The sequence below is a fragment of the Cohnella terricola genome, from assembly GCF_007786475.1.
GTDB classification, from domain to species: Bacteria; Bacillota; Bacilli; order Paenibacillales; family Paenibacillaceae; genus Cohnella; species Cohnella terricola.
In genome coordinates this window covers 346030-532381 of record NZ_VNJJ01000002.1, presented here as the reverse complement: position 1 = coordinate 532381, position 186352 = coordinate 346030, and the positions used below count along the sequence as shown (strand labels likewise).

Annotated in this window: 167 protein-coding genes, 11 tRNA genes, 2 rRNA genes and 2 riboswitches (1 of these 182 cut by a window edge); of the genes, 139 read left to right on the top strand and 41 right to left on the bottom strand. The window is 52.7% G+C overall.

What is annotated here, in order from left to right; genetic code table 11:
- From FPZ45_RS05615 to FPZ45_RS05580, 8 genes are all read left to right on the top strand, one after another.
- A 23S ribosomal RNA gene (locus tag FPZ45_RS05615) occupies positions 1-112 on the top strand; the annotation flags it as partial.
- A 103-nt stretch (positions 113-215) separates the two neighbouring features.
- Positions 216-332 (top strand): 5S ribosomal RNA (gene rrf / locus FPZ45_RS05610).
- Between the two features lie 45 nt (positions 333-377).
- Positions 378-453, top strand: a tRNA-Thr gene (locus FPZ45_RS05605).
- A gap of 18 nt (positions 454-471) precedes the next feature.
- Positions 472-546: transfer RNA gene (locus FPZ45_RS05600), tRNA-Glu, on the top strand.
- 9 nt (positions 547-555) lie between these two features.
- A tRNA-Val gene (locus FPZ45_RS05595) sits at positions 556-631 on the top strand.
- Between the two features lie 20 nt (positions 632-651).
- Positions 652-726 (top strand) — tRNA-Gln (locus tag FPZ45_RS05590).
- Positions 727-731: 5 nt separating this feature from the next.
- Positions 732-807: transfer RNA gene (locus FPZ45_RS05585), tRNA-Lys, on the top strand.
- A gap of 35 nt (positions 808-842) precedes the next feature.
- Positions 843-925: transfer RNA gene (locus FPZ45_RS05580), tRNA-Leu, on the top strand.
- 1031 nt (positions 926-1956) lie between these two features.
- Here FPZ45_RS05580 and FPZ45_RS05575 read toward each other — a convergent pair.
- Positions 1957-2976: an NADH:flavin oxidoreductase/NADH oxidase gene (locus tag FPZ45_RS05575; protein ID WP_144699235.1), complete on the bottom strand. Its 1020-nt coding sequence runs from the start codon at positions 2974-2976 to the stop codon at positions 1957-1959.
- A gap of 254 nt (positions 2977-3230) precedes the next feature.
- On the opposite strand from FPZ45_RS05575, the gene FPZ45_RS05570 reads away from it, so the two are divergent.
- From FPZ45_RS05570 to ppc, 6 genes are all read left to right on the top strand, one after another.
- Positions 3231-3305: transfer RNA gene (locus tag FPZ45_RS05570), tRNA-Gly, on the top strand.
- Positions 3306-3311: 6 nt separating this feature from the next.
- Positions 3312-3388: transfer RNA gene (locus FPZ45_RS05565), tRNA-Arg, on the top strand.
- A 29-nt stretch (positions 3389-3417) separates the two neighbouring features.
- Positions 3418-3494: transfer RNA gene (locus FPZ45_RS05560), tRNA-Pro, on the top strand.
- 10 nt (positions 3495-3504) lie between these two features.
- Positions 3505-3578: transfer RNA gene (locus tag FPZ45_RS05555), tRNA-Gly, on the top strand.
- A 55-nt stretch (positions 3579-3633) separates the two neighbouring features.
- A tRNA-Pro gene (locus FPZ45_RS05550) sits at positions 3634-3710 on the top strand.
- Between the two features lie 398 nt (positions 3711-4108).
- Positions 4109-6901 (top strand): phosphoenolpyruvate carboxylase, encoded by a 2793-nt coding sequence (ppc, locus tag FPZ45_RS05545; RefSeq protein ID WP_144699233.1) that lies wholly within the window; start codon positions 4109-4111, stop codon positions 6899-6901.
- Between the two features lie 134 nt (positions 6902-7035).
- Here the strand turns inward: ppc and FPZ45_RS05540 are convergent, their stop codons facing one another.
- Positions 7036-8559, bottom strand: coding sequence for a hypothetical protein (locus tag FPZ45_RS05540; protein WP_144699231.1), 1524 nt, complete (start codon positions 8557-8559; stop codon positions 7036-7038).
- A 181-nt stretch (positions 8560-8740) separates the two neighbouring features.
- Here FPZ45_RS05540 and FPZ45_RS05535 point away from each other — a divergent pair, with 181 nt between their 5' ends.
- The 6 genes from FPZ45_RS05535 to glmM all read left to right on the top strand — a co-directional run bounded on the left by FPZ45_RS05535 (position 8741) and on the right by glmM (position 13958).
- On the top strand, positions 8741-8968 hold the full coding sequence (locus FPZ45_RS05535) for a hypothetical protein (protein ID WP_144699229.1): 228 nt from the start codon (positions 8741-8743) through the stop codon (positions 8966-8968).
- Positions 8955-9521: an RNA polymerase sigma factor SigW gene (gene sigW, locus FPZ45_RS05530; RefSeq protein WP_144699227.1), complete on the top strand. Its 567-nt coding sequence runs from the start codon at positions 8955-8957 to the stop codon at positions 9519-9521. Before FPZ45_RS05535 ends, sigW begins: the two co-directional genes overlap by 14 nt.
- 103 nt (positions 9522-9624) lie before the next feature.
- Positions 9625-10239 carry a zf-HC2 domain-containing protein gene (locus FPZ45_RS05525; protein ID WP_144699225.1) on the top strand — a complete coding sequence of 205 codons (615 nt, stop codon included), beginning with the start codon at positions 9625-9627 and terminating at the stop codon, positions 10237-10239.
- Between the two features lie 203 nt (positions 10240-10442).
- Complete coding sequence (gene cdaA, locus FPZ45_RS05520) at positions 10443-11273, top strand: diadenylate cyclase CdaA (RefSeq protein WP_144699223.1); 831 nt, start codon at positions 10443-10445, stop codon at positions 11271-11273.
- Positions 11266-12585, top strand: a complete 1320-nt coding sequence (locus tag FPZ45_RS05515) for a CdaR family protein (protein WP_144699221.1) — start codon at positions 11266-11268, stop codon at positions 12583-12585. The genes cdaA and FPZ45_RS05515 overlap by 8 nt, the downstream gene beginning before the upstream one ends.
- Positions 12586-12617: 32 nt before the next feature.
- A complete protein-coding gene (gene glmM, locus FPZ45_RS05510; RefSeq protein ID WP_144699219.1) occupies positions 12618-13958 on the top strand; it encodes a phosphoglucosamine mutase in 1341 nt (446 codons plus the stop codon).
- Between the two features lie 80 nt (positions 13959-14038).
- Here glmM and FPZ45_RS05505 read toward each other — a convergent pair whose 3' ends face one another.
- Entirely contained in the window at positions 14039-14950 is a 912-nt protein-coding gene (locus FPZ45_RS05505; protein WP_144699217.1) for a hypothetical protein, read from the bottom strand.
- Positions 14951-15542: 592 nt separating this feature from the next.
- Between FPZ45_RS05505 and glmS the strand changes: the two genes are divergently transcribed.
- From glmS to FPZ45_RS05425, 16 genes are all read left to right on the top strand, one after another.
- A complete protein-coding gene (gene glmS, locus FPZ45_RS05500; RefSeq protein ID WP_144699215.1) occupies positions 15543-17375 on the top strand; it encodes a glutamine--fructose-6-phosphate transaminase (isomerizing) in 1833 nt (610 codons plus the stop codon).
- 220 nt (positions 17376-17595) lie between these two features.
- Positions 17596-19368: a cache domain-containing sensor histidine kinase gene (locus tag FPZ45_RS05495; protein ID WP_144699213.1), complete on the top strand. Its 1773-nt coding sequence runs from the start codon at positions 17596-17598 to the stop codon at positions 19366-19368.
- Positions 19369-19372: 4 nt separating this feature from the next.
- The gene (locus tag FPZ45_RS05490) at positions 19373-21013 is read left to right on the top strand and encodes a response regulator (protein WP_144699211.1); all 1641 of its coding nucleotides are present in this window, start codon (positions 19373-19375) and stop codon (positions 21011-21013) included.
- Positions 21014-21119: 106 nt separating this feature from the next.
- Positions 21120-22466 carry an ABC transporter substrate-binding protein gene (locus FPZ45_RS05485; RefSeq protein WP_144699209.1) on the top strand — a complete coding sequence of 449 codons (1347 nt, stop codon included), beginning with the start codon at positions 21120-21122 and terminating at the stop codon, positions 22464-22466.
- 93 nt (positions 22467-22559) lie between these two features.
- Positions 22560-23450 (top strand): carbohydrate ABC transporter permease, encoded by an 891-nt coding sequence (locus FPZ45_RS05480; RefSeq protein ID WP_144699206.1) that lies wholly within the window; start codon positions 22560-22562, stop codon positions 23448-23450.
- Between the two features lie 12 nt (positions 23451-23462).
- Positions 23463-24269, top strand: coding sequence for a carbohydrate ABC transporter permease (locus tag FPZ45_RS05475; protein ID WP_144699204.1), 807 nt, complete (start codon positions 23463-23465; stop codon positions 24267-24269).
- Positions 24270-24290: 21 nt separating this feature from the next.
- The gene (locus FPZ45_RS05470; RefSeq protein WP_144699202.1) at positions 24291-26411 is read left to right on the top strand and encodes a glycoside hydrolase family 43 protein; all 2121 of its coding nucleotides are present in this window, start codon (positions 24291-24293) and stop codon (positions 26409-26411) included.
- A gap of 507 nt (positions 26412-26918) precedes the next feature.
- The gene (locus tag FPZ45_RS05465) at positions 26919-27908 is read left to right on the top strand and encodes a hypothetical protein (RefSeq protein ID WP_144699200.1); all 990 of its coding nucleotides are present in this window, start codon (positions 26919-26921) and stop codon (positions 27906-27908) included.
- A gap of 240 nt (positions 27909-28148) precedes the next feature.
- On the top strand, positions 28149-29123 hold the full coding sequence (locus FPZ45_RS05460) for a carbohydrate ABC transporter permease (protein ID WP_144699198.1): 975 nt from the start codon (positions 28149-28151) through the stop codon (positions 29121-29123).
- Positions 29120-29965, top strand: coding sequence for a carbohydrate ABC transporter permease (locus FPZ45_RS05455; RefSeq protein WP_144699196.1), 846 nt, complete (start codon positions 29120-29122; stop codon positions 29963-29965). Before FPZ45_RS05460 ends, FPZ45_RS05455 begins: the two co-directional genes overlap by 4 nt.
- 89 nt (positions 29966-30054) lie before the next feature.
- A complete protein-coding gene (locus FPZ45_RS05450) occupies positions 30055-31764 on the top strand; it encodes a sensor histidine kinase (protein ID WP_144699194.1) in 1710 nt (569 codons plus the stop codon).
- Position 31765: 1 nt separating this feature from the next.
- The gene (locus FPZ45_RS05445) at positions 31766-33397 is read left to right on the top strand and encodes a response regulator transcription factor (RefSeq protein ID WP_144699192.1); all 1632 of its coding nucleotides are present in this window, start codon (positions 31766-31768) and stop codon (positions 33395-33397) included.
- A gap of 121 nt (positions 33398-33518) precedes the next feature.
- The gene (locus tag FPZ45_RS05440; protein ID WP_144699190.1) at positions 33519-34817 is read left to right on the top strand and encodes an ABC transporter substrate-binding protein; all 1299 of its coding nucleotides are present in this window, start codon (positions 33519-33521) and stop codon (positions 34815-34817) included.
- Between the two features lie 26 nt (positions 34818-34843).
- A complete protein-coding gene (locus FPZ45_RS05435; protein ID WP_144699188.1) occupies positions 34844-35719 on the top strand; it encodes a dihydrodipicolinate synthase family protein in 876 nt (291 codons plus the stop codon).
- The gene (locus tag FPZ45_RS05430; RefSeq protein ID WP_144699186.1) at positions 35716-36615 is read left to right on the top strand and encodes a dihydrodipicolinate synthase family protein; all 900 of its coding nucleotides are present in this window, start codon (positions 35716-35718) and stop codon (positions 36613-36615) included. The genes FPZ45_RS05435 and FPZ45_RS05430 overlap by 4 nt, the downstream gene beginning before the upstream one ends.
- A gap of 22 nt (positions 36616-36637) precedes the next feature.
- Positions 36638-37495, top strand: a complete 858-nt coding sequence (locus FPZ45_RS05425; RefSeq protein WP_144699184.1) for an aldo/keto reductase — start codon at positions 36638-36640, stop codon at positions 37493-37495.
- A gap of 85 nt (positions 37496-37580) precedes the next feature.
- Here FPZ45_RS05425 and FPZ45_RS05420 read toward each other — a convergent pair whose 3' ends face one another.
- The 5 genes from FPZ45_RS05420 to FPZ45_RS05400 all read right to left on the bottom strand — a co-directional run bounded on the left by FPZ45_RS05420 (position 37581) and on the right by FPZ45_RS05400 (position 44247).
- Positions 37581-38252 carry a response regulator gene (locus tag FPZ45_RS05420; RefSeq protein ID WP_144699182.1) on the bottom strand — a complete coding sequence of 224 codons (672 nt, stop codon included), beginning with the start codon at positions 38250-38252 and terminating at the stop codon, positions 37581-37583.
- Positions 38249-40411, bottom strand: coding sequence for a sensor histidine kinase (locus tag FPZ45_RS05415; protein ID WP_246120338.1), 2163 nt, complete (start codon positions 40409-40411; stop codon positions 38249-38251). Before FPZ45_RS05415 ends, FPZ45_RS05420 begins: the two co-directional genes overlap by 4 nt.
- Before the next feature lie 87 nt (positions 40412-40498).
- Positions 40499-41161, bottom strand: coding sequence for a hypothetical protein (locus FPZ45_RS05410; protein WP_144699178.1), 663 nt, complete (start codon positions 41159-41161; stop codon positions 40499-40501).
- 25 nt (positions 41162-41186) lie between these two features.
- The gene (locus FPZ45_RS05405; protein ID WP_144699176.1) at positions 41187-42932 is read right to left on the bottom strand and encodes a multicopper oxidase domain-containing protein; all 1746 of its coding nucleotides are present in this window, start codon (positions 42930-42932) and stop codon (positions 41187-41189) included.
- The gene (locus FPZ45_RS05400) at positions 42919-44247 is read right to left on the bottom strand and encodes a hypothetical protein (protein WP_144699174.1); all 1329 of its coding nucleotides are present in this window, start codon (positions 44245-44247) and stop codon (positions 42919-42921) included. The genes FPZ45_RS05405 and FPZ45_RS05400 overlap by 14 nt, the downstream gene beginning before the upstream one ends.
- A 372-nt stretch (positions 44248-44619) precedes the next feature.
- Here FPZ45_RS05400 and FPZ45_RS05395 point away from each other — a divergent pair, with 372 nt between their 5' ends.
- The 3 genes from FPZ45_RS05395 (at position 44620) to FPZ45_RS05385 (ending at position 46214) form a co-directional block, all read left to right on the top strand.
- A complete protein-coding gene (locus FPZ45_RS05395; protein ID WP_342780023.1) occupies positions 44620-44991 on the top strand; it encodes a DinB family protein in 372 nt (123 codons plus the stop codon).
- A 131-nt stretch (positions 44992-45122) separates the two neighbouring features.
- Complete coding sequence (locus FPZ45_RS05390) at positions 45123-45926, top strand: hypothetical protein (protein ID WP_144699172.1); 804 nt, start codon at positions 45123-45125, stop codon at positions 45924-45926.
- 108 nt (positions 45927-46034) lie between these two features.
- Positions 46035-46214 (top strand): helix-turn-helix domain-containing protein, encoded by a 180-nt coding sequence (locus tag FPZ45_RS05385; protein WP_144699170.1) that lies wholly within the window; start codon positions 46035-46037, stop codon positions 46212-46214.
- 246 nt (positions 46215-46460) lie between these two features.
- Here the strand turns inward: FPZ45_RS05385 and FPZ45_RS05380 are convergent, their stop codons facing one another.
- The 3 genes from FPZ45_RS05380 to FPZ45_RS05370 form a co-directional block, all read right to left on the bottom strand.
- A complete protein-coding gene (locus FPZ45_RS05380; RefSeq protein WP_144699168.1) occupies positions 46461-46685 on the bottom strand; it encodes a hypothetical protein in 225 nt (74 codons plus the stop codon).
- Positions 46686-46852: 167 nt separating this feature from the next.
- Positions 46853-48457: a response regulator gene (locus tag FPZ45_RS05375; RefSeq protein ID WP_144699166.1), complete on the bottom strand. Its 1605-nt coding sequence runs from the start codon at positions 48455-48457 to the stop codon at positions 46853-46855.
- Complete coding sequence (locus FPZ45_RS05370; RefSeq protein WP_144699164.1) at positions 48432-50198, bottom strand: sensor histidine kinase; 1767 nt, start codon at positions 50196-50198, stop codon at positions 48432-48434. The genes FPZ45_RS05375 and FPZ45_RS05370 overlap by 26 nt, the downstream gene beginning before the upstream one ends.
- 242 nt (positions 50199-50440) lie before the next feature.
- Here FPZ45_RS05370 and FPZ45_RS05365 point away from each other — a divergent pair, with 242 nt between their 5' ends.
- From FPZ45_RS05365 to FPZ45_RS05350, 4 genes are all read left to right on the top strand, one after another.
- The gene (locus tag FPZ45_RS05365; protein WP_144699162.1) at positions 50441-51826 is read left to right on the top strand and encodes an extracellular solute-binding protein; all 1386 of its coding nucleotides are present in this window, start codon (positions 50441-50443) and stop codon (positions 51824-51826) included.
- A gap of 74 nt (positions 51827-51900) precedes the next feature.
- Positions 51901-52788, top strand: coding sequence for a carbohydrate ABC transporter permease (locus tag FPZ45_RS05360; RefSeq protein ID WP_144699160.1), 888 nt, complete (start codon positions 51901-51903; stop codon positions 52786-52788).
- The gene (locus tag FPZ45_RS05355) at positions 52785-53624 is read left to right on the top strand and encodes a carbohydrate ABC transporter permease (protein WP_246120331.1); all 840 of its coding nucleotides are present in this window, start codon (positions 52785-52787) and stop codon (positions 53622-53624) included. Before FPZ45_RS05360 ends, FPZ45_RS05355 begins: the two co-directional genes overlap by 4 nt.
- A gap of 34 nt (positions 53625-53658) precedes the next feature.
- Entirely contained in the window at positions 53659-54672 is a 1014-nt protein-coding gene (locus tag FPZ45_RS05350) for a glycoside hydrolase family 130 protein (protein ID WP_144699158.1), read from the top strand.
- Positions 54673-54746: 74 nt separating this feature from the next.
- Here FPZ45_RS05350 and ytaF read toward each other — a convergent pair whose 3' ends face one another.
- A complete protein-coding gene (gene ytaF, locus FPZ45_RS05345) occupies positions 54747-55379 on the bottom strand; it encodes a sporulation membrane protein YtaF (protein ID WP_144699156.1) in 633 nt (210 codons plus the stop codon).
- Positions 55380-56008: 629 nt separating this feature from the next.
- Here ytaF and FPZ45_RS05340 point away from each other — a divergent pair.
- Positions 56009-57010: a cell wall hydrolase gene (locus FPZ45_RS05340; RefSeq protein WP_144699154.1), complete on the top strand. Its 1002-nt coding sequence runs from the start codon at positions 56009-56011 to the stop codon at positions 57008-57010.
- A gap of 335 nt (positions 57011-57345) precedes the next feature.
- On the opposite strand, the gene FPZ45_RS05335 is transcribed toward FPZ45_RS05340, so the two are convergent.
- From FPZ45_RS05335 to FPZ45_RS05325, 3 genes are all read right to left on the bottom strand, one after another.
- Positions 57346-58059, bottom strand: coding sequence for a metal-dependent hydrolase (locus FPZ45_RS05335; RefSeq protein WP_144699152.1), 714 nt, complete (start codon positions 58057-58059; stop codon positions 57346-57348).
- A gap of 22 nt (positions 58060-58081) precedes the next feature.
- Positions 58082-58423 carry a hypothetical protein gene (locus FPZ45_RS05330; protein ID WP_144699150.1) on the bottom strand — a complete coding sequence of 114 codons (342 nt, stop codon included), beginning with the start codon at positions 58421-58423 and terminating at the stop codon, positions 58082-58084.
- A 130-nt stretch (positions 58424-58553) separates the two neighbouring features.
- Positions 58554-59174, bottom strand: a complete 621-nt coding sequence (locus FPZ45_RS05325) for a rhomboid family intramembrane serine protease (protein WP_144699148.1) — start codon at positions 59172-59174, stop codon at positions 58554-58556.
- A gap of 180 nt (positions 59175-59354) precedes the next feature.
- Between FPZ45_RS05325 and cls the strand changes: the two genes are divergently transcribed.
- The 3 genes from cls to FPZ45_RS05310 all read left to right on the top strand — a co-directional run bounded on the left by cls (position 59355) and on the right by FPZ45_RS05310 (position 62402).
- The gene (gene cls, locus FPZ45_RS05320) at positions 59355-60800 is read left to right on the top strand and encodes a cardiolipin synthase (RefSeq protein WP_144699146.1); all 1446 of its coding nucleotides are present in this window, start codon (positions 59355-59357) and stop codon (positions 60798-60800) included.
- Positions 60801-60916: 116 nt separating this feature from the next.
- Positions 60917-61750, top strand: a complete 834-nt coding sequence (locus FPZ45_RS05315) for a hypothetical protein (protein ID WP_144699144.1) — start codon at positions 60917-60919, stop codon at positions 61748-61750.
- Between the two features lie 187 nt (positions 61751-61937).
- Complete coding sequence (locus FPZ45_RS05310) at positions 61938-62402, top strand: hypothetical protein (RefSeq protein WP_144699142.1); 465 nt, start codon at positions 61938-61940, stop codon at positions 62400-62402.
- An 8-nt stretch (positions 62403-62410) separates the two neighbouring features.
- Here the strand turns inward: FPZ45_RS05310 and FPZ45_RS05305 are convergent, their stop codons facing one another.
- From FPZ45_RS05305 to FPZ45_RS05295, 3 genes are all read right to left on the bottom strand, one after another.
- Positions 62411-62671 carry a hypothetical protein gene (locus tag FPZ45_RS05305; protein ID WP_144699140.1) on the bottom strand — a complete coding sequence of 87 codons (261 nt, stop codon included), beginning with the start codon at positions 62669-62671 and terminating at the stop codon, positions 62411-62413.
- Positions 62672-62811: 140 nt separating this feature from the next.
- Positions 62812-63351, bottom strand: coding sequence for a chromate transporter (locus FPZ45_RS05300; protein WP_144699138.1), 540 nt, complete (start codon positions 63349-63351; stop codon positions 62812-62814).
- Positions 63352-63374: 23 nt separating this feature from the next.
- Positions 63375-63974: a chromate transporter gene (locus FPZ45_RS05295; protein ID WP_144699137.1), complete on the bottom strand. Its 600-nt coding sequence runs from the start codon at positions 63972-63974 to the stop codon at positions 63375-63377.
- A gap of 361 nt (positions 63975-64335) precedes the next feature.
- On the opposite strand from FPZ45_RS05295, the gene FPZ45_RS05290 reads away from it, so the two are divergent.
- The 4 genes from FPZ45_RS05290 (at position 64336) to crcB (FPZ45_RS05275) (ending at position 67399) form a co-directional block, all read left to right on the top strand.
- Complete coding sequence (locus FPZ45_RS05290; protein ID WP_246120330.1) at positions 64336-65535, top strand: ROK family transcriptional regulator; 1200 nt, start codon at positions 64336-64338, stop codon at positions 65533-65535.
- A 115-nt stretch (positions 65536-65650) separates the two neighbouring features.
- A complete protein-coding gene (locus FPZ45_RS05285; RefSeq protein ID WP_144699135.1) occupies positions 65651-66613 on the top strand; it encodes an alpha/beta fold hydrolase in 963 nt (320 codons plus the stop codon).
- A gap of 13 nt (positions 66614-66626) precedes the next feature.
- Positions 66627-67031: a fluoride efflux transporter CrcB gene (gene crcB / locus FPZ45_RS05280; RefSeq protein WP_144699133.1), complete on the top strand. Its 405-nt coding sequence runs from the start codon at positions 66627-66629 to the stop codon at positions 67029-67031.
- The gene (gene crcB, locus FPZ45_RS05275) at positions 67028-67399 is read left to right on the top strand and encodes a fluoride efflux transporter CrcB (protein WP_144699131.1); all 372 of its coding nucleotides are present in this window, start codon (positions 67028-67030) and stop codon (positions 67397-67399) included. The genes crcB (FPZ45_RS05280) and crcB (FPZ45_RS05275) overlap by 4 nt, the downstream gene beginning before the upstream one ends.
- 8 nt (positions 67400-67407) lie before the next feature.
- Here crcB (FPZ45_RS05275) and FPZ45_RS05270 read toward each other — a convergent pair whose 3' ends face one another.
- Positions 67408-68604: an alpha-hydroxy-acid oxidizing protein gene (locus FPZ45_RS05270; protein WP_246120329.1), complete on the bottom strand. Its 1197-nt coding sequence runs from the start codon at positions 68602-68604 to the stop codon at positions 67408-67410.
- Positions 68605-68689: 85 nt separating this feature from the next.
- The gene (locus tag FPZ45_RS05265) at positions 68690-70042 is read right to left on the bottom strand and encodes a glycoside hydrolase family 30 protein (RefSeq protein WP_144699129.1); all 1353 of its coding nucleotides are present in this window, start codon (positions 70040-70042) and stop codon (positions 68690-68692) included.
- A 127-nt stretch (positions 70043-70169) separates the two neighbouring features.
- Between FPZ45_RS05265 and FPZ45_RS05260 the strand changes: the two genes are divergently transcribed.
- From FPZ45_RS05260 to FPZ45_RS05245, 4 genes are all read left to right on the top strand, one after another.
- Positions 70170-70973 carry an AraC family transcriptional regulator gene (locus tag FPZ45_RS05260; protein WP_144699127.1) on the top strand — a complete coding sequence of 268 codons (804 nt, stop codon included), beginning with the start codon at positions 70170-70172 and terminating at the stop codon, positions 70971-70973.
- 80 nt (positions 70974-71053) lie between these two features.
- Positions 71054-71854 carry a hypothetical protein gene (locus FPZ45_RS05255; protein ID WP_144699125.1) on the top strand — a complete coding sequence of 267 codons (801 nt, stop codon included), beginning with the start codon at positions 71054-71056 and terminating at the stop codon, positions 71852-71854.
- Positions 71855-72464: 610 nt separating this feature from the next.
- On the top strand, positions 72465-73700 hold the full coding sequence (locus FPZ45_RS05250) for an MDR family MFS transporter (protein ID WP_246120328.1): 1236 nt from the start codon (positions 72465-72467) through the stop codon (positions 73698-73700).
- Between the two features lie 70 nt (positions 73701-73770).
- Positions 73771-74433 (top strand): DUF3221 domain-containing protein, encoded by a 663-nt coding sequence (locus FPZ45_RS05245; protein ID WP_144699121.1) that lies wholly within the window; start codon positions 73771-73773, stop codon positions 74431-74433.
- 44 nt (positions 74434-74477) lie between these two features.
- Here the strand turns inward: FPZ45_RS05245 and FPZ45_RS05240 are convergent, their stop codons facing one another.
- Positions 74478-75308 carry a sugar phosphate isomerase/epimerase family protein gene (locus FPZ45_RS05240; RefSeq protein ID WP_144699119.1) on the bottom strand — a complete coding sequence of 277 codons (831 nt, stop codon included), beginning with the start codon at positions 75306-75308 and terminating at the stop codon, positions 74478-74480.
- Positions 75309-75477: 169 nt separating this feature from the next.
- On the opposite strand from FPZ45_RS05240, the gene FPZ45_RS05235 reads away from it, so the two are divergent.
- From FPZ45_RS05235 to FPZ45_RS05135, 21 genes are all read left to right on the top strand, one after another.
- A complete protein-coding gene (locus tag FPZ45_RS05235) occupies positions 75478-76425 on the top strand; it encodes a TRM11 family SAM-dependent methyltransferase (protein WP_144699117.1) in 948 nt (315 codons plus the stop codon).
- Positions 76426-76516: 91 nt separating this feature from the next.
- Positions 76517-77920 carry a threonine synthase gene (gene thrC / locus FPZ45_RS05230; protein WP_144699115.1) on the top strand — a complete coding sequence of 468 codons (1404 nt, stop codon included), beginning with the start codon at positions 76517-76519 and terminating at the stop codon, positions 77918-77920.
- A gap of 23 nt (positions 77921-77943) precedes the next feature.
- Positions 77944-78834: an ROK family protein gene (locus FPZ45_RS05225; RefSeq protein ID WP_144699113.1), complete on the top strand. Its 891-nt coding sequence runs from the start codon at positions 77944-77946 to the stop codon at positions 78832-78834.
- A gap of 506 nt (positions 78835-79340) precedes the next feature.
- Positions 79341-80309, top strand: a complete 969-nt coding sequence (locus tag FPZ45_RS05220; protein WP_144699111.1) for a cation diffusion facilitator family transporter — start codon at positions 79341-79343, stop codon at positions 80307-80309.
- Between the two features lie 209 nt (positions 80310-80518).
- Positions 80519-80995, top strand: a complete 477-nt coding sequence (locus FPZ45_RS05215) for a C40 family peptidase (protein WP_144699109.1) — start codon at positions 80519-80521, stop codon at positions 80993-80995.
- Between the two features lie 538 nt (positions 80996-81533).
- The gene (locus FPZ45_RS05210) at positions 81534-82118 is read left to right on the top strand and encodes a TerD family protein (protein WP_144699107.1); all 585 of its coding nucleotides are present in this window, start codon (positions 81534-81536) and stop codon (positions 82116-82118) included.
- Between the two features lie 26 nt (positions 82119-82144).
- Positions 82145-82720 (top strand): TerD family protein, encoded by a 576-nt coding sequence (locus tag FPZ45_RS05205; protein ID WP_144699105.1) that lies wholly within the window; start codon positions 82145-82147, stop codon positions 82718-82720.
- Between the two features lie 79 nt (positions 82721-82799).
- Complete coding sequence (locus FPZ45_RS05200) at positions 82800-83378, top strand: TerD family protein (RefSeq protein ID WP_144699103.1); 579 nt, start codon at positions 82800-82802, stop codon at positions 83376-83378.
- A 13-nt stretch (positions 83379-83391) separates the two neighbouring features.
- Entirely contained in the window at positions 83392-83973 is a 582-nt protein-coding gene (locus FPZ45_RS05195) for a TerD family protein (protein ID WP_144699101.1), read from the top strand.
- Positions 83974-84028: 55 nt separating this feature from the next.
- A complete protein-coding gene (locus FPZ45_RS05190; RefSeq protein WP_222430760.1) occupies positions 84029-84835 on the top strand; it encodes a TerC family protein in 807 nt (268 codons plus the stop codon).
- A 120-nt stretch (positions 84836-84955) separates the two neighbouring features.
- A complete protein-coding gene (locus tag FPZ45_RS05185) occupies positions 84956-86164 on the top strand; it encodes an HpcH/HpaI aldolase/citrate lyase family protein (RefSeq protein WP_144699097.1) in 1209 nt (402 codons plus the stop codon).
- Positions 86103-87518 carry a phosphoribosyltransferase family protein gene (locus FPZ45_RS05180; RefSeq protein ID WP_246120327.1) on the top strand — a complete coding sequence of 472 codons (1416 nt, stop codon included), beginning with the start codon at positions 86103-86105 and terminating at the stop codon, positions 87516-87518. The genes FPZ45_RS05185 and FPZ45_RS05180 overlap by 62 nt, the downstream gene beginning before the upstream one ends.
- Positions 87515-88648 carry a cysteine protease StiP family protein gene (locus FPZ45_RS05175; RefSeq protein WP_144699095.1) on the top strand — a complete coding sequence of 378 codons (1134 nt, stop codon included), beginning with the start codon at positions 87515-87517 and terminating at the stop codon, positions 88646-88648. Before FPZ45_RS05180 ends, FPZ45_RS05175 begins: the two co-directional genes overlap by 4 nt.
- 3 nt (positions 88649-88651) lie before the next feature.
- The gene (locus FPZ45_RS05170; protein WP_144699093.1) at positions 88652-89458 is read left to right on the top strand and encodes an HAD family hydrolase; all 807 of its coding nucleotides are present in this window, start codon (positions 88652-88654) and stop codon (positions 89456-89458) included.
- Positions 89459-89505: 47 nt separating this feature from the next.
- Entirely contained in the window at positions 89506-90477 is a 972-nt protein-coding gene (locus FPZ45_RS05165; protein ID WP_186438240.1) for an ATP-grasp domain-containing protein, read from the top strand.
- Positions 90478-90554: 77 nt separating this feature from the next.
- Positions 90555-91253, top strand: coding sequence for a hypothetical protein (locus FPZ45_RS05160; protein ID WP_144699089.1), 699 nt, complete (start codon positions 90555-90557; stop codon positions 91251-91253).
- A gap of 20 nt (positions 91254-91273) precedes the next feature.
- Positions 91274-92374 (top strand): toxic anion resistance protein, encoded by a 1101-nt coding sequence (locus tag FPZ45_RS05155; RefSeq protein WP_144699087.1) that lies wholly within the window; start codon positions 91274-91276, stop codon positions 92372-92374.
- A 463-nt stretch (positions 92375-92837) separates the two neighbouring features.
- A complete protein-coding gene (locus FPZ45_RS05150; RefSeq protein WP_144699085.1) occupies positions 92838-93515 on the top strand; it encodes a TIGR00266 family protein in 678 nt (225 codons plus the stop codon).
- A gap of 97 nt (positions 93516-93612) precedes the next feature.
- The gene (locus tag FPZ45_RS05145; protein ID WP_144699083.1) at positions 93613-94155 is read left to right on the top strand and encodes an RNA polymerase sigma factor; all 543 of its coding nucleotides are present in this window, start codon (positions 93613-93615) and stop codon (positions 94153-94155) included.
- A gap of 77 nt (positions 94156-94232) precedes the next feature.
- Complete coding sequence (locus FPZ45_RS05140) at positions 94233-95045, top strand: alpha/beta fold hydrolase (RefSeq protein ID WP_144699081.1); 813 nt, start codon at positions 94233-94235, stop codon at positions 95043-95045.
- A 24-nt stretch (positions 95046-95069) separates the two neighbouring features.
- Positions 95070-96041, top strand: coding sequence for a sensor domain-containing diguanylate cyclase (locus FPZ45_RS05135; protein ID WP_144699079.1), 972 nt, complete (start codon positions 95070-95072; stop codon positions 96039-96041).
- On the opposite strand, the gene chrA is transcribed toward FPZ45_RS05135, so the two are convergent.
- Genes chrA through chrS form a run of 3 tightly spaced genes read right to left on the bottom strand, consistent with a single transcriptional unit; the run spans position 96038 to position 97627 of the window.
- A complete protein-coding gene (chrA, locus tag FPZ45_RS05130) occupies positions 96038-96577 on the bottom strand; it encodes a chromate efflux transporter ChrA (RefSeq protein ID WP_144699077.1) in 540 nt (179 codons plus the stop codon). The two genes, FPZ45_RS05135 and chrA, sit on opposite strands and share 4 nt — an antisense overlap.
- The gene (gene chrB / locus FPZ45_RS05125; RefSeq protein WP_144699075.1) at positions 96574-97173 is read right to left on the bottom strand and encodes a chromate efflux transporter ChrB; all 600 of its coding nucleotides are present in this window, start codon (positions 97171-97173) and stop codon (positions 96574-96576) included. Before chrB ends, chrA begins: the two co-directional genes overlap by 4 nt.
- Before the next feature lie 4 nt (positions 97174-97177).
- Complete coding sequence (chrS, locus tag FPZ45_RS05120; protein ID WP_144699073.1) at positions 97178-97627, bottom strand: chromate efflux transcriptional regulator ChrS; 450 nt, start codon at positions 97625-97627, stop codon at positions 97178-97180.
- Positions 97628-97931: 304 nt separating this feature from the next.
- Here chrS and FPZ45_RS05115 point away from each other — a divergent pair, with 304 nt between their 5' ends.
- The 5 genes from FPZ45_RS05115 to tatC are packed head-to-tail and all read left to right on the top strand — an operon-like array spanning position 97932 to position 101538.
- The gene (locus tag FPZ45_RS05115) at positions 97932-98978 is read left to right on the top strand and encodes a multicopper oxidase domain-containing protein (protein ID WP_144699071.1); all 1047 of its coding nucleotides are present in this window, start codon (positions 97932-97934) and stop codon (positions 98976-98978) included.
- A 55-nt stretch (positions 98979-99033) separates the two neighbouring features.
- Entirely contained in the window at positions 99034-100248 is a 1215-nt protein-coding gene (locus tag FPZ45_RS05110; RefSeq protein ID WP_246120326.1) for a ZIP family metal transporter, read from the top strand.
- A 14-nt stretch (positions 100249-100262) separates the two neighbouring features.
- The gene (locus tag FPZ45_RS05105) at positions 100263-100580 is read left to right on the top strand and encodes a c-type cytochrome (protein ID WP_246120325.1); all 318 of its coding nucleotides are present in this window, start codon (positions 100263-100265) and stop codon (positions 100578-100580) included.
- Between the two features lie 15 nt (positions 100581-100595).
- Positions 100596-100802 carry a twin-arginine translocase TatA/TatE family subunit gene (tatA, locus tag FPZ45_RS05100; RefSeq protein WP_144699067.1) on the top strand — a complete coding sequence of 69 codons (207 nt, stop codon included), beginning with the start codon at positions 100596-100598 and terminating at the stop codon, positions 100800-100802.
- The gene (gene tatC, locus FPZ45_RS05095) at positions 100777-101538 is read left to right on the top strand and encodes a twin-arginine translocase subunit TatC (protein ID WP_246120324.1); all 762 of its coding nucleotides are present in this window, start codon (positions 100777-100779) and stop codon (positions 101536-101538) included. The genes tatA and tatC overlap by 26 nt, the downstream gene beginning before the upstream one ends.
- On the opposite strand, the gene FPZ45_RS05090 is transcribed toward tatC, so the two are convergent.
- The 4 genes from FPZ45_RS05090 to FPZ45_RS05075 form a co-directional block, all read right to left on the bottom strand.
- Positions 101501-104797, bottom strand: coding sequence for a DEAD/DEAH box helicase (locus tag FPZ45_RS05090; protein ID WP_144699065.1), 3297 nt, complete (start codon positions 104795-104797; stop codon positions 101501-101503). The two genes, tatC and FPZ45_RS05090, sit on opposite strands and share 38 nt — an antisense overlap.
- Positions 104798-105121: 324 nt before the next feature.
- A complete protein-coding gene (locus tag FPZ45_RS05085; RefSeq protein WP_144699063.1) occupies positions 105122-105442 on the bottom strand; it encodes an ArsR/SmtB family transcription factor in 321 nt (106 codons plus the stop codon).
- Positions 105443-105620: 178 nt separating this feature from the next.
- A complete protein-coding gene (locus tag FPZ45_RS25515; protein ID WP_222430757.1) occupies positions 105621-106007 on the bottom strand; it encodes a hypothetical protein in 387 nt (128 codons plus the stop codon).
- 448 nt (positions 106008-106455) lie between these two features.
- Positions 106456-107616, bottom strand: coding sequence for an ROK family transcriptional regulator (locus tag FPZ45_RS05075; RefSeq protein ID WP_144699059.1), 1161 nt, complete (start codon positions 107614-107616; stop codon positions 106456-106458).
- A 508-nt stretch (positions 107617-108124) separates the two neighbouring features.
- On the opposite strand from FPZ45_RS05075, the gene xylA reads away from it, so the two are divergent.
- The 10 genes from xylA (at position 108125) to FPZ45_RS05025 (ending at position 120415) form a co-directional block, all read left to right on the top strand.
- Positions 108125-109438 carry a xylose isomerase gene (gene xylA, locus FPZ45_RS05070; RefSeq protein WP_144699057.1) on the top strand — a complete coding sequence of 438 codons (1314 nt, stop codon included), beginning with the start codon at positions 108125-108127 and terminating at the stop codon, positions 109436-109438.
- A 27-nt stretch (positions 109439-109465) separates the two neighbouring features.
- Complete coding sequence (xylB, locus tag FPZ45_RS05065) at positions 109466-110962, top strand: xylulokinase (RefSeq protein WP_144699055.1); 1497 nt, start codon at positions 109466-109468, stop codon at positions 110960-110962.
- 164 nt (positions 110963-111126) lie between these two features.
- Complete coding sequence (locus tag FPZ45_RS05060) at positions 111127-111897, top strand: ABC transporter ATP-binding protein (RefSeq protein ID WP_144699053.1); 771 nt, start codon at positions 111127-111129, stop codon at positions 111895-111897.
- Complete coding sequence (locus FPZ45_RS05055; RefSeq protein ID WP_186438237.1) at positions 111894-113189, top strand: ABC transporter permease; 1296 nt, start codon at positions 111894-111896, stop codon at positions 113187-113189. The genes FPZ45_RS05060 and FPZ45_RS05055 overlap by 4 nt, the downstream gene beginning before the upstream one ends.
- A gap of 63 nt (positions 113190-113252) precedes the next feature.
- Positions 113253-113627, top strand: coding sequence for a hypothetical protein (locus FPZ45_RS05050; protein WP_144699049.1), 375 nt, complete (start codon positions 113253-113255; stop codon positions 113625-113627).
- Between the two features lie 187 nt (positions 113628-113814).
- The gene (locus FPZ45_RS05045) at positions 113815-114831 is read left to right on the top strand and encodes a LacI family DNA-binding transcriptional regulator (protein WP_144699047.1); all 1017 of its coding nucleotides are present in this window, start codon (positions 113815-113817) and stop codon (positions 114829-114831) included.
- 119 nt (positions 114832-114950) lie between these two features.
- Positions 114951-117053 (top strand): amylo-alpha-1,6-glucosidase, encoded by a 2103-nt coding sequence (locus FPZ45_RS05040; RefSeq protein WP_144699045.1) that lies wholly within the window; start codon positions 114951-114953, stop codon positions 117051-117053.
- A gap of 153 nt (positions 117054-117206) precedes the next feature.
- Positions 117207-118511, top strand: a complete 1305-nt coding sequence (locus FPZ45_RS05035) for an ABC transporter substrate-binding protein (protein ID WP_144699043.1) — start codon at positions 117207-117209, stop codon at positions 118509-118511.
- Between the two features lie 169 nt (positions 118512-118680).
- On the top strand, positions 118681-119577 hold the full coding sequence (locus tag FPZ45_RS05030; RefSeq protein ID WP_144699041.1) for a carbohydrate ABC transporter permease: 897 nt from the start codon (positions 118681-118683) through the stop codon (positions 119575-119577).
- Between the two features lie 13 nt (positions 119578-119590).
- Positions 119591-120415 carry a carbohydrate ABC transporter permease gene (locus tag FPZ45_RS05025; protein ID WP_144699039.1) on the top strand — a complete coding sequence of 275 codons (825 nt, stop codon included), beginning with the start codon at positions 119591-119593 and terminating at the stop codon, positions 120413-120415.
- 274 nt (positions 120416-120689) lie between these two features.
- On the opposite strand, the gene FPZ45_RS05020 is transcribed toward FPZ45_RS05025, so the two are convergent.
- A complete protein-coding gene (locus tag FPZ45_RS05020; protein ID WP_144699037.1) occupies positions 120690-121946 on the bottom strand; it encodes a BaiN/RdsA family NAD(P)/FAD-dependent oxidoreductase in 1257 nt (418 codons plus the stop codon).
- 179 nt (positions 121947-122125) lie between these two features.
- On the opposite strand from FPZ45_RS05020, the gene FPZ45_RS05015 reads away from it, so the two are divergent.
- From FPZ45_RS05015 to FPZ45_RS04980, 9 genes are all read left to right on the top strand, one after another.
- Complete coding sequence (locus FPZ45_RS05015; protein WP_186438236.1) at positions 122126-123784, top strand: two-component system sensor histidine kinase NtrB; 1659 nt, start codon at positions 122126-122128, stop codon at positions 123782-123784.
- Between the two features lie 56 nt (positions 123785-123840).
- Positions 123841-123966: a spore protein gene (locus tag FPZ45_RS25510; RefSeq protein ID WP_222430756.1), complete on the top strand. Its 126-nt coding sequence runs from the start codon at positions 123841-123843 to the stop codon at positions 123964-123966.
- Positions 123963-124385: a DUF3905 domain-containing protein gene (locus tag FPZ45_RS05010; protein ID WP_144699033.1), complete on the top strand. Its 423-nt coding sequence runs from the start codon at positions 123963-123965 to the stop codon at positions 124383-124385. The genes FPZ45_RS25510 and FPZ45_RS05010 overlap by 4 nt, the downstream gene beginning before the upstream one ends.
- 129 nt (positions 124386-124514) lie before the next feature.
- On the top strand, positions 124515-124949 hold the full coding sequence (locus FPZ45_RS05005; protein ID WP_144699031.1) for a BrxA/BrxB family bacilliredoxin: 435 nt from the start codon (positions 124515-124517) through the stop codon (positions 124947-124949).
- A gap of 214 nt (positions 124950-125163) precedes the next feature.
- Positions 125164-125976, top strand: a complete 813-nt coding sequence (nadE, locus tag FPZ45_RS05000; protein WP_144699029.1) for an ammonia-dependent NAD(+) synthetase — start codon at positions 125164-125166, stop codon at positions 125974-125976.
- Positions 125977-125984: 8 nt separating this feature from the next.
- Positions 125985-126377 (top strand): holo-ACP synthase, encoded by a 393-nt coding sequence (gene acpS / locus FPZ45_RS04995; protein ID WP_144699027.1) that lies wholly within the window; start codon positions 125985-125987, stop codon positions 126375-126377.
- A gap of 157 nt (positions 126378-126534) precedes the next feature.
- Positions 126535-127416: an AraC family transcriptional regulator gene (locus FPZ45_RS04990; protein ID WP_144699026.1), complete on the top strand. Its 882-nt coding sequence runs from the start codon at positions 126535-126537 to the stop codon at positions 127414-127416.
- The gene (mutY, locus tag FPZ45_RS04985) at positions 127413-128525 is read left to right on the top strand and encodes an A/G-specific adenine glycosylase (protein ID WP_144699024.1); all 1113 of its coding nucleotides are present in this window, start codon (positions 127413-127415) and stop codon (positions 128523-128525) included. The genes FPZ45_RS04990 and mutY overlap by 4 nt, the downstream gene beginning before the upstream one ends.
- Positions 128526-128630: 105 nt before the next feature.
- On the top strand, positions 128631-129647 hold the full coding sequence (locus tag FPZ45_RS04980) for a globin-coupled sensor protein (protein WP_144699022.1): 1017 nt from the start codon (positions 128631-128633) through the stop codon (positions 129645-129647).
- 66 nt (positions 129648-129713) lie between these two features.
- Here the strand turns inward: FPZ45_RS04980 and FPZ45_RS04975 are convergent, their stop codons facing one another.
- Entirely contained in the window at positions 129714-130325 is a 612-nt protein-coding gene (locus FPZ45_RS04975) for a superoxide dismutase (RefSeq protein WP_144699020.1), read from the bottom strand.
- Between the two features lie 396 nt (positions 130326-130721).
- On the opposite strand from FPZ45_RS04975, the gene FPZ45_RS04970 reads away from it, so the two are divergent.
- From FPZ45_RS04970 to FPZ45_RS04940, 7 genes are all read left to right on the top strand, one after another.
- On the top strand, positions 130722-131144 hold the full coding sequence (locus FPZ45_RS04970; RefSeq protein ID WP_144699018.1) for a GNAT family N-acetyltransferase: 423 nt from the start codon (positions 130722-130724) through the stop codon (positions 131142-131144).
- A 117-nt stretch (positions 131145-131261) separates the two neighbouring features.
- A complete protein-coding gene (gene lepB, locus FPZ45_RS04965; RefSeq protein WP_246120323.1) occupies positions 131262-131882 on the top strand; it encodes a signal peptidase I in 621 nt (206 codons plus the stop codon).
- An 8-nt stretch (positions 131883-131890) separates the two neighbouring features.
- Positions 131891-133045, top strand: coding sequence for a tRNA epoxyqueuosine(34) reductase QueG (gene queG / locus FPZ45_RS04960; protein ID WP_144699016.1), 1155 nt, complete (start codon positions 131891-131893; stop codon positions 133043-133045).
- 126 nt (positions 133046-133171) lie between these two features.
- Positions 133172-134194: an HD-GYP domain-containing protein gene (locus FPZ45_RS04955; protein WP_144699014.1), complete on the top strand. Its 1023-nt coding sequence runs from the start codon at positions 133172-133174 to the stop codon at positions 134192-134194.
- Positions 134195-134421: 227 nt separating this feature from the next.
- Positions 134422-134682 (top strand): YneF family protein, encoded by a 261-nt coding sequence (locus FPZ45_RS04950; RefSeq protein WP_144699012.1) that lies wholly within the window; start codon positions 134422-134424, stop codon positions 134680-134682.
- A 14-nt stretch (positions 134683-134696) separates the two neighbouring features.
- On the top strand, positions 134697-135290 hold the full coding sequence (gene folE, locus FPZ45_RS04945; RefSeq protein ID WP_144699010.1) for a GTP cyclohydrolase I FolE: 594 nt from the start codon (positions 134697-134699) through the stop codon (positions 135288-135290).
- Between the two features lie 180 nt (positions 135291-135470).
- A complete protein-coding gene (locus FPZ45_RS04940; RefSeq protein WP_144699008.1) occupies positions 135471-136547 on the top strand; it encodes a Gfo/Idh/MocA family protein in 1077 nt (358 codons plus the stop codon).
- Positions 136548-136634: 87 nt separating this feature from the next.
- Here FPZ45_RS04940 and FPZ45_RS04935 read toward each other — a convergent pair whose 3' ends face one another.
- Together FPZ45_RS04935 and FPZ45_RS04930 are read right to left on the bottom strand one after the other, a co-directional pair.
- Positions 136635-137780, bottom strand: coding sequence for a superoxide dismutase (locus FPZ45_RS04935; protein ID WP_144699006.1), 1146 nt, complete (start codon positions 137778-137780; stop codon positions 136635-136637).
- Positions 137781-137865: 85 nt separating this feature from the next.
- Positions 137866-138912: an alpha/beta hydrolase gene (locus FPZ45_RS04930; protein ID WP_144699004.1), complete on the bottom strand. Its 1047-nt coding sequence runs from the start codon at positions 138910-138912 to the stop codon at positions 137866-137868.
- A 218-nt stretch (positions 138913-139130) separates the two neighbouring features.
- Here FPZ45_RS04930 and FPZ45_RS04925 point away from each other — a divergent pair, with 218 nt between their 5' ends.
- Both FPZ45_RS04925 and FPZ45_RS04920 read left to right on the top strand, forming a co-directional pair.
- Complete coding sequence (locus tag FPZ45_RS04925; protein ID WP_144699002.1) at positions 139131-139874, top strand: IclR family transcriptional regulator; 744 nt, start codon at positions 139131-139133, stop codon at positions 139872-139874.
- 24 nt (positions 139875-139898) lie between these two features.
- Positions 139899-141560 (top strand): stalk domain-containing protein, encoded by a 1662-nt coding sequence (locus FPZ45_RS04920; protein ID WP_144699000.1) that lies wholly within the window; start codon positions 139899-139901, stop codon positions 141558-141560.
- A gap of 57 nt (positions 141561-141617) precedes the next feature.
- On the opposite strand, the gene FPZ45_RS04915 is transcribed toward FPZ45_RS04920, so the two are convergent.
- From FPZ45_RS04915 to acnA, 3 genes are all read right to left on the bottom strand, one after another.
- Positions 141618-142754, bottom strand: a complete 1137-nt coding sequence (locus FPZ45_RS04915; RefSeq protein WP_144698998.1) for a hypothetical protein — start codon at positions 142752-142754, stop codon at positions 141618-141620.
- A 531-nt stretch (positions 142755-143285) separates the two neighbouring features.
- Positions 143286-144341, bottom strand: a complete 1056-nt coding sequence (locus tag FPZ45_RS04910) for a YlbL family protein (RefSeq protein WP_144698996.1) — start codon at positions 144339-144341, stop codon at positions 143286-143288.
- 149 nt (positions 144342-144490) lie between these two features.
- Positions 144491-147196 (bottom strand): aconitate hydratase AcnA, encoded by a 2706-nt coding sequence (gene acnA / locus FPZ45_RS04905; RefSeq protein WP_144698994.1) that lies wholly within the window; start codon positions 147194-147196, stop codon positions 144491-144493.
- A 398-nt stretch (positions 147197-147594) separates the two neighbouring features.
- On the opposite strand from acnA, the gene FPZ45_RS04900 reads away from it, so the two are divergent.
- Together FPZ45_RS04900 and FPZ45_RS04895 are read left to right on the top strand one after the other, a co-directional pair.
- Positions 147595-148677 (top strand): amidase domain-containing protein, encoded by a 1083-nt coding sequence (locus FPZ45_RS04900; protein WP_144698992.1) that lies wholly within the window; start codon positions 147595-147597, stop codon positions 148675-148677.
- A gap of 58 nt (positions 148678-148735) precedes the next feature.
- On the top strand, positions 148736-149887 hold the full coding sequence (locus FPZ45_RS04895) for a D-alanine--D-alanine ligase (RefSeq protein WP_144698990.1): 1152 nt from the start codon (positions 148736-148738) through the stop codon (positions 149885-149887).
- A 245-nt stretch (positions 149888-150132) separates the two neighbouring features.
- Here FPZ45_RS04895 and FPZ45_RS04890 read toward each other — a convergent pair whose 3' ends face one another.
- Entirely contained in the window at positions 150133-150795 is a 663-nt protein-coding gene (locus FPZ45_RS04890) for a DNA-binding response regulator (protein ID WP_144698988.1), read from the bottom strand.
- A gap of 393 nt (positions 150796-151188) precedes the next feature.
- Here FPZ45_RS04890 and FPZ45_RS04885 point away from each other — a divergent pair, with 393 nt between their 5' ends.
- The 12 genes from FPZ45_RS04885 (at position 151189) to FPZ45_RS04835 (ending at position 159912) form a co-directional block, all read left to right on the top strand.
- Positions 151189-151506, top strand: a complete 318-nt coding sequence (locus FPZ45_RS04885) for a hypothetical protein (RefSeq protein WP_144698986.1) — start codon at positions 151189-151191, stop codon at positions 151504-151506.
- 35 nt (positions 151507-151541) lie between these two features.
- Entirely contained in the window at positions 151542-152552 is a 1011-nt protein-coding gene (gene uvsE, locus FPZ45_RS04880) for a UV DNA damage repair endonuclease UvsE (RefSeq protein WP_144698984.1), read from the top strand.
- A 130-nt stretch (positions 152553-152682) separates the two neighbouring features.
- Positions 152683-153450: an enoyl-ACP reductase FabI gene (fabI, locus tag FPZ45_RS04875; RefSeq protein WP_144698982.1), complete on the top strand. Its 768-nt coding sequence runs from the start codon at positions 152683-152685 to the stop codon at positions 153448-153450.
- Between the two features lie 272 nt (positions 153451-153722).
- Positions 153723-154574: an inositol monophosphatase family protein gene (locus FPZ45_RS04870; RefSeq protein WP_144698980.1), complete on the top strand. Its 852-nt coding sequence runs from the start codon at positions 153723-153725 to the stop codon at positions 154572-154574.
- A gap of 44 nt (positions 154575-154618) precedes the next feature.
- On the top strand, positions 154619-154885 hold the full coding sequence (locus tag FPZ45_RS04865; RefSeq protein WP_144698978.1) for a hypothetical protein: 267 nt from the start codon (positions 154619-154621) through the stop codon (positions 154883-154885).
- Positions 154851-155342, top strand: coding sequence for a hypothetical protein (locus tag FPZ45_RS25220; protein WP_186438235.1), 492 nt, complete (start codon positions 154851-154853; stop codon positions 155340-155342). Before FPZ45_RS04865 ends, FPZ45_RS25220 begins: the two co-directional genes overlap by 35 nt.
- Positions 155343-155474: 132 nt before the next feature.
- On the top strand, positions 155475-156191 hold the full coding sequence (locus FPZ45_RS04860; RefSeq protein WP_186438234.1) for a metal ABC transporter ATP-binding protein: 717 nt from the start codon (positions 155475-155477) through the stop codon (positions 156189-156191).
- Positions 156128-157027, top strand: coding sequence for a metal ABC transporter permease (locus FPZ45_RS04855; RefSeq protein WP_144698974.1), 900 nt, complete (start codon positions 156128-156130; stop codon positions 157025-157027). Before FPZ45_RS04860 ends, FPZ45_RS04855 begins: the two co-directional genes overlap by 64 nt.
- Positions 157028-157059: 32 nt before the next feature.
- On the top strand, positions 157060-158052 hold the full coding sequence (locus FPZ45_RS04850) for a metal ABC transporter substrate-binding protein (protein WP_144698972.1): 993 nt from the start codon (positions 157060-157062) through the stop codon (positions 158050-158052).
- A 30-nt stretch (positions 158053-158082) separates the two neighbouring features.
- Positions 158083-159309, top strand: coding sequence for a GTP-binding protein (locus tag FPZ45_RS04845; protein WP_281284882.1), 1227 nt, complete (start codon positions 158083-158085; stop codon positions 159307-159309).
- Between the two features lie 36 nt (positions 159310-159345).
- Positions 159346-159495 (top strand): 50S ribosomal protein L33, encoded by a 150-nt coding sequence (gene rpmG / locus FPZ45_RS04840; RefSeq protein ID WP_116065161.1) that lies wholly within the window; start codon positions 159346-159348, stop codon positions 159493-159495.
- Positions 159496-159717: 222 nt separating this feature from the next.
- Positions 159718-159912 (top strand): hypothetical protein, encoded by a 195-nt coding sequence (locus FPZ45_RS04835; RefSeq protein WP_144698971.1) that lies wholly within the window; start codon positions 159718-159720, stop codon positions 159910-159912.
- 40 nt (positions 159913-159952) lie between these two features.
- Here FPZ45_RS04835 and FPZ45_RS04830 read toward each other — a convergent pair whose 3' ends face one another.
- Complete coding sequence (locus FPZ45_RS04830) at positions 159953-161041, bottom strand: sulfate ABC transporter substrate-binding protein (RefSeq protein WP_144698969.1); 1089 nt, start codon at positions 161039-161041, stop codon at positions 159953-159955.
- Positions 161042-161329: 288 nt separating this feature from the next.
- Here FPZ45_RS04830 and FPZ45_RS04825 point away from each other — a divergent pair, with 288 nt between their 5' ends.
- On the top strand, positions 161330-162355 hold the full coding sequence (locus FPZ45_RS04825; protein ID WP_144698967.1) for a sulfate ABC transporter substrate-binding protein: 1026 nt from the start codon (positions 161330-161332) through the stop codon (positions 162353-162355).
- 59 nt (positions 162356-162414) lie between these two features.
- Complete coding sequence (locus FPZ45_RS04820) at positions 162415-163836, top strand: WG repeat-containing protein (RefSeq protein ID WP_144698965.1); 1422 nt, start codon at positions 162415-162417, stop codon at positions 163834-163836.
- 703 nt (positions 163837-164539) lie between these two features.
- On the opposite strand, the gene FPZ45_RS04815 is transcribed toward FPZ45_RS04820, so the two are convergent.
- On the bottom strand, positions 164540-165859 hold the full coding sequence (locus FPZ45_RS04815) for a glutamate-1-semialdehyde 2,1-aminomutase (RefSeq protein WP_144698963.1): 1320 nt from the start codon (positions 165857-165859) through the stop codon (positions 164540-164542).
- A gap of 36 nt (positions 165860-165895) precedes the next feature.
- Entirely contained in the window at positions 165896-166906 is a 1011-nt protein-coding gene (locus tag FPZ45_RS04810; RefSeq protein WP_144698961.1) for an LCP family protein, read from the bottom strand.
- A gap of 128 nt (positions 166907-167034) precedes the next feature.
- On the opposite strand from FPZ45_RS04810, the gene FPZ45_RS04805 reads away from it, so the two are divergent.
- From FPZ45_RS04805 to guaA, 10 genes are all read left to right on the top strand, one after another.
- Positions 167035-168114, top strand: coding sequence for an ABC transporter ATP-binding protein (locus tag FPZ45_RS04805; RefSeq protein ID WP_144698959.1), 1080 nt, complete (start codon positions 167035-167037; stop codon positions 168112-168114).
- Positions 168111-168905: an ABC transporter permease gene (locus FPZ45_RS04800; RefSeq protein WP_144698957.1), complete on the top strand. Its 795-nt coding sequence runs from the start codon at positions 168111-168113 to the stop codon at positions 168903-168905. The genes FPZ45_RS04805 and FPZ45_RS04800 overlap by 4 nt, the downstream gene beginning before the upstream one ends.
- Positions 168906-168909: 4 nt before the next feature.
- Positions 168910-169707 carry an ABC transporter permease gene (locus tag FPZ45_RS04795; protein ID WP_144698955.1) on the top strand — a complete coding sequence of 266 codons (798 nt, stop codon included), beginning with the start codon at positions 168910-168912 and terminating at the stop codon, positions 169705-169707.
- 533 nt (positions 169708-170240) lie between these two features.
- Positions 170241-173198 (top strand): SIR2 family protein, encoded by a 2958-nt coding sequence (locus FPZ45_RS04790; RefSeq protein WP_186438233.1) that lies wholly within the window; start codon positions 170241-170243, stop codon positions 173196-173198.
- A gap of 478 nt (positions 173199-173676) precedes the next feature.
- Positions 173677-174207, top strand: a complete 531-nt coding sequence (locus FPZ45_RS04785; RefSeq protein ID WP_144698951.1) for a sigma-70 family RNA polymerase sigma factor — start codon at positions 173677-173679, stop codon at positions 174205-174207.
- Positions 174194-175315 (top strand): DUF4179 domain-containing protein, encoded by a 1122-nt coding sequence (locus tag FPZ45_RS04780; protein ID WP_144698949.1) that lies wholly within the window; start codon positions 174194-174196, stop codon positions 175313-175315. The genes FPZ45_RS04785 and FPZ45_RS04780 overlap by 14 nt, the downstream gene beginning before the upstream one ends.
- 110 nt (positions 175316-175425) lie before the next feature.
- On the top strand, positions 175426-175893 hold the full coding sequence (gene bcp / locus FPZ45_RS04775) for a thioredoxin-dependent thiol peroxidase (RefSeq protein ID WP_144698947.1): 468 nt from the start codon (positions 175426-175428) through the stop codon (positions 175891-175893).
- Positions 175894-175963: 70 nt separating this feature from the next.
- Positions 175964-176683 carry a FadR/GntR family transcriptional regulator gene (locus FPZ45_RS04770; protein ID WP_144698945.1) on the top strand — a complete coding sequence of 240 codons (720 nt, stop codon included), beginning with the start codon at positions 175964-175966 and terminating at the stop codon, positions 176681-176683.
- Between the two features lie 117 nt (positions 176684-176800).
- Positions 176801-178021, top strand: coding sequence for an MFS transporter (locus tag FPZ45_RS04765; RefSeq protein ID WP_144698943.1), 1221 nt, complete (start codon positions 176801-176803; stop codon positions 178019-178021).
- An 89-nt stretch (positions 178022-178110) separates the two neighbouring features.
- A complete protein-coding gene (gene guaA / locus FPZ45_RS04760) occupies positions 178111-179631 on the top strand; it encodes a glutamine-hydrolyzing GMP synthase (RefSeq protein ID WP_144699291.1) in 1521 nt (506 codons plus the stop codon).
- 238 nt (positions 179632-179869) lie between these two features.
- Here the strand turns inward: guaA and FPZ45_RS04755 are convergent, their stop codons facing one another.
- Both FPZ45_RS04755 and FPZ45_RS04750 read right to left on the bottom strand, forming a co-directional pair.
- Entirely contained in the window at positions 179870-180610 is a 741-nt protein-coding gene (locus FPZ45_RS04755; RefSeq protein ID WP_144698941.1) for a CPBP family intramembrane glutamic endopeptidase, read from the bottom strand.
- Between the two features lies 1 nt (position 180611).
- The gene (locus tag FPZ45_RS04750) at positions 180612-181136 is read right to left on the bottom strand and encodes a PadR family transcriptional regulator (protein ID WP_144698939.1); all 525 of its coding nucleotides are present in this window, start codon (positions 181134-181136) and stop codon (positions 180612-180614) included.
- A 244-nt stretch (positions 181137-181380) separates the two neighbouring features.
- Positions 181381-181481: riboswitch (purine riboswitch) on the top strand.
- A gap of 138 nt (positions 181482-181619) precedes the next feature.
- On the opposite strand from FPZ45_RS04750, the gene FPZ45_RS04745 reads away from it, so the two are divergent.
- The 4 genes from FPZ45_RS04745 to purK form a co-directional block, all read left to right on the top strand.
- Positions 181620-182969, top strand: a complete 1350-nt coding sequence (locus FPZ45_RS04745) for an NCS2 family permease (protein WP_144698937.1) — start codon at positions 181620-181622, stop codon at positions 182967-182969.
- 206 nt (positions 182970-183175) lie between these two features.
- Positions 183176-184747, top strand: a complete 1572-nt coding sequence (locus FPZ45_RS04740) for an SMI1/KNR4 family protein (protein ID WP_246120322.1) — start codon at positions 183176-183178, stop codon at positions 184745-184747.
- A 204-nt stretch (positions 184748-184951) separates the two neighbouring features.
- Positions 184952-185050: riboswitch (purine riboswitch) on the top strand.
- Positions 185051-185223: 173 nt separating this feature from the next.
- Positions 185224-185712: a 5-(carboxyamino)imidazole ribonucleotide mutase gene (purE, locus tag FPZ45_RS04735; protein WP_144698935.1), complete on the top strand. Its 489-nt coding sequence runs from the start codon at positions 185224-185226 to the stop codon at positions 185710-185712.
- A gap of 122 nt (positions 185713-185834) precedes the next feature.
- Positions 185835-186352 carry the 5' portion of a 5-(carboxyamino)imidazole ribonucleotide synthase gene (gene purK / locus FPZ45_RS04730; protein ID WP_246120335.1) on the top strand. Its footprint extends 619 nt past the window's final position, so the window shows 518 of its 1137 coding nt (coding positions 1-518); its start codon is at positions 185835-185837; its stop codon lies off the right edge, out of view.

Here is a 186352-nt window from a genome sequence, read left to right as displayed (position 1 = left end):
GAGATTTCCCAATTCGTAAGACCCCTGGAAGAACACCAGGTTGATAGGCTCGGGGTGGAAGCACGGTAACGTGTGGAGCTGACGAGTACTAATCGGTCGAGGGCTTATCCTAACAGGTTGGCCTGGTAAGACAATGATACTTCACCTTCTTTCGCTCCACACTTTTGTTTCGTATCCGGTTTTCAAGGCGCAAGTCCTTGAAATGAATGATCTGGTCTGGTGATGACGGCGGAGGGGTTCCACGCGTACCCATCCCGAACACGACCGTTAAGCCCTCCAGCGCCAATGGTACTTGGACCGCAGGGTCCTGGGAGAGTAGGACGTCGCCAGGCTAGACATTTTTTATCCTCTATCGCTGTGTTTTGGTACAGGAACACGCTCTCATAGCTCAGTAGGTAGAGTGCATCCATGGTAAGGATGAGGTCACCGGTTCGATCCCGGTTGAGAGCTCCATTTCCAACACCATTTCATGGCCCCTTGGTCAAGCGGTTAAGACACCTCCCTTTCACGGAGGTAACAGGGGTTCGAATCCCCTAGGGGTCACCACCAATATTCGGAGGCTTAGCTCAGCTGGGAGAGCATCTGCCTTACAAGCAGAGGGTCGGGGGTTCGATCCCCTCAGCCTCCACCATTACTTAACAAGCTTGCCGTTGGGGATTAGCCAAGCGGTAAGGCAACGGACTTTGACTCCGTCACTCCTAGGTTCGAATCCTAGATCCCCAGCCATTCTCGAGCCATTAGCTCAGTTGGTAGAGCACCTGACTTTTAATCAGGGTGTCGAAGGTTCGAGTCCTTCATGGCTCACCATTCTTTCCGACACCGGGTAGAATGCTTGTGAATATGCGCGTATGGCGGAATTGGCAGACGCACCAGACTTAGGATCTGGCGGGCAACCGTGGGGGTTCAAGTCCCTCTACGCGCACCATTTAATAAAAAACAGCCCTCAAGAGCAATCTTGAGGGTTTTTGTTTAATCAATCAGAAAGTATAAGTTTTTCATGCCCCTTTTACCTATCTGATTGCTCGAAACAAACGTATACCGCGTTCAAAGGACGGAGTAAGCCGTTTATGCTTGGCCTCCGGGTTGATTAGTGATGAAAAACATCGTACTTCTCCTCGTGGGGCGCTGGTGGGGAGCAAGTACGATGAAAAACATCGCTATGAGGAGAGAACCGCCACTTTTTGTTCGTCTCCGGGTTGATTAGTGATGAAAAACATCGTACTTCCACTTCGTGTGCGCTGGTTGGGAGCAAGTACGATGAAAAACATCGCTATGAGGAGAGAGGCGCCACTTTTTGTTCACTTCCGGGGTGATTAGTGATGAAAAACATCGTACTTCCGCCTCGTGGTGCGCTGGTGGCGAGCAAGTACGATGAAAAACATCGCTATGAGGGCAGAGCCGCCACTTTTTGTTCGTCTCTGGGTTGATTAGTGATGAAAAACATCGTACTTCCGCCTCGTGTGGCGCTGGTTGGGAGCAAGTACGATGAAAAACATCGCTATGAGGAGAGAGCCGCCACTTTTTGTTCGTCTCCGGGGTGATTAGAGATGAAAAACATCGTACTTCCGCCTCGTGGTGCGCTGGTGGCGAGCAAGTACGATGAAAAACATCGCTATGAGGAGAGAGCCGCCACTTTTTGTTCGTCTCCGGGGTGATTAGTGATGAAAAACATCGTACTTCCGCCTCGTGTGCGCTGGTTAGGAGCAAGTACGATGAAAAACATCGCTATGAGGAGCGCAACCAACTCAAAAGGACCGTCAGGGCGAACTCACCTGACGGTTTTTCTTAATGATTCAGAAAGTATAAAAATTGCCATACTTATCTGAATCATCTCCGACATAAACGTTATCCCGCCGATCCTAAGGACGGCGAAGCCGGTTTACTTGTCCAAACGAAAATCAGGAAAAGCGCTGTTTCATTCCAAAAAGGATCGAAACAGCGCCTTAGTATCGGGGATTACATCCCCCTGAGATACGGAGCAGGAGGGGCGATTTTGCCGGTTACGGTTTTAATCGCGTGCAGGGACCAGTACGGATCATTAAGCATTCCGCGCCCCACGGCTACAAGTTCGGCGTCTCCGTTGTCGAGCGTCGCTTCCGCGAGCATCGGGTCTTCCAGAATGCCGACGGCAATAACAGGCATGTCCAGCGCTTCTTTGTAAGCGCGAGCGAACGGAAGCTGATATCCGGGGTGGTTACCGGGCTTCACGGCTCCCGCTGGCCCTTCTCCGCCGCTGGACACATGGAAAACGTCTACGCCAGCTTCTTTATACTTCCTGGCGAGCGAGAGCGAATGCTCGAGACCGTAACCGCCATCCATATATTCAACCGCGGAGATCCTCATTATCAGCGGCATATCCGCAGGCATGACGCTGCGAGCCGCTTGGACGATTTCGACTCCGAATTTGGATAAATCCTGTCCGTATTCGTCGGTGCGGTCGTTAATGCCCGGCGAATGGAACTGATGCATCAGATAACCGTGGGCGCCGTGAAGCTCGATCGTGTCGAAACCAGCTTCTACGGCCCGTCTGACGGCTTCCTTGAATTTCTGGACCATTTGACGGACTTCCTCGGTACTCAGAGCCCTAGGCTGCTTGTAGGAGGCATCGACCGGTATTGTAGATGGACCGACGGGTTCGGACGCGTCTACCGCTTTGCGCCCCGCATGGGCAATCTGGATACCGATTTTCGCGCCATATTTATGAACCTCAGATATGATTCTTCTGTACGCAGGAATCTGGTCATCTGACCATAATCCAAGGTCTTTATTTGTGATCCGCCCGTCGGGCTCGACGTCGGTCATCTCCATAATGATCAATCCGGCTCCGCCGATTGCTCGGGAGACGTAATGCACATAATGCCACTCGTTCGGAACGCCGTCTTCAGCTTCGACGGAGTACTGGCACATCGGAGGCATTACGATTCTGTTTTTAAGCGTCAGGCTTTTTAATGTAAAAGGTGAATCTATATGCGCCATAAGAAATCACTCCTATTCATATCGGAATTGGTTTTTCGGCTTTAACCATACACCTATTCAACGCTTGGAGCAAGTCGAACAGGGGCCAAATAGGCAGTAATCGGGAAGGGAAAAACAGCGCCAACACGGCCTTTTCAAAAAAAATAAAAAAATTTTCGCAAAAAGGGTTGCAATCGCTAAATATCTTTGATATATTATTTCTTGTCGCTCAAAGCACTTCGGTAAGCATAAAACAAGCGGCACTTACGACAAACGCGGAAATAGCTCAGTGGTAGAGCATCTCGTTGCCAACGAGAAGGTCGCGGGTTCGAGCCCCGTTTTCCGCTCCATAAGATGCGCCCTTAGCTCAGCTGGATAGAGCATTTGACTACGAATCAAAAGGCCGGGAGTTCGAATCTCTCAGGGCGCGCCAGTTATACACAAACTGCATAATTGCATTGTCGGGACGTAGCTCAGCTTGGTAGAGCACCTGGTTTGGGACCAGGGGGTCGCATGTTCGAATCGTGTCGTCCCGACCATCATCACCCTGCGGGTGTAGTTCAATGGTAGAACTTCAGCCTTCCAAGCTGATAGCGTGGGTTCGATTCCCATCACCCGCTCCATAATAAATTAGCTTCCTAAATGGGGCTTTTTTTTAACTCTTTATCCTCATTACGTCGGGACGTAGCTCAGCTTGGTAGAGCACCTGGTTTGGGACCAGGGGGTCGCATGTTCGAATCGTGTCGTCCCGACCATCAATTACAACTAAGGATTGCAGCTTAAGGGCTGCAATTTTTTTGTGTTAAAAATAGGCCCGCCCCACGGTACTAAATAGTCCGCACGCCCCTCTGGAGTCGAAATAAGCCCGCCACACGGTACTAAATTGTCCGCACACCCCATATAGGACCCGCTGGCTCGCTTGCTGCATAGGATAATTTGGCTGGGCGATGATTGTTACGGCGGCAGACAGGATGTCGCATTGCATTTTTTGATGGAAGCATTCACGATATTTATGGCTAAATGATGAATTAAAAGGAGATTTTCGGCGTCCATTGTAGTATGATAAAGGTTAGAGTTTTTTATTGCGATTGAAATTCCCGCCTCTGGGCGGCGAAGTTTAATATTTTGAAATGCATGGTTTGGGGTGAATAAGATGACGGAAACGGCTGTTGGCCAACGTTCTCCTTCCAATCATCTGTTGCGCAGAGATGTGCGCTTTCTAGGAAACATTCTTGGTGAAGTGCTTGTGCATCAGGGCGGCAGAGAGCTATTGGAGCATGTCGAGAAAATTCGGGAAATGAGCAAGGCGCTGCGGGCCGAGTATTTGCCGGAGCTGTACGAAGGGTTTATTCATACCGTTAAAAACTTGGAGCCCGGCATCCGACACCAAGTAATCCGGGCATTCGCGATTTACTTCCAATTGGTAAATATCGCGGAACAGAATCACCGAATTCGCCGCAAGCGCGATTACGAGCGTTCGGCGGGCGAAGCGGTGCAACCCGGCTCGATCGAAAGCGTCATCCAGAACCTCAAGGAGAAGAACCTTCCGATCGACGAAGTCAAGGACATGCTTGCCGACATTTCGCTCGAATTGGTCATGACGGCGCATCCGACGGAAGCCACGCGCAGAGACGTCTTGGATATCCACAAGAGAATCGCGGACGAGGTAATGGAACTCGACAACCCGACGCTGACGTTTCGCGAGCGGGAGAAATTGCGCGAGAAGCTGACGAACGAAGTTCTGACTTTGTGGCAAACCGACGAGCTGCGCGACCGCAAGCCTACCGTGCTCGACGAAGTGCGCAACGGCATGTACTTTTTCCATGAAACGTTGTTCGAGGTTTTGCCGAACGTATACGAAGAGCTGGAGCGTTGCCTTGAGAAGTACTATCCGGAAGTGCAATGGCACGTACCGACGTATTTGCGCTTCGGATCGTGGATCGGCGGAGATCGCGACGGCAACCCTTCGGTAACGGCTGACGTAACGTGGCAGACGCTGAAGATGCAGCGCAACCTCGTCATCTATAAATACGAGAACAGCATTCGCGAAATCAGCCGCCAACTCAGCTTCAGCACGACGATTGTGAACGTAACCGACGAACTGCTGGAATCGATTCGCGTGGACAGCGAGAACGTGGAATTGCGTACAGTCGAGCCGTGGACGAACGATAAGGAGCCTTATCGGGTCAAGTTGAGATATATGCTGCAAAAGCTGCAAAACATGAGGGAAGATGAATTCAAAGGCACGAAGCAGCGCTACCACACCGTAGCCGACTTTACGGCCGACATTGAGATTCTCGATCGCAGCCTGCGTCATCACTACGCCGATTTCGTCGCGAACTCGTATTTGAGAAAGCTTATTCGGCAAGTAGAGCTCTTCGGCTTCCATCTAGCGGCGCTGGACGTTCGTCAGCACAGCAAAGAGCATGAGAACACGATGTCGGAGCTGTTGGCCAATGCAGGAGTCTGCAGCGACTATGCGGCGCTCTCGGAGCAGGAAAAGATCGAACTGCTAAATGGCTTGCTGAGCGGCAGCAAGGCGCTTCTGACGGAAGACATGAAGCTTAGCGAATCCAGCCAAGAATGCATTAACGTATACCATACGATATATAAAGCGCAGCAAGAATTCGGAGTCGGCTGCATTACGAGTTATTTGATCAGCATGTCGGAAGCGGCAAGCGATATTCTGGAAGTGATGGTGTTTGCGAAGGAAGCTGGCCTGTTCCGTCGCGGAGAAGACGGCAAAGTCGTCTGCACGCTGCAAGCGGCGCCTTTGTTCGAGACAATCGACGACCTGCATGCCGCTCCTGAAATTATGGAGACGCTGTTCAACTTGCCGATCTATCGCGAGTGTCTGGCATCCATGGACGACCTGCACGAGATCATGCTCGGCTATTCCGATAGCAACAAGGACGGCGGCATGGTAACGGCGAACTGGGAGCTCAGAGTGGCGCTGAACGAACTGACCCGAACAGCCAAAGCGCACAACGTTCGTCTGAAGTTCTTCCACGGACGCGGAGGAGCGCTCGGTCGCGGGGGAATGCCGCTGAACCGAAGCATTCTGGCGCAGCCGCCGCACACGATCGGCGGAGGCATTAAGATTACGGAGCAAGGCGAAGTGCTGTCTTCTCGTTATTCGATGAAAGGCATTGCCTACCGGAGTCTGGAGCAGGCGACGGGCGCACTGATCACCGGCGCGTACTTGTCCCGCAACCCGGCTCAGGAAAGCTCAGTCGAGACGCAATGGGAAGAGATCATGCGCGGGATCTCGGTTGACGCGCAGACGAAATACCAGGATCTGATTTTCCGCGATCCGGATTTTATGACCTTCTTCAAGGAGTCGACGCCGCTTCCGGAAGTCGGAGAGCTGAACATCGGCTCGCGTCCTTCCAAGCGCAAAGGCAGCGACCGTTTCGAAGATTTGCGCGCAATTCCATGGGTGTTCGCCTGGACGCAAAGCCGCTATCTGTTGCCGGCATGGTACGCCGCGGGTACGGCGTTCGAGAACTTCGTGAACGGAGATCCGAAGCGGCTCGAGACGCTGAGAACGATGTACCGCGAATATTCGTTCTTCGCCACCCTGATCGATAATCTTCAGATGGCGCTTGGCAAAGCAGACTTGATGATTGCCCGCCAATACGCGGGAATGATCGGAGACGAGTCCGTCAAGAAACGCATCTTCACGCAAATCGAGGAAGAATACGCAAAAACGAAAGAAATGATTCTGACGATCACCGGACAAGAAGATATTCTGGACAACGTTCCGGTTATCCAAGAGTCGATTCGTCTGCGTAACCCTTACGTCGATCCGTTAAGCTATATGCAAGTCCAATTGCTGACGGAACTACGCGCGTTGCGTGCTCAGAACGGAGACGATGCGGAACTTCTTCGCGAAGTTCTGCTGACGATCAACGGTATTGCGGCTGGTCTTCGTAATACTGGCTGACGACAACGAATGCAATTGAATGAAGAGGGGGCCCGGGATGAATCCCGGGCCTTTTTGCGCTATATTATGAAAATAAAGAATCCATTTTGGCATCGAATAGCTCAAAATGGATTCTTTACGTTGCTAAATCTTCATTACCATAACCGTTCCGAATAAGTAGTTAATGCTTTCTTAAACCACGCTTCATTAGCCTCCATTACGTCCTGCTTTCCGGCAAACAAAAGTATGGCATATTGGCGCGAAGAAAGGGTGATGGCTAAAATGACAGTGGCTTTTTCTCCATTGCTCGTTCCAGTACCTTTAAAGTAGATTGCATCATATGATTGGATCTTAATAGGCTTAGGCTTTGTCCATTGGGGATTTTCTAATCCGGAATCACTAATATATAATTCAAATAAATCCTTTACAGTCACGGCGTCGTTTTTGGAAACTTTCCCGCCATAAGCAAAAAACAACGTGTTGTCCCCTGGATGAATTGCCTTTATCTTCGCATCTTGATCTATGTTGATTAACTTCCATTCTTCTGTAAGTTCGATCTTCATCGAAGCCAGTTTATTATCAAATACTTTAGGCTGTTCATTTTCCATTCCAAGAGACTTATTTTGCTCTTCCACCCTTTTTAATACTTGGAAAGACTCTATAATACGTTTATGCTCTCTTTCGTATGTAAGAAAATCCTCAAGGGGGCTAGAAATCATCATTACGTAGTAGGCATTATCTTTAAACAATGCCGTGATTAGAAAACCATGCGTCTTCCCGTTATATTCACATCTTCCTTCCAATTGATATGCAGGTTGTCCATCAATAAGAAGCTCCCTCTGGCCCTTTTTTTCGCCTTGGGAGAATTGTTTATAATACTCAAATCTTCCTTCTACAATTTCTTGAAGAGTTGTTTCCTCTGTTTTTCCTGAGGCGAACTCCCGCAAAAGCAACAATTCCGCTGCCCGATCATTTTTAAAGATAAATTCACCGATTTGGCTAACCTCAGTGCTGGCCTTTCGCCAATTCATGGGTATTGTAATTTGTAGCGACTGATCATCATTAACCATCGTTTTACTGTTGCTGGAGTTAAATACTTCCTTCTCAGCAGGCTTAAGCACTTTAAAGGTCTCCGTCATTTTCTGAATTTCTTCTTTATCGTTAGAAAACGTCAGGTCCACTCCTTCAATCGAGATTAGATAAAATGCCGTCTCCTTTTCCAAAAAAATCTGCATCCAACAACGTGGTGAATTGTCCCTTTTAACGAGTCGTTCTTTAGCCGGAACGCCATCGATTTCCAGTAAGCGTTCTTCTGAGACAATGACTGATCCTGTGTCCGTATCAAGTTCCTCGACCCATTTTTCCAAAGTCATATCCTCGTTTGCATCGGCACGAAGCTCCTCTATAATGCTAATAACGGCGGGATAATGAACCCCGTCCACTACTAGGCGTACATTCCCTTGGGTTGCATCCTCTTTTATTATCCATTTTTCAGGAACCGAAATTTGTACCGTTTCGTCTTTGCTCATGGCGGTTTTCGTTTGCTCTCTAAAAAGCGTAAAATCGGATATGCCCGCCGCTGCTTCCCCTGATCTCTCATTTTCATCCGACGTACAAGCCGTTAGCAATATTAGTATTGCAATGACGGCTATCCACATCTGTAATTTCATAAATTTCATTATTTCTCTCTTCCTCCTTATGCTTGAAACGAACTCATCTAATATCGGTTAAAAAGAGTAAATATGTTAATTCCTAGGATGTGAATGCGATTGTTCCTTGCTTCTCTTCGGGTGATGCTGTAACATCAAACGAAAATACAATGAGGCATTGTCGCGGCTTGATGCTATTTTGGGGATTGTCTTGCTTTTTCAGTTTACGTGGATTACGATTCTGCTAGAAAGCATACGCAAGTGCGAATGGCCGACACGTCAGGAATGGACCGCGGTCGTCGGCATCGCGGCGGGACGGGGATTGTTGCATGGATTTCTGGGAACCGCGTCATTGCGGGCATTATGGCGGCCCAAAGCAGGTTACGGCAGTCTGTCACCGCAGAGAAAGAAGGTGAGTCGCAACTTTGAAGCCAGTTGAGACGCGTTTAGTGCGATTGGCCCTAAAAGGGAATCAGCGCGCTTTCGCGGAGATCGTCGATCTATACAAGGACAAGCTGTATCATCTGGCTTATCGGATGTCGGGAAACCGACAGGAAGCTGAAGATGTCGTTCAAGAAACCTTTTTACGGGTATACAGAAGCTTAGATCGCTACGACATGAATCAAAAATTTTCCACATGGATCTATCGCATCGCGACGAATCTGTGTATAGATCGGTTAAGGAAAAGAAAAGCAGTTTATTCGCTTGATGCGGAATCGACGGACCGGGAAGGTTTGGACGGTTATGCCATGCTCCCGAGCGACGACAGGACGCCAGAAAGCGAATTGCTTCTCTCGGAAACACAGAGGATAATCCACGAGGCGATTGCGACATTGCCCGTCAAATATAAATCGGTGATGATCCTACGTTATTTGCAGGATTTATCATTGCAGGAAATATCGGACGTATTGGACATGCCGGTGACGACGATCAAAACCAGGGTGCATCGGGGAAGAGAATTCCTTCGGAAAAAACTGGAGCATAAACTATAATCCGATTTGAATTGAATTCGTGAAACTTCGCCGCGTAACCAAACGTACAGTATAGAAGCATCGATTGCGGGGTTCGACACCGCCAAGGAAAGGGATGGCTGATATGAAGTGCAACGTCGCCGTCATGAATATGCATGATTATTTGGATGGGGACTTGTCGCGCGAGGAAATTATACAGCTGCAACAGCATCTGCGTGATTGCCCATCGTGCCACACTCGTTATGAAGCGTTGGAGCGCACCGATGCGCTCGCCAAATGTCAACCTATAGAGAAGGCTCCCGAGTATCTAAGCGACCGTGTAATGAAGTCTCTGCCCAGCCCGAGGCGTCCGGCCGCATGGACTACATGGGTTCGCCGTCATCCGGCTATGTCGGCTGCCGCGTTGTTTATCGTCGTCATGTTGTCCAGCTTCGTCTCGATGTGGAATCAGAGTCAAGAATTTTCCGTATCGGGTCAGGATCTGGAGCATGTCGTAATCCAAGGTAAGAAAGTGATCGTGCCGGAAGGCCAAAAAGTGAACGGAGATTTAACGGTCGTGAACGGGGACGTGCAGGTGCTCGGAGATTTGGAAGGCAATCTAACCGTCATTGACGGCAACCTATCGCCTCTAGCCTCAACCGCGCATATCGCAGGACAAATCAAAACGATCGATCGGGCCGTGGATTGGGTCTGGTACAAGGTAAGCTCGTACTTCGGAACGCTCGCTTACGGCTCGTAGCCCTAGATCGACATGATCTGACAAAATTCAATGAAAGTGCTCCGGATCGAGCCGATGAACCTCTCTGGAACATGGAGAGGTTTTTTTGCGTAAACAACAGGATTTCTGGGCAATAGTAGAGAAATAATAAGGATAGAGATGGTTTCCATTTCCGACAATATTCGTCGCAACTAAATCCAGCGCCGGGACGGGGGGGTCGCGTCTTGGACTATTTTGCCGGGCTGACACTAAGAAATTCGATTAAAGATATCGCCGATGTGCTTATCGTGAGTTACATTATGTACAAGCTGATCGTCATGGTGCGGGGAACTCGGGCGGTTCAACTGCTGCGGGGAATCCTCTTGCTCGTCATTACGTGGGCGCTCAGCACTTGGCTGAACTTGTATACGCTGAAATGGTTAATGAACCAAATGTTCACCTTCGGCGTCGTGACCGTTCTGATTATTTTCCAACCTGAGCTCAGAAGAGCGCTCGAGCAACTCGGGAGGGGCAAGATATTCAGCCGATCCTCCCCGGAGGAACAAGATGTTAGCCATCAGATCAACGAGGTTATTAAGTCGGTTAATTATCTAGCCCGCCGAAAAATCGGGGCTTTAATCGTCTTTGAACGAAATACGGGATTAAACGATTATATCGAGTCGGGAATCAAGATGGATTCCAAGCTCAGCTCGGAGCTGCTCAGCAACGTATTCGTACCGAATACGCCGCTGCATGACGGAGCGGTTATCATCCGGGGCAGCCAAATCATGGCCGCTGGCTGTTATTTGCCTCTGTCCGAAAATCCATTTATCAGCAAAGAACTGGGTACGCGTCACCGGGCGGCCATCGGCGTCACCGAGGTATGCGACGCGATTACCGTTACCGTATCAGAAGAAACTGGTCAAGTATCACTTGCGATTAATGGACAGCTCGTACGCGACATTAAGGAAGAATCGCTGATCTCCAAGCTGTTCGAGGAGCTGCGCCCGCAATTCAAGTCGAAGAGCTCGGATTGGGCGTTCTGGAAGCGGAAAGCGGGTGGGGACCGTGGATAAATGGTTAAACCACCCGACGATCTCCAAGCTGGTCGCTCTCGGCGTCGCTATTCTGATGTGGGCCGTTGTCCACTTCGATCCGAACGATACAACACAAAGTAACGTTGCGCCATTATACGATACGAAGGTGATTTCCGACGTCTCCGTTCAGCCTTACGGGCTGGATGGGAGAAATTACGTTCTGATCGGCATGGAGCCGCTCAAGGTCAATCTAACGGTCAAAGGTACTAAAAGCGATCTGAAGACGGCCCAGGCGAAGGATTATCGGCTAAAGGTTGACTTAAGAACCGTGGGCGAAGGCCAGCATACACTGCCTTTAGTCGAAGATTTGCCTAGAGGAATTACGCTCGTCTCGATGACTCCGGCTTTCGTCGTCGTGAGCATTGAGTCGCTGCAGACCAAAGAATTCGAATTAAACATCCAAACGAAGGGCAATCCGGCCAAAGGATACAAAATAGGCACGCCGATCATAAAGCCGGGCAACAGAGTGCACGTTACGCTGCCTAAGAGCCAGATGTCGGACGTGGCAAGCGTCGGCGCTACAATCACGATCGATGGCCAGAAGGAAACGATCAAGAGCAAGAGCGTGAAGCTAGCCGCGTACGACAAGGATGGCAATGTGATCGAGGGTGCCGCGATCGAGCCAGCCGTAGTCGAAGTGGAAGTGCCGATCACGAATCCTTTTAAGATCGTGCCGTTGCAATTCAAATTGATCGGGCAAATGCAGGCAGGGCTTAGCGTCGCCTCGTTCAAGCCCGATATCGAGCAGGTTACGGTGTATGGACCGCAGGATGCGCTCGACAAGATCGACTTTATCGAAGTCGACGTTCCTATAGGAGATGTGAAAAATTCGGGCAAGGTGACAGTTCCGCTTAATGCCGTCGCTCCGATTATGGAGATATCGCCCAAATCGATCGATATCAACATCGAAGTGTTGCTGTCGACGACGCGGAAGCTTGAAGGATTGCCGATTACGTTAAGCGGGCTTGGGGAAGGATTGATTGCCACGATTACCGATCCTTCCACCGGCAAGGCTGATATCACTATCCAGGGAGCGCCGCAGATCCTGGACCGCTTAAGACCGGGAGACGTTGACGTGATCGCCGATCTGAGCGGCCGCGGGCCGGGCGTATATACGATTCCGTTAAACGTTAGCCTGGAGAGATTTATGGAACAAGTCGGAGGAACGAAGAGCATCACGGTCGAGATTAAGGACAAGAACGCAACCGAAACGTCCGCTGAAGGCGAAGAAGCGCCGGTTGATCCCGTAGCTGAAACGCCGGATGGACTGCAGCCGGGAGCGGAACATTAGAGAATTAGAGATAGAGGGAGCAGGTCAGACTTATGGGGAAATATTTTGGAACAGATGGCGTGCGCGGAGTCGCGAATAGTGAACTAACGCCGGAATTGGCTTATCGGATCGGTCGTTGTGGAGGGGTCGTACTGGCAGGTAAAGTCAGCCGCCCTAAAGTATTGATTGGCATGGATACGCGTATCTCCGGACAGATGCTGGAGAGCGCTTTGACGGCAGGGCTGCTTTCCATCGGCGCCGACGTCGTTAGACTCGGGGTCGTAAGCACGCCGGCTGTGGCATTTTTGACCCGCACGCTCGGAGCGGATGCGGGAGTCATGATCTCCGCGTCGCATAATCCTGTAGCGGATAACGGCATTAAGTTTTTCGGCGGGGATGGGTTCAAGCTGCTCGATGAGACGGAAGCGGAGATCGAGCGGCTAATGGACGCCGCCGAGGATACGCTACCAAGGCCTGTAGGCGGAGACATTGGTTCGGTTACCGTCGATCTGGGAGCGAAAGCGAAGTATCTGGAATACTTGGAGACAACCGTCAGTCATTCGTTCTCCGGAGTAAAGCTGGTGCTGGATTGCGCGCATGGGGCTGCATACGAGCTGGCTCCGGATGTGTTCCGCGCATTGGGGGCAGAGGTGATCGCTTACGGGGCTGAGCCGAACGGATTGAATATTAACGAGGGTGTCGGGTCGACGCATCCGGAGATGCTCGCGGCGAAGGTTAAAGAGCACGGCGCGGATCTGGGACTGGCGTTCGACGGCGACGCGGATCGACTGATCGCGATCGACGAGAATGGCGAGGAAGTGGATGGCGATTATATCCTGTGCATCTGCGGCGACGCGATGCGGCGAGCGGGCAAGCTGGCGAAGGATACGATCGTGACGACGGTCATGGCGAACATTGGGTTCTTCAAAGCAACGGATAAGCTCGGGCTTCGTACGGCGAGGACGGCCGTCGGCGACCGTTACGTGATGGAAGAGATGGTCGGCGGAGGCTACAATCTGGGCGGCGAGCAATCGGGCCACGTAATTTTCCTCGATCACAGCACGACGGGGGACGGCATTCTGACGGGCCTGCAGTTGCTGGATACGATTATCGGATCCGGCAAGAAGCTTGGCGAGTTGAAGCAGATGATGCGCAAGTATCCGCAAGTTCTGGTCAACGTGCGCGTCGCCGACAAATCGCGCTACCCGGGCAACGAGGCGATCGCGAAAGCGGTAGCCGACGCCGAGGCGGCGCTAGGCGACAACGGGCGCGTGCTCGTGCGTCCATCCGGCACGGAGGCGCTGATCCGCGTCATGGCCGAAGGGCCGGAGCGGGAAGAGATCGAGCGCCACGTCGCCGCGATCGTCGAGGTCGTGAAGGCGGAGCTGGTGTAGGCGAAGGTGTGCGGCCCCCCTCTTGGGGGGCTTGCTGCTGCGCGCGTGCGACTGGGGCGAAATAGTACCGTCTGGCGGGCTTAATTCCGGCTGTGGTGCCACTGGGGGAGCAAATAGTACCGTCTGGCGGGCTTATCTTCGAAGAAACCACGGTTATCGAATAAATAAGTTCGTCGCATGAACTTAATTTTGGCTGTGGTGCCACTTGGGAGCAAATAGTACCGTCTGGCAGGCTTATCTTCGGAGAAACCACGGTTTTCGTGTAAATAAGTTCGTCGCATGAACTTAATTCCGGCTGTGGTGCCACTGGAGCGCAAATAGTACCGTCTGGCGGGCTTATCTTCGGAGAAACCACGGTTTTCGAGTAAATAAGTTCGTCGCATGAACTTAATTCCGGCTGTGGTGCCACTGTGGCGCAAATAGTACTGTCTCGTGGGCTTATCATCGAAGAGATCGCGGTAATCGAGTAAATAGGTTCGTCGCATGAACTTAATTCCGGCTGTGGTGCCATTGGAGCGCAAATAGTACCGTTTCGCGGGCTTGCAACTAGGAATAACGGTCCCGCAGACCGTTAAATCGATGCACCCCACACCAAATTGTGTTTTAGCGGTCTCGCAGACCGTTAAATCGGTGAAACCTACACCAAACTGTGAATTAACGGTCCCGCAGACCGTAAAATCGGTGGAACTCACACCAAATTGTGTTTTAACAGTCTCGCAGACCGTTAAATCGGTGGAACCCACACCAAATTGTGTTTTAACGGTCCCGCAGACCGTTAAATCGGTGGAACTCACACCAAATTGTGTTTTAACGGTCCCGCAGACCGTTAAATCGGTGGAACCCACACCAAATTGTGTTTTAACGGTCCCGCAGACCGTTAAATTGGTGGAACCTACACCAAAATGTGAATTAACGGTCCCGCAGACCGTTAAATCGGTGGAACTCACACCAAATTGTGTTTTAACGGTCCCGCAGACCGTTACCACTGCCAAATATCGAAAGCATCCGACCTAAAATGGGTTGGGTGCTTTTCTTTTATTGGCGAACAAATTAGAAATTCGTCATTTCCGCGGAAATAATGGCGCCTAGGTTGCAACGCCGAAGCAAAACGAATAAGATAAGGAATATATTCTGGAATGGAAGGGCAGGGTAGAGGAGAAAAGCAAGACTAGCGCCAGAACTTGTCTAAACTTGGAGAAGCGGGGAAGGGCGAAGATCAGGAACGGAAAAGCTGATCGGAGCGATAAACTTCAACGCAAGCATCCAAGCCGCGGCAAGTTGACGAGGTGGAGGTGTTCGAAACGTTCGGCGGGGACCTCCCGGCTCACCATCGGAGCCGACAATCGGAATGCAAAACGCTTAGGGCAACCGGGCGGACAAAATTCCGAGACGATGCTGCAAAGTATGCAAATCAATCATTCAGACATGTCCAGCGGCCTGGAACCGGCCGCTCGAGGGGCATAACGTGGGATTATGGGGGAGAGCGGAACTCCTTATTTGAATACGGCTTGTGCCGCTCATACGGCTCGGTTGCGGGTGCTCGGAAAGGTGTCGAGAACCCAATAAACGGAGGCTTATTTAAACATGTGCGGAATCGTTGGATATATTGGTTTTAGAGAGTCGCAGCCTATTTTAATCGAAGGATTGAAGAAACTGGAGTACCGTGGATACGACTCTGCAGGGATCGCTGTTCAGACGGAACGGGGCTTGGAAGTCACGAAGACCGTAGGCCGGCTCGCGAACCTGGAGAATCGCTTAAGCGGCAGCCCGCTACTCGGATCGGTCGGAATCGGACATACGCGATGGGCTACGCATGGGAAACCGTCGGATGTCAACTCGCATCCGCATACGGACAACACGATGAAATTTTCCGTCGTGCATAACGGAATTATCGAGAATTATTTGGAATTGAAGGAAGAACTCGTTCAAGCGGGACACAAGTTCCTGTCCGAGACGGACACTGAAGTGATCTCGCACCTGATTTCCGTCGAGTATGATGGAGATATCGTAAAAGCCGTCCAACGCGCGGTCAAAAAAATGCGCGGAGCATTCGCTCTAGGCGTACTTACGGAGTACGAGCCCGATCGTCTGGTCGCAGTGCGTTATGCAAGTCCGCTGATCATCGGTATTGGCGACGGAGAAAAATATATTGCGTCGGATATTCCGGCTATTTTGGAACATACTCGCGATATTTACATTCTCAATGACGGCGAGATGGCGGTGTTGTCTCGCGACGGCATCGAATTGATGACCATCGAAGGCAACCCGATTGCCAAAGAGGTCTTCCGCGTCGACTGGGATTTGATGACGGCGGAGAAAGCCGGATTCGACCACTTCATGCTGAAGGAAATTCACGATCAGCCAAAGGCGTACCGTGACACGATGCTTGGACGTATCAGTGACGACGGCCGTTCCGTGGATCTGCCGGAGCTGAACATCACGCCAGAGCAGCTGAAGGGCATTAACCGCGTTCACATCGTCGCTTGCGGAACAGCGCTTCATGCCGGCCTTGTCGGCAAGAGTGTGATCGAATCCCTTGTGCGCATCCCGGTCGAGACGGATGTCGCTTCCGAATATCGCTACCGTTCACCGATCATCACGAAGGATACGCTCGTGATCGTCGTGAGCCAATCCGGAGAGACGGCCGACACGCTGGCTGCGCTACGCGAAGCACAGCGTTGCGGAGCGAGAGTTCTCGCGATTACGAATGTCGTGGGCAGCTCGGTCGCTCGCGAAGCGGATGACGTGATCATCACGCTTGCCGGACCGGAGATCGCGGTGGCGTCCACCAAAGCGTACTCTTCGCAACTGATCGCATTTTACCTGTTCGGTCTGTATTGGGCTCGGACGATCGGCGCTCAGGACGAAGCAACAGTCGCACATATTCTCGCTGCAATGCAGGCGTTGCCGGAGCAGGTCGAGCGAATTCTCTCGCAATCCGACACGATCAAAGAGGTGGCCGAATCGATCTCCCATCACAGCAGCTTATTCTTTATCGGACGGGGCATCGACTACGCGGTTGCGATGGAGGGCTCGCTGAAGCTGAAGGAAATCTCGTATATCCACTCCGAAGCCTACGCCGCAGGCGAACTCAAGCACGGCACGCTGGCATTGATCGAAGAAGGAACGCCGGTGATCGCGCTTCTGACGCAAGAGGATCTGTACGAGAAAATGCTTAGCAACATTAAAGAAACGAAAGCCCGCGGCGCACACGTTCTCGGCATCATGAACGAAGGCCACGAGGAAGAGATCGCCAAGTCGGTCGATCGCCAATTCGCAATTCCTCGCACGCTGCCATTGCTAACGCCGGCGCTGTCGGTCATCCCGTTGCAATTGATATCTTACTACGCATCGCTTGCGTTGGGGCATGACGTGGATAAGCCGAGGAATTTGGCTAAGAGCGTTACGGTGGAGTAAGGGGATAGATTGAGCAAGAAACTTTAACAAAATCTCATACATGCCCCTCCTCTGGAAGGTTGGCGGGCACGGGACTTTAATAGGATTCGCTTCATGCAGGGCCGAGACGGTAACGAACCGTACTCGGCTTTTTGTTGCTTGATTCGGCAAAATATAATATTCTGACAGCATCGAGCCGCTATCGCATGCGGCCAACGTTGTGGACGTAAGGGAGAGCATCATGAGAATAAGCATTCGGGCGAAAATCTTTATCGGCTTCTCCATTCTGCTGGCCGTATCCCTCAGCATAGTTACCTGGATCTGGTACGAGAAGTATTCGCGCAATCTGCGCGAGTCCTCGGAGGATTTCATGATTCGATCCATTACCGAAATGAACGACAGCTTCGAGCTGACGATGAAGGATATCGATTATATCAGCACCATGATATCGCTCAACCGACCGAACGTGATCGACGTGCTCGTCGGCAATCCCGAGGACACCGTCTTCGACCAGTTGCAGAAGGATCGCAAGTTGGACAACTATATTTCCAGCTTGTATGGCTACAAGTATTATATCTCCGGAATCAGCGTCGTTAGCGAGACGGGGAGAGTCTACTCTCAGGGCACTTCGCCGCCGGTCGTTCAATTCCGGGAATCCCCTTGGTATACCAGTATGATAGAGCGACAAGGCCGTCCCGTATTCGTGACGACCCATGCGGGGTCCTCGCTTGATCGCGTGTCCGAGTTTCCGATGCAGAACGTCGTCTCCATCGCCCGCACGATTCGGGATGGAGATCGGTCGGTCGGGTACGTGGTCATCGACTTCGGCTACGAATTCGTGAAAAAAATGTTCAGCAGGCCGCTAGTGAAATCCGGGCAATCTTTACTGCTCGACGGGGACGGCAACTTCGTCTTCGCGCAGGAGAAGCTGGACATCAACCGCAACATCGGGCAGACGAAGTTCGCTGACGTGTTGCCGCTGCTGCAAGGATCATCGGGAAGGAAGACGATCGATATCGGAGGAGCGGCCCATTTTCTCGTCTATTACAAGTCTCAATACACCGACTGGACGACGGTCGCCCTCGTGCCAAAGGACGAGCTGCTGGCGGACAGTCGCAAAGCCGCCAACGCATCGATGATCGTGCCGATCGCGACGCTGATCGCCGCGCTTCTGGTCGCCACGATATTGGCGCGGCAGATCACCCGCAACATCGGCGTTCTCCGCAACGCCATGAAGAGGGTCGGATCCGGAAACCTGACCGAGACGATCGCGATCCGTTCTCACGATGAAGTAGAGGAGCTTAGCCGCGGATTCAACCAGATGGTCGAGAGCATCAAGAATCTGGTCGAGGACGTCAGAAGAACGGACGAGAAGCGCCACGAGATGGAGTTCAAGGCGCTTCAGGCGCAGATCAATCCGCACTTTCTGTTCAACACGCTGAATCAAATCCGATGGCTTGCTGACATTCAGAAAGCCGATAACATCAAGGAGCTTGTTTCGTCCTTGCTGGCACTTCTGCACAGCAGCATGGGCAAGGGAGGGGAATATTTGACGGTGCGCGAGGAGATCGAATACCTCAGGCATTATTTAAATATTCAGGAGTACCGCTATTACGACAAGTTCGAGGCCGTGTTCGACTTTGAAGAGGAGATAATGGACGGACGGATATTGAAGTTTCTTTTGCAGCCTCTCGTGGAGAATGCGTTGATTCATGGAATCGAGCCGTTAAAGGGCAAGGGGATGCTGACGATAAAAGGATATGCCGATCATGGGGATCTCGTGCTGCAGGTGTCCGATAACGGGGTAGGCATGACGTCGGGCCGGCAGGTGGAGCTATTGGCTCCTTCCTCAGGGGCGGACAAGCTCAGATTCAGCGGAATCGGCTTAAGCAACGTCCAGGAGCGCATCCGCCTGCACTATGGCCCGCCTTATGGCCTGGAGGTGCAGAGCGTCGCGGGACTGTTTACGACGGTGATGGTCCGGCTTCCCTACCGGACCGAGAAGGAGGAATGACGGGATGCTGCGGGTGATGATGGTTGATGACGATTTGCCGATGTTGAGCCATCTGAAAAATATGCTGGAGTGGGAAAAATACGGCTTTGTCTTGTGCGGGGAAGCCAACGGAGGGAAATCCGCGGGGCGAATGGCGGACGAGCGCAAGCCCGATATCGTCATAACGGATATGAGCATGCCGGGCATGGACGGGCTGGAATTGATCGATTATTTTCAGAAGTTCCATCCGCGGACGAAAATCATCGCCGTGAGCGGATACAGCGACGTGCATTACATACGCAACAGCATGAGGAACGGCGCGGTCGATTACATTCTGAAGCACGAGCTTAGCCCTGGCCTGCTGCTGGATGTATTGGGCAAAGCCTCCGACAAGCTGGTGGAGGAGCGGATAGCGACGGAGAGAAGCGCGCAGCTGCAACTCCAATTGGAACGCAGCCGCTCCATGCTGAAGGAGGATGCGATTCGCCGTCTCGTTCAGGAGGACCCGTCGGACGAGTCTGTCTCGGTCGCAGCATTGCCGGAGCTGGGAATTGAATTCTACTCGGGCGGCGTTACGGCGGTAGTCGTGTCCTGGGACGGATACATGCTGCTGAAGGAACGGCTCGAGCGCAAAGATCTCGACAATCTGGCCCAGTCGTTCAGGGATATTGCCGGCAACATTCTCGCGGACGCGGACAAGGCATACTTGTCGCAGACGGAGGAAAGTAAATTCGTGCTTCTGTTCACGCTGCACACAAGCAGCCGGTTGCTCTGGCATACGACGATTCACGAGGCGCTGCGCCGAATCCGGACTAGCGTGAAGCGTCAGTTGAACCTGAGTGTCAGTTGCAGCGTAAGCGTTCTGTGCGACTCCGTCGCGGACATTCCGAAAGCCTACTCGGAGGCCGAACGGGCGCTGGAGGAACGATTCTACGCCGGGACGGATGCGGTAATCTGGCCGGAATCCGCCCGTAAGCCGAAAGAGACCGAGGTTCCGACGGTGGACGTGCGCCTAGAGCGAGAACTGTCGCTCCGACTGTCCAGGTTGGACGAGGAAGGCGTCGGGGAAGTGCTTAACGATCTGTTCGACCAAATGATCGAAGCGCATGCGGCCTACAAATCGGTGCAGATGGCGTGTGTCGAACTGATCCATCTCGCGAATCGCAGCTTGAAGGAGACGGGCATCTCCGAGAAAGAAGTATTCGGGGACATCGGCGCCAATCCCTATGAAACGCTGCTGCAGTTCGACACCGTCCGCTCGTTGCGGGACTGGATGACGGAGGTGTACCGGGATCTGCTGCGCGCGCTTCGTTCTCGTCAGGCGCCGTCCACGCATTCCGATCTTGTACGCCGTACGCTCGAGTGGATCCGGCGGCATCATGCCGAGCCGATTACGCTGCAGCTCGCGGCGGACGAGGCTTGCGTCAATTCTTCTTATCTGAGCCGGGTGTTCAAAGAGGAGACGAAGCTCGGATTCGCGGATTACGTCACGCGGTTCCGGGTGGATCAGGCGAAAAAGATGATCCGTGAAGGCGAGACCGATCTAAAGGAGATCGTGCGGATAACGGGGTTTTCCAGCTACAATTACTTTTTTACCGTGTTCAAGAAAGTGACCGGTATTACCCCTCTCGAATATGAGAAAATGCCGGATAGGACCGAGACGTAAAAAAGCTAGAGTGAAACGTAAAAAAAGTGGAGCCCTTGGGCGGGCTTCTTTTTTTTATGATAAATATGGGTAATTAAAGAATCAAATCTAGGGAGGATCAACAGAGATGAGAACAAAGAAGTGGCAGTGGGCTTTGACGGGCATCGTAGCTGCGAGCTTGGTCGTATCGGCATGTGGCAACTCCAACAATAATGCAGGCGGGGAAAGTTCCCCTTCGGGCACGGCTCCGGCAAGCGGAAGCAAGCAAGAAACGATTACTTTCTGGTCCTGGGTGCCGACGGATAGTCAATCCAAGAAAGTGATCGAGGCGTTCGAAGCGGCCAACCCGGACATTAAGGTCGAATACTGGCGCGGCGAACAGACGGATTTTCAAAAAAAGCTGCAAGTGGCGATCGGCGCGGGCGAAGGTCCGGACTTGATGGGGATGCAAGTCGGCGGCATGCTGAACCAGTACGCGAGCATGCTGGAGCCGATCCAGCCGATCGCGGACGAGAAGTGGGGCGCGGGCTGGGAAGAGAAGTTCGTACCGTCTTCCATCGATCAGGTGAAGGCCAAGGACGGCTCGATGGTCGCTCTGCCGCTTAACCTGACGGGCCAAGAATTCGTTCTGTATAATAAAGCAATTTTCGATAAAGTCGGCATCACCGAAGTACCGAAGACGTACGAGGAGTGGAAGCAAGTTAACGCGAAGATCAGCGAGGCGGGCATCGTGCCGGTCGCGATGGGTGCGAAGGATACATGGCATGACGTCGACATGTTCGTCGCTCTGAGCAATCAGTTCGCTCCAGGCAAAGTGTACGAAGCTGAGCAAGGCAAAGTGCCGTTTACGGATCAAGCGTTCGTCGACACGATGAACGCATGGAAGCGGCTGTTCACGGACAAGGTGTTCCAGGACGGCGCTCTAGGCTTGTCCACCTATCCGGACGCTCGCGACCAATACTTCTACTCCGGCAAAGCGGCTATGTTCATGACCGGCTCCTGGCACGTCGGCTTCGGCCTTCCGGGAGGAGAGAAGGAGGGCACGGCGATCGAGAACGACGAGACCGGCGCGTTCCTGCTGCCACAGATCGGCCCGAACCCGTCCAAGGCGGTGGCGAGCGTCGATACGGCGCTGGCGATCAACAAAAATTCCGCGCACAAGGAAGCCGCTTGGAAACTGCTCGAGTTCCTGACGCTGGGCGAAGGACAGCAGATCATGGCCGACTTCATCCAAGGCTCTCCGTCCAAGATCGGCGTTCAAGTACAAACGTTGGATCAATTCAAGACCGACTCCGAGAAAGAAGCGGTCAACGTCGTGAACCGGGAGATCGCAGGGGCGATCGGTAAACGGCTGCTCGACTATCCGGAGCTGAACAACGCGATCGGCATCGCGATGCAGGACGTCGCAGCGGGCAAAGACGTCGAGAGCGCGCTTAAGGAAGTTCAGAAAGTGTCCGAAGGCATCGCCAGATAAGGCAAACGAATGACAGCAACGACTCGGGCATGAGCGGAAGAGAGGATTCTCCAGGCTCATGCCCGGCGTCGGTTGCCAACAGGGGGGATCATCATGTCCGGAAGCCGTTCCGTTCTATCCGGGGGGAAGGCTTATCTCTACATTTTGCCGATTCTGATCTTGTCGGGAATATTCCTGTATTACAGCATCGGATTTACCGTCTACACCAGCTTTCATCAATGGAACGGCATCGATTCCCAGATGAAATATATCGGACTTGATAATTATAGGAAGCTGTTCGACGATAAAACGTATCATATCGCGCTCAAGAACAATTTGATTTTTCTCGTATGCACCGTCTTCATTCAAGCGGCCGTCGGCCTGCTTCTGGCTGTACTACTACGGGCCAAGCTATTCGGGAACGGTCTGTTCAAATCGGTGTTCTTCATTCCCGTCGTCATGGCGCCTGTCATTATAGCGGCGATTTTCCGCATTATCATGGATACGAATTTCGGCAGCTTAAACGAGACGCTTCGCGCCTTGCATCTGGATTTCCTGGCCGTCTCCTGGCTCGGCGATCCGAAGTACGCGCTGATGTCCGTCATTATCGTGAACATATTCCAGTGGATGGGCTTCAGCATGACGATGTATTATTCGGGTCTGCTGGCAATCCCGGATGAAATATACGAATCGGCCAAGATGGACGGAGCGGGCTTCTGGAGGACGCTGTTCCGGATTACCGTGCCGCTGGTCGGCAGTACGACTTCGACACTGGTCGTGCTCGGTATCGTCGGTTCGCTGAAGACGTTCGATATCGTCGCTCTGCTGACCGGCGGCGGTCCGGGGCGATCTACGGAGTTTCTGACCACTTACGTCTACAAGAAAGCGATCGACGAATTCAACGGCGGCATGTCGGCGGCGGCGGGCGTGACGATTCTCGTAATCGCCATCGTGCTGGCGGTCGTCCAGCTACGTCTGGGCAATCGGCAGCAAAATAACCACTAAGGAGGAACGGTCATGTTTACGAATTTGCGGCCTGTTAACAAGCTCGTCATCCAAGCCGTTCTGATCTTGTTTGCGGTTGTCTGGCTGTATCCGCTCATCGAATCGGTCATCCAGTCGCTGCAAATCAATGGCTTCGACAACTACCTGGCCGTCATCCGACATCCAAAGGTCGATTATTTCCGCGTCGTGTTTAATAGCCTGTTCGTGGCGTTCTGCTCCATGCTGATCGTCAGCTTGCTAGCCAGCCTGGCCGCTTACGCGTTCGCCAAGATGCAGTTTCGCTTCAAGAACGTTTTGTTCTACTCGCTGGTCGCCTGCCTGGCGATTCCGGCGACGGCGGTCATGTCGCCGCTCTTTTTCACGATGAAGTCGCTGCACCTGATGAACACGTACGGGTCGCTCATTTTGCCGCTTGCGGCGTTCAACGCGCCGTTCATGCTGCTCATCCTGAAAAATTACTTCGAAGGCATTCCGAACGCCATTTTAGAAGCGGGGATGATCGACGGAAGCTCCTCGATCCGGTTGTACCGGCAAATCATGCTCCCACTCGGCTTGCCTGCGATTATTAACGTCATGGTGCTGACATTCATCTATTCTTGGAACGACTACATCATACCGCTGTTGTTTGTGCGCAAGGAATCGATGTATACGGTGACGCTGGCCACGCAGTTTTTCACCGGGACGACGGGACAGACGCCGGAAATGGTCGCGCAACTGTACGCGGCTCTCATCTTGATGACAATTCCTTCGATTCTCATCTATCTGTTCGGACAGCGATACATGCAAGCGGGTTTGACGGCGGGCGCCGTGAAGAGCTAATGACGAGGGAGGCTGTTTCGATTGGACAATGCAGGAAAAGGGATCGTGCACTTGCCGGTAATGGGGGAGGGGACATACGTCAATCCTCTGCCGCAGGCTGGTGCCGAGGGGGCTGCTCCGGTATCGGACGTGCATCCCGACCCATACGTGTTGAAATATAACGGCATTTACTATGCTTACGCTACGGGGGAAGCTGGCGTGTTGGCGCTGCTCTCCAAGGACGGCGTGAACTGGGAGCATCGGGGATACGTTTACCGGCGGGAAGGGTTTGTTGGTTATTGGGCTCCGGCGGTCGTTTATGAGAACGGAACGTTCTACATGTATGTTTCCTCCAGGCCGGAAGGCGAGGAAGACGTTCATAAGGAGTTTTTGCATGTTGCGATAGCGGAACGGGCGGAAGGCCCCTTCGAATACGTTCGGACGCTGTATGATACGTTCTCGTTAGATGCCCATGTCGTGAAGGACGAGGCCGGAGACTACTATCTATTCTACTCCAACAACGAGTATTCCGGAGTGGACGCCGAGCGCCCGGGTACCGTCATTTTGGCGGACAGACTGCTGGACATGACAACTCCCGAAGGCAAGCCGCAACTGATCGTCGCTCCCTCGATCGATGAGGAAATCTACGAGGAAAACCGGTTCGGGGACGGGCGCGATTGGCATACGATCGAAGGCGCGTTCTACGTTCGCAGGGACGACAGGCATTATATGATGTATAGCGGGAACGCGTACGTGAGGCCCAATTATTTTATCGGCTACTCTTCCGCTCCTGCGCGGGAAGAAGGAGGGCTGATGGGGCTTGACTGGACCAAGCATCCGTCCGATGATCGTTATGCGCCATTGTTGCGCAAAAATGACGGAGTAGAAGGCGTTGGGCATAACTCGGTCGTGCGCGGGCCGAACAACGTGGACGAATGGGTGTATTACCATGGCCGCAATGCGGCGGACGAGTTGGATTTCGACCGCGAGCAGCGGACGATGCGCGCCGACCCGCTACTCTGGTGCGGCGAGCGGATGTGGATGCCGGGGCCGACTCACGAAGCGCAGGATGTCCCCGCACTGCCCGCTCTTCGCGAACTGTTCGACTCGGGGGAAGGCGGCAGACTGTCTCCGGAAATGTGGGAGGAGCTTGCGGGCGAGTGGGAGGTATGCGACGGCGAGGTGACCCAGCGGGTGCCGGCGCAAACGATGTCCGTCGTTACGGCTCGTTCCTTCGGAAGTCTCGTGCTGGAGGTGAGCGTCAAGTGGCGCTATGATCATCGTGGGGGCCGTTACGGCGTCTATGCCTGCTATGTGGACGAAAGCAATTTCGTAGCGTGTATCCTCGATGTCGGTCGGCGGCAGTTGGAGACTTATGCGGTCAGCGGCGGTGTAAAACACGGTACTATTCGGGTCTCTCTGCCGTCCAAGTTCCGCTTCGACGTCTATCATACGTTCCGCATCGAAAAGACAGGCGGCAGCTACGCGTTTAAGCTGGATGATACCGAGCTTGCGGTTGCGTCGTATCCTCATTATACAGGACGGATTGGGCTCGTCACCTTCTTCACTTCCGCTTCGTTCGCGGGCGTGGAGGCGACCGAGTATCTCGCGCTGCGGCGCGGGACGGAGTCTGGCTTTGCCTCCACGATGTCGCAGCAGGAAGGAAACGGCACTGCCGAGGCTGCGGAGAGTAAGCTGCACTGCCGCTCCCGCGACGGGCGCACCGCCTGGTTGATTGACTGGGAGCCGGCGCGGCGCGGCGCTTACCGGTTCGCGTTCGACCTGAAGCTTGCTTTGAGCGCGACGTATGCGGGCGCGTATGCCGCGTTCGACGCGGACGGCGCGGTGATCGAGTGCAGGCTCGTTCGGCGGAGAGAGGCTGCCGGGCGTTCCGGGTCGTCGGAGGGAAGAGCGGAAGTCGTCCTTCGATCGGCAGGGGGAGAAGCGGCGCTTGCCGTTATGCCGATGACCGCGGAATTCGACTGGAGCGCTGCTCACACGTTCGATATGACGGTGCGGTCCGGCCGGTTGTTCGTTCGTTTGGATGATATGCTGCTGTACGATGGCAATCACGAGCTGGCGGATGCGGGCGGAGTTCCCGGCTTGGTCATCTGCGGCGGCCAAGCGGATTTCGGCCTGATCTCTTTGACGGGCATCCAATAAAGAAAATACGGAAAGCCCCAGATTGCTCCTTGCGGCGCGATCGGGGGCTTTGCGTTTAGTGGTGCACAAACATCGAGCGACTCGCCTCGCGTGGCCCTGGACATGCGCTTCGCAGCGTTCGGGAAAGCAGGGCCGACTTCGCCAAGGCATTGGAAGTCAATAACCGCCTTCTGGGCGAAACCTTTTCCGCACCGAAAGCGACAGAACTGACACATGCGGCATTGGCCGCGGGCACACAGACCCGCGAGAGCGAGAAAAACCTCGAGACAATCCTTTAAAAATTTGATGCCGGTGGCGGATACCGAGAGCCACCATCCGAGAGAGGTCCGGTGGATCAGCAATCGCTGATCCGCCGGTTTTTTTGTGCTCGTATGACGTAGATGATTCCAAATATTAGCTAATGGTATAATATGGTTACATAGTACAACGGAGGAACTAATAAATTGAACCGAATAGAAACCGATCTGCTCATAAAACCATCGATCGAGCGAGGTGGAGTCGAATACCATGAACGTAAATCACAATCAGAGAATTCTCTATGCGGCTTTCGAGAATGGAATTCAATTACCGATCCTGGATATTACTCATCCCCTTTTTAACGCAAGTATTGATGAACAGGCGTTTCATTTGAACGGTCTCAAGTCGGCCCGTAGCATTGAATCATTAAGGAAGATGCCTGGCTTTATCCGGCGAATCTTCGTGAAAATGTCGAATGTTGATAATTCCTATCTTAGCGGCGTGCGTACCTTGCTGTACAAGCTTGGCCCGGGCTTAAGCCAGGGGATCAAATTAGGTTTCCGGGACAAGTGGGCGGTGAAGCAAACCTCTTTCATGGGACTTCGGATTAGGCTGAGAGATCTTTGCCGGCGCCAGTCGACCATTTTGCTGCCCCAGCTCAAGCAATTCCCTGAACGGAACCTATGTTTCTTCAATATCGCTGGAGGGGCCGCTACCGATTGTATCAACACCCTGATTCTCATTCAGGAATCGGACCCGGATTTACTCAAGGGACGTAAGATTGAATTCAACATTTTAGATATCGAATCCTATGGCCCTAATTTCGCAAAACGGTGCATCGATGTTATAAAGCAGCCCGGGGAACGTTTCCATGGCCTAGACATTACTCTTAATACGATTCATTATGACTGGAGCCAACCGGAGGCGTTACTAAAGATGAGTGAGGAACGTTCCGACTGGGTTCAGCTCTGTTCCTCGGAGGGCGGTCTTTTTGAATACGGTTCGGATGCGGATATCATTGATAATTTAAACCATTTCTATACGAACTCCCCAGCGGACGCCCGGGTCACAGGTTCGCTCATTTTCGACCGGGCGCATGTAAATCCGGGATACTTGGGATTTACAGAGTTTATTGGCGTGCAAATCCGATATCTTGGGCTGGAGGGATTACAGCGAATTTTGTCCCAAACCTCGTGGGTTTTGGAAGGATCCCACGAAATCGATACGATCTATGTTTTATTTTCATTGAAGAAAGCATAGGCAGCCCTCCTACCCGATTGTGATCGAAAGGAAGAATTAATAGCAGTTCTGTGATGTTATAGTAGCCGACCGTCAGGATGAACTATCCTGGCGGTTTTTCTTATACAACGCTGAATGAGTTCCCACCGCTCTAAGTTTATTAAAAAGTGAAAGAGTTTAGGGATCGCTCTCATTTATGAAAGCGGTTTATCTCGTATATTCTTGATGTACACGACAAATTCAACAAGGAGTGAGACTGCCATGGGGGAGCGAGTTAACAGCGCTTACAAATTAACGGCTGATCATAGGAAAGTCCGTGATAGCGGCAAGAAAATCAAATCAGGGAGGAGATGGGAAAGTCCATTGGCGGGGTATTTATTTATTTCGCCGTGGCTGCTAGGCTTTTTCCTTTTTACTTTCTGGCCAATGATTCAATCCGCGTATTTTTCCTTTACGGAATATTCCCTGCTAGAGGCTCCTCAGTGGATCGGGCTGGACAACTTCAACAAGATCATTAACGAGGATCGTTTGTTCTACAAGTCGCTGGGAGTGACATTCTGGTTCGTATTCGCCTCTGTCCCGTTAAAGCTGTTGACGGCGCTACTGGTCGCCGTAGTGTTGAATCGCAAGCTTAGGGGCATGCATTTCTACCGGACCCTAATCTACTTCCCATCCCTCGTCGGAACCAGCGTAGCTATCGCGATTCTATGGAGCAATATGCTCGGAACCGACGGATTTGTGAACAAGCTTCTCTCGTATGTCGGAATCGAGGGCAAGAGCTGGATTGGCAGCCCGGATACAGCGCTTGGAACGTTGATACTTCTAGCAATGTGGCAGTTTGGAGCGTCGATGGTTATTTTCTTGGCAGGACTGAAGCAGATCTCAGGAGAGCTATACGAAGCAGCTTCGGTTGACGGTGCATCCAAAGCCAGGCAATTTGTGTCGATTACTATTCCGCTACTTTCGCCGGTTATTCTCTTTAATCTGGTGCTGCAGACGATATCGGCATTCCAAATGTTCACCCAAGCGTTCGTCATTACGAAGGGAGGGCCGATCAATTCAACTTATATGTACGCGCTCTACCTATATGAGAAGGCGTTCGGAAGATTGGAGATGGGATATGCATCCGCACTGGCCTGGGTATTGCTCCTGATTATTGGCGCAGTTACGGCCCTGATCTTCTTTTCATCAAGATATTGGGTATTCTATGCAACGGACGGAGGAAAATCCAAATGAACGGAATGAGAAGCAAAAACCTGCAGCGTCATGGTCTGTTAATCTTGCTTAGCGTAGTGATGATGTATCCGGTATTGTGGTGGATCAGCGCCGCTTTCAAGTCGAACGAGGAAATGAGCTCCCCGAGCCTGATCCCGGCCACGGCCTCCTTCGTTAACTTCATCGAAGGCTGGAGCGCGGTTCCGGGATATAGCTTTACGCATTTTTATACCAACACCTTCATCCTGATTGCGGGAGTGCTGTTTACGACACTCATCTCTTGCAGTATGGTTGCTTTCGGATTCTCGAGGCTGGATTTCCCGCTCCGCTCGTTCTGGTTCGCGATCGTGCTGATGACGGTGATGCTGCCCAATCAGATTACTCTGGTTCCCCAGTATGCTATGTTCAACGGGTTCGGCTGGGTAAATACATATCTTCCATTCATCGTTCCGCATAGCTTGGCGGGAGGGATCGGCGGTTCTTTCTTCATCTTCCTGCTCGTACAGTTCATCCGGGGTATTCCTTCGGAGTTGGATGAAGCGGCCAAGATGGATGGCTGCTCATGGTTCGGAATCTATTTTCGGATTATTATGCCGCTCTTAAAACCACCACTGGTGACGGTAGCGATCTACTGCTTCCTATGGAACTGGGACGATTTCCTCGGCCATCTGATCTATATCAACGCCGTGGATAAATATACAGTCGGTTTGGCGCTTAGAATGATGATCGATACGAGCTCGACTGCGCCTTGGGGCCAGCTGTTCGCTATGTCTCTCGTATCCGTCCTGCCCTCCGTACTTATTTTCTTCCTAGCGCAGCGTCACATCGTAGAAGGTGTTGCAACCAGCGGGCTTAAAGGCTAAAATGCTCAGATACAATGAGCGACTTACTTAGCAGGGGGTAAGGGCCTATCCGATTAGTCCATCCATTCAAGAACTTTCAGATCGGCCATGTGTTTTTCGGCAGCTTCGCCGGATTTATTATTGTCGTCCTTGTCGTCGTCATCGGTGTCAATTATCGATTTTCCGTACGAGAGATGGTCAATAGCACTGCTTTTTACCAACAGAACAACTTGAATCAGCTTGATAAGCAATTGAATATTCAGATGACGGAAATCGAGAATATCTCCTTGGCGATATCGCGCAACAGCAATTTACAGGAATATTTGAACGAGGCCGGAGCGGATTCCTATACTCGGTTCACGAATGCTTCGCGGTTGACCATTGATCTGTCCAATATCGCCTTCAGTATGCCAATTATTCAATCGATCCGGGTCTATGTCGACGACCCGCCCGTATCGGACTACCAGGGCCCGGTTACATACGTGGAGCTTCGGAATCTGCTCGAGGAACAATGGTCCGAGACAGTGGAAAATTCCGACTTCTCGTGGATTGGTCAACATGTCATCTCTACGAACAAAGGAGATTTACCCGTTATCAGCTTCGCCAGGAAAATATATACGCCCGGTTATGAATATAAAGCTCTGGTCGTGCTGGACATTAAGGCTTCCGACATTATCAAGCTCATCCAAGGGGAAGAGCCCGATTCCAACCGTGTATTATTGGATCTGGGCTTGCGTGCTGTCACCTCCACAGGCGATATCCCCGCCGAGCAATACAGGGATACCGTTCAGGACCTTATTCATAACTACAACGTGAATATAAACGACAAGGGAAACATCCGTTATCACGATTCTCTTGTTGTCTGGTCCAAGCTGTTCAGCTCCGACTGGATTCTGATGGAAGTGACGCCATGGTCGGAAATTACTAAGGGTAGCGTCAGAACGGCTGAAGTCCTATTTTCCATTGGAGTTGTCGCGGTCGTTATAGCTTTGATAATGACGCTGATCATATCCAAGCAATTCACGAAACCGATCATTCTTCTGCTCAAGAGGATGAATAGCTTCTCACTCGGCAACAAAGACAAACCGATGATTAACGATTACCATAATGAGTTCGGAGCTCTGTTCAATGGCTATTCCGTTCTCGTAGATCGGACGACCGAGCTGTACGCGTCTCTCAAGCAGCAATACCGGAAACAGAAAGAGGCGGAGATCCAGGCTTTGCAGGCGATGATCAATCCCCATTTCCTCTATAACACTTTGGATCAGTTGAATTGGATGGCCATAGAGGCAGGCGAGGAGAGGATGAGCCGTGTGCTGGAGCTGATGGGTCGAATGTTCCGGATAGGGCTGTCTAACGGCGAAAGCATCATAACGGTCGAAAAGGAACTGACGCATTTGGAATGTTATTTGCAGATTCAGCAAATCCGTTGGGGAGAAAAGCTCAGCTACGTGATCGAAGTGCCGGAGGCCATCAAGGCCTTATACATTCCGAAGCTGACCCTCCAACCCTTCGTCGAAAATGCCATCATTCATGGTTTCCATGGACGTGATACGGGGCTGATCGTGATTACGGCTGTTTTGTCCCACGAAGACGTGGAATTTAAGATCAGCGACAATGGGGTAGGAATTCCTGCAAACTGGAAAAGACAGAAAACGCGGAATACGGGCGGATACGGAATCCGCAACGTGAGGGAACGAATGATTGCTTATTATGGCCCTGCCTACGATATCGGTATCAGCAGCAATCCGAATACGGGAACTCTTGTGTCGATCCGGATTCCCGAGATGAGGGAGAAGCCGGCTTCAAAAGGAGGCTAATATGTGGAAGGTCGTAATTATAGATGACGATCCGCAAGTTCTGCAGGGAATGAAAAAATCGATTCCATGGGAGCAACTGGGAGCGGAGTGGGTTGGCGAGAGCATGGACGGCGAGCAGGGACTGGAATTGATCAGGAAAACGCAGCCGCATATCGTGCTGACGGATATTTATATGCCGGTGATGAACGGAATTGAAATGATCGAACTTCTTCGTTCCGAGGGATACGAGGGAAAGATCGTTATTCTTAGCGGTTATTCGGACTTCCAGCATGCTAGGCGAGCATTGCGCTTAAACGTAGACGATTACTTGTCCAAGCCCGTTACCCTGCAGACGATTAGGGAAGTTCTGAGTAAAGTGATCTCGCGACTGGAGGAAGAACGGCTCAAGCAGGCGGAGAAGAGGCGGCTTGAGGATAAGCTCGTCATGTACGAGCCATTCGTGATGAAGGAATGGATTAAATCCGTGCTGACGGGGACGACGACCCCTGAGCTTGCCAATCTGAAGGAAGCCGAGGCGCTGCGGGCGAAGTGGGAGAAGCAAAGCCATATCGTACTCGGGCTGCATATATTCCGGTCAGACAATAAGCCGTTGACCGCCGCTGCAGTCGACAGCGAAGCGGACGGAGTTCCGCTCACCCAGATATTGAACACCGCACTGTTCGAAGACCAGCTTGATTGCGAGTTTGTCGAGCTGCACAGTCATCACAAAGCCGTAATCGTGCATTTCAATGGGAGCGTTCCAACTGAAGAAGCGCTTATGGAGGTCCGCAAGGCGGGACTGCGGATGATACGCAACGCTTCCGGTTTTTCCGAGCATAGCATTCGCATAGGCGTGGGGTCCTTGAAGCGGGACTGGCAGGAGATTGCCGACTCCGCGGAAGAGGCCTTCTTCACGATTGCGGCCGACTATTCGCTGCAATCTAATGATGTCCTTATGGTGGAATACACTGCAATCGCGAGCAGCTCAATAACCGCGACAGGAGCCCGGAAGTCCGTCGGCCATATTAAGTTTTGCCAGCAAATCTTCGAAGGCTTGCGGCATTCGCAACTGGAGCAGGTTCGGATTGCCATTAACGCATATAGGGCAAAGCTTGGCGAAGTGGGTTTTGCCCCCTCGGACATCATGATGCTTGGAACGGAAATTTGGGCGATTCTTACTTATTCTCTCTACGATGTCGGGATCTTCCTCGATGAAATGTTCCCGGAGCTTGATCTTAAGCAGCAATTAATCTTGGTTACTACATCGGATCTGTTAATGGACTGGCTGCTTCAGAAGTCCGAGCTTATATGCAGCAGCCAGCAATGGGATGAGAATCTGAAGCATAAGCAGGCTGTCGATTTCATCATTCAATATATCCATGAGCATTACGCGGAAAATATAACGATCCATTCCCTCTCCAACGAATTGTATATTTCCAGATATTATCTCGGGCAAATCTTCAAGAAAGCGACCGGTGATTCCTTCAACCATTATTTGACCAAGGTTCGGATTGCCAAGGCCAGGGCGATGATTCTGGAAGGAAAGCTGCTGATCTACGAAGTCGCGGAAAAGGTGGGCTTCAAGAATGTGCCTTATTTCAGTACGTTATTCAAAAAACATACGGGCCTCAACCCGACGGATCTCTTGAAATAATTCAACCGCGAATTGTTTATTAAAACTCGAAAGTTTTTGTGTATCCTTCGTATTTAGCTCAATATGTAAACGCTTTATAGTTAAATTGCAAAACAATTCAATTCACTAGGGGGATCAGAAATTGAAGAAATTATCGAGAAGCGTGTCCCTGCCTATCGCGGTTTGTCTGCTGTTCGGATTGGCCGCCTGCGGTTCGAACAAAGATGCTCCGTCCACCTCTCAATCGTCGGCCGGGGGGACGAAGCCTGCCGAATCCGCCAAGCTACGCATCGTATGGTGGGGCTCGCAAGCAAGGCATGACGCGACGAAGATGGTGCTCGATTTGTATTCCAAGAACAATCCGGGAATTACGTTCGAGCCTGATTTCTCCGGCTTCGACAGCTACTGGGACAAGCTCGCAACCCAGTCGGCAGCCAAGAACGCACCGGATATTATCCAAATGGACGCCCAGTATTTCAATGAGTATGCCGGACGCAAACAACTGGCCGACTTGTCCGGAATCAATGTGAACGATCTGGACCCCAATTTGCTGAGCGCGGGGAAATATCAGGACAAGCTGTTCGCCATTCCGATCGGCAGCAATCCCTTCGGCATGGTCTACAACAAGACAGCGATCGAGAAGATGGGCATCAGCGGGCCGGGAGACGATTGGACGTGGGATGACCTGTTCCAGTTGGCTCGTGATATTCAACCGAAGCTGGAGAAAGGGAAGTATGCGCTTCGCGATTTTACAATAGACGGCGAAGTGTATGAGATGTTCCAGCTTAGCAAGGGCAAAGGCCCGCTCTCTTCGTCTGAAGGCAAGCTTAATGTCGACGAGCAAACCTGGCTGGAGTGGTGCGCTTTGTTCGACAAGCTGAGGGAGGAAGGCGTAGTCCCTCCGGCCGAAATTACCGTATCGGAGAAAAAGTACGATCCGCAGCTCGATCTGCTATTAAATGGAACGGTGTTGATCAAGCAAAGCTACGCCTCGGATTATCCTGCATGGGAAAGCGTGCAGCCCGGAGTATTTGGCTTGGCGAAGGCACCGAGAAGTACGCAAGCCGGGGGATACATCAAGCCGGCCATGTATTGGGCGATCAGCGCGGAGTCGAAGCATATCGAACAATCGAAGCAGTTCATCGACTTCTTCATTAACGATAAGGAAGCTGCGGATATTCTCGGCGTTACCCGGGGCGTTCCCGTCTCGTCCCAAATCCTAGATTATTTGCAGCCAAAGCTGAACGATGCGGCCAAAGCCCAACTGGGACTTATCAATGCGACCAAGACCGATGCCAATCCGTTCACGGTCGGGCCGAAAGGATTCGGTAATTTTATCGTAGATTTCAACAAGGTAGGCGCAGAGATCGTCTTCGACCGGATTACTCCGGAGCAGGCTTATCGAGATATCGTTAAACACTGGGAAGCAGACATCAAGTAAGCCGAGTAGGAGAAGGGGGTAACGAGATGAAAGGACAGCTAAGCGGAATCGTCGTTCCGATATTCACCCAATTCGACGTGCAGGGCGGGATCGATCTTGAGGCGATGGAAGCCCATATGGAAGCGCTTATTGGCGCCGGAGTGGACGCCATCTTCGTCGGAGGATCGGCGGGAGAATTTATTGCGCTGGACGTGGAGGAACGGGAGCGTATTACGGAGAGATTAATGAAGGCGACGGCGGGCAGGGTTCCATTCTTGGTACATATAACCGCCTCGAATTTGCGCGACAGCTTAAGGCTTGCCGATCATGGAAGGGCGCTCGGGGTAGACGCGCTGGTCGCCGTGTCTCCTTGGTTCTGGAAGCATGACGATGAATCGTTGGCCAGCTTTTTCGGGGCTATTGCGCAGCGGGCCGAAGATACGCCGGTGTACCTTTATAATATGCCGCATACGGGCAATGACCTGAATCCGGCGCTCGTGCAGCGGCTAGTGCGGGAGCATGATAATATCGTCGGATTGAAGAACAGCCAGGACGATATGATGCGTACCTTGACGTATTCGGCTATGCCGGATACGACCTTCTTCACGGGATCGGATACTACCGCGCTTTACGCGCTGTCCCACGGCGCGGATGGCATTATATCCGGATTGATCAATCTCTTGCCGGGGACATTCGTCGCATTGAAGCGGGCGGTGAGCAGCGGCGATATCTCGACGGCGCTGCGGTGCCAGATAGAGCTGCATAAATATGCGCAATTGTTTGCCGGGGACATCCGGAAAATGAAAGCCGGCGCGGAAATTGCCGGATACGGATCGAGACGCTGCAGGGAGCCGCTCGGCACGTTGTCGGATGCGGATTACGAGAAGCTCCGGACCCTATTAGAGAAGGAGCTGCAACTATGAAATTCGCCGATCAGCATTTAAAAGGAATCGTTCCGCCTTTATTCACTCCGCTGAACGAGGATGAAAGCCTGGATGAGGCCAGTTTCGTTCAACTGATCCACCATTGTCTGGAGGGTGGCGTCCATGGTTTGTTCCCGATGGGCTCGGCCGGAGAAGGCACCAATGTGAGCCGGGAGGTGTGGGAGCGGGCGAACGTCCTTTGCCTGCAAGAAGCTGGAGGCCAGGTTCCCGTCTATTGCGGTGTTATCGACGTCTCCACACCACGGGTAATCGAGGGCATCAAGAGACTGGAACAGCACGGGGCTGAGTATGTCGTGGCTACGCCGCATTTTTATATGAACACATCGTGCCAAGCTGAAGTGATTCGGCATTTCGAAACGATTAGTCGCGCGACCTCGGCCAAGATAATGGTCTATAACATACCTGCCCTGACCCAAGTGAATATTTTGCCGGAAACGGTGCTGGAGCTTTCCAATATCGATAACGTGATCGGGTACAAAGATACTTGCGGCAATTGGGACCAGCATTTCAAAACGCTGACTTTGCTTGAGGGGACGGATCTGCGGATTTTCTGCGGCGGCGAGGAGTTGTGTGGAGCGAGCCTCTTGTTCGGAACCCACGGTAACATAGCGGGACTCGCGAATCTGTTCCCGGAGTTGTTCGTGGAGATTTACGAAGCTGGCCAGCAAGGGGATGCGGCTCGTACGAAAGCGTTGCAGCAGCGAATTATGAGTATCAAGAGGATATGCGGCGTAGGCAGTTCCTGGTTGACCGGGATGAAATACACGATGCATAAGATGGGTCTTGGCAACTCCAAGGCGTCTGCGCCAATTGAACCCCTTCTCCCCGAAGAGAAACGGAAAATCGATGCTTTGCTCGAAGAGTTAAATGTTTGACCGGAATAAAGGAGGATGAACAATGCAACATGAGAATGATATTCCGTCTAAAGTCCGGCACCTTAGCGACACTGTGGTATTGAACAATGGCGTGCGGATGCCGTGGTTCGGGCTTGGGGTCTTTCAGGCAAATGACGGGGAAGAGGTGAAGCAGTCCGTCCTGTCCGCGATTAAGGCCGGTTACCGCAGCATCGATACGGCAGCTGCATACGAAAATGAGCAGGGTGTCGGGGAAGCCATCCGGCAAAGCGGTGTGGCCCGGGAGCAATTGTTCATTACGACCAAGCTGGCGAACCCCGACCAGGGCTATGAGAGCGCATTGGAGGCGTTCGAATCCAGCCTTGGTAAACTCGGGCTGGATTATATCGATCTGTACTTGATCCATTGGCCGGTTGAGGGAAAATACAAAGAAAGCTGGCGCGCTCTCGAGAAGCTGTACGACGAAGGACGAATTCGCGCTATCGGAGTCAGTAACTTCCAAATTCACCACTTGGAGCATCTGATGGAGGGAAGCGCAATAGTACCTACGGTTAATCAGGTCGAGCTGCACCCCCGGCTCTCGCAACGGGAGTTAAGACAGTTCTGCGCTCGGCACGGTATCCAGGTGGAGGCGTGGAGCCCGCTTATGAAAGGTCAGCTTCTAGATAACGAGACGATCGTGCAGTTGGCGGCCAAGCATGGGAAAACGCCATCCCAGATCATTCTGCGGTGGGATGTGCAGAGCAGCATCATCACGATCCCTAAATCCGTCAAGGAGGCGCGTATCCGCGAGAATTCAGACATCTTCGATTTTGAGTTGAGCGATGATGATATGAAGGCCGTAGACGAGCTCAATCTGAACCACAGAATCGGACCTGATCCGGATAATTTCGATTTCTAGCATAGGGAATGCGGCACTGTACTCGCGATAGAACGACAAAAAGGGGGCGACGGCCCCCTTTTTGGTGTTTCAGTTCAGATTATTCTCAGAATTCCCCTTTATGGCCTAGCCCTTCTTCTCTGGCCTTAATGATCGCTTCCGCACGCCCGGCCACCTGCAATTTACTGAAGATTACGGATACGTGGTTTCTCACCGTCTTGGGACTCAGCACCAGACGCTCCGCGATGGCCGGATTGGAATAACCTTGCGCGATCAAGGTTAGCACTTCTCTCTCTCGATCCGTAAGCTCCGGGAAGGGAGGAATGGTGGCGGAAGGCCGCCGCTTGATCGGCGTTCCGAAAAAACCGATCAGTCGGTTCGCAATCGTAGGGCTAAATATGGCTTCCCCTTTGCTCACTGCCGTAATAGCGCGAATCGCTTCATTCCCTTCGGCTCCCTTAAGCAAATAACCGCGGGCGCCAGACCGCATGGCGGCGAATACCGAGTCATCGTCGTCGAACATGGTGAGCATCAAGATGCCGATACGCGGCAATGCCGCCGTAATTCGGCGCGTCGCTTCAATTCCGTTGAGTTCCGGCAAATTGATATCCATCAGGATGACATCCGGCTCGTATTGAGACGCGAGGGCAACGGCTTCTTCTCCTGTAGTGGCTTCCCCCACGATTTCCATCGTTTTCTCTTCCGCCAGCAGAATGGCTCGCAACCCGTAGCGAAAAACCGGGTGATCGTCTGCGATGAGGACGCGAATTCGACTCATGGTATACCCACTCCTTTCCCTGCCCTCCAGGATTCATCGTAGCCGGACGAAAGCGGAAGCCGAGCATACACCCGCATTCCCTTCCTCGGGAGGTTTTCAATCACGCATGTTCCCCCAAGTTCTTCCGTTCGCTCATGCATGGAACGAAATCCTACGCCGCCGCGAAATCCCGGAGCCAACCCCTGGCCGTTGTCGATCACTTCGACTGTCAGAGCCGATTCCAATCGTAGCCGAATGTTGGCGGAGGTAGCATGGGCATGCCGGACGACGTTCGTGAGCGCCTCCTGTACGATCCGATAGCAAGCGATTTCGATCGCCGCAGGCAATGGGGGAAGCACCTCCGGCGCATCAAGCGTCATGACGATTCCGCTGGTGTGATATTGTTTCATCTGTTCGTGCAATGCCGCCAGCAATCCCAAGTCGTCGAGCGTGGGCGGACGAAGCGCATAAACCAAGCGGCGTATATCGGCAATCGCTATCTGGGCATGCGTGATGGCGTCCGTTAATAGTTGTTCCGCGGTATTGGGATCATGTCTGAGCAGCTTTTTGATCGCGGACAGGGTCAACGTTTGGCTGGAAAGCTGCGGGCCGAGACCGTCATGCAAATCCCGACGCAGACGTCGACGTTCCTCCTCGCGCGCGGCCACCAGACGTTCCCGCGAGAGCTGCAAGTCCATCGTCATATTCTTCAAATCGGTCGTCTGACGAGCCGAGTAGACCGCAATGGCGATCTGGGGGGTGAGGTCGCGAAGAAGTCTTAGATCGGCCGACGTCAGCTCTTCGCCCCGCTGGCGCGGGGAGAGAATGAGTTCTCCGACCTTCTCCCCTTGGTGGATCAAAGGCAGCCGGTGTTCGGCGCTTCCCTCTTGCGTTTGTCCATGGGAAGCCACGATTTGCAATTTATCGCTGCCAATCGGCGCCTGTTCAACATTCCATGCGATCGAAACAAAGGGAAGCTTCAACGCATTGGCTACGCTTTTCACGATTGTGGGGAGCAAGGCGTCGGATGGCAGAGACTCCTCCAACCGCTGGCCCAGATTGGAAAGCGCTCGGTAGGGGTCGATTCGATCCCCGAACATTAGACGGTTGACCCCTTGTTGCAGACGGAGGCGCAGCGGCTGAATGATCACCGCGATCATGGCCGTTGCCAGCGCCGACAAGAGCAATTCGTTATGGACGCGCAATAGAGCGCTTAACCCAAAAACGACCAACACGTACAGTCCCAGAACGCAAGCCGATATCGCCGCGTAAACCACGGTGCGATTAATGACGATATCGATGTCCCATAGCCGGTAACGAAGCAGGGCGATGGCGACACCGATCGGGATAGGAAGATAGAACAGGGCGAGCATCAGCGGTCCCATCAGTTGAAAAAAAGAATCCGGACGGTCCAAGCTGACAAATAACGAGGGAAGCAAGTTGACGGCCGTGAGCGATAAGTACGAGACCCCAAATCCGAACGCGATCCATTTGATCTGTTGTCGCTGCTGTGAAGATGCGACGGCAAAATAACGGTAAACCTGAGTAGCGGCCGCGCTGCCGTAGACGATGATCAATTCCAAAGCCCTCAGCGGCGGCGGCCAACTATCGATATTATGGGGATAGGGGAGCATGAAAAAGACGATTTGGATCACGAAAAGCGAGATTAATATCCAGGACCACCGCGGAACAAATTTCCCGTCAGGAAACGTATAGAAAAAAATACCGAGCGCCGGCCACTGCAAAAGGGCGATGAGCATGATCATTACCGCGATTGGGGCCGGAAAATCTTTGACTAAGTGAATCAGCGACATTCCGAATGCGCCGAACACGATCAGAAGCAGCGAGACGAACAAACAGACGCGCTCTGTCGATTTGCGCCAAAAGATCAGCAATCCTGTTCCAATATAAATCGAAGTCGTGATGTTGTCGCAAGCAAGCGCATAAAGGCCATACCCTTGGAGGGAGAATCCGTACGCCGCAAGTGCGGGGAGCTGATCGTCGCGAATCTGGAGGTAGTTGCAGCTTACTTTGGTCGTATCGATGCACGGTTGAAAGAGAACGGATGCGAAATCGGAGTAGCTGGCAGCCATCACGCCGATGACAAACAGAGCAGCCAACACCCAGAATAAACGCAGCAGAATCAAAGAGTTTTTTCGCGTCTGCAGATCGGTTACCATCAACGCTCCCCGGCCCCCTCTCCTGAAGGCTGCGACACCATTGCCATAACAATCTCGTCTTCTCTACTTTACCATGAATATCCAGTCTTAGGGTAGATTTACGGTTCGTTGGTGTGCTTCAGAATTCAGCGGTTTCCGCTGGTTAAATAGTTTGATGCCGGCTGTGCTGAAGGCCAATAAGAGTGATCCTTGCGAAATCAAGCCGATGATGGAAGCGACTGTGTCCGTTGCGAATATATTGGACAAATCCAATACCCCGGAAAGCAGCAGCAGGATTCCGACATAGGATGGGTATACTTTCGCGCGAATGACGGCGATGCAGAGCAGAACGGCCCCGATCAGTCCAAACAAGAATGAGCCTAAAGGAAAAGTGGCGATGCTCGTTTTAAAGCTGTCTTCGATGATATTCGGCGATTTATCGGCCAAGTACGGCAAAATAGAAATTAAATACCCGGATACGGCCAACCCCATGCAAATGCTCAAAGCATACAAGAGAATGCCGACCAGACCTATCTTGCCTCCTCTGCCTCCCGACTGCCGTACGTATAGAGCCGGTAAACCGATAAGCAGCAGCATTCCTCCCAATAAAGATAGCGAGTAATAGGTGGGCCAAAGCGCGGAGTGGAATGTGCTGACCGGAGCTTGGAAGCTGGTTTCGGTGAATAGCCCTACAATAGCCGCAATGACGCCAAGCAAAGGTCCAAGGATCAGAAAAACGCCTCCAAAACGATACAAACTTGCATTAGACATGGCATGTTCCTCCTTTAAATGTTGACTACTCGATTACCGAAATCTTCGCCTGCATGACCGGGTGAATGGAGCAATAGTATTCGTAGGTGCCAACTTCCGTGAACGTATAGGAAAAACGATCGTTTTGATATAAGTTCTTGCTTCTGAAGAGGTCGTTTAATTCATATACGGTGTGATACGAGGTGTCCTTGTTGATCCAGGTGACGATTTGGCCTTTCTTCACAGTCAATATGCCCGGCATAAAAGCGTTGCTTTGGATCTCGACCGTTAAGGGGGCCATGACGTGATCGGGTGCCGTACCTGCGTTACCGGTTTCGCTCGGAGTCCCGTGGTCATGGGGAGTGCCTGAATCTGAAGAAACCAGGTCTCGTGAATGTAGCGTGGCCGTCAGCTTGATTTCTCCCCTTGTTCGATCATAGGAGAGATCCGCGCCCAATTGCTCGGATACGAACCGTACCGGGACCATGACCGTGTCACCCATCCTTACGGGAGGTGCCGCAAGGTTGATGAGTTTGCCTCCGGCTTTCGCTTGCTTGCTGTTCATCCACAGCTGGAATGACGCTTGATCCGTCACGATGACCGCCGATTCATCCCGCTGGTCCCAGGTCAAGTCGGCATTCCATTGTTCAGCGATAAAACGAAGCGGGATATAATAATATCCCCGAATAGATGCAACCGTCTGCTGCAGCGTAACCGGTGCGCCATCGACAACCGCCGACCGAAGCTCGGCCCGCAGCACGATCGTTTTCTTTTGCGCGATCTCCGAATCCTTCTTCACGTTCACCATCGTATGAAGTCCGCCGGGATAAACGCCGTTGTTCGTATTGTCGACGATATTATGGCTGTGAAGAGGAAACATGCCATCTTTATCGAACTTCACGAGCAGGTCGTATCTTTCGCCCTGCCCGATCAGAACCGTATCTTTGCTGATAGGTTGGGGCAGAGGTCTGCCGTCGGAAGCGATCACGTCAAAATGGAATCCGTGCAGGTGAAAGCTGTGCGGTTCATACCCCGCATTAATGATTCGGATGAGCACGGTCTGCCCGACTCGGCCCTCGATCATGGTCGTAGCATCCTGCTCGGTATCCGGATAGGATTTGCCGTTGATCGTCCAATAGACGGGATGGAAGGCCGTTCGATCATAGGGCTTGCTTTCCTCGACCGCTTGATGCCATACGGGATCGATTTCGTTCACGACGAACGCATAGTCCTTATCGAAGGCAGGTCCGCCGGTCCACGCTTGATTGGCGCCGTTCTTCGCTTTGACGATAAAAGCTCCGAACATTCCCATCTGCAAATGCTCGACCGTATCGACATGGCAATGGTAGAAGTAGGTGCCCGCATGATCCGCCGTGAACTTGTACGTAAAGCTTTCTCCTAGCTGGATCGCGGGCGACGTATGCGGAACCCCGTCATTGCTCTGATCCGTATCCAGTCCATGCCAGTGAATAGTATGAGCGAGTTTCTTAATGGCTTTATTCGAGGGGCCGATGTTGGTCAGCGTGATTTCTACCCGGTCGCCTTCATTCACCTCAAGGGTAGGGGAAGGATACTCGGCGCTGCCGGGTTCGTTCTTCAGGCTGTAGCCCCAAATATAAACTTGTTTCCCGTCCGGCAGGGTCAAGTAGCCGTCCGTCGCATATAACCTAAATTGTTTAACGGCGGGGGACGCCGCTATCGCGCCGCGTACGGGACCTATATTCGAGAGAAATAGGATCGCGGCAGCAAATAACAGAATCCCCCGGCTGAATAACCGATTAATGATGATCATGCTCCGTGTTGACCGAATTGCCGACGGTGACCGTCAACGTTTTCGTTTGCTCGTTCCAGGAATAGGAGCCGTTCAGCGCGCGAACGATTTCTTCGGCGGATACATAAGCGGTTCCTTTGACGTTGTATCCGGCTTTTTGGAGCGCTTTGCCGTTTACGAATACCGTTAGCTCGAATCCTTTCGTCGCCTTGCCCGCTTTTGCCGTGCTGCCTACAGCGATGGAGGCGGTCTTCGCTTTATTGTCGACACTGGAATTACCACCAAGCGCTTTTGCGAATGCGGGGATCGATACGTACAAATCTCCGTTTTTCCATTGCGCTTGCGCGGAATCGGCCACGGCTTTACCGTTGACTACCAGCTTTACGGCATTCTTGGGAACAACTACGACCGTACCTTTCATTTTGAAATCGGATTGCATGTAAGATTCATAATTGTAGGTTCCGGCTTTCGTAAACTTAAGGGTATAAACAACGTTGTCTCCATAGAGGGGGGCGGAGCTCGTAAACTCTTTGCCGCTTAGAACATTTCCGCCCACTTGGGCCATGAACACCGGATTGAATCCTTCTTCCAGTAAGAACTCGACATCGGCAGGTTTATTAAACGTAACCCAATGCGGTTCATACGGGCTTTGATTCGTCCATTCCACAGAGTCGCCTTCGCTGACGACGACCAGACCGGGAACCATTCGGTTATGGGACATTGTCGTATGCGCGGTGCCCAAGGACACTTTATACGTTAAGGAGCCGTCCTTGTTCTTGAAATAAAGAGGGGTTGAAGGACCGTCCAGCAACTGAGCCTGGAGACGAAGATCATCTTCTTGCGCTTTGGCTGCGGCCGCTTGTTCCACTTTGCCGGGGATCGGCTGATCTTTGGGAACGACTACGACCATGCCGTTCATCATCGGATGCAGGACGCAATAATACGGGAAAGCGCCGCTCGCCGTAAAGACAAACTCGTATTTCCCCCCGGGGAGCAGTATACCCGAGTTCAACACGCCCTTCCCGCCCCAACTCGAACCGCTATCTGCCGACGGCATGAAGAAATTGGGGGTTTCCGTCGTTAATGGCGTTGTCGTGTCACCCAGGAAGGTTACGGTGTGAGGGTTGATTTTGGCACCGTTCGTGAATACGACTTTATCGCCTTCGTGGATATAAACGACTCTCGGAAACATGTCATCCAACGCCGTGGAGTCCGTATCCTTGCCGACCGATACGTTCCAGGTTTCCGAACCGGCATTCTCCGCGGCGAATACGCCGTTCGCCAACATAAACGCGGCAGCAACGATGAGGAATAATGCGATTACTTTTCTTTTCACTTTTTCACTCACCTCATGGAATGGATTTATGGCATTTCGAATTTGGTGCAGGAAAATCCTTGCGATCTGCCAACATTATACCGAGGCGTGGATTTTAATGGATGTGATCAGTGTCCTGACTTGATGGGGAAGAAATGTCCCTACTTCGTCGGAGCATTCGGGACTTAAAGTCCCGAGATATCAAAATCGGATTTATTCCGCTTCATTTGAATTCTCACCTGTGCCCGGTTTAAAATAAGACAGACACCAACTGGGGAGGCTAACATATGTACCGTAAAGCGGAAGATTTTCTGGAGGACTGGGCGGCGTCGTCGGCAGGCACGCTGTCCGTCTTGAAAGCGATCACGGATGACAAGATGGACGTGGCGATCGTTGAAGACCATAACTCGCTGGGCTGGCTGGCTGGCTTGGCATCTGGTCGTCGTGGGTGGGGCGTTCGGGCATTTCGCCGGACTGAATGTTCCCGCGATCCCGAAGGGAACGGATGTACCGGACAACATTGCCGAGATCGTGGAGAAGTACGAAGCGTTTGCCGAAGCCATCAAGAATGAAGCGATAAAGTTGACCGACGAGCAGTTGGCTGAAGAGATTACCGGATTTGTCGGCAAGACGGTCCGCGGTAAATTCCTGCGGCAGTTGATCGATCATCAGACCCATCATCGGGGCCAGATGACGGTTCTGCTCCGCCAAGCGGGCCTGCCGGTGCCAGGCGTAATGGGACCGACGAAAGAGATGAAAAAATAAAACGCGAATAGAGAACGGGCGAGCATTCCACGAGGAATGTCTCGCCCGTTTTCCCGTTCCGGGTCGTTTATACTGAGACATTGGAGGAAAAAATGAACTCGAGAAAGTTATGTAAAGCGAGGCGCTTCGATATGAGTAAAAGAATCGTGTTGATTTGGATCGTATCTATGTTGTTATCCGCCTGCGGAGCAAGTGATACGTGGGAGGACGAGGAGGTACACGAAGTCAGCCATCGAATCATGGCAGACGATGTCCGTGCGGACTGGAGCGTTGCCGAATTGCAAACGCCCAGCTCGGACAAGATGAAGATCATTCGGCTAACGATCGGGAGGCAGGACGGATCGGCGATCGACGAGTTCGATGTCACCCATGATAAAATGCTGCATCTGATCGTCGTCAGCGACGACCTATCCTACTTCGACCATATCCATCCCGAATACTTAGGGGGCGGCGTATTCGAAATCGAGCATGAATTCCCGCAGGGCGGCGAATATCAATTGATCGCCGATTTCAAGCCGGTTGACGGCGACGCCACGACGAAGAGCCAACGCGTTCGGATCGCGGGCAGGCAGACGCAGTCCGTCCCGATCGTGCCGGACGGGAGCTTGGAACAGAACGCGGACGGAATTCGGGTCAATCTTGCGATAGATCAACTGACACCGAGACAGGACGCGACGCTTAAGTTTTCCATGACGGATGTTAAGTCGGGTAAGCCGATTACCGATCTACAGCCGTACTTGGGCGCAATCGGACATGTGGTAATTCTTTCCGATGACGGCGAGCGATATTTGCACGTTCATGCCGAGGAAGACCAGGGAACGGGGCCGGACGCCGTATTCGAGACGCAGTTTCCAAGAAGCGGCGTTTATAAAATATGGGGGCAATTCCAGCATAACGACCAAGTGATTACGGTTCCTTATGTCGTGAAAGTCTAATAAATCGCATTCGAATGACTGAATCCGAGTCGCCATATAGGCGCTCGGATTTTTTGGCATGTTGAACAATTACTCGCATCATGCACGTGATGCGCACGCTCGAGAAAAATCATTCGATCGAATTCGAGAACGCGACAGACTCACTTCTCGATCGCGGAAGTGGCGGAGCGGGTCGGCTTTACGAATTCGTCCTATTTCTATCGCATGTTCAAAAAGCAGTACGGGCTCACCCCGACGGACTTCCGCAAGAGCGGGCACGGGGGAGAGCTGGCGGATACGGCGGATTGACTACTGATCCGAAGTAACTGGAGCGGATTTTTCTTGCCTTGTCGGATTATAACGGACGTAGATACCGCTAACTGGGTGAAAATGGGCCATCTAGAATTGTAATGGACGCAGATGCCGCTATTTTAGTAAATATGACTGAAAAAAGGGGGCTGGAGGAAAAATAGCGGCTTGCAGGTCCGTTAACTATTAAATTCAAGCAAATAGGACGAAATAACGTCTCCTAGGTCCGTCAGCGTTTGAGATTAATTACTTTCCTTCAATAAGTGAAGCTATTGGAAGATCACGTTCCGATATTTCTTTCATCATTAATATCACGTTATTGAAATGATTACTTATTTCATCATCGATAACCTGTTTACTAAAAGAATCAATCCCCGAGTTCCTTATTGCACGCTTCTCACTTATTAAAGATGATGTCTTTTTGTAAAGGTGAATCAATTCTTCATCAATGCAATTTGAATATTGGTTCATTTGCTCACCTCCTCTCTTTGTGAATAATATACACAAAGAAAAGAAGGATTACGTCCTAAAAACGTCGAATGCTGTCTTACCTTTGAAACGGTTAAGCGTCGTATGCGACGCCGGTGATCTCCTCGTATTGAGCCGCAGGAATACTTCCTGCCCGGCCTCTTGCGTCGTTACCTGAACTCTTTATATTCCTTCGGCGAGCAGCCGATGAACCTCTTGAAGATGTGCGAGAAGTACTTGTAATCGCTGAATCCAACCTGCTCGGCGACCGTCGAGGTTTTGGCCCCGGGTTCGGTCAGGAACGTTTTGGCTTTTTCGATACGGTAACGGTTCAACCACTCGATGAAATTGACACCCATTTCCTCCTTGAATACGCGGCTTAAATAATTCGGCGTAACATATACGACGGCGGCCACGTCCGCTTGGCTGATATCCTCGCGGTAATGCTCTTCCATATACCGGATCGCGGTTTTGATGATGCCTTTGAACTTATCGTTCTTGGACTCCTGGACGAGCGTCGTTAACCGAAACAGCATTTCTCCCATCCACTCCCGAAGGTCCTCGAGCGTGTCGAACCGTTCGATTTCCCGATAGGGATGAAAATCCGCTCCAATCACTTTGGCGGTATCGATGCCCATCTCTGCTATGCTGCTGGCCGATACGAGAAGTAGTCGTCCGCAGATGCTTCTAATCTTCTCGGCGTCGACCTGCAAGGCAAGGAAACGTTCGAAAATTTGATGGATTGCCTCGTTCAGTCCTGCCGTATCCAGCGTTTTGATACATCCCGTAATCACTTTCTCCTCGTTGGAGGGGTAAAGCACGGCTTGCGCCTGGGCGGGTTCTTTCGGCTCGCGATAGTGGATCAGGCTGTCTCTGCCTTTGTATATCTTGGTTTTGAGAGCGGAGAAGGCTTCCGCATATGCTTCGCCCAAGTCGGTCATCCGGTTGCGGGTTCTCCCGATCCCGACGGATACGGATAGCTTTAAGTATTTCTTGACGTTATGTTGTATTTCTTTGCATAGGCCTTCGATGAAGGTCGAGGATAACGTATCGCCGCAGACTAATCCGATAAGATGATCGAATTCGCTGTATCCAACAAGACCCGACGCCGCGGACAGAACGAGTTCCTCAGATACGTTCATGACGGAAAATCGGATCAGCTCCCGTTGGGATGCCGGCAGATTCTCGGTCATGAGGGCAAAATCGTCGATGTCGATAGCTAACACACTGTATTGACGGCCGATCAGCTTCACCTGCAACGACTCCGCTTTCTCGTACACGGAACTCGGATCCGCGGTGCTGCCTCTCACGATGAGATGAATAAAATCGGATTTGATCTTGGGGTAGTTTTCATTGAATACATGATCACGGGAGAGTTGGCTGCGCTTAACGGCTTCGTCTTGCCGAATTTCTTCTCTCAGACGCACCAGCAGAGAGGACAGTTCTTCCGCTCCCACAGGTTTAAGCAAATATTCTTGAATGCCGAGGCTTAGAGCTTCTTTCGCGTAACTGAATTCCTCATGGCCGCTCAGAATGACGATTCGCGTATCGGGGAGCTTCTCTCTTAGTTGCCTCGAGAGCTCGAGACCGTCCATGAACGGCATGCGAATATCGGTGAGTACGATATGAGGCTTCAATTGCATGCATACCGTTAATGCGTCTACCCCGTTCGCCGCCTCGCCCACGAACTCGAGTCCGAAGACTTCCCAGTCTATTGAAGTTCGAATGCCTATGCGAATCGTCGGTTCATCATCGACCAATACCATTTTGATCATTGTGCGCGCCTCCTTGGATGAGCGGTTGACGGACGATAACGGTCATTCCATGGCCCGGAGAGGTCTGGAATTGAAGCCCGTAATCGGGGCCGAAGAGAAGCTGGATCCGATCGTTGACGTTCTTGATCCCGAAGCCTCGATTCGCGCTCTCTACTTTATTCAGCAGGGACAATAGCTCGGCTTCGTCCGCGCCGATTCCGTCATCGGAAATTCGGTAAACCAATTGTCCGTCCTCCTGATCGATTTGAATGCGGATCGTTCCCCCAGAGCCTTTTTTCTCGATACCGTGCACGATGGCGTTCTCGACCAGAGGCTGCAGCACGAGCTTGACGACTTGGGACGATTGCAGTTCGCTCGATACTTGTATGTCGAATTGGATGCTGTATCTCTTTTTCTGAATGATCAGATAGGATTTCAAGTGTTCGATCTCTTGTTCGACATTTGTCAGATCGTTGCCGCTGTTTAAGCTCAGACGGAACAGCTTGGATAACGCCTGAACCAATCGGGAGCTTTCGAAGGCTTTCTCCATGCGGCACATCCAGTAGATCGTATCCAGAGTGTTATACAGGAAATGGGGGTTGATCTGTGCTTGCAATACTTTGATCTCGGCTTCTTTTTGTTTTAAGCGTCCGGTATACACCTCGTTAATGAGCTCGCGGAGGCGTTTCGACATCCGGTTAAAGCTTGTCCCGATCAGCGCGATCTCGTCATTGCCTTTGATTGGAATGTTGACGTTGAAATTTTCCTTCTGCAGCTCTTTCATCGATCTGCTGATCAAGTTGAGAGGGCTGAGCACATGATGAGAGAAGAGGACGATCATGAGCAAGCAGACGACGAAGCAGCCTAATACCGTATAGAAAGTAAAGTTCCAGATCGTCTTCGTATCGCTGAACAGTTCGTCCATCGGCACCAGATTGATCAGCTTCCAACCGGGCCGGGACAGATTGTAGTAGGTTTGTATGTAAGGTTTGCCGTTTAACTCGGAGCGGAAGTAACCGCTGCCGTTTTGATAAAGCCTAGGATCGTCATAGTCCTCGTTAAGCTTTGTGCCGATCTTTGACTTGTCGAGCGATGAAATAATATTTCTGTCGCTGTCGATGATGAAAAAATCGCTGTTGCCGCTTAGAAGTTTGCCTTTGAAAATATCGGAGATTTGCTGCTCGGCGACGTTGATCTTGAGAATGGCCAGGTCGGAGGACAGATCGTCGATATTTTTCAGCACCTTGACGTAAGAAAACACCCGCATCTCGTTATGGTTGTATTCCTCCACGACGTCCGCGATCCATTGGCCTTCGCCGCGCAGGGACAACAACTTTGACTCCTGTTCCGGCGTGATCGTATTGGCGCTGCTTGCGGAATCGAATACGAGTCCGTTCATCCCTTGAACGTAAATCGAGAAGATGCTCGGTCGGAACACGACAAAGCTGTTGACCAATTTCTGCGCGCCCAATAAATAGTTTTGCGAGCTTTGGATTGTGGCGCTAGGCACCATGAAGTAGGACATCAAATCTTTGTTCTGCCATAGATAAAGAGTGGACGTCTTCATATCGTTTAACATGAAATTAATATTTTCCCCGATCTGCTGAACGGTGTTCAGATTGGAGTGACTTACTTTCTCCTCGATGACTTTCGTCGATTTGCCATACGAGAATCCGCTTACAAGGATTAACGGAATGAGCACGATAACGAGTGAGAAAGCCATGATTTTGTATTGCAAGCTGAAAAATTTGATTTTGAGCATAAGTCCTCCTGTTGGCGGTGACCGAACTCTATTACGCGGAATGGCTTATTTTTCTTCTAATATAAACAGCCTAAATCTCCTTTGCAAAAGATTTATTGCCGATCTCGCGCTTTCCGCGAATCTCGAATAAATCGCGGATATAATTATAGAATCGCGACCTGTGAAATTCATTGTCCCCTTCGTATAATGAAGACGCAAACCGGAAACGGGATACAAAATCATATCGATCACAGGAGGAAGTCATGAAAGCAAATCGTGTGAAAATGACGGGGTTATCGGTGGCGCTTGCCGTAGGGATGTCCGTATTGGCGGGCTGCGGTGGGGACAACAACAATTCGAATAATACGGCGCCTTCCAACAGCGCGAACCCGGAAGTAAACGCTTCGTCCGAACCTTCCGCATCTGCGCAGGAGCCGGTAAAAGTCACGTTCATGAACATGTGGCCGAAAGACAGCACGGAAAATATCGCCACAACCGTACGAGCGGAACTGGCCAAGTTCCAAGCGGATCATCCGAATATTATCGTCGAAGAAGAGTCGATCGGCGATCAGAATGCCTACTACACGAAATTGAAAACGCTCGCCGCTTCCAACGAGCTTCCGGACATCTTCATCAGCAAAGGGTCCGAGCTGGCGATGTTCGCGAAAAATGAGACCGTCGCCCCGCTAGACGACCTTCTCAGTGCAGACGCGGATTGGAAAAATGGCTTTTTGCCTTCGTCGTTCAACGACTTGAGCAGTGGGGGACATACTTACGGCGTTCCGTTCTCAATGTTGGCCACTTCCGTCATCTACTACAATAAACAGTTCTTCGCGGACGCCGGATTCTCCTCGTTCCCGCAAACGTGGGCCGAACTTGAAACCGCTATCGCCAAGATCAAAGAGAATGGAATTACTCCGATCGCCCTAGGCAATAAGGAACAATGGGTAGCGGAATCTTGTATTCTGAGCGCTCTCGGCGACCGCTTCACGGGAACGGACTGGTTCACGAGCATCAACGATAAATCAGGCGCCAAGTTCACGGATGCGGATTTCGTCAACTCGCTTGAAGCGTTTCAAAGTCTGGCCAAACAAGGCGCCTTTAACAAAGATATGAACAGCATTAACAACGATCAGCAGAAAACGCTCTACTTCAACGGGAAAGCCGCCATGTTCATGGAAGGAAGCTGGGCGATCGGATCGGTCATGGCCGCGCCGAAAGAAATCGCGGACAACACGGAAGTCGCGGTGCTTCCGTCCGTCGAAGGCGGCAAAGGAAACGCGATGGCGACCTCGGGCGGAGCGGGCTCAGGTTATGCGGTAGGCGTCAAAGGCTATGGGGAGAAGAAAGACGCGATCGCCAAAGTATTAAAAGCGCTGAGCGGAGAGGGCTTCGCGAAGAGCATGGCCGAGAAAGGGGAGCCGGTCGCCTTTACGGTAACGGATTACGACAAGAGCAACGTCAGTCCGCTGGCGGTCAAATACGCGGAATTGTCTTCCCAATTGCAATTCACGCCGATCTACGACTCTTACCTGAATCCTGCGCTGGTCAGCGTCATGAATGCCGGCCTGCAAGATCTTCTTATCAACGGAGTAACGCCGGAGGCGCTCGCCAAGAAAATTCAGGCGGAGTACGAGAAAACAAACTGACATCCTAGTCGAATCCCAGATCTATGCCATTCGGGAACGCCGGTTCCCGAACGGCATTGAAGGAGCATAAGGCAATGAACCGAAGCACGTCGCTCAAAATATCGAGGCTGGGATTAATCGGATTATTAGGTCCCAGCCTCGCCATTTACGCTTTCGTTATGATCGTTCCGCTCTTTCTGTCGTTCTATTACAGTCTGACCGATTGGATGGGCGGGCCGACGAAAACCTTCATCGGATTGCATAATTACGAGTTGTTGTTAAAGGACGAAGACTTCTGGCATTCCTTCAAGAATAACGTCATCATCCTGATTCTGACGTTGATCGTTCAACTGGGTCTGGCGTTTCTGTTAACGACGTTGTTCGTATCGAAGACGATGCGTCTGAAGGAGCTGCACCGGACGGTCATCTTCTTCCCCGTCGTCTTGTCCGCCGTCGTCGTCGGTTTCGTATGGCAGATGATCTATAGTCACGATTACGGCGTTCTGAACGCCGTGCTGAAATTCATGGGCTTGGAATCGGCCATCCGGCCGTGGCTGGACGATCCGAAGATCGTCATCTATTTGGTCACCGCGCCGCTCATCTGGCAGTATCTCGGCGTTCCTCTCATGATCTTCATGTCCGCCGTGCAAGGAATCCCGAAAGACATCTACGAGACTTGCGAATTAGACGGTTGCACCGGTTTCAAGAAAGCCCGGTACATTACCTTCCCGCTCATCTACGACACGATCAAAGTGGTCATGATGCTGAGCATTTCCTCGAATATGCTCGTCTTCAGCCATATTTACGTCATGACGGGCGGAGGACCCGGGACGAGCTCCATGGTGCTTGCTCAGTACGCGTACAAGACTTCTTTCTCGAGCATGCAGCTAGGATACGGCAGCGCGGTAACGATCGGCATGTTTATTCTTAGCTTCGGCATCGTGATTCTCTTTAAGCGGTTGGCGGAGGTGAGGAACTCTTGAGCATCCGGCAACCGTTTAGAAAATTGGGAAAGCTTGCGTTTAACGTGGGCATGGCGATATTCTCTTTCGCTTGCGTGTTCCCGATCATCTGGATCATCTATTCGTCTTTGAAGACGAAGGACGAATTTATGTTAAATGCCGTTAAACTTCCGGCCCACCCGGAGTTTCGCAACTACTACAAGGCGTTCGTGGAAGGCAAAATGGCCCATTACTTTATCAGCAGCGGTCTGAACAGCGTGATCGCAGTCGTGGTCGTCGTCTTCCTGTCCTTTTGCGCGGCGTACGCGCTGTCCAGATTCCGCTTCAGATTCAGGAACGCGATCTATACGTTTTTCATTGCCGGTATGCTGATTCCGGTTTATGGGCTGCTCGTTCCGCTGTTCCTGCAATTCAAGCAGTTCGGTCTTTACGATAAGTTCTACACGTTGATTATTCCGTATATCGCGATTAGACTGCCTCTGCCGATTTTTCTGCTCGAGAGCTATATTCGGTCGGTGCCGGTCGAATTGGACGAAGCCGCTCACATGGACGGGGCTTCCAAGTTTTATTCCATGACGCGGATTCTGTTCCCGATATGCCGACCGGCGATCGCCACCATCGTCATTCTAGTGTTCCTCGACACATGGAACGAGTTTCCGTTCTCCCTCGTTCTCGTCACGAACGAAGCGTTCAAGACGCTGCCGGTCGGTCTCACCAATTTCTACGGTCAATATACTTCTGACTATACGACGTTGATGGCGGCCATGGTGCTATCGATCTTGCCGGTTTTGGCCGTGTACCTCGCGTTCTACAAATATATCATTCAAGGCATGACCGCCGGAGCGGTCAAAGGATAATTCTACGAACAACCGAATCTCAAGGAGAGAAGACATGATCATCAAGAGGAACGAGCACAACCCGATTGTCATGCCCGGCGGATATGAGTGGAGGAAGGCCGCGGTATTCAACCCGGGAGTCATACGAGTCGACGGAAAATTCTATATGTACGAGAGAGCCGCTGGCTCCCTTCGTCCTTTTCAGACCAGTATAGGCTTGCTTGAAAGCGATGACGGCGTGTTTTTTACCGCTGTCAAAGACGTTCCGATCTTCAAGGCGGAGATGCTCGGGTATCCCGGCGGAAGCGTGGAGGACGCCCGCGTCGTGCATATGGACGGCACTTATTACATGTGCTATGCGCTGCAGCCATACTCATTCGATTGCTGGCCGACCGGGACGGGATTACCGAGCTATTACCCCGAACATTATTCCGAATGGGCGGATAACGGCGTGGAACCGATGATTACGCGTTCCGGAATTGCGGTATCGAAGGACGGCATTCATTTCACTCCGCATAGTTATACGACACCAGCAGAGATCGACGACAGAGATAACGCTTTGTTTCCCGAGAAAATAGGCGGGCGGTTTGCCCTTCTTCGCAGGCCGATGCAATACGTCGGAGAAAAGTACGGCACGAAATCCCCGGGCATCTGGATCAGCTACTCGGACGATTTGCTGGAGTGGAAGGATCCGGAGTTGGTTGCGGTAGCGGAGAATCCCGAGTGGGAAGGCACAAAGATCGGTGCCGCGGCGACTCCAGTGAAGACGGACAGAGGCTGGCTCGTGCTCTATCACGGCGTCGATTCGCAGTCGATCTATCGGGTTGGCGCGCTGATGCTGGATCTGGAAGATCCGCGGAAGGTGATCGCAAGAACGCGTCTTCCGATTATGGGACCGGAGGCGTACTACGAACGGATCGGATTGGTTCTGCCCAACGTCGTATTTCCTACGGCCAACTTGGTCGTCGATGATATGCTCTATATTTATTACGGATGCTGCGACACCAGCATCGGCCTTGCGACGGTTTCCGTTAAGGAATTGGTAGATCATATATTTAATCAGCGGTAGTTTTTTCATTCAGGCTAGGATGAAGCCGGACGAGAAATCAGGTGCAAGACCTGAGATTTCATCCGGCTTTTCGTTTAATCCAGAAAGGCCATAGAAGCCACGATCAACAATAATACCCCGCTAATCAGCGTTCCGAACTGGCCTATGTTGAATTTACCGATATGGACATGGTTTAACCTCACGCCGAACATTACGCCGGCCCATACTGTTACAAAGCTGCCTACAGCGGCCAATATGGAAATGACCAGAGGAGAAAACCCGAGCAGACCGGCCCCGATTCCGTTCGTTAACGCATTGGCCGAAAGGGCGACTCCCAAGACGACGGATTCAAGCCAGCCAATGCTTGTAGAACCGTCGGGATTGGGTTCGCCGGAACCGTTGATTAGCTTTGACCAACGCCCGGATTTCCGGGTGCTCTCATGGCCGGACGCTTGAGGCTTGCGCGGAACGGCCAACAATATAATCCGAATGCCGATAATGACAAGGATGAAAGCACCCAATACGACGGGAAGGATTCCCGGGAGTGCTTGAGAAATCCACATTCCGAAGTAAATCCCGCACCCGCTGAAAAGAAAACAAATGACGGATATCAACAAGTTGGAAAGCAGGCTGATACGGATATTGCGTATACCGTATGATAAGCCGACTCCCAGATTATCGATGCTTGACGAAAAGGTTAAAGCCGCAATAATTAACCATGATGTCATATCCAAAACTCCTTTGGCTTTTTATTTTTCTCCTCTTTCAAGCTGCCGCCGCCTCATCTCCATCGTATTTAAGAAAAGTCAGACATCATCCAAGTCACCCCCGAAGTTGATTCTCATCCCAAAGCATTATATTAGCGTTGTTGAGAAAAGTGCCTGTATGAGCATCAACTGTTGATAAAAAAGAAGCAGTCGGATCCGTACATTCAACGCGTTATCGATGCGTGATCGTCACACTGTTGAGATTTCTTCAACACTTAGCCGTCAATTCAAGCACGCCCGCTCAACAGTTGAATAAAGTGTTAACAAACACGAGACTTTCACTCAAGGGCGGAGGGTGTGCAATGGAATATGTTAAAGCTTTTCTTAAAGGATTAGGATTCGGCATGATCGCGGTTGGAGCGCTTCCGATCCTCTTGTTCAAATGCATGATCGATCTCCAGAAATAAAAATATCTATACGCTTATAAAAACTGGAGATTTCAGGTCATTCGACCTCGATATCTCCGGTTTTTTCCATGCTTATCCTAATTGTGTGAAAAAGTTAATCCTGCAAGCGCTTCAAGATGTGATATATTTTTACAGGAGTCTTAAAACGTTAGGATACGACGATCATTTTCTCGGGAGGTTATCATGCTCCGTAGTAGCAAGCTTATTCGCGGGCAATTGCTCGTTGCATGTATTACCCTGCTCCTGCTATACATCGCGCTGCCGGCGGCTTCCGCCGCCAGTAAGTCGGGAGCCTCCGTGGCGAATAGCGTCACGATTAAAGTCGATGGAACGGAAGTAAAGCTAACCGACCCGGTGCGGGTATCGGATGGAAGATTGTTTCTGCCGATCGCGGACCTGGCGGTCTTGTTCAAGGCCAAGACCGCGTGGGATTCCGACAATGAAGCCATCACGATCAATACGGCGAATAAAGATACAATCGTGCTGAGCAACGGAGTGCCGGTCGTTTACTTCAACGAGGGACGCTACCGGATGGATACGGCGCCTTTTGTCGTGGATGGCCGAGTATATATTCCGCTTCGCCATGTCGCGGAATTGTTGCATGCGAAGGTTAAGTGGGATGCGGATGCGCAATTGGCCGAATTGGAGACGGTCAATCCGGTCGTCGTGAAGGAAGATTACGGCTTGACGGAGATCGGCAAGGAGTATAGCGTCAATAAATCTGTTCTATTAAAGCGGAACGGCTTGAAAGAAGCCGGCGAAGCGACGGAAGGGACCGCGCTGAAAGTCGTCATTCCTTCGATATTCGACCAAGAGGCTGCCCCTTTCTCCGATGAAGACTACCGCTTGCTGGCTAAGCTTGTTCAGGTCGAAGTCGGCTACGAGACGTACGATAGCCAGCTTGCCGTGGCGAACGTCGTGCTTAATCGCGTCGCGGACTCGCGTTTCCCGGATTCGATTCGCGATGTGATCTATTCGGGCAAGCAGTTCCCGCCCGCCCACAACGGATTGCTCGACAAGAGCACGCCGAACGCGAGCGTGCTGCGCGCCGCCAAGGATGCGTTAAACGGGAAGAACAACGTGCGCGACGCTGTTTATTTTTATAACCCGAAAGTGACTAAGGGCGCTTTCTGGTCCGGTCTCGAGACGATCGGAACGATCGGAAGCCATCGGTTCGCGAAATAAGTATGGAAAAGCAGAACGGGATCTGGCGCCTTAGCGTCCGGATCCCGTTTTGCTTTTCGCCACAGCGAATGCTCGCTGTATTAGTGATGATTAACATCGTTATCCATTCAAAATTAGGGCCAATGAGGCATATTAACGATGTAAAATATCGTACTTAGACCGGTTATCTCTTCTCTCAGCGGTCTGGGAGCAATAAGTAGGATGATAAACATCGCTAATCCGTAGCAAATGCTGCCCACAGAACTCGATAGCGATGAAAATCATCGTATTCACAATTACGTGTAACAAGGAACCCCCCGACAGGCCGTTGCGGCTTGCCGGGGGGTGATTTGCGTTTATTTGCCGCCGCGCAAGCCGGCAGCCGTGATCTCGAGCTTCTCTCCGGGAGCAAGCGCGCTTCCGCACTGGCCCTGAGCTTCTAGGCGCCGCACGAAAGCTTCGGAATCCTGGCGGATTGGCGGGAATGTGTTGTAATGGACTGGGATGACGTGCTTGGCGCCATACCATTCCGCTGCCTGCAGCGCATCGTCCGGCCCCATCGTGAAGTGGTCTCCGATCGGCAGGATAGCGACATCGATCGAATGCCGTTCGCCGATCATCTTCATGTCAGAGAACAGCGCCGTGTCTCCGGCGTGCAACAGCGTCAAGCCTTCGGCCTCGACGATGAAGCCGGCGGGCATGCCGCCGTAAATGATTTGGCCATCCTCCAGGAAAATGCCCGAGCTGTGGAAAGCCTGGATCATTTTGACCTTGGCGAAGCCCAGATCGACCGTACCGCCGATGTTCATGTCGATCGTTTTGAGCTTTTTCCAGGACATGTACGTCGCCAGCTCGAACGTCGCGACGATCGTAGCCTCGTTAGCGCGAGCGATCGGCTCCGCGTCGAGAATGTGATCGGTATGCGCATGGGTCAGCAGAATATAGTCGGTGCGAATGTCTTCCGGTTTCGTCACCGCCAGAGGATTGCCCCGCAAGAACGGGTCGATGAGCAAGGATTTACCTTCCGTCACGATCTGGATGCAAGAGTGTCCGTGGTATGTAATTTCCATGGTTCATCCTCCTTTTAGCCGTCTAGGCTTCCAAGTTGATTAACTGCCGATTTAAAGCGACTTGATTTAATTGCAGATCTTCCATATAAGCAATTACTCTCGTCTGCAGTTGCTTCACGATGTCCCGTTGGAGCTCCTCGATACGGTCTTCGGTGCAGAAAGCCGAGCAGGACAGCGTGCCGTTGGCATATTGCTTCGTCTCGATCGTAGCGGTGTTCAGCTTCTCTTTGTATATTCTTTTCACGGCGCCTTGCTCCGGTTTGATCTCGTAATACCGATTCGTCTCGAGAAGCAGCTTCCACGGAACAACCTGAACGTCGTACCGGTCCTTGCTCAATTCTCCAGTAATTCTTACGATGCTCACAATGAAGTTCCTCTCAATCGATCATAATTCGCATGATAATCCCAGAATAGACCATTGGAACATTTTATCATAGTTTACTGCAACGCGCTGACGCTCGAACGTTCTGCAACGGAATCGTCACATCTTCGAATTAAGCGTGATTCCTTCTTCTTCGTCTGCTCGCGGCGTAGATGCTCATCATGACGAATCCGGCGATCGCGCCTCCGATATGCGCCCAGATGTTGATATTCGGCAAGATAATCGAATAGATGAGACCGAATCCCAGCATAAAGAAGATCGTTTTGCGCGTCGCTTCGTCCAATGCGAATTTGCGGAATACGGCCAGGAACAAGTAAGCGCCGAACAAGCCGTAGATCGCACCCGAAGCGCCGACGGAGCCATAATCCGAGCCCGCTTTTATGATCGTGGTCATGATGTTGCCGGCGATTCCGGATAATAAGTAAAAGACGAAATAACGGAAATGCCCGAGCAATCTTTCCAGCGGAGGAGCGAATACGAGAATGGAAAAACTGTTGAACAGAATATGGTCCCATCCGCCATGCAGGGCGATCGAAGTGACGTATCTCCAAGGCTCGTCTAATCCATACCGGTTGAACACGTGCTCCAAGTAGTACATGCCTTTTATTGTCCATTCTTGATCCAGGAACAGATAATCGATCACAAATACGATCAGGTTAAGCGCCAAGATGAAGGAGGTAACGGGGTAAAATCGGATATAAGTTTTGAATGATTCGTTACGTTGGAAAATCATCGGTCATCCCGTTCCTTCCCTCGTTCGTTATATCCCATACTATACCATTCGATATTCATTTTCTCCAGAAAACAGGAAACCGGCCGATCTCGTTACAAGCATCTGGAATCTTTGCCCACTCCCTGCTAATATCGATAGTGGACTCGCAATCGCGGGGGCGACTTCGGGGAGGTTTACGACATGGATTGGCTTTCCTTGTTTCTAGGTCTTGTGCTTATTCTGAATATGGCTCTCGCTTCCGTCGTCATCTTCCGGGAACGAAGGGACATCGGCTCGACTTGGGCATGGCTGCTCGTACTATATTTCATTCCCTATCTGGGTTTTATCTTATATCTGTTTCTCGCGCAAAATTACAAGCGCATCCGGTTGTTCGAATGGAAAGAAATCGATCGGATCGGAACGAGAGAGGAAGCGCGGGAACAATTGGCTCGGCTAAGCGAAGGCGAGAGCGTGATGCGCAACGTTTCGGCGATCGAATATCGAGAACTCGTCGTCATGCATCTGAACGCGAATCATGCCGTTCTATCCGAGAACAACGGAGTAGAACTGCTTATGGACGGCAAGCTAAAATTTGAAAGTCTGTTCCGCGATATCGCAGAAGCCAAGGATCATATACACATCCAATACTACATTATTCAAAGGGACGAACTTGGCGCTAAGCTGATCAAGGCGTTGACGGAGAAAGCACGCGGCGGCGTCACGGTACGTTTGTTATACGACGAATTGGGATCGAGAAGCGTGAATAAGCGTTTCTTGCAGGAGCTTCGCGATGCGGGCGGGATCGCGGAGGCGTTCTTCCCTTCGAAATTTCGCATGATCAACTTTCGGTTGAACTATCGGAACCATCGCAAGCTAGTTATCATTGACGGCAAAGTCGGATACGTAGGCGGTTTTAACGTTGGAGACGAATACCTGGGGCTGGCTCCGAAATTCGGATACTGGCGGGACACGCATTTGCGGATTCGGGGCGAAGCCATCCATGCGATGCAGATCCGGTTTATTCTCGACTGGAATCAGGCCTCGCGCGCCGATATACATTACAGCCCGAATCTATTCCCGGAGCCGGAAGCCGCGGGGACGGCGGGCATGCAGATCGTGTCCAGCGGTCCAGAGTCGAAGCTCGAATATATTAAGAACGGCTACATCAAAATGATCTCTTCCGCCAAACGTTCCATTTGCATCCAGACACCTTATTTTATTCCCGACGCCGGTTTTCTGGACGCCGTTCGCATTGCGGTATTATCTGGCGTCGAGGTGAAGATCATGATTCCGGACAAGCCGGATCATCCGTTCATCTATTGGGCTACGCTATCCCATATCGGAGAATTATTGAAGTTAGGGGTGTCCGTCTACCTCTATCGAAACGGCTTTATCCATGCCAAAACGATCGTCGTGGACGGGAAGATCGCCTCCGTCGGCACGGCGAACATGGATGTAAGAAGCTTTAAGCTGAATTTTGAAGTGAACGCGTTTATTTACGACGAGGACATCTCAGAAAGGCTGGAGGAAGCGTTCAAGGAAGACGTCGATCAGTCGGAGGCACTTACTCTTGAACGGTACGCGCAGCGCTCCAGATGGATTCGCATCAAGGAATCCGTATCCCGGTTGGTGTCTCCGATATTGTAATCGGCATGCATGATTTAAAGTTCGACCAATCGGAAACTTTTTCCGGGTTAGCAACGTTATTCCATAAGATGAATTAAAGGCGAGAACGCCCAACTCTTATATTGGAAGGTGAGTCGGTGAAAAGATTGATTTTGTTATTGGCCAGCATGTTGTTGATCGGGGGCGTCACCCAAGCTGCTTCGCCCGCGACCGTAACGGCCGCATCGGCAACAAGCACTGGGCAATTGAACGGAGATCGGCTTAGGTTCGCCTATGCGGACGAAACCGGACAGCGATTGTTGAATCCTGAAGGCGACGGCAAGAAAAGGTACGCGCAGGCGATCTACGCTCCTGGCAAAATCGCGGACGTGCGATACGTAAAACAGCAGAAGCGTGCGGAAGATAGCAACGGCAGGCAAAACCAATGGAATTTCGATCGGGACGCTGGCGAGCTGTATGCCGTCGTTAAAGGAAAGATCCCGGGGAACGAAAGTGTGCTTCTGGCGGAAAAAGGCGCTTTTCAAGGGCATGAATTTCTGAATTATAAGCCCTTAAGCAAAGGGGCGTTCGCGAAAGGCGATATCGCCGGCATTGAGAAGGCAAAGAAGCGTAAGGTGGCTCAACAGGCGTTGCTGGGTCAAGTCTCCAAGAATTTGCAGATCGGACTAGTGACGTTCGAGAGAAAGAAGGGGCAGAAACCGCTTGCCAGTCTCGTCCTGAAAACCGAGTCTGGATTGCTCTTCGAGGACTTCGAAGGCAATGACGACGATCAATCTACTTGGCGTGTGGACGACGGAGGAACGATCGCGCCGGATATGTTCAAGATTCTATTCGTCACGAAGTCTAAAGCCGGATATGCGCTCAGTTATGAATGGATCGGCGAGGAAGGCTACTCGTTGACGGTTTTGCAGCAAAATAAGACGAAGTTCCGTTCCGTGATGCATGGTTATCGTTACGCTGCTCCGGTGTAACAACCTGTGGATCAATTAGCGCATTGCGGAGCAAGAATAAGTAAGAGGCGCGGCCTTAGCGAACAGGTCCGCGCTCTTTTTGTATGGATATGTGGATAAAGCTGTGGATAAGGTGTGTGCATACTGGGGATATCTCGCAGAGTGTATATACCCAGAACGGCGCAGCTTTGTTGGGCGGCACCCTCCATTGTCGCAAAAAGCGACAATAGCGGTGAGTGAAGGAGGCAATGCCCTCTCATTGTCGCAAAAAGCAGCAATGGTGACGAGAGAGGGAGGCAATCGGCTCTCATTGTCGCAAAAAGCAGCAATGGTGACGAGAGAGGGAGGCAATCGGCTCTCATTGTCGCAAAAAGCAGCAATGGTGGCGAGAGTGGGAGGCAGCCGGCTCTCATTGTCGCAAAAAGCAGCAATGGTGACGAGAGAGGGAGGCAATCGGCTCTCATTGTCGCAAAAAGCGACAATAGCGGTGAGTGAAGGAGGCAATGCCCTCTCATTGTCGCAAAAAGCAGCAATGGTGGCGAGAGAGGGAGGCAGCCCCCTCCCATTGTTGCAAAAAGCGACAATGAGTCGGCGTAGCCATTCAAAAGCTCGGTTCAGTCCTTCAGAAGAGTTCCAGAGTTCCGCGGTCCGGCCTGTCAAGGGCGCTTCATAATATCGCGCTTAATCCTTCAGCATCTCGGGTGGCACGGGATCGAGATTCGGCTGCGATGGAACAATAATATACTCGTTGCGGCAGCTTGCGTTGAGGGTAATCTGCATTTCGTGGCAGATGGATTGATGAATAAACGTAGGGGAAGGGCTCATCAGTTCCAGAACGCCGTTTGAAATCTCGTAGCGATTGCCATCGTCGGCCATGTTCGCGTACATCTCGTAAGTCACGGGGGACTCCTTCACGAGTTCCTCGTACGTTTTCTTTTTCATTGCTCGGTCCCCCGATCCATGATCAAAAAAACACCCCGCAAAGAAACACTTTTCGTGTTCGGCTTTGTGAGGTGGTTCCCCGGTATGATTTCCTTTATTATGCCTTGCTGGAATAAATCTGTCAAAAAAACATCTGCCTACTATCCGTACAGCGCAATGCCGACCAAGCCGGAGATCAGGACGACCGAGATCGGATGCTTACGCAGGAAAACAAGAGCGCCCAAAGATCCGGCGAAGATCAGAATTTGACTCCACGTGAACCAGTTGAAATCCGTCGTCATTCCGGAATGCTGCGCGAACACGATTGCGGCGTATATGATCATGCCCGCGACCGTGGGCCGGAGTCCGAAAAAGGACGACTTTACGAGCGCGTTGTCCCGGAAGCGGAAGAACAGTTTTCCGGCGGCGAGAATTAAGATCAGGGAGGGCAGGATGATCGCCAACGAAGCGACGATTGCCCCGAAGATGCCGGCTTGGTGGTAACCGACGGCTACCGCGATGTTGGCGGCAATCGGACCGGGCGACATGCCGGCGACGGCCACGATATCCGCAAGCTGCGACGCTTCCATCCAATGGTACCGATTCAGTACCTCTTCCTGAATGAGCGGAATCATGGCGTATCCGCCGCCGAAGGAGACGGTTCCGACCATGAAAAAAGTAAGAAACAATTCGATAAGCATGCCCATTCCCCATTATGTCAAAGTTATATCATGTAGTCGTACACGGGTTCCTCTTCTTCGAGCTTCGTTTTCTTGCCGCGCAGCGTTCTGAGCTTCACGACTCCGATTCCCGCAAGGGCACCGAATGCAACCAGCCATATCGGATGTATTCCGCCTAAGAGCAACAAGCAGGCAATCGCGCCAAGTGCTCCCGTTGTGAAATCGACGATGGCGGATTTGCCGATCTTGATGGCGGCGTAGGCGATCAGCGCAACGACGGTAGCGCGAATCGAGAGGAAGGCGGCTTCGACCTTCGGATTGTCCTTTATATGAAGGTATACGAGCGATAGCCCGATCATCAAGGCGAAAGTAGGAAGAAAAATACCGAGAAGAGCGGCCAAGGCTCCGCCGACGCCGGCGATCCGGTAGCCGATGAAGGTGGCGGAGTTGACGGCGACCGCTCCGGGCACGGAGCCGGAGACCGTGATCATATCGGCTACTTCGCGAGAGCTTAACCATTTGCGCTTGTCGACGATCTCCCGTTCGATGGCCGGAATGAGTGCGTAACCTCCACCGAAAGTAAAAGGCCCCATCTTCAGAAAGGTTAAGAAAATCGATCCTAGCTGCTGCCATTTCACATTCATCTGTGTTCTCTCCTTCCTGAGCTAGTATATCATCTTTATTTCATTTTGGATTTAAGTTTCCCGAAAATGGTCTATCAAAAGTTTTTATATCGGTTATATGACCTATCTTGATTTCGAAATTGTATTTAGTTTGCGAGGGGGCATATGGAAAGGGCGCGCTTTCATGCGAAAGAAGGCCAAAGAAGTGACTTGGTTGGTGGATGACAGGGCGTGCGTGCGAACGAAGGCCAAAAAAGTGCCTTGGTTGGTGGATGACAGGGCGTGCGTGCGAACGAAGGCCAGTAGCCGCACTGCGTAATATTCGATATAATATTCTAATGTAAATTTCCAATGAGATTACTTGGTTAAGGGAGGCATTCCCTTGCAGCGAACAAACGAACTTACGTCGCCGAAACAGTTGATCTATTCCCACATCGCCGAGCATGGCGTCGTCTCCAAGGCGGAGCTGCTCGCCCGGTTTTCGATGACCAGCAGCACGCTGACCCGGCTGTTGGAGGAAATGGTGTCGGAGGGGCTTATTCTTGCTTCGGGTTTCGGGCCGTCAAGCGGCGGCAGAAGACCGATTCTATATGAAACGAATCCGGAGTTCGGTTACTTCTTCGGATTGGAAATTTCCCGATTTTCTTCTTCTCTCGGGTTCTTTGACGTGCGGATGAACCCGATGTCGTTCACGCGATGGCGCATGGACGAAGCGATGACACCTGAGCGCGTCGTCGACCATGTCGCCGCGAACATGAAAGCGATCCTAAGCGATCATAAGATTGATCCGCGGCAAGTGGTCGGCGTAGGCATAGGCGCCGTCGGACCGCTCGATCGGGAGCGCGGGATGATTTTGAAGCCGCTGTATTTTTCCTCTCCGGGATGGGTCGATGTTCCGATCTGCAAGATGATTGAAGAGAGAACCGGTTTTCCCGCGATGCTCGAGAACGGGGCGAATGCGGCGCTCATGGGGGAACAGCGGGCAATGCGAGGATCGAAGCCGATGCATATGCTGTATGTTCATGCCAGCGTCGGATTACGTTCCGCCATGATGTCTTACGGCCAGATCATACACGGTTCGATCGACATGGAAGGGGCGATCGGCCAAATGATCATTCAGACGGACGGTCCCCGTCTGAACGAAGACGGCAACTTCGGCGCGCTCGAAGCGTTCGTGTCCGTGCAGGCGCTCGAGAAGCTGGCGCAAGCTAGGGCGAAAATGGGCGGACAAGCCTGGACGGACAAGCTGCGGGTGCCGCCCGACCAAATCCGGTACGATCATCTGCTGCAGGAGCTTCGCCAAGGTAATCCGCCCGTCGAAGAAATGTTCAGGCAAGCCGCGTCGTACCTTGGAATCGGCTTGGCCAACATGATCAATATGTTCCATCCGGAAATGGTCGTGCTCGGGGGCGCTTTGATGAACTCGTTCGACCGCTTCTACGAGACGGCGATCGAGATCGCGCGTAAGAACATTTATTATTATCCCCAATACGAGCCGGTATTTACCAAGGGCGAGCTGCGGGAGGATGCCGTGGCGACAGGGGCTGCTTTCATGGTATGGAAAGGGATGAAAATCCAATAAACAGCCGGAAGTGTCGACAGTACAAAATAGATGTGAACCGTATGAGCATGTGGTAAGATGTGGGGGCATTGTCCATTTTCGATAAATCATTCATAGCTGAAGGGGAGTTACATCAATGCCGCAAATCGACATGCCGCTTGAGCAACTAAAGCAATATCAAGGCATCAATCCGCGCCCGGACGACTTCGACGCTTACTGGGAGCGCGCGATTGCGGAGATGCGGGCCGTCGACCCTCAGGTCGAGCTTGTGCCGAGCCCATTCCAAACGCCGACCGCCGAATGTTTCGATCTTTATTTCACCGGCGTACGGGGAGCGCGAATTCATGCGAAATACGTTCGTCCCCGCAACGCAACAGAACCGCATCCCGTCGTCGTACTCTTTCACGGATATACGGGGAATGCGGGCGACTGGGCCGATAAGCTGGCGTACGCTTCGCTCGGATTTTCCGTACTCGCCATGGATTGCCGCGGTCAAGGCGGTTCGTCAGAAGATACGGGCGGCGTCAAAGGCAATACCCACGACGGCCATATTATCCGCGGGTTGGACGATCATGAAGACAATCTGCTGTTTCGCCACATTTTCCTGGATACGGCGCAGCTTGCGGGAATCGCGATCGGACTGCCGGAAGTCGATCCGGAGCGCGTCTATGCGGCGGGTGCTTCCCAGGGCGGTGCGCTGACGATCGCATGCGCGGCTCTTGAGCCTAGAGTGAAGAGGCTGGCTCCCGTTTATCCGTTTTTGACCGACTACAAGCGGACATGGGAGATGGATTTGGCGAAGGACGCTTACCAAGAGCTGAGAACTTTTTTCCGTCATTTCGATCCGCTGCACGAGCGCGAAGACGATATTTTCACGAAGCTCGGTTATATCGATCTCCAGCACTTGGCCAACCGGATTCGCGGCGACGTGCTGATGTTCGTCGGGCTGATGGATACGATCTGTCCGCCTTCCACGCAATTCGCGGCATATAACAAAATAACCGCTCCGAAGCAGTTGGTCGTTTATCCGGATTTCGGACACGAGCATCTGCCCGGCGCGACGGACAGGACGATTCGTTTCTTCCTGGGCGACAATTGAGGCAGACTATCGAATGAAAACGCTGGCGGTGGGCTTGTTCGGAATATGCGGCGCCATGTTGCGATATTTAATCGGGTTATGGGCGCAAGACTGGTGGGCGTCGCCGTTTCCGTTCGGTACGCTAACCGCGAATTTCCTAGGCTGTTTGTTCTTGGGGTGGTTTTCCGGCTGGGCGGCTTCGATCCCGAACATGCCCGCGTGGCTCCGATTAGGGATCGGCACGGGTTTCGTAGGCGCGTTTACGACGTTTTCCGCGTTAAGCATGGAGTCCGTTACTCTCGTTCAAGACGGCCAATTGGGAGTAGCATTGCTTTATGTGCTAATCAGCTTATTCGGAGGGCTTGCCTTGGCTTGGATCGGCCATGGGATATCCCGGCGTTATGCTCGTCGACCGGCGAAAGGAGATGAGCCACGATGATCGGCCATCTCCTTCTTGTGGCCTCCGGAGGGTTCTTCGGAGCTTGCGCTCGTTATGGAATAAGCGTTTGGATGAATCGCCGTTTTCCGTCCGCTATGCCGTGGGCTACGCTGATCATTAATTTGACCGGTTCATTCCTGCTCGGATTATTGGCTGGCGGGGCATGGGGGGACGCCGTTTATTTATTGTTCGGGACGGGATTTATGGGGGCTTATACGACGTTCTCGACTTTTAACGTCGAGAACGTCCAGCTCATCGAAAAGAAAGAGTGGAAGATATTGTTCCTTTATATCGGGGGCAGCTATTTTCTCGGAATATTGCTGGCATATGCCGGATTCGTCTGGGGAACCACGCTCGGGAACGGCTGAGCTGCAGCTTAACGCACTTTGACGATCAGGGAAGAATCCACGTCCCGAATCGTTTTTCTTCCGGATATCGCCAGTTGAAGCTCCGTCTCCGCGATCAAATGCCGGATGACCTCCTCGACGCCGGCTTTCCCCGCGACGGCCAATGCGTAAGCATAGGGGCGGCCGATCAGAACGGCTGAGGCGCCGAGCGCGATCGCTTTGAGGATATCGGCTCCTCTGCGGATGCCGCTGTCCATCAATACGGGAATTTTGCCGTTTACGGCTTCGGCTACGGAAGGAAGGGCGTCGAGGGTGGCCACCGCTCCGTCTAGCTGTCGTCCGCCATGGTTGGATACGATAATGCCATCGACTCCGTGTTCCATCGCCATCACGGCGTCGTCCGGGTGAGTAATGCCTTTGATCAACAACGGAAGCCGAGTCTGATCGCGAATAAAATCGAACTCTTTCCAAGTGAAGCAGATATTGTTTCCTTCATCGAGCGCAAGTTTGACAGCCTCCTCGACGTTTTCCTCGGGAGGTTGTTTGAGTTGGCTGCGGAATACCGGATCGCTGAAATAGTTGCCCATTCCTTGCCCGGTCAGGAAAGGCAAATAAGCGTTCTGCAAATCCGTTTCCCGCCAGCCGAGAAGGGTCGAATCTACGGTTACGACGAGTGCGCTATAACCGGCCTTCTCCGCCCGCTGCAGAAAGCTGACGGTCAGTTCGCGATTTTTCGGCGGATAGAGCTGGAACCACCGCGTATGGTCCCCCATCGCTTCCGCGACCTGTTCGAGCGATATGCTGGATACATTGCTTAGAATATAAGGGATGCCTAGATTCGCCGACGCCAGAGCGGGAGCGGTCTCCCCGTCCGGATGCAGGATCGTGTTAACCCCGATGGGCGCAAGCAAAAAGGGAACGGGCAATTGGCGTCCGAACAACGAGACGGAGAGATCGCATTCGGAAATATCGCAGCATATTCGCGGGCGAATCCGATAGTTCTGAAAGGCGTCTACGTTGCTGCGCTTCGTATCACCGGCGCCCGCCGCGCCATGCACGTATCCGAAAGGGGAAGCCGCCAGAATTTGTTTGGCCCGTTCTCTCCATTCGTCGTACGAGACGGGCAACTGCTTGGCCGCGTCGTCTCCGCATCGATACCTTTTCATTTGGATTTCTTCGCTTTGAAACGCCAATTCGCGCACCTCCGCAATCGTTTGTGTATTCATTTAGTCCTACCCCTATTGGATAAGCTTTATAACGACAAAAAAACCGTCTCGTCAATTGCGAGACGGCTTTTCGCCGAAGGTTCGATTACGGGCAAGGAAACAGCAAAGTTTGAATCGCGTGAGCCGGGATGGAAGTTTCCGCAATCTCGTCGTTGTTGCGAAGCGTAAACGGCACTTGTTCGTCAGTGCGGTTTAGCACGATGACAGCGATCGTGCCGTCTACGTTCTTGAAGGCCGTCGTTTCGAGTTTCTCGGAATATTTGGTGCAGCCGATTCGGACTGCGCCGGGGCGGATGTACTTGCTGAAATGGCCGATGTAATAATAAGAGCTTTGGTAAGTGAGCGTGTCCGTCGTGGTATCGGCGATAATCGGCGCGTCGCAGTAGTTGCCGACGTGGTTCGGGCCGCCTTGCTCGTCTAGGACGATGTTCCAGTCGGTCCATGCGGACATCCAATTGTTCAGATTGCCGATAATATCGTGGGCATAACGTTCGCCGCTGCGCCAAGAACCGAGCTGGACGCCGCCTTCGTGGCAGCCTTCCGTGAAGATAAGTTGTTTATCCGGGAAGCGATCATGGACTGCGGATAACGCCTCGAAGTGGTCGCCGGAATACCAGTGGAACCCGGCGCCCCAAATATACTTCGACGCTTCAGGGTCCGAGAAGGCGATTTTCGCGCGATCGTAGACGCGTTCCTTGTTGTGATCCCAGATCATCAGCTTAATGCGGGATAGTCCTGAGGATTCAAGGGCTGGTCCCAGATGGTTTTTGACGAAGTCGCGCTCTTCTTCGCCCGTATAGATGCAAGAATCCCAGATCTGTACCGCTTTAGGCTCGTTCTGTACGGTCAGACCCCAGATCGGCAGCCCTTCCGCTTCGTAAGCTTCGACGAATTTGACGTAATAGCGGGCCCACACGTCGTTGTATTCCGGCTTCAGCTTGCCGCCGTTGTTCATTTCGCCGTTCGTCTTCATCCAGACGGGCGGGCTCCAAGGCGAGGCATATAACAAGAATCCGTCTCCGGCCGTCGCAGCCGCTTGTTTGATATAAGGGATCAATGCTTCTTTGTCCCGGCTGATATCGAAGCTGGACAGGGATGGATCTTCTTCTTCGACGTAGGCGTAGTTGCCGAGGGAGAAGTCACAGCTATTGATATGCGTGCGCGCGATCGAATAACCGATGCCGTTCTCCGCATCATAGTACGCATCGATAATCTCGTTGCGGTTTTTCTCGCCGAGCTTGGCCGCCGTAACCGCGGAAGCTTCGGTAATCGCGCCGCCGAATCCGACGATGGTCTGATAGTTCAGATCTTCGTAAATATTGATTAACTGCATTTCCACGCCTTTTTCGTCTTTGCGGAAAGCCAGGGAGCTTTTCTCCGTCAGTCTGTCTTGGGAATGCTGTTCGCTTTGAATGACTCTAATTGATCTTTGGCTCATGCTTCGTCAGCCTCCATGACTATAGTTATTTTAATTATAGAAGGAACCAAAGCGGAATTTGTAGAAACAATATAACTGAAAACATATACGATATGGTCATTCTGTTAATGGAATCGAGGTGGAGAGATTGGCGGTAGGCAGCGTTAATGTTCATTTGTGCGGCCATTCCAGGCATGGGGAACCTTTTAAGCAAGAATACCGGAATGGGCTCGATACCTATATTATCCGATTGCAGTTGGAGGGAATCAGCCAAGCGTTGATCGATGGGAAGCTGACGGACGTCATGCCCGGAGATTTGCTTCTATTTAAGCCGGGAGACGTCTACGAGCTGAGAATCGGGGCCCCGGGGGAGAAAATGAAGCCGAGCGGCGACTATTTCATGATGTGCACGGGAGCAGGCATGGACGAGTGGTGGGCGGAGAAAACGCGGCCTACATGCCGGAAGATCGCCGAAGACGAGCGGATCAAGGGAACATGGCATCAACTGTTTCTGGAGAAAAGACGGCTGGACGGCGGACACCCGGAGCTGGTCTCGCTTATCGTCCGCACTTTGTTGCTGTTGCTGGACCGCGCTTTGGAAGAAGCGCCGCTCGCGCAGTCGGCATCCGCTTTTCTTGCGATCAAGATGCGTAATTACATCGAAGAGAACGCCTCGAAGGTTCTTAAGTTGGAGCATATTGCAAGCCATGCGGGGCTGAGCGTGTCGCGCGCGGTGCATCTGTTCAAGGACCATTTTGGGATCTCCGCGATGCAGTACGCTCAGCAGCTTCGGCTTTCGCATGCCGTCGACTTGCTCGACCACAGCGTTCTGCCGCTAGAACAGATCGCTTTGGAGACGGGACTCAGCAGCTATACGTACTTCCATCGGGTATTCCGGGCCGCGTACGGGATCTCCCCAGGCGCTTATCGGAAGAAGCGGCAGCGAGGATAACAAGACAAATTGGTTGAATTTGCTGATGGTAATAGTGTTATAATGAGCCTAACTTTGGCAGACGGAATAGGGATGAACGAGTGGAAACGGCAACGAAAGCGAAAATCGGAATCGCGGGCATATCGGTTGTCGGCTTGGGGGCGATTATTCTGTCCGTCGTCTTTATACTCCGAGGGATATGGGGAACTCCAAGCGACGACGAGACGAATATGCCACGCGATTATAAGTATGATTCCGTTGCAGCTAGCAACGGCATGGAGCTTCACTATTTGCTCACGCAGCCGTCCAATATCGAGCTGGAATCCGTGAGCAACAACTTGGTTGCGGCTCCCTTCTATGGGATCAACGGAGGGTTCTTCTACGACGACGCTTTGCTCAGCATTGCCGTCATGAATGACGTTCCTGTACATAAGGAGATCGACCAATTCGGTTCTGGCGCTGCCAACGTCAAATACGCGCGAGGAACGTTGGTCTGGGACGGCGAACTGAATCGGTTTAGCGTACAAGTCGTGCGTCGGGCATCCGAGATCGAGGTGTCTGATCGCGCGAGATACTGGGCGCAAGGCGGCATTAGCATGAGCCTGGACAGGAGCGAGAGCTGGACGGAGCAAGCGGCGGCAGAAGCCGCGCCGTTGCCGGATCAGGCTTCCCTGCGGTCAGCGGCCGTGTACGATGAAGAAGGCAATCTATATCTGATCGTCAGTACCACGAAAGGAACGCTGGCTGCCTTCCGCGAAGCGATCGTCGAGAAGATCGGAGACGGACGGCTCGTAAACGGCATTTTCCTTGACGGCGACGGCTCGTCGCAGCTTCGGTGCAGGGAAGTGAAGCTAAGAGGGGACGGCAGACCGGTCGTACAGATGATTAGCCTGCTGCAATAAGTGGGCAAGTTGGATGCACCCGTCTTATGGGAGACGGGTGTATTTTTAGTAGCTTTAATGCACTGACAGTGCTCTAAGATTGCTCGACGCACCTCCCCCGAACCAACAACGCACTGACAGTGCTCTATGATTGCTCGACGCACCTCCCCCGAACCAACAACGCACTGACAGTGCTTAATAGCTGCTCGACGCACCTCCACCGAACCAATAATGCACTGACAGTACTTAATAGCTGCTCGGCGCACCTCCACCGAATCAATAACGCACTGACAGTGCTCTATGATTGCTCAACGTATCTCCACCGAACCAATAATGCACTGACAGTGCTTTATAGCTGCTCAACGTATCTCCACCGTACCAACAACGCACTGACAGTGCTCTAAGATTGCTCGACGCACCTCCACCGAACCAATAATGCACTGACAGTGCTTTATAGCTGCTCAACGTACTGCCAACGTCTCCAGTAACGTACTGTCGGTCCTCTATCGGCCCCGCTCTCCCTCCTTTATTACAAAAATAAGAGTAGCGATGGGCAGGTAAATCCGGTAAAATAGTTTAAAAATTGAAACGTAGTTTCGCACAATGAAACAATCGGATGGGGCGTCGACTTATGAAAAATAACAAATGGAGCCGTCTTCTCGAATTCGGCAGAGCGTATCATCCGATCGTACATTCCTTGTTGCTGGGAACCGTTCTGGCCCGGCTCGCTTCGTCGATGAGTTTGCCTTTTCTGGCGATCTATCTAGCCAAACACACGGATGTCGGCGCGGTAATGATTGGGCTGATCATCGGGGCCGGGTCACTGGCGGGAACGGTAGGAGGTTTTGTTGGCGGAACGTTGTCTGACTTGTTCGGTCGGAGAAAAATCCTGATTGGAGCGCTGGTCGGATGGGGAATTGTGTTTCTCGGCTTCGCGATGGCTAACAACGTCTTTATATTTTTCTTGCTCAGTTTGCTTAACGGGTTGTGCAGGTCGTTCTACGAGCCGGTCTCGCAAGCTCTGATGGCGGATCTGACAGAAAAAGAAAAGAGGTTCCAAGTATTCTCTCTGCGTTATCTGGCCATCAACATTGGCGTTGCCGTCGGACCCTTGCTAGGCGCTTTGTTCGCCGCACTGGACAGCACGCTTCCTTTTTATATTACCGGAGTAATCTATTTGGTGTATGCATTTTCCTTGTATGCGCTGCTGAATCGATTCGGAATCAAGAAAATCGAAGGCGTGAAGAAATCGGATAACACGTTCCTATCGGTGTGGAGAGTTGTGAGAAATGACGTCGTTCTTCGCTACTATCTGCTAGGAGGGATCGTCACCGCAATCGGCTATTCGCAGATGACGGTTACGCTATCCCAATACGTCGGAGACAAATTCGTCGACGGGGTCGCATTGTTCGCCGTCATGATGAGCGTGAACGCAATCACAGTCGTCGTTTTGCAAGTTCCCTTTACGAAGCGGGCGGACAAATCCAGTCCTTTAGCGGTGTTAACCGCCGGAGTGATCTTCTACGCGCTCGGCAACGTTGGATTCGGGCTATCGAACGGCTGGGCGATGTTTATCCTGTCGATGATCGTGTTTACGTTCGGCGAGATGCTCACTTATCCGGCAGGGAATATGCTTACGGATCGAATTGCGCCGGAAGGAATGCGGGGAGCTTATTACGGGGCGCAGTCCTTCAGTAATTTGGGCCATTTTCTGGGGCCGTGGGTCGGAGGTTTGCTGCTCAGCCGCTACAACGGATCGGTCTTGTTCCTGACGATGGCGGTCGTGGCGATGTTCGCGATCGTATTTTACAGGGTAGGGGAAGGCTTGCGTACGAGACAACGCATACCTCTCTCCAAATCGACCTAAGCGCAACCTTTTCGATAGCTGCACCGTTTAATAGGAAAATCCCAAGGTTTCCTATAAGTGGGGGGGTTCTATGAAAAGATTCGTGTTTGTTTTGTTCGCTGCGCTTCTTAGTGGATGCGGAACGACCGGCTCGCCCGAAGGGGGCGGAGCAGCTGCCGCGCCGTTAAAGGTTCCGTTCGCATCCGCAAAACCTCCGATTAATCCGTCTCCACCAGCGGAAGGGCTTAAAGCGATTCAAGCCCAAGTTCAGGAAATCTGGCCGGAGATCGAGAGGCGCCACTCGGTGGCGTGGCAGACGCTTGGCACGGGGGACGACAAACTGATGCTTCAGATCCGCAGCTATGGCGATGTCGAACGCGAACTGACACAGGCGGATGTCGACGCGATTCGGGATAGCTTATTCGAAGAAATCGGCGAAGAGTTTCCAATAGACATTTCCGTATTGTCCTGCTGCAGTGGAGCTCCTTTCGTGACGGGGGAGATTCGATCGGTTGATGAGATGAGCAATCGAATACTGGTCGTAAATGAGAGCAAAAAGAACGGCAATACCGACGATCCGGAAGCGTACTGGATCGAACTCTCCGAGGATGGCAAGATCGTCTTCGGCGACGGGGAGCCGACGAGGCAATTCGATACGTCCCTTGTAGGCAAGGAAGCGAAAGTATGGACGACCGGACTCGTCCATCAGTCTTATCCAGGACAGACGGCAGCTCTTAAAGTGATCGTGGAATAAGAAGAAGCCTTAAGCCCCGGCCGGATTGCCAAGGCTTAAGGCTTTCATTGCCTGATATGGGATTCTACGAGTTTTTTCACCCGTTCGAGGCCTTCCCACATATCTCCGGGACCGTCGTAGATGAGGACGTATGCGCCGTCGTAATCGGAAGGCATGGCTTCAAGGCAACGAGCGAATTCCTCTTCATCGGGATTACCCTTATCGTCATAGGCGGGTTTGGCGTGAATAGACGAGCTTATGGGCGCGATTTGCGCAATCTCGGCGTATTTGGCATCGCCATGAAAATTGCCGAAGTCGGTAATCATCCCAACGCCGCTCCCCGCGGAGTCAAGCAGCTTGAGGCAGCTTTCGCCGGTGGAGGTCATCGGTTTGAAGTTCTCGGTTACAACGCGTACGCCGAGAATCCCCGCATATTCGGCCAGCTCCGACAGCGCCGCGGCCGATCGTCGGATCGCTTGTTCGTCCGTCGGCGACGCTTCTCCCGCGACAAGGCGAATACGATTGGCTCCGCATTGGGCAGCGATTCCGATCCAGTCGCGAAATAATCGGATGTCCGCGTTTCTTCTAGTCTCGTCGGCAGCCGTCAGGTCGCCGTAATCGAGCAGCAGCGTGTCGAAACCGATCCCGGACGTATCGAACGACCGGCGAAGATCTTGCAGATAGGTTGTGTCCGTCGAAGGGAAGTGAAAGTGGCATACTTCGATCGCGCGATACCCTCTTCGGGCGGCTTCCCCGGGCAGATCCAGCAAGGAGTGTGTCTGAGGCTGATCCTCGACGTGAGTGCGATGGGTTGTGCTGTCGGCGTCCCAGTAAGTCCAACGAAGGGGACCGAGCATACGGTGCAAGCTCCAAGTGCTGACGGAAATATAGGACATGAGGGCGAACCTTCCTTTCGCGGAACGTGTGGCTATTGTTCGATCTACTCTAAGCGTAGAGGAAAAATACAATTTTTTCTAATGCGTATTGTGGCGAGATTGTCTCGTATTTTGTTTTTGCAACCGATCTCGTTGTACAATGATGGGATCATTTCGAGCGGAGGATACGATGATCGCGAACGATTATGTATACGAGCTTGCTTCTAATGACGAGGAACGCGGGTTGCGCCTGCTGGAGACCCGAACGCTATTAGAAAGCAATGTTAAATACCGGTTAGTGCGCAGTAAGGCGGCGGTCGATCCTAGTCGAAGTCCGTTCATCAAATCGAGATTATCTGTCTTATTCGAGGGAGATCGGTTGGAGGACATCGCTGATCGGGTAGGAGTCATCGAGTTGAACGGGGCGACCTTTAAGGTACATGCGCTGGATCATGACGATCCGGCGGAGGGCGGCAAGTTCGACTATGACCGTAAAAGGGCGATGGAACGGGAAATCGGTTATCGGTTCCGCGGAAAGGCGGAGATGCGGTCGCCGGATCGGGAATTCGGTTTCGCGAGAATGGGCGGACGTTGGCTGTTCGGGGAATTGGCTCGCGGGCAGGCTGTCTGGCTCAAGCATAAAGAGAAGCCAAGAGAATATTCAACGGCGTTAAGCACCCGGGTAGCTCGTGCGGTCGTCAATATTGCCGTTCCTCGTATCGAAGGCGTACGAGCGATAGATCCTTGCTGCGGCATCGGGACTGTGCTCGTGGAGGCCGCATCGATGGGGATCGAGATCGAAGGAAGGGACGTGAATCCTCTTGCGGCGGTCGGGGCGCGCGAGAACTTGGCTCATTTCGGCTATGGCGGCTCGGTCCCTGTAACGCTTGGCGATATGCGGGAAATCACGGGCCAATACGATGCTGCGGTTATCGACATGCCTTACAATCTTTGTTCTGTTCTCTCGCCGCGCGAGAAGCTGGAAATGCTGCGAAGCGCCCGGGCTTTCGCGAATCGGATCGTCGTCGTAACGCTGGAAGATTTGGATTCCATCGTCGCCGAGGCCGGCTTCGATATTTTGGATCGCTGCACGGTTAACAAAGGGAAATTTGTTCGGCAGGTTCTTATATGCGAATAATGGTGCATGTATTGAAATTATAGCGGGTTTCGTCCACAATGGATGAAGAATATAAACCAGAACATTACTCGCCGAGGAGAGAGAACCGAAAATGAAGTATATAAGCACGAGAGGGAAAGTCGCGCCGATCGGCTTTATCGATATGTTCCTGATGGGACTGGGAGAGGATGGCGGACTCATCGTTCCCGAGACGATTCCGACCGTAGGAGCGGAACAACTAAAGGCATGGTCCGGCCTGTCTTTCCAGGAACTCATGCTCCAAGTTTTCTCCTTATATACGAACGGCGAAATTCCGGAAGAAGACTTGCGGAAGCTGGTCGAGGACAGTTATGCGGGCTTCACAAGCCCGGACGTATTGCCTCTGACGAGAATCCATGACGGATTAAGCGTAATGGAGCTGTTCCACGGGCCGACGTTCGCGTTTAAGGACGTTGCTCTGCAGTTCATGGGCAATCTATACGCGTATGTCGCGAAAAAAAGGAATGAAGTCATCAACATTCTGGGAGCGACTTCCGGAGATACGGGAGCTTCGGCGATCAGCAGCGTCCGCGGCAAAGAGGGCATCCAGATCTGCATTCTGCATCCAAATGGTAAAGTCAGCCGTGTGCAAGAGCTGCAGATGACGACAGTGCAAGACGAGAACGTGCTAAACTTGTCGGTAAACGGGAACTTCGACGATTGCCAACAGATCATCAAAGAGCTGTTCGCGGACGTACCGTTTAAGACGAAGTACCACCTTCGCGCGATCAATTCCATTAACTTCGTGCGCATATTGGCGCAGTCGGTCTATTATTTTTACGCGTATTTGCAATTGCCGGAAACCGCTCGCGCCAGCGGCGTGAACGTCAGCGTTCCTACGGGCAACTTCGGCAATATTTTCTCCGGGTATCTGGCTAAGAAAATGGGTGTCCCGATCCGTCAGCTCGTCCTGGCAACGAACGAAAACAATATTCTCGAGCGGTTCATCCGCGAGGGCGTGTACAAGCCGGAAGGTTTCCGCAGCACGCACAGCCCGTCGATGGACATTCAGATCGCGAGCAATTTCGAGCGCTACTTGTATTATTTCTGCGGAGAGAATGCAGCCGAAGTGTCGGCGCGCATGGAACGATTCAAAGCGGAAGGCCAATTGACGTTCGATGCGGAAGAAGTCGCCCGCATTCAGCGGGATCTGACCGCGCACAGCGTCGGGAACGAAGAGTGTCTGGCAACGATCCGCAAATACGATGAGCAGTACGGCTATTTGCTGGACCCTCATTCGGCGTGCGGAGTTGCGGCTTATGAGCGCGCGGGCGACAAGAGCGAAGGCGCGTTCGTCTCTCTTGCGACGGCCCATCCGGCTAAGTTCGACGAAGCGATCCGCCTGATCGGAATCGAGCAGAAGTTCCCGGAGAGAATATCCGAGCTGTTCGATAAGCCCCAGCGGCAAGTTATCGTTGATAATTCGAAAGAAGAGATCGCGGAGCGGTTGGTCGATTTTTATCGCGTAAGCCAATAAAAGCATCTAGAGGGGGAGCTACATTGATTATAGGCGCAGTTGAGGCCGGAGGTACGAAGTTCGTATGCGGAATCGGCAATGAAAAAGGGGAAGTGTTCGAAAGGATCAGTTTTCCGACGGAGCAGCCTGAGAAGACGCTCGCGCAAGTCGTCGAGTATTTCCGGGACAAGCAGATCGAGTCGCTCGGCATCGGATCGTTCGGTCCGATCAATATCGATCGTTCCAGCCCGCAGTATGGCAATGTCACTACGACACCGAAGCCGGGCTGGTCGAACTTTCCCGTTCTTACGGAATTGAAGAAGTCGATAGACGTTCCGATCGGCTGGGATACGGACGTTAACGCGGCGGCGCTCGGCGAAGCGACTTGGGGCGCGGCTCAGGGCTCGGATAGCTGCCTGTATTATACGATCGGCACGGGAGTAGGCGTCGGCGTCTACGCCGAAGGCCGGATGGTGCACGGGCTCGTGCACCCGGAAGGCGGACATGTGTTGACACGCCGCCATCCAGACGATACTTACGGCGGCAAATGCCCTTACCATGGCGATTGCCTGGAAGGCATGGCCGCGGGACCAGCCATCGAAGCAAGATGGAAGGTCAAGGGCAGCGAGCTGCCGGTCGACCATCCGGCTTGGGAGATGGAAGCCTTCTACATCGGAGAGGCGCTTATTAGCGCGATTTTGCTGCTGTCTCCGAAGAAAATCATTCTTGGCGGCGGCGTCATGCACCAGATGCAGCTGTTTCCGCTTATCCGCGATCATGTGCGGAACGGGTTAAAAGGATACGTAGCTTCTTCTGCATTGGAAGAAGGCGGTATCGACAATTATATCGTGCCTCCAGGTCTCGGGGACAACGCCGGCTTGTGCGGCTCGATCGCTTTGGGCCTGCGCGCGTACGAAGAGTCGCAGCAGCGGTAAGAGATAGTGCGAAGCTTCGCCTCCCGGCAGTGGGGGCGGCCGAGTAAGGAGAGAGGTTATTTCTGAAGGTTCTTTTCGAACCGTCAGAAGTAACTTCTTTTTTATGTTGATGAGGTGGATAGCTTGTAGGCTGTATTCAGGTGAAACCGAGTTAGAAGGCGGGAAAAGGGGTAACGTGCGTCTGTAGTCAGGCGAAATCGTGTTAGAAGTCGGGAAGTGGGGCATCGTGCGTCTGTAGTCAGGCGAAACCGAATTAGAAGGCGGGGAACGGGGCATCGTGCGTCTGTAGTCAGGCGAAACCGAGTTAGAAGTCGGGAAATGGGCAACTTGCGTCTGTAGTCAGGCGGAACCGAATTAGACGACGGGTAACGGGGCATCGTGCAGCTGCAGTCGGGCGAAACCGAAATTTGCTAGTTGAAGATGGAGATACTATTGACAATTCCCATTAAATTAAACATTATAACATATGAACACATATTCATATGTTATAGAAATGGGGGATAAAGATGAATCACAACCATGCACACGGCCATAGCCACGGTCATAGCCACGGTCATGATCATCACCATCATGGATTAGGTGGACACAATCACCACGATTCCAATCGCGCGGGGAACAAGAAGGGCTTAACGATTGCCCTGGTCATTACGGCGGGAATCATGGTTCTTGAATTCGCCGGAGGCCTTCTGACGAACAGTCTCGCCCTGCTGTCGGACTCCGGCCATATGTTGAGCGATGCAAGCTCGCTTGCGCTTAGCTTAGTCGCTTTCTGGTTTGCCGCCAGACCGGCTTCGCCGAATAAGACGTACGGCTTCTATCGTTTCGAGATTTTGGCGGCTTTGTTTAATGGCGTCACGTTATTCGTGATCGCGGGATTCATTATGCGGGAGGCGTTACATAGATTCTCCTCGCCCCCGGAAGTATCCAGCCTGTCAATGATCCTCATCGCTACGGTCGGATTGATCGCGAATTTGCTGAGCGCCCTTGCCCTTATTCGCAAAGGCGACGTCAAAAACAATCTCAATCTCAGAAGCGCCTACCTCCATGTGCTCGGAGATGCGCTCGGGTCGGTCGGGGCGATCGCGGCCGGTCTCCTTATGCTTGCGTTCGGTTGGTATATCGCGGACCCGATCATCAGCGTGCTCGTATCTTTGTTGATATTAAGAAGCGCGTGGGGAGTAATTAAGCATACCGTTCACATTCTGATGGAAGGAACGCCGATGACGGTCGACCAGGATGCGGTCATATCGACGCTAATCAGAATCGAAGGAGTCGTCGACGTACACGATCTGCATATCTGGACGATTACCTCCGGGCTCGACTCTTTGAGCTGTCATCTTCTGATCGAAGACAAAGCGGATCATCAAGCGATTCTTCAGCAGGCGATCAAGTTGATCGAGGACGAATTCAAAATTCAGCACGCGACGATCCAGATCGAAAGTCCGGCGATCCGTCATTCTGAGCTAAAGGTATAGCGGTGAAATCGTAGTCGACCTACCCCCAAGGAGAAGAGGATGTATAAAAATGAGCATTTTCTAACCTTTTTTTAAGAAAGCGGTGGAAGCGCCTTAATGATTGGGTTTATCTTCTCCTTGGAAAAATATCGGTAAAAATAGTTGTGTTATATTAAACTCCGACAACGATGGTTTGTTTGCAACCAGAGAAACCGGAGGATTTACGGTACATGTACAAGAAACTTACGATAAAAATAGCATTAGCTTGCGGGATTGCGGTAACGGGATTGTTCGGTGCGATGATCGGTTCGCCGTCGAAAGCGTCCGCCGCTACGCCCGAATCTTTAGATCTTCTTTCTTTCGGCAAGGACTTTATCGGAACTCCTTACCAATTCGGCGCCGCAGCTGGAGTCACCAACACTTTTGATTGTTCTTCGTTCGTGCAATACATATTCCAGGAATCCGGAGTCAAATTGCCGCGAACTTCGTCATCTCAAGCCAACGTAGGCGAAAAAGTCGATAAAGCGTATCTGAGCGTCGGGGATCTCGTCTTCTTCAAAACCGGAGGCGGCGGAATCAGTCACGTCGCAATCTACGCCGGCAACAGCAAGATCCTGCACGCGAGCAGCAGCCAAGGAGTCACGTTATCGAACATGAACTCGAGCTATTGGACAAAGGCATATGTAACGGCGCGCCGAGTACTGTAACGCCGTCATACAACAGAGCTCTTCCGACGGAAGGGCTCTTTCGCTTTAGCGATGTTGCAGTACCTGGACGATGTGCTGATCATGATGATCGTTCGGGAGATCCTAACGGACCCAGATGCCGCTATTTGATCGAAATTGCGTGCAAATCGATACTTGTAGAGAGAATAACGACGCTGGGGTCCGTTAGATCAGCCTGCGGGGGATAAACCGGCAAATAACGTCTCTAAAGTCCGTAAGAGTCATCGGCCTATCCCTCCGGCTTTCGGAAGACATCTACTTATCATCGATCTTCAGAATTTCGCCGTTGTCGACGAACGTTGAGATTGGATTGTGCGAATTCGACAAAACTACTGACGCTAAATCCGCAGATAAGGTTTCAGGAAAGGAACAATTCCCAGAATTTACGGGATCTTTAGGTTTTGCATATCGAAAGCTGTCCGATTTTGGATTATAATTTGAGTAGGCTGAAACGTTTCTTTTTTTCGGTCGTAAATATTTATATCAAAAAGCACGATGCCGAAGGGAGACCCTGCTAGACATGACGATTTCGCTAGTTAAAGGACAAAAAATCGATCTCACGAAGGGAAACGCCGGACTTAGCAAAATTACCGTAGGCCTCGGATGGGATCCCGTTACGAAAAGAGGCTTTTTCAGCTCCAAGAAAGTGGATATTGATTGCGACGCATCGGCTTTGCTGCTCGACGAGAACGGTAAACTGACCGGGAAAAATCTCGTCTGCTTCCATAACCTGAAAAGCCCCGACGGATCGGTTATTCACTCCGGAGACAACCGCACGGGCGAAGGCGAAGGCGACGACGAGAAGATCCATATCGATCTTGACCGCGTTCCTGCGAATATCCACCGGATACTTGTCGTCGTGAACATCTACGACTGCGTGAATCGCAAGCAGGACTTTGGTATGATCTCTTCCGCATACATTCGAGTCGTGAACCGCTCTAATAATCAGGAGATGGTTCGATTTAGCCTGACGGATAATTATGCCGGCAAAACCGCGCTGATTGTCGGAGAAATCTATCGCTATAACGGGGAATGGAAGTTTAACGCGATCGGCGAAGGAACGTTCTCGCCGCATATCGATCTGCTAGCCCGCCAATACGTATAAAACACTAACCGAAAGAGGGAATGAACATGTCTATCAGCTTATCCAAAGGACAGAAAATCGATCTTACGAAAACGAACCCCGGCCTTACGAAAGTGTTGGTAGGACTTGGCTGGGACACGAACAAATACGACGGAGGCAAAGATTTCGACTTGGACGCTTCCGTATTTTGCCTGAACGGAGCGGGCAAGGCCGCTTCCGAGAAAGATTTTATCTTCTATAACAATCTGCAAAACACCAACGGCTCCATCGTGCATACGGGCGATAACTTGACGGGCGAAGGCGACGGAGACGACGAAATGGTTAAAGTCAACTTGTCCAACATCCCGGCTGAAGTTGAGAAGGTCGCGTTCTGTATCACGATTCACGAAGCGGTCGAGAGAGGTCAGAACTTCGGGCAAGTGACGAACGCGTTCGTGCGTATCGTGAACGAGGAGACAGGTGCGGAACTGATCCGTTACGACCTGGGAGAAGACTTCTCCGTCGAGACGGCTGTCGTTGTCGGCGAATTGTATCGCCATAGCGGAGAATGGAAGTTCAACGCGATCGGCAGCGGCTATAAAGACGGCTTGGCCGGCTTGTGCAAAGATTACGGTTTGATGTAACCGGAAGTTAACCCTTAGCGTCGAGGGACCGCCGTTCAGTAGTTGCGGTTCCTCTTTGCGTGAGAAGGAGGTTTTCAGGATGGCCGTGAATTTATCGAAAGGCCAAAAGGTCGATCTAACCAAATCCAATCCGGGATTGACGAAAGTGAAGGTCGGCTTGGGTTGGGATACGAACAAGTACGACGGGGGCAGCTCCTTCGACTTGGATGCGTCCGCCTTTTGTTTGAACGCATCGGGGAAGACGAGCTCCGAGCGCGATTTTATTTTTTACAACAACCGGTTGAACGCGAACGGCTCGATCTGCTTGTCGGGCGACAACCAGACCGGCGAAGGAGAAGGCGACGACGAATTTCTGACGATCGAATTGGGACAAGTTCCTTCGGAAGTCGAGAAGATTGCGTTCTGCATCACGATCCACGATGCCGCTGCCCGCAATCAGAATTTCGGTCAAGTTGCCAACTCTTTCGTGCGAGTCGTGAACGACGTCACAAACGAAGAACTTATCCGTTACGATCTCGGGGAAGACTTCTCGATCGAGACGGCGGTTGTTGTGGCCGAGTTGTACCGTCATAACGGGGAATGGAAATTCAGCGCCGTAGGCAGCGGTTATCGCGATGGGCTGGCTGGCTTGTGCCGGGACTTCGGAATTCAAGTATAGGAGGCGTATCGAAATGACGATTAGCTTAGCCAAAGGACAAAGAATCGATTTGACGAAAACCAATCCCGGACTGCAGAAAGCGATTATCGGCCTCGGTTGGGATACGAACAAGTATACGGGCGGAGACGATTTCGACCTGGATGCATCGGCATTCTTGCTTCATGAGAACGGCAAAGCGAACGGAATCGAAGATTTCGTGTTCTACAACAATCTGACCGCGTATTCCGGTGCCCTCGTTCATACGGGAGATAACCGGGACGGTCAAGGCGAAGGCGACGACGAGCAAATCAAGATCGACTTCACGAAAATTCCGGGCGCGATTCAACGCATCGGCATCACCGTCACGATCCATGATGCGCAATCCCGCAACCAGAACTTCGGACAAGTCTCGAACGCTTTCGTCCGCTTGGTGGACGAGCAGACAGGCAGCGAGATTCTGCGCTACGATCTGGGCGAGGACTTCTCGGTGGAAACGGCCGTCGTCGTATGCGAGCTATACCGTCACGGAGAAGACTGGAAGTTCCAAGCGGTAGGCGCCGGCTTCTCGGGCGGATTGGCCGCGCTTGCCCAAAACTACGGGCTTGACGCCAAGTAAAAGAAAATTACGGCAAACGGATTGATTATATCGAGCCAACATCGGCAAGGGGGCCATCATGGCAGAGTTTTTTCATAGCTTCATAGATAATTTCGCAAGTTTCTTCAATTGGGAGCATATTGGCGATATTTTATCCCAGCCTTCCACATGGGGAATTATCGGCACGCTGATTATTCTGGAAGGGCTGTTGTCCGCGGATAACGCGCTAGTGCTGGCGGTCATGGTCAGACACCTTCCGAAAGACCAGCAGAAAAAAGCGTTGTTCTACGGAATTATCGGCGCGTATATTTTCCGTTTTCTCGCGATCGGAATCGGGACGTATCTCGTCAAGATAACGTGGATCAAAGTGGCCGGAGGGCTTTACCTGCTCTGGATCGCGCTTAGCAATCTATTCGATCTGGAGTTCGCGATGTTGCGAGTCGGAGGAATTCCGCTCATTCCGTACATTCGCCGCAAGGCAGACGAGGAAGAGCAGGAAATCGAAAATAAAGGGCTCGGCTTCTGGCGCACGGTGCTGGCCGTCGAGATCATGGATATCGCCTTCAGTATCGACAGCGTGCTCGCCGCATTCGGCGTAAGCAACGAAGTGTGGGTGTTGTTCCTGGGTGGCATACTCGGCGTGCTGATGATGCGCGGCGTGGCTCAGGTATTCCTGAAACTGATCGAGAAGTTCCCCGAGCTCGAGCAGGCGGCATTTATTCTTATTGTCGTCATCGGCGCGAAGATGATCGCCGGAGCTTTCGGCTTCGATGTTCCGCATTCGTGGTTCTTCTCGACCCTCATCTTGATCTTCGTAGGCACGATGATCTACAGCTCCGTCAAGAAGAAGTCCGCTGCCGCCGATTCTTCGGCTCGTTCCTAATCTATCCGTCTGTTGTAGCGTCCTATCGGAAATATCCCTCATCATTGCGTGGGGGATATTTTTTAGAATTGTTTTTGTCATTTGTTTGAAGGTATTGCAGCTTTAAGGAGGGTGAGAGGCTTGCGTTATTTCGACTATCTGACCCCGGAGCAGGAGAACGATATTTTCCATTATCGTCCGACGGAGTTCAGCAATCGCGACGATAAAGAATTACTGGCTTACGCGGTAGGAGCGGCGCTATACATGCCGGCGACCAGACCGGCGATCGCTGAAAACATCATGAACAGGAAGATCAAAGGACTCGTCTCTCTCGTCATCGATCTTGAAGATGCAGTCGCGGACAATCAGGTTCATCTCGCGGAGCAGAATCTTCGTGAGACGTTGGACAAGCTCCAGACTTATTTGGATAGCGGGCGGCTGTATCCGCCTTCGCTGCCGCTCATCTTCGTTCGCGTTCGGTCCGTCCAGCAGTTCGAGAAGCTGCTTCGGTTGCTGGAAGGGCGTCTGAATCTGTTGACTGGATTTGCTTTTCCGAAGTTCACGGCGGAGTCCGGAGAAGCGTACTTCCGAATGCTGGAGGCTCATAATCAAGAGGCCGGACCGGAAGAGCCGATTCTGTACGGAATGCCGATTCTAGAAACGCCCGACGTGATTTACCGGGAGAGCCGGCTATCTGCATTGTTAGGAATTCGGCAGCTATTGTTGAGATATCGGCCTTACGTGCTCAACGTGCGAATCGGCGCGACCGACTTTTCGAGCATTTTCGGTCTTAGGCGCAATCCCGACATGACGATCTACGATATCGGCGTGATCCGGGATTGCGTGACGGACATCATCAATATTTTCGGCAGGGAAGAAAGCCGTTTCGTCATCTCCGGTCCCGTCTGGGAGTATTTCAGGAGCGATCGCGTGTTAAAGCCGCAGCTTAGAATGACTCCATTCCAGGAAATGATGGGCAAAGACGGGCTGAGGCTGCGCATGTCTTATCTCGACGGCTCCGTGGACGGCTTGCTCCGCGAGGTCTCTTACGATAAGGAAAACGGCATCGTCGGCAAGACGATCATTCATCCGTCCCATCTTCAGCCGGTTCAGTCTTTATATGTCGTCACGCACGAAGAATATATCGACGCGATCAGCATCATCGAGAACAGCCATGGCGACTTCGGTGTCATGAAAAGCCGGTATGAGAACAAGATGAACGAGATTAAGCCGCATATGAACTGGTCCAGACGGATTTTGAACCGATCAAAGATTTTCGGGGTGCTACATGAAAAACATAACTTCACCAGCCTGCTCGCCGAACCCGAACGAACGGGAGCGCTTGTATAATATCGTCGACGGCTTGGAAGTCGGGGTAAGCGTGACCGCGAACCCGTACCGGCTCAAGCTCGATGATCTGTTTCAGATGGCGGCTCGGATCAACAAGAAACGAGGCTTCCTCTTCGTCAGCAAGCTGCTGGGGAAGCATATTCCCGTCCGTCCGTCGCTATCACTCGGAGCGGGAGCATTGCTCGGCTGCCTATACGCGGAGCGGGAGCTCGGGCTTCGCAATGCCGCATCCGCAGAGGAAGTTCGTCTTGCCTTCGAGAGCGAGGAGCAGGCGGATCTTCTCTATCGGAAGCTAATGGAGCGGAAAATCCACCTCGACGAACCGACGCTCTTCATCGGTTTTGCGGAGACGGCGACCGCACTCGGGCATAGCGTGTTCGACGCGTTCGAGGGCAACGTCACGTTCATGCACACGACCCGCGAACGGATCGACGATCTTGTTTCGGAGATCGATTTCGAAGAGGAGCATTCCCATGCGGTTGCGCACCGCTGCTATGTCCGCGATCCCGGAATCTTCCGCGGCGCTTCCAAGATCGTGCTCGTAGACGACGAGATTACGACGGGAAAGACCGCTCTGAATATCATTCGCGAGCTGCACGGCAAATTCGGCAAAACCGATTACGTCGTGGCGAGCTTGCTGGATTGGCGTTCTCAAGCGGATAGGAAGCGGTTCGTCGAGTTAGAGAACGAGCTGGGCGTTCGCATCCGCTGCTTGGCGCTCGTCGAAGGCTCGATCTCCGTGAACGGGAGTCCCTTGGAGGAACGGGCGGGCGCTGGACGGGAGTTCGGTACACAGAGCTCCGTCCATATTAACCGCCATGACATCTCGTCGTTCTTCGCGCATCTGGACACGGAAGGCGAAGGCTACGCGGACGAGGAGCGATCCGTACCGTATTTAATGCACACGGGGCGGTTCGGTATGAACGCGCGGAACGGCGAGGAGCTGGACCGGGAACTCGGTTCGGCGGCCGAATATCTGCTCTCCCGAAGGTCGGGAGAACGGATTCTATGTCTCGGAACGGGAGAATTCATGTACATCCCGATGAGAATCGCCGAGCTTATGGGTGATGGGACGTATATCCAGTCAACGACGCGCAGTCCGATTCATCCGTTGCGCAAGGAAGAGTATGCCGTCTCCTCTGCATATCGTTATGATTCGGTTGACGGAGAGGACGTCGCGAATTATATGTATAATATCCATCCCGGTCAGTACGACGAGATTTTTGTTTTCGTCGAACGGGAGTACGACCTGAAGAACGGGGAGTCTTTCGAACGGGAGCTCGCCCGGATCGGAATCCCGATCGTGCACTTGGTCTTCTTCGGCAAGCAGAACGAACGGAGGGTCACGGAATGAAGGCGTCAATATTCGATGGCAACCTCGCGGAGCCGTCCCCTATGGGGAGCTACAAGCCCGAGGATGTCGTTTTCTTATTAAAGGATTTAAGCCATGTTTCATTGGAAAGAGACACGGAAGACCGGGAAGAGGCGATCCAATCCGGAACCCACTACTCGGAAATGCTGCCGATTGAGTATCGGCCATCGGAAGATTATATCCAGCTCTATCATGAGACGCTAAGTCGATCGGCGATGAAAGTCGCGGAGGCGGTTGCGGTCGTATCGGAGCAGATCATCGCCAAGCGGGGAACCGCTACGGTTCTCGTCTCCTTGGCACGGGCGGGAACGCCGATCGGCGTTCTCATCAAGCGCTACATAGAGGCCTACTATGGCATAGCGCTTCCTCATTACAGCATCTCGATCATCCGGGGCAAAGGCATCGACGAGAACGCCCTTAAATACATTTTGCGCCGCCATCCGGGGGAAGAGATTCAATTCATCGACGGTTGGACGGGCAAGGGAGCCATTCGCAAAGTGCTGATCGAAGCCTGCGAGGCTTTCGAGCGGAAGTACGGCATTCGCTTGAACGACGATCTGGCGGTGCTGGCCGATCCGGGCTGCTGCTCGGCCACTTACGGCACGCGCGAGGACTTCCTTATCCCGAGCGCGTGCCTGAATTCGACGGTGTCGGGCTTGGTCAGCCGGACGGTGCTTCGGGACGATCTGATCGGACCGGAGGACTTCCACGGGGCGAAATATTACCGGGAGCTGGCAGACGACGATCTGTCGAACGAATATGTCGACGCGATCGAGCGGCATTTTGCTTCCGTCAGAGAAGCGGCAAAGGCGCAGGCTTCCGAGCTGCTCAACACGGATACGGATGTCGTCACATGGCAAGGCGAGCGGGATATCCGCAACATCCAAAGCGATTACCGGATCGGCGACATCAACCTCGTCAAGCCCGGTGTCGGCGAGACGACCCGCGTCTTGCTGCGCAGAGTGCCTTGGAGGATACTCGTCGACGACCGGAATAATCCGAACCTGGCTCCCGTTCTGCTGCTCGCGGCGGATCGCGGGGTGCCCGTCGAAGAGTATCCCGATTTGACCTATTCATGCTGCGGAATCATTAAGCCGCTTAGGGAGGACTAAGCTTTGATCTTTGCTTGCGATTTGGACCGGACGCTAATCTACTCCCGCAATTCGATGGGAGCGACGGAATCGGACGAGCTTGTGCCGGTCGAGAAATACGAGGGAGAGGATCTATCCTACATGACCCGATCCGCCCATCGTCTGCTGCAACGGTTAAGCCGCGAGCTTCACTTCGTTCCGACGACGACTAGGGTGCATGAGCAGTACGCGAGAATCCACGGATTCTCCGACGGGATTCACTGCCGTTACGCCATCGTCAGCAACGGAGGAAAAGTGCTGGTCGACGGCCGCGCGGACATGCAGTGGGATCGCTTGCTACGGCAAACCGTGCGGAAGGAATCGGCCTCGTCCGCGGAGATCAGGTCCTTCTTCGATCGTCTTGTCAAAGAAGAATGGGTCATGAAGGAGCGGTTATGCGACGAACTGTTCTATGCTTTCGTCGTCAAGAGAGAACTGTTGCCGAGCGGGTTCATGGAAGAATTGGCGAGAGAGATCGGTGGACATGGCTGGAACTGCTCCTTGCAGGGCCGCAAAATCTATCTCGTGCCGAATCCAGTAAGCAAGGGAGCGGCCGTAGAATACGTGAAGCAATTGAGCGGTTCGCGGTACGTCTTCGCCGCGGGCGACAGCCTGCTGGACGAGAGCATGCTGCTCATCGCCGACGAAGCGCTGGCTCCCGGACACGGCGAACTGTTCCGTAAATACGGCGGAAAGCACGAACGAATCCGGTTCACGCGGAGCGAGGGAATACGCGCCTCGGAAGACATTTTAGCCACTTTGACGAACCGGATGGAGGCGGGGACGGCGTGACGAAGAACATTTATTTTAACCGCTGGTTTTCTACGGCCTATCACTATATGAATATGATTCGCGATAATCCCGACGGAGAGAACTTCGTTTGTTACGGGAGCCATCCGGACCCCGGCCATCTCTCTCTTCAGGCCTGCGACTACGCAGAGAAGGAACCGGTTCTGCAAGGAACCGAATACGTCGATTACGCCGTGGATTTCTGCAAGCGGAACCGGATCGATGTGTTCATCCCCCGACTGATGATGCTCGAGATCGCCAAGGAAGCAAGCCGTTTCGACGAGATCGGCACGAAAGTGATGGTGTGCCGCGATATTCCGCTGCTCGAGAGAATGATCGAGAAGGATCTGTTCTATGAATCGTTGCAAGGGACAGACGTCGTGCCGATTCCGGAGTATTACGTCGCGGAGACGGCGAGTCAATTCAAGGATGCCTACGAAGCGCTTATCGAGGGTGGACATAAAGTCTGCTTCAAACCGACGAATTCCGAAGGCGGCATGGGGTTTCGGGTAATCGATAACGACAGGAACGCTCTGAAGGATCTGTACGGCTGGGTCGGTTCGTCTATTTCTTTCGAACAGGCTTACGGCGCCCTGTCTTCGGTCGAACGGTTTCCGAAGCTGATGGTGATGGAACTGCTCGAAGAAGACGAGATTAGCATCGATTGCCTGGCGGACGGAAACGGGGAGTTGATCGTCGCCATTCCGAGAAGAAAATCGACGGGTAGAATCTATGAGCTGGAAGACGATCCCGAGCTTGCCGCCATTGCCGCAAGAGTCGCGGCGCGCTGCCGCATTCCGTATGCGTACAACATTCAGGTGAAACTGAACAAAGGCGTGCCGAAGCTGCTCGAGATTAACCCGCGAATGTCCGGCGGATTGTATATTACATGTCTTAGCGGCGTGAACATGCCTTATCTTGCGGTGAAGACGATATTGGGCCAGCCCTTCGACAAACCGGTTCCCCTATTGGGAATTAAGGCGAGTTATCTTGAATTGCCGGTACTGATGAAAGAATCGTAGAACTTCGGATAAAAAATTGACGAGAGCTGCGCAAAACCCTACACTTAAACCAATGAGACAAGACGGGAGGTACTCACTTGCTTCGTTCGAAATGGGGGCTTGCCTCCGTAATCGTTGGTTATGTCGCCGGTCTGATATCGTATAAATTTCTTCCTGTCCCGGTTGCGTTCATCTTCCCCGTTCTCGGGACGATGCTCGGCTCGGTCATTCATCAAGCCGAGCTCAAAGTGGCCAAGCTGGCCGCGGAGAGAGAAGCAGCGACCGCCGAGCAGCGGAGGGTCGACTCGCCGCAGTCGCAGTCGCAGCCGCAGCCGCCGGAAGCCTTGGCTGCCTCGCAAGCGCAGGGGGCCCCTGTGCATTCGGCAGCGAGCAGCTTGGGACCGGAATGGGACACGGTGATGGAATATATCGGAACGATCGAGGACATGGTGCTGCTCGAAGGAGAGAAGAACAATCTCGACAACGAGATCGTGCAGCGCACGTTGGCGCTGCTTGTCAGATTAAACCGGATCATCCCGCAGCTTGTCGCTTTCAACAACGGGGAGATCAATCATAAGATCCAACGGCTCGTCCTGAAGGATCTGAATGGCGCGATTACGCCGTTTATCCATCTAAGCGGAGAAGCCAAGCGGCAGAATCGCCGGCTGCTGCTGAACGGTATCAGGGATATCGACAAACAGATTACGACTTATACGAGCTTTATTGAGCAGAAGGACCTTATCGAGTTGAAGAACAGGGCCGAGCTCATTCATCAAAGATATGGCGCAGGCAATTAATCTGACGGGAGGATTCACTCATGAGCACGCAAGCTATTCTGCTTAAGGAATCGGACGTGGCAAGGGTCCAACAGGAAGCGCAGGCGACGATTCAGCGCATCGCGCAGACGGACGCGACGCAACTGGATTCCTTGATGGACGAAATCGGAAGAATGGGCCAGAAAACGATGGAGAAGGCCGGGGCGAACCTGACCTTGCTGGAACGGCCGCTCAACGATCTGCTCAGCGGCAAACGCTCGGAGATCGCGGGCAATATTTTGAAACTGCGCAACGAAGTCGACGACCTGAATCGCAGTAAGGACCTGTCGTTGATGCAGAAAATTCTCCGCAAGACGCCGATGAAGAACTATATCATGAAGTATCAGTCGGTCAGAACGAACGTTCAATCGATTATCTCGTCGCTACGCAACGGTAAGGATACGCTCGAAGAGAACGTCGTGCACATGCGCAACCTGAAGCAAATGTGCCTTCAGGAAATGTACAACGTTCAACAGCGGATCGAGATGGGCAACCAATTAAAGACGCTGTTCGAGCAAGAGATCGCCAAACCGCAGAACGAGAACCGCAAAGCTCAGCTCGAGCGCGGCCTGCGCAAAGTCGTTACCCGGATTCAGGCGCTGACCGAGATGGTCATGCTTTATCAGCAAGCGATCGCCGGTTCGGATATCATTAACGACAACAACGACAAGCTGATCGATTCCGTCGATGCGACGATCGACAAGACGCAGCATCTGATCACGGTGTCCGCGATGATCGCGACGGCGCTCGAAGACCAGGTGAAAGTCATCGACGCGGTGAACGCGACGAACGACATGCTCGGCAAGCAGTTCGCGGAGAACGCGCGCATGCTGAACGAGACGACGCAGAAGACGACGCAGGCGATGACCCGCTCGGCGATGTCGATGGAGCAGATCAACCAGGCGATGAACGACCTGACGTCTGCGATTACCCGCTGCGAAGAGTCCAACCGCACGATTATCGCTTCCGCGACCGAACAAACGACGCGTCTGCAAGAGATCAACAAGCAGATGGGCCAACGCCTCGGCTTGCAGCCGGGCACGAGTTCGGCGCCTGCCCAACCCGCGATTCAACAGCCCGGCGTGACCAGCTTTTTGGACTAATCCCTATCGTTTCGATACACCTAGCCGCCTGCACCCTTCGTGGTGCCGACGGCTTCTTTATTCCATCGAACCTCTTGCCCAATCTCGTCATAATCCTTCAACCGTCCGGATAGACTGTGAATATCGATAAACAGTCAATCTCTCTGACGGGATGAAGGTGATGATAATGGGGTGGGTGATGGCGCTAGCCATTGTTGTCCTAATCGTGGTCGCCAGCCATGAGAAAGCGGAATCGATCATGGAATTCAACGAGGAATAACGGATAAGGCAACCTCTTAATGGCGGGTGGAAGAGATTCTTTCTTCCGCTTTTTTTTCGTGCATACAACATGGACTTGCAAACGTCTCCCGATTTGATAGTATGTTCATAAGCCGTATCAAGAATCGGCAGTAAATTGGTAGATTCGACAGTCGATCTGCAAGATTGCTGTCGGGATCGGGTCGATGCCAAGGGGAGGACTCTCATGAAATACGAAGTATTGTACCAGGGCGCTTTCGCTTTGCTTAAGGTTCATCTGAGCGCCGGAGAGAGCGTGAAGGCCGAATCCGGAGCGATGGTCTCGATGTCGCCCAACGTTGACGTTAAAGGAACTGCGGACGGCGGCATTATGGCGGGACTCGGCAGAATGCTGAGCGGAGAAACTTTTTTCTTCCAGGAGCTTTCGGCGAACAGAGGCGCGGGGGAAGTACTGCTCGCTCCGTCGTCCATCGGCGACATACAAGCCGTCGAACTGGACGGCTCTTATCGGTTGCTCGTTCAGAAGGACGGATTTCTTGCGGGAACGAGCGGAATCCAGGTCAATACGAAGATGCAGAACTTAAGCCGTGGGCTCCTGTCCGGGGAAGGATTTTTCATTGTCGAGATCAGTGGCTCCGGCACGGTATTCCTGTCGTCTTACGGGGCGATTCACGCGATCAATCTCGAGCCCGGAGAGGAACGCATTATCGACAACGGACATTTGGTCGCTTGGCCGGATTACGTTCATTATTCGATCGAAAAAGCGTCTAAAGGCTGGTTTTCAAGCATTACGAGCGGAGAGGGACTCGTCTGCAGATTCCGCGGCGAAGGTATCGTGCTGATTCAATCCCGCAACCCTTCGGGCTTCGGCAACTGGGTTAAGAAGTTCGTTCCAGGGCGCTGATTAAAGTCTTTGCGAATTTTCTGTGAATTTCAAACATACAAGCTCTCTAGTGTTATAATAGGGGATATTGTGGTTTACAGAGAAGAGGTGCAAACCTATGGATATGCAGCCTGCCGTCGGCAGAGGAATGCCGGTTGTCTCCTATGAGCAATTATTCGAGCATTATAAAGATAAAATATTCAGCTTCGCCTGGAAAATCCTTCGCAGCACGACGGATACCGAGGAAGCGGTGCAAGAGACGTTCCTGAAGCTATACGTGAACTTCGAGCGGTTGGACCCGGCGGGTTCGATCTCCTCGCTTATCTTCACGACGGCGAAGAACATCTGCATCGATATGCTGCGCAAAAGAAAGACGAAGCTCACGCTAAACCATCCGATGATGAAGCACGAAGGCTGGGAAGACCAAGTGGCCGAAGCCCATCGTCCGGAGGACGCGCTGATTCTGAAAGAAGCTTCGGAGTATATGCTCGAGGCGATCCAGAAGCTGCCGAAAGCTTATCGGCTGATGGTCTATCAGCGTTACGTGCTGGATCTGTCGATGGAGGAGATCGTCGAGCTGAACAACGTGAAGATGAACACGGTCAAATCCCGCCTTAAGCGAGGCCGAGACCTGTTGAAAAAGCAATTGGAAAAGGGTTGAACGGCTAAGCCGAGAAGTCCGGCGAACGAAGCGGATTTCTCGGTTTTTGTTCATTTATCGGAGAGCGGGTGAATGATATGGCGGCTAGCGTTTTCGATCGGAATAACGTCAGGATCAGCGGTAAGGGAGAGCGGCCGATTCTATTCGCCCATGGATTCGGGTGCGATCAAGAGATGTGGCGATACGTCGCTTCCGAATTCGAACAGAACTATCGTGTGATCTTGTTCGACTACGTCGGCTCGGGACGATCGGACTTGAATCATTACGACCCGGCCAAATACGGCCAACTCAGCGGATACGCCCAGGACGTTCTGGAGATCGCCAAGGAGCTTGATCTGCGCAAGGCGATATTCGTCGGACATTCGGTCAGCGGGATGATCGGAACGCTCGCTTCCATCGCCGAGCCGGACTTATTTGGAAGGCTTATCCTGATTGGAGCTTCCCCGTGTTATCTGAACGATGTTCCCGATTATTACGGGGGGTTCGAAAAGAAAGATATCGAAGAACTGCTCACGATGATGGAAATGAACTTCACTGGTTGGGCAAGCTATCTGGCGCCGATCGTCATGAACAATCCCGAACGCGGCGAACTGGCGGGCGAGCTGGAGAAGAGCTTCTGCTCGAGAGATCCCGCGATCGCCCGCCAGTTCGCGGAAGTGACTTTCTACGCCGATTGCCGCCGAGAGTTGGACAAGGTGACGGTTCCGTCGCTTATTCTGCAATGCTCGGAGGATAGCATCGCCCCGAAGGAAGTCGGGGATTACTTGCACGCCCATCTCAAGGGCAGCACCTTGAAGGTGATGCAGGCGAAGGGGCACTATCCCCACTTAAGCCATCCGGAAGAAACGACAAGGCTGATCAAGGAATATTTAGAAACGGAATACGCCTAATGATCTGGAAAGGGCTGCGGCCTAATGGACGATAAGTTGAACGATTTGCCTTGCGGGTTTTTCACGCTAACGAACGCCGGCGTCATTACGGAAGCGAATCGGACGCTGCTTAACTTGTTGCAGTATGAAAGCGGCGATATGCTTCATCATCATATCGAAGCTTTCTTGACGGTTGCGAACAAGATCTTTTTCCATACTTATTTTTACCCTTATATTCAGCTCCACGGCCATGTTAATGAAATCTATCTTACGCTGAAGAAGAAGGATGGTCATGAAGTGCCCGTGTTATTGAACGGAGTTCTCCGGGAACGGGACGACCAAGTCTATATCGAGTGCGTGTTGATCGAAATGCGGAAGAGGATCGAGTACGAGAAGGACATCGTGAACGCGGCCAAAAAGCTGGAGGAACTGAACAAGGAAAAGGACGCGGCGCACGAAGCGTTAAAAGCTCTGCACAAGGAACTGGAGAAGAAGCAGGAGGAACTGACCGATCTAAACCGGACGCTGGAGTTGCAGGCTTTAACGGACGGGCTTACCGGCGTGAGCAATCGGAGAGCTTTCCAGGAATGCCTTGACGCGGCTTTCGCCGCGTTCGCAAGATCGCGGAATCCGTTCGCGATGGTACTGCTCGATATCGATTACTTCAAGCGGATCAACGATACCTACGGGCACCCCGTAGGGGATGAGATTTTAAGGAGATTGACCCAGGAGCTTCAAGCGCAAATTCGGAGCATTGATGTCTTGGCCCGCTACGGCGGGGAAGAATTCGCCATTATTTTGCCTGGGGCCAATCGGGAGAGTGCCGTGATTGCGGCCGAGAGATTCCGCAAATCGATCGAGGAAGCGGATTGGGGCGAATATCGGGTTACGATCAGTTTGGGAGCCGCGACCGTATCTGAAGAGGATACCGCCGAATCTTTGATCGCGAAAGCGGACCAGGCCTTGTACGCATCCAAGAGCGGAGGCCGAAACCGGGTGACGCATTCGGAGGACTAAATATGGGGAACGACCAATCCCCCGTAGACGAACGCGCACAGGATGACCAGAGCCGGATGGATTTTGCGGATTTGCATGGCCCAGAAAGCGACCGCAGCGATGATAACCGCTTGCCATACGCCCAGGGAATCGATGGACGTCTCGCCCATCTGCCAGGTGAGGACGATCATCATGACGGCAATGACGGGTTGAACGAGCAGCGTCATGCCCTTTACGACGGAGGAGTACCGATATCTGGCCATGAGCCTCAGCAGCACGATAAGAGCAATCGCAGACGGGACGACTGTAGCGGCCAGCGCGACGATCGCCCCGACTACGCCGGAGACGTCGTATCCGACGAATGCCGCGAATTTGGTCGCGATCGGTCCGGGAAGCGTATTGCTTAGCGCAAGAATATTGGAGAATTGATGGTCGGTTGCCCAGCCGTAGTGGGTTACGATTTCCCGATAATTGAGTGGAATCGAAGCCGGTCCGCCGCCATAGCCGAGCAGGTTAGGCCAGAAAAAACCAAGGAAAAGATCGATCAAATCTTTCATAAAGGGTCGGCTCCTTCGGGTTTCTTCTTCGACAGCTTGGCGGCTATGCGGAAATGGACGGCGCCGTAAGCCAGGAAAAGCACGATAACGATAGCCGGGTGAACGGCTATCAACTGCAGCAGGACGAATGAAACGGCGCAGAAGACGACGGCCATCATTTTACCGAGCCCCTGATAAGCTTTCTTGGCGAACTCATAAGCCATCAGGCCAAGCATGACGGAGATGACCGGCATGACGGCGGCGATCATTCCTTGAACGGCGGGCGAGCTGCTCAGAAAATCGACGAACGTCAGCAATGCGATTACGGCGACGCAGGAAGGCAATATATGCGCAACGATCGCCAAGATCGAACCGAGAACGCCTCTTTGGCGGAAGCCGAGATAGGCGGCCATCTTCGTGGCGATCGGTCCGGGCAGCGCGTTGGCGATGGCGAGTATTTCCCCGAATTCGTCGTCGTCCATCCAGCGATATTTGTTCACGGCCTCGTATCGAATCAACGGAATGACGGAAGGCCCTCCTCCGTAACCGAGAATCCCCGTTTTGCCCATCGACCAAGCAAGCTGAGCATACTGTCTTGGAATTGCTTGTTCGGCCATCGCGTTATAACCTCATTCCCATTCTACTTTTGTACCGGTTGATGAGCAGCTGGCAATCTACGCTGACGACGCCCGGCAGTTTGTACAGCTTCTCGTTCAGAAAAACTTCCATCTCTTTGGTATTCTCAAATAAGCCGTGCATATGCAATTTGCTCGGACCGGTCATATGATAGAGGCTGGTGACGGCAGGCTCGTCGGCAAGCGTATCCGCCACGCTTTGCAAACTCTTCGGCTCGACCTCGACGTTAAAGAAAGCCGATACCGTAATTCCGATTTTCTCGGGATTGATTACGGCGGTGAATCGTTCAATGACACCCTCTTCCATCAAGGCGTTCACTCTTGCTTGGATCGCCACGCGCGAAAGACCGATGTCTTTGGCCAAGTCGGTATAGGAGAGTCTCCCATTGGCATTCAGGGCTTTGATAATGCTGCGGTCGATATCGTCGATGGGCATGAGGCCAAACAACTCCTTAAAGTATTATTGTGATATTGGTTTCGTTATGAATATAAATACTCCATTTTGATTTCTATATGAAACATTATGGCCTATTTTAATTTCCGCATCAATGATCGGTTAAAATTTTATTTTCCAGAATTGAGTGTTTACCTAGGGAAACATCTGTGGTTACAGACAAAAAAATGTCTTTACAGAAACACTTACCGCTCGTATACTGGTGTGCAGAAGTGGTTTTTTTTGGGCAAAATGTTTCCCTAGGACAAAAACATTAGTTTAATACAAGATAATTGGAGGGACGACAATGTTTGATCGGAGAAAACAAATCTCGCGGCGAAGCTTTTTGAAGGCGGGTGCGGCTGGAGCAGCCGCCTTGATCGGCGGTGCGCTGCTTAATCCGGGTGCCTTGCTGGGCGGGAGATCGGCTCATGCAGAGTCTCACGAGGGCCACGAAGGGCATGCCGAGAGCGGGCACGGCTCGCACGGCATGCAGCATGGATTCACGCCCGGAACAGAAGTGACCGAAGGGCTGGTCATGGCGAGGGAGGCGCTGAGCAATTTTGACTACGGCAAAGTCAGCACCCTCCCAGATGGCAGAACACTCCGGGAGTATGAGATCGTCTCGTTCGAGAAGGACATCGAGATCGCGCAAGGCGTCAAGTTTCCGGCTTGGACGTTTAACGGGACGGTTCCCGGTCCGACGATCCGTTGCACGGAGGGGGACGTTGTCCGGGTCAAGTTCAGCAATGCCTCGTCTCACCCTCATTCCATACATTTTCACGGCATTCATCCGACGGATATGGACGGACTCGAGGCGATTCCTCCGGGAGGGACTTTTACATACGAATTCGAGGCGTATCCGGCCGGCATGCAGGTCTATCATTGTCACGTGCCCCCGTTCCAAACGCACATACACAAGGGCATGTACGGGAATTTCATCATCGATCCGAAAACCCCGCGAGCGCCCGCGCAGGAATTGTCCATGGTCATGAACGGATTTGATCTGGACTTCGATTCGGACAACGACATCTATGCGGTGAACAGTTATGCTTTCGCGTTCATGCAGGAGCCGATCAAGGTGAAGGCGGGCAAGCTCGTACGAATTTATCTAAGCAGTTTTCTGGAATTCGATCTGATTAATTCCTTCCATCTGCATGCCGCGTATTTCCACTACTACGCTACCGGAGCCGATCCCGAAGCCCGTCCGTATTATACGGACACTGTCGTGCTCGCCCAGGGAGAGCGGGGACTCGTGGAGATTTTGTTTCCGAGGCCGGGCAAATATATGTTCCATGCGCATGTGAACGAATTTACGGAACTAGGCTGGGTCGGATTTTTTGAGGCGGAATGAACGGAATCTTCAAGATTGATCGATAATCGTTAGTTCGTGAAAAGGAGGTTGGACGATGAGTCAGTTGCAAGCGGAAATGACGCCGCAGGCGGGAAAAAGTTCTGGAAAGGCGTGGCTGTGGGGAATCTTGCCGGTCGCGCTGCTGATTGCGATTGTTGCCGTCATTCTGACGGTAGGGACGGGGGTGAAGGAAGAGTCGCCGATCCCGATCGAAAATGTAGAATTTGAAAGAGTGTACGTAAACGAAAACGGCATCGTCTTGAACCTTCTGAATGCCAGTCCGCAGGCCGTCGACATTGTCATGGCCAGAGTGGCGGACGCCTATTGGGATTTCACGATAAAGCCGGACGGAGCCATTCCACGCATGGGCAGGGCAACCGTAACGATCCCATATCCGTGGGTCGAAGGAGACGGATACGAGGTCCGGCTCGTGACCGGCGAAAGCACGGTGTTTTCGACCGAGATCGGCGCAGCGATTCAAGCGCCGGCGCCAGATGCACAGCGTTTTATGCAATACGCTTTGATCGGGTTTTACGTCGGCGTCGTTCCCGTTGCGCTCGGATTGCTCTGGTTCCCGCTTATGCGTCGCTTTACTGCGCGGGGCATTCATGCCGTGCTCGCATTCACGATCGGACTGCTTCTGTTCCTTGTCGTCGACACGTTTCAGGAGGGCTTCGAACTGGCGGAGCAGGCTCCCGAATCGCTTAAAGGAAGCGGGCTAGTCTGGTTCGGGGCGATTCTCAGTATGTTGTTCCTGATCGCGATCGACCAGATGAACGAGCGGAAAAAAGGAAAAGAAGGTTCCCGAGGAGAGAGGATCTCCTTTATGCTGGCTTCCGGAATCGGGCTTCACAATTTCGGGGAAGGGCTTGCGATCGGCGCCGCGTTCGCCGTCGGGGAAGCCGCTCTGGGTACGTTCCTGATCATCGGCTTTACTCTGCACAACATGACCGAAGGCATCGGTGTAGCTGCTCCGCTGGCTCAGCGGCAAAGACCGAAATTAAGGACGTTCGTATGGCTTGCCCTGATCGCTGGGGGACCGGCGATATTGGGTACTTGGGTCGGGGGGTTCGTGATGAACAACACGCTTGCCTCCTTGTACTTCGGCATCGGCGCGGGAGCAATCATACAGGTCGTCTTCGTCATCGGCAGAATGCTGTGGAAGGAATCCGTAAAACTCGGCTACGCGCCGGTATCCTGGACGAATTATGCCGGGGTGGCGGCAGGCATTGCTCTGATGTATGGCACTTCCTTGCTGGTTAGCGGCTGATGAGTATTGGCACGGTGAAAAGAAGCGTTGCCGGGCTGTTGCTGATCGCCGCGCTCTCCGGCTGCGGTCAGGCTTCGGACGCTAGGCCGTCCGTTTCCGCCGAAGATCGCGAGCAGGCCGAATCATTGTACCGAGCCAATTGTATCGCCTGCCATGGGGCGGAACTGCAGGGAATCGTCGGTCCGGACCTGCGCCGAGCCGGAAGCGAACTAAGCGCGGCGCAGATCGTCGGACGGATCGAGAAGGGCGGAGGCGGAATGCCCGCTTTCCGGACGCGTCTTACGGAAGATGAGATTCAAGTTTTGGCAGACTGGCTGGCAGGCCACAAATGAAAGGAGATGGACAATATGCTGAGCGGAATCGGTTCTACCGGTGTGCTTTTGATCGTTTTGGTTGCCTTGCTGCTGTTCGGTCCAAGCAAACTCCCGGAATTGGGGCGCGCATTCGGTAAAACGCTGCGTGAGTTCAAGAACGGGGCGAAAGAATGGATGCCCGATGAAGAAAGTCCGCAACATAAAGAAATCGTGGATGGCAAAGCGCGGAATGATGGATAGGGATATGAGCGTCGAAGAGCACTTGGGAGAGCTGCGTAGAAGGATCATATGGGTGCTCGCCACGTTCGTGATCATGCTCGCGCTTGGGTTATGGCTGGCCAAAGGAGCGTTCGATTACCTGCAGAGCATCCCGCCCGCCGCCGATTTGCCCCTTCATGCCTTCTCCCCTTGGTCCGGCGTGCGGGTGTACATGCAATTCGGCTTTATTCTTGCGGCGGCGGGGACGATGCCGGTCGTGTTATATCAGGTTTGGGCTTTTTTCAAAGAGGGGCTATTGGAGAGAGAGCGGGAAGCCACGATCCGGTACATTCCGCTCTCGATTTTATTGTTTCTCGTCGGCCTGGCGTTTGCTTATTTCGTCGTTTTTAAGATGGCATTGTATTTTACGACGACCGTAAACCGGAAAATGATGCTGGAAGAGACATACGGCATTACGGAGTACTTCTCGTTTATGCTCAACATTCTGCTTCCGGTGTCTCTTCTGTTCGAGCTTCCGGTTGTCATCATGTTTCTGACCAGGCTTCGTATCGTTACCCCTCGTCGGCTGCAGCGTATGCGCAAGTATGCTTATTTCGCTCTCGTATTCATAGGAACGGTCATCACGCCGCCCGATCTGATTTCAGATTTGATCGTGGCGATTCCGTTAATCGTACTATACGAGATTAGCGTGTTCCTGTCCGGGGCGGTCGATCGCAAGATCAGAGCATCAGAAGCTCGCGGATCTCTTGCTCGGTAATCGCGGATAGCGCTTCCTGACCCGGCTGAACGACTTCTTCGATCAGATTTTTCTTTCTTTGCTGCAGGGCATATATTTTTTCCTCGACCGTGCCTTGGGCGACGAGGCGGAGCACTTGAACGACGTTGGTCTGCCCGATGCGGTGCGCTCGATCCGCGGCTTGCTGCTCGACAGCGGGATTCCACCATAGATCGTATAGGATGACGGTGTCCGCGCCGGTTAAGTTCAGGCCGGTTCCTCCGGCTTTGAGCGAGATTAGGAACACGTCGCGTTCGCCATCGTTAAACCGATTGCAAAGCTCGACGCGCTCCGCGGCAGGCGTCTGTCCGTCCAGATAGAAGAAGGGGACGCCTTGATAGCCGAGCTCTCTTCCGATCATGCCCAGCATCTCGGTAAACTGCGAGAAGATCAGCACGCGTTTGCCGGCGCTTCGGCATTCCTCCACGAGCTCCAGCAATTGATCGAATTTGGCCGACCCGCCTTCGTAACCTTCCGCGAACAGCGCGGGATGGCAACAGATTTGACGGAGCCGGGTCAATCCGGCCAGTATCCGGATCCGGCTTTTGCCGAAACCTTCCTCGTCCAAATGCTTTAACGCTTCCTTCCTCAGCTTGGCCAGATAAGCGGTATACATTTTCTTCTGCTCGGGCAGCAGCTCGGTCGCTTGCACGGATTCGATCTTCTCCGGCAGCTCCGCGAGCACGTCGGTTTTCAACCTGCGCAGCAGGAAGGGCCGTATCCGCTTGGCCACGGTTTCCCTCGACAACTCGCCGAACGCCTTTCGATCCCCGAACAGCTCGGGAAACACGGCGTCGCAGATCGACCATAACTCCTCGATTCCATTTTCCACAGGAGTTCCCGTCAGGGCGAACTTGTGCCGGGCTTGCACGGCCTTGACCGCTTGCGCCGTCCGGGTGGCGTAATTCTTGATCGCTTGGGCTTCGTCCAGAAAAAGCGTATGGAAAACGGGAGCGCCGAACGACTCGATATCCCTTCTCAGGAGCGGGTATGAAGTGATGAGAACGTCCATGTCGTCTAGGCTGCGCAAGACGCGGGTTCGTTCGGTTTTATCTCCGTTTGCGACGATCGCCCGGATTTCCGGAGCGAACTTCTTCAATTCGTTCAGCCAGTTGTACATCAGGGAGGATGGGCAGACGATAATCGCCGGAAGCTGCTGGCTTCTGATCTCGGGCAGCATGGAAACCAGGTAGGCGATGCTTTGCACCGTTTTGCCAAGTCCCATGTCATCGGCCAGTATGCCGCCGAACCGGTATAAGGCGAGCGTCCGCAACCATTGATACCCGTATTTCTGGTAGTCGCGCAGAATGGGAGCGAGGGCTTCCGGAACGGGGAAGTCCAAGCTGTCGGGATTCCTCATGTTTTCCAGCATCGCTCTGAGCTGTTTGCCCAGCTTGATCGCGGGGTCTTGATGGCCAGAATCCATGAGCGTCAATCCTCGAACGGCAGGCATGCGGAGCTCCGATCCGTGAAGTTCGCCTTTATCGACTTTCATCGTCGCGATGAACCGGTTGATCGCCTCGTAATCCGGGGTTTCCAGCGGGAGCAGCGCCCCGCTCGGAAGCTTATAATATTTCCTCTTATCGCTTAATGCCTGAATCAGATCGCGAATTTCCGATTCGGGAACGCCAGGCATATCGAACTTGCACTCCAGCCAGTCGGTTTTCTCGCTCGCGTCGACGCGTATTTTCGCCGGGGGAAGCCCGACGTGCAGCCTTGCTTTGACGGCGGTGGTGGCATATACCTGCAGCAGCTTCTCCAGGTGCGGAATGATATGGTATAGAAAATCGTACTGGCCTTCTTCATCCTCCATGAAGTACCCGCTTTCCGTCTTGGCAAAGCCGGCTTGCTCCATCCAGTCCAATATCTGGGCTTCCTTGTCTCCGTCTCGCATCAGGATGCGGTCACTTCCGCGTCCGTTGCCGATTCCTTCGAGCGGATTAACGACGATATCTCCGTATTGAAACTCAAGACCCGCCAGCAGACGGTCCCTTACCCGATCCAGGTAGAGCCTCGCCTTGAGCGGCATATAAACGACCCGCTCGGATATGGCCTCCGAGATCCGTACGCTGCCGAGCTTCATCAGGCCGGGAATGACTCGCTCCAAGAACGGTGCCAACTGCGCCTGCGTGATCCGGATCTCGCCGGTGCGGGAGTTGTCGAGCAACCTCGACAATTCGGCGAGACGTCGGCACGGATCGGGCTTCAGCTTGTGAAGGCGATCTCCCGATAACACGATGCCGTAAGGTTCCATGACCGTAAGCCGGTCCATGCCTTGGATCACTAGTCTGTAACCGGCGCTGTTACTAGGCTTGTATGGCAGATCTCGGTCGAAGTCGAACGTCAGCGGAAACGGCTCGTCGGATAGGCGGATACCCTCGAAGAGGGATCCGTCATATTCGAGTTTTACATTCGGCGCTGCCTCGAGCAGAGGAACTAGACTTTCCCAGAAGGTCGGCGGCACGGGCAGAAAGCTATCTCCGCCAGTGCGGCTTCCGTACGCGGAATAGGCGTTCGAAGCTTCGCGGTACATTTTCTCGTGTTGATGTATCTCGATCAGCTTTCGGATGACCGCGTCATTGGCCTCATGAAAGCTATGGCTTTCGGGTTCATAGGAGAACGACTTGGCGAGCGGATAGCTTTCCCTGCGGTCGACCCGTTCCAGAAATTCTCTTAATCTCTGAACGGCGTACGCGCGCTTTGAAACGACCTTCATTTCGATGCCGAACAGGTATTGCCGGTTTCCGTAAGGGAAAGGACTGACGAGAAATTCCACGCCAAGGGTTTCCCGCGCGTCGAACAGCGAGCTTGTCCGGCTCGGCCTTGAGGGTCTGCTGACGAACAGCCCCAGCACTTCGCTCGCTAATGCGGCTTCGGAAGCGGAAGGCTGACCGCCGGTCGTTGGGACTGCGGAATGGCGGGGCGCAGAGAGAGCGGGCGAATGTTGCTCCTCCCGCATGTCGTGTATATTCAGCAGGACGGCGGCAACGTGCCTGCAAGATTTGGTGGACAGATTCAGATCGAGACATTCGCACCGGGCGGCGATACTCGCGTCTTCATTGGCCGAGATTTCCACGCGGAAGTGGGCGTTACTCCCCTTCACAGCAGCCTTGTATTCGAAACGGTCGTCATCACAGACCGTGAATTTGACTTTGCCGGCGCGGTAGTCGGTATCCCCTCTATCGTAGGAATAGGAACCGCAGATTTGCTTGATCATCCGTTTCGTCAATTGAACATCCATAATGTTGCGTTGCTCCCGTCCTCTTCGTGCGCATGAGGAGACTTCCTTCCTCACCGATGTCTTCTTTATGATACCAGAAATGAAGGGGGCGGGAATGCTATGAGTTGACTCGTTGGTCTATCTTAAGGGACCCGGATGCCGTTATTGCGCGAAAATAGGCCTGTGAGAATGCTTACGGACCTAGGTGCAGCTATTCTCTCAATACGCGTGAAAATTCATGTGTATTGAGAGAATAAAGGCTCTCAGGTCCGTTCGGTTTCCATACATATGTAAAAAGGATAAAATAACGCCCCTCAAGTCCGCTAGGGGATAATAGTGGATCTGCTAGTTGCGTTCCGACAAAGAGGTAAGTGAACGAAGACGTTCCTTGCGCCCCGGCAATTGGGAGAGGAAGATGCGCAAGTCTGGAAAGTCGCTCAGGTTCAACGAGTAATAGACCCACTGGCCGCGTTTCGTTTCGCCAATCAGCCCGGCGGTTCTCAGCTTGCGTAGATGCTGGCTGGCATTGGGCTGGCTTGTCCCGAGCAGTTCCACGATATCCGTCACGCATAAGTCACGCTCTTGCAGCAGTCCCAGGATAGCCAATCGCGTCCGGTCGCCTAACAACTTTAGCAATTCCGCCATTTCGCCCAATCGATCGCTCATCGTTCCAGCCTCGTTTCCTTTGAGTAATCTTTCATCACGATGCTATTAAATTCGTATATAGTAATATATTAATTTATAGCATAAAAGACTAACGGGATAAAGTTTGTTGCGTGAAAAATGAGGGGGGTAGCAGGAATGGATTTTCGACGTTGGCATGGGGGCTATAGTTCGGTGAAAACTAACACATTAATTTGGCCCTCGCCCGCACGCTGCCCCGGGATTCGTCTAGCCAAGGCACTTTTTTGGCCTTCGTCCGCACGCTGAGCCGGGGCTCGTCTAGCCAAGGCACTTTTATGGCCCTCGTCCGTACGCTGTCCCGGGATTCGTCTAGCCAAGGCACTTTTATGGCCCTCGCCCGCACGCTGCCCCAGGATTCGTCTAGCCAAGGCACTCTTTTGGCCCACGTTCGCACGCTGACCCGGGTTTCGTCTAGCCAAGGTACTTTTTTGGCCCTTACTCGCACGATGCCCCGGGATTCGTCTTGCCAAGGTACTCTTTTGGCCCTCGCCCGCACGCTGCCCCGGGATTCGTCTTGCCAAGGTACTTTTTTGGCCCTCGCCCGCACGCTGCCCCGGGATTCGTCTAATCAAGGTACTTTAATGGCCTTCATTCGCACACTGTCCCGGGATTCGTCTAGCCAAGGCACTTTTTTGGCCTTCGTCCGCACGATGCCCGGGGCTCGACCAGCCAATGTACTTTGTTGGCCTCAAATCGCGTGAATCGAGGGTACGAGCGTCTGTAGTCCGGTGAAACCTATCTAAATGGTGCGAAAAGGTGGTACGAGCGTCTGTAGTCCGGTGAAACCTATCTAAATGGTGCGAAAAGGTGGTACGAGCGTTTGTAGTCCGGTGAAACCTATCTAAATTGTGCGAAAAGGTGGTACGAGCGTCTGTAGTCCGGTGAAACCTATCTAAATGGTGCGAAAGGTGGTACGAGCGTCTGAAGTCCGGCGAAACAAAACTAAATTGTGTGAAATGGGAGAAAAGAAGGGAGGGCAAGGCAATCGCCTTGCCCTAGGTCGCTTTGACGCGGTCGAAAAAGCCGGAGATGGCCATCTCGGCCGCGCCCATCATGGAGGAGCGTTCGCCGAGCTCGGCGAAGAGCAATTGCACCTTGCGCAGGTGGAAACCGAGCGCGCGCTGCACAACAGCCTGCCGCGCCGCTCCTTCGAGCCAGAGGCGGGCTTGGCTCATCCGGCTGCCGATGATGACGGCGTCCGGATTAAACACGTTGACGATGTTGGCGATGCCGACGCCCAGATACTCGCCCGTATTCGCGAACAGCTCGATGACATCCCGGCGTCCGTTCACGGCGGCTTTCAACAACTGCTCCAGCGTATGGAATCCCAGCGGGGCGGCCGCTTCGAGGAGAGCCCGCTCGGAAGCGTACATTTCCCAGCATCCGCGATTGCCGCAGGTGCATTCTTTGCCATGCGCTTCGATCGACAGATGGCCCATCTCTCCGGAAAAGCCGGAAGTTCCTTTGTACAGCGACTTGTGAAGGATCAGGCCGGTGCCGATCCCGATGTTGACGCTGACGTAGACCAGATTGTTCACGTTGCGCCCGGCCCCGTACTTCTGCTCGCCGAGCGCGCCCGCGTTCGCTTCGTTATCGATAAGGACCGGCAAACCGAACCGTTCCGACAGCATTCGCTGGAGCGGGATGTCGCGCCATTTCAAGTTTGGGGCGAACAGAATCGAGCCGCTCTCGTCGACTATTCCGGGGACCCCGACTCCGATGCCGACGATTCCATATGGGCTGGTCGGGGCTTCTGAGACAAATTCGCCGATGAAATCGGAAAGCTTCTCGACGGCCGCCGTCGGTTCCAGTTCCGTGAGATTGGAAGTACGCTCGATCACGATTTTGCCCCGCAGATCGGTCAGCGCGCCGCGTATATAGTTGACGCCGAGATCGATGCCGATAGCGAAGCCGCAGTCCGCCACGAATTCAAGCATGACCGGCTTCCGCCCGCCGCTCGATTGGCCGATACCGGTCTCCCGAACGAGCGAGCCATCGATCAGGTCCTGAACGAGGCTGGACACCGTCGCCTTGTTCAAGCCGGATTGCTCGGAAATCTGTGCCCGGGAGAGAGGCGCCCCGCGCAATATGCATTCGAGCACGATGGCGGTGTTTATTCTTTTGATTAGGGCTTGGTCGCCCGTTGGTTTGGTCATGGGGTCTTTTTTGCTCCTTTGGTCTATTCTATCGTGCGTTACTCGAAAGAATCGAACAACGCCGCTCCAATGGCACTTTCTGAAGGAGTTACTCGAAAGAATCGAACAACGCCGCTCAAATGGCACTTTCTGAAGGAGTTACTCGAAAGAATCGAACAACGCCGCTCAAATGGCACTTTCTGAAGGGAATTACTCGAAATAATCGAGCAACGCCGCCCCAAATGGCACTTTCCGAAGGGAGTTACTCGAAAGAATCGAACAACGCCGCCCCAATGGCACTTTCTGAAGGGAGTTACTCGAAAGAATCGAGCAACGCCGCTCCAATGGCACTTTCTGGAGGGAGCTACTCGAAATAATCGATCAACGCCACAGTTCCGAATTCTTTTTTCCAATCATACCACAATTCGAGCAAAAAACTTAGTTTATTGGATAGACAAACTAAGTCGGACCATGCTATGCTGATAGCAGTTATTCAAATTGATATCGCTTACAAGGAGGCCATCAATCCATGAGCAAGTTCCCTAACGTTCCAAAGATCCAATACGAAGGACGCGATTCCAAGAACCCGTTCGCCTTTAAACATTACAACCCGCAAGAGGTCGTAATGGGCAGAACGATGGAGGAGCACCTCCGCTTCGCAGTCGCTTACTGGCATACGTTCAACGCGAACGGCAGCGACCCGTTCGGCGCCGCCACGGCTGTGCGCAGCTGGGATTCCTTGTCCCCGCTCGACCGCGCTAAAGCGCGTGTGGAAGCCAACTTCGAATTGCTCGAAAAATTGAATGTGCCATTCTACGCTTTCCATGATGTGGACATCGCTCCTGAAGGCGCAACGCTGACCGAGACGAACAAAAACCTCGATGTCATCGTGGCGATGCTGAAAGATTATCAAAAATCAACGGGCAAGAAATTGCTCTGGAACACGGTCAACCTGTTCACGAACCCTCGTTACGTTCACGGCGCAAGCACGACGAACAACGCGGAAGTGTTCGCATATGCGGCGGCTACGCTGAAAAAAGGCCTTGAAGTCGGCAAAGAGCTCGGAGCGGAGAACTATGTATTCTGGGGCGGTCGCGAAGGTTACGAATCGCTCTTGAACACGGACATGAAGCTGGAGCTGGACAACCTTGCGCGCTTCCTGCACATGGCGGTCGATTACGCGAAAGAAATCGGCTTCGACGCGCAATTCTTGATTGAGCCTAAGCCGAAAGAGCCTTCCAAGCATCAATACGACTTCGATTCCGCTACAGCGATCGCATTCCTTCAAAACTATGGCTTAAAGGACTACTTCAAATTGAACATCGAAGCGAACCACGCTACGCTTGCCGGCCACACGTTCGAGCATGAGCTTTGCACAGCCCGCATCAACGGCATGCTCGGTTCTATCGATGCTAACCAAGGCGATATGCTGCTCGGATGGGATACCGACGAATTCCCGACGGATCTCGCGGCAACGACGCTGGCGATGTACGAAATTCTGAAGAACGACGGTCTCGGCCGTGGCGGCGTCAACTTCGACGCGAAAGTGCGCCGTTCTTCCTTCGAAGACGAAGATTTGTTCTACGCTCACATCGCAGGTATGGATACGTACGCTCGCGGCTTGAAAGCTGCCGCTAAGCTGATCGAAGACCGTGTGCTTGACGATATCGTCGCTAAACGTTATAGCAGCTTTAACGAAGGCATTGGAGCGGACATTGTATCCGGCAAAGCAACGTTGAAGTCTCTGGAAGCATATGCGCTACAAGCGAAACCGATCCGTAACGAATCCGGACGCCTGGAGCAACTCAAGGCAACGTTAAACGACGTCATCTTCGGCGTATAAGAGCATAAAGGAAGAGGAGATTCTCCAATGGAATATGTCATTGGCGTTGATTTGGGGACCAGCGCGGTGAAGACGCTGCTCGTCGGCAAAGACGGCGTGGTGCACGCGGAAGCGACCCGGGAATATCCGCTCTATCATGACAAAGCGGGCTGGAGCGAACAAGATCCCGAGGATTGGGTCACGGGAACGGCGGCAGCGCTGCGGGAGTTGATCGCCAGCGCGAAGATCGATCCCGCCGCCGTCGAGGGAATCAGCTTCTCCGGCCAGATGCACGGTCTTGTGCTGCTGGACGCGCAGAACCAACCGGTTCGCAGAGCGATTTTGTGGAACGATACCCGGACGACGGAGCAATGCCGCGAGATCGAACGGACACTCGGCGACAAGCTTCTGTCCGTCACTCGCAATCCGGCGCTTGAAGGGTTTACGTTGCCCAAGATTTTATGGGTCAAGCAGCACGAACCCGACGTTTATGCCCAAGCAAGCCGGTTCCTGCTTCCGAAAGATTATTTACGGCTGCGCCTGACGGGTGCTTTCCACATGGATCTGTCGGACGCGGCGGGCACGCTGATGCTCGATGTCGCGGGCAAGGTCTGGAGCGAAGATGTGCTGTCCGCATTCGGCATTCCGGCATCGTTCTGCGCGCCTCTCGTCGAAGCGGGAGCCAGCGTCGGTTCATTGTCCGCCGATGCGGCGGACGCGACCGGACTCACGACGGCGACCCAAGTGTTCGCCGGCGGAGCGGACAATGCCTGCGGCGCGATCGGCGCGGGCATCCTATCGCCGGGGTTGACGCTCTGCAGCATTGGAACGTCCGGCGTTGTCCTGACCTATGAAGCGGACGCGTCCGCGGATTATGAAGGCAAAGTGCATTTCTTCAACCACGGCAAGGAGAATGCCTTCTATGCGATGGGCGTAACGCTGGCGGCCGGCTATTCGTTAAGCTGGTTCCGCAATACGTTCGCCAAAGGCGAATCTTACGACAAGATGCTCGAGGGAGTCGGCGATATTCCCGCAGGCTCTAGCGGACTGTTGTTTACGCCTTACATCGTCGGAGAACGGACACCGCATGCCGACGCGAAAATTCGCGGAAGCTTCATCGGCATCGACGGCAGCCATACGCGGGCGCATTTCGCCAGAGCGGTGATGGAAGGCATTACGTTCTCCCTGAACGAGTCCATTGCAATGTTCCGTGCTGCCGGCAAGACGGTCGATACGATCGTATCGATCGGCGGCGGAGCAAAAAATCCGTTGTGGCTGCAAATGCAAGCGGACATCTTCCAAGCAAACGTCGTTGCGCTAGAGAACGAGCAAGGACCCGGCTTGGGGGCGGCGATGCTGGCCGCGGTCGGTTGCGGCTGGTTCCCGACGTTGGACGCTTGCGGCGAAGTATTCGTGAAACATGCGCGAATCTACCGTCCGAACGAGGAGACGAGCCAACGTTACGAGCAACTTTTCGACGTTTATCGTCAAATGTACGGCCAGACGCAGAGCATCAACCACGCCCTGTACGCTTTTCGAAATTAGGTATATCGGATAAAAAAGGAGTAGGAATAAGGGGGTCTCCCTGTTCCTGCAAGAGCCTCCGCCATTCCCGGTCAGTAAACGGGAGGAGGCTCTTTTTTCTATACTTGGGAAAGCTTCTCTGTTACCCTATGATGTATAGAAATCGACTCGGAGGGCGAGCAAAAATGACGGATAACGCGCAGCCTCTGTACCGTGCGGAGGTAGATGAAGCGGGGTACGATCACGACGGTCCGATCATTCGGAACATTGGCCTAAGCGTTCGATCCGGCGAAAGAGTCGGATTGATAGGACCAAACGGAGCGGGGAAGAGCACGCTGATGAAAGGATTGCTTGGCCAACTTCCGCACTGGAAAGCGAGAATCTACTGGCGAGGGGAAGAAGAGAAGCAAGGCGGCAATTCGGACATGTCCTCGAGTATCGCCTATATTCCCGAACAGCCAATCTTATACGAAAGAATGACATTATGGGAGCATCTCGTGCTCGCGGCCGCATCCATCGGGTTGCCGGAAGAGCAGTTCCGCGAGCGCGCGGACAAGCTTCTGAAGCGTTTTCGGCTGTATGGGAACCGCCACGAATATCCGATCAAATTCTCTAAAGGCATGCAGCAGAAAACGATGCTGATCGTCGGTTTCCTGCTTCAACCCGATCTGTATTTGGTAGACGAGCCGTTCATCGGACTCGATCCGGGCGCGGTGCTCGAACTGCTCGACGCTCTCGAAGAGGAGAGAAGCCGCGGCGCGGCGGTTCTGCTGACGACGCATGTGCTCGATTCAGCGGAACGGCTGTGCGACCGGTTTGTTCTCGTGCATGACGGCGGAGCCGCCGCCGCGGGAACGCTTGAAGAGATCCGAAGCGCTGCGGGATGCGGACCGGACGCTCGGCTGTTCGATTGCTTTCACAGGCTGACGGCACAAGGCGCAGAGGTGCGCGAATGACGGAGCAGGGCAACGACAATTTCAATCCCGGACGTTACGGCCCGGCGTCATTGTTTGCGGAAAGAGCGGCAGCATTTTGGATTGCGGTCTGGAAGTGCTGGCGAACGGTGCTCGATTGGACGGTGCTGCTCTACATCGTTCTCCCGGGCGCTTTTATCGCAGTCGGAATGTATCGGGATTTCATGCGCGATCCTCCTTCCGGCTTGACCACCGCGATGTTGATACCGATATTCGGCGTGATGGCGCTGTTGCAGCTTGCGGGCAAGTTCCGAACTTTCGCAGAGCGCGGGGATGCTCTGTTCCTCCATCGTCTTCCGAAGTGGAAGCAGGGATTCGGTTGGATGGGATTCGCATACGGCTTGGCATGCCGCTTGCTGACATCCGCCGTCGCGGTGGCGGTTGCGTCGCCGCTTCTGCTGCAAACCTTCAACATATCCGAAACGTATACTGCTATTCTGATTGTATTTTTCGCGGCCTGCGGTTCCTTGTGGACGATGGTCGAAGACCGGGTGTCACTGAGATGGAAAGGATGGCGCCGGATCGTTATTCAACTGTTACTGAGGATCGCGTTTGCGTTCGTCTTCGTCAGAATCGCGTATTTCGGCGAGGAATACGCGCTGCTTATCGGATCGGCAAGCGTGGCGATCGTCGTCTTGGCGGCTGCACTCCTGCGCCTAAGAATTCGGAAAAATGGCACGCTATTGCACGAGATCGCCGTAGAGAACAATGCATACGTATCCAGCGTAAGCTTGATTCTGAGAGACACGCTGGAGAAGAAACCCGTTCCGGGCCGGCGAAGACCCATGTGGTTCGCGCAGTCGCAGCCCCTCTTCCGCCATCGGAACGGCGCCGACAAGCTGGCGGACAGTTGGGTCAAGTCGGTGCTGCGCCGCTCGGATCTATGGAAGCATATGCTCTATTTTCTTGGGGCGGGAACCGCTGCAATCGCGTTAACTCCTCTGGCCCTTGCGGTGATCGTCTGGCTAGTGCTTCCTGCGCTGCTGCTCTTATCCCTGCAGCGGCAATGGGAGCAATGGCTTGCAGAGCCTTATGTTGCGCTCTTCACATGGCAGGAAGATCTGCTGGAACAGGCATCTCGGAAAGGGAAGCTCGCGATCGCGGCGCCGATCGTTGCCGCATGGGCCCTTCTGGTGGGTGTTAAGTTTGGGATGCATTTCGGAGGCGAAGTCTGGGCGGCGGTCGTATTGATTCCGGTCGCAAGTTATTTCTGGCTGCGGAAGGTGAACGATATGTTATCTTCGTTCAGCGCCATGCGGCGAAAAAAGGAATAATCGTGTGCCGTTGGGATAACCTATTCGGGATGGGTCAACTGAAGAACGGAGAGGATGGATGGCATGCTTCAAGCCGCCTTGATGTTTCAATTTCCGGACGAATCCCAGGCTGCCCTGGCCGGCGAGACGCTCGAAGAGTTAGGCTACGAACCGCAGCTTCACGATGGCGGGAGATTGCATATTCACGTGCGTAACGAAGATTTGACCTCGGCCCTGGAGATCGTGCAGTGTTACGCGGGCCAATTGATGGAGCACGCTCCGGCCGAAGCCGTTACTGTCACCGATATCGCCTACGGCATGGAGGAAATCCGAATTCCCGCTCACACGGTTAACGAAGACTGGATGGACGCTTACCGGACGGAGGAACCGGAACGCGACTCGAAACGTTCGGATTTCGCGGGCGACGATGGCACTTACGATCGATTCGAAGCCACATGAGTGTAGTCACACAAAGCCACTTAAACCCTTCCGAAACGAAGGGTTTTTTGGTCTGCGGACGAGAGAATCCCAGGAAAACGAATCATTTTGCGTCCGCAGGAGGAAAATGGAACGTAAAAAGCGCTTGCAATAGTCGGGGCAAGTATTTTATACTGAACCCGAAACGTTTTGGAAAGGTGTCTGCGTCATGGTAACGATTAAAGATATCGCAAAAAAAGCGGGCGTATCCGTCACGACGGTGTCCAGGGCGCTTAACGGTTACGACGACGTTAACGAGGAAACCCGCAAGAAAATCAAGCAGGTCGCGGAGGAATTGTCCTACAGTCCCAACGTTGTAGCCAGAAGCTTGGTTTCCAAGAAAACGCGTACAATCGGCCTTATCATCTCAGATATTAATCGCGCAGGCGCCAAGGACGCATTTTCTTACGAAGTGTTGTGCGGAATTAACGACCGCGCAGGAGATTTGAATTACGATCTTCTGCTCTTTAGCACGAACCCTTCCAAGCAAGTCGAGAAGTCTTACGCATCTCTGTGCAAGGAGCGCAACGTGGAAGGCGCGATTTTGTCGGGTCTTCGGCTTGACGATCCGTATTTGCACGAAGTCATTGAACAGAACTCTTTTCCATGCGTATTGATCGATATTCCGCAAACCGAGGCCAACGTCGGTTATGTCACTTCGGACAGCAAGATCGGCGCCGCAATGGCCGTCAAGCATCTGCTTGACGGTGGGCACCGGAACATCGCCATGATCAACGGCCATAACCAAGCTTTCGTCAGTCAGGAACGATTCGAAGGCTACAAGGAAGCGCTCGAGCAAGCCGATCTGTCGGCCGATCCGAATCTGGTCTATGACGGGGGATTCTCGGAGGACGGCGGAGCGGAGGCCATGTACCAGATCCTGATCCGCAATCCGGGAGTGACCGCCGTATTCTGCGCCAGCGACTTGATGGCGCTCGGGGCGATGAGGACATTGGAGAAGATGGGACTGAAAGTCCCTGAAGACATGTCCGTCATCGGATTCGACGATATTACGATTTCCTCGTATTGTTCGCCGAAGCTCACCACGATCCGGCAGGATAAATACGAACTCGGATACCAAGCGGCCCAGCTATTGATCGATATGCTGGAAGACCGAACGGACAATCGAAAAATAATGCTCAGCAATCAGTTGATTGTTCGGGAAAGCACGCGGCGACTTAAGTAAAGCACTGCTGCGTTTTTTTTCGCCATAATCCGAAACGTTTCGGATGTTTTGAAGATGAATTCGAAAACGATTTTCGGAGAGTATAAAACAAATACAGAAATATACAGGATGGGGAAAAGATGAACTACAGAGTAATCAAACACAACGATCTGTTTCTGATGACGGATCTTCACGGAGACGTTCCGGGCAGCAGCGCTCAAGACGGGCTGTACATGAGAGATACCCGGTTCGTTAGCAAAATGGAGATCAAGCTGAACGGCAAGCGCCCGTTGCTGCTCTCATCCGCCGCTGACGAAAATTATGTGGCGCGCATTCGGATGACGAACGAGCACGAGGAGATCGACGGAGAGGTGAAGCTCTGGAGAGAGTCGGTCGAGTTGATCCGGGAACGGTTTATCTACGGCGATGTGCTGTACGAAACCGTATTCCTGACGAATTTCTCGACGAAACCTTTGAACTTCGATCTAGGGATTTCGTTCGATGCGGACTTCACGGACATGTTTATCGTTCGCGGTTTCCAACCGGCGGATGAATTGGGGAAAATAACGGAACGCAGTGCGGATACGAAGCATTGGCATGCCGCTTATGTTGGTGCGGACGGCGTTCGCAGAGAAACGAGTATTTCCTGGGATACGGAAGCCGATGCCATGAGCAGCGAAGGCGACGCCTTATACAAGATCTCGCTGGAGCCAAGAGAGACGAAACGGATTACGTTTACGATCATTCCTTCGGTGGAAGGCCGAGTGGTCGAAGCGACTCCTCGCGAAACGGCGCTGGCCGAGTTAGAAGCGGCGTACGACGGATGGAACGAGAAAGCGATGAAGGTCAAGAGCGATTCTGAAGTGCTTGACAAGCTGTTCGACCGCGGCGTTCAAGACTTGCGCGTGCTGCTTACGGATTTCGGCTACGGACTGTTCCCGGTAGCGGGACTGCCGTGGTATGCGGTGCCGTTCGGGCGCGACAGCTTGATCGCGGCGCTGCAGATGCTTCCGCTCGATCCGAAGATTGCTCTGGGGACACTGGAGATGATGGCCGCCTACCAAGGGTCCGAGGTCAATCCGTGGAAAGACGAGCAGCCGGGCAAAATCATGCACGAGATGCGCAGCGGCGAGCTTGCCCGCTCGGGCCAAGTGCCGTTCGCTCCTTATTACGGAAGTATCGACTCCACGCCGCTCTTTATTCTGCTTGCGGCGGAATACGCGCACTGGACGGGAGATACGGCCGCAATCGAGCGGCTCATGCCGAGCCTTGAGAGAGCGTTCGACTGGATCGATAATTACGGCGATCGGGACAAGGACGGATGGGTCGAATACTACCAAGAGTCGTCCAAGGGGATCGCCAACCAAGGTTGGAAGGATTCGGCCGACTCGGTCGTTCACAAGAACGGCGAATTCGCGGCCGCGCCGATCGCGCTGATCGAGGTTCAAGGATATGTGTATCAGGCGAAAACGAGACTTGCACCTATCCTCGAACGGATCGGCCGCGAAGAGACGGCCCAGAAGCTTAGAGACGAAGCCGAGCGGCTTAAACAAGAGCTCGACGCTGCGTTCTGGATGCCGGAGGAGCAATTCTACGCGATCGCTCTCGACGCGAATAAGGATCAAGTCCGTTCCGTCACTTCCAATCCCGGCCACTTGCTGATGAGCGGCATCGTTCCAGAGGATAAAGCGCGCATCATCTCGCAAAGGCTCGTAGCGGCCGACATGTTCGGCGGATACGGCATTCGGACGATGTCCAGCGAATCGACGGGCTACAATCCGATGAGTTATCACGACGGCAGCGTATGGCCGCATGACAACTCCATGACGCTGATCGGCATGAGCATCTTAGGCTTCAAGGAAGAAGCGTCAACCGTCATCTCCGGATTGCTGAAGGCCGCAGAGAAGTTTGAGTACAACCGCTTGCCAGAGCTGTTCTGCGGATATGACGAGTCCATCGGCTACCCGGTCTCCTATCCGGTAGCTTGTTCTCCGCAAGCCTGGGCAGCAGGAACATCCATCGTGCTCATTCAGGCGATGCTCGGCTTGAAGACCGACGCGTTGAACCGTTCGATGACGCTGGCGCCTTTCTTGCCGGCAGGCATTAATCGGTTGACTGTCAAGGATGTACCGATCGCCGAAGGGCGGCTGTCGGTCGAACTGAAGCGGACCGGAGACGGCGAACCGCTGCAAGTGGACATCATCGAAAACACGAGCGGCTGCGAGATCGTCATTGCAGACTGATAAAAGCCGTGCTGACTAGGAATTGAACGGGCTGCGAGAAACGCACCTTTGATACCGGCCGGAAGGTACCGCCGGCTACGCATTTTCATCCGCTGCGAGGTCTCAATGCCCGTTTGATTATATAGAAACAAAAAAAGGGAGGAAGTTTTTACTATGAAAAAAAGTGCATCTGTAACACTCGGATCGATGTTGGCTCTTTCCCTGGTCGTTTCCGGCTGCGGTAACGGCTCCAAGAACGGCGAAAGCGCATCTCCATCCGCAGGCGCTTCCGAATCCGCATCCCCGGCGAAAGGGCAGGTTGAAGTTACGCTTGCTGGTTGGGGCTCTTCTCCGGATGAACAGCAATTGCTGCAACAAGTACTCGACGAATTCCAAACCAAGAACCCTGACGTTAAAGTTAAATACGAAGTTATCGCGGACCAATACATGGATGTTATCAAAACCCGGTTGATCGGCAATGAAGCTCCTGACTTATTCTATCTGGACGCGTTCGAAGCTCCGGCACTGATCGAGAAAGACGTATTGGAGCCGCTTGACGGTTACGTAACGCCTGAGTTCGACCTTGGCGATTTCGAAGCTCCGACCGTAAACGCGTTCAAATCCGCGGACGGCAAAATCTACGGTTTCCCGAAAGATACGTCCACGCTTGCACTGTTCTATAACAAAAAAATGTTTGCCGACGCAGGTATCGAGCCTCCAACAACTTGGGACGAGCTGCTGACCGCTTCCGAGAAGCTGACGAAAAAGAACGGCAACAAAGTCGAAGTATACGGCCTGGGCCAAGCGCCTGAATTGGCTCGCCAAATGTTCATGATCCAAGCGTTCGGCGGCCAACTGACCGACGATCAAGGCATGGCGGCGTTCGCTACTCCGGAAGCGGAGAAAGGCTTGTCCCTCGTTATCGACCAACACACGAAAGCCAAAACGGCGGGTCAACCGTCTGACGTCGGCGCAGGCTGGGGCGGCGAAATGTTCGGCCAGCAAAAAGCGGCAATGGTTATCGAAGGCAACTGGGCGATCCCATATATTCAAAGCAACTTCCCTGACGTAGACTTCGGAACGGTAGAAGTTCCGACGGTTAACGACAAAAAAGGCACGATGGCCTTTACTGTCGCTTACGTCATGAACAAAAATTCCAAGCAAAAAGAAGCCGCTTGGAAGCTGCTCTCCTACTTGACGGGCAAAGAAGGCATGAAAACTTGGACGAGCAAAGGCTTCGCTCTGCCTACGCGTAAATCCGTAGCGGCTGAGCTCGGCTTTGACAAGGATCCTCTCCGCGGCGCGCTGGTCGCAGGTTCTTCTTACGCGACTTCCTGGCAAGCAGGAGCCGCTCTGCCTACGATCATGAACAACTTCAACAACCAATTCGTAGCGGCTTACACAGGCGGATCCTCGCTGACCGATGCGATGAAGAAAGCGCAAGAGACGGCGAATAAAGAAATCAAAGCGGGCCAATAAGCAATCCCGACCGCAATGCAAGGAACGAGACGCCTGTTCCACGAGCAGGCGTCTCGTTCTCCCGCTTGCCGCGCGCGCGTTGGCGTGAAACGAGTGAAGCCGCGCGTGTACAACCGGCTTTAGTCATTTCACGCCCCAACACGGGGAAGGCCGAAAGGAGTGCCTCAAAATGGCCAAAACATTTACGAAATCGAAACTAAGGGATATGGCGTCGGGGTATACCTTCATGTCGCCGGTCATTATCATTCTCGGTTGCTTCTTGCTGCTGCCGATCGCCTACGCCATCTTTTTGTCATTTCACAAAGTGAATCTGCTCGGGACGGTCAGCTATAAATTTACCGGCACGGCCAACTTTGAGAGAATGCTCGATGATCCGCGCTTGTGGATCGCGCTAAGGAATACGGCCAAATACGCGCTGATCGTCGTTCCGTCGCAGACGATCCTGGCGCTGCTGCTGGCTTCGATTCTGAATATGAAGCTGCGTTACCGCAACTTTTTCAGGATTGCTTTTTATTTGCCGACGGTCACTTCTTCGGCCGTGCTCGTGCTGATCTTCATGTGGATCTACAACAGCAACGGCTTGCTCAACTACTTACTTGAACTGGTCGGTTTACCGACTTATAACTGGCTCGGCGATCCGTCCGTTGCGCTGCTTGGCATTATGATTATGAACGTTTGGTCAACCGCGCCGCTCTTCATGGTCATCTATCTGGCCGCCTTGCAGGATATTCCCGAAAATCTGTACGAGGCTGCGGATATCGACGGCGCGAACGCTTGGCACAAATTTTGGCGCATTACGGTTCCTCAGTTGAAGCCGGTCACGTTCTACGTCATTGTCATGGGCATTATCGGCACGTTCCAGTTGTTCGACCAATCGTACATTTTCTCGGCTGGTTCCGGGGGCCCGAACAACGCGACGCTGACGATGGTGCTGCTGATCTACCAATACGCGTTCAAAAACCTGGACATGGGATACGCATCCGCGCTCGCGTTCCTGCTCGCGGTCGTCATCATGCTCATTACGGTTGTGCAGCGATTGATCTTCAGGGAAGAACGGCTGAATTAGGAGGGGAAAAACCATGCGTGCGATCGATCGTTTCAAGCCGTTGTTTTACGTGCTGCTTAGCGTGTACGCGCTCATCACGTTCGTTCCGTTTCTGTGGGCGCTGTCCGCTTCGTTCAAGTCGCTGCCGGAGATCGTATCCGGCGGCATTCATCTGATTCCGAAGCATTTTACACTGGACAACTACCGCACGATCTTCAGGCAGGAACCTCTGTTCGGCAGATGGTTTCTGAACAGCGCGATTATTGCGCTTTCGGTTACTGGCTTTAACTTGATCTTCAACTCCATGGCCGGATACGCGCTCGCGAGAATCAAATTCCCGGGCAGTTCGCTCATGTTCTACAGCATTCTGGCGATGATCATGATTCCGGGACAACTGACCATCATCCCGAGCTATCTGATTATTAAAGAGTTGGGCTGGTTAAACAGCTACCAGGCGATCATCGTGCCGATGGCCGCGCAAGCGACTTACATCTTCATGATGCGCCAGTTCTTCATCAATTTCCCGAAAGAGCTCGAGGAAGCTTCGGAGCTCGACGGGCTCGGCAAGTTCGGCTTGTTCTTCAAGGTTGTCCTGCCGCTGGCCAAACCGGCTCTCGCCGCGCAGACGATCTTTATCTTCATGGGTGCATGGAACGAGTTCCTGAAGCCGCTCATGCTCATGTCCGAAAAGACGATGTTCACCCTGTCTGTCGGTCTGAATACGTTCAAGGGCCAGTACATCAGCTTCTGGAACTACATTATGGCCGCTTCGATCATCATGACGATTCCGGCCTTGCTGATCTACATTTTCTTCAACCGCTTCTTCGTGCAAGGGATTACGTTCACCGGCACGAAATAACGCAAAGAACGCGCCAAGCTGCGAAATCCAGCCGGCGCGTTTTTTATATGGCCGATAACGATATAAAACATCGTTTTTGATCGAAATCGGTCAGACGTTCAAGCCAATAACGATACAAAACATCGTAATTGAGGGACAATCGTGGCCAAAGAAACAAATATCAATCGTGTAACGATGTTTAACATCGCTATTGCGGAATCACTACGGGCAAACAATAAAAATGGCGATGTTAAACATCGTTATTTTTGAATCCGTCCGGTGAAGGAACTGTTAGTTATTTCATGGCGGCGTTCAAGCCCGCCGTATATCCAGTCGAGAAAGCGGCGGTAATATTGTAGCCGCCCGTATACCCGTGAATATCAAGAATTTCCCCGCAGAAGTACAGGCCGCTCATTCGCTTCGATTCCATCGTCTTCGGATCGATCTCCTTCAGGTTTACGCCGCCGCCGGTTACGAAGGCGTCCTCGATCGACAGCGTCCCGTATACGCGGATCGGGAAGCGCTTGATCAACCCGGCCAGCTTCATCCACCCCTGGCGCGGGAGATTGTCGTATGTGACCGTCTCCGCAAGCTCCGCTCCGCGCAGCAGCAGCGGGATCATTTTCTCGGGCAGACAGGCCTTCAGAACGTTCTTGATCGTTTTCTTCGGGTCGGACTCCGCCAGCCCGAGCGTCTCAGAGTATACTTCGTCAGCGCTTTTGCCCGGCATCAAATCGACGGAAACTTCGACGTTCTTCGCGTCCGATTGCTTCAGCGCCTTGACGACGAACTGGCTGCAGCGAAGGGCGATCGGTCCGGACAGGCCGAAATGGGTGAAGATCATGTCGCCGCGGTGTTCGACGACTCGCTTTCCTTTCGCATTCCAGACGGACAGCGATACGTCGCGCAGAGATAGCCCCTGTAGCTCCTTGCTAGTAATGAACGGCTCATTGGACGTGAGAGGTACTTCGGTCGGGAATAGCTCCGTGATCGTATGGCCCGCTGCCTCGGCCCAAGCGTATCCGTCTCCCGTGGACCCGGTATGGGGCACGGACTTGCCGCCGGAGGCGACGATTACGGCACGGCTATCGAGCTTCTCTCCCGAACGCAGGCGCACGCCGGCAACACGGCCGTCGTTGTAAAGTACGGTGTCGACGGGGGAATTGAGACGTATGTCGACGCCTTGTTTACGGACTTGTCCGATAAGCGTGTCCACGACGGTCTTCGCTTTGTCCGTCACAGGAAACATGCGTCCGTTGTCTTCCTCTTTAAGCCGAATTCCGAGCTTCTCGAAAAAAGCGATTATATCGCGGTTGTCGAAGTTAGAGAAGGAACTATGCAAAAAGCGCCCGTTGCCGGGAATATGTTGAATCAATTCGTCGATATTCTTGTTATTCGTCACGTTGCACCTGCCGCCTCCGGAGATGCCGAGCTTCCTTCCCAGCTTCTCTCCTTTGTCGAGGAGCAGGACGGCTGCTCCTTGTTTGCTGGCCGAGATGCCGGCCATGAGGCCGGCCGAGCCTCCGCCGATAATGATAACGTCGTATTTCATGCGAGATCTCCTGAACGTATATGTGTTTTATTCGAGTGTAACATCGGCGCCTCGAATCGTAAAACGAATTAAATTCCTAATATTGTAACCTATGGTGAGATGTGCTTTAATCTAAGTGATTCATTAACAAGTCCGAATTGATTGTTCGCACGGATCCGTTCATGCGGGGGGTTCGCAGGATGTGGAAAGAGGCTCTGCTACAGGTTCTGATAGCATGTCTCCCGGTTTTTATGTTCATGGTATGGTACTCCAAGCCGGAACGAACCTATTATACGCACATCTTTGTCGGAATCGGCTGCGGAATAGCCATGCTGCTCAATATGTTTTTTTCGACCATAAATGATCATGGCAGTAATTTTGATCTTCGCTTAGTCCCGTATTTAATCGGTTCACTGTATGGCGGCATCCCCATTGCCGTTGTTTTGTCGACCGTCTTAGCTGCAACATGGACATTCGAGATCGCAAATCACTGGGAGTATTTGCTATTATTCGTCGGTATAAGCGTCTACGCGCCTATTTTATTTTCCCGGATATCCAAGTTTCATTCCAGTAATCGTAAGGGTAAACTCAAGATCGCCGCGATTTTGTGCCTGATTCTCGTCATCATGCAAAGCACCGAGAACGCCATTGGCCTATCCGGTTTAACGACGACGGATAAGTGGGAGATTGGTTACATCGCGCTTATTTTCGCCGTTCTTCTCGTTGCCGTTACGTTTGTTTGCGTCCATTTTACGGAGCTGAGTTTCGAGCGTATACAGTTGCAATTGCAGCTTCACGACGTATCGATGAAATATCGCAACGAAGTGCGGAAGCTTCAGCATTTTATCGATAATTCTCCGTTAATGGTCGTCTTCTGCGATAGCAAAGGGAGAATTACCCATGTGAACGATCTGATGCTGACATTCGTCGCTCCCTTGGGTCGCAATGACGTTCTTAAGAAGAAGTTTTCCGTGCTTCTGGAACAAATGGACGTTCAGGCCGAATCGGACCCCGTCGCGCGTATTCTGAAGGGCGAGGAGAAGCTGACGGAAATTTTGAAGTGGAATGGCAGGATGCTGTATACGGTTTATTTTCCGATCAAAGAGACGTTGCCGGAAGAGAACGAAGGTGTACTGTTCATCGGACACGACGTGACCGAATTGCAGCGGCTGAAGGACGAGGTGGATCGGATGGAACGGCTGAGTCTAGTCGGCCAGATGGCTGCCAGCATCACGCATGAGATCCGTAATCCGATGGCCGTCATTCGGGGATTTATCCAGTTGCTCAACGAGCGGAGCCCGAGTGATCAGAAATCTTATTTCCGCATCGTGCTGGATGAGCTTGATCGCGCCAATGCTATCATCAACGACTTTTTGTCCCTTGCGCAGAACCGGATTGTAGAGAAGCAGCCTTCGAGCCTGAACGAACTGCTGAGCGACTTGCTCCCGCTCATCTGGGCGGATGCTAATATGAGGGGGCAGATGGTCGACATCAGGCTGGACGAGAACATCGACCTGTTCCCGATGAATTCGAAAGAAATGAAGCAGCTTATTCTCAATCTATCGCGTAACGGCATGGAGGCGATGAACGACAAGGGCGTTCTGCGCATCGAAACGTTAAATCTTCCGGACTCGGTCCAACTGCGCGTCATCGATAGCGGAACGGGTATCCCGTCGGAGAAGCTGGAAAGGCTGTTCGAGCCATTCTACACGACCAAGGCAAACGGGACCGGTCTGGGCCTTGCCCTATGCTTAAGCATCGTCGAGCGGCATAACGGAAAGATCCATGTGGAATCCGAAGCGGGTAAAGGGACGACGTTCATCGTATCGTTCTTCAAACCGGTGTATATGTACGGATAAGTGAAGCGACATCGGTTACACTACTGGGGACTCATCCAACCAAGGAGGATGCTTCCATGCCGAACGCGCAAGGTCCATCGAAGTCAGGGCGCAAAGCCGCCGATCGCGCCAGAAAAAATCAATCGCCTCTCTCCCCGGGATACGACAAAAAACTAGACGGGCCTAATCGTCCGTCGACCTGACCGCCATCAGCGCGGGCAACGATAAACCTTATTCGGGCGTAAAGCCCGGTGGGGGGCATGACGATTCGGAACTGGATCCGTTCGAAATCGAATTTCGATCGGAACTCCGCGCCGACCGGGGGCCGCGGGAGCCGTTCGTGAATGCCTACGGAGTCGTGATCGGAGATCACGATTACGAATCCGAGAACTCGCCTCTTGAACAATGGAGCAATGAAACCGATCCGGCCGCCATGGCTGGCGAACAGTGGGTCCATCCTTACAAGGACATCGGCTTTCTGGAAAGCAAGAACAGGGATTGGTTCGAGCGGGGTATCCCTTTCTCCCGCCCATTCATGCATCCGACGCACTCAACCTCGGCCTCGATTGATTCGGACGAGGAGGACTATTATCCTGTGCCAGAGGTGCTGGACGAACCGTGAACGAGGGACGATCGGCTTGACGGCGTCTCGTGTCTTCTTGCTTTGACGGAGCTTGCGGCGGCGCGTTATAATGAAGAATAGCGGCACTACCGACCGCCATTACAAGACCCGGAAAGCGAGGCGCCATCTATGTCGATGTCTTTCGAAAGATATATGCTGGATATGATCCAACCGATGCGAGACGATCTGACTCGGATCGGAATAGAGGAATTGAGAACGCCGGAGGAAGTGGAAGAGAAGCTTCCAACGGCTTCGGGAACGACGCTTGTCGTCGTGAACTCCGTATGCGGCTGCGCAGCCGGCCAATGCCGTCCTGGCGTTGCCGAAGCTCTGCAGCACGATGCGCTGCCCGACCATTTGTATACGGTATTCGCCGGACAGGATAAGGAAGCGACGGCGAAAGCGAGAGAATATTTCGCGCCGTACCCGCCTTCTTCTCCGTCCATCGCTCTGATGAAAGATGGAGAACTCGTTCATTTTATCGAAAGGCACCAAATCGAAAATCGCAGCGCAGGTGAGATTGCCGAGGATTTGACGGCTGCCTTCGACCGATATTGCCGGTAATCGATGACATCCCGGAGGCATAAGCCGTTGCGGCTTAGTCGCCGGGATATTTTTTGTACTATAGGACGGCGAAGCCGTTTTACTTGGCACGCTCTAACGGTCTCGCAGACCGTAGGAGAGACGAGTTACCGGGTTTGGCACGCTCTAATGGTCTGGCAGACCGTAAGAGAGACGAGTTACCATTTTTTTTAGTTCGACTAGGAGGAATGCGTGAATGACGACGTTTCAGCAAGAGATCATCGCGAAGCTCGGAGTTAAGCCGACGATCGACGTCGATGCGGAAATCGAGCGCCGCGTGCAATTTCTGAAGGACTACGTGAAACAAGCGAACGCGACCGGATTGCTGATCGCGATCAGCGGGGGTATCGACAGCGCGGTAGCCGCCGGGCTCTGCAAACGCGCGACGGACGAGCTCTCCCTGGAGTCGGGCAAGGAATACATAACTTTGGGCGTTTTCCAGCCTTACGGGGAACAGGAAGATATTCAACATAGCTATGAAGTGGCGGAAGCTTTCCAACTGACGCACAAGGTCGAGACGAACATTCAAGAAGCGGTGGACGAGATCGCGATCGAGACCGAATATGCGTTTAAGGCGTTGAGTATTCATCGACATATCAGCAGGGGCGGCAAAGGGAACGTGAAAGCCCGTACGCGGATGGTTGTGCAATATGCTCTAGCCTTCGATCTTAATTTGCTCGTCGTCGGGACCGACCACGCTTCGGAAGCTTTAACGGGCTTCTTCACCAAATGGGGCGACGGCGCCGTCGATATTACCCCGCTCAGCACGTTGAACAAACGTCAGATCCGTGAGATGGCCCGGCGACTAGGCGTGCCTTCCAGCGTCATTGACAAGCCTCCTACAGCCGGTCTATGGGACGGGCAGACGGACGAGAAGGAACTTGGCGTCTCCTACGAGGACAACAGCGACTACTTGGAAGGCAAAGTGATCGATCCGCAAGCCGCCGAAATCCTGGAGAAGCATTATAGAAGAACCCAACACAAGCGGAATAGCATTCCGGGGATTTAATCGATCGGATGATTGTCGGAATCGGGTTGGATGTCGTCGAGCGGGCGCGCATGAGCCGCATTTTGTCGGGAGAGGCTAGCCGGAGGTTCGTCGAACGGATTCTCACGCCCGGAGAGATCGCAATTGCGGATACATTGTCCCCGCGCCGTGCATTAGAGTTCGTATGCGGCAGATTCGCGGCCAAGGAGGCGGTCGTGAAGGCGATTGGCTGCGGGATTGGAGCCAAGGTCGGATTCAAGGATATCGAGATTCTCCCGGATGAGCTGGGGAAACCCATATGCAAGTTATCCCCGGCGTCTATCGGGCGTCTCGATTGGGAGAAACGTATATATAAGCTGCATGTCGCGATCACGCATGAACGTTCATTGGCTGCGGCAACCGCGATAATCGAAGAGGAATAGCATTTTAGCAGTCCGATTGGTTTCAAGGCCAACCGGACTGTTATTTATTGGGATTAAAATATACATATGGTAATTTACGTTTCCTGTTTCCACACGTATAATGGTACAATGTGAGCAGGAATAACAACATTTTTTATCCGGATAATGGGGCAGATAGATGATTACGAACTATATAACGATCCTGATGAGACACTTCGAGCAGATGAACATCGAAGTGGCGGCTGCCGCGGAGACGGAGCTGGAAACCTCCTCTGTGCGGGACCGCGACGATACATACGACTGCAATCGCTTTTTGTTCGTTAAAGAAGGCTCGGGCAAAATAATCGTGCAAGGCAAAGAGATTCCGATGAAGCAAGGGACGCTGATCATCCTGTTGTCCGGGATACCGCATCGAATCGAACTGAATCCGGATGAGAAGCTTACCCTGCAATGGTGCCATTTCCGAAGCAGTTACGAGGACCGGGATCTCTATCGCACCTTGCAGATTCCTTTCTTTATTCAATTGAATAACATTCAAGAGGCATCCGCCTTATTCGTTCGGTTGCGAGAGGAACTGGCTAGAGACGGTCTAACTTCAAGGCTGAAAATAAAGGCCGCGATGCTGGAACTGATCGGCATTTATCTGGACAACCTTTCGATCATCGAAAACAACGAGCCGTCAGACGATCTGCAGAAGATCGACATGGTGCTTAAATATATTGACGAACATCTGGGAGACAACATCACGGTCGAGAGTTTGGCCAGACAGGTGTACCTGCATCCGAATTATTTTATCGTTTTTTTCAAGGGCATATTGGGGTATTCCCCGATTCAATACGTGAATCAGCGGAGAATGGAAACCGCTAAAGGGCTGCTGCTCAAGCCCGATTGCAACGTATCCGCGGTTGCCGGCAAGGTGGGCATGCAGATCTACTATTTCTCCAGAATGTTCAAGGCACATACGGGACTTTCGCCAAGCCGATATCGTAAGCAGGCGGCGTCTTTCATCGCGTCTGCATCGGACGGAGAACAAGAGAATGAAGAGGAGCACGAAAGTTGAGCATAGAAGAAAACAAAAGCGATTTCGGTGCGGGTCTGCTGCGGTGGTACCGTCGCGTGCGGCGCGATTTGCCATGGAGAAGAAGCCGGGATCCGTATCATATCTGGGTATCGGAGATTATGCTGCAGCAGACAAGAGTGGATACGGTCATTCCTTATTTCAATCGATTCATGGATCGGTTTCCGACCGTGGGGCATCTGGCCGAGGCCCCGGAGGAAGACGTGTTGAAACATTGGGAAGGACTCGGGTACTATTCACGGGCGCGCAACTTGCAATCCGCCGCGCGCGAAGTCGTAGAAGAATACGGCGGAGTGATGCCGCGTACGAAACAAGAAGTGGCCGGCCTTAAAGGAGTAGGGCCGTATACGACGGGCGCGATTCTCAGCATCGCCTATAATCAGCCCGAGCCCGCGGTCGACGGCAACGTGATGCGGGTGCTGTCCCGGTATTTCTGCCTGGAGGACGATATCGCCCGTCCGGCTACCCGCATCGGTCTGGAAGAGCTGGCGAAGGAGCTCATTCCCGAAGGAGAAGCGGCCGATTTTAACCAAGCTCTTATGGAACTTGGGGCAATGGTCTGCACGCCGAAATCTCCCTCTTGCACGGAATGCCCCGTCGGGGAACTGTGCGCGGGGCGGCTTCAAGGGAAAGAACGCGAGCTGCCCGTCAAGACGAAGGCGAAGAAAGCAAGACCGGTATTTCGCTTCGCGGCGTTGATCGCCGGGACGGGATCACATGCTGGCAAAGTTCTTGTCCGGCAGCGGCCGGAGACCGGGCTGTTAGCCCGAATGTGGGAGCTTCCTCACATCGAGGTACCGGACGAAGAGGCATGGGACGAGCCGGCCGCCGGCATTCCTTTGTTGGAAGACGGATTGGCAGAGGATGGGGTTCGAATCAAGGCGACGGAGAGGATTGCCGGAGAGGCTCAGCATATTTTCACGCATCTCGTTTGGAATATCAAAGTGCTTGAAGCTGCCGCCCTCGACGAACAATACGTTGCCGATCGCACCGCGTATCGCTGGGTGGGAGCCGAAGAATTCGAAGATTACGCCTGGCCGAACGTCTTCAGGAAGCTATTAACGGAATATTTTATTCATCAGATTAAATAACTCGCCGCGAGAAACTTGACGAATCCTTCTAATCAAGCCACTATTAGGATGCCGATACATATCTCATGCAATCGAATTACGATTACATCAAGAGGAGGAAGTGGATTGATTCTCGTTGGCGAGCAAAGGTTAAAGCAACTGAAATACATTGGCATTAAGGAAGAGGATCTGGCCTTATTGAAGTCCAAACAATCCGAGTTCGCGAACATTACGAACATAGTCGTGGATGAGCTATACGCGAAAATCACGGAGCAGCCCGAACTTGTGAAGCTAATCGAATCGCATAGCACGATCGAAAGACTGAAGGAGACGCAACGTTGGTATTTCCAGTCGCTAACTACAGGAATCATCGACGAAGAATTTTTTAGTAAGCGGCTTTATATCGGCAAAGTGCATTCCAAGATCGGCTTAACTACGAATTGGTATTTGGGAACGTATATCCTTTATCTCGATATCGCGACGCGGCATCTCAAACGCGTCCTGCCGGAAGATTGGCTAAAGACGACCGAGGCGCTAAGCAAAATGTTCAATCTGGATTCCCAGATCGTGTTGGAAGCCTATGAGCAGGATGAGAAGGCCAAGATCGTGAAGCTGGTCGAGTCAAGGCAATACATGCTGACGAAAGTAAGCTCCGTCGTGCAAGAGCTTTCCTCGATGATGGTCGAATTAAGCGCGAGCAGCAATCTGGTCGCGACCAACGCTTCCCATACGGCGAGCGTTCAGGAAAATTCGCATGCAAAGGTCGGAGAACTGGCCACCAACATCGACCAGATCAACGAACTGGGATCGACGATGCGGGAGATTTCCGATCAGACGCATCTGATCGGCTTGAACGCCGCTCTGGAGGCGGCTCGCGCCGGAGAAGCCGGCCTTGGCTTTGAGGTCGTCGCGAACGAGATCCGCAAGCTGGCGACGAGCTCCAAGCAGTCTCTCGTAACGATACAGGAGAAGCTGAAGGAAATTCGCTCTGCGCTGGAGGAAGTCAAGCACGGCAGCGAGGAAACGGTACGTTTCTCCAGAGAACAGGCGGCAAGCTCGCAAGAGCTGTCCTCCTTCGTTCAAATGATCGATACCGTAACCGCGGACTTAAACAGTTTGTTGGAAGATGAAGCCGTTCATTAATTTATCGCAAACAAAAAAGCCCGTCCGTCGCGAGTGTCGCGATAGACGGGCTTACTAGTTGTTCAATTACTTCGCGGAATCATAGATCGCGCCGACAGCGTTCCAATCGGCCACGTTCCAGAATGCGCCGATGTAGTCAGGGCGTTTGTTTTGGTATTTCAGGTAGTAAGCGTGCTCCCATACGTCCAGACCGAGAAGCGGAGTGTCGCCTTCCATGATCGGGCTGTCTTGGTTAGGCAGGCTGTATACTTTCAGCTTGCCGTCTTTGCTGAGCGCCAGCCAGGCCCAACCGGAACCGAAGCGGGTCGTAGCTGCTGCAGCAAATGTTTCTTTGAATTTATCGAATCCGCCAAGCTCGCTGTCGATCGCCGCAGCCAACGCGCCGGAAGGTTGTCCGCCGCCGTTAGGGCTGATCGTTTTCCAGAACAAGCTATGGTTGGCGTGTCCGCCGCCATTGTTGCGAACTGCCGTGCGGATGCTTTCAGGTACGGCATTCAGGTCGGAGATCAGATCTTCGACACTTTTGCTTTCCAATTCAGGAGCGGATTTCAAAGCGTTGTTCAAGTTCGTCACGTATGCGTTGTGGTGACGTCCATGATGGATTTCCATCGTCGTTGCGTCGATATGCGGCTCAAGCGCATTAGTCGCATAAGGAAGTGTCGGTAATTCGTGTGCCATGGTTAAAACCTCCTGAAATTGTAGTTTCGATATGTAGCCTATGCTGCTTACGTTTCTTATTATCCATTATCCTTTCGATTAAATCAACATAAATGTATAAAAAGTCAAAACTCGTCCGCTTGTGACAAATTTGTGACAGATATAACTTTACTATTTTCCCCCGAAATTATCCGACTATACCCCAAATTCCGCCGAATATCGCGATTTTCCGTTATTTGTTGAAATTATTCCGATTGAATCGTCCAGTTTAAAGCGTTTTCATCTTGTTTTCTACACATTTTGCAAAAAAAATTTAGGTTTTTTTAAGAAAAGAACTAGAAATTCCGTTAAATTGTCGTAAAATTAAGAGACCGTTAACTGAATGTAAAACTTTAAAAGCCCGGAGGAAATGGCAGCATGCAGATTCGTTCTTTCCAATTGTCGGACTACAGATTGGTCGCGGAGCTTCTGGAGGAAGTTCTATCGGAAGAATGCTGCGAAGAGACGATGGGGGCTTTTGCCCGTCAATTGTCTTGGGACAGCGAACTGGTGCTAGTTGCGGAATCGGCCGGCAGAATCGCCGGAGTATTGATAGGCACGATCGATCACCACAAAGGCTACGTCTACCGCATCGCCGTTCGGAGTGAATTCAGGCGTCAGGGCGTGGGGCGGAATCTTGTCGCTTGCATGAAAACCCGTTTTCAACAACGCAAAGTGCTCAAGGTACTTGTCGCGGAGGACAAGCATAACGAGCTATTGCGGCCCTTCTACGATTCACTGGGGTTAAAACCCGTAGATTTCGTTCAGTTAACACAGCCGTTGTCGATTGTAGCGGGGTAAAAATCGATCTCGGACGGATATCGGGAGCATATCTTCAGAGCCATTGCTTTTGGCTGGGAGATATGCTTTTCTTATATTATCGAAACGATTTATTCGACTAGAGGAGAGATAAGCGCCATGACAGAAGGTACGGATACGGAGATTTCCGGAAGCAGAAGACGCTCGGCGCCTAAGGCTCAGAAAATGTCGAAAGAGGAAAGATCAGGTTTAAGCGGATGGCGCAAAGAACTGTGGGATTGGACCAAATCTTTGGTCGTAGCCGCCGTTATCGTGCTGTTGCTGAAGGCCTACGTGTTTCAATTGTCGACGGTGAAGAAAGTATCCATGGAACCAACGTTGCACGAGAACGAATGGTTGTTCGTGAATAAGATTGTTCTGAAGCTCGGCAGCCTCGACAGAGGCGACGTGGTGATTCTAAAAGATCCGTCCGATGGAACGGACCATAAAGAATATTTGGTGAAACGAATCGTCGGGGTTCCGGGCGACACGCTTGAGGTTCGCGACGGGGAGTTATATATTAACGGAGACCTGAAGGTAGAGCCCTATACGGACGTAAAGATCGAGGACGGGAATTTCGGTCCGACTAGGGTTACTCCTGGCCATTACTTCGTAATGGGCGATAATCGTCACCTCAAAGCAAGCAGGGACAGTCGGGCTTTTAAGGAAGTGCCTGCTGACATGATTAAGGGGAGGGCCGATCTGATCGTCTGGCCGATTACCCGATGGGCCAAACTATGAGCGAATAAATGATGGAAAACAATAAACAATTTTGGATAGAACTCAAGAACGACATGATCGATGCCGCTCCCAGATTTGGGATCGACCAGTTAAAGGTGACGACTGCGGAGCCGTTCACGGAATTAAAGGAAAGATTGATCCGGCATCGCGAGCGCGGGCATGAATCGGGATTCGAAGAGCCGGATCTCGATTTAAGGACGGAACCAACGCTTCATATGTCTGACGCGAAGTCGCTTATCGCGATCGCTGTCGCGTATCCGTCGAAAATGAAAAACGCTCCCGTATCCGAGCCGGGTAAACGGCGCGGTATTTTGTCGCGTTCCGCTTGGGGAGAGGATTATCATCAAGCGCTCCGGCGGCGAATAGCGAAGCTGTCCGAATGGATCATGGAACGCGTGCCCGATGCTAAGCTATTGTCGATGGTCGATACCGGCGCTTTGTCGGATCGCGCGGTCGCGGAGAGGGCAGGCATCGGCTGGAGCGGCAAAAATTGCTCGATTATTTCCCCTGAACTAGGGTCATGGATTTATCTGGGGGAGATTATCACGAACATGCCGCTTCCTCCGGATCAAGCTCTGCCCGACGGATGCGGGGACTGCACGCTATGTATCGACGCTTGCCCGACGGAGGCGCTTGTCGGTCCGGGCCAATTGAATTCGCAGCGCTGCATCTCTTTTATTACCCAAACCAAAGGGTTCGTGGACGACGAAATGAAACTCAAGATCGGGAACCGGTTGTACGGCTGCGATACGTGCCAGATCGTGTGCCCCGTGAACCGGAAGATCGATATCCGACGCCATCCCGAGCTTGAGCCCGATCCGGAGATCGTCAAACCGTTGCTCAGGCCACTGCTCAAGTTGGGAAACCGCGAATTCAAGGAAAAGTTCGGCACGAGCTCGGCGGCTTGGCGCGGTCGCAAGCCGATTCAACGCAACGCACTGATCGGTCTGGGGAATTTCCGCGACGCGGAGTCAGTCCCGGATATCGCGGATGTGCTGCGGGCCGATCCACGTCCCGAGCTTAGGGCGACGGCGGCTTGGGCGCTGGGACGGATCGGCAGCGAGGAAGCGATCGAGCGTCTGCAGGAAGCGCGTTCCGAGGAGAAAGACGTCGACGTACTGTCGGCAATCGATCGAGCATTGGACAAGCAACAAAAGGATTAGATTATTTCCGAGGAAATGAGATGGTTTTCAACTTCCGAGCATTAACTTCAGTTTCTTTTTTGCCGAAATATAGGTTAAAACATCTATGGGCGAAACAAAGATACAAGGGCAGGGGAGTCGAGAAGCATGAAATTAGTTGATATCGAAACGGTTGAACCTGGACAAATACTAGGTAGAACGATTTTTTCCTCGAACGGCGCGATACTGCTCTCGGTAGGCGTACATCTTACCGTATTTATGATCAGCACCTTAAAGAGAATCGGAGTTACAACGATCTATATCGACGATCCGAATTTTCGAGATATTCCCCATCAAGAAGTGCTGTCGGTCGAGACGAAACGTACAGTCATCTACAAAATGTCCGAGATGTTCGCGCAGCTTCGTTCCGGCAAAACGTTCAGTTCGAGAGCGATCGCGGATACGGTAGACGATTTGCTGGAGGACGTTCTGAGAAATCAAAATAACATGATCCACCTATCCGATATAAGGACGGCGGATAATGCGATGTTCCTTCACTCGATGAACGTCTGCATGATGGCGTCATTAATAGGTTTGAATATGGGCTTGAACATGGTTCAATTGAAGGAACTGGCGATCGGGGCATTGCTGCACGACATCGGGAAGATCGGGGCGCCTGAAGTTCAGGAAGGCCGCATGCATCATGCTTGGCGAGGTTTTGATCTGTTAAAGAACAAGCGGGAGTATAGTTTGTTGATCGCTCACGTCGCTTTCCAGCATCACGAAGCGGTCGATGGAAGCGGTGCTCCGAGAGGATTAAAGAATGAGGACATTCATCTATACGCCAAAATAACGGCTGTCGCGAATATCTATGACAACTTGATCTATCCTCAGGGGGACGAAGAGCCTCTGCTGCCTCACGAAGCGTGCGAACGGTTGAACGCGTACTCCGGAACGCTGTTGGACCATGAAATTCTCGTACAGTTTATGAGAATGGTCTCGACCTATCCGAACGGGATTTCCGTAAGGCTGTCCAATCGCGAGACCGGCGTTATCGTCAGACAACATCGGGGACTGCCGGGCAGACCTATCGTGCGCGCCATCGACAAAGACGGCAATGATGCGGTCAGCTATAGCGAGATTGACCTTGCGCAGAATCCGACGTTGTTCATCGAAGCCGTATTGTCGTAGCGCGAGTGCGGTTTCGCGAATGGACGGATTTTCGGGACTGCTTGCGAACGAAGGCCAAAAAAGTGCCCTGGTGAGCGGATAGACGGGTCGCGATTGCGCGTCCGGTATGGAATGAAGGTTTTCGTTTGCGCCCGAAGTTTCTCCATGCTATCATAGTACAACAGCCCTGCTCTGACGCAACAAGGCGTTCGCAGGGTTTTATTATGAATTTCGGAGGCGTTTGGCAAATGTGGTCCTATATTATTCCGATTGTGACGTTAATCGTCGGCATAATCGTTGGCTTTATTATCGGGGTATTCTATTTGCGTTCTCAGATGACGAAAATGCAAAACAACCCGGAAATGCTGCAAAAGATGGCGAAGCAAATGGGTTATAACATGAATAACCAGCAGATCGCCAAAGCTCAGCAAATGATGAAAAACCAAGGCTCCGGTCCCAAGCAGAACCAGGGCGGAAGCAATAGAAATAATCCTAAGTTTCGCAGATAGCAGGAGGTGTTATCGTGGCAGGAGCCAAAGATTACTCCAATTTGCAAGTCGGACATAATCGCGAGAAAGTCGAGCATCACGTTCGGGAAATTCTGAAGTTGATCGGCGAGGATGTCGAGAGAGAAGGACTTTTGGAAACGCCTGCCCGTGTAACCCGCATGTACGAGGAAATATTCGCGGGATACGCGGTCGATCCGAAAGACGTTCTCGGCGTTACCTTCGACGAGCAGCACGAAGAGCTCGTGATCGTTAAAGACATCGTGTATTACAGCCAATGTGAGCACCATATGGCGCCGTTTTTCGGAAAAGTGCATATTGGCTATATTCCAAGCGGCAAGATTGCCGGGCTTAGCAAATTTGCGCGCCTTGTGGAGGCGATCTCCCGTAGGCTACAAGTACAGGAACGGATCACCACGCAGATTGCGGACATTCTCGAGGAAGTATTGGATCCGCACGGCGTCATGGTCGTTGTCGAAGGCGAGCACTTATGCATGTGCGCGCGGGGCGTGAAGAAGCCGGGCAGCAAGACGGTCACTTCCGCCGTACGAGGACAATTCCGCCAAAACCCGGCTCTTCGATCGGAATTTCTGGATCTGATTAAAATCTAAGCACGTTTAACAGCAGTAACGCCCGCGATCCATTGCGGGCGTTTTTATTTGCGACCGTTCTCGGACAAGGGCAAATCACCATAAGAAGTAGACTAAAATGGTCATGACCGCCGTAATGATCTATCGATTATGATAAATAAAGCGCTTCATATCGATATTTTACTGGAGGAACCCACCATTATGGCAAGCAATTCCAAGATTCGCATCGGTTTAATCGGCGCCGGCAACATCGGCAATGTTCATTTGCAGGAATTCGGCAAGCTGAAAGAGGAGAGCGAGATTGTCGCGATTACGGATACCTATCTCCCGCTCGCCGAGCAAAGGGCTCAGCAGTACGGAATTCCCGTCGTATCCGCTTCGCCCGAAGAACTCATTCGCAGGGACGACTTGGATGCGATTATCGTTGCCGTGCCGAATAAGGCCCATGCGCCGTTAACGATTCTGGCACTTGAGCAAGGTAAGCACGTGCTCGTCGAGAAGCCGATGGGATTGGATTCGGCTGCGGCCAAAGACATCGTCAGAGCGCAGAAGCGTACGGGTAAAACCGTCATGGTCGCGCACCAAATGCGTTGGGAACCCCTGTCCTTGCAAGTAAAGGAGCAAGTCGAGCGAGGCGAGCTCGGCAAAATCTATACGGCCAAGACCGGATGGTATCGCCGCAAGGGAATCCCGGGCTGGGGAACCTGGTTCACTCAGCATAACCAATCCGGGGGCGGACCGCTGATCGATATCGGCGTTCACATGCTGGATTTGGCGTTTTTCCTTATGGGCGAGCCTAAGCCGGTATCGGTGTATGGCTCCACGTACGCGGAATTCGGTCCGAGGAAAAAAGGGATCGGAACATGGGGCAAGCCGGATTGGAACGGAATCTACGACGTGGAGGACTTGGCGACGGCGATCATTAAGATGGATGACGGCACCTCGCTCACGCTTGAGGTTAGTTGGGCGGTTCACATGGATACCGACAGCTCTCCGTTCCTGCATTTGATGGGTTCCGACGGCGGCGCGGTGCTTCGCGGCAACGAAGGCAAATTCCTGACCGAGCGCTTCAACCAGACGGTCGACGTTCCCCTGGCAGCTTCGGACGATGACGAAGGCGCGCGCGTTCGCTTGAGCCGCCATTTCCTGGACTGCATTCGGACAGGCAAGGCGCCGTGGACGTCCGCCGAAACCGGTCTGCGCAGCAACCTGATCATCGACGCCATCTATGAATCTTCCCGCACCGGCGGAGAAGTTAAGCTCGATTGGAGTTTGTAATACGCCAAATAAGGAGTATTCCCGATGAGGGAATGCTCCTTATTTTGTCTACCATCAACGAGTTGTTCGATTATTTGCGTGAGCACGTTAATAAGGGGTCCATTGCAGGGTACTTGCCTTAGCGAAACGGTCGGCGACGTAAGGCCAATTCACGACGTTCCACCAGTCTTTGATATAGGCCGCGCGATCGTTCTGGTGCTTGAGGTAATAGGCATGCTCCCATACGTCGAGAGGAAGCAGCGGAATCACGTCCCATTGCGACAGATTTTGATGCTTCTCCGCCGTCAGAATCTCGAGCCGATGGCTTCTAGGACTCCAGACAAGAATGGCCCACCCACCGCCTTCGACTTTAGCCGCAGCTTCGCTGAACTGCCGCTTGAATGCGTCGTAACTACCGAAGCTGCGATTGATTTCCTCAAATAGGGCTCCCGCAGGCTTTCCTCCGCCTTTAGGCGACATGACGTTCCAGAATATCGTGTGCAGATAGTGTCCCGCGCCATTAAACGCGAGTTCCCTCTCCCAATGCTTCACGAGATCGAAATCGCCGGATTTTCTAGCTTCCTGCAACTTCTTCTCCGCCGTGTTCAGTCCTTCGACATAGCTTAGATGATGCTTGTCATGATGGATACGCATCGTTTTTTCGTCGATATACGGTTCAAGGGCTTTATAAGAATAGGGGAGGGGCGGCAGCTGGTGTCCCCCAATAGGAACGGGATTACCCGAATGTGGAGCGTTAACTCCCGTAGGATTGGACCAAGTTCCTTCTTCCGAGTCTTGTCGAAGCACCGGGATGATCGCTCCGGCGATTTGGAGCCTTTCCATGATTCCGTCGATGAACAGAGGCTCGCGTTCCAGAAACGCGAATACGGCATGCGAGCCGTGCGCGCGAGAGAGCGGCAAGCTCATCCGTCGCAGCAACTGCAATTGACGACAAAACTCCCGCGATTGATTGATCGAGTTTTCAAGCAGCCCCGCGTAGAAGCCCTGTTCGTTTCCGGGTTCCGATGACGAACGTTCGGTCGCCACCCCGTTCTTGACCCGATCCGCATACGCCCGAGTTTGCGCGAATACATTTTCCCAATCGGTAAGCCACCGCGAATAGGCCGGTTCGAGCTCCGGAAGGGCCGATCGGATCGCGGCGGCATTTTCTTGCTCTTGTGCTTTCCATGTCGCGATTTCCTCCAGCAAGCGGAGGGGGACGATCGTTCCGTATACGGATTGAACAGACTGCATGACGCAAAACCTCCCCAACATCGTTTAGGCCGAAATAAACTTCGTACCCAACGTATGCATGGGGAGGTGGATTCATGACTATGCGTTATGGAGTCGGAGCTTGCGCGAGCAGATTAGGTTCGACTCGACTCGCCGCGACCTCCTGATGAACGCTCTCCAAGAAGGCCGTCGCGCGCTGCACATACTCTTCCGTATGCGTACGGTAGATCATTTCGTGAATGGCTCCCGGAACGACCCATAATTGGGACAGGGCGTTCGTCTGCACGCTCGCGATATTCTCCGCAAGGTACTCCGGAGCTTTGTCATCCGCAGTTCCATGAATCAGGAGAATCGGGAAATCATAGGCGGTTGCCTGAACTTCGGCCGAAGGGATTTGTTCCAACCGGGCGCCGCTCATCAACGGGAAAAAAAGACGGATTAGCGACAAGGTCGGATATTTCGGCAGCTGAACGAATCGGGCGATATTGTAGTAAAGCGTATTGTCATCGGCAAGAAAAGTGCTATCGAGAATCATGGCATCGGCGACCTTCGACTGCAAAGCGGATTGCAGGGCGGTTCCGGCTCCCATGGAGAACCCCCAGACGACCAGTTCGTCGCTGCCTTGCCGGCGCGCGAATTGGAGGGCTCCGAGGAGCTGCTGGGACTCGATTTTCCCGCCAGTAGCCGGCGTGGAGCGGGTTTTGCTGGCGAATCCGTAGTCGAACATCAGAACGTTATAATTCAAGCCGTGCAGCAGGTCGGCAAGATCGTACATCGGCACCCAGGGCTCTTCTCTGTTGGTCCCGTATCCGTGGCTGAGTACAACCGTGCGGCGGCTGTCGTAAGCGGGAATCCACCAACCGTCTACGGTCGTTTGTTCATCCGCGCTTGCGAAGGTGACATCGGAATAAGCGAGGTTTTTGGCAAGCAGCGGATTGGAACCGAGAGCCGCGACCGATGGATGGGAAAGAAAATAGGCGGCAAAAGCGTTAAAAGCGATAAACAGAGCGGTCAGAAGGCAGACGACGACGATCAATAGATTAAGCGCAAACCGGCCAAGGCGATGAATCTTTGCGCGTTTGGAGGCGCGGACGGGAATCGGAATCGCCGCGTCCGGTCCGGAGAATGGAAGAGGAGTCGACAAGGATGTCATCAGGGATCGCCTCGCTTTACGTGAACGCTCTGGAAGACTTGTAACACTATCGTAGAATGAGGGATTTATAGCGTCAATGAGCGTAGGCGACTTGTAAATTTGGTGTAATCAAATTGTAATAAAGCGCTTCCAATATTTACGAGGAACTCGGATTAGGTTATACTGAACGTAACAGGGTTTCATAGGGTGAAACGGGTTTGAAAGGGAGGGAGATCTCCATGGAAGAAGAAAAGAGAACGGTTCGCGCGGTAGAACGAGCGTTGGACGTGCTGTTATGTTTTGTTTCGGGCCATGAATGGGGGCTTACGGAGATTGCCGGACGTGTTGGTCTGCATAAGAGCACCGTGCATCGCTTGCTGGCGACGCTCGAAGATAAAGGATTCGTCATTCGCGACGCGGCGACGGAAAAATACCGTCTGGGGCTAAGCGTATTGGAGCTGTCCGCCAATCTGTCGCGCTCGGATGACCCGTCCGTCGTCCTGCTTCCAGAAATGGAACGGCTTCGGGACGAGCTTAATGAGACGGTGAGTCTGTATGTCAGGGATCGCGCGGAACGCGTAAGAATTCAAGCGGTGCAAAGCATGCAGGCTATTCGCCGGGTTGCGACCGTAGGCGCACGCCTGCCGTTATCCGTAGGAGCATCGAGCAAAGTGCTGCTGGCATTCGCGGAGCCCGGCGTTCGGGCGGCCGTCCTCTCGGATGCAGCTTGGCCGTCGAATCTGGAACGCGCCGCTTTTGGCAAACAACTGGACGATATCGTCGCGGCGGGATACGCGACGAGCTTCGAGGAACGGGAGCCGGGCGCTGCGGCGGTATCGGCGCCGATCTTCAATCGATCCGGCAAACTGGTCGCCGCGCTGTCCGTCTCGGGGCCGTCGAATCGGCTGACGCCGGACCGGATGCATGAATACGCGCCCGCGATTATCGAGTCCGCTCATCGCATGGGAACGATATTGGGATAATCGATAGCGGGGAAGGTAAGCCGAATGAACAGAGTATGGGGCAAACGGACGAAGACTGCAGTCGCTCTCGGAATGGTTTTGGCCATGCTGATGGGCTGTTTTGGTCTTAAACGCGTTTCGGCGGCCGGAGATGACGGCAAATGGATCGTGGACGTCGCTATTGGCAGTTTTCATAGCGTCGCATTGGCTAGAAACGGTACGGTCTGGGCATGGGGAAGCAACGGCATTGGGCAGTTAGGCTTGGGGCAGTCGGTGATGGATGCCAAATCTCCCGTTAAGGTCCCAGGCATCGACCGAGTGATCGCGATCGACGCCGGAAACTATCACACGGTCGCGCTGCGGGAAGATGGAACGGTATGGGTCTGGGGGAATAACGTCGAAGGAGAACTTGGCAATGGCACTTATACGTCCTTAAGCGAACCCGGCAGAGGTGGAGCGAGACAGACCGAGGATAACCGAAATGCCTATGTGCCCCAGATCGTACCCGGGTTAACCGATCAAATCGGCGTGAAAGCGACGGGCACAGGCGTTGTCGCGTGGGATAAGGATGGTTCGTTGTGGAGTTGGGGCGACTCCACAATCGCCATCGCTTACCCTGGCATGGACACGGAGCGAGAGATGAACAAGCTGAAGCCTCGCCGGAACGAGGAGATCAAACAAGTCGCGGCCGTCGAGGGAACAAGTTCGTCTCTGGCGGTGCTGGCGAAGGACGGAACCGTATGGACGCAAGGTTCGAGTGCATTCGGCCAATCCGGTAGCGGAGAGAGAAGCAACATCGTCTCTACGGTTCATGTTCCGAACCTGGAGAATGTCGTCCGTCTGGATTCGACCGGACGAACGACGATCGCATATCTGAAGGACGGGAAGACGTTAGAGTGGGGACAAGCCCTGTTGCAATCCAAAGGGTTTAACCCGACCGATCCGGCGGCAATCGATAAATTACCTGTGAATCTAAAGCCGACCGCGACTGGGGAACTGCAAGGTATCTCTATGATCGCAAGCACAATGTATAAGTATGTCGAGCCCTCTTATGCGGCGTTAAAACCGGATGGAACGGTATGGACCCATGGCGATAATGCGACCGGGCAGTTAGGCACGACAAGCTTGAAGGAACGTTATAGCTGGGGGAAAGTAGAGGGCTTGCCGTCTATTGCTAAGATCAAAGGCTACGGGGGGATCGCCGCGGCGGTCGGCAAAGACGGCAGTTTATGGATGTGGGGAAGAAACAATACCGCCCAACTGGGGGATGGGACGACCGCGAACCGGTTCGTACCGACGGCTATCGGTGGATTCGGAAGCGCGAAAACGGATCCGTTAAAACCGGCTAGCGGATACGGTCTAAAGATCAACGGCAAGTCGGCAGATTTACCTGCGGCAGCAGCCCCGAAGCCGCAAGGAAGCTCCTTCGTCATGCCGCTGACGCAAGCGGCGAAAGCGTTTGGCGCCAAACTGAGCTGGGACAAAAATCGGCAGACCGCCGAGATCGTACGCGGCAAGTCGAAGGTTGTTCTAAAGCTGAATGGCGCTGAAGGCACGGTAAACAGCAAAAGCGTCAAGCTTCCGATTCCGGCGAAACAACAGGGAAGCGATTGGCTCATCCCCGCAGACTGGCTCGCAAAGCAGTTTGGCGGCACGGTAAAGGTCGACACCTCGAAGCGGATACTGGCGGTGGATTTCAAGCCGTGAATGTCTCATCGTGAATAAACGGAAAAAAACGTTCCCGATTGCGGGAACGTTTTTTTATTATTTCGCATTCATACGCTCTTGGACGCGTTTGGGAGCCGTCGAAGATGCTTTGCTGCCGAGCAGCTTCCAGTACTGTTTGTAGTGCGCTTTGGCGGCCGTACGCTGCCCGAGAGTCCATTCGACGTCGGCGAGGTTGAGATAAGCGACGGTGCGGTCGGGGACCAGCTTGACGACGTTGTCGAGAATAAGCTTCGCTTTCTTGTTCTGGCCGTCCAGGGACAGGTAATACGCGTAGTCATTCAGAATGCCGACATAGACGGCTAGATTCAATCTTTGTTTCAGGTAATAGTCATCCGCGCTGCCCGCTATATCCTTTTTAACGAGCGTACCGTCCGTGTAATTCCAAGTGCCGAACGCTTCGGCGTATTGTTCGAGGCCGTACTCGAGGTACTTGAGCGCGGTTTTGACGTTTTTCTTCTGGGCCGCATTCTGAGCCATCTGGTGTGCGAGTTTTAACGTGGGCGCAGATAACGTGTACAGTTCAACGTATGAGCCCGGATAGAAAGGATCAACTTCGTTATAGAGCTTGATTAGGCCGTTGATATCCTTTGCTTTCAGGAGCTTGGCCTTCTCTTCGTAATACCTCGCCGTCGGATCGTCGTATTCGTGCGTGATGAAGTAGAAGCGGTCTCCGGCCCATTCGAGTTCAACCTCGGATTGGTAAGCGGAGAAGGGAGCCTGCGACCATACTGTGATGTAATTCTCGTTCGTGTAGAAATCGAGCTTCGCCAAGTTGAGAAACATATCTCCGTAGTCGCTGGCAGATGCGCGGTCCAGCAGCTTGATCTTGGATGCGTCGTCATTCGTGGCCACGAGCACGAGCTCGATCCAATCATAATTATAGACAAAAGCGATAAATTGGCGGGTATAACCTTTAGGATAGTTGCCCAGATCGACTTCGTAGAAGGAATCGACGGTCACGTCCTCGGCGTCTTCCTCGCTCATTTGCAGTTCGGCCGTCACGAAAGGCCCTATTTTCTTGTACAGGCTTTGCCCGTTCTTTAAAGACGATAGCGTCACCGGCTCGAAAGCCGTAACCTTATCCGCCGCGAACGCTGCCGGTACGGTTGGCGCGGAGCAGAGCGCGATAATCGCCACAAGCGCCGCCAATGTCCACTTTTTCCATTTACGCATGCGTTAGTCCCTCATTTTATGATCTAATAATGACTTGTCGACAAATGCTACCATCCTTTGCCAATGTTGTCAAAGCCCAAATTTTCGATCTAGAGGGGAGGGGCAGCGACTTCGTCCACTCATTGTCGCAAAAAGCGGCAATGGCGGGACGGGGCAAGCGAAGTGCCCTTTCATTGTCGCAAAAAGCGGCAATGGCGGGACGGAGCAAGCGAAATGCCCTTTCATTGTCGCAAAAAGCAGCAATGGCGGGACGGGACAAGCGAAGTGCCCTTTCATTGTCGCAAAAAGCGACAATGGCGGGACGGGGCAAGCGAAATGCCCTTTCATTGTCGCAAAAAGCGGCAATGGCGGGACGGGGCAAGCGAAATGCCCTTTCATTGTCGCAAAAAGCGGCAATGGCGGGGCGGGGCAAGCGGAGTGCCCTTTCATTGTCGCAAAAAGCGACAATGGCGGGACGGAGCAAGCGAATCACAAAAAGACCCGCTCGGGTAGGAAGCGAGAGCATCCTCCGGCGCGGGTCTGAGTATTAGATCATTGCGGCTTCGGTTCCAGACCTTTCAGAAAGTCGACCGCTTCCTCCAACGTGGATATTTTGACGAGCTTCGGCTTTAACTTCAGGTCCTTGACCGTTTTCTGAGCAAGCGTCCAGTTTGAATCGTTCCGTTCGTTATAAGGGACAAGGAAGTAGTCGGCTTTCTCTCTGTCCGCCGCCATCAACTTGTAGTTGATTCCTCCGATCAATCCGACTGTTCCGTCCGCGTCGATCGTTCCCGTTCCGGCGATCCGGTAGCCGCGAGTCAGATCCTCTCCGGTAAGCTGGGCAATAATCTCTAGCGTCATCATCAACCCCGCCGACGGACCGCCCGTGTCCTCGAAGTCGAACTTGACCGGATCGGGAGGAGTGACTTTCAGCACCGTTTCGTTCTGGAAGCCGATTCCGGTCCGATTGTCCGGAGCCATGGAGATTAGCGGAACGGTCGCCTCGAATTTCTCTTTTCCCCTCGTACCCGAGACGGTTACCTTATCTCCTGCTTTCTTGCCAGTTAAGTAAGAAGTGAGATCCTTAGCCTTCTTGATCTCCTTATCTTCGGCTTTCGTAATAATATCGCCTTCCTGTAAACCGCCTTCTCGCGCTTTCGACTCCGGCAATAGGGCATAGACGATAACGCCTTGTTCCTCGACGTCGATCGGCTTTTTCATCGCGTTATACGCGGCAAGCAAAGCATTTGCTTCCGAACTGTCGCGCATCCAGGCCAGCAGATTCCGGTAGGCGTTCAAATTGGTGGCGCCGCTTGTCGCTACTTGCTCGGACTTGACGTCCATTTTCGGATTAAGCTTGGCGTAAATAAGATTAAAAATATTCGGTTTCGAGTAAGTGGACACGGTCGTGAACAGCAATGCGCCTTTCTCATCAAGCTTGTGTCCGGTCTCCACCCGAGGATGGACAGGTTCGGCCGAGCCGGGCCCGTACAGCATGTATGGCCAAGGTTTCACGTAGGCGTATGCGAGAAGGATCACTAGGACGACGATCAGGAGGGGGAATCGGTTGCGCCGTATCCAGGGTTTGTTGTTCTTTTCCATCCGCATCCGGTTGTTTCCTCCAATTCTGCGTTATTCGCATGGGGTTGTAGAACTATTATAACGTATGAAGAGTCCCGGAAACAAAGCCGTTAAAATGACGCGGCGTGCAAAAACCCCCTTCATCCGAGGACAAAGGGGGTTCGGGGCGTGACCGATTACTGTGCCATCATTTGGCGCAATACCGTCTGCAGAATACCGCTGTTACGGTAGTAGTCGACGTCGACCATCGAATCCAGGCGAACGATCGCTTGGAAATCGAACGAGCTGCCGTCTTCGCGTTTCGCGCTGACGGTAACCGTCTGACCCGGCGTTACGTCGTTGGACAAGCCGGTAATTTCGAACGTCTCGCGTCCGGTGATGCCGAGCGTTTTCCAGCTTTGTCCGTTAGCGAACTGAAGCGGAAGCACGCCCATGCCTACGAGGTTGGAACGGTGAATCCGTTCGAAGCTTTCGGCGATGACGGCTTTGACGCCGAGCAGGAACGTACCTTTAGCCGCCCAGTCACGGGAGCTGCCGGTGCCGTATTCTTTGCCGGCGATGACGACGAGGTTCGTGCCGCCATCTTGATATTTCATCGATGCGTCGTAGATGGACATCACTTCATCGGTAGGCAGATAAGTCGTTACGCCGCCTTCAGTGCCCGGTGCCACTTGGTTGCGAATCCGGATGTTAGCGAACGTACCTCTCATCATGACCTCGTGATGGCCGCGACGGGAACCGTAAGAGTTGAAGTCTTTGCGATCCACGCCATGCTCGAGCAAGTATTTGCCCGCAGGGCTGTCCGCTTTGATGTTGCCGGCCGGGGAGATGTGGTCCGTCGTGACGGAGTCTCCCATCAGGGCAAGCACACGCGCGCTCTTGATATCGTGGATGTCGCCTGCTTGCGGCGCAAGATCCTTGAAGAACGGCGGGTTCGCGATATAAGTGGACTTGTCGTCCCACTCGTAAAGCTCGCCTTGCGGAACAGGGATCTTGTTCCATTGTTCGTTCTGCGTGAACACGTTCGCGTATTTGGCGCGGAACATGTCCGGAGTAAGCGAAGCGGCAACCGCTTGCTGGATTTCCTCGTTCGTCGGCCAGATGTCTTTCAGATAAACCGGCTTGTTGTCGGCGTCGTGTCCGATCGGCTCTTTCGTCAAGTCGATGTTGACGTTGCCGGCCAGCGCGTAAGCGACGACAAGCGGAGGAGAAGCCAGGTAGTTCGCTTTAACTTGCGCGTGTACGCGGCCTTCGAAGTTCCGGTTACCGGAGAGGACAGCGGCGACGGTCAGGTCGTTGTCGGCGATAGCCGCGCTGACTTCATCCGGCAGCGGACCGGAGTTACCGATACAAGTCGCGCAGCCGTAACCGGCGACGTAGAAGCCCAGTTTTTCGAGGTATGGCAGCAGACCAGCGTTCTTCAGGTAGTCGGTAACGACGAGGGAACCCGGAGTCAGAGAGCTCTTGACGTATTCCGGTTTCGTTAGGCCGCGCTCTACCGCTTTCTTAGCGACAAGGCCCGCACCGATCATAACGCTCGGGTTCGACGTGTTCGTACAGCTCGTAATCGCTGCGATCACGACCGCGCCGGTGCTGAGCTTGCTCGTTTTGCCGTTCGGGTGCTTCACGTCCGCGGATTGATCGATTTGGGCGTCGGTTAAGCCGAAGCCGCCTTTCTCGATCGGCGTGCGGATGCTTTCGTTAAACGATTGTGCCATCGCCGTCAGCTCTACGCGGTCTTGAGGACGCTTAGGACCTGCCAAGCTTGGAACGATCGTGGACAAGTCGAGCTCGAGGACTTCGGTGAAGACCGGATCAACTGTCGCATCGGTACGGAACATGCCTTGAGCTTTGTAGTAGCTTTCTACCAGCTCGATTTGGCTTTCTTCGCGGCCTGTCAGTCTCATGTAGTTCAACGTTTCGCTGTCTACAGGGAAGAAACCGATCGTAGCGCCGTATTCCGGTGCCATGTTGGCAACGGTCGCACGGTCGGCCAGGCTGATGTTGGACAGTCCAGGGCCGAAGAACTCGACGAATTTGCCGACGACGCCTTTTTTACGCAGAATTTGGGTAACTGTCAGCGCAAGGTCGGTTGCCGTAGCGCCTTCGGCCAGTTTGCCGTTCAGCTTGAAGCCAACGACTTCAGGCATTACGAAGTAGAGCGGTTGGCCGAGCATACCGGCTTCCGCTTCGATGCCACCTACGCCCCAGCCGACGACGCCAAGACCGTTGATCATCGTGGTGTGGGAGTCGGTGCCGACGAGAGAATCCGGATATACGTCGGTTACGCCGTCTTTCGTTTTCGTTGCGGCAACGGATGCCAGGTATTCCAAGTTGACTTGGTGAACGATACCCGTAGCCGGAGGAACGGCGCGGAAGTTATCGAACGCCGTTTGTGCCCAGCGAAGGAAACGGTAACGTTCTTCGTTCCGTTCGAACTCGACGTCCATGTTGTATTGCAGGGCGTCGGGGCTGCCGAAAGCGTCGACCATAACGGAGTGGTCGATGACCAGATCGACGGGAACGAGCGGGTTGATTTGTTTCGGATCGCCGCCGGCTTTTTTAACCGTCTCGCGCATAGCCGCCAAGTCGACGACTACGGGAACGCCGGTGAAGTCCTGCAGAACGATACGGGCAGGGATGAACGGGATTTCTTTGTCTTCGCGGCCATTAGTCCAATTGGCCAACTGTTTAACATGCTCTTCTGTGATTCCGCGTCCGTCGAATTGGCGAATCGCCGCCTCGAGCAGCACTTTGATGGAGAACGGAAGCTTGGAGACAGGGCCTGCGCCTTGCTCTTCCAACGCTTGCAGACTGAAGTAACGGTAAGATGTACCGGATGACTGCAGTTGCGCCTGCACTTGATAAGGTAGTTTAGACAAGTGTATAACCTCCTCGATTGTAATCGTGTTGCAGCCGTATTTCCTTGAAAGCGATCATTTCAATTGAGAATGAGTTTCATTCCGTGAAACGCGATTTCAAAAAATACTCTATGGAATAAGTATACCCTGTCGTCGCCGCTCCGTAAAGACGTTTTGGCCGAGTTTTAGCCGATCAGGAGCCTAATTCAAGTCGATTTTCGCAAAGTCATTTCATTAGAATGCCGCATACCCTGACGTTTTCATCCACCGTCGTTTAAGAAAGGGAGGGCGGGTTCTTTTCCAGCACATAGAGAGAGGGTTATTCCTTGCGCAAGGGAATGGGACGGGAGATCGCCTCATAAAATGTAATGGCAAATTCCGGCGTCGCGATGTCGAGAAGCCGTTTGGAGGTGATCTCTATGGCAGGCGAAGATATGGAATGGAAACAAGCGTTGTTCGATTACGTGAACGCGGTGAACGAAGCAGGACTGAATATGAATTCGCGCAGCCTTCGGGATATTCACGACAAGGAGCATCGCGAGCGTTTGAACGAACGGCTTCTTCTGGCAGCGCGCAGAGATAAGCAATGGGGAATCAAGACGGCAAGAAGCGAGATGCGCGTTCGGATCGAAAAGTATCAGACGCGAAAAGACGAGGCGATCGCGGATCTGTCCATCCATCTCGTGCGCGCCATGGAACAACGCGGTCAGCCTTGGTCGGAGGAAAGGGTGGAGAAGGAAAGAGTCCGCTTCGTACGGGCGAATAAAACGTGGAGACTGATCGCGGTCAAGCCGCTCCTCGGAGAGAGACCCGCGGAAGATTTCGTTCCCGCGGAAGACGACTTGCACGATCCATGGGATGGGGAGCGGAAAGCTTTTTCTCCAGCGGCGCCGTACATGAATCCGCAGGCGTTGTACGGCTTCAAATCGAAAGTGCTGGCCGGATCGTTTCCGAACGGAGACACTGGTTGGAGCGGCGGTTTCGGCCGCCGAGGCTTGCCGTATAGACGCGAAGCTGTGGTCGCGTATGCGGAAAGATGGTGGAATGAACCGAACCCCGCATACGAGAATTTCGAAGTCAACTGTACGAATTACGTGTCCCAGTGTCTCTTTGCAGGCGAAGCACCGATGAATTATACTGGGAGAAGGCCTTCGGGCTGGTGGTACAAGGGCTATTCGAACAATCAGGAAATGTGGAGCTTCAGTTGGGCGGTCGCGGGCAGCCTTTCGCAGTACTTGGCGAACCCCCGAGCTTACGGTCTAAGCGCCGAGACGGCGTCCGCACCGGAAGCGCTCCGGCTTGGAGACGTCATCTGCTATGACTGGGAGGGCAACGGCCGCGTCGGCCACAGTACCGTCGTCACCGCGTTTACGCCGGAAGGCATGCCGTTGGTGAACGCAAATACGGTAAGCAGCAGGCATCGGTACTGGGATTACAAAGATTCGTACGCCTGGACGGACAAAACACGGTATCATTTTTATCGCATCGCTGACGAATTTTAAATGCGCTTGCGCGGAATTGCGAGCGTAAATGTCGACTTGGTCGGAGGTAAGCATAGTTATGGGGAATAAAATACGCGTCGGTCTCGTCTATGGCGGACGATCCGGCGAACATCAAGTGTCGCTTCAGACGGCGCTGGCCGTGCTGAAGGCGTTTGACTATGACAAATATGAACTCGTTCCTTTTTATATTACGCCCGAAGGGCAATGGAGATCCGGCCCGCTGTTGAGCGCTCCGCCATCCGCGGTTGCGGAATTGCAGTTCGCTCCTTCGGGGGCTGAAGCGGGGGCGGCCGAGACTTCGGTTGCAGTTAGGGGCGGCAATGCGCTATTCCCTGTTCTGCAGGGGATGTCGGAGAAAATGCTGTCGGAAGGCGAGGCTGCGGGTGATGGAAAAGCCGTAGACGTCATGCTGCCGCTGCTTCATGGAACATTCGGCGAAGACGGCACCATTCAAGGGCTGTTCGAGATGGCGAACATGCCGTACGCGGGGGCGGGAGTGTTGGCTTCCTCCGTCGGAATGGACAAGGTCGCGATGAAAACGATGTTCGCGCATGCCGGATTGCCTCAAGTCGGTTACCGTCATTTTATCCGGTTCCAGTGGAAGAAGGAGCGGGAATCGGTACTCGCTAACATAGAAGAGCTTGGTTATCCCTGCTTCGTAAAGCCGGCTAATCTCGGTTCTAGCGTAGGCGTATCCAAGGCGCGGAATCGCGAAGAGCTGGTAGCGGCGATCGAAGAAGCGTTGCGGTACGACCGCAAGGTCGTCGTCGAAGAGTTCGTCGATGCGCGCGAGATCGAGGTCGCCGTGCTCGGGAACGACGATCCTCGCGCTTCGGTGCCGGGGGAAATTTGCAGCTCGAATGAATTCTACGATTATAAAGCGAAATATATCGACGGCAAATCGGTCATGGTCATCCCGGCCGAAATTCCGCAAGAAGTCGCCGACGCAGTGCGCGAGATGGCGATCCGCGCGTTCCGCTCGATCGACGGTTCCGGCCTATGCCGCGCGGACTTCTTCCTGCGCCGGAGCGACGGGGCTCTGTTCATCAACGAGGTGAACACGATGCCAGGCTTTACCCCATACAGCATGTACCCGCTCATGTGGAAAGAGACGGGCGTTTCGTACCGCGAGTTGCTGGATACGTTGATCCAGCTCGCTCTCGAGCGTCACGAGGAACGCCAGTCGATCGACTACGGCGGCGGGGAGTAAGCAAGCGGCCGGCCCGGGCATCCGGGTTCGGCTTTTTCTATGGTGTTTTAGGGCTCAGGCCGAAATAACGGTCCGGGAGACCGCTAATTCGCACGCAGATGGCCAGCGCGTCGAAATAACGGTCCGGGAGACCGCTAAATCGCACGCAGATGGTCAGTGCGTCGAAATAACGGTCCGGGAGACCGCTAAATCGCACACAGAGGGTCAGCGCGCCGAAATAACGGTCCGGGAGACCGCTAAACTTGCTATTTCAAGCCCCGTTTAGTCAGGGCATAACGAGTAATCCGTTGTTCCCCTGATAAGGCTTCTAGAATTCCTTTTTCAACTAGCGAGTGCAACTGTTTTCTGGCGAATTTTGCGTTTTTCCCCAAACAATCGCAAGCCATCGCAACCGTGAACGGGACGGTGGAGCGAGCGGCCAAGCGGACGATTTCCCGTTGGTAAATCGATAGTCCTTGCATCAAGGAACTTTCTTCTCCATACCATGATTCCAACATTCTACGGACATGTTGCTGGCAGCCGAGAGGATTTTCTTTGAGTTTGTCGATGGAAAAGCGTAGAATATTCCACCCGGCCAACCCGATTTCGTTCTGGCGATCCAGCCCGCGCGAGAAGTTATACCTGTCGGCATCGCGGGCGTGCGAACCGAAATCATCGGATTCCAGGCACGTTGGACGGGGAAGACGGAGATAACCGAAATCAAGGAAGTAATGGTTGCCGTTAGCGTCGATGATCTCGTATTCCGGGTGCAAATCGTCCAGATTGCCGACGACAGGCCACCAAGCGTGCTCCAACAAACATTTTTCCCCGAAGCCGTGACGGTGTTTTAACCTGCGCAATCGTTCTCCTGTACTGTGGGCTATATGTTGGTTCAGCCAATCGCGATACTCCGATTCAAATTTGTTCATTGCCGACGATCACTCCCGATAAAAAAATAACCGCCCCGGTTCCCGAAAAGGGATCAGAGGCGGTGTGCTTCACACGCGATATAACGATTATAATCCACGAATGCCGAGCTGTCAGCGGTTATACACATGCGATTTTCGAATCTCATCTTATGCACATGTGGAGAACTGCCGGAATATCCCGACAATTCACAAAACCACCTGAGTTAACCACAAAACGTGGGGAAAACCGCCCCGATTTTGTGGAACAACTTCGACTTTGCGATAAAACTTAATTGTCCACATGTGGAGAAGAAGTCGGAGCGCGCCCCGAACTTTCCCTACACCGTCGGAGAAGGTTATAATTACACAAAGACTACGCCTATACGGGCGACCGAAGAGTGGGAGGCATGTATCATGGGTTTTCAAACCGAATTCAACTCCGTCTGTAAATTCAAATCGGAGCAGGAACTGTACGAGTTGCTGGAATACGGCCGGGGGAAAATGGTCAAAAAACAATTCCGCGTATATCCGACTGGCCAGAAAGTGATCGCCTATTCGCCGGATAATCAAGCGGTAGCGATCGTGCGAATCGTGGCATCCATCGCCGAAATCAATTTTCAGGGCGAAGAAGTGACGCAAGTCGAGATGGAATTGGTGCGCAGGCTGACCGAGGAAGAAGCGAAAATCCAGACGGCGCTTGCACATGAAATGTTCTTTGGTGAGCAATCCTAGAACCCGTAAGCAAGCTGTGGGGGGTTGAAGCGATCGTGATCGTGCGGTTTGGGTACGTCGCCATGTCCATGGAGCTGGAAAATGCCTCGCCTTCGAGAACGATGACGATGGCGAGCTTCTCCAAGCTGGCCGATCGCGAGGCGGGTTTGCGCCGTCTTGAACGAATCGCGGAAGAAAACCTGCAAAACACGCTACGTTTATTGAAGCATAACCGATACTTGGGCGTGCATGTGTACCGAATGACTTCCAAGATCATTCCTTTAGCGACTCACGATGCTCTGAAGGATTGGAACCCTTACCCCGCTTTGGCGCAAGCATTCGCCGAGGTCGGGGCGTTCGTGCGCGAGCAGGGAATGCGGGTTTCTTTTCATCCCGATCACTTTACGGTACTGAGCACGCCGCGCGAGGAGGTTTTCCGCAAGTCAGTTGACGTTCTCGATTATCATGTTCGGATGCTGGAAGCGATGGGGCTTGACGGACAAGCGCTGAACAACATACATGTAGGCGGGAGTTATGGAGACAAAGCGGCGTCCGGACGGAGATTCATTGATCAATTCGCCAAAATCGAACGAAGGATTACTGAGCGGCTGACTTTGGAAAACGACGACAAGACGTTCACGGCGGCCGAGACACTTGCGATCGCGGAGGAAGTCGGCGTTCCGATGGTGCTCGATATCCATCATCATGCGGTGAATCCGGGGGGTGAACAAGCGATTGATTTGTGGCCCCGTATTCTGGCGACGTGGGACAAGCTTCAATGGAACGTCGTGCACGCCGGGACTTCTCAGGTCTTGCCGCCGAAAATCCACGCTTCGAGTCCCAAGAACGCTTCCGATCCGCGAGGCCACGCCGATTACCTCGACATGGAACCGTTGCTCTCTTTTCTGCGGTCCATTTCCAGTACGACTCCGGCAGTCGACGTCATGATCGAGGCCAAGCGGAAGGACCAGGCTTTGCTCAAGTTGATGGACGAATTCCGGGCGTTGGAGGCGGCGGGAGAAGAAGTTCGCGTCCTCGACGGCGGAACCGTTGAATTGCCGTGCTGATAAGGCTGCAAGGCCATGAATTCGTGGTTGCAATCCCTTCTGAAATACGGTACGTTGGAAAATGAAGGGGCTTGTCCGGCTTACGGATGCGAGAAGGCAGCCTCAATCGTGAAGAGGGGGATTTCCGCGAATGAATGGATTGCTTCAAGGCAAGAACATCGTGGTCATGGGCGTCGCCAACGAGCGCAGCATCGCCTGGGCCATTGCGCAATCGCTTGCGTCCCAAGGGGCACGTTTGGTGTTTACATACGAGAACGAACGCGTCGAAGAACGGGTCAAAAAGCTGGCGAATACGATCGAGGGCTCTCTAACTCTGCAATGCAACGTGGCTTCCGATGAAGATATCGAAGCGTTGGCCGCGCAGCTTAAACAAGAGGTTGGCGTACTGCATGGACTCGCGCACTGCATCGCTTTCGCCAAAGCGGAAGAACTAGACGGATTGTACGTGGATACGTCCCGGGCTGGATTCGCCTTGGCTCACGACGTGAGCGTGTACTCCCTAACGGCAGTTGCACAGCGTCTCTATCCGCTTATGACCGAAGGCGGCAGCATCGTGACGCTGACCTATCTCGGAGCTGAGCGCACGCTGCAGAACTACAACGTCATGGGTGTTGCCAAAGCCGCGCTGGAAGCGTCCGTTCGTTATCTGGCCAGCGATCTAGGCCCGAACAACATTCGCGTCAACGCGATCTCGGCCGGCCCGATCCGTACTTTGGCTGCCAAAGGAATCGCGGGCTTTAACACGATCCTGAAGCACGTCGAGGAGAAAGCGCCTCTGCGCCGCAATACCGAAGCTTCCGATGTCGGAGATGCAGCGCTGTTCCTGATGAGTCCGTGGGCTCGCGGAGTTACGGGCGAAGTCGTACACGTCGACAACGGGTATAATATTGTAGGCTAATCTTCCTTGAGATTATCGGGCCTCTTCCGCGACCATCGCGGAGGAGGCTTTTCGTCTCTTCGTCGGGAGCCGGCGCTTGAAATCGCGATGTGACAGTTAATTCCATTCCGAGTAGGGAACAATAAGAGTAATCTCATTAGAAACGGGCGGGGCGAACCGGCTATTTGCGGTCAATCGCCGCAACCGCTTTAACGAAATTTCGTATATGATAATAGAGGGACAACCCGGTTCTTATTATGCAACCGATTTCGAAGATTAGAGGGATGATAGATATGGAAGCCAATCAACCGGAAAGTGTGATCGGCGGCAAGAGCTTTACCGCGGTTGCCGTCAATTGCGCCGCCAAAGCGGGAGAATGGATCAAAAGCAAAATAGGAAGCATAACCCAATTGGATACGAAATATTCGATGCAAGATCTGGTCACCGAAGTGGACAAGGGAGCGGAACGTATGATCCGCAACTTGATCGGCACCCACTTCCCGACCCATTCTTTTCTGGGGGAAGAAGGCGTCGAGCCAGGACCCGAGGCATCGGCCAAAGCTTTGCAGGACGTGAGCAACGCCGAGTATTTGTGGATCGTAGATCCCGTGGATGGAACGACGAATTACGTGCACGGATTCCCGTTCTATTCAGTGTCTATCGCGCTTGCGCATCGCGGACAGGTTATCGTAGGTGTTGTGTACGACCCTTCTAGGGACGAGTTGTTCGTGGCCGAGCGGGGCAAGGGCGCTTACGTGCATGGCCGCAAAATGCAAGTCTCTCAAGAGGCGACGTTAAACCAAAGCCTGATCGCGACCGGTTTTCCAGCCGATCCGCACGTAGCGTTGCCTGCCAATATGAAAGGTATTCAGGCGTTGGCGCCTAAAGTGCGCAATCTGCGAATTGCCGGTTCCGCGGCTTTGCATCTTGCTTATGTCGCCGCGGGCAGACTGAGCGGCTTCTGGGAGATGAACCTGAGCGCTTGGGATATTGCCGCGGGCTCGCTCTTAGTCGAAGAGGCAGGTGGCCGGATGTCGGATACTGTAGGGGAGCCGTATCAGCTTGCTGTGCGCAACGTCGTGGCGACCAACGGGCGCATTCATGGCGAATTGCTCGGCGAGTTGCAAGTGGCAGCGAACACATGAGAAGGCGGTCTTTCGACCATCCTATGGACAAGGGGGCGAAGGTAGTGGAGAAGCACGAAGCCGAGGAATTGTTAGCTCGCAAGTTGACGGAGGAACGGTTGGAGGAGGGGGCTGACGGAGAGGAAGCCGAAGCCAAAGCCGCAAAGCAACTGCTGCCCCGTTGGGAGATTCGCATACAAGCGAAGCTTGATCCCGTGGTAGAAGAGACGCGAGCTTACCGCGCGCTTGCCCGGGAAGTAGACGACAGGTACGAAGGCGTTAAATTGAATCGTTCCGATGAAGAGGAAGAGGATAAAGGGCGTTCCCGGTAAAAGGGGGCGCTCTTTTTATGTAGATGACCTTTCCGCATACAACCGGACCAGCGAGGCTCCTCTCATTGTCGTAAAATGCGACAATGGAGTAGGTGGATTCGGCGAGGCGCCTCTCATTGTCGTAAAAAGCGACAATGGAGTGGGTGGATCCAGCGAGGCTCCTCTCATTGTCGTAAAATGCGACAATGGAGTAGGTGGATTCGGCGAGGCGCCTCTCATTGTCGTAAAAAGCGACAATGGAGTGGGTGGATCCAGCGAGGCGCCTCTCATTGTCGTAAAAAGCGACAATGGAGTGGGTGGATCCAGCGAAGCCCCTCTCATTGTCGTAAAAAGCGACAATGGAGTGGGTGGATCAAGTGAGGCCCCTCTCATTGTCGTAAAAAGCGACAATGGAGTGGGCTGCTCGCATTCACCGCTAATTCTGCGGACCAAACTTGAAGCGAAGATTAATTGTTGACTTAGGCGCGATGGGTTGATATTCTTATACGTAATTGTTACGATTAGTGTTCGGTGGCCGGAGATGTTGTCCGGCTTTCATCTTAATTTCAAATAGTAATAATTACGAATTATGATAGGGAGGTCGCTGTCGTTGCAATTGGTGATGATGAACAACGTCGTTTTCGGGTACGGGGATTCTCCATGTCTGGAAGACGTGAATATAGAAATCCGTTCAGGGGAATTCGTCGCGGTGACCGGACCGAACGGTGCCTCCAAAACAACGCTGCTCAAGCTGATTTTAGGATTGCTGGAGCCGTGGAGTGGAGAAGTCGCCAGAGCACGCAAGAGGGCGGACGGAAGCACACTCGTCGCCGGTTATGTGCCGCAGCAGATCGCCTCGTTTAATAGCGGGTTTCCGAGCAAAGTATCTGAATTTGTTCTGTCCGGTACATACGGGCGGGGATCATGGCTGCGGAGAACGAACCAAGAGGATCTGCGTCTCGTGGAGGAATCGTTGAGGCAAGTCGGGATGTGGGAGCACCGCAACCGGAAAATCGGGGAGCTATCGGGCGGACAGAAGCAACGCATTTGCTTGGCCCGGGCGCTGGCTCAGCAGCCGAATCTCCTGGCTCTGGACGAACCGTCCACCGGAATGGACACGCAGAGCCGTACCGAAATGTACGAGCGGTTGAGCGAGATGGTCAAGCGGAAAGGGCTGACGGTCGTCATGGTCACGCACGAGCTGCCGGACGCCGAGCCGTATCTCGACCGCATCATCAGGTTGGAGAGAAAGGAGGCGATGGGGTGGAAATGCTGCACTACGACTTCATGCAGAGGGCATTTTTCGCCGGCGGGATTATCGCGATGATCGCCTCGGCGCTTGGCGTATATCTGATGCTCCGAAGGCAGGCCTTAATGGCGGATATGCTGTCGCATGTCTCGCTTGCGGGCGTAGCTGCAGGTGCGCTCATGAAAGGAAGCCCGCCGTTAACCGGATTCGCGGTCGCCGTCATCGGCGCGATCGTCGTGGAATATGTCCGGAGATCGTACAAAACGTATTCCGAAGTGTCCATCGCGATCATTATGATCGGAGGGTTATCGACGGCGGTCGTCCTCATGTCGATGAATTCGGGAATCAACCGGAGCTTCTCGTCCTATCTGTTCGGATCCGTCGTCGCGGTAAGGCAGACGGAGCTCATCTTGATCGCCGCCGTCGCGATCGTGGGAGCGTTGTTTTTCTATTTGTTCAGAAAACCACTGTACTTAATGACCTTCGACGAGGAAACGGCCAAGGCCAACGGTGTGCCGGTTCATCTCGTATCGCTGCTCTTCAGTATCGTGACGGGCATGATCGTGGCGGCCGCGATGCCGATCGTCGGCGTGCTGCTCGTATCTTCTCTGATCGTGCTTCCGGCGGCTTTGGCGATACGGCTTGCGCCGAGCTTTAACGCGGCATTGCTGCTGGCCATGCTGATCGGCGTCGTGGGCGTATTCGGAGGGCTGTCGGCTTCATACGGGATGAGCACGCCGCCGGGAGGGACGATCGCTCTGACGCTGCTCGTTATGCTGGTGTCGGGGATGACGATCCGGAAAGCGGTCGCGAAAATCAATAAACTCAGAAACAAGAAAAACGCCGATTCGAGATTGGCAAAACAAACGGAAGATATCGGGGCGCTTCGGCAGGAGAAGCCGATGCTTCACTGATTAAGCAAGGAGAAATAGGGAGGAAATCGAAAATGAAGCGGTTGTATAAAGGATTAGCGGGTATTGCGATTACGGCGTTATTGCTGGCGGGATGCGGCCAATCGAACGAGAAGGCCGACTCGGGCTCGGAAGAAGGAGCAAAAATCAAGGTTGTTGCGACGTTTTATCCGATGGTCGAGTTTGCTAAGCAAGTGGCGGGCAGCCATGCGGAGGTCGTAGGCCTGATTCCAGCGGGAGCGGAGCCTCACGATTGGGAACCTTCGCCGAAAGACATTGCAACGATTCAAGGAGCGGACGTGTTTGTCTATAACGGGATCGTGGAAGGCTGGGCCGAAAAAACGCTGGAAAGCGCGAAAAGCGACAAGCGGATTGACGTGGAAGCGAGCCAAGGCATCGAGCTCATGGATGGCGGGCACGATCATGATCACGAGCATGGGGATGAAGCCGATGAACATGGGGCGGAAGTACATGAAGACGAAGACGAGCATGAACATGAACATGGATTGGATCCGCACGTATGGCTGAATCCTACGCTTGCCCAGCAAGAAGTCCGCAATATCGAAGTGGCGCTGGCCCAAGCGGATCCCGCGCATAAGAACGAGTATCGAGCGAATGCGGACGCCTTCGTCAAGAAGCTGCTGGCGCTCGACGAGAAGTTCCGCAAGGAGCTTAACGGGGCGAAGCGCAAGGAATTCGTTACGCAGCATGCGGCGTTCGGTTATCTGGCGAAAGCGTACGATTTGACGCAGGTTCCGATCGCGGGGCTATCGCCGGATCAGGAGCCTTCTCCGCAGGGGATGGCCGAGGTGGTCGCGATCGCGAAGGAACACGGAGTAAAAACGATTTTCTTCGAGACGCTGGTCGATCCGAAAGTCGCCCAGACGATCGCGAACGAGATCGGGGCCAAGACGGACGTCCTCAATCCGCTTGAAGGATTGACCGACGAAGAGGCCGCTTCCGGGCTTGACTATATCGGCGTGATGACGAACAATCTGGCGGCATTGGCGAAAGCGTTGAAGGAATAAAGAACATACACGGATAGGAGATGCGTTATAATGATCGAAAAAATGGACGGCAAGCTGCCGGTAACAGTGTTAAGTGGGTATTTGGGCGCGGGCAAGACGACGATTCTGAATCATGTGCTGAACAATCGAGAAGGCCTGAAGGTTGCCGTCATCGTCAATGATTTGAGCGACGTGAATATCGATGCCGAGCTGGTCAAAGACGGAGGGGGTTTGTCCCGCACCGAAGAGAAACTCGTGGAGATGTCCAACGGTTGCATCTGCTGCACGCTGCGGGAGGATTTGCTGCGCGAGGTAGAGCGTCTCGCGAAAGAGGGGCGTTTCGATTATGTATTGATCGAATCGACCGGCGTCGGCGAGCCTATCCCCGTCGCTCAGACCTTTACGTATATCGACGAGGAGCACGGTATCGATCTAACGAAGTTCTGCCGGCTCGACTGCATGGTGACGGTCGTGGACGCTTACCGCTTCTGGAGCGATTTCTCGTCCGGCGAGACGCTGATGGACCGCAAGCAGGAGATCGGAGAGGGCGATACGAGAGAAGTCGTTGATCTGCTGATCGACCAGATCGAGTTCTGTGACGTGCTGATTCTGAACAAATGCGACAGGGCCGGAGAGAAAGAGCTCACCGAGCTTGAGAAGGTGCTGAGGACGCTGCAGCCGCGAGCCAAGCTGATTCGGTCCGAGTTCGGACGAATCGAAGCTTCGGATATTTTGAACACGGGATTGTTCGATTTCGACGTAGCGAGCCGCTCGGCTGGTTGGATCCAAGAGATGGAGAAGGAGCACCACGTCCCGGAGACGGAAGAGTACGGCATTTCGTCGTTCGTCTACGAGCGGGTTCGTCCGTTTCATCCGGAACGTTTGATGGAGTGGATGAGCGAATGGCCAGCGGAGGTCGTGCGCGCCAAAGGCATCATGTGGCTCGCGACGCGTAATGAAATGGCACAGAGCTTCAGCCAGGCCGGGCCGTCGATCCAATTCGGCCCCGCCGGTTATTGGGTCGCGACTCTTCCGGAATGGGAGCGGGAAGCGATTCTGCGCGATGACCCGAAGGTCGCTGGGTACTGGGACTCCGTCTACGGCGATAGGGTGAACAAGGTCGTCTTCATCGGCATGTCGATGAACCGACCGGAGCTGATGAGTGAATTGGACGCCTGCCTGCTGACGGACGAGGAAATGAAACTGGATTGGAAGTCGTTCCCCGACCGGTTCCCGAATCAAGTAGAGGTGCAGTTGGAAGAGCAGTTTCAATCGTAATAGGACATAACGAACGGAATAAAAGGAGGCTGTAGGATGAGAGTCATCGTTACTCTAGCATGCACGGAATGCGGGGACCGCAACTATACAGTATCGAAAAACAAACGAACGCACCCGTCACGGCTCGAACTGAGAAAATACAGCCCGCGTCTTAAGAAGCACACGCTTCATCGGGAAGTCAGGTAATCGGTGGGAAGCTTATAGCGGGAACAGGGATCCACTGAGAGGGGGATCCCTGTTTTGTTTGCTTAGTTCGGCGAAACCGAATTGGACGGCGGGTGACGGAGGTTCGGGAGGATGTAGTCAGGCGAAACCGAATTGGACGGCGGGAAATGGAGGTTCGGAGAATGCAGTCAGGCGAAACCGAATTAGATCTCGCAAAACAGAGTTTTTGGAGTGCGCAGTTAGATGAAACCGAATTGGACGGCGGGAGACGGAGGTTCGGGAGGATGTAGTCAGGCGAAACCGAATTGGACGGCGGGAAATGGAGGTTCGGGAGGATGTAGTCAGGCGAAACCGAATTGGACGGCGGGAAATGGAGGTTCGGGAGGATGTAGTCAGGCGAAACCGAATTGGAAGACGGGAGACGGAGGCGGAACCTAAAAAAGCGCGGTCCCGGTAATTAGCCGGTGACCGCGCTTTTTTACTTGCTCGGAAGTCCCGCGAACACGCCGTCCTCCGCGAACAGCGCCTGCTGCAGATCCTCCCAACCGGTCAAGTTGTCATCGACCGTGAGCAAGGTAACATCGGAAGAGAACACATCCGCGAACTCTTCGGCTACGGAAGCGAAGCGAGGGCGGAAGCCGTGTTTGGCCGCGATCGTCTGCGCATCGCCCGTGAACAGATAATCGGCATACGCATTCGCGACCTCGCGCGAGCCGTCGGCGTCTGCGTTGGCGTCGATGGCGGAGACGATCGGCTCCACCGACAACGTAACGGACGGCACGATCACCTCGACTTTGCCTTTGCCCGACGTACCAGCTACCCGCAGCGCGTTGCTCTCCGTCGTTACCCAGACGTCGCCTTCGCCGCCGAGGAATACGCCTTCGGCTTCCGCGTCGTCTTTCGCCAGCTTGCTCACCCGCTCATGGAAGCTGGCGACCGCCGCTTTGGCCGCGGCGGTATCGTCGGCCTGCCGATTCAGCGAATAAGCCCACGGCGCCGCGTAATACCAACGCGCGTCGGAGTCCGTCGCCGGATTAGCCGTAACGATCTTGGCGTCGCCTTGCAGCAGATCTTCCCATTCGGCAATGCCTTTCGGATTTCCGGCGCGTACGACGAACGCGACGGCGGTCGAAAACGGGGAGCTGTTGAAGTCGTAACGCTGTTGCCAGCCTTCTTTAACCAATCCCCCGGTTTGGATCGCGTCGATATCGATTCCTACGCCTAGTATAGCGATATCGGCTTTTAGGCTGCTGCCGATGATGGCGTCCTTCTGCGCTCCGGAGGTCCCGGAGATTTGCTCGATCGTCACCGTTTGGCCGGTGCGCTCTTTCCAATTAGCGATGAACGCGGCATTGATGTCTTCTAATACGGCCGCTGTTCCAGTTGATGTCGCGCTTACGAGGTGCACGGGTTTGGAGTAATCGGATTGCACGGCTGCCTCAGCTTCGGCTGCAGTTTGCTTGTTGTCCGAGTCCGAGCCCGAACAAGCCGTAATCGTCAACGCTGCCAGTGCGAGCACAATTCCGGATAGGGCGGAACGACGCCTCCGGTGTATGTTCTTAAACATGGTTGATCCCCTCTCGATTGAATTCCAATAGGAATTATTGGATATTTTGAAAAGATTGTAGCAACACAATCCATTTGATGTCAATCATTAATTCATAGTTGACAACTAGGAATAGTCTGGAATATGATGGCATTATCCAATTGGATCACGTCATGGAACCGACCGGTAAACCGGAGGACTCCGAACATTGCATTCTGTATGGCCTGTTTTGCAGGGCTGTCGGTTTTGCAGTGTCGGAGTCTTTCGCGTTTATGCTCTTATTCCACCATTAAAAGGAGAGTTATCCGCATGAAAAAATCATTTCGTCTGATTTTGCTTACCGCATTGGCTTTCGTGCTTTCGACGTCTACCGTTTTCGGAGCCGTCACCAAGAAATCGGAAAAGAAATCGGTTAACCTGCTTAACGTTTCCTATGATCCGACCCGCGAATTGTACGCGGAATACAACACGGCCTTCGCGAAGTATTGGGAGAAGAAAACCGGCCAAAAGGTCAACATCAAGCAATCCCACGGCGGTTCTGGCGCACAGGCTCGCTCCGTCATCGACGGTCTCGAGGCGGACGTCGTCACACTAGCGCTCGAGTACGATGTAACGGCTATCGAGAATAAAGGCCTGATCGCCAAAGGCTGGCAGAAGCGCTTGGCGAATAACAGCGCCCCTTACAAATCGACGATCGTGTTCCTCGTACGCAAAGGCAATCCGAAGAAGATCAAGGACTGGGACGATCTGATCAAATCTGACGTCGGAGTCATCACACCAAATCCGAAAACGTCCGGCGGCGCACGTTGGAACTACTTGGCGGCGTGGGGCTATGCGCTGAAGCATAACAACAACAGCCAAGACAAGGCGAAGGAGTTCGTGAAGAAGCTGTTCGAGAACGTACCGGTGCTTGATACAGGTGCTCGTGGATCGACGAATACGTTCATCGAAAAAGGAATCGGAGACGTTCTGATCGCGTGGGAGAACGAAGCTTATTTGGCGAAGAAGGAGTACGGCGACAAGTTCGAGATCGTGACGCCTTCCTTGAGTATTCTGGCCGAGCCGACCGTCGCTGTCGTTACGAAAAACGTCAACAAACACGACACGCGCCAAGTCGCGACCGCTTATCTGGATTATCTGTACACGGAAGAAGGTCAACGAATCGCGGCGAAAAACTTTTACCGTCCGATTAATGCCAAAGTCGCCAAGGAGTTTGAGAAAAATTTCCCGACTCTTAACCTGATCACGATCGACGAATTCGGCGGCTGGGATAAAGCGCAAGCCGAGCATTTCGCGGACAAAGGAACGTTCGACCAAATCTATGTGAAAAAGTAAGCCGCTTGCGCAAAAAAATGATCTTTATATATCCCCATTGAAACGAGGAGAAATGTCCCATGTCCAAACCTCTTTCGCGTCCTGCATTCCGTAAAGGAATGTTCGCTGCGGCAACCGCACTCGCGGCCGCTCAAATCTTGACCTTCGGCTACACGCCGTCCGCTAATGCGGCGGTAAACCCTGCCGTTTCCGTGGACGGCCTTGCGCAAGCCGGGCTGAAAACAGCCACGATCAAGGGAACGACCTACGTTCCTGCCAAAACTTTCGCGTCCTCCATCGGCGCGACGCTGAAATGGGATCAATCGACCCAGGCAACAATCTTGTCGCAAGGCACACGCACGATCGTTCTCGTCGCCGATGCCAAGACGGCGACCGTAAACGGGGCGCAAACGCCGCTGCGTGAAGCCGCCGTATGGAAGGACGGCCAGCTGTGGGTGCCGGCCCGCGCCACGGGCGAACTGTTCGGTGCCTCGGTCATCTGGGACGGCGCGACTTCAACGGTCCGCATTACTCCGAGACTAAGCCCCTACGAGAGCAACGGCAAGCAAGGGTTCGTTAACGTATTCGGCGAGCCGGTTATCGCGGCGAAATACGACGAGACGAACGGATTCAGCGAAGACCGGGCGATCGTGAGCAAAAACGGCAAATTCGGCTACGTCGATTACGCGGGCAAAGCGGTAATCCCGCTGCAGTACGACCAAGCCTTTGATTTCTCGGACGGCTTGGCTTTAGTCGAACTGAACGATAAGTCTTCTTATATCGACCCGACGGGTAAAACGATACTAAGCCCCGAGTACGACGAGTTGTTCGACTTTTCCGAAGGTTTGGCTCTCGTACGCAAAGGAGAGCTGTTCGGGTACATCGACCATTCGGGCAAGGAAGTCGTTCCGCCGAAATTCGAAGACGCTTTTTACTTCTCCGGGGGCTTGGCGGCCGTTCAGATCGAAGGCAAATACGGCTACATCGATCGGACGGGTAAAGTCGTCATTCCGGCGATCTACCAGCACGCGTTCGACTTCAGCGACGGCTTGGGTCTCGTTCAAGCGGAGGGGGAGAACGGAGAAGGTTCTTTCGGTTACGTAAATGCCAAAGGGGAGCTGGCGATTCCGGCAGCATACGCCCAGGGCTTCTCGTTCAGCGAAGGGCTCGCCGCAGTAGCGGATGACGGAGTATTCTCCTACGTGAACCGGAAGGGCGAGAAAGTGCTGACAACGAAGTACAAGGACGTCGGTGATTTCCATGACGGCTTGGCATACTTCGAGGAAGGCGGCAAGTACGGCTATATCGACAAAAAAGGAAAAGTCGTTATTCCGGCTCGGTACGATTCGGCCGAAGCGTTCCGGAGCGGCCTGGCGCGCGTCTGGATTGATACGGAAGCGAAGCTGATCGACGTGAAGGGGAACGCTGTCGCTAATGCGACGGTCCCTGCTGCGGAGGAAAGCGCGGCCTCTCCGGAAGCCGATAAGGCCGCTTCCAAATAAGAATAGTTGAAAGAAAAGGAGCTAAGCACTTGTGTGTGCTAGCTCCTTTTCTTGTATGCCCAGCGTGGGCGATGATCAATTCACCTCACCCGAGCTAACGGATCTGACGGCACCTATTGCCCGATTGTCCGCCGAATGAAATTCTAACGGACGCAGCAGCCGCTAATCGCTCGAATAAGGCCGAAATTGTGCTTATCGAGGATAATAAGGTCCCTGGTGTCCGCTAGATTTCGGAAAACGCCGATTTCGGAGAAATAGCGGCGCTGACGTCCGTTAGCCAGAAGAGCGGGAGTAACTAGGTGCGCACAACGGTGCTGAATAGCAGAAACGTAACATGGGATAGCCAATTAGTCTCTGAGACGGTAGCGGTTCGTAGAAACGTTGGGCGAGGAGAGTAACTAGATGTGCACGACTGTGCTGATTCGTAGTGTTGGCGCGGACATGGCACCGATTGTAACACTCTAACGGACATGACAGCCGTTAATTGCTCGATTCTCCGCCGAATGAAATTCTAACGGACGCAGCAGCCGCTAATCGCTCGAATAAGGCCGAAATTGTGCTTATCGAGGATAATAAGGTCCCTGGTGTCCGCTAGATTTCAGAAAACGCCAATTTCGGAGACATAGCGGCGCTGGCGTCCGTTAGCCATGAGAGCACAGACATTAGGGCATAGCCATAAGGGCATGGGTCATACCACACCACACTAACGATCCGCCGCCATCTCGCGGAACGAATCCTCCGCAGCGGCCAGCGTTGCGTCGATATCGGCTTCGGTATGCGCCGTCGTCAGGAACCACGCCTCGTACTTGGACGGAGCCAGATAGACGCCGCGTTCCAGCATGCAGCGGAAGAAGTGGCCGAACAGCTCGCCGTCGGAGTGTTGCGCCTCTTCGTAGTTCGTGACCGGACCGGCGCAGAAATGCGTGGAGAACGCCCCGACGATCCGGTTGATCGTCAGCGGCACGCCATGCTTGTCCGCCGAAGCCTGCAGGCCTTCGCATAGCCGGGTGGCCTGCGCTTCCATGCGGTCGTAGATGCCCGGCTCGCGCAGCACTTCCAGGCAGGCGATGCCGGCCAGCACCGACGCCGGATTGCCGGCCATCGTGCCAGCCTGATATGCGGGACCAAGCGGCGCGATCATTTCCATCAGATCGGCGCGTCCGCCGTAGGCGCCGATCGGCAGTCCGCCGCCGATGATCTTGCCAAGGGCGGTCAGATCCGGACGGACCGCGTCCTGATCCGGGAAAGCGGAGAATGTCTGCGCCGAGCCGTAATGGAAGCGGAACGCGCTGATAACCTCGTCGTAGATGACGAGCGCGCCCGCCTCGCGGGCCATTTTGCACAGTCCCTCCAGGAAACCAGGCTTCGGCATCACCATGCCGAAATTGCCGACGATTGGCTCGACCATGACGGCCGCGACCTGGTCGCCCCATTGCTCAAGCGCGGCGCGCAGCCCATCCAATTCGTTGAACGGTACGGTAATGACTTCACTCGCGATGCTCGGCGGAATACCCGCGCTGTCGGGAATGCCGAGCGTCGACGGGCCGGAGCCAGCGGCGACGAGAACAAGATCGGCATGCCCGTGGTAACAGCCGGCGAACTTGATGATCTTGTTCCGTCCGGTGAACGCCCGGGCGACGCGGATCGTCGTCATGACCGCTTCCGTGCCGGAATTGACGAAGCGTACTTTATCCATCGACGGAATAGCTTCCTTCAGCGCCTGCGCCAGCCGGATCTCGTGTTCCGTCGCGGTACCGTAGAGCGTCCCGTTCTGCGCCGCCCGCACGATCGCCTCAGTAACCCGAGGATGGGCGTGTCCCGTTATGATCGGACCGAACGCGGCCAAGTAATCGATATATTTGTTGCCGTCGACGTCCCAGAAATAAGCGCCCTCCGCGCGTTCCATGAACACGGGGGCGCCTCCTCCGACGGCTTTGAAAGAACGGGAGGGGCTGTTGACCCCTCCGACGATATGCTGCTGTGCTTCCTCGTACAGTCGCGCTGAACGTAATCTTGGATTCATTTTGCGTAACCCTCCACCCACGATATTTCTAACCCCTTACTTCTTCGTGCCCGCCCCAGCGCTCGAGGAAGGCGAAGGCTCCGGGGATTCCATCGTCTCATCCTTGCCCAGCACTTCTTGAATATAGCCTTTGAGCGCGTCGCGGTTGCGTATGCCCAGCATGGCCGAGCCGCCCACCTTCTCGTCAAAGACGAGATCCATCGGTGGAAGCTGGGAGGAACCCGCCTGGTGGGATTTATAACCAAGACTCGCGAGCTTTAACATGTCCCCTGCTGACATGTTCGTTTCCACGAACGGAATGACCTCTTCGAGAATTTCCGGCAGTTTGATCAGGTTCCACCCGTTCTTCAGCTTGCCAGCGACGGCTGCCAAGAAGTCGCGCTGCCGTTCGGTGCGGGTGAAATCCGACATCTTGTCGTGCCGGAAGCGGACGTACTGCAGCGCCTTGTCGCCGTCGAGATGCTGCTGGCCCTTTTTCAGATCGATATCGAATTTGTGCCCGTCCGCAGCGTCCGTATATTTCATATCCTTCTCTACGTAGAAATCCACGCCGCCGAGCGCGTCAACCAGTTGGATGAACCCTTGAAAATCTGCGTATACGTAATATTGGATATCCAGTCCGGTCAGATTGCCGATCGTCTTCATCGCCAGCTCCGGACCTCCGAGCGTAATCGCCACGTTAACGCGGTTATCCTTGTACCCTGGAATCTCGACGTGCGTGTCGCGAAGGACGGAGAACAGATGGATTTTTTTGCTCACGGGATCGAAAGACGCGATCAGCATGGAGTCGGAACGGGCGACTTCGCCTTTCCGCAGCCCTCTCTCGTCTCCGCCCATCAGCAGAACGTTCACCCGTTCGGAGCCTTCCCATTCCGGCGGCTTGTACTCCTGCTTTTCCTCGAAATGGCCGAACCGGGACTCTTCCTTCGACTTCTTGGCGTGGGAGAGCTCGTTATAATTGGACCAGATCCACCATCCGACGAAACACAAAATAATAAAGACCAGGCTCAGTATGATCGTTAGCGTAACCTTCCACTTTTTGCGCATTGCTCTATGTCCTCTCGGTAAGCAGTATGTTAAAATTATAAAGTTTAGGCCATCAAATACGCAAGTTAGAGGGGATATGTCCAGGCCGGCAAGCCCTAATGAACTCGACTTGATCACAGGAGGTTCACATGTTAGCCATAGATGTTCATGATCTGCGCAAGCAGTTCAAAGTACAGAAAAACCGCGAAGGCCTCAAGGGCGCTCTAAAGGATTTGTTCAAGCGGGAGCATACCGAGGTGGCAGCGGTTAAAGATATCAGCTTCCAGATTCCGCAAGGCGAAATATGCGGATATATCGGGGAGAACGGCGCGGGCAAATCGACGACGATCAAGATGCTGACAGGCATCCTCGTGCCGACTTCGGGCAAGCTGGTCGTGAACGGTTTCGTTCCTTATAAGGACAGAGAAAAATTCGTGCAAGGCATCGGTGTCGTGTTCGGTCAGAGAAGCCAGCTCTGGTGGGATATTGGCGTCATCGAATCGTTCCAGTTGCTCAGAAAAGTATACCGGGTGGGGGAAGCGGACTTTCGCGCGCGCTTGGACGAGCTGGTGGAGACGCTGCAACTGCAGGATCTGCTCAATCGCCCCGTTCGGAAGCTGAGTCTCGGGCAGCGGATGCGCTGCGAGCTCGTGGCGGCGCTGCTGCACAATCCGTCCATCTTGTTTCTGGACGAGCCGACGATCGGTCTCGATATCGTGGTGAAGACGGAGATTCGCGAGTTTCTGAAAAGGTTGAACAAGGAGCAAGGCACGACGATTCTATTGACGACGCACGACTTGCAGGACATCGAGGCGCTCTGCTCCCGGGTCATTATGCTGGACGACGGCCGGATTATCTACGACGGAGGTCTTGAAGAACTGAAGTCCCGGTGGGGCAAAGGACGGGAAGTGCAATTCCAGTTCACCGATCCGGTGTCGCTTGCCGCGGTGTCGGCGTATACCGGGGATATGGCCGTTCGTTGGTCGCTTGAGAATGACGTCACCGCGAAGGTGTGGATTCCCCGCGAGATGAACGTGTCGGACGTGCTCTCCCGCGTGGTTGGCCAGAAGGAGATCAGCGATATTAAGATTTTCGAGACGAATACCGACGAGATCGTGCGGGAGATCTACCAGTCGGGCAGCGCGGAGGCGCCGAGGGATTTGTCTGCTCTATCCGATGATAACGCTTCGGAGAAAGAGCCGGCGAAGGCGGGAGCGGGCGAACGATGATAAGCATGTACTTGGATTTCGTCCGCATTCGGTTTCTGATGATGCTCGCTTATCGGGTGAATTATTACAGCGGCATCGTGATCTACGCCATTAACATTGGGGCTTATTATTTTCTGTGGAAAGCGATCTTCGGAGAAGCGGAGACGCTGCAAGGGTTCACGGTTATCCAGATGTCCACATACGTCGCCGTATCGTGGATGGCGCGGGCGTTTTATTTCAACAATCTGGACCGCGAGATTTCGAACGAGATCGTCGATGGCAGCGTGGCGATTCAGATTATCCGTCCGTATTCCTACCTGTTCGTGAAAATGATGCAAGGATTCGGAGAGGGACTGTTCCGTCTGCTTCTGTTCATGGTGCCGGGGATGATCGTCGTATCATTCATTTTCCCGATCGAGCTGCCGAAGGACCCGATGCAGTGGATCGTCTTTTTCGTGATGATCTGGTTCAGCTTTCTGATCAATTCGCAGTTGAATATCCTGACCGGGCTGGGCGCGTTTTTCTTCGAGAACAACCAGGGGCTGATGACGATGAAAAGAATTATGGTCGACCTGTTGTCGGGCGTCGTCGTTCCGATCGCGTTTTTCCCTGGTTGGGCAATATCGGTGCTGAACTGGCTGCCGTTCCAGGCGATCACATATTTGCCGGGGTCTGTGTTCACGGGGCGTATAGAAGGAGCAGACGTATGGAACGCGCTGCTCGTGCAGGTGGCTTGGACGGTCGTACTGATCATTCCGATTATGCTCGTCTGGCGAGCGGCGCGCCGCCGGCTGTTCGTGCAAGGGGGTTGAGAGGATGAGTCGATTCGCTTTTATGGTGAGCCTGTACCGCGATTATTTCGCCAATTATATGAAAACGAAGCTAAGCTACCGAGCCGACTTCTTAGTCGAAGTGCTGTCGGATCTTATGTTCAACGGGCTTAACCTCGTGTTTATTTTTATCGTGTTCATGCATACGCCTTCGCTCGGGAACTGGAGCGAAGCGGAAGTCGTGTTCGTGTACGGTTATTTTATGATCGCTTCAGGGTTGTTCTCGACGTTCTTCAGCGCATGGAACTTCAGCGAGCGATATATCGTCAAGGGGGAGATGGACCGGGTCTTGACCCGGCCGGCGCATTCACTCTCCCAGGTCATGCTTGAGAATATGGACCCGCCCTCGATCGTCGGGGCCATCGTCGGACTGGTTATTATGATCACGTCCTGGTCGACGCTCGGGCTGCCGTTCCATTGGTACGATCCGCTTGTCCTGATCGTCATGGTGCTCGGTTCTTGCTTCATCTATATGGGCATCTACACGGCGATGTCGGCGATCTCCTTCTATTCCGACGCGCCGACGGGAATCGGGCCGCTTATCTATAACATTCAGAACTACGGCCGGTATCCGGTGGAGATCTATAACAAGACAATCAAGTTTCTGCTGACGTGGCTTCTCCCGTTCGCTTTCGTGGGCGTGTATCCGGCGTCGTTTTTCCTCGGGCGTCTCGATGAATGGTGGATGCCGTGGCTGACTCCGGTCGTCGGCATCGTCGTGCTGTCTCTTGGCCTCGGCTTCTGGAACTACGGCGTGAAACGGTATCGGGGCGCGGGAAGCTGAGTCACGGCATGTGTAATTCGTCACAAAAAGGCTCAATCCTCTTGTATTCGCGAGGGGGTTGGGCTTTTTTGTGTTGCCGACGGGAACTGCCGGGGGAGCTAACGGAACTGACAGCCGTTATTTGCCGATCAGCCGCCGATTTGAATGCTAACGGAACTGACAGCCGCTATTCGCTTGATCATGGACGGATTCACGCTTTGCGAGGCGCAATAAGGTCTGTGGCGTCCGTTAGATTTTGTGAAACGTTGATTTCGATGAAATAACGGCGCTGGGTTCCGTTAGAATGGGTTGCTGTAGTGGAATTAGGGCAAAGAGAACAGTGCTCGAGCTTGGGGTCTCTATTCAAGATATAGAACAAAGGCAAATTCATTCGAAACGTTAGAAAGGCTGTAAGCCGTCCATTTTTGGGTTGTATTACATCGCGATAGGATAAACCGGATTTACTTATAATAATCTGGTATAATATTCCTGTATTTGCATTAAGGTTTCTAGAACAGATAGTCCCTTTTAAAATTGCATCTGGAGTGAGTAATGTGAAAGCCTTTATTCGAGAAAGTAAGAAAATCATTAGAGATGCTATTAATAACAAGAAGTTGATTATATTTGTGGGGGCAGGAGTATCGGTGAACTCTGGTTTTCCTACTTGGGAGGAACTTGTTAGAAGATTCGGTGAGGGTCTTGGAATTGATTGTGATAATCTAAACCAAGATGATTATTTAAGAATTCCACAATATTATTATAATTCTAGAGGGAGAAAAGAATATTACGAATTGATTAATAAGGTTTTCAATAAAAATGTTAAACCGAATCCGTTACATAAAACATTACTGGAACTAAAACCATATCATTTCATTACAACGAACTTTGATGATTTAATTGAAGACGCTGCACGTGAAAAAGGAATGTTTTATGATGTTGTATCGAAAGACGAGGATTTACCTTATACCCCTAATAATAATATGATTTTAAAAATTCACGGAGATTTAAAAAATAAGAACATAGTACTAAAGGAAGACGACTTTTTGTCCTATTCATCAAATTTTAAATTAATCGAGAATTATGTGAAATCGTTGCTTTCAACACATTTAGTATTGTTTGTTGGCTATTCAGTAAATGACATTGATGTAAAGCTAATATTCCAATGGGTCAAAGATGCTTTGAAGAAAGATTTTCAGCCTACATACTTTTTAAGTACAGATACTGCTTCGAGTCTAAATCTCATCGAATACAACTATTTTAAAAACCGTGGGATTAATATTCTTTATACCACTGAAATTGAAAATTTAGAGGAGTATTCCCCTATTGTTCCAGATAATCTTTCGGATGAAAGGGCGATACGATTATATAATTTTTTGAGATATTTAAGTACTTCAGATAATTATTTAGGGACTGTATTAGATTATTATCATACAAAATTAAGTAATTTGAACAAGTTAAACAGCGTCAGATTGCAGGATATTTTTGAAGTATTAAAAGTAAATATTTCATATGATTTTAGTTTGGATGGATATATATATTTATCTGATCCCCAAGTTATTTCAATGTTTCACCAAATGAACGAGTCGAAAAAGAGTAACGATGTATTATCGCAAATAAAAGCAAGACTAATTAGTGAAGTGTTTTTAAAAGCCAAGGTTGTTGGAGTTAAGGAAAGAAATATCGAAAGTCAAAAAGAGAAATTAATATTCGAGTTCAATAATTCATTAATAAAAAGTGAAGAACTTATTAATCATATTATTCAGATTGATTATAAAAAAATAAAGGAATGGCTCGATTCAGATGCACAGGAGTTAATTATCGAAGGTAATGAGCAACATTTCTTAAAAAAAGCATTCGCCTATTATAAAACAGATGAATTTTATGAAGCCTATAAATTACTTAAACGTATTTCCGATTACTCATTTAGAAGCAAAAACTATCATATTTACTTCATATCTGAAGTAAATAGAAATACCGTAGGGAAGCTAATAACTAGGAGTATTTGGTACAAAATTCAGAGTGAAGAACAAAGGAAATCTATTGAAGATGAAATTAACTCAATAGATATTGAAACTATTTTCTACAGTATTCCAGATCAAAGCCGAGTAAGTGTTTCATTTGTAAGGGAGATTATTAATTATAATTGCGTTTACTCGACATTTAATAAGATTACAAACCTAGTCTACAAAGTTGATGAAGAAAAAAATACAACGTATTACGGTAATACCAAGTTTGGCAAAATTCATGAATTACAACGTGAGGTTAAACTTTTTTGGGATTATATTAACTCTAATTTTATATTTTTTGATAACTATTCTGAAGTACGAGATGTTTATAAAAGATATGTTGAGGGTGTAATAATTAGTTTAAGTATTGATGAGAGTGTTACTGATGAGAATCCCTTCTTTGGATTCAAAGGAAAAAAAGTGAAAATGAATCACCTGGATTATTTCACATATTTCATTATGATAACCTACCTCGATAAGAGTTATATTCAAAAACTATTTACTAAATATAATCTACAGTTGATTGAGGTTGAAGATATTAATAATTTATTGCTCTCTTTTAAGAATATGATAAATTCTATAATCACAAATGGTTTTTCATTGTTCTTTAATGAAGTTCTAGAAAATTCTTTTACTGTCTTGTCTAGAGTTGATTTGAGAAATGAGGAAAATTTTTCTTTCATTATTAAAAAATTTACAGAACTGGTACAGGAGAAAAACGTAAGTGAGCTTGTATTAAGAAATTTTACTATATTTATAGTTGGGCAGCACAAGCGATTTATAAGCAATATCAATTGTAAAATTCTTGATAAGTTACTTGTTGTTATTTTGCAGAAGAATATATCAAATATTAATTCAGAAATTGTAAACCTGGTGGATTCTACAATAAAAATAATTAAAAATAAAAATTCAGAATATGTCACAGAGAATATAAATTCTTATAAAGCCTTAACAAGTACTACACAGGAGTTAGAAATAAGGAAAATTTTAGTATCATTATTTAAATTCTATCCAGTAGAAGAGAAAGAGAAAATAAGCGAAATTATAGTAGTTTTTTTAAATAGTAAGTTTAATTATGATCTTTACTATTCCGCAGTCCAGAAAAAAATAATTACCAGTTCAGTAATATATGAAGATAAAATTGTTGATTTAATAGAAGGTGCTATTCATAAAAAAAATAATGGGACTAGAGAATTTCCAGATCCGATTGATAGTATGTTAGAAAACATAGCAGAGCTGATTTTTAATAATAAGTTACTCAATCCTGAGAAATTCAAAAAATATTATAATTATAATGCTATATTTGATTTATTAGTTGATATTGAAAATTTTAAGTATGAAGAGTTTAAGATTGAATGGCTTGAATTGTTCACTGATCAAGTACATGAGCGAGTTTCAAGCCATGAATCCGGAAAGAGAATAGTAAGAGAAAAAGTCATAGCTTTTATTATTGACAACGAATTAAGCAAAAGAAGTAAAGAAGTTTTCTTTAATTTTTATAATTAAACATCCATTAATAATTGTGAACCAAGTGTTTATCTTCAATTAGAGCATATAGGGTATCTCTTTAGTACTAAGACCCGTATTTGAAGTACAATTAAAGAGCGGTAGAGAAATCGATATGAAGTGGAAAGATCAAATTTGGGAGTTAACCTCTTCGTGGATAAAGAAAGAAATCTTAAAAAGAATTACTTTGACCGAAGCGTTATCTTTGATTAAAGCGCAACGCCCTGATTGGTACAAGACTTATTCAGATTGCATTCTCCAACTATAGGTAAGAAGCTCTAAAGGTTACCCCTTTAGGGCTTCTTTGTTTGGGAGGCAATTCATCCCCACAACTCCCCAATATAAATCTAAATAGTTATCTCTTCGGTCGGGAACCTTTCGGGCGTTTGAGTGATCTAATTAATAATTACTTAATCGAGTCAGCGATGCTGATCGCTTCCGTTTGCGAGGGAGCAGCAGCCGCGAGGGAGAAGCGAAGATGGATATTCAGGAAGTGATGCGAGCAAGACAGGGTGATCGGGAGGCATTCACTCGTCTGATGCGGCAATTGGAATCTCCGATGTACGCCGTCGCCAAGCAGATCTTGCAACGTGACGAAGATTGCGCGGATGCGATGCAGGAAACGGTGTTAACTGCCTATAAGTCGGTACATGCGTTACGGGATCCTGCTTATTTTCGAACTTGGATGATCCGAATTCTGATTAACGAGTGCCGCCGATTGTTGAAACAACGAAAGAAACAGATACCGTTACCGAACCTATCGGACAAGCATTCCACATCCGGGGGATACGAAGGAATGGAGTTGCGCGAAGCCATCGACAGCTTGGACCTGCCGATGCGGCTAGTCATCGTACTCCATTACATGAATGACTTGCCGATCAAAGAGGTGGCGAGGACGTTGGACATTTCGGAGGGTACGGTCAAGAGCAGGCTCTATCGCGCAAGGGAGAAGCTTCTGCTGTGGCTAGAGCCTTTAAGGGGAGTTGAGAGCAGTTATGAATCACGATAAACTCATTCGTTCGTTACGGGATAACAAGGATTTATTATCCGATCGAATACCCGATAGCATTAGAGAAGCTCTTGATCATACCTACGAGCGACTTTCGGAAGTCGATCTGAAGCCAATTCGCAATCGTCGGCGGAACCGAGGAATTATTATGCGCGCCGGTTTGTCCGTCGTCGCGGCGCTGATTGCGGGAGTACTTCTGATCGGTTCGGGTTTCATCTCGCCGGCTATGGCTAAATCGCTTAAACAGTTCCCATGGATCAATAGTCTGTATGAACATTTCGGGGATGCGGGTCTAATCGCCGCTACTCTCAACGGGATGGTGAAAGAAGAAACCTACAGCCAGACCAAATCCGGCCGAACCGTTACGGTATCCGACTTCATGTACGACGGGGCTAGGCTATCCGTTGCGGTTAAAGTCCATGTCGATGGAAAACTGCCGGATTACGCGATCGAAACGTTTAGCGTGAATGCCAGGGTGAACGGAGAGGAAGGTCCATATACGTTTAGCATCGGAGCGACGAAACGGATAGACGATAGTACGGCGGTTCGAATCATCAGTATGGGGCATTCCGGCTTCGACGGGAGAACAAGCGAAGCGTACGAGTTCCCCGACGCTTTCGAACTTACGCTTAAGATTGCCACTGCTCCGCGGAAAGGCGTAGATAACGGCATATATGAATTTACCGTTCCGATTGAGAAAAACGCGCCGGGGGCGGTCGAATTGTCTTCAACCGAAGAGAAGCAATACGAAGGTGTCACTTTGCGAATCGAGAAATTGGAGATTACCCCGGCCACGATTCAACTGATCACTTTGTTGGGGATGAGCGCCAACTCGGAGGTGGAGCCGCCCGCTCGGTTTAACGGGAATAAGTTTTTGTTATACGCGCTTTTCGATGAGAACGGGAACGAATTCAAGAGCGTGAACGGAAGCAGCGGCGTCAGAGTCGGAGAACAAGATTTATTCAAAGGAACGCAGAATTACGAAGGAACCGCGACATTGCCGAAATCGATCACGATTAAGCCTTATGCGGGGTGGATTAAGGGGCCGAACGGAGAAAGATTAAATAATTACATTAAAGAGTTGGAGATCACGCTGGAATTGCCGTAAGAAGCGCCTTCGGGCGCTTTTTTACTTGTACACGTCCTATTTTTGAATTCCACCGAATGCTGTGATAGGCTTGAAGGCGAGAAAATGTAACCTTAGAAGGAGCTTCAACGATGACCCAACCACGCATCGGACAACCCGCCCCGGACTTCGAGCTTCCCGCCACGAACGGGGGCACGGTCAGGTTGAGCGATTATCGCGGCCGCAAGGTCGTGCTTTATTTTTATCCGAAGGATATGACCGCTGCATGTACACAAGAATCCTGCGACTTCCGCGACGCGACTCCCGATTTTGGAAGGTTGAACGCGACTGTTCTGGGGATCAGCACCGACGAACTAAAACGGCATTATAAGTTTATCGAGAAATACGAGCTTCCGTTCCCGCTCTTGTCGGACCCGGAGCATCGCGTCTGCGAATTGTATGGCGTCTGGCAGGAAAAGCAACTGTACGGAAGAACCTATATGGGTATCGTTCGCTCCACCTTTCTGATCGACGAGAACGGGATTCTAGCGCAGGAGTGGCGGAACATTCGGGTCAAAGGGCACGTAGACAACGTGTTTGCCGCGCTGCGAACAGACTGAATCATTCATGTAAAAATGGTTGCGATTGGTAGAGACGTCGGTCTATAATGCAAATACAGGAGATGATCTGATGAATCCGAAATCGAAGGTTTCGTTCCAAACCTTAAGCCGCACGAAACTCGTCGACGAAGTCGTCGTTCAACTGCAAAAGAAAATATCCGGTGGAGAGCTCAAGGAGGGAGACAAAATCCCGACCGAACCCGAGCTGATGGAGCAATTCGGAGTGGGCCGTTCCACGATCCGTGAAGCTGTCAGGGTACTCGTTCACGCCGGACTGCTCGAGAAGAAGCAGGGTTTCGGCACGTATTTGGCGTCCTCTTCCCAAGTCATCCAGGAGCCTCTCGAGCATCGGTTGAGACGGGCGGAGATTTTCGAGGTGTACGAGGTTAGGAAAATGCTGGAGCTTGAGATTTCGAGGTTGGCCGCGGAGCGCAGGGACGAAGAGGATCTCGAGCAAATGCGGCGCCATCTGGATCAACGTTCCGAAGCGTTGAAGAAGGGGGACCGCGAAGGCTTTGTGAACGCCGACGTTAAATTCCATATCGCCGTCGCCGTCGCAAGCAAAAACCATGTCGCCGTGGATTTGTATCGGACGTTCTCGTCCGTGCTGAGGGAGGCGCTCAGCAAGCTGGAGATGGAGAAGGAAGGTCATGATCCGAACACCGAGTGTCACGAGAAGCTATACGAGGCGATCAAGGCCAAAGACGTCGCCGCTTCCGAGCATTGGACGCTTCAGAACTTGAACTATACCGTCAGCCAGCTCCGGGAACGTGACGATTCGGGCCGTTAGCAGGGGGGGGGGAGCGTACTCCGACCCTCGTTCCGTTGCCCGCTGTACGCTCTAGTCTAATTTGAAACGTCAGATGATAGGATGAATACAAAAAAGATAGAGGTGGAGAAAATGAATATGAATAAAGCGTCGGCGGCAAAGCTGGCGTCTAGTCTTCCGACGAACACGGTCTATTCTATTTTATTATCAATCAGCATCGTCCATTTGTTGAATGATTCGATCCAATCGGTTATACCGGCCATCTTTCCGATTATGCAGCAGTCAATGAATCTCAGCTTCGCGCAGATCGGCTGGATCGCGTTCACCTTGAACGTTACCGCTTCTCTGCTTCAACCTTTGATCGGGTTGTATACGGACAGTCGGCCGAAGCCGTTTTTGTTGCCTGTGGGGGTGCTATTCTCACTAATGGGGATGGTGCTGCTGGCATTCGCGGATACGTATGGGTTGGTTCTTCTGTCGGTCGTATTGATCGGTTTCGGATCGGCTGTCTTGCATCCGGAGGCGTCACGGGTGGCTCACTTGGCGGCAGGACAGCGCAAAGGGCTGGCTCAGTCGATCTTCCAGACCGGTGGCAATATCGGTCAAGCGCTGGCGCCGGTCTTCACGGCACTGATCTTCGTCCCGATCGGCCAATTCGGGATCATCTGGTTCACGATCGCAGCCGCCGCGGCTTTCGTCGTCCAGCTCTATGTGGCGAAATGGTACAAAGCGCACGTTGCCCGCAAGAACGCGGCCAAGACACGCGCGGTACATAAAGAGCCGCTGCCAAGAAGCACGATCGCTTACGCGATGACGATCCTCATTCTGCTTCTATTTTCCAAATTCGTATACATGGCCAGCATGACGGGCTTTTACGCGTTTTATCTGATCGATAATCGCGGCATCTCAACGGAGTACGCGCAAGTATTCATCTTCGCCCTGCTAACCGCGGGAGCGGTCGGAACCTTCCTCGGCGGTCCGCTCGCCGATCGGTTCGGCAGACGTAACATGATCTGGTTTTCCATCTTAGGAACCGCGCCGTTCTCGTTGCTGCTCCCGTACGCGAACTTGTTCTGGTCGGTCGTGTTATGCTTGTGCATCGGATTTATTTTGTTATCGGGCTTCTCGGTCATCATCGTATACGCCCAGGAGCTGCTGCCCGGAAAAGTGGGAACGGTGGCCGGATTGTTCTTTGGTCTTGCGTTCGGATTGGGCGGGATCGGTTCGGTCGTGCTCGGAACGCTCGCGGACGTGACCAGCATCTCCTTCGTGATCAAGCTGAGCTCGTTCCTTCCGTTGCTCGGACTTCTCGCCGTATTCCTTCCGACGGATAAAAAGCTGAAATTGGCGGAAGGTTGAAGGTTGACGCTGCCGAATACGCAAAGCTATAATAGCTTCAATTGATTGAGGGAGGCTCGGTTGAACAAGTGACTAACAACCAACATGAAATGATCGTGGTACTGGATTTCGGCGGACAATACAACCAGCTGATCGCAAGACGGATTCGCGACCTCGGCGTCTACAGCGAACTGCTTCCTTTTAACACTCCTGCGGATAAAATTCGTGAGCTTGCGCCTAGAGGTATCGTCTTCTCTGGCGGACCGGCAAGCGTATATGCGGATGGAGCACCTAAAGTCGACCCGGCGATCTATGAGCTCGGACTTCCGATCTTCGGGATCTGCTATGGCATGCAATTGATCACGCATCAGCAAGGCGGCAAGGTAGAGCCTGCCCACAAACGCGAGTACGGCAAATCGGATATCGACTTCGCCGAAGGCTCCGCGCTCGTTCAAGGACTGGCCAGCCGCCAGACTGTATGGATGAGCCATGGAGACCACGTCACCGAGCTACCGTCCGGCTTCCGCGTGGACGCGAGCACAGAGCACGCTCCAGTAGCCGCGATGAGCGATCCAGACCGGAAGTTCTATGCGGTGCAATTCCATCCGGAAGTACGCCACTCGGAGCACGGCAACGAGATGATCCGCAACTTCCTGTTCAACGTATGCGGCTGCCGCGGAGATTGGACGATGGGATCGTTCATTGACGATATGGTTGCGGATATCCGCAAGGAAGTCGGCGACAAGAAAGTATTGTGCGCCCTGTCCGGAGGCGTCGATTCTTCGGTCGTGGCCGTTCTGATTCACAAAGCGATCGGCGATCAACTGACGTGTATGTTCATCGATCACGGCCTGCTGCGTAAAGACGAAGCAGAGAGCGTGATGGAAACGTTCGTTGGCAAGTTTGGCATGAACGTCGTGAAGATTGACGCGAGCGAGCGGTTCCTCGGCAATCTGAAGGGTGTCGAAGATCCGGAACAGAAACGCAAAATCATCGGCAACGACTTCATTCGTGTGTTCGAGGAGGAGTCGGCGAAGTTCGACGACTTCACTTTCCTTGCCCAAGGCACGCTGTATACCGATATCGTGGAAAGCGGCACGGCGACGGCGCAGACGATCAAGTCGCACCACAACGTCGGTGGCCTGCCTGAAGATATGAAGTTTAAGCTGATCGAGCCGCTGAAGACGCTGTTCAAGGACGAAGTGCGCAGAGTCGGCGCGGAATGCGGCCTTCCGGAGGCGATCGTCATGCGTCAGCCGTTCCCGGGACCGGGGCTGGCGATTCGCGTGCTGGGCGAAGTCACGGAAGAGAAACTCGAGATCGTCCGCGAATCCGACGCGATTCTGCGCGACGAGATCGCCAAGGCGGGTCTCGACCGCGAGATCTGGCAATATTTCACCGCTCTGCCGAACATGATGAGCGTAGGGGTCATGGGAGACGGACGGACATACTCCCATACCGTCGGCATTCGGGCAGTCACGTCCATTGACGGAATGACGGCTGACTGGGCGCGTATTCCGTTCGATGTATTGGAGAAAATCTCCAACCGTATCGTCAACGAAGTGCAGAACGTTAACCGGATCGTGTACGACATTACGTCGAAGCCGCCGGCGACGATCGAGTGGGAATAACGATCGGATAACAGTAAACCACACCTGCATCGCTGAGAATTTGGCGATGAGGGTGTGGTTTTTTTTTTGATTGACACGCTCTAACGGTCTGGCAGACCGTAAGAGAGACGAGTTGCTATTATTTATGATTCACAAAGTATAATAATCGCCATACTTATCTGAATCATCTCCGACATAAACGTTATCCCGTCGATTCTAAGAACGGGGTAAGCTGTTTATGTTTAACCGATATGATCGATTACGCGAGAATGGCCACCTTATTTCGATCCGGCCGCAGCAGCCACATCAGTTGAGCGATTAAGATCGCAATGACTAGAAAGTCATAAACATGAGTACTTGGCGCGTTGCCTGTAAAATTAATGAAGTTATGTAACCCGTGGAACAGAATGGATGGCAGAATCGCTTTATTTTTGACGACAAGCAAAGCAAGAACAAAGCCGAGAATGAAGGCATACGCGATTTGCAGCATCGTATCCTCTAAAGATTGACCGCCAAGCGCCTGCAGCGCATGCGTAACGCCGAACAAAATGCTAGATACGCCAACCGCAACAGCTTTTCCCCTCTGGATCAAAGCCCGCAGGATGATCCCTCGGAACAACGTCTCTTCAACAAAACCGACCAACAACAGCTGGGATAACAGCATGTAAACGAAAAAGGAGACGGGCTGATCCTGGAAGCCGCGGTTGCCAACGACGAGAAGGATTAAGATCAGCAGCAATGGCAAGTATTCTGCCCATTGTTTTGCGGTTAAGCTACGCAGGCTGCCGAAATAGAACGTTCGCCAGTTCTTGGTTACGGATAGGTAGATCAATAAAAACAAAGCGATAGGAACAAACCCTAGAAACGGTGCGAGCGGATGCGTCATTTCGGCGATGGATACATAGGCGCTTCCCCCGGCGACGCATACGATAAGGGCAAGCTCTATCCAAAGGATCAGTAGGTAGGGCCGTTTTACAGAGTAACCGTCTTGTTTGTGCATGCTAAAAATTCTCCTTGTTTATGATTTGTTTAATCCACTCGTTTTCCATTTGAAAAAATTTCAGACCATAATGCATCGTGGAAACACGGTAGTAATACTGATCCTTTTTATCCAACTGATCCAGTTCTTGAGAGACAACTGCTTGCACGGCTTTGAGCTGGTTAAGCGTACGTTCGATGGAGCGCTGATAGTCGTGCAGGTTGCGCCGTTTTGTCTCTTCGTCGAGATAGTCGTAGAAAAAAACTTTGACCATATATTCGCGCTTGTTTGATTTGAGCGGCTCGCTCAGCCATTCTAAGAAATGCTGCCGTCCTTTATTGGTTACGGTATACAGCTTCTTGTTTTTGCTGTCATTCGTCTCTTCTTCAGTCACGAAGCCCTCTGTTACGAGACGTTTTAAGGCCGGATATAGACTGCCATAGCTCATTTTGTAAAAAGTGCCGATCGTTTGCTCGGTAATTTTCTTGATATCGTAGCCGCTCATCCGTCCTTGCATTAGCATGCCAAGCGTAACGAGTTCGATCATGAGTAAGCTCCTTTGAAAATATATCTAAAAGATATATCTATTTGATATATTCAGAATAGAGGAAGATCGCGTTCATGTCAACGGACATTTGCTTTGTTTGCTTTGTTTTCGCTTTCAATGGAAGCCGGATGAATACAGAACTTGGAAATCGGTATTTTCCGAACGTTCTTAGGGGAACAACCTGTCGAATATTCGTAAATAATCGTTGACAGATAGGGTCCAACGACCTAGAATATGGATTGGACATGCAACTGAATATTCTTTTCGTATAATCCCGGGAATAGGCCCGGGAGTCTCTACGAGGTCACCGCAAATGATCTGTCTACGAAAAGGGAAGTATCGCATCGGCGGGGCTTAGCTCCCGCGTGTTGATATATTTCCCGGTTGTGCGGAGCCTGGAGGAGAATCGTCTTCCGGGTTTTTTGTATGTTTTTTCTTAGTTATCCATTTCATTCAAATTTTGAAGGGAGAGTTTATCGAGACATGGAACGTTTCTTTAAGCTGAAGGAACTGGGATCGAACGTACGCACGGAGATCATGGCGGGGATTACGACTTTCATGACAATGGCGTACATTCTGGTAGTTAACCCGGGAATTTTGTCGGGAGCGGGTTTGAGCTTTACGTCCGTATTCTTGGCAACCGCTCTTGCAGCGGGTATTTTTACGATTGCGATGGGATTGTTCGTTAATTTTCCGGTTGCTCTTGCTCCGGGAATGGGGCTTAATGCCTTTTTTGCGACGACGGTCATCACTTCCCAGGCTTCGGGTCATCCGATTACGCCGCAAATGGGACTTGCAGCGGTCTTTATCTCGGGGATTATCTTTTTTATTCTAACGGTAACTCAGGTTCGGCAATTACTCGTCGTTGCGATTCCGGACGCCTTGAAACACGCGATCACGGTCGGTATCGGCCTATTCATCGCGATCGTCGGAATGAAAACGAGCGGCCTGATGACGATCTTGACGTTCGAAGGCGGCGGCACGCTGCTGACGATGGGATCATTGAAGGAACCAACGGTATGGCTTACGATCGCGGGATTGGGCATTATCGGTCTTCTGATGGTGCTTCGCGTTAAAGGCGCGATCCTGATCGGCATGCTGATCATTACGCTGCTCGGCGCGATTCCGGCAGTCGGCTTGGTCGACTTCGGCACGCTGAAGAGCGCAAGCTGGTCTCCGGACTTCGGCGAGTTGAACTTCTGGCATATGGACTTCGCGGATCTGTTCACGACTGGTCTCCTTACGGCGATCGCCACGTTTACTTTCGTTGAATTGTTCGATACTTTCGGCACGCTGGTCGGTACGGCCAACAGAGCCGGATTCTTCAAAAATAAAGAAGAGGGCAACAAAAAAGTCGGCAAAGCAATGTTCGTCGACTCCGTCGCGGTCAGCGGCGGCGCAATGCTAGGCACGAGCACGGTCACGGCTTACGTCGAAAGCTCCGCGGGAATCGCGGAAGGCGGACGTTCCGGCTTGACCGCCGTAACGACGGGCGTATTCTTCCTGTTGTCGCTGTTCTTGCTTCCGATTGCGTTGCTTGTTCCGGCACCGGCTACAAGCGCGGCGCTGATCATCGTCGGCGTGCTCATGGTCCAATCGGTTAAAGATATCGACTTCAATGACCTGGTAATCGGCATTCCGGCATTCCTTACGATTACGATCATGCCTTTCACATACAACATCGCCAACGGTATTTCTTTCGGTATCGTTTCGTACGTTCTGCTTGCATTCGTAACGAACATGGCCGGCGAAAAGAAACATAAGATTCACTGGCTGATGTGGGTACTCTTCGTGGTCGTCATCGCCCGCTACGTATTCGTGGGCGGAGAATAATAAACGGGTTTATGGACCTCGCGTCCATAGCATAAATCAACCCCGCTTCACTTCCGAATTGACGGAGGTGGGGCGGGGTTTTAATATGCGTTCTACCGTATCGGGATGCGCTTGACTATTCCTCTTTACTTTTGCATTGTTAAAATGTTCGAAAAACGAAGCCGATTCAATCGGGTATATGCGCAGTTTAGACGGGAGATGAGAGGATGGAAATGAAGCAAACGCTACAAGAGATCGCCGAGCTGCTGCGGGACAAGCTTCCCGAGCTGGGCCATTCGCTGAATCCGCCAGCTGTGGAGGAGGAGCTTCTCAAGGCGGAGGAAGAGCTTGGATATTCCTTGCCCGCGGAGCTGCGGGAGCTCTATCTGACGCATAACGGAGAAAAAGAGGACGGACCCGGCCTGTTTTTCGGCCTGCCTTTTCTTTCGCTAGAGGGCATGCTGGCAGAGTGGAGAATCTGGGAGGGTCTAGAGGAGCAGATGGAGGGGCTGGAATCGGGGCATTACTCCGTTCCGGCAGGCTGGATTAAAGAGCGGTACATCAATCGCGGATGGTTACCGATCAGCAAAGATTGGGGCGGCAACAATCTAGGAGTCGACATGGACCCGGATCGGGAAGGGACGGCAGGGCAGATCATCAATTTCGGCCGCGACGAAGAAATCAAATACGTCATTGCCCGTAATCTCAGGCATTGGCTGCAATTTATTCGCGATACGGCTAAAGCCGGCAATTATACCGTACATGAAGAGGACGAATACCGTCATTGGACATTGGGACGTGACGGCAGCACGCATCTGTTCGACGCGGTGCGCTCGCTGGAACTCCCGGTGCTCGAACCGGTTCAGCCGAAGGTGCCGGAAGTGGACGCCGCTGAATGGATGAGCGGGCTCGATCAAGAGTGGCAAACCCGGGTCGCGAATAACGGAGGCACCCCGGACAAATTTCTCCGCACGAAACGGCTGATGTTTATCCGCGAGGGGCTGACCGACATTTCTCCGCTGGCCCGCTGCGAGGAAGTAAGAGAGCTTGTTCTAAGCAGGAACGAGATCAGCTCCGTTACGGCTTTAAGCGGCTGCACGCAGCTGAAGACGCTGTATCTGGGCGGCAATCCCGTTACGGATCTACGTCCGTTGCAAGGTCTCAAGCACTTGAAGGAGCTGATTCTATCGGAGTCGGCCGTTGCCGATCTATCTCCGTTAAGCGCGATGGCAAGCTTGCGAGCGCTGGATGTTCAGCAGACGCCGATTCGCGATTATTCTCCGCTGCGGCAGCTCGCAAGTCTGCGCGTTTTGGAGGTTAGCGACCCGGATGCAGATCAGGTTCGCCAACTGGCCGAGCTTAGGCAGCTTAAGGAGCTGACGATCGTTCGGCTAGGGGCCGGAGCCGAAAGCGAGCTGAAGGCGTTGGGACAGCTGAGCAATCTAGAAATTCTTCATCTGGACGAGGTGAGCTTGAACAGCCTGAGCTTTGTCCGCAAATGCCGCAAGCTCCGGACGGTCACAATCAAAAATTCGTCGGTGCAGGACGCTTCGGCGCTCGGCGAACTGCCCAACCTGCACAGTTTGGAGCTGCAAGGCAGCCCCGAAATTGGCGGTTTGGAGAGGGTGGCGAAATCGGACTCGCTGAAGCGGGCGTCAGTCGCCTTCCCGCAATTCGTTCTGCTCTCGAAGCATTCGAACCGCTATTTCGATTTTTCGACAATGAACGGCAGAATGACCGACGAAGAATCCACAATTTGGCATCAGTATTTGGACCTCGCGCGCGAAACGTCGCGTTAAATCCGAATCGGTCAACGGTAGAGAAGATGGCCTTCAACGCTCCGTTAGGGCGCGAGAGGCCTTTTTCCGTCAAGTCTGTATTGGATTTTCGTCAAAAACCGAACATTAATAATATTTATCAATGAAAGCGTTCGTCTTTGTTTGACAGTCCCCCCTGCTCTAAGGTAAACTTAGAAGCGTAAATAAGCAAAATGACTTGCCGTTCGTCAGGCAAGGCGCCAAGCGCGTATATGTCGGGAATCGGCCCGAACGTCTCTACCCGGAAACCCTAATTTTCGGACTACGCGGAAGTCACAGGCGGTATAAAATAGAAGCGCGAACCCATCAAGGTTCGGGCTTTGTCTTGTCGCTGCTGGCTATCGTGTTGGAAGTGGAGAACGTAGGTCGATTGGGGAATACTGAAGGTATTCTCATCGATCTTTTTTTCATTTTATGGTAAAAAACAGAACAGAACGCAACCGGGGAAGGGTGGAAACATGTCGTCACTTGTCGGCGTCATCATGGGAAGTACGTCGGATTGGGAAACGATGAAGAAAGCGTGCGAGATTCTTGAGGAGTTAAACATTCCGTACGAGAAAAAAGTCGTCTCCGCGCATCGGACGCCGGATTTGATGTTCGAATATGCGGAAACTGCAGCCTCTCGGGGGCTGAAGGTCATTATAGCCGGCGCCGGAGGCGCTGCTCATCTGCCGGGTATGGTCGCGGCCAAAACCGTCCTGCCCGTTATCGGAGTGCCCGTTCAATCGAAAGCGTTGAACGGGCTGGATTCGTTGCTGTCGATCGTGCAGATGCCGGGAGGCATTCCGGTCGCGACGGTCGCCATCGGGGCGGCGGGAGCGACGAACGCGGGATTGCTTGCCGCGCAGATGATCGGCTCGTTCAATCCCGAAGTGCAAGCCCGGGTAGCAGCCCGGCGCGATCGGATTACGCAGGACGTATTGGACAACGGGGAGTTGCCGTCATGAGCGCAAGCGAGAACAATGGACTCGTGAATCTGTTTGGCGGCGAAGGCGCGGTTTGCGACGATTTCGGTTGCGAGGTCGTTGGCGGAGAGTCCTCGGCTGGTAACGCTTGCGCTAGGCAGATTATGCCCGGAGCGACGATCGGCGTACTGGGCGGAGGGCAATTGGGCCGTATGCTGGCCCATGCCGGCAATCGACTCGGCTACCGGTTCTTGACGCTGGATCCGACGCCGGACAGCCCTTGCGGGCAGACGGCGGCGCAGATCGTAGCGGCTTACGACGATCGGGAAGCGGCGAGGGAACTGGCTAAGCGCTCCGACGTCATCACGTATGAGTTCGAGAACGTCGACGCGGGAGTGGCGGAAATGCTGGAGCAGCAATCATACGTTCCGCAAGGCAGCGCGCTGCTCTACACGACGCAGCATCGACTGCGGGAGAAAAGAGCGGTCGAAGCTGCGGGTGCGCAGGTAGCTCCTTATGCGGAAGTCGAGAGTTTGGTAGGCCTGCGAACCGCAGCTGCGAAGCTGGGACTTCCGGCGGTGCTCAAGACTGCGACCGGAGGATACGACGGCAAAGGGCAATGGGTGCTGCGGAGCGAGGACGAGCTGGCACCGGCATGGGAAGAGGCTTCGCGAAGCGGAAC

Bases quoted from the DNA above. Each gene is read 5' to 3' on its own strand.
- FPZ45_RS04740 (WP_246120322.1), top strand. From the start codon at position 183,176: ATGGAAATGAAGCAAACGCTACAAGAGATCGCCGAGCTGCTGCGGGAC.
- FPZ45_RS05050 (WP_144699049.1), top strand. From the start codon at position 113,253: ATGCTTCAAGCCGCCTTGATGTTTCAATTTCCGGACGAATCCCAGGCT.
- FPZ45_RS05475 (WP_144699204.1), top strand. From the start codon at position 23,463: ATGTTTACGAATTTGCGGCCTGTTAACAAGCTCGTCATCCAAGCCGTT.
- glmM (WP_144699219.1), top strand. From the start codon at position 12,618: ATGGGGAAATATTTTGGAACAGATGGCGTGCGCGGAGTCGCGAATAGT.
- FPZ45_RS05195 (WP_144699101.1), top strand. From the start codon at position 83,392: ATGACGATTAGCTTAGCCAAAGGACAAAGAATCGATTTGACGAAAACC.
- lepB (WP_246120323.1), top strand. From the start codon at position 131,262: ATGACAGAAGGTACGGATACGGAGATTTCCGGAAGCAGAAGACGCTCG.
- FPZ45_RS05425 (WP_144699184.1), top strand. From the start codon at position 36,638: ATGCAACATGAGAATGATATTCCGTCTAAAGTCCGGCACCTTAGCGAC.
- FPZ45_RS05060 (WP_144699053.1), top strand. From the start codon at position 111,127: ATGACGGATAACGCGCAGCCTCTGTACCGTGCGGAGGTAGATGAAGCG.
- FPZ45_RS05265 (WP_144699129.1), bottom strand. From the start codon at position 70,042: ATGAGCCAAAGATCAATTAGAGTCATTCAAAGCGAACAGCATTCCCAA.
- acpS (WP_144699027.1), top strand. From the start codon at position 125,985: ATGATTGTCGGAATCGGGTTGGATGTCGTCGAGCGGGCGCGCATGAGC.
- FPZ45_RS04780 (WP_144698949.1), top strand. From the start codon at position 174,194: ATGAATCACGATAAACTCATTCGTTCGTTACGGGATAACAAGGATTTA.
- FPZ45_RS05430 (WP_144699186.1), top strand. From the start codon at position 35,716: ATGAAATTCGCCGATCAGCATTTAAAAGGAATCGTTCCGCCTTTATTC.
- FPZ45_RS04950 (WP_144699012.1), top strand. From the start codon at position 134,422: ATGTGGTCCTATATTATTCCGATTGTGACGTTAATCGTCGGCATAATC.
- FPZ45_RS04895 (WP_144698990.1), top strand. From the start codon at position 148,736: ATGGGGAATAAAATACGCGTCGGTCTCGTCTATGGCGGACGATCCGGC.
- FPZ45_RS05150 (WP_144699085.1), top strand. From the start codon at position 92,838: ATGAAATACGAAGTATTGTACCAGGGCGCTTTCGCTTTGCTTAAGGTT.
- FPZ45_RS05055 (WP_186438237.1), top strand. From the start codon at position 111,894: ATGACGGAGCAGGGCAACGACAATTTCAATCCCGGACGTTACGGCCCG.
- FPZ45_RS05390 (WP_144699172.1), top strand. From the start codon at position 45,123: ATGAGTAAAAGAATCGTGTTGATTTGGATCGTATCTATGTTGTTATCC.
- FPZ45_RS04750 (WP_144698939.1), bottom strand. From the start codon at position 181,136: ATGATCGAACTCGTTACGCTTGGCATGCTAATGCAAGGACGGATGAGC.
- fabI (WP_144698982.1), top strand. From the start codon at position 152,683: ATGAATGGATTGCTTCAAGGCAAGAACATCGTGGTCATGGGCGTCGCC.
- nadE (WP_144699029.1), top strand. From the start codon at position 125,164: ATGACGACGTTTCAGCAAGAGATCATCGCGAAGCTCGGAGTTAAGCCG.
- FPZ45_RS04955 (WP_144699014.1), top strand. From the start codon at position 133,172: ATGAAATTAGTTGATATCGAAACGGTTGAACCTGGACAAATACTAGGT.
- ytaF (WP_144699156.1), bottom strand. From the start codon at position 55,379: ATGACATCATGGTTAATTATTGCGGCTTTAACCTTTTCGTCAAGCATC.
- FPZ45_RS04825 (WP_144698967.1), top strand. From the start codon at position 161,330: ATGAAAAAATCATTTCGTCTGATTTTGCTTACCGCATTGGCTTTCGTG.
- FPZ45_RS04795 (WP_144698955.1), top strand. From the start codon at position 168,910: ATGAGTCGATTCGCTTTTATGGTGAGCCTGTACCGCGATTATTTCGCC.
- FPZ45_RS05090 (WP_144699065.1), bottom strand. From the start codon at position 104,797: ATGGATGTTCAATTGACGAAACGGATGATCAAGCAAATCTGCGGTTCC.
- FPZ45_RS05215 (WP_144699109.1), top strand. From the start codon at position 80,519: ATGTACAAGAAACTTACGATAAAAATAGCATTAGCTTGCGGGATTGCG.
- FPZ45_RS05085 (WP_144699063.1), bottom strand. From the start codon at position 105,442: ATGAGCGATCGATTGGGCGAAATGGCGGAATTGCTAAAGTTGTTAGGC.
- FPZ45_RS05525 (WP_144699225.1), top strand. From the start codon at position 9,625: ATGAAGTGCAACGTCGCCGTCATGAATATGCATGATTATTTGGATGGG.
- FPZ45_RS04930 (WP_144699004.1), bottom strand. From the start codon at position 138,912: ATGACATCCTTGTCGACTCCTCTTCCATTCTCCGGACCGGACGCGGCG.
- purE (WP_144698935.1), top strand. From the start codon at position 185,224: ATGTCGTCACTTGTCGGCGTCATCATGGGAAGTACGTCGGATTGGGAA.
- rpmG (WP_116065161.1), top strand. From the start codon at position 159,346: ATGAGAGTCATCGTTACTCTAGCATGCACGGAATGCGGGGACCGCAAC.
- FPZ45_RS04800 (WP_144698957.1), top strand. From the start codon at position 168,111: ATGATAAGCATGTACTTGGATTTCGTCCGCATTCGGTTTCTGATGATG.
- crcB (WP_144699133.1), top strand. From the start codon at position 66,627: ATGAAAACGCTGGCGGTGGGCTTGTTCGGAATATGCGGCGCCATGTTG.
- FPZ45_RS05485 (WP_144699209.1), top strand. From the start codon at position 21,120: ATGAGAACAAAGAAGTGGCAGTGGGCTTTGACGGGCATCGTAGCTGCG.
- chrA (WP_144699077.1), bottom strand. From the start codon at position 96,577: ATGAAAGATTTGATCGATCTTTTCCTTGGTTTTTTCTGGCCTAACCTG.
- FPZ45_RS05205 (WP_144699105.1), top strand. From the start codon at position 82,145: ATGTCTATCAGCTTATCCAAAGGACAGAAAATCGATCTTACGAAAACG.
- FPZ45_RS04940 (WP_144699008.1), top strand. From the start codon at position 135,471: ATGGCAAGCAATTCCAAGATTCGCATCGGTTTAATCGGCGCCGGCAAC.
- FPZ45_RS25510 (WP_222430756.1), top strand. From the start codon at position 123,841: ATGCCGAACGCGCAAGGTCCATCGAAGTCAGGGCGCAAAGCCGCCGAT.
- FPZ45_RS25220 (WP_186438235.1), top strand. From the start codon at position 154,851: ATGAAGAGGAAGAGGATAAAGGGCGTTCCCGGTAAAAGGGGGCGCTCT.
- FPZ45_RS05145 (WP_144699083.1), top strand. From the start codon at position 93,613: ATGGATATGCAGCCTGCCGTCGGCAGAGGAATGCCGGTTGTCTCCTAT.
- chrB (WP_144699075.1), bottom strand. From the start codon at position 97,173: ATGGCCGAACAAGCAATTCCAAGACAGTATGCTCAGCTTGCTTGGTCG.
- FPZ45_RS04845 (WP_281284882.1), top strand. From the start codon at position 158,083: ATGATCGAAAAAATGGACGGCAAGCTGCCGGTAACAGTGTTAAGTGGG.
- ppc (WP_144699233.1), top strand. From the start codon at position 4,109: ATGACGGAAACGGCTGTTGGCCAACGTTCTCCTTCCAATCATCTGTTG.
- FPZ45_RS05135 (WP_144699079.1), top strand. From the start codon at position 95,070: ATGGACGATAAGTTGAACGATTTGCCTTGCGGGTTTTTCACGCTAACG.
- FPZ45_RS04805 (WP_144698959.1), top strand. From the start codon at position 167,035: ATGTTAGCCATAGATGTTCATGATCTGCGCAAGCAGTTCAAAGTACAG.
- FPZ45_RS05250 (WP_246120328.1), top strand. From the start codon at position 72,465: ATGAAAAATAACAAATGGAGCCGTCTTCTCGAATTCGGCAGAGCGTAT.
- FPZ45_RS05175 (WP_144699095.1), top strand. From the start codon at position 87,515: ATGAAGGCGTCAATATTCGATGGCAACCTCGCGGAGCCGTCCCCTATG.
- FPZ45_RS05005 (WP_144699031.1), top strand. From the start codon at position 124,515: ATGTCGATGTCTTTCGAAAGATATATGCTGGATATGATCCAACCGATG.
- FPZ45_RS05420 (WP_144699182.1), bottom strand. From the start codon at position 38,252: ATGAGTCGAATTCGCGTCCTCATCGCAGACGATCACCCGGTTTTTCGC.
- FPZ45_RS04970 (WP_144699018.1), top strand. From the start codon at position 130,722: ATGCAGATTCGTTCTTTCCAATTGTCGGACTACAGATTGGTCGCGGAG.
- FPZ45_RS05460 (WP_144699198.1), top strand. From the start codon at position 28,149: ATGGGGGAGCGAGTTAACAGCGCTTACAAATTAACGGCTGATCATAGG.
- FPZ45_RS05140 (WP_144699081.1), top strand. From the start codon at position 94,233: ATGGCGGCTAGCGTTTTCGATCGGAATAACGTCAGGATCAGCGGTAAG.
- cls (WP_144699146.1), top strand. From the start codon at position 59,355: ATGGATTGGCTTTCCTTGTTTCTAGGTCTTGTGCTTATTCTGAATATG.
- FPZ45_RS05040 (WP_144699045.1), top strand. From the start codon at position 114,951: ATGAACTACAGAGTAATCAAACACAACGATCTGTTTCTGATGACGGAT.
- FPZ45_RS04910 (WP_144698996.1), bottom strand. From the start codon at position 144,341: ATGCGGATGGAAAAGAACAACAAACCCTGGATACGGCGCAACCGATTC.
- glmS (WP_144699215.1), top strand. From the start codon at position 15,543: ATGTGCGGAATCGTTGGATATATTGGTTTTAGAGAGTCGCAGCCTATT.
- tatA (WP_144699067.1), top strand. From the start codon at position 100,596: ATGCTGAGCGGAATCGGTTCTACCGGTGTGCTTTTGATCGTTTTGGTT.
- FPZ45_RS04765 (WP_144698943.1), top strand. From the start codon at position 176,801: ATGAATAAAGCGTCGGCGGCAAAGCTGGCGTCTAGTCTTCCGACGAAC.
- FPZ45_RS04890 (WP_144698988.1), bottom strand. From the start codon at position 150,795: ATGAACAAATTTGAATCGGAGTATCGCGATTGGCTGAACCAACATATA.
- guaA (WP_144699291.1), top strand. From the start codon at position 178,111: ATGATCGTGGTACTGGATTTCGGCGGACAATACAACCAGCTGATCGCA.
- FPZ45_RS05365 (WP_144699162.1), top strand. From the start codon at position 50,441: ATGAAAGCAAATCGTGTGAAAATGACGGGGTTATCGGTGGCGCTTGCC.
- FPZ45_RS04850 (WP_144698972.1), top strand. From the start codon at position 157,060: ATGAAGCGGTTGTATAAAGGATTAGCGGGTATTGCGATTACGGCGTTA.
- FPZ45_RS04835 (WP_144698971.1), top strand. From the start codon at position 159,718: ATGAAACCGAATTGGACGGCGGGAGACGGAGGTTCGGGAGGATGTAGT.
- queG (WP_144699016.1), top strand. From the start codon at position 131,891: ATGATGGAAAACAATAAACAATTTTGGATAGAACTCAAGAACGACATG.
- FPZ45_RS05210 (WP_144699107.1), top strand. From the start codon at position 81,534: ATGACGATTTCGCTAGTTAAAGGACAAAAAATCGATCTCACGAAGGGA.
- FPZ45_RS05045 (WP_144699047.1), top strand. From the start codon at position 113,815: ATGGTAACGATTAAAGATATCGCAAAAAAAGCGGGCGTATCCGTCACG.
- FPZ45_RS05495 (WP_144699213.1), top strand. From the start codon at position 17,596: ATGAGAATAAGCATTCGGGCGAAAATCTTTATCGGCTTCTCCATTCTG.
- FPZ45_RS05350 (WP_144699158.1), top strand. From the start codon at position 53,659: ATGATCATCAAGAGGAACGAGCACAACCCGATTGTCATGCCCGGCGGA.
- FPZ45_RS05015 (WP_186438236.1), top strand. From the start codon at position 122,126: ATGTGGAAAGAGGCTCTGCTACAGGTTCTGATAGCATGTCTCCCGGTT.
- FPZ45_RS04810 (WP_144698961.1), bottom strand. From the start codon at position 166,906: ATGCGCAAAAAGTGGAAGGTTACGCTAACGATCATACTGAGCCTGGTC.
- FPZ45_RS05445 (WP_144699192.1), top strand. From the start codon at position 31,766: ATGTGGAAGGTCGTAATTATAGATGACGATCCGCAAGTTCTGCAGGGA.
- FPZ45_RS05240 (WP_144699119.1), bottom strand. From the start codon at position 75,308: ATGTCCTATATTTCCGTCAGCACTTGGAGCTTGCACCGTATGCTCGGT.
- FPZ45_RS04785 (WP_144698951.1), top strand. From the start codon at position 173,677: ATGGATATTCAGGAAGTGATGCGAGCAAGACAGGGTGATCGGGAGGCA.
- FPZ45_RS05455 (WP_144699196.1), top strand. From the start codon at position 29,120: ATGAACGGAATGAGAAGCAAAAACCTGCAGCGTCATGGTCTGTTAATC.
- FPZ45_RS05030 (WP_144699041.1), top strand. From the start codon at position 118,681: ATGGCCAAAACATTTACGAAATCGAAACTAAGGGATATGGCGTCGGGG.
- FPZ45_RS05540 (WP_144699231.1), bottom strand. From the start codon at position 8,559: ATGAAATTTATGAAATTACAGATGTGGATAGCCGTCATTGCAATACTA.
- FPZ45_RS05300 (WP_144699138.1), bottom strand. From the start codon at position 63,351: ATGCTTATCGAATTGTTTCTTACTTTTTTCATGGTCGGAACCGTCTCC.
- FPZ45_RS05410 (WP_144699178.1), bottom strand. From the start codon at position 41,161: ATGTCTAATGCAAGTTTGTATCGTTTTGGAGGCGTTTTTCTGATCCTT.
- FPZ45_RS05490 (WP_144699211.1), top strand. From the start codon at position 19,373: ATGCTGCGGGTGATGATGGTTGATGACGATTTGCCGATGTTGAGCCAT.
- FPZ45_RS05480 (WP_144699206.1), top strand. From the start codon at position 22,560: ATGTCCGGAAGCCGTTCCGTTCTATCCGGGGGGAAGGCTTATCTCTAC.
- FPZ45_RS04815 (WP_144698963.1), bottom strand. From the start codon at position 165,859: ATGAATCCAAGATTACGTTCAGCGCGACTGTACGAGGAAGCACAGCAG.
- FPZ45_RS05235 (WP_144699117.1), top strand. From the start codon at position 75,478: ATGATCGCGAACGATTATGTATACGAGCTTGCTTCTAATGACGAGGAA.
- FPZ45_RS04975 (WP_144699020.1), bottom strand. From the start codon at position 130,325: ATGGCACACGAATTACCGACACTTCCTTATGCGACTAATGCGCTTGAG.
- FPZ45_RS05370 (WP_144699164.1), bottom strand. From the start codon at position 50,198: ATGCTCAAAATCAAATTTTTCAGCTTGCAATACAAAATCATGGCTTTC.
- FPZ45_RS05285 (WP_144699135.1), top strand. From the start codon at position 65,651: ATGCCGCAAATCGACATGCCGCTTGAGCAACTAAAGCAATATCAAGGC.
- FPZ45_RS05335 (WP_144699152.1), bottom strand. From the start codon at position 58,059: ATGGAAATTACATACCACGGACACTCTTGCATCCAGATCGTGACGGAA.
- FPZ45_RS04915 (WP_144698998.1), bottom strand. From the start codon at position 142,754: ATGCGTAAATGGAAAAAGTGGACATTGGCGGCGCTTGTGGCGATTATC.
- FPZ45_RS05340 (WP_144699154.1), top strand. From the start codon at position 56,009: ATGCTCCGTAGTAGCAAGCTTATTCGCGGGCAATTGCTCGTTGCATGT.
- xylB (WP_144699055.1), top strand. From the start codon at position 109,466: ATGGAATATGTCATTGGCGTTGATTTGGGGACCAGCGCGGTGAAGACG.
- tatC (WP_246120324.1), top strand. From the start codon at position 100,777: ATGGCAAAGCGCGGAATGATGGATAGGGATATGAGCGTCGAAGAGCAC.
- FPZ45_RS04885 (WP_144698986.1), top strand. From the start codon at position 151,189: ATGGGTTTTCAAACCGAATTCAACTCCGTCTGTAAATTCAAATCGGAG.
- FPZ45_RS05435 (WP_144699188.1), top strand. From the start codon at position 34,844: ATGAAAGGACAGCTAAGCGGAATCGTCGTTCCGATATTCACCCAATTC.
- bcp (WP_144698947.1), top strand. From the start codon at position 175,426: ATGACCCAACCACGCATCGGACAACCCGCCCCGGACTTCGAGCTTCCC.
- FPZ45_RS05575 (WP_144699235.1), bottom strand. From the start codon at position 2,976: ATGGCGCATATAGATTCACCTTTTACATTAAAAAGCCTGACGCTTAAA.
- FPZ45_RS05305 (WP_144699140.1), bottom strand. From the start codon at position 62,671: ATGAAAAAGAAAACGTACGAGGAACTCGTGAAGGAGTCCCCCGTGACT.
- FPZ45_RS05075 (WP_144699059.1), bottom strand. From the start codon at position 107,616: ATGACCAAACCAACGGGCGACCAAGCCCTAATCAAAAGAATAAACACC.
- FPZ45_RS05020 (WP_144699037.1), bottom strand. From the start codon at position 121,946: ATGAAATACGACGTTATCATTATCGGCGGAGGCTCGGCCGGCCTCATG.
- chrS (WP_144699073.1), bottom strand. From the start codon at position 97,627: ATGCCCATCGACGATATCGACCGCAGCATTATCAAAGCCCTGAATGCC.
- FPZ45_RS05405 (WP_144699176.1), bottom strand. From the start codon at position 42,932: ATGATCATCATTAATCGGTTATTCAGCCGGGGGATTCTGTTATTTGCT.
- FPZ45_RS05025 (WP_144699039.1), top strand. From the start codon at position 119,591: ATGCGTGCGATCGATCGTTTCAAGCCGTTGTTTTACGTGCTGCTTAGC.
- FPZ45_RS05360 (WP_144699160.1), top strand. From the start codon at position 51,901: ATGAACCGAAGCACGTCGCTCAAAATATCGAGGCTGGGATTAATCGGA.
- FPZ45_RS05180 (WP_246120327.1), top strand. From the start codon at position 86,103: ATGAAAAACATAACTTCACCAGCCTGCTCGCCGAACCCGAACGAACGG.
- FPZ45_RS05165 (WP_186438240.1), top strand. From the start codon at position 89,506: ATGAATATGATTCGCGATAATCCCGACGGAGAGAACTTCGTTTGTTAC.
- FPZ45_RS05415 (WP_246120338.1), bottom strand. From the start codon at position 40,411: ATGGTAACCGATCTGCAGACGCGAAAAAACTCTTTGATTCTGCTGCGT.
- FPZ45_RS05325 (WP_144699148.1), bottom strand. From the start codon at position 59,174: ATGATTTTCCAACGTAACGAATCATTCAAAACTTATATCCGATTTTAC.
- thrC (WP_144699115.1), top strand. From the start codon at position 76,517: ATGAAGTATATAAGCACGAGAGGGAAAGTCGCGCCGATCGGCTTTATC.
- FPZ45_RS05220 (WP_144699111.1), top strand. From the start codon at position 79,341: ATGAATCACAACCATGCACACGGCCATAGCCACGGTCATAGCCACGGT.
- FPZ45_RS04745 (WP_144698937.1), top strand. From the start codon at position 181,620: ATGGAACGTTTCTTTAAGCTGAAGGAACTGGGATCGAACGTACGCACG.
- FPZ45_RS04935 (WP_144699006.1), bottom strand. From the start codon at position 137,780: ATGCAGTCTGTTCAATCCGTATACGGAACGATCGTCCCCCTCCGCTTG.
- xylA (WP_144699057.1), top strand. From the start codon at position 108,125: ATGAGCAAGTTCCCTAACGTTCCAAAGATCCAATACGAAGGACGCGAT.
- FPZ45_RS05155 (WP_144699087.1), top strand. From the start codon at position 91,274: ATGAGCACGCAAGCTATTCTGCTTAAGGAATCGGACGTGGCAAGGGTC.
- FPZ45_RS05110 (WP_246120326.1), top strand. From the start codon at position 99,034: ATGAGTCAGTTGCAAGCGGAAATGACGCCGCAGGCGGGAAAAAGTTCT.
- FPZ45_RS05245 (WP_144699121.1), top strand. From the start codon at position 73,771: ATGAAAAGATTCGTGTTTGTTTTGTTCGCTGCGCTTCTTAGTGGATGC.
- FPZ45_RS04870 (WP_144698980.1), top strand. From the start codon at position 153,723: ATGGAAGCCAATCAACCGGAAAGTGTGATCGGCGGCAAGAGCTTTACC.
- FPZ45_RS04770 (WP_144698945.1), top strand. From the start codon at position 175,964: ATGAATCCGAAATCGAAGGTTTCGTTCCAAACCTTAAGCCGCACGAAA.
- FPZ45_RS05270 (WP_246120329.1), bottom strand. From the start codon at position 68,604: ATGAATACACAAACGATTGCGGAGGTGCGCGAATTGGCGTTTCAAAGC.
- FPZ45_RS04755 (WP_144698941.1), bottom strand. From the start codon at position 180,610: ATGCACAAACAAGACGGTTACTCTGTAAAACGGCCCTACCTACTGATC.
- FPZ45_RS05115 (WP_144699071.1), top strand. From the start codon at position 97,932: ATGTTTGATCGGAGAAAACAAATCTCGCGGCGAAGCTTTTTGAAGGCG.
- FPZ45_RS04990 (WP_144699026.1), top strand. From the start codon at position 126,535: ATGATTACGAACTATATAACGATCCTGATGAGACACTTCGAGCAGATG.
- FPZ45_RS05295 (WP_144699137.1), bottom strand. From the start codon at position 63,974: ATGAATGTGAAATGGCAGCAGCTAGGATCGATTTTCTTAACCTTTCTG.
- FPZ45_RS04820 (WP_144698965.1), top strand. From the start codon at position 162,415: ATGTCCAAACCTCTTTCGCGTCCTGCATTCCGTAAAGGAATGTTCGCT.
- FPZ45_RS04830 (WP_144698969.1), bottom strand. From the start codon at position 161,041: ATGTTTAAGAACATACACCGGAGGCGTCGTTCCGCCCTATCCGGAATT.
- FPZ45_RS05375 (WP_144699166.1), bottom strand. From the start codon at position 48,457: ATGATCAAAATGGTATTGGTCGATGATGAACCGACGATTCGCATAGGC.
- crcB (WP_144699131.1), top strand. From the start codon at position 67,028: ATGATCGGCCATCTCCTTCTTGTGGCCTCCGGAGGGTTCTTCGGAGCT.
- FPZ45_RS04920 (WP_144699000.1), top strand. From the start codon at position 139,899: ATGAACAGAGTATGGGGCAAACGGACGAAGACTGCAGTCGCTCTCGGA.
- FPZ45_RS04900 (WP_144698992.1), top strand. From the start codon at position 147,595: ATGGCAGGCGAAGATATGGAATGGAAACAAGCGTTGTTCGATTACGTG.
- FPZ45_RS05035 (WP_144699043.1), top strand. From the start codon at position 117,207: ATGAAAAAAAGTGCATCTGTAACACTCGGATCGATGTTGGCTCTTTCC.
- FPZ45_RS05200 (WP_144699103.1), top strand. From the start codon at position 82,800: ATGGCCGTGAATTTATCGAAAGGCCAAAAGGTCGATCTAACCAAATCC.
- FPZ45_RS05380 (WP_144699168.1), bottom strand. From the start codon at position 46,685: ATGAACCAATATTCAAATTGCATTGATGAAGAATTGATTCACCTTTAC.
- FPZ45_RS05465 (WP_144699200.1), top strand. From the start codon at position 26,919: ATGAACGTAAATCACAATCAGAGAATTCTCTATGCGGCTTTCGAGAAT.
- FPZ45_RS04925 (WP_144699002.1), top strand. From the start codon at position 139,131: ATGGAAGAAGAAAAGAGAACGGTTCGCGCGGTAGAACGAGCGTTGGAC.